The following is a 223,610-nucleotide window of genomic DNA, read 5'->3' on the forward strand; positions in this document are numbered from 1 at the left end:
GCAGTCAGGCGATAGAGCGGCGGCTGGGCGAGATAGAGGTGCCCGCGCCGCACCAGATCGGGCATTTCCTGAAAGAAGAAGGTCATCAGCAACGTCGCGATATGCGCGCCGTCGACATCCGCGTCGGTCATGATGATCACGCGTTCGTAGCGCAGGTTATCGGCCTCGCAATCCTTGCGCGTGCCACATCCGAGCGCCTGGATCAGATCGGCGATTTCCTGATTGGCGAGGATCTTGGCGCTGGTCGCGCTGGCGACGTTCAAGATCTTGCCGCGGATCGGCAGGATCGCCTGCGTCTTGCGGTCGCGCGCCTGTTTGGCGCTGCCGCCGGCCGAATCGCCTTCGACGATGAACATCTCGGTGCCCTTGGCGTCATCGGTCGAACAATCGGTCAGCTTGCCGGGCAGGCGCAGCTTGCGGCTGCTCGTCGCGGTCTTGCGCTTGACCTCACGCTCCTGCTTGCGCCGCAGCCGTTCGTCCATCCGTTCGAGCACATAGCCGAGCAGCGCCTTCCCCCGATCCATATTGTCGGTCAGGAAATGATCGAAATGATCGCGCACTGCCTTTTCGACCAGGCCCGATGCTTCGGGTGAGGTCAGCCGGTCCTTGGTCTGGCTCTGAAACTGCGGATCGCGGATAAAGACGCTGAGCATCAGCTCGCTGCCGGTCATCACATCGTCGGCGGTCAGATCCTTGGCCTTTTTATTGCCGGTCAGATCGCCGAACGCGCGCAGCCCCTTTACCAGCGCGGCGCGCAGCCCCGCTTCATGCGTGCCGCCATCGGGGGTCGGGATGGTGTTGCAATACCAGCTATAGCTGCCGTCGCTCCACAATGGCCACGCAACCGCCCATTCGACGCGCCCCTGTCCATCGGGAAATTCCTGTTGCCCGGAGAAGAAATCGGCGGTCGCGCATTCGCGCGGGCCGACCTGTTCCTTCAGGTGATCGGCCAGCCCGCCGGGGAACTGAAACACCGCTTCGGGCGGAACATCACTGCCTTCGACCAGTTCGGGCGCGCATTTCCAGCGGATTTCGACGCCTGCGAAGAGATACGCCTTGGACCGGGCGAGCGTGTAGAGCCGCTTGGGCTTGAACGCCATTTCCGGGCCGAAAATCTCCGGGTCGGGCGTGAAGCTGGTGGTGGTGCCGCGCCGGTTGGGCGTGCCGCCGACATGTTCGATGGGGCCGAGTGTCTTTCCCTGGCTGAAACGCTGGCGATACAGCTGCCGGTCGCGCGCGACTTCGACGACCGTATCGATCGACAGCGCGTTGACCACGCTGACGCCGACGCCATGCAGGCCGCCCGATGTCGCATAGGCCTTGCCCGAAAATTTGCCGCCCGAATGAAGCGTCGACAGGATGACTTCGAGCGCCGATTTGTCGGGGAATTTGGGGTGCGGATCGATCGGAATGCCGCGGCCATTGTCGCTGACCGTCAGCCGGTTGCCCGGCTCAAGCGTCATTTCGATTCGCGTCGCATGGCCGGCAACCGCTTCGTCCATCGAATTGTCGAGCACTTCGGCGGCCAGATGGTGCAGCGCGCGCTCGTCCGTGCCGCCGATATACATGCCGGGGCGGCGGCGCACGGGCTCCAGCCCCTCGAGCACTTCGATCGAGGAAGCGTCATAGCTTTGGCCGGATTTGGAAGGATCGGACTCGAACAGGTCGTCGGACATGTTCCCGGTATGGGCCCGGCGATTCCGCAGTGCAAGGGCGGCGGCGCTCCCCGGCGCGCTGAACGAAATCGCGGGCCGCGCATTGATGGGGCATGATTGCCCTGCTTTTAGACCTCGCCAATATCCTCGGCGGCTTCCTGCTCGCCATCGCATTGCTCGAACAATCGCCGCGCGTCGGCGACGATCTCGCCGGTTTCGCGCGCAAACTGGCGCCGTTCGGGTGGATCGTCGGCATCGTCGCGCTGGTCACAGGCGGCTATTATCTGATCGTCCATCTGACCACCGGCCCGCATATCTTTCATTTCGAACTGGTGGCGATCGGCGTGGGGCTTGCGCTCCTGTGGAATCGCATCACCGGCAAGGCGCAGCCGAAAAGCGGGACGAGCGGCAGCGGATTGTTGCTCGCCATCTTCGGCATCATCGCGATTATCGTCGGATTCCAGGGCCTGTTCACGCCCAACTGAGTCCCACCAAAAGAAAACCGCCGCGCTGCGACAAGCAGGCGGCGGTCTTCCGTTTGTCGTGTGCGACGTCAGTGCGCGCGGATTACCGAACCCTCGGGCCGCCGAACGGCAGCGGCGGCGGCGGGCGGCGATCGCGGCGCGGCAGCTGCGCCTGATAGGCATGGCCGCAATGTTCGACGCAATAGGGGAAGCCCGGGTTCACCTTGTCGCCGCAGAAATGGAAATCGGGCTCGCCCGGATGCCCCATCGGCCATTTGCAAATGCGGTCGTTCAGGTCGAGCAGGCTGGTCTTGCCTTCGATTTCCTTGCTCGGCTTTGCAGGCACCAGCCGGCGCGGCGGCGCCGGAGTCGCGGGCGGGGCCTGATCGCCGGGATTCTGGCGCACGAAACCGCCCGGGCCGACCGAGCGCAGCGTCGGGCCGTCGCTCTTGGCCTGGGGCTGCGGCGCGGGAGCTGCGGAGGCAGGGGCGGGGGGCGCCGATTGCGTCTGTTTCGGCGGGCTCGGCGGCGGTGGCGGTGGCGCCGCAGCTGCCGGGGCGGGCTTGGGAGCCGCCGCCTTGGGCGCCGAATCGCCCTTTGATTCGTTCGGTTTGACGGGCGAGGGACGCGATTGCAGGCCCAGGCGATGCGCCTTGCCGATCACGGCATTGCGGCTAACCCCGCCCAGTTCCTCGGCGATCTGAGTCGCGGTCATCCCGCTGTCCCACATCTTTTTCAGCGTCTCGATCCGTTCGTCGGTCCAGCTCATGGTCTTCCTTCGAATTTCTTCCCTTGGCTTGCAGCCATGCGCCGCAGCGACTACCCGCTCGCATCATGGACAACCAGCCGTCGATCCAGCCTTCCGCACGACATTCCCTGCCTGAGCCGGGGGTGCCGGCCATTCGGAATGTGAACTGGACGGGATTTTGGACTCTCTATGTGAAGGAGGTCCGGCGTTTCTTCAAGGTCCAGCTGCAGACGATCTGGGCGCCGGCGGTCACGACCTTGCTGTTTCTCGTCATCTTCACGGTCGCTTTGGGCGGTAATGGCCGTCATGTCAGCCTGAATGGCCAGCCGCTGCACTTCGCCGATTTCGTCGCGCCGGGCCTGATCGTCATGGGCATGCTGCAAAACAGTTTTGCCAATGCCAGCTTCTCGCTGCTGGTCGGCAAGATTCAGGGGACGATCGTCGATTATCTGATGCCGCCGCTTTCGACGCTGGAATTGCTGGCGGCGCTGGCGGGCGGCGCCGTGACGCGGGCCTTTTGCGTCGGCGGTGCGGTGTGGGTGGCGATGATGCTGTGGCCGGGCGTCAATGTCATGCCCGCGCATCCGCTGGTCGTATTGTGGTTCGGCTTCCTCGGCGCGCTGTTCCTTGCCTTCATGGGTGTGCTGACGTCGATCTGGGCGGAAAAATTCGATCACGCCGCTGCGGTGACCAATTTCGTCGTCGCGCCGCTGACGCTGCTGTCGGGCACATTCTATTCGGTCGAACGGCTCGCCCCGGCATTTCAGACGGTCAGCCACCTCAATCCCTTTTTCTACATCATCTCGGGCTTCCGATACGGCTTTCTGGGCCTTGCCGATTCGCCGGTCCTGTGGGGTGGGCTGGTGATCCTCATGCTCGATATTGCGATGGGGCTGTTCTGCTACTGGCTGCTGCGCAAGGGGTGGAAGGTAAAGAACTGACGCCCCCGGGGGCGGCTTGATCCTTTCGTCCCGAATCGCCAGAATAAGGGCCTGACGGTCCGGGCCCCTCTGGCGAACGCTGCCGGCGCGTTCGTGATGTCGGACGTTTCTTCCTGATGATGCCGGCTGCAGGAAGAAGCGCGATGGATTTCCCTATGCTGTTGTTGTTGCTCGGTGGCGCCGCATTGCTGGCGCTGGGGGGCGAGTTGCTGGTGCGCGGTTCGGTCGCGCTGGCGGCGCGGCTGGGCGTCTCGCCGCTGCTCGCGGGCCTGACCATCGTCGCATTCGGCACGTCTGCGCCCGAACTGGTGACGAGCGTGATCGCGGCGCTCGCGGGATCGCCCGATATCGCCATCGGCAATGTCGTCGGGTCGAACATGGCCAATATCCTGTTGATCGTCGGCGCCACGGCATTGCTGATGCCGATCGCCGTCGACCGCCTCGCCTATCGCCGCGATGCGTTCATGCTGGTCGTCGCGACCGGCGCCACCGTCGCTGTCATGGTGTCGCTGGGCCGGGTCGATCGCCTGATCGGCGCGGGATTCCTGGCATTGCTCGCGGTGCACATCCTCTGGGCCTATTTCGGCGAGCGTCGCCGAACCGCCACGCCGCCGGACTCGGGCGAAGCAGCCACTGCTGCGCCCGATTATGCGGTCGTGCCGGCGTTGCTGCTTGCGATTCTGGGCATGGCGGCGACCGTCGGCGGCGCGCGGCTGCTCGTCGATGGCGCGATCGAACTGGCGCGCGAATTCGGCATGTCCGAGGCCGTGATCGGCCTCACCATCGTCGCGGTCGGCACTTCGCTGCCCGAACTGGTGACGTCGGTCGTGGCTGCGCTGCGCAAACATTCCGAAGTGGCGCTGGGCAATGTCATCGGATCCAGCCTGTTCAATCTGCTCGGCATTCTGGGCGTCACGGCATTGGTTCAGCCCCTGTCGGTGCCCGCCAGCATGATTCGCTTCGACGGCTGGGCGCTTGCCGCCGCGACATTGCTGCTCGTCGCGCTGTTGCTGCTGGTGCGGCGCATCGGGCGCAAGATCGGGCTGGCGATGTTGCTGGCCTATGCCGGCTATATCGCGCTGCTTTCGCAGATATAGCGGGCGGCGGGCGCAATTGCGGCCCGGCGACACACGGTAAAACCGGTGTTGACGCGCCCATGCCCCAGCCGGTAATTACCCGCTCCGGGCGGTCCGGCTGGGCCGCCCTTTTTCGTTTGTTTGAAGGTTTCGTTTTTCACACGCAATTGGAGGAGCAGTTCCGATGTCTATCACCGCACTCATGCCCGTTTACCCACGGTGCGATGTGCGTCCGGTGCGAGGCGAGGGCTGCTATCTGATCGGTGAGCGAGGCGAACGCTATCTCGATTTCGCCGCCGGTATCGCCGTCAATGCGCTGGGCCATGGCCATCCGCATCTGACCAGGGCGATTCAGGATCAGGCCGCGACGCTGATGCACGTTTCCAATCTCTACGGTTCGCCGCAGGGAGAGAAGCTGGCGCAGCGGATCGTCGACAACAGCTTTGCCGACACGGTGTTCTTCACCAATTCGGGCGCCGAAGCGGTCGAGTGCGCGATCAAGACCGCGCGCCGCTATCACTATGCGAGCGGCAATCCGCAAAAGCACACGCTGATCACCTTCCACAACGCCTTTCACGGGCGGACGATGGGATCGATTTCGGCGACCAACCAGCCCAAGATGCGCGAAGGGTTCGAGCCGCTCGCGCCGGGCTTCAAATATGCGCCGTTCGACGATCTCGAAGCCGCGCTCGAGCTGATCGACGAGAACACGGCGGGATTCCTGGTCGAGCCGGTGCAGGGCGAGGGCGGTATCCGCCCGGCCAGCCCTGAATTCCTTCAGGGCCTGCGCAAGGCGTGCGATGAAAAGGGGCTGCTGCTCGTTCTGGACGAGGTTCAGTGCGGCTATGGCCGGACCGGCACCTATTTCGCCTATGAACAATATGGCATCGAGCCGGATATCCTGGCGTCGGCCAAGGGCATTGGCGGCGGCTTTCCGTTCGGCGCATGCCTCGCGACCGAGGAAGCGGCCAAGGGCATGGTGTTCGGCACCCACGGCTCCACCTATGGCGGCAATCCGCTCGCCATGGCGGCGGGTCAGGCGATCCTCGACGTGATGCTCGAACCGGGTTTCTTCGAGCATGTCCGCACGATGGGCGACCGGCTGCGCAATGCGCTCGAGCAGATGATCCCCAATCACGACAGCCTGTTCGACAGCGTGCGCGGCATGGGGCTGATGCTCGGCATCAAGCTGAAAGACCCGGCGGTCAGCCGCGATTTCGTGGCGCATGCGCGCGACAATCACGGACTGTTGCTGGTTGCGGCGGGCGAGAATGTCGTCCGCGTCCTGCCGCCACTGGTGATCGAGGACAGTCATGTGTCCGAGTGCGTCCAGAAACTCAGCGAAGCCGCGCGGAGCTATACGCCGCCCAGCGGCGATTGAACCCAACTCCTCCCCGCTCGCGGGGAGGGGGACCAGCCAGCGGCTGGTGGAGGGGGCGAGCCATAAACGCAGCGCATGTGGAGAACTCCCTCCACCATGCTGCGCATGGTCCCCCTCCCCGTGCCGGGGAGAAATTAGATGAGACATTTTCTCGACCTGTCCGATGCCGGCAGCGAAGCCATCGCCGCGATGCTTGCCGATGCCGCGAGCCGCAAGGCGGCACGCAAGGGGCTGCCCAAGGGCCAGCCCGATCCCGACGCACCGCTTGCCGGCCGCACGCTGGCGATGGTGTTCGAAAAAAACTCGACGCGCACTCGAGTCAGCTTTGACATGGCGATCCGCCAGCTGGGCGGCAGCGCGGTGATCCTCGATGCCGGGACCAGCCAGCTTGGTCGCGGGGAAACCATCGCCGATACCGCGCGCGTGCTGTCGGGCTATTGCGACGCGATCATGGTGCGTACCGACGATCATGCCAAGATCGAGGAAATGGCGCATTATGCCAGCGTGCCGGTGATCAACGGCCTGACCGATCATTCGCACCCGTGCCAGATCATGGCCGACATGCAGGCAGTGATCGAGGCGGGCAAGCCGCTCGACGGGCTCAAATGGACCTGGCTGGGCGACGGCAACAATGTCCTGCATTCGATTGTCGAAGCGGGCGGGCTGATGGGCTTCGATGTCGTCGCCTGCTGCCCCGAAGGCTATGATCCCTCGCCCGAGGTGATGCGTGCCGCAGGAAACCGTGCGTCGCTGAGCCGCGATCCGGTCGCTGCGGTCGCCGGAGCCGATGTCATCGTCACCGATACCTGGATTTCGATGGGACAGGCGCATGCCGAGGAAAAGCTCGCGGCGATGATGCCCTATCAGGTGACCGAGGCGCTGATGGCGCAGGCGAAGTCCGACGCGATCTTCCTCCATTGCCTGCCCGCGCATCGCGGCGAGGAAGTGGTTGCCGAAGTGATCGACGGCCCGCAAAGCCGGATCTGGCCGGAGGCGGAAAACCGCGTCCATGCCCAGAAATCGGTGCTGCGCTGGTGCTTCGGCCAGATCGGGTAAGTTGTTTCGGCCTCAGGGCATCCTATCTGTTGCCCTGAACCGATATTTCCCGTTCGCGCCGAGCCTGTCGAAGCGCTGTACTTCTTTCCGGGCAGAAGGAGGACGGACGGGGCTTCGACAAGCTCAGCCCGAATGGTCTTTCTATGCGTGACACCGTTGCTACTCCCGATCTCGACCGCGCGATCGGCTTCACCATCCCGGCCCGCCATGCGCGCGGGCGCCTCGTCCGGCTCGGCCCCGTGGTCGACCAGATTCTGGCGGCACATGCCTATCCCCCCGCGATCGAACGATTGCTGGGGGAGGCGCTGACGCTGACTGCATTGCTCGGCTCGACGCTGAAGGATGCCGGCGGCCAGCTGACCATGCAGGCGCAGACCGAGCGCGGCATCGTCAAGCTGCTGGTGTGCGATTATCAGGGCGGCGCGCTGCGCGGCTATGTCCAGTTCGATGCTGACCGGCTGGCGACGCTCGGGGCGAATCCGTCGCTGTTCGCGATGTTCAACCAGGGCTATCTCGCGATCACCTTTGACCAGGCGACGACCGGCGAACGCTATCAGGGCATCGTTCCGCTGGAAGGCGAATCCTTTTCCGACGCAGCCGAACAATATTTCGTGCAGTCGGAACAGATCCCGACGCTGATCCGCGTGGGAACGCGGCGCGATGCCGATGGAAAGCTGATTGCCGGGGGGCTGTTCCTCCAGCATCTTCCCGATGGCGAGGAAGGTGGCGAACGGCTGCATTCGCGCGACGATCACCCCGAATGGGAACATGTGTCGACGCTGGGCGGGACGATGGGCAGCGACGAACTTGCCGATCCCGAACTGACGCTCGAAACGCTGATCTGGCGGTTGTTCAACGAAGAACGCGAAGTGCGCGCGCTCAGCAGTGTCGCGCTCTCGCGTGGTTGCCGGTGCGACACCGCGCATATTCGTCAGGTTTTGGCGAAATTTCCGGTCGAGGAGCGCGAAGCGATGGCCGATGATTCCGGTTTGATTACCGTAGATTGCGCCTTTTGTGCGCGCGGCTTTCCCGTTTCGCTCACGGAACTTGCGTCAGAAGAGTTGTAAGTTGCTGCAGTGCACACGATATTCCTGTTGTTATGACTCATGACCGCCCCTTGCCGGGAAGCTCCCAGGCACAATCGCCCCGGCGCCGGACCGGCACGGTGGCGGTAGCGCTGGCGTCGGTCGTCGGATTGTTCGCGATGGCGGTCGACCCGGCGGTTTCCACTGCCAGCGATTACGAAGTATCCGCTTCGTCGCAGGCCGGTGGCCAGTCGCTGGCTGCGCTTGCGACGCTCGAAAAGGGGCAGTGGCGCCTGCGCGAACGCAACAGCAACGCAACGCGCGATATCTGCGTCACCAATCCGGCGGCGCTTGTGCAACTGCGGCACAGCAACGCGCAATGTTCGCATTTCGTGATCGAAAATACCGCCAATCAGGCGACCGTCCATTATACCTGCCCCGGGCATGGCCATGGCCGGACGACCATTTCGGTCGAAACGCCTCGGCTGATCCAGCTGCAGACGCAGGGCGTGATCGACGGCGCACCCTTTTCGAGCGAATTCGAAGGTCGCCGTACCGGCAATTGCCGATAGGCGCGAACGGGCTGACGCTTTGGTAACCATTTGGTCGGATAGTGACGGCATGCGTTCCCTTTCGGTGCGCGTTCCTCCTGGCAGGGTTTATCCCCGCGACCTTGGGCCGTTCTTCCGGACGGCCCTTTTTCTGAAGGTCGATGGCGCGGTGGGTAGACGCGGCCGGAAAAACCGTTAGCGCTTGCAATATGACTGACGCCGGAACCTATGCCGTGGTCCTCCTTTCCGGAGGGCTCGATTCGATGGTGTCCGCCGCGCGCGCGCGCGAGGACGGCCATCGCCTGCTCGCGCTTTCGATCGATTATAATCAGCGGCATCAGGTCGAACTCGCCGCCGCGCGCCGGATCGCCAGTGCGTTGGGGGCGGAGCGGCATGTCGTCCTGCCGATCGACTTGCGCGCGTTCGGTGGATCGGCACTGACGGATTCGATCGACGTGCCCAAGACCGGTGTCGGCGCCGATATTCCGGTCACCTATGTCCCCGCGCGCAATATGATTTTCCTCAGCCTCGCGCTCGGCTGGGCAGAGGCGGTGGGCGCGCGCGACATCTATATCGGTGTCAACGCGCTCGATTATTCGGGCTATCCCGATTGCCGCCCTGAATTCATCGACGGTTTCGAAAAGCTCGCCGAACTGGCGACCAAGGCCGGGGTGGAAGGCGAAGCCTTTCGCATCCGTGCGCCGCTTCAGCACATGACCAAGGCGCAGATCGCGGCCGAGGCGGTACGGCTGGGGCTCGATGCGGGGATCAGCTGGTCCTGCTATGACCCCGCGCCGGGCGGCGTGCATTGCGGCAAATGCGATAGCTGCCGGTTGCGTGCCAAGGGATATGCGGAGGCGGGGATTCCCGATCCTACCGTCTATGCCGTTCCCGCCTGAGGGCGACGCCATGGGTTACGCCGTCAAGGAAATGTTCCTGACGCTTCAGGGCGAAGGCGCCAATGCCGGTGCACGTGCGGTGTTCGTGCGCTTTGCCGGCTGCAACCTCTGGTCGGGCCGTGAAGCCGATCGTGCCACGGCGATCTGTCGTTTCTGCGATACCGATTTCGTGGGGATGGACGGCATCGGTGGCGGGCGCTTCGCCGATGCGCAGGCGCTGGCTGCCGCTGCTGCGGGCCATTGGGGGCCGGATCGCGAGGCGCGTTTTGCCGTGCTGACCGGCGGCGAGCCGATGTTGCAGGTCGACGACGCTCTGGTCGATGCGCTGCATGCCGAGGGCTTCCGCATCGCGATCGAAACCAACGGCACCTTGCCCGTCCATCGCGGCATCGACTGGATCTGCGTCAGTCCCAAGGCAGGCAGCGACGTCGTCCAGCGCGACGGCGACGAACTCAAGCTCGTCTGGCCGCAGGCCGGGATCGATCCCGAGGAACTCGAACGATGGGATTTCGGGCTGCGGCTGGTTCAGCCGATGGACGATGCCGCCGCCGATGCCAATCTGGCCGCAGCCATTGCCTTTGCAATGGAACGCCCGGGCTGGCGCCTGACGCTGCAGACGCACAAGCTGCTCGGCCTGCGCTGAACGCCGGGCGTCCCGGTCAGCGCCACGGCCTCTCCATCAGAAGTTGCCGCAGCGATCCCAGCGATAGGTGTGGCCGCGCCGCCAGCAGCGTTCGTCGGTGAAGGGCGGGAAGGGGGGCAGGCTGATGCTGGGATTGATGCGTTCGGGCGTGAATGCCTGATCGCCCACCGGGATCAGGCTGTTGCGCAATTCGCGCATCCGGTCATGCGCAAGGTCGCCCAGCTTGCCGCGCGGCGTGAACACTGCCTGATGCCCGATCGAGGCAGCGGTCTGACAGAAGTTCAGCTGCGCCGAAACGGTCGAAAAACCCGAATAGACACGCGTGCCGAAGCGATCGAACTCGGTCTGCCCCTCGCGCCGGTTGGGCGCCACGCGAATGAAATATTTCTGCAGCGTCGCATAGGAGTCGGCAAGCTCCTGGCGATGGTCCCGCAACAGCGCGACATAATTGGCGTGGGTCAGAAGCGTCGGTTCGAAATAGCATTGCAGCGCGGCGACATTCAGCGCCGAGCGCAGATTCCAGACCAAGGCGGCACGCAGTTCCTCGGGCGTGGCTTCGGGCAGGTCGGAACCGACGATACCCGGCTCTGCACCGGTCACGCGCGCGCCGGTCAGATCGGCCGAACGAAAGAAAAACTGCGCGGACGCAGGCGCGGAAGCAAAGATTCCCGCCGCCAGGCCAATAGCGATCACGATACGCCGAACAGACATGCCAACCCCATGAACCACAACATGATATAAACGCTGGTCTGCTGGTTACGGGCTTTTGAGTCCGGCCCCAAGTCCTTTTTCGACGCGGCCTGCGGCGGCGCGACAATCTGGCGCGGCGTTGCGCCAAAGCGACGATTGCCCCAAAAAGAAACGGCCGCCCGGTTGCCCGGACGGCCCTTTCCATCACGACAGACGCGATGAATTACATCATGTTGCCGTCGGTCATGTTGTCCATCATGTTGCCTTCGACCACGCCGTTGGCAGCATCGGCACCGGTGACCATGTCGTCTTCGGCACCCATGTTTTCGATCGGCGTAACTTCAGTCGAATTGTCGACAACAGCGGTCGTCTTGCTGTTGCAGGCCGAGACCGTGAGCGCCGCACCGGCGATCATCGTGGCCGCGACGGCCTTGGAGAGAATTGCACGCATGTAAAGCTCCCTAGATAATGGGTCTGGAGGCGTTCAGCCATAATCACCCAAACCGCGATGGACATTAGTCGCTTCGCACTTCCCCCTCAAGAGTGGTTTTTTCGCGAAGCGGGTCGAGCGAATCCAAAAATGGCAAAAATGCGGCAAAAAGGGCGGAATCAAGCTCTTTCGCAGTATGGAATTTTTTCAGCTTTGCAGCGCTCGTTACTGGAAAATCCGCGATTCCACACGGAATAATGCCCCCGAAATCGTTCAGATCGGGGTCGAGGTTCAGCGCGAATCCATGCAGCGTGACCCATTGGCGAATGCGTACGCCGATCGCGCCGATCTTCGCTTCCTCGCCGCCGTCGCGCGTCCAGATGCCGATCCGGTCGGGCACGGCGAAGGCGTCGATGCCCAGCCGCTTCAGTGCCGCGATCACCCAGTCTTCGAGTGCGTGGACATATCCGCGTACGTCGCGGCGGCGCTTGCGCAGGTCGAGGATCAGATAGCCGATCCGCTGGCCCGGGCCGTGATAGGTATAGCGTCCGCCGCGCCCGCTCTGGACGACCGGGAAGCGCGGATCGATCAGTTCCGCCGGGTCCGCGCTGGTGCCTGCGGTATAGACCGGCGGGTGTTCGAGCAGCCAGACGAGCTCGCGCGCTTCGCCGCGCACCACCGCTGCCGCGCGCGCCTCCATTTGCGCCAGCGCGGCTTCATAGGGAACGGGATCGGCCGACACCCGCCATTCGATATCGCGAACAACTGCTTCCATCGCCGCGTGAATTGGCCCCGCTGCGCAGGTTTCGCAAGCATTGGCTTTCAGGGCCATCACGGTTAACAACCCAGCACCGGAATCAACGAGGCAGACCCCCACATGGTCAGAATGAGCGCCGTCTGGGATCGCACGGCGGAGTTTTTGAGCGACAATCTGACGCTGATCGTGCCGGTGGCCGTGATCGCCTTTTTCGTTCCCGCCTCGATCGAGGGGAGCCTGCCGAACGGCGCGCAGGTTCAGGGCGCGCTGGCGATCCTGCTTCCGCTGGTGAGCCTGTTTTTCGCAGTGGTATCGCTGTGGGGGGCGCTGACCGTCGTCGTCATGGCCGCCAATCCGGCCGAGATTCAGGGGGCGGGCGGGGTGGCCCGCGATCGCCTGATTCCCGCACTGATCGTCTGGGTCGCGCTGTTCGCGCTGCTCATCCTGTTGCTCTTGCCGGTGCCGCTGGCGCTGACGCTGAACGGCTATGATGTCGCTGCGCTGGCGCGGATGGAGGATGTGCATCTGACCGCCGCGATCGCATGGCCGATCGCCATCTACTGGTTTCTTGTCGCGGCGGTATCGCTGTGGGCGGCGGCGCGGTGCATCCTCGTTTCGCCGTTGATCGTGTTGGAAAAGCGCATGTTCGATGCGATTCCCCAGTCGATCCGGATGACGCGCGGCCGGACATGGCAGATTATCGGGGTGATGCTGCTCTTCGCGCTGGTGGCGATTGTTTCGATGCTTGCCGCGCGCGCGGTGTTCGGTTCGATCTTTCAGCTGATTGCCGGGGGCGATCCCGGCCCGATCACGCTGGCGGGCGTGCTGACATCGGTCACGGTGGCGGCGGTGCAGACTGCGTTTTCGGTGATCTGGCCTGCGTTTGCCGCCAAACTCTATCTTGCATTGACTTCGGCGGCGTCGCGCGAACAACAGGCGACGTGACCAACGATTTTTCCGCGATATTCGGCGATGCACGCGCGCTTTGGCGTGCGAATCGCGACCTGCTGATCCGTGTGGGCGGGGTGTTCCTGTTCCTGCCGGCATTTGCCATGCAGCTTTTTCTGCCGCCGCAGGAGATGAAGGACGTCACTTTCGAACAGGCGTTCGAAGCGACTGTCCAATGGGCCGTCGCCAATGCCCATTGGCTGTTGCTCGACAGGCTGGTCTCGCTGTTCGGGCTGGTGACGCTCCTGATGCTGCTGCTCGCGCGCGCCGAATCGACGCTGGGCGAAACGATGCGCCATGCGCTGCGGCGGTTCCCGGCATTTGTCCTGCTGTGGCTGCTGGTTTCGATGCTGACGACGCTTGGCGCGATGGCGTTCATCGTGCCTGGTCTCTATCTGGCCGGGCGCACGTTCCTGATCGGCGCGGCGCTGATCGCCGAGCCCGAACGTGGCCCGGCAGCGGCGTTTTCGGCCGGGATCGAAGTGAGCCGCGGGCGCGGGTGGATGCTGTTCCTGATCGCCGCGATCGTGTGGCTGGTGGCCCTGGTTGCCACGGGCCTTGCAGGGGACCTTGGCCGGGCATTCGACACGCTTGGCGGGCCGATCTTCGGCGGTGCGGTCGGCTCCGCGCTGTCGTCGGTCGTCTCTACGGCGGCGGCAATCGCAATGGTGCTGCTGCAGGTGGCGGCCTATCGCCGGCTGGCTGCGCCCAGGCAGGGGATCTGAGGCGCCGAATCGCCCGGCAGCGCGCCGATCAGCCGGGGATCGGTAAAGGTCTCCACCGTGCGGCTGATCGGGGTGAACCCGAATCTGCGGTAAAATCCCAGCGCCGACGGGTGGTCGAGCGTGCAGGTGTGCACCCATAGCCGCGATATGCCGGCGCGCCATCCAAGCGCCAGCGCCTGACGCATCAGCCAGCCGCCCTGACCCTTTCCGGTCCATTCGGGGACCAGCCCGACAAAGCCGAGTTCGCATTGCCCCGGTTCGCGGAAATCGAGTTCGAGCATGCCGACTTCGACTCGGTTGCGGTCGACCACGGCATAGATATGGACCGAATCATCGTCGAGGATCGCGCGCAACGCCACTTCGTCCATCACCAGCCGCGAGAACCACAGCCAGGGCGCGCCGACCCTGCGGAACAACGTGCGGTATCTGGCGCTGTCGGGACGTTCCCATCGCACCAGCTGGAGCGGCGAGGGCGGAACCGGCGCGGGGCGCGGGCGCCCGGTCATCTCCAGCGTCGTCACGATCGTCGCGACATGATCGTCGGGGACGGGCGTCAGCGCCATGTCAGGTCCAGGTGGCGAGCGGCGGCAGGCTCATCAGGATCGCATCGATATTGCCGCCGGTCTTGAGCCCGAACAATGTGCCGCGATCATAGACGAGGTTGAATTCGGCATAGCGGCCCCGCCATTCGAGCTGCTGCGCGCGATCGGCTTCGGTGAAATCCATCCCCATGCGACGGCGTACGATCCGCGGGAAGACGTTCAGAAACGCGCGGCCGACATCCTGGGTAAAGGCGAAATCGGCGTCCCAGTCGCCGTCGAGATGGTCATAGAAAATCCCGCCGACGCCGCGATGCACCTTGCGGTGGGGGATATAGAAATACTCGTCTGCCCATTGTTTGAAGCGCGGATAATGTTCGGGATCATGGGCATCGCACGCTTGCTTGAGCGCGGCGTGAAATTCCTCGGTATCCTCCGCATAGGGGAGCGGCGGGTTGAGATCGGCGCCGCCGCCGAACCAGCTTTTGGTGGTCACCAGATGGCGCGTGTTCATGTGCACGGCCGGGACGTGCGGATTGGCCATATGCGCGACGAGGCTGATTCCGGTGGCGAAGAATTTGGGATCCTCCCCCGCTCCGTGGATCGTCTTGGCGAAATCGCCCTCGAACGTGCCCGAAACGGTCGAGACATTCACCCCGACCTTTTCGAACACCTTGCCCTTCATCAGCCCGCGCACGCCGCCGCCGCCCGGCTCGCCCGAGGGATCGATGCGATCCCAGGGCAGATATTCGAACGAAGCGTCCGAACCGGCTTCGCGCTCGATTGCTTCGAATTCGGCGCAAATCCGGTCGCGGAGCGATTCGAACCAGCTACGGGCGGTGTTCTTCTGTTCGTCGGGCAGCATGGACTGGCACCTAATGGGGCGGGGCGGGGCTGTCGAGCGGGCGCGCCGACGGTCAGCCGGCGACGGGCCAGCCATCGGTCTGGCGCAGCGCTTCGGCCGTGGCGATCCCGACCGATACCGAGATGTTGAGTGAGCGCATCCCCGCGCGCATCGGTATCAGCACCCGCGCGTCGGCGCGCTCATGCACGGCTTCGGGCACGCCTGCCGACTCGGAGCCGAACAGCAATATGTCGTCAGAATGGAGCTTCGCCTGCGGCAGCGGCGTCGCGCCGCGCGTTGTGAACAGGACGATTCGGGTATCGGCAGTCGCGCAAAAAGCGTCCCAGTCGGCATGGCGCCGGACGGTGACGTTGCGAACATAATCCATGCCGGCGCGCGCCAGCGCCCGCTCGCTCCACGCAAAGCCCATGGGCTCGATCAGGTCGACATCGGCGCCGAAACACGCGGCGGTGCGCAGAATGGCGCCGACGTTTCCGGCGATGTCGGGTTCGAAAAGCGCGATACGCATGATCGCGCTTCGTTGCCCCACTACACGCGCCATCGCAATCCGCCTGTCGGCACCGACGCGACCGGATCGTAACGCAGATGCAAAAATGCCTGTTGGCAAATCGGTGTCCCGGCGTCTATCAGGCCGCCAGCCACCGGGGGCATCCGGGGGGCTGGGCGGGGCATATCGCCCGACGTCCGGGTCCGGGTCGCGTGTTCGCGCGAAAGAATATGAAGTGCAAAGGCTGACGCATGGCAACGCTTGATCAAGCTGTTCCACCTGAAGGGGCCGCCGGTCCCGAAGGCGAATCGCTCGAAAATCCCCGTCGTCGCGACTGGCTCCAATACGCTGCCGTTTCATTCGGCGCGGTCGGAGCGGGCGTGGTGGTACTTCCGCTCATCAATTCGATGAATCCTTCGGCTGACGTGCTTGCACAGTCGACCACCGAAGTGGATCTGTCGGCGATCGAGCCGGGCCAGGCGATCAAGGCGACGTTCCGCAAACAGCCGCTGTTCGTCCGCAACCTGACCCAGAAGGAAATCGACGAGGCGAACGCAGTGCCGCTCAGCGCGCTGCGCGATCCGCAGACATTGGCCGAGCGCACCAAGGAAGGCCATGAAAACTGGCTGATCACGCTGGGCGTGTGCACGCATCTGGGCTGTGTTCCGCTCGGCGCGGGCGAAGGCGAAAATCGTGGTCCGTTCGGCGGTTATTTCTGCCCGTGCCATGGTTCGGCCTATGATACTGCGGCGCGTATCCGTCAGGGGCCGGCGCCGAGCAATCTGGTGGTTCCGGACTATGAATTCACGTCGGACACGACGGTAACGGTGGGTTGAGGTAAGGCGAAATGAGCTTCCCCTGGGCAAAGCAATATGCGCCGAAGCATCCGGTCATGCAGTGGATCGACGAGAAACTGCCGCTGCCGCGCTTCGTCTATAACGCGATCGGCTCCGGTTATCCGGTTCCGCGCAACCTCAATTATTTCTGGAACTTCGGGGTCCTTTCCGGGGTCGCGCTGGTGTGCCAGATCGTCACCGGCGTCATCCTGGCGATGCACTTTCATTCCAGCGCCGCCGGAGCGTTCGAATCGGTCAACGGCACGATCATGCGCGACGTCAATGCGGGCTGGTTCCTGCGTTTCGCGCACGCCAACGGCGCTTCGATGTTCTTCATCGTGGTCTATACGCATATCGCGCGCGGGCTTTATTACGGGTCGTACAAGGCGCCACGCGAAATGGTGTGGCTGCTCGGCGTCGTGATCTTCCTGCTGCTGATGGCGACGGCCTTCATGGGCTATGTGCTTCCCTGGGGTCAGATGAGCTTCTGGGGCGCGCAGGTGATTACCGGCTTCTTCTCGGCGATCCCGGTCGTCGGCGACTGGATCCGCATCTGGCTGCTCGGCGGCTATGCGCCGGACGACGCCGCGCTCAACCGCTTCTTCTCGCTCCACTATCTGCTGCCGTTCGTGATCGCAGCGGTCGTGATCCTGCACATCTGGGCGCTGCATATCCCGGGTTCGTCGAATCCGACCGGCGTCGAAGTGAAGGACGAGCAGGATACGGTGCCGTTCCACCCCTATTACACGGCCAAGGACGGCCTGGGGCTGGTGGTGTTCCTCATCGTCTTCGCGCTGCTGATCTTCTTCGCGCCCGACATGCTGGGTCACCCGGACAATTATATTCCGGCCAACCCGCTTTCGACTCCGGCGCATATCGTGCCCGAATGGTATTTCCTGCCCTTCTACGCGATCCTGAAGTCGTTCACTTTCGACCTGATCCTTCCGGCGAAGCTGTGGGGCGTGCTGGCGATGTTCGGTTCGATCCTGCTGATGTTCTTCCTGCCGTGGCTCGACAAGTCGCCGGTGCGGTCGGGCAGCTATCGTCCGATGTATCGCATCTTCTTCTGGATCATGATCGTCGACGTGTTCGTGCTCGGCTATGTCGGCGGCGCGGAACCGATCGCACGCAACGTGATCCTGGGGCAGATCGCGTCGATGTATTATTTCGCGCACTTCCTGATCATCGTGCCGATCGTATCGCGGCTGGAGCGGCCCAAGCCGTTGCCCAATTCGATCACCGAGGCGGTGCTCGCCAAGGGCAAGAGCGGCGAAACCGCGGTCAGCGCGTAAGGGGGATTAGAAGAACATGTCTGCGCTGTTCGTAAAATCGATCAAGTTCCTCATCGGAGGTGCTTTCGTCGTCGCGCTCTTCCTGGCGCTGTGGACCACCGTCGCCGGGATGATCAATGAACCGGCGGCGGAAACCGCGGCCGAGGAGTTTCATCTCAAGCCCGAACATCTGGCGCTTCAGTCCGACGGGCCGTTCGGCACGTTTGACGAGCAGCAGGTGCAGCGCGGCTTTCAGGTGTACAAGGAAGTCTGCGCCGCGTGTCACTCGCTTAGCCTCGTGTCGTTCCGCGAGCTGGAAGGCATCGGCTATACCGAGGCGCAGGTGAAGGCGATCGCGACGGGCTGGACAACGCCGCAGCCGACGTTCGACCCCAAGACGGGCGATCGTGGCGAGCGCCCGAACACGCCGGCCGACCGCTTCCCGCATGTCTATTATCCGGGTCAGGGTTCGCCGCCCGACCTGTCGCTGATCGCCAAGGCGCGTGAAGGCGGCGCGAGCTACATCCACGCGCTGCTGACGGGATATCAGGCACAGCCTGCCGAGCTGCTCGAGAAATTCCCGGATGCCAAGACGCCGGAGGGGCTGCACTACAACCCCTATTTCGCGAACCTCAATCTCGCCATGCCGGCGCCGCTGACCAGCGAAGGACAGGTTCAGTATCTCGACGGCACCCGCGCGACGGTCGATCAGATGTCGAAGGACGTTTCGGCCTTCCTCGTCTGGACTGCCGAACCCACGCTGGAAAAACGCCACGCGGTGGGCTTTGCGACGATCCTCTTCCTGATCGCGCTGCTCTTCCTGACCTTCGGTGCCTATCGGTCGGTCTGGGCCGGCGTTAAGCACTAAGTCGATCAAGACCCGGCGCGGGCAATTGCTCGCGCCGGGTTTTTCATGTCTGATGAAGATCGCCCGGGATGCCGGCGCGCAGCGAGCGGAGAGATGTCATGGCCGATGACCGCAACTCGGATATCCGCGATCGCATTCGCACTATTCCCGACTTTCCCAAGCCGGGCATCATGTTCCGCGACATCACGACATTGCTGCTCGATCCCGAGGGGCTGCGCCTGACGATCGACCGGCTGGCCGAACAGGTGGACGGCGATATCGATCTGGTCGCGGGCGTCGATGCGCGCGGTTTTCTGTTCGCGGCGCCGTTGGCGATCAAGCTGGGCACCGGCGTGCTGCTGGTCCGCAAGGACGGCAAGCTGCCCGGCGCGACCATCGCCGAGGAATATGCCCTGGAATATGGCACCGACCGCGTTGCCATCCATGCCGATGCCTGTGCGCCGGGCGCGCATGTCCTGCTGGTCGACGATCTGATCGCCACCGGGGGAACCGCGCGCGCCGCAGTGCGGCTGCTGCGCAAGGCCGGAGCCAAGGTGACTCAGGCGGGGTTCGTGGTCGATTTGCCGGATCTGGGCGGCGCCGACGCGCTGCGTGCCGAGGGTGTGGCGGCATTCGCCCTTACCGCCTTCGAAGGGCATTGAGGCCGGTTCAGGTCAAGTTACGGAACACACGCGCATACTAAGGGTTGGCTAAACACAATCCGAGGAGCGAAGATGCGCAATCTTGCGAAATTAACGCTGGCGGCGGCGGCGCTGACGGCGACCGGTGCCCTTTCCGCATGTACCGACGGCTATGGCTATAGCAGCGTTTCGGTCGGCTATGGCAATGGCTATTACGGCAGCGGGTCGCCCTATTATTACGACAATGGCGGCTATTATAACGGCAGCTACGGCAGCCCCTATTGGGGCTGGTACGGCGACTATTATTATCCCGGTACCGGCGTTTACGTCTATGACACCCAGCGCCGCCGCCATCGCTGGAATCAGGCGCAACGCCAATATTGGCAGCACCGCCAGCAGCAATGGCGCGGCGACCGCAGGCCCGACAACTGGCATGATTTCCGTGGCGATCGCCGGGGCCATGACCGGTATCGCGATGACCGCCGTCCCGACCGCGACCGGTATGAGCGTGACCATCGCCGCGACGGCGACGGCTATGGGCGCGACCATGGTCGTCGCGATGGCGATCGTCATGACCGGGGCCGGGGTCGCCGCGACCGCAACCCGTAAAGGCGAGCTACCCGCGCCGACGTCGTGACCGCTGCCTGCGACCCGAAGGCCGCGTGCCTCAATCGGTGGGGCGGCAGCGGATCAGCGTACCCGAAATGAAGCGCAGCACCGGCTCGTCATGCTGGTTATAGGTCGTGGTCTGCGTCTGCAGGCTGCCGATGCCGGGGCGCCGTACCGATGCCCGTTTGTCGAGGATCAGCATTTCGGCACGCAGGACGTCGCCCGGATAGACCGGCTTGAGCCAGCGCAACTCGTCCAGACCCGCAGCGCCCAGCCCGGCCTGCGGGTTTTCCTTCATATGCGCCACGATCATCGACATGGTCATCGCGCAGGTGTGCCACCCACTCGCGGCGATTTTGCCGAAATGGGTCTGTGCCGCCGCTTCGTCCGAAAGGTGGAAGGGCTGGGGGTCGTATTTGCCGGCGAATTCGAGCACTTCCTCGCGCGTTACTTCGTAACGGCCGAAGGTCGCGGTATCGCCGATCACAATGTCTTCGAAATAGCGCATGCAGGGCGTTTCGAACGAAAACAGGATGCGCGCAAGCCCCTTGCCGCGGTTGCGCGCTATTGCGGCTCGGCCAGCGCAGGTTCCAGCGGTGCCAGCGTCCCGTCGATCGCGCCGTCATGCTGCGGCAATCCGATCAGCCTGCGCAGCAGCGGCTCGACATCGACATTGTCGAACGGCTCCAGCCTCAGCCCGTGACGAAATGCCGGGCCATGGGCGAGGAACAAAGCCCGCATTTCGGGCGCATCATTGTCGAATCCGTGATTGCCCCCCTTGATCGGCCAATCGGGATTGGGTGGCCCGTTGAGGATCGTCCAGCCGGTATCGGCGAGGCAGAAGATCGGCGGAATGCGCGGATTGGTGCCATAGTGAAAGCGTTCGGGGATATTCTGCCGCTCCCAGCATGTCATGCCGGGGTGATCGCCGATCAGCGCGGACCGGGCTTCGGCTTCATGCCCGGGCAGCGGCACGATCCCGGCAAAGGCTCCCGATTCGATCACTTTGACGACGCCCGGCGACACATAGTCCTGAAGCTGTACGATGCGATCGGCCGAAATCGGCGCCATGCCATGATCGGCAACGATTACCAGATTGGCGGGCTGATGAAGCCGGTCGAGCCCGGCGAGCAGCCGGCCGATCAGCGCGTCGACATCCGCGACCGCCGCTTCGGTTTCCGGGGCGTCAGGACCGAAATTATGCCCCGCCGTATCGACGGTGTCGAAATAGAGCGTCAGAAATTGCGGGCGCGTTTCTGCCGGGCGGCGCAACCAGTCGATGATCGCATCGACGCGCTGGCGACCGGTAACGTCCTGATTGAATTGCTGCCAGTCCGACGGGCGGACATGCTCGATCGCGACATTGGACCCGGGCCAGAACATCGTCGCGGTGCGGATGCCGGCTTTTTCCGCGGCAACCCAGACCGGCTCGGCCTGATCCCAGTAAAAGGCGTCGGTGGTTGCCATGGTGAACCGCTGATCGGGGCGCCCGGGATCGTAGAAGCTGTTCGAAACGATGCCGTTGCGATCGGGCCGGCGCCCGGTGACCAGCGTATAGTGATTGGGGAAGGTCTTGCTGGGAAAGGACGGACGCATCGCCGCGACGACGCCATCCTGCGCCAGCTCCGACAGCACAGGCGTCACGCCGCGATCGAGATAGTCGCGGCGGAACCCGTCGATCGACACCAGGATGGTGACCGGTTCGCGTATTTCCACAGTCGCGGCGGACGACACCGGCGTCTGGGCAGGCGGCGTCACGCATGCCTGCAGCGTTGCGGCAAGCGCCGCGGCGAGAAGTTTCGAATACCAGCGCATACCCGGTCGCATGCCAGATGTGTGTGACAAAGGGGAGTCGTTCAGTGCGCGAACACCATCCACAGCGCCATGGCGACCATCATCACATTCTCGGTCAGCGAAATGAAGCCGAGCGGCACGTTGCTGCCGCCGCCGACACAGGCGCATTTCAGTTCGCGCCGGTCGATATAGACTGCCTTGAACACCGATACCGCCCCGATCGTCCCGATAAACAGCGCGACCGGAACCGACAGCCAGGTCAGCGCGCCCGCCGTCATCAATATTCCCGCGCCCGCTTCGGCAAAGGGATATATCCGGCCATAGGGTACCCAGCGCTGCGCGAGCAGATCATAGCCGAGGAACATCGTCGCGAATTTCCCGACATCCTGCAGCTTGAGCATCGCCAGCGCGCACATGCTGAGCGAAATGAACCATTCGCCCGCCCGCATTGTGAAGATCGTGCCGAAGTTCGCGAAGCTTAGCGCCAGCGCGAGCAGCGCAGTGATGGCGAACACGGCGATTACCGGGCGATAGCTGGTGGCATCCGGATCGCGGACCTTCAGCCCGAAATAACGGCGCAGATCGTCATAGCCGCCGATCCGTTCGCCGCCGATAAAGGTCTGCGGCGTGGTGCTGACGTCATGCTGTGCCTTGAACGCATCGGTTTCCGCGCGCGTCTTCAGCCAGCGATCCTCGACCGTATAGCCGCGGCTGCGCAGCAGGTGCAGCGACTGCAGCCCATAGGGGCAGAGATGCTTTTCCATCACCATGCGATAGAGAGTTGCGCGCTTTTCACCTGGACCGGCCATGGTTCCTCCGCTTGTTCGGTGCCTCAAGCGACCCATATGGGTTCCGTACCATGGTACGGAGTCAAGCAATGGAGATGACGATTTCGCAGCTTGCCCGCGCGGGCGGGGTCGGTGTCGAAACCATACGCTATTATCAGCGCCGGAAATTGCTGAGCGAACCGGCGCCGCGCGCCGCCAGCATCGCGACGCGGGGCGTGCGCTATTATGGCGAGACCGCACTGCGCCGCCTGCGCTTCATTCGCGCGGCACAGGCGGCGGGTTTTACCCTGGATGCGATCGGCGAATTGCTCGAGCTTGATTCGCTCGACGATCGCGCGCGGGTTTGGGCGCTGGCGCGCGAACGCATTGCCCGGCTGGATGGCGAGATCGACCGGTTGCAGGCGGCGCGAAACGCACTGACGCGGCTTGAGCGCGAATGCGCTTCGGGCGGGCCGGGACCTTGTCCGATCCTCGAAACCTTCGAACACGCTCCGGCCTAGATTCGGGCCCTGTCATGCCATTCCCGGCGCCAGCGCGGCGCGACACGCGCAACTGCGAACCCGGCGATCAGCGCGGCGAGCGCGAACAACAGGAACGCCGGCGCATAATCGCCGAACCACTGCCGCGAATAGCCAAGCGCCAGCGACAGGGCGAACCCGCCCAGTCCGCCCGCCATTCCGATGATCCCGGTTGCCGCGCCGCCGCTTGCTGCAAAGCGTTGCGGCACCAGCTGGAATACCGCGCCATTGCCCAGTCCCAGCGCCAGCATGACAAGCACCAGCATCGCGACGATCACGTCGCGGTCGCGCGCCAGCCCCGCGCCCGTCAGCGCGACTGCGGCGAGCGCGAGCAACAGCGTCAGCGTGCGCGCGCCGCCGAAACGGTCGGCCAGGCCTCCCCCCAAAGGGCGCACGAACGATCCGACCAGTACCAACAGCGCCGTCCATCGCCCCGCCGCCACAGCGTCGATTTCGAACCGGGTGGTCAGGACGATCGGCAGCGATGCCGCTAAGCCGACAAAGCCGCCAAAGGTGATCGCATACAGCCCCATCAGCTGAAGACAGTCCTTTTCCTTCAGCAACGATCCGGCCCGGCCCCGCGGCGGCGCGTGCGGCGCATCGCGCGCGAGCAGTGCGAACAGCAGCAACACAGCGGCGAGCGGCAGACAGAACAGGCCGAACACCGCCCGCCACCCAAAGCTTGCGGCAAGCCAGGGGGCGAACAGCGCCGCCAGCACGACGCCCGAATTGCCCATGCCGGCCAGGCCCTGAACCAGACCCTGCATGCGCGGCGGGTACCAGCGCGATGCGAGCGGCAGCGCAACCGCGAAACTTGCCCCCGCAACGCCCAGAATCGCGCCCAGCGCCAGCAGACCGGCATAGGAGGAAACGCCGCCCAACGTTGCGCCGGCGAGCGCCACGATGACGATCGCCTGTGCCGCGATGCCGGTCCTGCGCGCGCCGAAACGGTCGACGGCATGGCCCGCGAACGGGCGCAGCAACGCACCCGCCAATGTGGGTACCGCGATCACCAGCCCCGTGGCGCCGGGCGACAGCGCCAGATCCCCGGCGATGAACGGTGCCAGCGGGCCAAGCAGCACCCAGATCATGAAGGCTGCATCGAAATAGAGGAAGGCGGCCAGCAAACTCGGCCAATCGCCGCTGCGCCAGATGCCCGACAGACCGGAAATCCCGTCTCCCGTCGTCGTGGCGCCCGCTCGCATCGCTCAGGCGCCGGACATTTGGTCGAACAGCCCGTCGGCGGCGCAAAGGTCGGGAGAGTCGCGATAGCCGGTCGCGCGCATATAGATGTCGGGTCGAAACAGCCCCTTCGCCACTTCATGGCTTTCGGGCGAATCCGCAACCATGTTCCATCGAACCATCTGTGCGTAGATCCAGTTGGCGTGCCGGGGCAGCGGGGCGCTGATGCCGTCGCGATGGAACAGCACATAGTCGCCGATCGATACCGGATCGGCGCCCCGGCGCGGCACGAGTCGTCCCGACAATGCGGTGATCAGGAATTCGGCGGGCTGGCCAACATGATCGGGGCGTTCGAGGATATGGGCCAGTTCCTTGTGATTGGCCGAATCGTCGCACCAGGCGGCGGCATGGTCGATCGCGCGGACCAGCCGGTCGGTGCGATCGCAGTCGCGGTCCAGCCAATCGGTACGCACCGCCAGCAGCTTTTCGACGCCGCGATGCCACATCGATGCGGTCGGCGCCGCCAGTTCGGCCAGCCCGGCCAGGATCGCCGCCGTGCCCCATGGCTCGCCGGCAAGGAAACCGTCGATCTCGCCGGTTTCCATGGCGCTTGTGGTTTGCGACGGATCGACTTCGATCAGCGAGACATCCCGGTCGGGGTCGATGCCGCCGGCGGCGAGAAAATACCGCATCAACAGCGCGTGGCAGGAAAATTCATGCACGATGCCCAATGTCACCGGCGCCTTGCTCTCGCGGATCGCCCGGCCCAGATCGTCCGCAGTCGCCAGCGGATCGGCAAGCCGCGCGGCGGGATCGCGGATCAGCCCCGCCGCCAGCGCGGGCGACACCACGAGCGAGTTGCCATTGGCATTGAGGAGGATCGGTGCCGCCAGATTCTGTCTGGCGCCCGCCTTGCCCAGCATGATCGCCATCGCGAGCGGGGCAAGCATATGGGCGGCGTCGACGCGGCCGGTCGCGATCATCGCCGCGACTCGGCTCCAGCTGGTTTCGCGAATCAGTTCGAGTTCGAGTCCCTGTTCGGCCGCGAACCCCTTTTCGCGCGCCACGATCAGCGGCGCGGCGTCGTTCAGAGGGACAAAGGCAATAGAGACTGAATCCATACCCGCACATGCTCCCTGTCGACCGGACCGGGCAAGAAAAACAATGCGCTATTACGCTAGCTTGTCTTTCCGGAAACACCAGTCCCGACCTGGAATTGGCCGTGCGGGCCAGGGATTTGGTATCAGACGTTGAATTTGAACAACATCACGTCGCCGTCATGGACGACATATTCCTTGCCTTCCTGACGCAACTTGCCGGCGTCGCGCGCGCCCGCTTCGCCGCCCAATGCGATATAATCGTCAAAGGCGATGGTTTCGGCGCGGATGAAGCCGCGTTCGAAATCGCTGTGGATCTCGCCGGCGGCCTGCGGTGCCTTGCTACCCGCCTCGACGGTCCAGGCGCGGGCTTCCTTGGGACCGACGGTGAAGAAGGTCAGCAGGTTGAGCAGCGTGTATCCGGCGCGAATGACGCGCGCGAGGCCGGTTTCTTCCAGCCCCAGTTCGGACAGGAATTCGCCGCGCTCTTCCGGCGGCATCGTCGCGATCTCGGCTTCGATCGCGGCGGAAACCACGACAGCCTGCGCGCCTTCGGCCTTGGCCCTGGCGAATACCTTCGCCGAATACGCATTGCCGTTCGCCGCGTCTTCCTCGTTGACGTTGCAGACATAGAGGACCGGCTTGCCGGTCAGCAGCTGCGCCTGTTCGAACGCACGTGCTTCTTCATGGTCGGCGATTTCGGTGAGTCGCGCGGGCTTGCCTTCGCGCAGCAGGTCCAGCGACTTGCCCAGCACCGCAGCCTGAATCTTGGCTTCCTTGTCCCCCTGCTGCGCCTTCTTGACCAGATTGGGGACGCGCTTTTCCAGGCTCTCCAGATCGGCGAGCATCAGTTCGGTCTCGACCGTTTCAGCGTCGGCGATCGGATCGACATGATTGTCGACATGCTGGATGTCGTCATTTTCGAAACAGCGCAGGACATGAACGATCGCATCGACTTCGCGGATATTGCCCAGGAACTGGTTGCCCAGCCCTTCGCCCTTGCTCGCGCCGCGGACCAGGCCGGCGATGTCGACAAATGCCAGCTGGGTTTCGATCTTCTTTGCCGAGCCCGCGACTTCGGCCAGCTTGTCGAGCCGCGGATCGGGAACCGCGACGTTCCCGACATTGGGCTCGATCGTGCAGAAGGGATAGTTCGCCGCCTGCGCCGCGGCGGTTTCGGTAAGAGCGTTGAAGAGCGTCGACTTGCCGACGTTCGGCAGGCCGACGATGCCACAGCGAAAACCCATGATGCTTGTCGTTCCAACAGGAAATGGAAAGGCGCCCCGATAGGCGCTTGCGAGTCGAAATGCCAGTCCGGCGCGCCGCATCGCGCAATGCGTGGGCCCGTCGGCTTGCTCCAGATCAGGAATCCGGGCGCAAGCCGTTACAACTTCGGTTAGAAACCGCATTTCGATGGCGTCCCCCGACTGCCGGGCGCAGCTTGCCGATGTCGGGCGCCGATGGGCCCGCCAATGGAGGGCGATCGATGACTGCGAATCGGATGGGATGGGGCCTGCGCAAGTGCGCGGGCAGGATGACGATGGTGGCGGCGATGACCGCTCTGGGCGGATGTATGACCGGCGGCGGCTATGGCCTGCCGCCGCTTCCCGCATCGCAGCTACCGGCCGGATGGTCGCCGCATGGCGCGCGCGGCGCAGCCCAATGCGGTGTCGAAAATTCCAGCATCCGCTTCGTCAATTGGGCGATCGGTGGATCGCAGGATATCTTCGGCCAGGGCTATGCCAACTACTATACCGGATTCGTCTTTGCGCCGCCGCGCACATGGCCGCAGTTTCAAAGCGCGGAAGCGCGACCCGATGATGTCGAAGCCAATGTCGTCTTTCGCGGGCGCATGGGCACGCGTCGGATCGCCTTCAAGCTGATGGGACATCGCGGCGGACTGGTGTTCGCACGACTGGCCGGGGGCAGCATCTCGTCGATCGATATGTTCCAGATGGCGATGGCGTCGGGCGACATCACCGTCGAACTGCCCCAGAATTTCCGCGGCTATCCGCCTGCGCATATTCAGTTTGACGGCAATGCCGGGCGCCGCGCCTATGCGTGGATGCGTCAGACCTGCGACGGCTATTCCACGCCGGCCGGCTATATCAACGGGTAAGCGGCGTCAGCGCGACAGGCGCAGGGCGATGTCGCTCATGAAGCGGGCATCGTCCCCCGCCGCCAGCCAGGGCGCTTCGGCGGCGATGGCGCCGAGCATGTCTGAAAGATCCTCGATCTCGGCCTTGGCGTAGTTGCCGAGGACATAGCCGGTGACGCGGTCCTTGTGCCCGGGATGGCCGATGCCGATCCGCACGCGGCGGAAATCGGGGCCGATATGCTTGTCGGTCGATCGCAGCCCGTTATGCCCGGCGGTGCCGCCGCCGGTTTTCACCTTTACCTTGAACGGCGCCAGATCGAGTTCGTCATGGAAGACAGTGACGTCGCCGGGCGCGAGCTTGTAGAAATCGAGCGCCGCGCGCACCGCGCGACCGCTTTCGTTCATGAAAGTCGCCGGCTTGAGCAGCAGCAGCTTGTCGCTGCCGATGCGGCCTTCCTGCACCCAGCCCTGAAACTGTTTCTTGGCGGGCGAAAATCCATGAACCTCGGCAATCGCGTCGAGCGCCATGAAGCCGACATTGTGCCGGTGCATCGCATATTGCGGTCCGGGGTTGCCGAGCCCGACCCAGAGCTGCATCGCCAGTTACTCCCAAAGCCCAAAAGCAAATCGCCCCCGCGGAGCGTTCCGCAGGGGCGATAGCCATATCAGCAATGCGAAGCGAATTATTCGCCTTCGCCCTCGGCTGCTGCCGCGCCTTCCGCTTCTTCCGAAACGGACGTGTCGCCTTCGCTCGACTTGAGCGCCGACGGAGCAACGATGGTGGCGATGGTGAAGTCGCGATCGGTGATGACCGATTCGGCGCCCTTGGGCAGCGTCACATGCGAAATGTGGATCGAATCGCCCACGTCGCGGCCCTTGAGCGAGATTTCGACCTGATCGGGGATGTTCGCGGCATCCACGGCCAGTTCCAGCTCGTGGCGGACCATGTTCAGCACGCCGCCGCGCTTCAGACCCGGCGAGGCTTCTTCATCGACGAAGACCACCGGAATGTTCACGGTGACCTTGGCATGTTCGGAGATGCGCAGGAAATCGACATGGACCGGGCGATCGGAAACGGCGTCGAACGCAACATCCTTGGGCAGGGTGCGGACGGCCTTTTTGCCGATGCCTTCGACCATGATGACCGAATTCATGAAGTGACCCGTCATCAGCAGCTTCATCAACGCCTTTTCTTCGACGTGGATGCTGACGGGGTCTTCCTTGTTGCCGTAAATGACGGCGGGTACGCGGCCTTCTCGACGAAGCGCCCGGGAGGCTCCCTTGCCAGCCCGGTCGCGCGTCTCGGCCGACAGCGTAAGCTGATCGCTCATATGCTAGTCTCCGAATGCGCTAAAATTGCAGTTCATTTCCACCGGACAGGCCTCCAGGGATGACCCTGCCACGGCAAGCGCGCGCCTATAGGGCAGCGGCGGGTAAAGGGCAAGTCGCGTCAATAGGCAACGCGCTGCACCGTGATGCCCTGACGCGCCAGCATTGCCTGCACGCTGTCTTTGCCCGCCAGATGCCCCGCGCCGACCGCGACGAACACGGTTCCGGGGCGCTGCATCCGCGCGGCGATCCACTGTGCCCAGCGCGCATTGCGGTCGACCAGCAGCGTGCGGGAGAGTTCGGGCGATTGCGATACATCGGCATTGACCAGCCCGCCCAGCGCGCCCGCATCGCCCTTGCTCCAGGCATCGACGATCCGGCCGAGCATGGTTCCTGCATCGCCGCGTTCGTTCAGCGTCGCGGCCAGCAGCGCCTGTTGCGCTTCGGGCGACAGGCTGTCGAAATAGCCAAGTTGCTGGCGTGGCGTTTCCAGCCCGGCGACCCGTTTCCCTTCGGCCTGCGCGGCGGCGCGGAGCGTTTCCTCAGCGCCCTGTTCGCGGGCATAGCCCAGCCGCGATACTTCCAGCGTCGCCAGCGTCGTCGCGGCGAGCCAGGGATCCATCGAGTCGAAGCGGTTCGCGGGCATCTTTTCCTCGGCCAGCGTGGTTTCCAGCTGCCTGGCCATGTCCGGCGGGATGCGCTGGCGCAGCGGCGGCGCCGAAGGATCGGTGCCGAGCTCGCGGACCAGCGCCTGCATCGTCGCGGGATCGGGAATGACGGTTTCGAGGACCAGCGTGTCGCTCGAATCGAATGCCGTGCGCACCGCTTCGTCGAACCAGGAAAGCCCCGGCTTGAGCACATGGATCGTGCCGAACAGATAGATGGTCGTGTCCGCGTCGCGCACGACCCACAGCGCCGGATCGGCATCCTGGGTCGATGGCGCGGGCGCGGGGCGGCACGCCGATGCGAGCAGCAGCAGCGCGATCAGGGCGCGGCGGAAAAAGAACATGCCGTTCATTGTACGCGTTCGACGCGAATGCCGCGCGCTTCAAGTCGCTCGATCACCGATCCATGTCCTACGAAATGGCCGGCGCCCGCTGCGAACAAAATGACGCCCGGATGTTCGTCGAGGCGGCGGATCAGATCGTCGGTCCACGCCGCATTGCGATCGTTGAGCAACGGCGCGGCCATTGCCGCGGATGGGTCCAGATCGCGCGGATGGATGATCAGCGGCGAATCCGGCCCCACTTCGCCCTGAGCCCAGGCATGGGCGGGGCGGTCGATCGCGGCGGCCTCGCTCGGTTGGGAAATGAGTGCGGCTTCGAGCATCTGGCGCTGCGCCTTTTCGGAAATGCCGTTCAGGTTGATCACGACCTGCTGATTGTCCTCGATTGCCTCTACGGGGCGCCCCACCGCCAGGAAATGCCGTTCGAGCCAGTCATCCGCCCCCGCGGTTTCGATCTCGCCCGCCTGCATGTCGCGAATCGATCCGATGGTGATCGCCGCGAGCCAGGTCGGCATCGCATCGAGCTGTGCGACCAGATCTTCGGGCAATGCCTGCTGCAGCGCGATCATTTGCGGGCGATAGCGGCGCGATACCCGGTCGGCCAGCGGTATCAGGCCGGCCTCGCCGCCGGGGACGCCGGCAACGAAGCTGACTTGCTCATTATCGTCCGAAAGCGATTCGAGCAGCAGCAGGTCGGCGCGCGCGATCACTGCATCCAGCCCCGGATTGCGCCAGCGAAACCCATAGGGAAGGCTGTGGATCGTTCCGAACAGATAGATGGTCGTGTCGGCGTCCGATATCTTCCAGATCGCGGGATGCGGCTCATATTTCTGGCCCTTGCGGACGCGGATGATCTGCGTCCGGATCACGCGGTCGATCGCGGCGTCTTCGGGCGAAACCACCGGCTTGCCGTTGAGCGCAAGCTGCTGATCGGCGGGATAGCCGAGATAGGGGATGCGCAGCGATGCCGATTGCGCTGCGGCCGGAGACTGCAGCGTCAGAAGCGTCAGCGCCGCCGCCGCGAACAGGGCCATCGCGCGACCGATGGCGGATGGCATGATTCCCCGCATCGCGCATAATGGGCCCCAGCCTTCGCATGCTGTCAACGACGCTGGCATTGACCCCCCATGCCGCCTGCGCCAAAGCGGGGCGATTTTCGACCCTCCGTAGTTGCGAAGCCACAATCTTGTCCGAAACCAGTCCCCTGAGCTTCCAGCGCATGATCCTGACGCTCCATGACTATTGGAGCGAGCGGGGATGCGTGATCCTGCAACCCTATGACATGCGCATGGGGGCGGGCACCTTTCACACCGCCACGACGCTGAAGGCGCTGGGCCCCGAGCCGTGGAATGCGGCCTTTGTCCAGCCGTGCCGCCGTCCCACCGACGGGCGCTATGGCGAAAACCCGAACCGGCTTCAGCATTATTACCAGTATCAGGTGATATTGAAGCCCAGCCCTGCCGATCTGCAGGAGCTGTATCTGGGCAGCCTCGCCGCGATCGGCATCGATTTCACCCGGCACGACATCCGCTTTGTCGAGGATGACTGGGAATCGCCGACGCTCGGCGCCTGGGGGCTGGGCTGGGAAGTCTGGTGCGACGGGATGGAAGTCACTCAGTTCACCTATTTCCAGCAAATGGGCGGGTTCGATTGCAAGCCGGTGGCGGGCGAACTGACCTACGGGCTCGAACGGCTGGCCATGTATATCCAGAACAAGGACAGCGTGTACGACCTCGCCTTCAACGACGTCGCGCCGGGCAGCAATGTCCCCGCCGTCACCTATGGCGACGTCTTCCTCGAAAACGAACGCCAGATGTCGAAATGGAATTTCGAAGTGGCGGATACCGACGCGCTGTTCGACCTGTTCAAAAAGGCAACGGCGGAATGCGAAAACTGCCTCGCCAATGATGTGCCCATCGCCGCCTATGAACAGGCGATCGAGGCAAGCCATGTGTTCAACCTGCTGCAAGCGCGCGGCGTGATCTCGGTCGCCGAGCGCCAGGCCTATATCGGCCGCGTCCGCGACCTGGCGAAGGGCAGTTGCCAGAAGTTCATCGAAATGAAGACGCCCGAATGGGAAGCCAGATTTCCGGGGTGGACGCTGTGAGCGATTTCCTTCTTGAAATCCGATGCGAGGAAATTCCTGCGCGGATGCAGACCAAGGCGCGTGAGGATCTGGCGCGGTTGCTGGGTGCCGAGCTGGAAAAGGCCGGGCTGAAGGGCGGCGAGGCCGATACCTATGCGACGCCGCGGCGGCTGGCGCTGATCCTGCGGGATCTTCCGCAAGCGACCGAGGCGGTTTCCGAAGAGTTGAAGGGCCCGCCCGAAGGTGCGCCCGATGCCGCGCTCGACGGCTTTTGCCGCAAGGCTGGCCTCTCCCGCGACCAATTGACGCTGCGCGACGTAAAGGGGCGCAACACCTGGTTCGCGGTGATCGACAAGCCGGGCCGCGCGACTGCCGATGTGCTCGCCGAAGCAATTCCGGCGGTGATCCGCGCCTTTCCCTGGCCCAAATCGATGCGCTGGGGCGATGCGTCGTTCTCGACCGAAAGCCTGCGCTGGGTGCGTCCGCTGCACGGCATCGTCGCGCTGCTGGGCGAAGACGTGGTGCCGTTCGAAGTTGCCGGAGTGACGTCGGGCGCCGCTACGCTTGGCCACCGTTTCCACCATCCGGGTGAAATCACGATCGGGTCGGCCGCCGATTATGTGGAAAAGCTGCGCGCCTGCCATGTCATCGTCAATCAGGACGAGCGCGCCGCGACGATTGCGCTCGGCGCGAAAATGGCGGCGAAACAGGCCAATCTCGAACTGGTCGAGGATGCCGGGCTGCTCGCCGAAAATGCCGGACTGACCGAATTTCCGGTGCCGCTGCTCGGCAGCTTCGATTCGCGCCTGCTCGCCGCGCCGCGCGAGATTCTGGAACTCACGCTCAAGGTGAACCAGAAATATTTCTCGGTGCGCGATGCCGATGGCAATATGGCACCGAACTTCGTCTGCGTTGCGAATATCGACGCGGCGGACGGCGGCGAACGGATCGTGGCGGGCAATCGCAAGGTTGCCGAAGCGCGGCTTTCCGACGCGATCTTCTTCTGGGAACAGGACCTCAAGGTTAAGCTCGCCGATCAGGCGAAGAAGCTCGACCGCATCGTCTTCCACGAAAAGCTCGGCACCGTCGCCGACAAGGCACAGCGCATCGGCAAACTCGCCCGCTGGCTGGTCGAAGAGGGGATCGTCGGGGCCGCCAACACGCCGTTCGTCCCGAGCGAAGTCGAGGGACGTGCCGCAGGCGGTGCGCAGGGTTTCTCGACGGAGCCTGCCCCGAGCAAGGTCGAGGGGCTCGACACGAACGGTTCCGGGGCCGTGTCTCGCGAAGAACTCGCCGATATGGCGCAGCAGGCCGGCGAACTTTGCAAGGCCGATCTGGTGACGCAGACGGTCGGCGAATTCCCCGAAGTGCAGGGCATTATCGGCTATGAACTCGCCAAGGCCGAAGGGCTGCCGATCGAAGTCGCCGAAGCGATCCGCGATCACTACAAGCCGGCCGGGCAGGGCGACGATGTTCCCACCGCGCCAGTGAGCGTGGCGGTGGCGCTGGCGGACAAGCTGGATACTATCGTCGGTTTCATCGGTGCAGGCATGATGCCTTCAGGGTCGAAAGACCCCTACGCGTTGCGACGATCTGCAATTGGCTTCATCAGGTTAACCATTGAGAACGACGTGCGTTTCTCATTGAAAGACGCGGTGATTGCAGCACTATATTTCTATCTGGAGAGTGTAGAGTTCGACATAGATCGATCCATCGACTCTCTCTTAAATATTCGAGATCAACTCAGCTTCCAAGAGAAGCTCATTCGGATCGCCGAATCATTAGGGATGGAATCGGTTACCTTAGAAGCCGTTGCGAAGGAGCTTTATCGACGCTCCTTGCGTGAACAACCAAGAATCTCGGTCCGATTCGATCAAGATGAACAGAGCTTCACGAACGCACTTCAACAAATCCTCGACTTCTTCGCCGACCGTCTCAAGGTCCAGCAGCGCGAGGCGGGTGTCCGCCACGACCTGATCGACGCAGTGTTCGCGCTGGGCGGCGAGGACGATCTCGTCCGGCTGCTCGCGCGGGTGAAGGCGTTGCAGGTGTTTGTCGAAACCGACGAAGGCGCCAATCTGCTCGCAGGATACAAGCGCGCGGCCAATATCCTGAAGAAGGAAGAATGGACGCCGGGCGGCACCAATTCCGATCCTGAACCCGCCGAAGCCGCGCTGATCGCCGCGCTGGATGAAGCGGAACCGCGTGCCGAACAGGCCGTCGCGGACGAGGATTTCGAAGGCGCGATGGCGGCGCTTGCGTCGCTGCGCGCGCCGATCGATGCGTTTTTCGAATCGGTGACGGTCAACGATGCCGACCAGACCAAGCGCGCCGCGCGGCTCGATCTGCTGGCGCGGATGCGCGACGCAGTGCATCGCGTTGCGGACTTTTCGCGGATCGAAGGCTAAGGGCCGGTGCGAAACGAATCATTCCAAGGTTGAACGAACAATAAAATGTTGGGGCGGCTCGCCCAGACGCATTCTTGTTGCAACGCACAATGATTGCTAGGCTGGCCGTCACCAAGGAGGCGGAAAACATGATGAGCGCTGTGACGACTGCCAACGATACGACCGAAGACGTGCGGTACGTCTATCGATTCGGGGGCGGCGTTTCCGAAGGTGGCACCGGGGACAAGAATCTGCTCGGCGGCAAGGGCGCCAATCTGGCCGAAATGGCTTCGATCGGCCTGCCGGTCCCGCCCGGATTCACGATCAGCACCGACATGTGCACCCGCTATTATGAGGAAGGGGCACGTTTCCCCGACAGCCTGCGCGCCGAAGTTGCCGACGGCATCGCCCATATCGAAAAAGTGACCGGCAAGGTGTTCGGCGATGTCGCCGATCCGCTGCTCGTGTCGGTCCGTTCGGGCGCGCGCGTGTCGATGCCGGGGATGATGGACACGGTCCTGAACCTCGGCCTCAACGACGAAACCGTTGTCGGACTGGCCGACAAGGCAGGCGACGAACGTTTCGCCTGGGACAGCTATCGCCGCTTCATCCAGATGTATTGCGATGTGGTGCTGGGCCTCGACCATGGCCGGTTCGAGGAAGCGCTGGAGATCGCCAAGGAAGATCGCGGCTACGACCTCGATACCGATATGACCGCCGCCGATTGGAAGGCGCTGGTTGGTGAATATAAGAAGATCGTGAAGGAGCTGTGGGACAAGCCCTTCCCGCAGGACGTGCATGATCAGCTATGGGGCGCGATCGGCGCGGTGTTCGGATCGTGGCAGTCCGAACGCGCCAAGGTCTATCGCCGCCTCAACAGCATTCCGGGCGATTGGGGCACTGCCGTCAATGTTCAGGCGATGGTGTTCGGCAATATGGGCGAAACCAGCGCCACCGGCGTTGCCTTCACCCGCGATCCGTCGACCGGCGAGCGCGCTTATTATGGCGAATTCCTGATCAACGCGCAGGGCGAGGATGTTGTCGCGGGTATCCGCACGCCGCAATATCTGACCAAAGCCGCGCGGGAAAAGGCAGGGGCAAAGGCCGCTTCGATGGAAGAGGCGATGGCCGAAACCTATGGCGAGCTGATCCAGGTCTTCGACACGCTCGAAACCCATTATCGCGACATGCAGGACATCGAGTTCACGGTCGAACGCGGCAAGCTGTGGATGCTGCAGACCCGCAACGGCAAGCGGACTGCCAAGGCGGCGCTCAAGATCGCGGTCGAAATGGCTTCCGAAGGGCTGATCACGCAAGAGGAAGCGATCAAGCGCGTTGACCCTTCTGCGCTCGACCAGCTGCTCCACCCGACGCTCGATCCCGATGCGAAGCGCGACGTGCTGACCAAGGGGCTGCCCGCATCGCCGGGCGCCGCTTCGGGCAAGGTCGTGTTCGACGCCGACACCGCCGAAAAGAAAGCGGCGGCGGGCGAGGACGTGATCCTGGTCCGTGTCGAAACCAGCCCTGAGGATATTCACGGCATGCACGCGGCGAAGGGCATCCTCACCGCGCGTGGCGGCATGACCAGCCACGCCGCCGTGGTGGCGCGCGGCATGGGCCGTCCGTGTGTTTCGGGTGCCGGATCGCTGTCGATCAAGGCCGTCGACGGCGTGATGAAGGTCGGTACGCGCGAAGTGAAGGCAGGCGACATCATCACGATCGACGGCGGCACCGGCGAAGTGATGATCGGCGAAGTGCCGACCGTGAAGCCCGAACTGGCGGGCGATTTCGCGACGCTGATGGTGTGGGCGGACAAGGGCCGCCGCCTGAAAGTGCGGACCAATGCCGAAACGCCGAACGATTGCCGTACCGCGCGCGAATTTGGCGCCGAAGGCATCGGCCTGTGCCGTACAGAGCATATGTTCTTCGACGCCGCGCGCATCACCGCAGTGCGCCAGATGATTCTGGCCGAGGACGAGGCCGGGCGCCGTGTCGCGCTCGACAAGCTGCTGCCCGAACAGCGCAAGGACTTTATCGAGATTTTCGAAGTGATGGCGGGGCTTCCCTGCACCATCCGCCTGCTCGATCCGCCGCTGCACGAATTCCTGCCGCATGCCGAAGCCGAGTTCGCCGAAGTCGCCACGGCGGCGGGTGTCGATGTCGAAACGCTGCGGCGGCGCGCAAGCGAGCTGCACGAATTCAATCCGATGCTCGGCCATCGCGGTTGCCGCCTCGGCGTCACTTATCCTGAAATCTATGAGATGCAGGCGCGGGCGATTTTCGAGGCTGCATGCGAAGTCGCCGAAAAGACCGGCGAGGCGCCGATCCCCGAAGTGATGATCCCGCTCGTCGCCACGCGCAAGGAGCTGGAGCTGATGAAGGCGGTGGTCGAAAAGGCCGCCCAGGCAGTCTTCGCCGAAAAGGGACGGACGATCGAATATCTGGTCGGCACGATGATCGAGCTGCCGCGCGCGGCGCTGCGCGCGGGTGAGATCGCCGAAGTCGGCGAATTCTTCAGCTTCGGCACGAACGATCTGACGCAGACTGCGCTGGGGGTCAGCCGCGACGATGCCGCGCGCTTCCTGACCACCTATGTCGAAAAGGGCATTTACGCGCGCGATCCGTTCGTCAGCCTGGATATCGAGGGCGTCGGCGAATTGATCGAAATCGCCGCTGAACGTGGCCGGGCGACTCGGCCCGACATCAAGCTGGGGATTTGCGGCGAACATGGCGGCGACCCCGCCTCGATCGCTTTCTGCGAACAGACCGGGCTCGATTATGTCAGTGCCTCGCCCTATCGCGTGCCGATTGCGCGGCTGGCGGCGGCACAGGCCGCGCTGACCGCGGTGAAGTGAGCCCGGGACTTGCGATGGCGGCTATGGCGCTGCGACTGACTCTTCAGGACGCGGCTCCGCTCGACGTCTTTGCCGCCGAACTGGCGGCGGGGCCGACGGCGACCGTGGTGCTCCAGCGGCGTTGCGGCAGCGACGTGCCGGTGCGTGCCGAGGTCGATCGCGCGCTGTCGGTTTCACCGGACGCCGAACAGCGCGCGAAGCTGAAGGTCGGTGCCGACGCTACCCTGGGCTATCGCCGGGTTCGGCTGGTCTGCGGCGACCGGTTGTTGTCGGTCGCGGAAAACTGGTTCGTGCCCGATCGGCTGACGCCGGAGATGCAGCGCACGCTTGCGGAAACCGATCGCCCCTATGGCGCGGTGATCGCGGCGCTTTCGCCGCGCCGCGTGCCGCTCGCATCGCTCCGGCTGTGGGACGGCGAGGGGCCTGCACCCGAAGCGGTGCTGCGCATCGACGCGCTGGTGGAAACGGGCGAGGGGGTTCCCCTCGCGCTCGTCAGCGAAACCTATCAGCGCGACGTGCTCGAAACGCGATAGCGCCGCCGGGGCCGTGCGGCCTCAGGCGTTTTCGCGCTCGGTCTTTTCGGCTTCCGCTTCGTCGCTTGTCGCTACCTCTGTCGGCTCGGCGGCGGCAGGCTCTTCCGCTACCGTCGCTTCCTCGGCAGGCGTCTCGACCGGCTCCGCCGCGGGCTTTTCGACGAATCGCGAGCCATGTTCCTGCTCATGGCCGGTGCGCAGCAGCGCCGCCTGTTCGCGCCATTGCTCGCGCGCGATCGTGCCGGTTTCCAGCGACAGCCGCTGTTCCAGCGCCGATTCGTCTTCCGCGGTCATCTTTTCGATTTCGCGATAGGTCTTGATGCCCAGCTCGTTGAGCCGCTTCTCGCGCGCTTCGTCGATGCCGGCGATGCGCGACAGATTGTCGCGGCCCCAGCCGAACCAGCCGCGCCAGCCAGCGCCGGCGCCCGGATCGGCATCGCTCGCGGCAACCGCCGCAGCGGCCGGGGCGGCGGCCACCGCCGCTTCCTGCGCTTCGGCCTGTTTGCGCAGCGTATCGCGCTCGGCTTCCAGCTCGCGAACCCGCGCCTGCGCGTCGCGCAGATCGGTTTCGGCCTGATGGCGATATGCGGCGCTCTCGATATCGAGTTCGCGATAGCGCTCTTTCCACTTGCGCCCGCCCGGATGAAGCGCGAGCCCGAAGAACAGGCCCGCGATCAGCGTAAGACCGAGCGCAGCAAATTCGGTGATCGTCTGGAACGGCAATCCCTGCATGAGCGGATCTCCCCTGTCGAATGCGACAGAGTAACCCGCGCATTAACGATGCGCCACCGCCAAGATTCGCAGGCTCAGGTCGCCAGCAGCGCGTCGTTGATCGAGCAGGCCGCGGGGCCGAGAATGACGATGAACAGCACCGGCAGGATGAACAGAATCAGCGGAACCGTCATGATCGCGGGCAGCCGCGCGGCCTTTTCCTCGGCGCGCATCATCCGCTCGTTGCGGAATTCGGCGGATAGCACGCGCAGTGCCGACGCCAGCGGCGTACCGTATTTTTCGGTCTGAATCATCGTCGTCACGACGCCGCGAATTGCATCCAGATCGACGCGGTTCGCCAGATTCTCGAACGCCTGACGCCGCTCGGTCAGAAAGCCGAGCTCGATCGCGGTCAGCGAGAATTCCTCGCCCAGTTCGGGATAGGCCTTGCCCAGTTCGCGCGCGACGCGGGAGAAAGCGGCATCGACGGTGAGTCCCGCTTCGGCACAGATCACCAACAGGTCGAGCCCGTCGGGCAGCCCCTTGCGGATCGCCGCCGAACGCTTGTCGATGCGGTTCTTGAGGTAAAGATCGGGCGCCTTGTAGGCGAGGATGAAGGCGGCGGCGACGACGCCATATTTCTTGAGCGCGCTCCAGTCGGCGAGCGTGTCGGTGGCATAAACGACGAACAACGCGATGCCGCCGATGATGATCGGCAGCACCAGCCGGCCGAAAATGACCGCGACGGCCCATTCCTTTCGGCGGATGCCGGCCTGCGCCATTTTGACCTGCGCGGCCTTGACCTGTTCCTCCTGCAGCACCTTGAGCGAGGAGAGGAGGTTGCGCATGCGATCGCTGGCGTCGCTGCGCTGGACAAGCTTGGCGCGCCGTTTCGATGTCGAGGCGGTGATACCGGCCTTGAGCTGTTCGCGGCGTTCGTTGAGCGCCTTGACGCGCTTGGCCATCGGATCGCGCGACGTGACCACGGTATAGATGGCGAACAGCACGGCGACCGCCGCCACGGCGGACAGCAAGGTCGCGGCCCAGAGTATGTCGATGCCCATGATCGTCGGGCCGGCGGCGGTTTCCATGCCTCTCGCTCCCCCCTCAGATCTCGAAATTGACCATCTTGGCCATGATGAATGCGCCCAGGCCCATCCAGATCAGACCGCCGATGCCGGTGATCATCAGCCGCTGGTCGATGAAGAAGTTCATCATATAGCTGTTGTTGATGAACCAGATCATCCCGAACACGATGAACGGCAGTGCGCCGACGATATAGGCCGACGCCTTGGATTCGGACGACAATGCCTTGATCTTCAGCTTCATCTGCGCGCGCTTGCGCAGCACATCGGCCAGGTTGGACAGCGTTTCGGCAAGGTTGCCGCCGGTTTCCCGCTGGATCGCGATGGTGATGGTGAAGAATTGAAATTCGGGCGTGCCCAGCCGGTCGGCGGTTTCCTGAAGCGCGGCATCGAGCGTGCGGCCGATCTTCATCTTGTCCGAAACCGCGCGGAACTCATCGCCCACCGGTCCTTCGATTTCCTGAGCCACCACGGTCATCGTCTCGGTGATCGGCAGGCCCGAACGCAGGCCGCGCACCAGCAGCTCGATCGCATCGGGGAATTTGATCGTGAAGGTCTTGATCCGGCGCTTGACGAAGAATCCGACGACGAAATGCGGGATGCCGAGGCCGACGAACACGCCCAGCAGCAGCGCGAGCAGCAGCGGCGCGCCCTGAAAGAGCAGCGCGCCGACCGTGACGACGAACAGGCCCAGCGTCGCCATGCCATATTGCCCCACCGTCCAGCCCTTGCCCGTCGCGGCAAGCCGCTTGCCGAGCAATGCCGGGTTGGGAAGGAACCGCGCGGTGGCGACGTCGGCGCGGCTTGCGCGCGAAGCAGTGATTCGCCGCATCTGCGCTTCCATCGCGGCGGCCATGGTGTTCCCGCTATGGCGCTGGCGCACCGTGCCCAGCCGCCGGGCTCCGGCGCGGCGCGGCGAGGGGCCGGAAAAGGCAAAGACCATCATCGCGAGAACGGCAAAAGCCCCCGCTCCGATCATCAAATATGGCAGCATATCCACGCTGTCCTTCGCCTCCGCTTCGTCACATGCCGCCGCTGCGGCGGCTTATTTCTTCTTCTTCGGTGCCGGTTTGGCCTTTTTGGGCGACATCAGCTTGGAAAGCAGCGAGCTGCCCTTGGCGTCTGCCTTGGCCCGCGCTTCGGGATCGTCGCCCGCTTCGGCACAGGCAGCGACCTTTTCGGCGAGTTCGGACAGCGCCGACATCGACTTGGCGGCCTTGCCCGCTTCCGCCAGCGGCTTGCCCAGCTTTGCGGCCTGCGATGCGAGCTTGGGTTCGAACGGCACGATGAAATCGATGCGGCGTTCGATCGAACCTTCGAAATCCTTGCGGCTGATTTCCAGCTGCGCCGCCGGCTGTACGCGATTGGCGACCAGGATCAGCTGTGTCTGCGGCGCATTGGATTTGAACCAGGACAGCAGGCGGATCATGTCGCGCGCGGCGGCCAGTGTGAATTCGGTTACCAGCACCGCCACCTGAATGTCGGCGATCAGATGCGGATGTAGCACCAGCATCGATCGCGGCAGATCGACCACGGTACATTCGAATGCACCGCGGATTTCCTCCTGCAGCTGGAAGAACGCCGCGCCGTCGGTGACGACCGGCGAATGGATCGGCGCTTCCGCGGACAGCACCGCGAGCCGTTCGGATGCCCGCACCATCGCGCGTTCGATGAACAGCCCGTCGATGCGGCTGGGGTTTTCGATGGCGTCGGTCAGGCCGCGCCCCGGCTCCAGGTCGAGCGCGAGCGCGCCGGTGCCGAAATGCACGTCCAGGTCGAGCAGCGCCGTCGCATGCATCTTCTGTTCGCTCAGCAGCCATGCGAGCGATGTCGCGATCGTCGATGCGCCCGCGCCGCCGCGCGTGCCGATCACGGCGATGCCGCAATGGAAATGGCCGTTGTCGGAATCGGTGACCTTGGGCGCGTTGAGCGCAATCTGTGCCTGGACGAATGCTTCGCGCAGCGTGTCGGGGTTGAGCGGCTTGAGCAGATAATCCTGAATGCCCGACGCGACGAGGTCGCGGTACAGCCGCACATCGTTCACTTGCCCCGCGGCGATCACCACGGTGCCTGGCTCGCACACTTCGGCGAGCGCGTTGATGTCGTTCAGCGGATCGCCCGATTCGGACAGGTCGACGAACAGGATGTTGGGGCTGGCCGAAACCGACAGCGTCTGCACAGCGTTGCGCAGTCCGCCCTTGTTGACCTTGCTGGGTTCCCAGCCGAGCTCGACGGCGATCGGCCGCAGCAATTCGGCAGTCGATTCATCGCATACAAAGGCGACGAAGGGGTCGCGATTGCTGGTGCGTGCGGGATTGAAGGGTGCGTTCACCTTACTGGTTCCCTCCGCCGGCGGACGCGCCGCCCTGCAATTCGCCGGAACCGGTCGGTTCCTTCTGGCGATAGGTCTGGATCGCCCGTGTCGAGGTCGCCGGATCGCTGACCTGCGAACCGGGCTGGCCGCGAACCAGATCGCCCGGGTTGGCGATCATCGCCGCCAGGTTGGAATTGACCGCGCATCCATAGTTGGAGCTGGTGCTGGCGCTATAGTCGGGCTGATATTCGCGCGAATGATCGGGGCATCCGGGGACGCTGGCGGTCATGCGCGTCACGACGACCCGCACCGTACCGGGGGCGATGGCGCCCATCGTTACCGGAACCTGATTGCTGAGCAGCAGGCCATAGCGGCTCGCCGCCGCTGCAACCTGATTCCGCGCGCCGGGATGCATGCCGCCGTCATCGACGGCGACGACATCGCCATAGCTCAGGCCCATCGAATCCATCCACCCTGCCAGCCGCTGGGCTTCGCCGGGCGCAAGCCCGGGGCCCGCGGTCGAAAGGTCGAAGACATAGTCGTTGCGAGTCACCACCGGCTGGTGAACCGATTCGACGCCGCCATTATAGGTGCCGCCGCAGGCGGAAAGCAGCAGTGCCGGAACGAGAAGGGCGGGCAGCGCAAGGCGCATGGTCATGATCGTCTCCGTCAGGCGCTTCAGTTGAAGTTGAATCCGGGGGCGGCACCGCCCGAGGAGCTGCGATTGTCACGGCTGCGCGTGTCCGATTGCGTCGGCGTCGCGGGCTGAGTGGGTACGGGTTGCGCGGCACCGATCGCGGGCGCTCCGCCCTGCGGCGGCGCCATCATCGGACGCGGGGTCGGCGTGTCGGTCGAACCGCTCAGCTGACCGCCGAAGACGCGCTGGAAATCGTTGGGCGCCTGGTAACCATCTGTCGGCAGGCGAATGTCGTTCGCGTTCACCGGCCGCACCAGATACGGCGTGATGACGATCACCAGTTCGGTTTCGTTGCGCTGGAACGCATTCGACCGGAACAGCGCACCCAGGACCGGCACGTCGCCCAGGCCCGGTGCCTTGTCGATCGAATTCTGCTGCGTGTTCGACAACAGCCCCGCGATCATGAAGCTCTGGCCCGAACCGAGTTCGACTGTGGTTTCGGCCCGCCGGGTGGTCAGCGCCGGGATGGTGGTGCCGTCCATCTGGACCGCGCCTGCCGACGAAAGCTGCGACACTTCGGGGCGGACGCGGAGCGAAATGCGGCCATCGGCCAGCACCGTCGGCGTGAAGGACAGGCTGATGCCATATTGCTTATATTCGACCGAAACCGCGCCCAGCCCCTGCGAAATCGGGATCGGGATTTCCCCGCCGGCCAGGAAATTGGCAGTCTCGCCTGAAAGCGACGTCAGATTGGGGTTCGCCAGCGTCGTGACCTGTCCGATCGATTCGCCCAGATCGAGCGACCCGAGCAGATCGAGCCCGAGCAGCTGGCCCGCGCCGAACAGCGCGGTGCCCGCCGTCGGAGTCGTCACCACGGTCGTGCCGGTCGCCCCCGTCGTACCGACGGCCAGCGGCCCACCCGGAGTATATTGGCTATAGAAATCGCGGCCCTGGCCGAGGCCGAACTTGAACCCGCTGGACGAATCCGCCGACGCCAGATTGACGCCGATATTCTTGACGAAGCTGCGGCTGACTTCGGCGAAACGCACCTGCAGGTTGACCTGCAACGGCACCGCCGTGCGCAACCGGCTGATGATCTTGGTGTCTTCGCCGACAAATGCCTGCACCAGCCGTTCGGCCTCTGCGACATCGTCGGGGCTCGCCACCGTGCCGGTCAGCAGGATCAGCCCGTTCATCGGCGTGGCGGTGATCTGGGCTTCAGGCATCGCCAGCGACAGCATCGACGCGATCGAATCGATATTGTTGCCGACGCGAACCGTCGCCGAATATACGACGCGGCCGTTGCTGCCGGTGGCATATACGGTCGTCTCGCCCTGCGACTTGCCGAAGACATAGAGCTGTCGCGACGAACTGATATGCACATCGGCGACATTCTGGTCGGCGACGAACACTTCGGCCATCGGCGATCCGACATTGATCAGTCGGCCGCTTCCGGTCGCCAGTTCCATGCTCGTGGACGGCGCGGGTGCGGTCTGCGCGGCGGCGGGCGCGATGGCCATCCCGGCGGAAGCGCCGGTGGCAATCATCGCGGCGATCGCGATCCTTGCAGGGGTGGTGAAACGGGACATCTCAGTTATTTCCCCCCGTGGCCGCACCGGATTGGCCCACCGGTACGACAGTGACGTTGTTGCCCCGGGCGATGCGGACCATCGGCCCGGTCGGCATGGTGATCTGGGGCTGTTGGCCCGGAACGCCCGACATGCCCGACGGCGGTGCGAACGGTCGCGGCTCTTCGGCCTTGCCCGGCACGGTCGAGCGCTGGAAACGCGAAATATCCGCGCCGGTGGAATAGGTGGAGCGCCCCGAAACCGGTGCCGCCTGGACGCGCGTCAGCATCGCGCGCTCGGCATTGGGATCGTCGGGAACCGACACCTCGCCATTGGCGATGGCTTCCTCAAGCTCCTGCGAATTATCGGCGATCGAGCGCAGCGACAGCGAAATCGTGCCCACGGTCTGGGCTACCGAAATCTGTTCGGCGATACGCGGCGTGACTTCCAGCGTAACGGTCGAATAGGGGCTGACGACGGTATTGCCTTCCTCGTCCTTCTGCTGGTCGGTGCGCTGGTCGGTCGCCAGCACGCGCAGGTTGCGCAGCACGGTTTCCGAAGCCTTGAGCGGCGGACCATCGCCGCCGCCGGCGATTTCCTGCGTCAGGATCAGGTCGACCCGATCCCCCGGGAACACGAACCCCGCGACCGAGGATTGCGCGGACACCGGCACCGTGACGGCGCGCATGCCCGGACCCAGCGCCGCGGCGAGGAAGCCGCGATCGCCCGGCTTTACCAGCGCGCCCTGCGCGATCGGCTGACCGGCGGGAATCGGCATGCGGACGACCGTGCCCTGAAGCGAGCTCGGGTCGGTATTTTCCTGAAGATAATAGGCGCCTTCGATCAGCTCCTCGGGCCATGCGACGAATTTCATCGCCGTGGCGTCGAGGATGGTGCCGACCGGCAATTCGCGAGTCGCCACCAGCACTTCCTTCGACGGCTGCCCCGGCTGCACCGCGACGGCATTGGCCGACGGCGCGGAGGAGCCGACCATCAGGTTACGTGCCATGAACGCCGTGATCGCCGCGACGAACAGCGCGCCCACCAGGAGAATTATCTTCCTACCATCCATGACGCACTTGGCCCTTCTTCGCTCGTACCCGGCCGGGTTGATCTGCGGTTAAGCATTTACATGAACTGGTTAAGAATCGGTTCGCGAAGAACCAGAAGGGCTGCGAGCGCGATTGCGATTCCATATGGAATTTCCAGCGTTTTGGTGCTTCGCCGCAGCTTGCGCTCGACCATCAGGATCAGCGTCAACACGCCGCCGATCAGCGACATCAGCACCAGCATCCACAGCAACGGCACTACCGGCAGCCACAGCGCCAGCGCGCCGATCATCTTGACGTCGCCGCCGCCCATCTGGCCCAGCGCGAATGCACCGACGAAAAATGCGAACACCAACGCCGCGATGCCGATCTGCCAGGCGATGTCGGGCCACAGCGCCAACCCTGCTGCCCACCACCATAAAGGCGCCATCAGCGCGATCGCGGCGTTTTTCCAATTGGCGATTTCGCGATGGCGCGCGTCCTCTATGCCGGCCGAAACCAGCAACAGCGCAAGCGCAACGAGCAATATGGCACAAACATAGGCCCCCATCGTTCCAATTCCCTAGACGGAACGGCTTTCCAAAACGTAACCAACGGCGCGATGACCGCATCCGAATCCATCCGACGCTCCCATCCGCGCCATGCGCAGGTGAATCACTGGACCGCCCCCGACGGGTGGCAATTGCGTTCCTTTGCCTGGCCGGTGGAGGATGCCCGCCCGCGCGGCAGCATCCTGTTCCTCAACGGGCGCGGCGACGTGTTCGAAAAATATCTGGAGCTTTTCCACCACTGGCACGGCCAGAACTGGACGATCACGGCGTTCGACTGGCGCGGGCAGGGCGGGTCGGGCCGCTGCACGGACGACCCTGCTTGCGGGCATATCGACCGATTCGACCGCTTCGTCGACGATCTTGCCGGTTTTGCCGCCGACTGGATGGCGGCGACGCCGGGTCCGCATGTCGTGATGGGGCATTCGATGGGCGGGCAGTTGCTGCTGCAGGCACTGGTCGAAAAACGGCTGCGGCCCGACGCTGCGGTGCTGATCGCGCCGATGCTGGGGATCCGCACGATATTCGGCGCATGGCTGGGCGAGCGGCTGTCGCGGATGGTGGGCGGCATCGGCAATTCCGCGCGTCCGGCATGGCGCGGCAATGATACGCCGCGCGCCACCGAAACGCGTCAGGAACTGCTGACGCATGACAGGGATCGCTATGCCGACGAACTGTTCTGGCAACAGTCGGACCCGGCGCTGCTGACTGGCGCGCCAAGCTGGCAATGGGTGATGGAGGCGTTTCGCGTGACGCGCGAGTTGCGCCGCAATCCCGATCTCAAAACCATGGATGTGCCGGTGCTGGCGCTGATCGCACTGGCCGACAAGCTGGTCGATTCGCGCGCGGCAATCCGTACGCTCGGCAAGCTGCCCGATGCGCGGATCGTCCGGTTCGGCAAGGAAAGCGCGCATGAAATCCTGCGCGAGAGCGATCGGGTGCGCAATCGCGCCATCGGCGAAATCGAACTGTTTCTGGCGGCGAGGGCGCAGCGGCGTTGACACGCTATGACGTCGCCATTGTCGGCGCGGGTATCGCCGGCGCCAGCCTTGCCGCCGAAATCGCGCCGCATGCCAGCGTGGTGATATTCGAGGCGGAGGATCAGCCGGGCTATCACGCCACCGGCCGCTCGGCGGCATTCTGGTCCGAAACCTATGGTGGCCCGGCGGTGCAGCCGCTGACCACTGCGTCGGGATCGACGCTGCGCGATGGCGGCTATCTCGATCCGCTCGGATCGCTGCATATCGCCCGCCGCGAGGAGGCTGCGGCCGTCGACGCGCTGCTTGCCGAATTCGCTGACAGCGGAGTCGCGCTGGAGGCCGTCGACCCGCGCGAGCGCCTTTCCGGGCTGCGCGCGCAATGGTGCCTCGGCATATCCGAACCCAGCTGCGCCTATATCGATGTCGGCGGGCTGCACGGCGATTATCTTAAGGCCGCCACCCGCGCCGGTGCCCGGCTGGTGCTCGACGCGGCGCTGACCGGTGCGGTTCGCGAAAACGGCATGTGGCGGCTGGCCACCAAAGCGGGCGAATTCACTGCGGATATCCTGGTCGACGCGGCGGGCGCCTGGGCCGATGTCGTCGCCGCAGCTGCCGGTGCCCGGCCGATCGGCATCACGCCCTATCGCCGCACGATGGTGCAGCTGCGCACCGACCCGCCGACCGTTTCGGGCATGCCGCACGTCACGCGCATCGACGGCGCCATGTATTTCAAGCCGGAGGCCGGCGGGAAGCTGTGGCTCAGCCCGCATGACGAGGTCGCGGTTCCGCCGGGCGATGTCGCGCCGGAGGAACTCGACGTCGCCGTGGCGATCGACCGGCTCGAACATACGGTCGACTGGCGCGTCCTTGCGGTCGAGCGCAAATGGGCGGGGCTGCGCAGCTTCGTCGCCGATCGCCTGCCGGTTTTCGGGTTCGATCCGGCACTGGAGGGATTTTTCTGGTGCGCCGGTCAGGGCGGGTTCGGCATCCAGACGGCACCGGCAATCTCGCGCCTCGCCGCCGCGGCGCTGCTCGGCGCCACGCCGCATGACAGCGTGGCGGCAATCGATCCCGACCTCTACCGCCCGGGCCGTTTCGCGGCTTAACGCAGCTTCGGGCTTGGCCTTGCCGCCTGTATCGCTATGGTTGCGATCGCGAAACAAAGGAGGCCCCGATGGCGCACAAGTTCGAAATCTATAAGGACAAGGCGGGCGAGTATCGCGTCCGCTTCAAATATAATTCGGAGATCATGTTCTCGACCGAAGGCTATTCGAGCAAGGCCAGCGCCCAGAATGCGATCGATTCGATCAAGAAGAACGGCCCCGACGCGCCCGTCGAAGACAATAGCTGAATAGCCTGTTCGACCGGCAGCGGTGAAAAGGGCTCGCCCCGGGGGCGGGCCCTTTTTCCGTCAGAACAGGGCCGACAATGCCGGGCCGATCAGCGGGCTGCCCAGCATCGCGATGCCGACCACGCTGGCAAGAAAGACCAGCGTGCGCACCACCGGAATGCCCAAGGCATAAAGCGGCAGGTAGATGATCCGCGCGCCCAGCCACAGCAGCGCGCCCATCGCGGTCGTCTCGCTCGCCATTCCGGCGGCCGATAGCGTCAGGATCAGCGCGATCACGATCGGGAAGGTTTCGAAGAAATTATTCTGCGCGCGGACCAGCCGTCCGTTGAGCGGATTGGGGCGAGGCAGTTCCGCATCGCGCGCGCCCATGTTCCATTTGCTGCCATATTGCGCGGTCTTGGCCGCTGCGGCCGCAAAGATATGCACCAGTGCGAGTACGCATCCCCAAGTGAGCACTGCGAGTTCGACAGTCATTTGCGCTTCCTTCCCCCCGATTTCCTGCGCACTTGCGTAGCGGCAAAGGGAGTTGCGGCAAAGTCCCCTAACGCGCCGCCAGCGCCGCGTCGCTGGCCAGCTTGTCGGCGCGTTCATTGTCGGGGTGGCCGGCATGGCCCTTTACCCATTTCCACTGCACCTGATGCGGTTTGGCAGCGTCGAGCAGCTGCTGCCACAGATCGGCATTCTTCACCGGCTTTCTGTCGGCGGTTTTCCAGCCATTTTTCTGCCAGCCATGAATCCATTTGGTCAGGCCGTCCATGACATAGCGGCTGTCGGTCGAAAGCGTGACGCGACACGGGCGCGTCAGCGCGTTCAGCCCCTGAATCGCCGCCATCAATTCCATCCGGTTATTGGTGGTGTGCGCTTCGCCGCCCGACAATTCCTTTTCGGTCGTGCCCATGCGCAGCACGACGCCCCATCCGCCGCGCCCGGGATTGCCCTTGCACGCGCCGTCGGTCGCCATTTCGACATGGCTCATCGTCGTCATGCGAGCGTCTTCAGCCGCGATGCGAGATCGGCATCATAGACCTTCACGCGCCGCCAGAAAGCCAGCGGGTCCTTGCGTGTCACCAGCGCATCGGCGGGGGTATTGAGCCAGTCCCATGCGCGCGACAGCGTGAACCGGATGCAGGAGCCGACCGCGCAGGTCATCACTTCGGTGCGCTCATAGGCGGAAAGCGGAAAGCGGCTCTCATATCCCTCGGTCAGCGCATCGGCGACGGCACGATCGAACCGCCGGCCGGTGGCGTCGAACGCCCATGCCGTCTGTGCCACCGCAAGGTCGTAGATGCGCAGATCGGTACAGGCGAAATAAAAGTCGATCAGCCCGGTCACGCGATCGCCGAGCATCAGCACATTGTCCGGGAACAGATCGGCATGCACCGCGCAGCGATCGAGCTGTTCTGCGGGCCATGCGGAGAGCGTCTCGTCGAGCGCGAAGCCCAGATCGTCATACAGGCCCGGCGCAATGTCGTTGAGGCTGTTGCCGCATTTTTCGAACAGCGGCAGCCAGCTATCGACGCCCATCGTATTGGGCCGGTCGAGCGGAAAATCGGCGACGGCGCGGTGCATGTCGCCCAGCGCTTCTCCCGCGGCACGCGCCTGCGCCGCGGTCGGATGCGATACGGATACGCCCGAAAGGAACTGGATCAGGCACGCCGGGCGCCCCTCCAGCTCGTGAATCTCGCGCCCTTCGCGATCCTTGATCGCGGGCGGCACGGGAAGCCCCTTTGCCGCCAGATGATCGAGCAGCCCCATGAAATAGGGCAGATCGTCCGCCGCGACGCGCTTTTCGTACAAGGTCAGGATGAAACGACCCTGGGTCGTATCGACCAGATAATTGCTGTTCTCGACGCCTTCGGCGATCCCCTTGGAGGAAACCGGTTCGCCGACATCGAAGCGCGTCAGAAACTCCGCCAGCGCTTCGGCCGACACATGCGTATAGACTGCCATCGGATCAGGCCGCTTCGAGGCCGCGCGGCAGCTTGAACGCGATGGTTTCCTCGGTGGTTTCCACCTCGCGTTCGGAAACCTGGAAATTCTGTTTCAACCGGTCGACCACTTCGCGGACCAGAATTTCGGGCGCCGACGCCCCGGCGGTGATGCCCACGCTGCCGACACCGTCAAACCAGCTATTGTCGATATCGTCGGCACGCTGAATCAGTTTCGCATCGGTTCCCTCGCGCTCGGCCACTTCGACGAGTCGCAGCGAATTGGAACTGTTGGGTGCGCCGATCACCAGCACCAGATCGACCGAAGAGGCGATCGCCTTGACCGCTGCCTGCCGGTTCGACGTGGCATAGCAGATGTCGTCCGCTTTCGGCGCGACGATGTTGGGAAAGCGCCGGTGGAGCACCGCGAGGATCGACGCAGTATCGTCGACCGACAACGTCGTCTGGGTAAGGAACGCCAGATTTTCCGGATCGGCGGCTTCCAGCGCTTCGGCATCTGCGACGGTTTCGAGCAGCGTCATCGATCCTTCGGGCACCTGGCCGAACGTGCCGATCACTTCGGGATGGCCGGCATGGCCGATGAACAGGATATGGCGGCCCGCGGCCACCAGCCGTTCCGCCTGACGATGCACTTTCGATACCAGCGGGCAGGTCGCGTCGAGATAGGAAAGCCCGCGTTCGGCGGCCTTGGCCGGAACCGCCTTGGGCACGCCATGCGCGGAAAATACCACCGGCACGTCGTCGGGCACCTGATCGAGTTCCTCGACGAAGATCGCGCCCTGCGCCTTCAGCGTGTCGACCACGAACTTGTTGTGGACGATTTCATGCCGGACATAGACCGGTGCGCCATATTTCTGGATCGCGAGTTCGACGATCCGGATCGCGCGGTCGACGCCCGCGCAAAAGCCGCGCGGTGCGGCGATCAGTAATTCGAGGCTGGGTTTGGTCGCTTGCGTCATCGCTGCCCGCCTGTACGCGATTGCTTGCGCGGCGCAAAGGCGCTTCCTATGGTGCGGGCCGTTTTCAGGGCCGCGCCACGCGTGCGTCGACCCTTCTCATGTTGGAAAGGTGAACCGCCCCGTGTCGCTCCGCAACTTTGCCGCGCCGTTGATCGTCCTTGCCCTCGTCACGGGCTGTACGCGTGAGGGGGCGATTGCCGAAGGTGGCATCAACGCGGTCCGATCCGCGTGCCCCGTCGTCGGCGTCCCCGCCGGAACCGGCGATATCACGCTGTTCGATCCGGCCACCAGCCGCGATGCCAGCGCGATCGACGTCACTGCCGTGCTGACCAATGTCAGCTCGACCTGCGCCGAAACCGGCGATCAGATCGTCACCAACGTGGCGTTCGACGTCTTTGCCCGCCGCCGCGATGCCGGTGCCGCACGCGATGTGACATTGCCCTATTTCATCACGGTGGTCCGCGGCGGCGAATCGGTGATCGCCAAGCGAGTCGGTCACGTGACTGTCCATTTCGATGCCGGACAGCAGCGCGCCAGTGCACAGGCGACGGCGTCCAGCTCGGTCGCGCGCGCAGCCGCAACGCTTCCCGAGGAGGTTCGCCGGCGGCTCACCGAACGCCGCCGTGCGGGCGATGCCGACGCGGCAGTCGATCCGCTGACCGATCCGTCGGTGCGTCAGGCAGTGCTTTCCGCGACGTTCGAGGCGATGGTGGGCTTCCAGCTTACCGAGGATCAGCTGCGCTACAACGCCACGCGCTGAGGCGAGGGGCACAGCCGACGATTTCTTCGATCGGATCGGTTCGGCGATTGACTTGATCCCGGCACCCGTCCAATCTCGCACGCGTCGATGGCGAGCGATCGTCATAGGTGCATGCGGGAGAGCGTGACGGAAACCTCATTGGGGAATCCGCCACCGCCGAAGGAGCAACCGCCCCGGAATCTCTCAGGCAGACGGGACCGCGTGCGCACGACACTCTGGAAAGCGCATCCGCTTGGGCGGATGCCACCGAAGGGGTAAGTCCGGTCCGGCCCAGCCGATCGGGAGAAGCTCTCAGGTTCCGTGACAGAGGGGGCGATGGAAAATGCCGGGCCAGCCCGGTTCCATCCCCTGTTTGCTGTACGGAGACCGGATGATGCGCGAAGTGTCCCAGGACGATATCGAAGAAGCGGCGCTCGGCCTGTTGCCGCTGGACGCCTGGCATCGCGCACAGGGCGGCCGGATGGTGCCGTTCGCCGGCTATGAAATGCCCGTGCAATATGAAGGCATCATGGCCGAGCATCTGTGGACGCGCGAACATGCCGGGCTGTTCGATGTCAGCCATATGGGTCAGCTGATCTTTTCGGGCGAAGGCGTCGATGCCGCGCTCGAAACGCTGCTGCCGGGCGAAATGCAGAAGCTGGGCGAGGGGCGGATGCGCTATTCGCTGCTGCTCGCCGAAAATGGCGGCATTCACGACGATCTGATGGCGACGCGCCTGCCCGCCGACAATGCGTTCGAAGAGGATGCGGGCGCTTTCTATCTGGTCGTCAACGGCGCGTGCAAATGGGACGATCTGGGCGTGTTCCGCGAACATCTGCCCGACGAAATCCGCATCGCGCATCTCGATGAACAGGCGCTGCTCGCGCTGCAGGGGCCAAAGGCAGTGGCCGCGCTCGACCGGATCGTGCCGGGTGTCAGCGATCTGGTGTTCATGACCGCCGCCGCGTTCGCATGGCAGGGCAATCCGCTGTGGATCAGCCGTTCGGGCTATACCGGCGAGGACGGGTTCGAAATCTCGCTGCCCGGCGATTGCGTCGCAGCCTTTGCCGATGCGCTGCTCGAACAGCCCGAGGTCAAGCCGATCGGCCTGGGCGCGCGCGATTCGCTGCGGCTTGAGGCGGGGCTGCCGCTCTATGGCCATGACCTCGACCTCGAAACCACGCCGATCGCCGCGGATCTGGGCTTTGCCCTGTCGAAGCGTCGCCGCGAGGAAGGCGGCTTTCCCGGCGCAGAGCGCATCCTGATCGAGCGCGAACAGGGCAGCATTGCAAAGCGCGTCGGCCTGATGGTCGAAGGGCGCCAGCCGGTGCGCGAAGGCGCGATGGTGGTCGATGCCGACGGCAATGAAGTCGGCAAGGTTACGTCGGGCGGCTTTGCCCCCAGCGTCGGCGCGCCGATCGCCATGGCCTATGTGCCGACGGCGATGGCCGGGCCCGGCACCGAAATCACGCTTGCCCAGCGCGGCAAGATCCATCGGGCAACGGTTACGCCGATGCCCTTCATTCCCCACCGCTATGTCCGCAAGAAAGGCTGATGCGATGAGCCGTTACTTCACCGAAGACCATGAATGGATCGCAGTCGAAAACCAGACGGCGACGGTCGGTATCACCGATTACGCCCAGAGCCAGCTGGGCGACATCGTGTTCGTCGAAGTGCCTGAGGAAGGCCGCGAATTCGCCAAGGGCGACGAAGCGGCCGTTGTCGAAAGCGTCAAGGCGGCAAGCGACGTCTATGCGCCGGTGTCGGGCATCGTCACCGAAGCCAATGGTGCACTGGGCGACGACCCCGCGCTGGTGAACAGCGATCCCGAAGGCGAAGGCTGGTTCTTCAAGATGAGCCTGACCCATCCGAGCCAGCTCGAAGGGATGATGGACGAGGCGAAATACCAGGAATTCGTCAGCAACCTCTAAGTCCCCCTCCCGCAAGCGGGAGGGGAGAAGGAAGAAGAATGCGCTACCTACCCCTTACCGATGCCGATCGCGGCGAGATGCTGGCGCGCGTTGGCGCGAAGAGCGTCGATGACCTGTTCGTCGACGTGCCCGAAGCCGCGCGGCTCGACGGCCCGATCCATGATCTGCCGCTGCATGCCAGCGAAATGGCAGTCGAGCGGCATATGGCGAAGCTGTCGCGGCAGAATCTGTCGGCGGGCGATGCGCCTTTCTTCCTCGGCTGCGGCGCCTATCGCCACCATGTTCCGGCGAGCGTCGATCATATCATCCAGCGCGGCGAGTTTCTGACCGCCTACACGCCCTATCAGCCGGAAATCGCGCAGGGCACGCTGCAGATGACCTATGAGTTCCAGTCTCAGGTCGCGCGGTTGTTCGGCTGCGATGTCGCTAATGGCTCGATGTACGACGGATCGACGGCCTGCTGGGAAGCGATCACGATGGCGCGCCGCGTGACCAGGCGCGCCAGGGCGATCCTCTCTTCGGGGCTGCACCCGCATTATGTCTCGGTCGCGCGGACCATGGCGAAATTCACCGGGGACATACTCGAAACCGGCATGCCGACGCTTGAGGCGGCACCCGATACCGACAGCCTGATCGACCGGATCGACGACGAAACGTCGTGCGTCGTGGTGCAATATCCCGACATTCTCGGCCGGATCGGCGATTTGTCGGCGCTGGCGGATGCCTGCCACGCCAAAAAGGCGCTGTTGATCGCAGTCGTCACCGAACCGGTGGCGCTGGGCGCGATCAAGGCGCCGGGCGATATGGGCGCCGACATCGTCGTCGGCGAAGGCCAGTCGCTGGGCGTCGGGCTGCAATTTGGCGGCCCCTATGTCGGCCTGTTCGCCTGTTCGGAAAAGCTGGTGCGCCAGATGCCGGGCCGCCTGACCGGTGAGACGGTGGATGCCGAGGGCAAGCGCGGTTTCGTGCTGACGCTGTCGACTCGCGAACAGCATATCCGCCGCGAAAAGGCGACGAGCAACATCTGCACCAGCTCGGTGCTCTGCGCGCTCGCCATGTCGGTGCATATGACGCTGCTCGGCGAAAAGGGGCTGCGCGATCTTGCCGCGCTCAATCATGCCAAGGCATGCCGGCTTGCCGATCGTCTCGACGCCCTGCCGGGTGTCGAAGTGATCAACGACAGTTTCTTCAACGAATTCACTGTGAAGCTGTCGAAGGAAGCACGCCCGGTCGTCCGTGCGATGGCGGAGAAGGGCGTGCTCGCGGGCGTGTCGCTCGGCCGGCTCTGGCCCGATGCCGAGGCACTGGCCAACGGGCTGGTCATCGCCGTTACCGAAACCGTTACCGATGAAGATGTCGAGGCGCTGGTCAGCGGCCTCGAGGAGGCACTGGCATGAGCATCAACCAGGGTGGATGGCGCCCGACCATGGGCGAAAGCGACGGCAATGGCGACATGCCGACCTATACCGGCAATCGCGCGCTGATGCTCGAAGAGCCGCTGATCTTTGAACGCGGTTCGGTGAACGTGACCGGTGTCGATATCGAGGAAGCGCCCAAGGTCCGCAGCCGGCTGGGCGGGCTCGACCGCAACCGCGACATCGGCCTGCCCGGCCTGTCCGAACCCGAAACCGTGCGCCATTATACGCGGCTCAGCCGCCAGAATTATGCGATCGACCTAGGCCTCTTCCCGCTGGGAAGCTGCACGATGAAGCATAATCCGCGGCTCAACGAACGCGTCGCGCGGATGCCGGGCTTTGCCGATGTCCATCCGCTCCAGCCGGTCGATACGGTGCAGGGCGCGCTGGGCGTGATCAACGAACTCGCCGTCTGGCTGATCAAGCTGACCGGCATGTACGGCATTGCGATGTCGCCCAAGGCGGGCGCGCATGGTGAATTGTGCGGTGTTCTCTGCATCAAGGCGGCGCTCGAAAAGCGCGGCGAAACCGATCGCAAGGTGCTGCTCGTCCCCGAAAGCGCGCACGGCACCAATCCGGCGACGGCGGCATTCGCCGGTTTCCGGGTCGAGAATATTCCCGCAACGCCCGAAGGCCGCGTCGACCTTGCCGCGCTCAGGGGCCGGCTCGGCCCCGATGTCGCGGGCGTGATGATCACCAACCCCAATACCTGCGGCCTGTTCGAGCGCGACATGAAGGCGATTTCGGACGCGGTGCATGACGCGGGCGGCTATGTCTATTGCGACGGCGCCAATTTCAACGCGATCGTCGGTAGGGTGCGTCCGGGCGATCTGGGCATCGATGCGATGCACATCAATCTGCACAAGACCTTCTCCACCCCGCATGGCGGTGGCGGCCCGGGTTCGGGCCCGGTGGTGCTGTCCGAAGCGCTGGCGCCCTATGGCCCGCTGCCCTTTACCGAGCGGCACGCCGACGGGTACATCACGCTGGTCGAGGAAGAAACGGTCGGCGACCGCCATCCCGACAGCTTTGGCCGCATGACGGCGTTCCACGGCCAGATGGGCATGTTCACCCGCGCGCTGACCTATATCCTCAGCCACGGTGCCGATGGCTTGCGGCAGGTGGCGGAGGACAGCGTCCTCAACGCCAATTACATCCTGCGCAGCCTGGAGGATGTGCTCGACGCGCCGTTCGCCGAAACCGGCCCGTGCATGCACGAAGCGATCTTCTCCGACGCGGGGCTGGCCGAGGGTTTCTCGACGATCGACATCGCCAAGGCGCTGATCGACGAGGGCTTCCACCCGATGACCATGTATTTCCCGCTGGTCGTCCATGGCGCGATGCTGATCGAACCGACCGAGACCGAGAGCAAGGGCACGCTTGACCAGTTCATCGGCGCGCTGCGTTCGGTGGCACAGCGGGCCAAGGCCGGCGATCAGGCGCTGAAATCCGCGCCGCATTTCGCGCCGCGCCGCCGCCTTGACGAAACGCTCGCCGCGCGCAAGCCGGTGCTGGCGTGGAAGGAACCGTCGCAGGCCGAAGCCGCAGAATAATCGAAAAACAGGGAGGGAGCGCGCTTCCTCCCTGACTTTTCCCCCGATTGCCGAAAGGGGGCTGGTCGCACGCGATCGGTCGGCCCATCTTGCCGCGCGACACGATTCGGCAAAAGGGGCCGCCAGTGCAGGTTCAGACCGTTCAGCCACATCAGTGGATCAGCTTTGCGATCTCGGCAGTGATCGTCGGGATCATCCTGTTTTTCCGTATTCGCCGGATGCGCAAGACACTGCCATTGCGCCTCGAGCGCTTGTGGCTGTTCCCGGCGATCTATGCCGCGCTTGCCGCATATCTCTATGCGACGCATCCCCCGCACGGCATCGGCTGGCTCTATTGTTCGGGCGCGCTGCTGGTCGGGGCTGCGCTCGGGTGGCAGCGCGGCAGGATGATGCGCATCGATATCGATCGCGAAACCCATGCCCTCAACCAGTCGCAAAGCCCGGCGGCGATCCTGTTCATCGTCGCGCTGATCGTGATCCGCATGGTCGCGCGAACCGCGATCGTGGAAGGTGGCGGCGGCGGTTTCGATCCGATGCTGCTGACCGACATTCTGCTCGCCTTTGCGCTCGGCCTGTTCAGCCTGCAGCGGCTCGAGATGTTCTTGCGCGCCCGTCGCCTGCTGGCACTGGCGCGCGCCGGTCGGGGCTGAGCGCGGCATTGCCTTTCCCCCACGGCCCGGCCTAGGGCAATTGCGGGGGAGAAGAGGATGATCGAGCGCGCAACCCGGCTATTTGCGCTGTGGACGCTGCTTGGCGTCGGCTGGGCATGGCTGGTTCCGGAGCATTTCCTGTGGGTCGTCGATGGCAGCGTGCGCCCGTTCGGCCAGCCGCTGGTTTCGGTGCTGCTGGGTATCGTGATGCTCGGCATGGGGCTGACGCTCTCCTTTGCCGATTTTGCCCGCGTCGCGACGATGCCGCGCGCCGTGGCGGCGGGCGTCGCCGGGCAGTTCACGATCATGCCGCTGGCGGGCGTCGCGATCGCCAATGTCCTGGGGCTCGAACCGGGCCTCGCGGTCGGCCTGATCCTTGTCGCCTGCTGTCCCGGCGGCACTGCATCGAACATCATCGCCTATCTCGCCCGGGCCGATCTGGCACTTTCGGTGACGATGACGCTCGCCTCGACGCTGATCGCGATCGTCGCGACGCCGCTGCTGACCGGCTGGCTCGCCGACAAGTTCGTGGCGATCGACCGGTGGAGCCTGTTCCTCGACATGGTGTCGGTGGTGCTGATCCCGGTGGTGGCCGGAGTGCTGCTCAACCGGCTGTTCCCACGGGTCACGGCTGCGCTGTCAAAGGTTTCGCCGCTCGTTTCGGTGCTTGCCGTGGTGCTGATCGTCGCGGCGATCATCGCCAAGTCGAAGCCGATGATTCTGGAGCATTTCGGCGTGCTGATGCTGGCGGTGCTGCTGCTCCATCTGTTCGGTTTCGGGCTTGGCTATCTGCTCACCCGGCTGCTCGGCTTTGGCGAGAAGGTGCGCCGGACGATCAGCATCGAAGTTGGCATGCAAAATAGCGGCCTTGGCTCCAGCCTGGCCGCCGCCAAAAGCTTTGCCGCGCAATTTCCCAGTCCGGCGCAGGCAGCACTGGCGCCGGTGCCTTGCGCAATCTCGGCGGTCTACCATGTCGTGATCGGCAGCCTGCTCGCCGCATGGTGGAGCCGCCGTCCGACCGAGGATTGAGTGCAGATGACCGAAGAACGCCGCCACGCCCCCGCAACGCTGCGCAACCGCGAAGCGATTGCCGAAATCCTCGCTGCCGCGTTGCCTGCCAGCGGCACTGTGCTCGAAATCGCCAGCGGCACCGGCGAACATTGCGCCTATTTCGCCAGACGCTTTCCCGATCTCATCTGGCAACCCAGCGATGGCGATGCCGACTCGTTGTCCTCAATTGCGGCCTGGTGCGGCGACCGGGCCAATGTCCTGCCACCGCTGGCGATCGATGCAGCGGGCGACTGGCCCGATGTCGCCGCCGATGCGATCTTCTGTTCGAACATGATCCATATCAGCCCGTGGGAAGCGACCCTGGGGCTGTTCGCGGGCGCGGGGGCCGTGCTCGCTTCGGGCGCGCCGCTGATCCTCTACGGGCCGTATCTGCGTGCCGATGTCGAAACCGCGCCCTCGAACCTCGCTTTCGACGAAAGCCTGAAGGCGCGCGACTCGCGCTGGGGTCTTCGCGCGCTGGACCGTGTGGACGCGGTTGCGCAGGCGAATGGCTTCGCGCGCGAATCGCTGCACGAAATGCCCGCGAACAATCTTACTCTGGTGTATCGAAAGGGGCTGCTTCGGTAGCCAGCGGGCGGGCGCCGCGGCTGCGCGCCAGCCGGTGTTCGCGCCAGACGATGAACAGCCCGCTGGCGATGATGATTGGCGCGCCGATCCAGGTGCCGGGCGTCGGCCAGACGCCGAACAGCAGAAAGCCGTATATCGTCGCCCAGACGAGGCTCGAATAATCCATCGGCACCACCACCGATACCGGCGCGAAGCGCAGCGCGGCGGTCAGCGCCAGCTGCCCGGCGCCGCCGACCAGACCGATCCCGATCAGGATTGCCCAGCCGGTCGCATCGTGCGGCTGCATGCTGAACAGCCATGCGACGAACAGCGGCGGCACCGACAATAATGAAAACCAGAACACGGTCGTCCCGGCGCTTTCGGTTTTCCCCAGCTGGCGCAGCAGGATCGCGATGATTGCCACCAGCAGCGCCGCCATCAGCCCGACAAATGCGCCGAAGAGCGGAAAATGCCCGCCGCCGGGCTGGGCGACGATCAACACCCCGGCAAAGCCCACCAGCACCGCCGCCCAGCGCCGCCAGCCGGTCGGCTCGCGCAGGATCAGCGCGCCCAATATCGTGGCAAAGATCGGTACGGTGAATTGCAGCGTCGTCGCTTCGGCCAGCGGCAGCAGCAGCACCGCGCCGAAATTGAAGACCATGCCGACCAGTCCGACGATGCTGCGCGTCAGATGCGAACCGAACTTGTCGGTCTTCAGCGCGCGCAGGCCCGGTCCCATCGCGACAAACGCCAGCACCAGCGGCAAGGCGCAAAGCTGACGAAAGAACATGATCTCGCCCAGTTGCGCGCCGCGTGCTTCGGCCAGTTTGATCAGCGCCGCCATCGAGGCGAGGCAGAAGATCGCGAGCAGGCGCAACGAAACGCCCTTCAGGATGCGATCGGAGTTTTCCTGGTCCACGATTCGTCGCCTAGGTGCCATTGCGGCACTGCACAAGCGCGGTTGGGCTTTGCGTCTCGCGCGCGACTCGCTATCGGCGGAATCCTGATGGTAAAACATGCTCTCCCGGTCACGCGCGCGGAAGATTTCGCGCAATGGTATCAAGCAGTCATTTCCGAAGCCGATATGGCCGAGGAATCGGGCGTACGCGGATGCATGGTCATCCGCCCCTGGGGCTATGGCATCTGGGAACGGATGCAGCGGCTGCTCGACGATCGCATCCGCGCGACGGGGCATGAAAATTGCTATTTCCCGCTCTTCATCCCGCTTTCCTATTTCGAAAAGGAAGCCGAGCATGTCGAGGGCTTTGCCAAGGAAATGGCCGTCGTCACGCATCACCGGCTGATCCCGGACGGCAAGGGCGGGCTGATGCCCGATCCCGAAGCCAAGCTTGAAGAACCGCTGATCGTGCGTCCGACATCGGAAACGGTAATCGGCGCAGCCTTTTCGCGCTGGGTGCAAAGCTGGCGCGACCTGCCGGTGCTGATCAACCAATGGGCCAATGTCGTCCGCTGGGAAATGCGCACCCGCATGTTCCTGCGCACCAGCGAATTCCTGTGGCAGGAAGGGCATACCGCCCATGCCAGCGAGGATGAGGCGCGGTACGAAACGCTGACGATGCTCGAAGTCTATCGCAGCTTTGCGGAAGATTGCGTCGCGATGCCGGTGGTGGCGGGCGAAAAGCCCGAGAATGAGCGCTTTCCCGGCGCGGTCGGCACCTGGTCGATCGAAGCGATGATGCAGGATGGCAAGGCGCTGCAGGCGGGCACCAGCCATTTCCTCGGCACCAATTTCGCCAAGGCGCAGAATATCCGTTTCCAGAATGCCGATGGGCAGTTCGAGCTGGCGCAGACGACCAGCTGGGGCATGTCGACTCGCATGATCGGCGGCCTGATCATGACGCATGGCGATGACGATGGCCTGCGCGTGCCGCCGCGCATCGCGCCGTGGCAGGTGGTGATCGTGCCGATGCTGCGCGACACGCCCGACGATGCGACGCTGATCGAATATTGCCGCGATATCCAGCGCAGCATCAGTCACCTCAACGCGCTGGGCGAACCGGTGCGCGTGCTGATGGACGTCAAGCCCACCAAGGCCGCCGCCAAGCGCTGGGGTTGGGTCAAGAAGGGCGCGCCGATCATCCTCGAAGTCGGCGGCCGCGACATGGCGGGCAGCAACGTCTCGGTACTGCGCCGCGACCGGCTGTATCGCGACGACGGCAAGCTCAATTCGAGCATCACCAATCGCGACGAATTCATCGGCCAGGTTCCCGAGCTGCTCGAAAACATCCAGACCGGCCTGCATCAGGAAGCCCGCGCCCGGATGCGCGCGAACATCGTGCGTGCCACCAGCCGCGAGGAAGTCGAGCTGCGCTATGCTGAAAAGGGCGATTTCAACGGCTGGGTCGAAGTGCCCTGGTGCCGCGCGACCGGCGAAGAACTGGAAGAGATCGTCAAATGGCTCAAGTCGCTGAAACTCACCTTCCGCAACGTGCCCGAACATAGCGACAAGACCGAGGGCAATTGCTTCTTCTATCCCGATCGCCCGGCGGTCGAACGGATCCTGATCGCGCGCGCCTATTGATGCATGGCGAACCGGTGCCGGTTTCCTTCCCGCCGGAGGAGGGCGCCGGACCGGTCCGACGCGATTTCCCCACTGGTAATTCGCGCGCATTTGCGTCAGGACGCGCGGCCATGAGCGACACGCCCCCCGATCGGCTCTCGATCAATCCGAAGAGCCCCTATTTCGACCAGCAGGTTCTGCAGCGCGGCGTCGGCATCCGTTTCAAGGGTGCCGAGCGGCGCGACGTTGAGGAATATTGCATTTCCGAAGGCTGGATTCGCGTTGCGCTGGGCAAGAAGGTCGATCGTCGCGGTCAGCCGCTGACGATCAAGCTGACCGGCCCGGTCGAATCCTGGTACGAAAGCGGCAGCGAAGAAGCCGAATCCGCCGACGCCGACGAGGAATAAGCCGCATCCGGCGCGTCACGCGCGCCGTTTCGCTGAAATACTGCGTTCGGCGATGCGACCGGTTGGCGCGGACGCGGGCCGTGCGGCGCCGCGCCCGTCACCATCGGATCAGTGGACGAAGCGCGCGACGACGTCGCGATAGCTGCGGCTCACTTTGACCTGCGCGCCCGAATCGAGCACCAGGAAACATTCGCCATTGGTGTGCGGCTTGACCTGACGCACCAGATCCAGATTGACGATGGTCGAGCGATGCACCCGCTGGAATCGGCGCGGATCGAGCCGCTTTTCCAGATCCTTCATCGTTTCGCGCAGGATCATCGTGTCCTGCCCGGTATAGATGCACATATAATCGCCGGCCGCGTCGATCCGCTCGATCGTGTCGACATCGACGCGGAATATCTGGCCGCGATCCTTGATGTTGATGAGCTTTTCATAGCGGCTGGCCGACGGTGCCTCGCCGCTTTCGGCCAGTTCCTCGGCGGCTTCGGGGGCGACTTCGGCAAGCACGCCCTTCAGCTTTTCGATCTCTTCCTGACCGCGCTTGTGGACCAGCCGCTCGCGCACGCGCTCCAGCGTGTCGGCAAGCCGCGATTCCTCGACGGGCTTGAGCAGATAATCGACAGCCTGCGCTTCGAACGCGCGGATGGCGTGATCGGAATAGGCCGTGACGAACACGACCAGCGGCGGTTCGACTTCCATCAGGCCCTGAACGACCGAAAAACCATCGAACCCCGGCATCTGGATGTCGAGGAACACCAGGTCGGGCTTGTGCGTCTTGATCGCCCGGATCGCCTCGCGCCCGTTCGAGCATTTATCGATGATTTCAACGTCGTCATGGCTTTGGAGCCGCAATTCGAGTCCCTGAATCGCGAGCGGTTCGTCGTCTACTAGGATGGTGCGGATGGTCATGCTGCCTCTCGTGCGGGTTGCTCGATCTGAAACGGGATTTCGATCTCAACGCTGAAACCCTTCCCCGGGTTCGATTTCGTCTCAAATCGATGGTCCGGCCCGAACGCTTGCGCGAGCCGTTCCCGTATGTTGGCGAGCCCCACGCCAGTAGATAAGGTTGGCCTAAGCCGCGTGTCCGTCAAGCCCGGACCGGTGTCGGTTACTGCAATATGCACCCGTTCTCCGGCGAGCCGAGCGGAAACCGTGATGTCCGCCCCTTCCTCCTTGGGCGTCACGGCATATTTGATCGCATTTTCGACCAGAGGTTGCAGCAGCAGCGAAGGCAGCCGCGCCTTGGCCACGCGCGGATCGATTTCGAAATGCGGCCGCAACCGCTCGTCGAACCGCATCTTCTCGATCTCCAGATAGAGTTTCAGCGTCTCGGCCTCCTGCGCCAGCGTGACATGCGCGGTCGGTTCGTTCGCCAGCGTATAGCGCAGGAACGAGGAGAGGCGGCTGAGCATCACATTTGCGCGCTCGGTCTGTTTGAGCAGCACCAAAGTCGAGATCGAATTGAGCGTATTGAACAGGAAATGCGGATTGAGCTGATAGCGCAGCATTGCCAGCTGCGCCGAACTCGCCTGGGTTTCCAGCGCCTTCATCTGATCGGTCTGCGCCTCGACGACGAGATAGAAATTGATGCCGAAATAGAGCGCCGACCAGCCGGCAAGGACGATCGAATTGAGGAAGATATTGCCCAGCAGGATGCTGATCGAAATGCCCGGTTGCGCGTCGCGTATCACCGACAGGGTGAAGGCGTTGAGCGCAGCATAGAGGATCGTCGCGACGATCAGCGCGGCGATCGACAATAATATGCCCGAAATGCGCGGAATACGGCGGAAATAGCCATAGAGCGTCGAAAGCAGCAGCGTGATGCAATAGCCGATGATCGATTCGATCGTCACGCGGATCACGCCTTCGATCGCGATCCCCTGATTGGAAATGTTCGAAACGATGCGCAGCAGCAGATAGCCGGTCCACCCCGCCGCCTGCAGGCGCCAGAAGGCACGGCTCTTGTCCTCGAAAAAGGGCCGGGAAAAAATGGCTGGCTTCATCCAGGCCAATATCAGTGCCTCAAGCCCTGTCGTTGCATGCTACCGCGACCTTAGCACCGCCGCCCGCTACCGCAAAAGAGGTTCGACGGCATGTGTCGTCCCGGCGCCGAACGCAGTGAAATCGAGCGCATAAAAAAAGACCGCCGCTCCCGAATGGAAGCGGCGGCCCTTTTTCGTTCGGTTCCAAGCGGTGCTTAGAAGCCCATGATGAACGAAGCGGAAACCGCGCGCGGCGCCCCGATCTGAACATAGGGGCTGGTGGCGGTCAGATCGCCGCCGAAACCGCCGACATAGAATTCGTCGAACAGGTTGGTGACGTTGATCTGGAAGTAGCTCTTGTCGAGGTTGAACGACGCGAGCGACCAGCGAACGTCAAGATCGACGATGGTGTAGCCATCGACCTTGACGGTGTTGATGTCGTTCACCCAGCGGCTGCCGGTGTGCTTGACCTGTGCGCCGATGTCGACCGGGCCCAGCGTGCCCTGAACGCGACCGCCGAACGAATATTTCGGAATGCCGCTTTCATACGAGCCCGCAGTGGCGAAGTTGTAGACTGTGCCCACCGTGGTGCAGCCAAAATCGCCATTCGTGACATTGCCGGCCGAGCAGCGACCGCCCAGCGTGTCGTCCTTGATCTTCGAGTGAAGATACGAGCCGAACACATAGACGATCAGGCCCGGGGTCGGCTGAACGGCGATGTTGCCGTCGATGCCCCAGCGTTCGACGTCACCCAGGTTGCGAGTGATATATTCGTCGAGGTCCGGATTGTACGACGACGCCGTACGGTTGGCGAACTTGGTGTACCAGCCGGTGACCTGTGCCGAAACCATGCCGTTCTGATAGCGAGCGCCAAGGTCGAAGTTATCCGACATTTCCGGGATCGGCGACGCGCCCTCGGTGCCTTCGGGATAGTAGAAGGCATCATAGAGCTGGTCGGTGCCGGGCACCTTCAGGTTCTTCGAATAGTTGGCGAACATGCTGAACGCAGGGGTGAAGCGGACAACCGCGCCGACGTTCGGCAGGAACTTGTCATACTTCAGCGTGCGCGACTGCGGCGGAGCCGAACCGGTCACCGTCTGCGTCACCGGATCATAGTTGTACGGATTGGCCGCTTCATAAGCGGTCGGATCCTGATCGCCGAGACAGTCGATGAAGCCGCTGGCCGACGTGGTATAGCAATACTGGTTCAGCTCGCGCTTGAAGAACGGCATGCGGGCACCGAGGGTAACCGTCAGCAGGTCGTCCATGAACGTACCGCGATATTCCGCCGACACCTGGTTCAGGATGGCATAGGATTTGCGGTTGCGCTTCGTCACCGCGACGCCGTTCACGGCGAGCAGCGGATCGTTGATCGGGAAGACGTCGAACGGTTCGCCGTTCATCTGCAACAGGCCCGTCTCACCCGACTGACGGTGCTTGGCACGGTCATAGGTATAGGTCAGGCGGATGCGGTGGTCCGGCGAGATCGTATAGGCAAGGCCGCTGATGACAGCGAAGCGATGCGTCTTGGTCTGGCTCGGGTCGGTACCGCCGACGCGATCGTCCATGTCGCCATCATGGTTGAGGTCGCGACCATAATAATAGCCGCCGCCCAGGAAGCCGGTGTAGTTCACACCACCGACGTTGCGGAAGCCTTCACGAAGGTCTTCGGCGCCGCCGCCATTGGCCTTCACATACTGGTAGCTCGGGTCGACCGTCAGGATCAGGCCGTCAGCCAGCGTAAAGCGCGAAGCGCCGCGGATGTTGCCGGTGTTCGACGGGTTGTAGCGACGGTCGAATGCCGCACCGCAGCTGCCCGACGGGCCGGTCGAATCCGAATAGCTCTGGCTGCCTGCTCCGGGAGTGGGAAGCGTGCAGGGATAACCGCCAAAAATGTCGTAGAAACGACCCTCAGGTTCGGTCGGGAAGTTGTCCAGAGCGAAGAAGGATCCGAAGAAGTTGTTGCGGTTCTGGTTATAGTGACCGCTGACCGACACGAAGTCGCCGTTCGCACCGATTTCCTGATAGATCTTGCCGTTATACTGCTGCTTGTCGGTCACGCCATAGTTGTTGAAGGCGCTTTCCGAATGCGAGTAGGAAGCCGAGAACCAGGCCTTGGTGCCGAAGCCGGTGAGGTCGCCGGTGTTCACCATGCCGAACAGGCGCGAATAGGGACGTTCCCAGTTCGAACCATCTGCAACAATGTTGCCGTAGGTGAAGCTGGTCATGATGCCGAAATCGTCGCTCGGCGTCAGCGTGCGGATATTGACGGTCGAACCGACGGCGTTCGCGGTCGGGCTGTCGACATCGGTGGTGCCGAGATTGACGTTGACCTGCTCGATCAGTTCGGGATCGATATTCTGGTTGGTGTAGAGGGCATAGCCGCCGCTGTCGTTCAGCTGCACGCCGTCGACGGTCTGCGAAATACGCTCGTCATTGAAGCCGCGGATCGTGAAATAGCCGCCCGACGAACCCCAGGGGTCGTTGTTCTGGAAGCTGACACCCGGGACCAGGTTGATGATTTCGTTCGCAGTCTGACCCGGGGTCTGACGACGGATGATGTCCTGGGTCAGGACGACCTTCGCCTTCGACGTGTCGGGCACGTCAACGCCGCCGACGGCGGTGCTCGCCTGGCCGGTGACGACGATTTCGTCGTCGAATTCGATAGAACCCGTGGACTGGGCCATGGCGGTTGCCGGCGCGAGCAGCGCGGCACAGGCAACACCCAGATAAAGGCAGCTGCGCATTTGAATTCCCCTTAGGTGCGTTACACTACGGCGCCTCCCAGCGCCGGACGGTTATTAGCGACCGCAAACCCTGTTATTGACGAAGGCCGTTCAGCCTTCACGCAAACAGGCTCTGTTACTACGCATGCGCGAAACGCCCCTCCGCATCCCAGATTTACGTCGGGAGCAGAGCGGCGTGTCGCCCGATTGAAATGCAGCCCGATTGCTACATCGCAAGCCATAGTCGGCCCATGAGCGGTCCCTTGGGAAATCCATGTTTCGCTATTGTGACAACGTCAACATGGCGACTGATTCAAACCCGAGATGTGGTTTTTATGCCGCAGTGCGGAATCGTGAGGAGACGCCGATAAACGGCTAAGAAGCTGCACTTTTCCCAACCCGCTTCGGCAATCGCCTTTTCGGCCGGGACCGGTCGGGGGCCGGCGGGCCCGGACGATTCGGCCAGTCGGGGCGCGCGATGCAAGCCGGCGAGTCGCGACTCGCCCGATCGCCTGCGATCAGCGTGCAGCCGCGACGATCTGTGCCCAGGCGGCTTCGTCGATTACCGCGATCCCCAGTTCCTCGGCCTTTTTCAGCTTCGAACCGGCGCCCGGTCCGGCGATGACCAGATCGGTTCGGGCGGAAACCGATCCCGCGACTCGGGCGCCAAGCGCTTCGGCCTGTGCCTTCGCTTCGTCGCGGCTCAGCGTTTCGAGCGAGCCGGTGAAAACCAGCGTCTTGCCCGAAACTTCGGATTCGCGCGCCTCGACGACGAAAGGCGGCGGTGAGACGACGGCCAGCAGGTCGTGCCAGACCTTGCGGTTATGCGGCTCGTGGAAGAAGTCGGCGAGTGCATTGCCCACCGCCGCGCCGATATTGTCGATGCCGATATGCTCGGCAATCGCCTTGTCGACGCGATTGCGGAACTTCTGATCTTCCTCGCCCAGTGCGGGCGTCATCGCATCACGCAGTGCGATAATCTCGTCGGCCAGCGTTTCGAGCGCCTCGAAACGCTCGAGCCGCTTGAGCAGGTCGCGCGCCGTGACGATGCCGATATGGCGAATGCCGAGCCCGAACAGCAGCCGTGCGGCATCGGGCGAACGCTTCGCCTCGATCGCGTCGAGCAGATTGGCGACCGATTTTTCCTGCCAGCCCTCGCGCGCCAGCAATGCCTCGCGATGATCGGCCAGATGGAAGATATCCGCCGGTTCGCGCACCCATCCGAGCGCGATGAATTCCTCGATCGTCTTTTCGCCCAGCCCTTCGATATCCAGCGCGCCGCGGCTGACGAAATGACGCAGCCGCTCCTGCCGCTGCGCCGGGCAGATCAGCCCGCCGGTACAGCGGATATCGACTTCGCCTTCCTCGCGCACCGCTTCGGAACCGCAGCCGCCAAATTCGACCGGGCAATGGGTGGGAAAGGTCCAGAGCTCGCGTTCCACGTCGCGCGTCAGATTCTCGACGATCTGCGGGATGACGTCGCCGGCGCGCTGAAGCACGACGCGGTCGCCGGGGCGCACGCCCAGCCGGGCAATCTCATCGGCATTGTGAAGCGTGGCGTTGGTGACGACGACGCCGCCCACCGTTACCGGCTCCAGCCGCGCGACAGGGGTCAGCTTGCCGGTACGTCCGACCTGAATGTCGATCCGCTCGAGCGTCGTCTGCGCCTTTTCGGCAGGGAATTTATGCGCGATCGCCCATCGCGGCGCGCGTCCGACGCTGCCCAGCCGGTCCTGCCAGTCGAGCCGGTCGACCTTGTACACGACGCCGTCGATATCGAACGGCAGGTCGGCGCGCTGCGTTTCGATCCTGCGATATTGCGCCAGCGCCTCGTCCAGCGCGACCGGACCGGTGAACAGGTCTGACACCGGAAAACCCAGTTTGCGGATCGCTCCGATTACTTGAGTCTGAAGCTCGCCGGGCAGGACGGAGACTTCGCCCCATCCCCAGGCTAGAAAACGCAGCGGACGCGACGCGGTTACCGACGCATCCTTCTGGCGCAGCGAACCGGCGGCGGCATTGCGTGGGTTTGCGAACTGGCGTGCCTTCTCCGGGTCGGCGGCTTCGGCAAGCAGCCGGGCATTGAGCGCCGCGAAATCGGCCTTCGCCATATAGACTTCGCCGCGCACTTCGAACACGTCCGGCGTGCCGATCCCATCGGCAGGAAGCGTTGCGGGAATATCGGCGATGGTGCGGACATTTTCGGTCACATCCTCACCGACGCGGCCGTCGCCGCGCGTCAACGCCTGCACCAGCCGGCCCTGTTCATAGCGCAGCGAACAGGAAAGCCCGTCGATCTTGGGCTCGGCGGTCAGCGGTACCCGGGCATCGTCGGCGAGCGCCAGAAACCGCCGGACGCGACCGACGAATTCAGCGATATCCTCGTCCGAAAAGCCATTGTTCAGGCTGAACATCGGCAATGCGTGGGCGACTTCGGAAAGATGTCCCGACGGCGCGGCGCCGATTTGTCGCGACGGCGAATCCGCACGGATCAGATCCGGGAACGCCGCTTCGATCGCGCCATTGCGGCGGACCAGCGCGTCGAATTCGGCGTCGCTGATCTCGGGCGCGTCGTCGGTGTGATAGCGCCGGTTATGATGCGCGATCTGTTCGGCAAGCCGGGCAAGCTCGGCGGCGGCTTCTTCGTCGGTGCGCGGCAGGGACTCCATGGCCTTTCGCCTATAATGCCGTCGCCCGCCGGGCAAGCGGTGTCGTTCGGCGCAAGCGCGTCGCGGCGGAAACGTGCCGAATCGGCGCGTTGGCGTGCGCTAACGGCTTGAGGGCGGGGGACTCGCCCGTTATGCAAAGCCGCCCAAGGGGAGGGAATTCGCACGTGTCCACACGGGCGCCGGGGTCGCACCGGTATGAAGCTACAATCGAAAGAGCCGGCTGGTCGCTCGCTGCAGGCAGCGTGCTGGGCGGGCTGATCGTGCTCGGGCTGGTGCTGCGCGGCGGACAATATGATCCGCTGGCGCTGGCGGCGGCCTGGGGACTGGGCACGGTGTTGATGGGCATGGGGATCACGGCGGTCGCGGGGCCGTTATGGCTCGTCATGCACGTCGCCGGATGGCGCCGGCCGCGCCATGCCGCGCTGGTCGGTGCGATTGCCTCGCTTGCGATTTTCGTCGGCGCGCAAACCTATGGCTTCGGGCTGCTCGACATGCCGCCGACCGATAATCGCGCGCTGCTGTATCGCTGGCTCAGCGCGATTGCCACCAGCGCCGTCATCGCCGTCGCCGCGGCGTTTATCGGGCTGGTGATGTGGCGGATCGCCTATCGCCGCCAGGGATAGGCGTCCTTTGCGATTGCGATCAGGCCTCGCAATCGCCCAGCCGCCGGCGCGTGACGCGCAAGGTCAGATCGAACACGGCGTCGGTGTCGCCCATCCCGCTGTGCGTGGTGGTCGTGAAAACCTGAGAATTCGCCGTGCTCGTCCCGGTCATGGTGCCCGATGAATCCCCTTGGGGCGTCGTGCACTGAAAATTGCTGTCGAGCTTGCCGCCGGCCATTTCGACTTTCTCGAACTTGCACATATTGGCCATCCCGCCCATCGCGCCGGCATCGCTGTCCAGCAGCTGCTCGCTGGTCAGGCACGACCGTTTTTCGCGAGCGACCTTGCCCACCTGCTCCTCAACGGCGCGGCGCTGTTCATCCGTGGCATTTTTGATGTCGAGCGAAACGACTTCGATCTTCTGCAGCCACAGGCCCGCCTGGGGCGGATCGAACTTGCGCGCCGCCGCCATTTGCTGCGCGACGACATCGGCAGAGGCATCGCGCAGCATGACGTTGCCGGTCGCTGCGGCGCTTTCCTCGGTCGACTGGCCGCTGCCGCACGCCGCGAGCGCCAGAAGGGCGGAAGTCGCAAACCAGTGCTTCATCGATTGCATCCTGTCTTTCGGGGCGCCGGTGCCGCCCGATTGATTTGATGGCAAGCGCCATGGCACAGGCGTCGGCGGCTCGGCAACCGCCGGTTGCGACCGGCGCGCGGCAACGGCGTCGATCCACATCGCCGGATTGAACCCGCCCCGCCGCGATAGCATATCCGCTGTCATGGCCATTCAGATCCGCACCACGCTGGACGAGCCCGAAACCGGACAGGATTTCGTGCCGCACCGCCCGCAACGCCCCGAAAAGGCAGAGGGCGGCAGGAAATTCAAGCTGGTCTCCGATTATGAACCGTCGGGCGATCAGCGTCAGGCGATTCCCGAACTGGTCGAACAGGCGTTGCAGGGCGAGCGCGATCAGGTGCTGCTCGGCGTCACGGGCTCTGGCAAGACCTTCACCATGGCCAAGGTGGTCGAAGCGCTGCAGCGCCCCGCGCTGGTGCTCGCGCCCAACAAGATTCTCGCCGCGCAGCTTTACGGGGAATTCAAGAGCTTTTTCCCCGAAAACGCCGTCGAATATTTCGTCAGCTATTACGACTATTATCAGCCCGAAGCCTATGTGCCGCGCACCGATACCTATATCGAAAAGGAATCGTCGGTGAACGAAGCGATCGACCGGATGCGCCATTCGGCGACGCGATCGCTGCTCGAACGCGACGATGTGCTGATCGTCGCATCGGTGTCGTGCATCTATGGCATCGGATCGGTCGAAACCTATTCGGCGATGATCTTCGACCTCAAAAAGGGGCAGAGCGTCGATCAGCGCGAGATCATCCGCAAACTGGTCGCGCTACAATATAAGCGCAACGACGCCGCCTTTGCGCGCGGCAATTTCCGGGTGCGCGGCGACAGCCTGGAAATCTTCCCCTCGCATTATGAGGACACCGCCTGGCGGATCGCCTTTTTCGGCGACGATATCGAGGAAATCACCGAATTCGACCCGCTGACCGGCAAGAAAGTCGCCAGCCTCGACCATATCCGCGTCTATGCCAATTCGCACCACGTCACGCCCGGGCCCACGCTCAAACAGGCGATGGAGGCGATCAGGCATGAGCTCGCCGAGCGGCTGAAGGAATTGCAGGGCGAGGGGCGGCTGCTCGAAGCGCAACGGCTCGAACAACGCACCAATTTCGACCTTGAGATGATCGCCGCGACCGGCAGCTGCGCGGGGATCGAGAATTACTCGCGCTTCCTCACCGGGCGCCTGCCGGGCGAACCGCCGCCCACGCTGTTCGAATATCTGCCCGAAAACGCCTTGCTGTTCGTCGATGAAAGCCACCAGACGGTGCCCCAGATCGGCGCGATGGCGCGCGGCGACCATCGGCGCAAGATCACGCTTGCCGAACATGGCTTTCGCCTGCCCAGCTGCATCGACAACCGCCCGCTGCGCTTCAACGAATGGGACGCGATGCGCCCGCAAACGGTCAGCGTCTCCGCGACCCCAGGAAATTGGGAAATGGAACAGACCGGCGGCGTTTTCGTCGAACAGGTGATCCGTCCCACGGGCCTGGTCGATCCGCCGGTCGAGATCAAACCGGTCGAGGAACAGGTTCAGGACCTGATTCAGGAATGCAAGGCGACGGCCGAAAAGGGCTATCGCACGCTCGTCACTACGCTGACCAAGCGCATGGCGGAAGACCTGACCGAATATATGCACGAAGCGGGGATCAAGGTCCGCTACATGCACTCGGACGTCGAGACGCTCGAGCGTATCGAGCTGATCCGCGACTTGCGGATGGGCGTTTATGACGTGCTGATCGGCATCAACTTGCTGCGCGAGGGGCTCGATATTCCCGAATGCGGGCTGGTCGCGATCCTCGACGCGGACAAGGAAGGCTTCCTGCGCTCGGAAACCTCGCTGGTGCAGACGATCGGTCGCGCTGCGCGTAACGTGGAGGGCCGCGTGATCCTCTATGCCGATCGCATGACCGGCAGCATGGAGCGTGCGCTCGCCGAAACCGGCCGCCGCCGCGAAAAGCAGGAAACGTACAACGCCGAACACGGCATCACCCCCGAAACCGTGAAGAAGAATATCGGCGACATCATCGCCCATGTGTCGAGCAAGGATCAGGTAACGGTCGAGATCGACGCCGATCGCCCGCACATGGTCGGCCACAATCTGCGCGCCTATATCGAGGAACTCGAAAAGAAGATGCGCGATGCCGCCGCGAACCTGGAGTTCGAGGAGGCAGGCCGCCTGCGCGATCAGATCCGCAGCCTGGAGAATGAAGAGCTGGGCCTGCCTGATGCGGAGAAGAAAGCGCCGGTGATGGGCCGTAGCAACGAAGGCAAACCGGGCACCCGCAAGACGCGGTACGGGAAAGTGCAGAAGAAGTTCGGGGGCGGCAGCCGTCGATAACCAGTAAATCGCGCCGACCCCGCTTATTTCGTCATGCCGGACTTGTTCCGGCATCCGCCGTGCTACAAGACTGGTGTTCCGATACAGGGTGGCGATTACGCCACATTAACGGAACGGGGGCGGGATGGCGAGCGAAACCGGCGGCATCGGGCGGGCATTGCTGGCAGTGCGAAACCGTGCGGCTTCGACCCGCGACTGGGTGCGCAAGCGCATTGATCCACAGCGACGCCATCGCGCGCTAAAGCTGCTCTGCGTCGTGCTGGCGACGTTATTGGCGATCCGCGCGCTGGAATTGCTCGCGGGGTTCGACACCATCCGCAGCGGTTGGAAATGGATTGCCGGCGGCGCCTTTTTCGGCCCGATATTCTTCCCTGACGAAGCAGACGCTCCGCAATGGAAGGATCGGGTGCAGGCGGTGCTGGTCCTGCTGGGGCTGCCCGTCCTCTATCTGCTCTGGCACTGGCGTGACAGCAATGTCCGCGCCCAGATTGCGGTAAGCCGCGACGAATATGACAATCGGCGCAAGGATACCAACCTCAAGGAATTTCAGGAGGTTCAGTTGCGCGCGTCAGGCGCCCTTCCGGAAACGCTGCCCGCCGAAGCGCGTGAGCAGCTCCAGATCGCCGCGCTGCACCAGCTTCGCGGCTTCCTGAGCGGTGCATATGGGGAGGATTTTCGGCGCCCGGCATTCGAGTTGCTGCTTGCCGGCCATGCCGCTGCAATGGAACGGATCGGTCATCTTGAGGAAATCGAAGCCCTTCTGGCGGGGAATCCCCCAGTGTCGGAGCGCGTGACGGAAATCAGAAAGCTGGTCGCCGAAGCGAAGAAGCAGCTCACGCCGGTGGGTCGCGAACGTCTCGGCATCCTCCGCGACGAAGCCGAAAGTATCTTTGGGACAGGATTCGATCAGAGCGGCGTCGGCTATCCGCTCAATGGGCGCCGGTACGACTGGATTGAACTCCCCTCCACAGCGTTGCTGGCGCGGCGCAGGCTGAAAGGAAGCGCTTTTGTTGGCGCGGACCTGAGCGGGGCGCATCTCGAAGGCGCGGACCTGTTCGAGGCGCATCTCGAAGGCGCGGACCTGTTCGAGGCGCATCTCGAAGGCGCTAACCTGATCGAGGCGCATCTCGAAGGCGCTAACCTGATCGAGGCGCATCTCGAAGGCGCGGACCTGTTCGGGGCGCATCTCGAAGGCGCGCACCTGTTCGAGGCGCATCTCGAAGGCGCGACCCTGATCGAGGCGCGTCTCGAAGGCGCGAACCTGCGCGGGGCGCATCTCGAACGCGCGCGGTTCGATGCCGACACGCGCCTCGCCGAGAATTGGGATGAAATCACGGAATTTCAGCGCAACGCCGCGCGCCGCGAATGGAGCGACCGTGGCGCGATCTTCGTCGACAACCGTGGCGACCCAACCGATCTCCCACCCGACGACACACCTTCTGCCGCCCCCCACATCCCCGGTTGAGCCCCCGTCGCTAATCGCGCATAAGCTCCCCCATGCGACGACCCACGCCCGCCGCCGCGCTTGCCGCTGCTGTCCTTGCTCTGACCATCGGCAGCCTCGCCGCATGTTCGGGCGCGCGGATCATTCCTGCGCCTGCCGATCCGATTCCGGTGCCGACGCCCGTTCCCACGCCCACGCCCACGCCGACTCCGGTGGTTCAGATGCCGACGGGCGACTGGCGCGACTGGGCGGTGACGCCAGGCGACTGGGTCTATCGCCAGGATGGGCGCGGCAGCATCGCGCTGTTCGGTCAACCGGGGATCGACGCCGATCTCACGCTGCGCTGCGATCTTTCGGCGGGTCAGATATTCCTGTCGCGCAAGATGGCGGTGGCGCCCGCAGGTCCGCTGGCGATGACGGTGCGCGCCTCGACCATGTTGCGCCAGCTGTCGATGCAGCCGGTGGGCGGGGGACAGCCCTATATCGCCGCCGCGCTCGATCCGCGCGATCCGCTGCTCGATGCGATGGGCTTCAGCCGCGGGCGATTCATCCTGGAAGGGGGCGGGCTGCAGCCGCTGGTGATCCCCGCCTGGCCCGAAACGCTTCGCGTGATCGAGGATTGCCGCAAATGACGCGCGGCGCCCCTGCCGCCCTTGCGGGCTTGCTGGCGGGGGCGTTGTTGAGCGGGTGCGGCGGATCGCCGCCTGCGACGGACAATAACAGCGGCCCTGTCGATGGATCGGTCGGCGGCGGCGCCCCCATGCGCACGGCAAGCGCGCCTGAATTCCGGGGCGCGCCGCTCGGCCTTGGCAGCTGGCACTATCAGGAAATGGGGGGCGAGGCCGCCGCCGCATTCGGCCCGCCGGCCAGCGAGGCGCGCTTCATCATCCATTGCGACCGCCAGACCGGACAGGTGCGTTTCGTCCGCGCCGGATCGATATCGTCGGGCGCGGGCACGATGCGGCTGGTGTCCGATCGCGGATCGATCACGCTCGCCGCGCGCGACACCCATGGCGAAACGCCCGAGGTGGAAGCGACGCTGCCCGCCGGGTCCGATTTCATCCGCGAAGTGGTCGACGACCATGGCTCGCGTTTCGGCGTCGCGATCGATGACGGCAAATTGCTGGTGATGCCCGACGATCCGGCGATCCAGCGCGCGCTGAACGGCTGCCGGACGCGCTGAAACCCCCGGAAAAGTGCCAGATTCTGGAAGGACGCGCCCGCGATATCGCAGCGCAGAACTCCAGATTCGTTCAAATCCCGGGAAAATACAAGACTTGTTCTGCGACTCGCCTTGATTCAATCCTTTGCACGTGCCCAACGGCACGCAGTGTTCCAACTAGCGAAAGGAGGTGATCCGATGTCTCATGGTTCAGCAGTGAGGTCGGTTCCGTTCGTTCGGGAGACGCGCCGCTAACTGCCTGATGGCAAAATCCGATGGGTCGACATCCATCGGGTTCGAAGCGGGGGGTATTCTCCCCCAACCAACGCTTCGATGCCGCAGGCGCGCGGCCCGCATGGTCTCCCGGGCTGGAGCTTCCGGCCGCTGACCATGTCGGAGGTTGCCGGGCCCCATCGGGGGCTCGGCAGCCTCTTTCATTTTGGGGAGCAGGCTGATGATATTTCCCGGAATGGCAGAAACACGAATTCTGGCGGCACTTTCGCTGGTTGTGGCCCTGTCGGGATGCAACATCACCGGCGATTGCGGGGACACGGTGTTTGAAAAGACCGTCGATCCGGAAAGCGGCATGATCGCCTGGGGCTATGTTCGCAATTGCGGCGCCACCACCGGCTTTGCGACGCATGTCGCGGTTGGCAAGCCGAACAGTCAGCTTGCCGACGCGACCACCGTCCTCATCATCGATTCCGATCACGGCAAGGCGACGATGGGTAACCCTTTGAACGCGGTATGGATCGGTATCGGATGGTCGGGCAGACGAAACCTGTCGGTTACCTATGCGTCCAAGGCGCGCGTTTTCGAGAAAAAGAGCAGCGCAGCCGGCGCAACCATGACGTTTCAGGCATCTGAGCCATATCGGGAGCCGAGCGTCGTGGTGTACTGACCGCCTCAAAACACCCTTGGATCGAAGATCGACCAGCCGGTCCGCTGCACCAGCCGTTCGAGCGCCAGCGTGCCCAGTTGCGAATTGCCGCGTTCGTTGAGCCCCGGCGACCAGACCGCGATGCTCGCGATCCCCGGCACCACTGCCAATATCCCGCCGCCCACGCCCGATTTGCCCGCCATGCCGACGCGAAACGCGAATTCGCCCGATCCGTCATAATGGCCGCAGGTCAGCATCAGCGCGTTGATGCGTCGCGCGCGCCGTGCCGACACGATATTATGCCCGGTATCGGGATTGCGCCCGCCCGCCATCAGAAACCGGCCCGCGCGCGCGAGCTGGCGACAGCTCATCGCCAGCGCGCAATGGTGGAAATAGACGCCCAGCACGCGCTCGGCGGCCTGATCCAGATTGCCGAAACTGCGCATGTAATTGGCAAGCGCCATGTTGCGAAACCCGGTGTCCTGCTCGGCCCGTGCAACGGCTTCGTCGATGTAAATCGCGTCGTCCCCCGCCAGCATCCGCACGAACCGCAGCATTTCGCCGATCGCCTCGCGCGGTTCGTGATGGCCCAGCAATATGTCGGTGACGACGATCGCGCCTGCGTTGATGAAGGGATTGCGCGGGATGCCATGCTCGCTTTCGAGCTGGACGACCGAATTGAACGCGCTGCCCGACGGTTCGACGCCGACGCGGCGCCACAATTGATCGCCGACCGCGCCCAGCGCCAGCGTCAGCGCGAACACCTTCGACACCGACTGGATCGAAAAGGCCATGTCGCCATCGCCCGCGATGCATTCGCGGCCATCGGCCGTCACCACCGCGATGCCGAAGCGGCGCGGATCGACCGCTGCCAGCGGCGGGATATAGCTTGCGACCGTCCCCCGGTCCGGCGCATCCGCCATTTCGGCGGCGATATCGTCTATGATCGCGGCAAGATCGGCCATGACAGCATGATAGGACGCAGACAGCGCGCTTTCCTAATCGTAGATCATCACGGCGAGCGACCAGACCAGCCAGATCAGCAAGGCCCAGAGCAGCAGCACGATGACGATGCCGCCCCATGCGATCGGCAATCGCGATTCCTTTTCCGCCTTGGCGCGATATTCGGCCAGCAGCGCATCCGGCACCATCTTTTCGAACAGCCACACGCCCAGCGGGATCAGGATCATGTCGTCGACCAGACCCAGGATCGGAATGAAATCGGGCACCAGATCGATCGGCGACAGCGCATAGGCGGCGATCACCAGACCGAACAGCTTGGCGGTCAGCGGCGTGCGCGGATCGCGCACCGCCAGCCAGACGGCATGCGCTTCGACGCGGATACGATGGACGAGCGATGGCCCCATGGCGCGGGCATCGCGCGCGCCGGGGCAGGGGTCAAGCGGGTAATCGCGCGGACGCGCTTTCCCGCCCGGCGGGGGCGGGGGGGGGGGCTGCCCGCGCAACGTCAATGGCCCGCAAGCCTGTCCTGCGGGCCAGATCGTCGCCGGACCGCGATCAGAGCGCGGTTTCGACGTGGCGCCCTGCTTCCTCGGGCTTGATCGTCCTGCCGGTCAGCATCTTGAAATAACCGGTGATCGTCTGGTCGCCTTCCCAGATTTCGGCGTCCTCCAGTTCGAACCGCAGCATCATCAGACTGGGATCGTTGCGGCCGCCCTCGAACCAGGCTTCGACCATGTTGGACCAATATTTGTCCTTCACCGCTTCGTCGGTCTCCTCGACGATATTCCCCTTGATACAGGCGAACAGCTTATGGTCTTCTGACACATATTGGACCATCGCGGGCCCGCCGGGGGCAAGGCGATTGGTTTTGGATGTGTAGAACCAGAATTCGCTGTCGGCGTTCTTGTCGACGATCGCGGTCATCGGTTCGCTATGTTCGCTGCTGCCGATCAGGCCCGCCATCACGAACCGGTCGCCGGCCAGCTTCTTCCACATATGCTTGCGAATTTCGTCGGCGCTCTTCTTGTCGGACATCACATACTCCTCAACTGGTGTGCAGCTGTCCAACGAAGCGGAGCGCGACTCTTTCCATTGATTCTCCAAGGGATTGCCGTTCAACAGGGGATAGCGGTTCAATCGGTGCGATAGCGCGCGAGCGTCACCAACCCCGCGCCCACGGCCAGCCCCGCACCCACCATCAACGGAACCGCACCGAGCCCCAGTCCGGCGGCCAGCAGGATGCCGACCAGCGACGCGCCCATCGTCTGGCCCAGCAGGCGCGCCGTTGCGATCATGCTGCTTGCCGCGGCGGTGCGTGCCATCGGCGCGGAATTGAAGATCATCCGCGCATTGGGCGAATAGAACATGCCGAAGCCCACGGCAGTCAGGCTGAGCCGCCACGCAAAATCCATCGGCGCCACATCGGCCGGGGCAAGCATCATCAGGATCATGCCGCTCGCCGCAAAGCACATGCCGATCATGCCCAGGATCGAGGATTTGAACCGGTCGGACAACCAGCCCGCGGTCGGCGATACCACCAGCATGGTCAGCGGAAATGGCAGGATCAACAAGCCCACTTCGTCGGGCGAATATCCCATGCCGCGCTGAAGCCGGAAGGGCAGCAGGACCAGCATTGCCGCCGATGCCATGAAGGCGAAGATCGCGCCGATCGTTGCCAGCCCGATGGTCCGGTTGCGCAGCAGGTCGACGGGGAAGATCGGTCGCTCGCGAACCGATTGGCTGCGCACGAACAACAGGCCCGAAATCAGCCCCGCGACGCCTATCGGAACGCCCAGTGCCACCGATCCGTGGATCGCGATGTCGAGCCCGCCGATGATCCCGCCGAAGGTCGCGGCGCTCCACAGCCCGCTCTTCCAGTCGTACCGCCCGCTCGCCCGTTCGGGATGCGGCAAGGCCCTGCCGATCGCTAGCGACAGCAAGGCGAAGGGTACGGGCGCCACGAACACCCAGCGCCAGTCGAAATGCTGGACCAGAAAACCGCCCAGCGTCGGAGCCAGCGCGGCGGACGATGCCGCGACGACGCTGTTGATGCCCAGGCCTCCGCCCAGCGATTTCGACGGATAGATGAAGCGCAGCATCGCCGTGGCGACGCTCAGCGCCATCGCCGCGCCCAGCGCCTGAAACCCGCGCACGACCAGCAGCATCGGAAAGCTGTGAACGAGGAAGGTCGCGGCGGATGCCAGCGCGAACACTGCCTGCCCGGTCTGATAGACGCGGCGCAGCCCGAATTGCTCGCCCAGTCCGCCGAACGGCAACAGGCACATCACCAGAACCAGCTGATACAGCGTGACGACCGACACCACCGCGCCTTCGCCGATGCCCAGATCGTCGGCGATCGTGGGCAGGGCGACATTGGCGATCGTGCCGTCGATCATGAACAGCGCGGTGCCGAAGGATATGGCGAGAATGGCCCAGATCCGCCGGGGAAGCGGCAGGCCCTCAGTCTCGATCGCGGGGGATGGCATCGCCGCGCTCGCTGCACTGCGGCCCGGGCGGAGTCAATGGGCGCTGGCGGCGCGCGAAAGCCGGCGCAGAGCGGCAAATGCGGCCAGTCGAGTCGGTTTCAGGGTCGCCCGTGCCATGGCTCGGTTCAGCCGGTGGCCGTGCGAATCCCGATCGGGTAGCGATGGTTGCGCCGCGCATCGATGCGGCTTGTTCGGGAGTGTGGAATGAAACGGCTATTGGCCTTCGGCTTTGCAACGCTGGCGATGGGGATCGCCGTGCCGGCTGCGGCACAGGTCGCAGCGGAAGGCAATGTCGCGAAAATGGATGGCGACTGGGGCGGTGAAATCGGCCTTGCCTATGATGCGCCGCTGGTGCCGGGCCTTTTGAACTTCAGTCTGGGCGGTGGCGGCTTCGTCCATGACGGCGCCGACGATGTCGATATCGACCTTTATGCCCGTGCCGAGGCAAAGGCGACCGTCGCGGACACGTTCGCGCTGGGCGCCGGCGCGCGGCTGGGTTCGGACCTCGATTTCTATGGCACGGTCGAAGTGCCGATTGCGCCGCTGCTCAAGCTCAAGGGCAATATCGGCGAGGATTATTTCGCGGCGGGGCTGCGCTTCGGTTTCTGAACGGGCGCGATGCGCTGATCGTGCCAGTCCGCGCGATCAGTGCGCCGCGCCCTCCGGCACAAGGCGCGGGTCGGTCCCATAGCGGTTTTCGCCCGGTGCGGGCGGCCAGAAAATGATGGCGAAAAGGGCGATCAGGCTCAGCCACCGTGCCGCCTCTGCCGCGACAGGCACTTGCAAGGGGCTGTCGTAGCTGATGCGTATGATCATGACCGTTGCCGCAATCAGCGGTCCGGGCCAGCCGGGCAATCCGATATCGTGAAGGCGGCGCGCGGAAAGTGTCATGATCGGCAACGCCGCGAGCGCATGGGCTTCGGCCACACTGATTGTCAGGCCAAGCCGCGCCGCCAGCATCGCAATCGCCGAACCGATCATTCCTGCCAGCCACAGGAAAAGAAACGTCTCGCTTCGCGTCGCACGGCCGCGAAACAACAACACGTCCCGGATAGGGGCGCAGGCCAAGGGCCAGGCCCTCGCCGAGGATACGCAATCCCTTCAACATCAAACGGGAGGCTGCCTTGCCGACAGCCTCCCGTCAATAATCGGGTCGATTACAGGACTTCGAACAGGCCGGCGGCACCCATGCCGCCACCGATGCACATCGTCACGACGACGTACTTCGCGCCGCGACGCTTGCCTTCGATCAGCGCGTGGCCGGTGCAGCGCGCCCCGGTCATGCCATAGGGGTGGCCGATCGAAATCGAGCCGCCATTGACGTTGAGCAGCTCATCGGGAATGCCCAGCTTGTCCTGGCAATAGAGCACCTGCACCGCGAACGCTTCATTGAGCTCCCACAGGCCGATATCGTCCATCTTCAGGTTGAACTTTTCGAGCAGCTTCGGGATCGCGAAGACCGGGCCGATGCCCATTTCATCGGGCTTGGTGCCCGCAACCGCCATGCCGACATAGCGGCCGAGCGGCGTCAGGCCGCGCTTTTCGGCGACCTTTTCTTCCATGATGACGCTGGCCGACGAACCGTCCGACAACTGGCTGGCATTGCCTGCGGTGATCGTGCCCTGCGGCCCCACCACCGGCTGCAGCGACTGCAGCCCTTCCAGCGTGGTTTCGGGACGATTGCCTTCGTCCTTGGACAGCATCACTTCCTTCTGCGTGACTTCCTTCGTCTCCTTGTTGGTGACGTTCATCACTGCAGTTACCGGAACGATCTCGTCGTCGAACTTGCCCGCGTCCTGCGCGGCGGCGGTGCGCTGCTGCGACCGCAGACCGTATTCGTCCATCCGCTCGCGGCTGATGCCATAGCGCGCGGCAACCACTTCGGCGGTCTGCAGCATCGGCATGTACGTGTCGTCATGCATCGCGATCAGATCGGGATCGGCCTGCACGCGCATCTGCGGCGTCTGTACGGTCGAGATCGATTCCTGACCGCCGCCGATGGCGATATCCATATTGTCGATCATCACTTGCTTGGCGGCGGTGGCGATCGCCATCAGGCCCGACGCGCACTGGCGGTCCATCGACATGCCCGGCACCGTGATCGGCAGGCCCGCGCGCAACAGCGCCAGCCGCGCGATATTCGGGCTCTGGCTGCCCTGCTGCAGCGCCGATCCCCAGACGAGATCCTCGACTTCGCCCGGTTCGATCCCGGCGCGCTCGACGGCGGCCTTGATCGAATGTGCGCCCAGCGACGGGCCGAGCAATGCGTTGAAAGCGCCGCGATAGGCGCGACCGATCGGCGTGCGGGCGGTGGAAACGATGACTGCGGAACGCATGGTATTTTCCTTTCCTGGTGCCTCCTCCGCCGGGGAGGAGGTTTTAAGGTTTAGGCTCGCCTGCGCGAGCGAAGCAGCGGGCCGGAGCCGGGGGCTCCATTCGCCTTCGCACGAACGAAGGCGGCTTTCAGATCAGACGTATAACAGCGCGATCCACTCCGCGATCAGCGCCGGTTTTTCCTCGCCTTCGATTTCGAGCACATATTCGGTCACGCGTTCCCACACGCCCGGCTTGCGCTCGGTCAGCTTGATGGTGGTAAAGCGGGCGCGCACGCGCTTGCCCGAACGTACCGGCGTCAGGAAACGGACTTTGTTGCCGCCGTAATTCACGCCCATCTTCAGGCCTTCGATCGTCGGCTCATCGGCCAGCGTGCCCAGCATCGGCATCAGCGACAGCGTAAGGAAACCATGTGCGATGGTGCCCCCGAACGGAGTCATCGCCGCGGCCGCGGGATCGACATGAATGAACTGGTGATCGCCGGTGGCATCGGCGAACTTGTCGATCATTTCCTGCGTAACAGTAATCCATTCGGAAACACTCGGCGTGCCCACGCGTTGGACCAATTCATCGATCGTTACGGTCTCCACTGGCCCTTTTCCCTCCATTGCCTTTCGCCTAGGCGCGGATGCCAGATAGAGGCCCGGGTCCGAGTCCCGCAAGCCCACAACCAACTCAATGATGGAAAATCACTATGGACGCTACGTCGGCTGCCCGGAAATCCATGATATCCTTGCATCGCGCCGCCGAACCCGATGTTCTAAAGCCGCTTGTCGCGCGTGCGCGACTCGATTCGCAAGAACGATCGCGCGCGCTGGGATATGCCGCCGGATTGCTCGCCGACCTGCGTGAGGCCCAGCATCGCGGATGGGTGAATCAGTTTCTTCAGCAATATCGCCTCAACACGTCCGAAGGCATCGCCCTGCTCAGCCTTGCCGAGGCATTTCTGCGCGTGCCCGATCCCGAAACCGCCGATCTGCTGATTTCGGACAAGCTTGGCGAGGCCGACTGGCGCTCGCATAGCGGCAAATCCAGCTCGAAAATGGTCAATTCGGCTACCTGGGGGCTCGTCATGGGCCGCGCGCTGGTGGGTGAGGGCGATGGCGGCCCGCTGCGCCGCTTGCTCTCGCGCGCCGGCGAACCCTTTGTGCGTCAGGCGGTCGGGGCGGCGATGCGGCTGATGGGCGAGGTGTTCGTCATGGGCCGGACGATCGACGAAGCGATCAAGCGGATGAAGAAGCCCGAGAATAAGGGCTTCGTCGCCAGCTTCGACATGCTCGGCGAAGCGGCGCGTACGCAAAAGGACGCCGAACGCTATTATGTCGCCTATCGCAAGGCGATCGACGCCGTGGGCAAGGACGCAAAGGCCGGGCATTCGATCTCGGTAAAGCTCTCCGCGCTCCATCCGCGCTATGAAGTGCCGCAATATGAACGGTGCGTCCCCGAACTCACCGATATGCTCGCCCAGCTGTGCCAGCAGGCCGCCGATCGCGGCATTTCGCTGACCGTCGACGCCGAAGAGGACGAACGTCTCGACATGAGCCTCGACATTATCGAGGCAGTGGCGAAGCGTTCGGAACTGCGCGACTGGGAAGGCTTCGGCATGGCGGTGCAGGCCTATGGCAAGCGCGCCCCGGCAGTGATCAAATGGGCGGATTCGCTCGGCCGTCCGATCAATGTCCGGCTGGTGAAGGGCGCCTATTGGGATACCGAGATCAAGAAGGCCCAGATCGAGGGGCTGAGCGGCTATCCGGTCTATACGCGCAAGGCGGCGACCGATGTCTGCTATCTCGCCTGCGTGCGCGAAATGCTCGAGGCGAATCATATCCGCCCCGCTTTCGCCAGCCATAATGCGCTGACCGTCGCGACCATTCTCGAATGGGCGGGCGAACGCCGCGATTTCGAATTTCAGCGGCTCCATGGCATGGGCGAAGGCCTGTATGAGCGGCTGGTGCGCGAACGCGGCTATGCCTGCCGCATCTATGCGCCGGTCGGCGGGCATAAGGATCTGCTCGCCTATCTCGTCCGCCGCCTGCTCGAAAACGGCGCGAATACCAGCTTCGTGCACCAGCTGGGCGATGACAGTCTGTCCGAAGAGGAATTGCTCGCCGATCCGGTCGATCATATCGAATCGGTCGGGCGGACGCGCCATCCGGGCATTCCGCTGCCGGTCGACATGATGGTCCATTGGCGCAACAGCCAGGGTATCGACCTGAAAGACCGTCCGATCCTGCTCAGGACCGCTGCCGATATCGAAGCGGTGCCGTTCGAACCCGAAGGGACCGACGCGGTCCATGCCGATCCGCTGCATCCCAGCGGCCGCGCGCGCAAGGCGATCGAAGCGGCACGGACCCCCGATGACGATGTCCATGCGGCGATCACGCGCGCGCAGGGCGCCTATCGCGACTGGGAACGCACGCCGATCCATGATCGCGCGGCGGTGCTCGAACGCTTCGCCGATCTGCTGGAGGAAAACCGGATCGAGCTGATGGCGCTGTGCGTCAAGGAAGCGTTCAAATCGATTCCCGACGCGCTGGCCGAAGTGCGCGAGGCGGCCGATTTCTGCCGCTATTATGCCTATCAGGCGCGCACCGATCTGGTTCCGCGCACGCTGCCCGGGCCGACCGGGGAGCGCAACGAGCTCAAGATGGAAGGGCGCGGCACCTGGGCCACGGTGGCGCCGTGGAATTTCCCGCTCGCGATCTTCGTGGGTCAGAATGCCGCCGCGCTGGTGACCGGCAACACCGTCGTCGCCAAGCCCGCGCCGCAAACGCCCGGCATCGCCCGTCGCGTTGTCGAACTGGCGCATCAGGCGGGCGTGCCGCAGGATGCGATGATCCTGGTCACCGGCGGCGCCGATGTCGGTGCCGAACTCGTGTCCGACAGCCGCATCGCGGGGGTCGCCTTCACCGGATCGACTGCCACGGCAAAGCGGATCGCGCATACGCTGCTGGTCGATGAAGACCGGCCGATCATTCCGTTCATCGCCGAAACCGGCGGCATCAATGCGATGATCGTCGATTCGACGGCGCTGCCGGAGCAGGTGGTCGCCGATGTCATCACGTCGGCGTTCAAATCCGCGGGGCAGCGTTGCTCGGCGCTCCGCCTGCTGCTGATCCAGGAGGATGTTGCCGAGGGGATTGAGGAAATGATCGCGGGCGCCATGGCGACGCTGATCATCGGCGATCCGGGCGATCCGGCGACCGATGTGGGGCCGGTGATCGACCGCGCCGCCTATGACCGGCTGATGGCCTATCGCGAAACGATGCGCCCGCGCTGGCTGGCGACCACCCATGTTCCCGATGAGGGGCTGTTCGTGCCGCCGACGATGATCGGGCTCGATTCGGTCGACGATCTCGACAAGGAATGGTTCGGCCCGATCCTGCACGTCGCGACGTGGAAGGCGGGCAAGCTCGCCGAGACGATCGAGCGGGTGAATGCCAAGAAATATGGCCTGACCATGGGGTTGCACAGCCGCATCGCGCGCTCGGCGGAGATTGCCGAGGATCTGGCGCGGATCGGCAATCTCTATGTCAACCGCAACATGGTCGGTGCGATCGTCGGATCGCAGCCCTTTGGCGGCGAAGGGCTGTCGGGGACCGGTCCCAAGGCGGGCGGCCCCAATTATCTGCCGCGTTTTTGTGCCGAACGCGCCATCTCCGTCGATACGACCAGCGCGGGCGGCAATGCCTCGCTGCTCAACATGGACGAGGGCGCGTAACGCCACAGGAGTTGCCGTCGCGGTCGCGCCCGGCTACAGGCGCGGCCGTGACGGGTTCCCGAGAGGGATCAAAAGGGAAGTTCGGTGCGTGGGGAAACCTCACCATGCCGGCGCTGCCCCCGCAACTGTAACCGGCCAGCCCGGCGCCATTTGCCACTGAAGCGCATGCTTCGGGAAGGCGGCGCCGCCAGCGACGACCCGGGAGCCAGGAGACCTGCCCGCCACGGTCGAATTCCTTTGCGCGGGCGGGGTGTACCGGGCGAACGAGGCGGAAACCCTCGAGCGAGCGACGCCAGACTGGAGTCGCCGATGCCGTGAGGGTGCAAGGCGACTCGATATTTCGAGGTGTCTTGTTGATGAAGAAATTTCCCCTGTTCCTGTCCGCATCGCTGGCGCTGCTGCCCGCGACCCAGGCCTTTGCGCAGAGCGCCGATGATGACGATGTGATCGTCGTGGCGACCGGCGTCGAACAGCTGGCGAGCGAAGCCGGGCGTTCGGTCACGGTGCTCGACCGCGACACGATCGACACGCGGCAGAGCGTGTCGCTGTCCGATCTGCTCGCGACCACGCCGGGCGTCAGCGTGACGCGCAATGGTGGGCCGGGCGGTCTGACCGCGGTTCGCATTCGCGGCGCCGAAGATACGCAGACGCTGGTGCTGATCGATGGCGTGCGCGTCAACGACCCCTCTTCGCCGGGTGGCGCCTATGACTTCGGCAATCTGCTGACCGGCCCGGTCGAGCGTGTCGAAGTGCTGCGCGGCCCGAACAGCGTCGCCTGGGGCAGCTCGGCGATCGGCGGCGTCGTCAATGTCGTTACCGAAAGCCCGACCGAGGGTATCCATGCCCGCGCCAATGCCGAATATGGCTATGCCGATCAGGTGTCGGCCAATGCCACGCTGATGGGCGGCGGCGATGCCGTGCAGGGCGCGCTGACTGGCAGCTATTTCCGGACCGACGGCATTTCGCAGGCGGCAAGCGGCACCGAAGCCGACGGCTATCGCCAATATGGCGCCAGCGGCCGGATCAAGGCGCGGCTGTCGACCAATTTGCGTGCCGAACTGCGCGGCTATTGGGCGGACAGCAAGCTCGATCTCGATGGCTTTCCGGCGCCCACCTATGCCTTTGCCGACACGTCGGAATATTCCACTGCGCAGGAACTCTATGGCTATGCCGGCCTGTTCGGCGATTTCGGTCCGACCTCGCACCGGCTGAGCTTTTCGATCGCCGATATCAATCGCGACAATTACGATCCGACGATCGCCGCCGCGCCGCTCTATCTCTATCGCGGGCGCAGCGAACATTATGCCTATCAGGGCCAGATCGGCGCGCCGATGGCGCGGCTGGTGATCGGCGCCGATCAGGACAATCAGCGTTTCTATGACGGCAGCACGGTGTCCCGCGCGAACATCACCAGCGTCTATGGCGAAGCGATCGTCACGCCGCTTCAGGGCCTCGCAGTAACTGCGGGTGTGCGGAACGACGATCACAGCCAGTTCGGCAGCCATGTGACCTGGGGCGTCAATGCCGTCTATGCGCTGCCGACCGGTACGCGCGTCCACGCCAGCTATGGCGAAGGGTTCAAGGCGCCGACTCTCTATCAGCTCTATGCCCCTTATTACGGCACGGCGACGCTGGTGCCCGAAACCGCCGACAGCTGGGAAGTCGGTGCCCGTCAGCAGCTGGTCGACGGTCGGCTCATGCTGGGTGCGACCTGGTTCGATCGCACGACGAAGAACCAGATCGATTTCGACACGGCGACCTATACCTATGCCAATATCGCACGGACCCGCGCCAAGGGAGTCGAGGTCGAACTGGCCTTCCGGCCGAGCGACAATCTGACCCTCACCGGCAATTATACCTATACCGACACCGAAAACCGGTCGCCCGGCTATGTCGGGAATCAGCTCGCCAGACGTCCGCGCGATGTGGCGAGTGTCTCGGCCGACTGGACGAGCCCCTTCGGCCTCAAGCTTGGCGGGACGGTGACGATGGTGGGCGACAGCTTCAACGACGCGGGCAATTTCACGCGGCTCGACGGCTATGCGCTGGCCGGTATCCGCGCGGAAATGCCCGTGACCGATCGTATCGCCATCTATGGCCGGGTCGATAACCTGACCGACGCGCAGTATGAAGTGGTCAGCGGATACGGCACCTATGGCCGTGCCGCCTATGCCGGCGTCCGGTTGCGGCTCGACTGATGCGGCTGTCCGCCCTGTCCATTCCGGTTGCGGCGCTGCTCCTTGCGGGTTGCAGCGCCGCGCCGATGCCACAGGGCGGCGGCATCGTTTCCACCAATCCCTGCGCCGATGCGATGCTCGTTCAGCTCGTGCCGGCGCAGCGGATCGCCGCGATCAGCCATTATTCGGCCGATCCGATGGCCAGCTCGATTCCCCCCGAAGTCGCCGCGCGGTTCCGCACGACGCGCGGCGACGCCGAGGATGTGATCGCGATGCAGCCCGATCTTGTCGTCGCGAGCAGCTTTACCTCCGCTTCGACGCGCGCCGCCTATGCGCGCGCCGGGCTCAACGTCCTCTATCTCGATTCCCCGACCAGCATCGCCGCCAGCGAGGCGCAGGTGCGCGATCTCGCCCGGGCAGTGGGCGCCCCCATGGCGGGCGAGGCGATGGTGCGGCGGATCGACCGCGCAGTGGCACTGGCGACGACATCGGCACCGCCGGTTCCCGCGCTGCTGTGGATCGGCGGCAATCTGGTTTCGGGTGACGGCACGCTGCTGCACGAAATGCTCGGCCGCGCCGGTTTTCGCGATGCCGCCGCCGATTACGGGCTCCATTATACCGGCTATCTGCCCGCCGAACATGTCATCGCCGATCCGCCCCGCGTGATGCTGGTGCCCGATCCGCAGGGGCGCTCTGCCGCCTCGCGCGCGGCGCAGGTGCGTGCGCGTGTCCTCTCGCGCATGGACGGGCGTGTGGTGCAGGCGCATTTTCCGCGCCGCCTCGTCAATTGCGGTGGGCCGGTGATCGCCGATGCGATGACGCGACTGGCACAGGTGCGCGGAGCCATGAAGTGAAGCGGCCTGTGCTGATCGCTGGGCTTTCCGCGCTTGTCCTGCTGTTCTTCTTTCTCTCGCTGATGGCCGGGAAAGTATGGGTGCCGCTCGGCGCCTGGTGGTTGCAGGGCGACCCGCGCTGGCTGATCGTTACCGAACTGCGCCTGCCGCGCGCGCTGCTCGGCATCGGCGTGGGCGCCGCGCTCGGCCTGTCGGGCGCGGTGCTGCAGGGTTATCTGCGCAATCCGCTCGCCGATCCGGCGGTGGTCGGCATTTCCTCGAGCGCCGCGCTCGGAGCGGTGGTGGCGATCCTGCTGCTCTCGGCCACCTCGCCGCTGGTCATCTTCACCTGCGCCATGGCGGCGGCATGCGGCGCGATGCTGGTGCTCGCCGCGCTGGCATGGCGCACGCGCAGCGCAGTGGCGTTCATCCTTGCCGGCACGGTGCTGGCCAGCCTCGCCGGAGCGGTCACTGCCTTCCTCATTTCGATCGCGCCCAACCCCTGGGCGACGGCGGAGATCATCGACTGGATCATGGGCTCGCTCACCGATCGCAGTTTCGACGAAGCGACGCTGGCGCTGCCCTTCATCGCTGTCGGCTGCGCGCTACTGCTCTGCACCGGGCGCACGCTCGACGCGCTGACGCTGGGCGAGGATGCGGCGCGCACGCTGGGGCTCCGGCTCGAACGGACGCAATTGCTCGTGGTCCTGGGTACTGGCTTGTCGGTCGGCGCGAGCGTCGCGGTCACCGGCGTCGTCGGCTTTGTCGGACTGATCGTCCCGCACCTGCTGCGCCCGCTGGTCGGTGCGCGCCCCTCGGCCTTGCTCGTCCCCAGCGCATTGGGCGGCGCGGCATTGGTACTCGCTGCGGACAGCCTTGTCCGCCTCGCCCCGGGCGCGAGCGAAATCCGCCTCGGCGTTGCGATGGCGCTGATCGGCACGCCTTTCTTTTTCGCGATGCTGCTTCGCATGCGGAGGTCGGCATGGATCTGACCGTAACCGGGCTCGACGTCACGCTTGGCGGTCGTCCGGTGCTGCACGGGATCGACGCGATCTTCCCCGCTGGACGGATCACCGCGGTGCTCGGCGCCAATGGTTCGGGCAAGACGACTCTGCTGCGCACGCTCGCCGGGCTTGCCAAACCCGAACGCGGCCACGCCATGCTCGGCGGCCGGATCGTCACCGATCTCGACTCGCGCGAACGCGCCCGCGCGATCGGTTACCTGCCCCAGGACGGGGCGGTGCACTGGAACATCAATGCGGGCGATCTGGTGATGCTCGGCCGCACTCCGCATCGCTCGCCCTTTGCCGGTCCCTCGCCCGCCGATTGGGAGGCGGTCATGGCCGCGATGTCCGCCACCGCCACGCTCGAACTGGCCGATCGTATCGCGACCGAGCTTTCGGGTGGCGAGCGCGCGCGCGTCCTGCTCGCCCGCGTGCTTGCCGGCGATCCGCAATGGCTGCTCGCCGACGAACCGCTCGCCAGCCTCGATCCCGCGCACCAGCTCGACCTGCTCGCCCGGTTTCGGCAGCTCACCGAACGCGGGATGGGCGTCGTGATCGTGCTGCACGATCTGGTTCAGGCCGCGCGCATCGCCGATCGGGTGTTGTTGCTGCGCGAGGGGCGCGTGGTCGCCTTCGGCCCCGCGGCCGAGGTGCTGACTCCCGAGCCGCTGGGTCGCGCCTATGGCGTTCGCGTCGCGATGGTGCCCGATGGCTCGGGTCTCGCGTTGCCGGTGGCGATGGACCGGATCTAACCGACCGAAGTCACGTCGCTCAACCAGTCGCACACCGCCTGAATCCGGCGGGCATGGTGCGTATCGGGATGGGTGACCAGCCAGAAGGTGCGCCACACTTCGACTTGCTCGGCCAGCACCGGGTGCAGGTCGGGCAGCGTCGCCGCCATGAAATCGGGCAGGATGCCCAGTCCCGCACCCGCCGCGACCATCATCCGCTGGACATTGATGCTGGTGCTGCGCAGCCGCGGCGCAAGATCGGGATGCACTTCGGTGATGTAATCGAGTTCGGGGGCATAGATATGTTCGGGAACATAGCTCACCAGCCGATGCTCGCGCAGCGCCGCCACCGATTGCGGCGCGCCATGCCGGTCGAGATATGTCGCCGCGCCATATAGCCGCAGGCGATAGCGACGAAGCTCGCTCGCGCGAAGCTGCGCGCCGCGCGGGCGGGCCAGCATCACGGCGATGTCCGCCTCGCGCTTGGACGGGCTGAGAAAACCCGATGCGGTGATCAGATCCAGCCGGATCGCGGGATGGCGTTCGGCAAATTCGGGCATGGCCGGCGCCAGCACCGATGTCGCGAGCCCTTCGGCAACGCTCAGCCGGACATGCCCCGCTGCCGCCGCCGCTTCGCCGGGCTGTTCGGTCGCCGCCAGCACTGCCGCCTCGATCGCTTCGGCATGCGTCAGCAGCGCGCGGCCCGCCTCGCTCAGATGCCGTTCGCTGCCGATGCTTTCGAACAGCGGCGCGCCGACGCGATCGGAAAGCCGCGCGAGCCGTCGGCTGACCGTCGTCGGATCGACTCCCAGCAAGCGGCCGGCGGTGGCGAAACGCTGCGCCCGCGCAACCGCCAGAAATATGCGAAGATCATCCCAGTTCATCGATTCGCCCATTGGCATGGCCTGCAAAAATGCACGACGATGCGGCATATAAACAGTGTTGCATGCAGAATTGCATAGTGAAATACCCCCGGCAAAATCGGGCGGAGTCCCGGACCCATTTCGAGGAGAGTGACATGCGCATCATCGATCACGTTATTGCCGGCCATTCGGGTGGCGCGGGTGGTCGCCAGTCGGATGTGTTCGATCCCAACACCGGCCAGGTTCAGGCAAAGGTCAATCTGGGCACCCAGGCCGATCTCGACGCCGCGGTCGCCAGGGCGCAGGAGGTTCAGCCCGGCTGGGCCGCGACCAATCCCCAGCGCCGCGCGCGGGTGATGTTCAAATTCAAGCAGCTGCTTGAAGAGAATATGCAGGAACTGGCCGAACTGCTCGCGTCCGAACATGGCAAGGTGGTCGAGGATGCGAAGGGCGATGTCCAGCGCGGGCTCGAAGTCATCGAATTCGCCTGCGGCATCCCGCATGTGCTGAAGGGCGAATATACCCAGGGCGCCGGTCCCGGTATCGACGTCTATTCGATGCGCCAGCCGCTCGGCATCGGCGCGGGCATCACGCCGTTCAACTTCCCGGCGATGATCCCGATGTGGATGTTCGGCATGGCGATCGCCTGCGGCAACGCCTTCATCCTCAAACCGTCCGAACGCGATCCCAGCGTTCCGGTACGCCTCGCCGAATTGTTCCTTGAAGCCGGCGCACCCGAAGGGCTGCTTCAGGTCGTCCATGGCGACAAGGAAATGGTCGACGCGATCCTCGATCACCCGGCGATCGGCGCGGTCAGCTTCGTCGGTTCGTCCGACATCGCCCATTATGTCTATAATCGCGGCGTCGCCAACGCGAAGCGCGTTCAGGCAATGGGCGGCGCGAAGAACCACGGCATCATCATGCCCGACGCCGATATGGATCAGGCAGTCAATGATCTGATCGGCGCGGCCTATGGTTCGGCGGGCGAACGCTGCATGGCGCTGCCGGTCGTCGTGCCGGTGGGGGAGAAGGCCGCAGAGGAACTGCGCGAACGGCTGGTCAAGGCCGTCAGCGGCCTGCGTCCCGGCGTATCGAGCGATCCCGACGCGCAATATGGCCCGGTGGTCACGGCGCAGCACAAGCAGCGCATCGAAAACTGGATTCAGACCGGTGTCGACGAAGGCGCCGAACTGGTGATCGACGGACGCGGCTTTTCGCTGCAGGGGCATGAGCAAGGCTTCTTTGTCGGCCCCAGCCTGTTCGATCATGTCACTCCCGAAATGTCCTCCTATCAGGAGGAAATCTTCGGCCCGGTGCTCCAGATCGTCCGCGCCAATTCGTTCGAGGAAGCGCTCGCGCTGCCCAGCAAGCATCAATATGGCAATGGCGTCGCGATCTTCACGCGCAACGGCCATGCCGCCCGCGAATTCGCGCACCGCGTCAATGTCGGCATGGTCGGCATCAACGTGCCGATCCCGGTGCCGGTCAGCTATCACAGCTTTGGCGGGTGGAAGCGTTCGGGCTTTGGCGACATGGACCAATATGGCATGGAAGGCCTGCGTTTCTGGACCAAGGCGAAGAAGATCACCCAGCGCTGGCCCGATGGCGGCGCCAGCGGCGACAGCGCGTTTATCATTCCGACGATGGGGTAATCGGGATGGGTGCGGGGCGTCAGCGGGTCTTTTCGGGCTCACCGCTCGAAACGCCCTTTGCCTATTGCCGTGCGGTGCGAACCGGCGACACGATCACCGTCGCCGGAACTGCCCCGATCGAGGACGATGGCAGCAATACGCCGGGGGATGCCGGGGTGCAGGCCGACCGCTGCTTTGCTATCATCCTGCGCGCCATCGAACAGCTTGGCGGCACGGGGGCCGATATTGTGCGCACGCGGATGTTCATCACCGATCCCGCTTATGCGGAGGCTGTCGGCGCGGCGCATGGCCGCTGGATGACGATCGCGCAACCTGCCGCAACGATGGTGGTGGTGTCGGCGCTGCTCCATCCCGACTGGAAGGTCGAGATCGAAGCCGATGCGGTGATCGGATCGGCCGGCTGATGCTGCGCGCGCTGATCCTCGCCGTCACGATGCTGCTGGCCGCTATTCCGGCGGCGGCACAGGACAAAAGGATCGCGCTCAGCTTCGACGACGTGCCGCGCGCGGCGGGCGCGTTTCTGACGCCCGATCAGCGCACTGTGCGGCTGATCGCCGCGCTGCATCGCGCGGGCGTCCGTCAGGCGGTTTTCTTCGTCAATCCCGGCAATATCGAAAAATCCGATGGCGGCGCGGATCGGATCGATGCCTATGTGGCGGCGGGCCATGTCATCGCCGATCACAGCTGGTCGCACCCGCATCTCAGCGCGATGACCGCCGAGGCCTATCTCGCCGATATCGACCGGGCGGAGGCATGGCTGAAGGGCCGTGAAGGCTATCGGCCCTGGTTCCGCTATCCGTTTCTCGATGAAGGGCAGGACGACAAGGCGAAACGCGACGCGGTGCGCGCGGGGCTGGCGGCGCGCGGCCTTGCCAATGGCTATGTCACTGCCGAAAGCTCCGACTGGTTCCTCGAACAGCTGACCCGGGAAGCGGTTGCCGACGGCAAGCCGATCGACATGGACGCGCTGCGCGACCTGTATGTCGAAAGCCATGTCGAGGCCGCCGAATTTTACTACGCACTCGCGCGCAGGACGCTGGGCCGATCGCCCGCGCAGGTGATGCTGCTCCACGAAACCGACATTGCCGCGCTGTTCATCGACGATCTGGTCGCTGCGCTGCGGGCAAGGGGCTGGACGATCGTCACTGCCGATCAGGCCTATGCCGATCCGATCGCAGTCGAGGCGACACGATATGACACGCCCTCGGCACAGGGCACGCTCACCGAAATGCTGGCATGGCAGGCCGGGCTGCCCGCGCCGCGCTGGTATGCGCGCAACAATATCAACCTCGCCCGCCGCCTGTTTGACGAGCGCGTGCTGCATCAGGCGGCTGCGCAGTGACGGTCCGCGCGCTGTTCCTGCTGCTGGCGCTGATCGCGCTGCTGTTGCCCGAACAGGTGACGCGGCGGCTGACGATCGATCAGGTGATGCCGCCGGCTGCCGCCAGCGACATGCCGACCAAGCGGATCGCGATCAGCTTCGACGATGCGCCGCGCGGCCCCGGTGCCTTCCTCAATCCCGACGAACGCCCGGCGATGCTGATCGCGGCGCTCAAAGGCGCGGGCGTCGATCAGGCAGCGTTTTTCGTCAATCCGGGGCGGATTTCGGCGGGCGACCGGCACGAAAAAGCAATCGACGCCTATGTCGCCGCCGGCCATGTCATCGCCGATCACAGCTTCACGCATCCGCGCCTGTCGGGCAGTTCGGCGGAAGCCTATCTCGCCAATATAGACCGTGCCGAAGCCTGGCTGAAGGATCGTCCCGGCTACCGCCCCTGGTTCCGCTACCCCTATCTCGACGAAGGCGGGCGCAACAAGGGCAAGCGCGATGCAGTGCGCGAAGGCCTGGTCGCGCGCGGGTTACGCGATGCCTATGTCACGGTCGACGGGTCGGACTGGCATATCGAGCAGCTCGCGGTCGACGCCGGCCGCGCCGGGCAGTTGATCGACATGGACGCGCTGCGCGACCTTTATGTCGAAACGCATGTCCTGTCGGCGGAATTCACCTATGATCTGACCGAACGGACGCTCGGCCGCCCGATTCCGCAAGTGATGCTGCTCCACGAAACCGATCTGGCGGCGCTGTTTATCGGCGATCTGGTGCAGGCATTGCGCGACAAGGGGTGGGAAATCGTCACGATGGACGCCGCCTATGCCGATCCGGTCTATGCGGAAAAGCCCGACACGCCGATGGCCGCCGGGACGCTCGTCGAAATGCTCGCCTGGGAACATAAGGTCACCGGTATGCGCTGGTTCGATCGCAACGAACAGGCAGTCGGCGCGCGGCTGTTCCGCACGCGCGTGCTGCATGAGGGCGAGGGACAAGAGTGACGCAGCGATTCTGGCTTCCGCTATTGCCGATACTGTTTCTCGCCGGATGCGGCGATGACAGCACGAGCGGCCCGGCGCCGATGCCGACGCAAAGCCCGCGCGATACGCAGCCGGGCCCCACGCCCGCCGCGTCCCCATCGCCGCGGCCGGCGCCGACGGCTTCGGCGACGCCCGACAACCCCGCCGGCACCATGCCCGCCGCCTATCGCGGCCTGTGGGCGGCCACGGCAGAGGATTGCGGCCCGGCCGGGCTCAGCCGCCTGCGCATCGAGGGGACAAAGCTTGTCTTTTACGAAACCGTCGGCGAGTTGCGCGGCATCGAACCCGTCAGCGCCGGCCGCTATCGCGTCACGCTCGATTTCACGGGCGAAGGCGACAGCTGGACCGACACGATGGAGCTTGCGCTCGACGGCAACAACCGGCTGCGGCGCGATCAACAGGGCCTCGACCCGATCGCCTATATCCGCTGCAAATAAAGAGAAACGAGGATGACCGGACAATTTGACCTGACCGAAGACCAGTGCGCGATCCAGGAAATGGCGCGGCGGTTCACGGCCGATGCCATCACCCCGCACGCGGCCGAATGGGACGAAAAACACATCTTCCCGCGCGACACGCTCAAGGCGGCGGCGCAACTGGGCTTTGCCTCCATCTATGTGTCCGAGGAATCGGGCGGCATCGGCCTTGGCCGTCTCGAAGCGGCGCTGATCATGGAGGCAATGGCCTATGGCTGTCCCTCGACCAGCGCGTTCATGTCGATCCACAATATGGCGAGCTGGATGATCGACCGGTTCGGCAGCCAGACAGTGAAGGACAAATATCTGCCCTCGCTGATCGGGATGGACCGGATCGCCAGCTATTGCCTGACCGAACCCGGTTCGGGGTCGGACGCGGCGGCGCTCAAGACGCGCGCAGTCCGCGACGGCGATCATTATGTCGTCACCGGCACCAAACAGTTCATTTCGGGCGGCGGTCAGAATGAAATCTATGCCGTGATGGTCCGCACCGGCGAGGACGGGCCCAGGGGCATCAGCTGCCTGATCCTCGAAAAGGACATGCCGGGCGTCAGCTTCGGCGCGAACGAGCGCAAGCTTGGCTGGCACTCGCAGCCCACCGCGCAGGTCATCCTCGAGGAAGTGCGCGTACCGGTCGAAAATCTGGTCGGCAGCGAAGGCGAGGGGTTCCGCATCGCGATGATGGGGCTCGATGGCGGCCGGCTCAATATCGGCGCCTGTTCGCTCGGCGGCGCGCAACGCTGCCTCGACGAAGCGATCGGCTATACCAAGGAACGCCAGCAGTTCGGCAAGGCGATCGCCGATTTCCAGAATACGCAGTTCACGCTGGCGGACATGGATACCGAGCTTCAGGCCGCCCGCGCGCTGCTCTACCTCGCGGCGGCAAAGGTCACCGAAAACGCGCCCGACAAGACGCGCTTTGCGGCGATGGCGAAGCGGTTTGCCACCGACACCGGATCGTCGGTGGTCGATCGCGCGCTCCAGCTCCATGGCGGCTATGGCTATCTGATGGACTATCCGATCGAACGGTTCTGGCGCGACCTGCGCGTCCATTCGATCCTCGAAGGCACCAATCAGGTGATGCGCATGATCGTCGGACGCGAACTGACGCGACAGTAACAGCCGGCACGGGCCCTTCGATACGGGCCTTCGCCGGGCTCAGTCCCTACTCAGGACGAACGGGAGTAGTGGCTGTATTCTCTCGATCCGTTCGTCCTGAGTAGCCGCTGAGCAAAGTCGAAGCGGCGTATCGAAGGAACCAGATGACCAACGACGTTCTCATCGAAACCACCGGCCGTATCGGCCGTATCCGCCTCAACCGGCCAAAGGCGCTCCACGCGCTCAACACCGATATGTGCGTGGCGATGGCGCAGGGGCTGCGCCAATGGCATGACGAAACGGCGATCGAAGCGGTGCTGATCGACCATGCCGAAGGACGCGGTTTCTGCGCGGGTGGCGATATCCGCATGATCGCGCAAAGCGGCGCGTCGGACGGTGCAAAGGCGCGCGAATTCTTCTTTGAGGAATATCGCATGAACCACGCGCTGTTCACTTATGTGAAGCCCGTGGTCGCGTTCATGGACGGAATCACCATGGGCGGCGGCGTCGGCATTTCGCTGCCCGCCCGATATCGGATCGCGACCGAAAATACCAAATTCGCAATGCCCGAAACCGGCATCGGCCTGTTCCCCGATGTCGGCGGCGGCTGGTATCTCTCGCGCCTGCCGGGGCGGATGGGGCAATATATCGCGCTGACCGGCCACCGGCTCGATGGCGCCGAATGCCTTGCGCTCGGCCTCGCCACGCATTTCGTGCCGTCGGAAAAGCTCGACGCGCTCAAGACGCGCATCGCCGAAACGCCGGGCGAGATCGAAGCGATCCTGACCGAATTTGCCGGCCCCGCGCCCGATGCCGCGATTCAGGCGCATGCCGCGGAGATCGCCCGGCTGTTCGCATCCGACAGGCTTGAAAACATATTCGCCGCACTCGAATCCGATGGCGGCGCATGGGCGACGAAGCAACTCGAAACGCTGCGCACCAAATCGCCACAGGCGATGAAGGTCAGCCTCAAATTGCTGCTCGACGGCGCTTCGATGCCGACATTCGAGGACGAGATGCGCCAGGAATATGCCGTCGCCACGCGCGTGTGCCAGCGCGCCGATTTCATCGAAGGCGTCCGTGCGGTGATTGTCGACAAGGACAATGCGCCGCGCTGGAACCCCGATACGCCGGAGGGCGTGACCGACCATCGTATCGACACGATTTTCGCGCCGCTGCCCGAGGATCAGGCATGGTCTCCGGCATGATCGCGGGCGAGGCTGTCCTACATGGTGTTTTTGTGCAAGGCCGACGCCGGTCGGAGCATTCTTCGCGCGCGCCAGCGCGGGTGCGCGCGCATGTCGTGGCGCGAACCGGTGCGAACTTTGCACGCAAAACCCAGGTTTTGGCACGGCGCAGGTTCGTGCGAATCGTCGCCCTTGCGAAGCCAGGGCTCCATGACTCTCTCCGCGTGAGAGAGCTTTGCGATTAGAGAAACAGGCTCCTGCCTGCGCAGGAGCGACGGAGGACAAATTGGCTAATTACGAAACGATCACGGTCGAACAGCGCGATGCGGTGACGCTTGTCACCCTCAACCGGCCCAAGGCGCTCAATGCGCTCAACAGCCAGATACTCGACGAACTGCTCGATGCGATGCGCGCCTTCGACGCCGATGCATCGCAGGGCTGCGCGGTCATCACCGGCAGCGAAAAGGCATTTGCCGCCGGCGCCGACATCAAGGAGATGCAGAGCCAGGGCTTTGCCGACATGTACGGCCATGATTTCTTCGCCGGCTGGGACGCCTTCACCCGCACGCGCAAGCCGATCATCGCGGCGGTCGCCGGCTATGCGCTGGGCGGCGGATGCGAACTGGCGATGATGTGCGACTTCATCCTGGCGGCGGACAGCGCCAAATTCGGCCAGCCGGAAATCAAGCTGGCGGTGTCGCCCGGGATGGGCGGGTCGCAACGGCTCACCCGCGCGGTCGGCAAGGCCAAGGCGATGGAAATGTGCCTGACCGGCCGGATGATGGACGTGCATGAGGCCGAACGTTCGGGTCTGGTCAGTCGCATCCTGCCCGCCGACGAACTGGTCGACGACGCGGTCAAGACCGCGGCGCTGATCGCGTCGATGGCGCCGCTCGCGGTCAAGGCGAACAAGGAAATGGTCAACGCCGCCTATGAAACCACGCTGGCCCAGGGCGTCCAGTTCGAACGCCGCCTGTTCCACGCGCTGTTCGGCACGCAGGATCAGAGCGAAGGCATGGCCGCGTTTGTGGAGAAGCGTCCGGGCGAGTGGACGGGAAAGTGAATTGTTTCCCTCTCCCCGCTGGGGGACAGGGATGCGAAGGCTTGGCAGCGTGCTGCCTAGCCGTAGCTGGGTGAGGGGAGCGCGGTCGAGATTCGAGCGCGCGGAGCAAGGCTCCGCTCATCCCCTCTCCAACCTTCGCTAGCCGGCAAAGCCGGCAAGCTACGATATCCTCTCCCCGTGCCGGGGCGAGGAAAGAGGAGTTTGAAATGGCACGCGTAGCATTTATCGGTCTGGGCAATATGGGCGGCGGCATGGCCGCGAACCTCGCAAAGGCGGGGCATGACGTCCATGCGTTCGACTTGTCGGCGGACGCGCTCGACGCCGCGAAAAAGGCCGGATGCCTGCCCGTCGCCAGTGCCGCCGAAGCGGTGAAGGGCGCCGAAGCCGTCATCACGATGCTGCCCGCGGGCAAACATGTCGAGGCGGTCTATACCGATGCGGTGTTCGACAATGCCGATGGCGGCGCGATCCTGATCGATTGCTCGACGATCGACGTCGAAACCGCGCGGCGGATCAACGATGCGGCGGCGGCCAAGGGGCTGACGGCGGTCGATGCGCCGGTTTCGGGCGGCATCGCGGCGGCAAATGCCGGCACGCTCACCTTCATGGTCGGCGGCAGCAAGGCGGGATTCGAACGCGCCGAACCCTTTCTGTCCGACATGGGCAAGGCAGTGATCCATGCCGGCGGCGCGGGTGCGGGACAGGCGGCAAAGGCGTGCAACAACATGCTGCTCGGCGCGACGATGGTGGCGACGTGCGAAGCCTTTCTGCTCGCGCAGAAGCTCGGGCTCGATCCGCAGAAATTCTATGACATCGCGTCGGTATCGTCGGGACAGAGCTGGTCGATGACCAGCTATTGCCCGGTGCCCGGCGCCGGCCCCGAAAGCCCCGCCGATCGCGATTATGCCCCCGGCTTTGCAACCGCGTTGATGCTCAAGGATCTCGGCCTCGCCATGGCGGCGGCGCAGAATGTCGGTGCCGATGTGCCGATGGGCACGCGCGCGCAGGAGCTGTACGCGCAATTCGCCGAAGCCGGGAATGCCGGCCTCGATTTTTCCGGCATCATCAGGATGCTTGAGCGCGGGAAATAGCCGATCCAGCGATCCTTTGCCCTGAACAGCCATTGCGCGTGTCGAAATGGCGTATCGAAGGGTCCTTCGATACGGCCCCCCGATACAGGCCTTCGCCAGGCTCAGTCCCTAGTCAGGACAAACGGGGCATGTCCGGCGCCCGAGCAACAATGTTAACCCTCTATTTGCCTTCTCGCGCAGATAGGGGAGGCGCATAACCCCGGCAAAGGAGCCCGATATGCGTCGCCTTTTGCCGCTCGTTGCCATTGCGCTCACTGCTCCCGCCGCTGCGCAGCAGGGGGGCGGCGCGCCGTTCGTCATCGAACAATCGGGACAGGGTTTCGCGACGCTCGACGACGCAGTCACAGCGATCGGCGACCGCGAAGCGACGATCCTGATCGCTCCGGGCGTCTATCATCAATGCACGGTGCAATCGGGCGGCAAGATCACGTTCCGCGCCCGCCAGCCCGGCACGGCTATTTTCGACGGCGAAACCTGTGAGGGCAAGGCGGCGTTCGTGCTGCGCGGGCGCGGATCGGTGGTCGACGGGATCGTGTTCCGCAACCTGCGCGTCGCCGATGGCAATGGCGCCGGGGTGCGCATCGAAACCGGCGACCTCTATGTCACCAATTCGATGTTCCTCGACAGCCAGGAAGGGATTCTTGGCGGCTATCACGATTCGATCCGCATGATCAGCATCGATCATTCGACTTTTGCCGGGCTTGGCCAGTGCGACGAGACGGTCGATTGCAGCCACTCCATCTATCTGGCGCTGCAACAGGGGGTGATTTCGATCACCAATTCGCGGTTCGAACGCGGCACCGGTGGTCATTATGTCAAGATCCGTGCGCCGCAGATCGTCGTTGCCGATTCCAGCTTTGACGACAGCGAGGGCCACAAGACCAATTACATGATCGACATGTCCGAAGGCGGCACCGGGCGGATCACCGGCAACACTTTCGTCCAGGGACCGGACAAGGAAAACTGGACCGCGCTGATCATGGTCGGTGCGGAGGCGCGGACCTATGGCTCGGCGGGACTGACCGTGGCGAACAACACCGCCACGCTGGCGCCGGGCGTGCAGAAAAGCCCGGCCTTCGTCGCTACCGCGGCACGCGATGCGGTGCGGCTCGAAAACAACCAGCTCGGCCCCGGCATCCGCCCGTTCGAGCAGCGCTAGGGCCGAGCCTCAAGGTCGGTCAGTTTGCCGGGCAGGTGCTGGCGGTACCGGCATCCAGATCGAGGCAGCGGCCGTCGATCTCGACCGGAACCGGCATGTGCAGCAGCCCCGCCAGCGTCGGCGCGATGTCGACGGTTTCGACCGACAGCGGCTGTTCGAAACTGGTCATGCCCTTGCGCCAGAACAGGATCGGCACGCGGCGGTCATAGTCCCAGAAGCTGCCATGGGTCGAAGCGCGGCCCGGACGCGGCGCTGCGATCGGCGAAACGCGCGGCTTGAGCGCGATGATGATCTCGCCCGAACGCTCGGTGTCATAGGAGGCGCGGGCACGCTCGATCATGCTCCAGTCCTCGGGCGGACCCGAAGGCGCCGGGGCGGCAAGGATTTCGTCGCGAGTGAATACCTCTGCGATATCAGGATCGGCCTTGAAATGGGCGATCGCGGCGGCGGCGAGCCGGTCGTGATCGGCCTGCGACAGGCTGGGATCGATCCAGTAATTGCCACTGTCGCCGCGGATGCTGCCTTCGGGCAGACCAACCGAAGCGGCGACGCCGGCGACCGGATCGCGGGTGATGCGATGCGCGTCGGGCATGCCCTGGATCTGCTGGCGCTCGGTGGCGTCGGTGCCGCCATGATCGGCGGTAAGGACGACGGCATAATCGACACCGGTCGAATCGAGCACTGCGAAGAGCTGGCCGAGCTGTTCGTCGAGCGACAGCAGCTGAAGGCACATCTCGCTGCCCTGCGTGCCATAGGCATGGCCGACATAATCGGTTGCCGACGCGCCGACGATCAGCAGGTCGGGCGCATCGCCCTGACCCAGTTTGAGCTCGGTGGCGAGCCCGGCGGCGGCGGCAGTGACGGCTTCGTCGAATTCGGGCGAGGCCTTGAACGCGCCCTTGTCGCCTGCCGCCCGGGCAAAGCGGCCATCGCCGATCGTGCCGTTGCCGACCGGAATCGCAACGGCGCGGGGACGGCAGAAATCGGGAAGCGGCAGCGCCGGCTCGGCAGTGGCGATGCGTTCGGCGACCGACGTGTTGATCCGCGTGATCGTGGCAGGTGCCTGACGACCGGCATAGCTGACAAAGCCGTCCTTGCCCCACCACCAGATCTGATCGGGATTGTGACCCGACATCATCACCGCGGCGCGATCCTTGCCCGCAACCGCGACGACACGCGAATCGGGGTTGGCGGCCTTCATCCATTCGCCCAGCGTCGAAACGCGCAGATGTTTGGGCGAAACGGTATAATCGTCCGAATTGGAGCCGGGGACGCTTTCGTCCTCGGCGCAATAAATCGTCTTGTCCTCGCGATCAGCGTTCAGATCGATCCAGTCATTGGCGATGATGCCGGTGCGCGCCGGGCGTGCGCCGGTCAGGATCGTCGAATGGCCGGGGCAGGTTTCGGTGGCGCTGTGGCTCTGATAGCCCGATGGGAAGACCGCGCCGCTGGCCATGCGGGCCAGCCCGAACCGGAATTGCGGGCGATATTCGGCGAAGAGATTGGCCGAGAACTGGTCGACCGAAATCACCACGATCAGCCTGGGCGGCGTTTCCGGCGAAGGCGCCTGTTGTGCAGCGAGCGGGGTGGTCACCAGCAGCGAGGCTGCTGCGGCCAGGGTGCGAAACAGACGCATCGGGAGTCTCCGGCATGACATTGGACGAGCACCGCTGCTAATGGGCGAACGGGTCGACTAGAGCAAGGACGCCAGATGCGGGCACGATATTGCGCCTTTATGACAATGATGCTGGTCCTGCTTGGGCTGATCGCTGCGCCCGCATCGGCGCAGGAGATCGAGCCGGGTCCGCATATCGCGATCGATCTGGTCGCCGAAACGCCCGATCCGCGCTCCGGCAGCGATGTGACGCTGGCCTTTGCATCCACGCCCAGGCCGGGCTGGCATGGCTATTGGCGCAACCCCGGCGATGCGGGGCTTGCCGCGCGGCTTGACTGGCAGCTGCCCGATGGCGTTAGCGTGGGGGAACTGCGCTATCCGGTTCCCGAGCGCCTGCTGATCGCCGGGCTGATGAACTATGTTTATGAAGCGCCGTTCGCCCAGTTGGTGACGCTGCACGTGCCCGATGGTCTGGCGCCGGGAACGCGCCTGCCGGTCGCGGTGAAGATGCAGTATCTGGTGTGCACGCTGTCGATCTGCGTTCCCGAAAGCGCTGCGCTTTCGACCGAACTCGTTGTCGGCGACGGTACCGTGGCGCCGGCGACGCGTGCGCGTTTCGACGCCTGGCGACAGAAACTCCCGAAAAAACTGGGTTCGCAGGCGACATGGCAGCGCGAGGGCGAACGAATTCGTATCGCGATCCCCTATCCCGCGGGCGCCGATCTGGGGGATGCCTATCTCTATCCGGTCACCGATCGGGCGATCGACTATGCCGCCGACCAGCATATTGTACGCGATGGCGACCGGCTGGTCGTCGAAACCGCTGCGATCGAACCGCAAGGCGATATCGAGGCGGTACTCGATACGGGTGACGGCGACGGGTTGGAGATTACCGCCGTGCCGGGCGTTGTCGCGCCGGCTGCGGCTAAGGGGGCCTCATCCTCCCCGGCTGCTGTCGGGTGGCAGGCCGCGTTGATCGCCTTTGCCGGCGCAGTGCTCGGCGGGCTGATCCTCAACGTCATGCCCTGTGTCTTTCCGATCCTCAGCCTCAAGGCGCTCAGCCTGGCAAAGGCTGGAGACGACGGCCATCGTCCGCGCGCCGAGGCGCTGGCCTATACTGCCGGCGTCGTGCTGGTGTGCGTCGCGCTGGGCGCTATCCTGTTGGGAGTCCGTGCCGCCGGTATAAGCGCGGGTTGGGCGTTTCAGCTGCAAAGTCCCGCCGTGATCCTGGTCCTGTTGCTGCTGGTCAGTGCCATCGCCTTCAATCTTGCCGGATTGTTCGAGCTGGCGACGCCGGGATTCGTCAATCGCGTTGGCGGCAACGGCACGGGCAGCGCCTTTGCCACCGGAGCGCTCGCGGCATTTGTCGCTACTCCCTGTACGGGGCCGTTCATGGGAGCGGCGCTGGGCGCGGCGCTGGTGCTGCCCTGGGCGGCGGGGATTGCCGTATTTGCCGGACTGGGTCTGGGCATCGCCTTGCCGTTCCTGCTGCTCGGCTTCGTCCCTGCGCTGCGTCGCATCCTGCCACGGCCCGGGCCATGGATGGAACGGATGCGGCGCCTATTGTCGATTCCCATGTTCCTGACCGCCGTCGCGCTCGCCTGGGTGTTGGGGCGTCAGACCGGCGCGAACGGCATGGCGCTGGGGCTGTTGGCGGCGCTGGCTTTCGTGCTGCTGCTATGGGTCGGCGGGCGCAGGCAGGCACAGGGGCGCGGTTTCGGGCTGTTCGCGCTGATTGCCTGTATCGCAGTCACCGTGATCGCCGTGGCTGCGATCGCCCACGTGCCTGCGGAGCGGTCTGCACCGGCGGAAGCAGCGGCGAATGCCGAACCTTTCAGCGAGGAACGGCTGGCCGAACTGCGTAGCGAGGGGCGCCCGGTATTCGCCTATTTCACCGCCGACTGGTGCCTGACGTGCAAGGTCAATGAAAAGGCCGTGATCGAAACCGCACCGGTGAATCAGGCTTTCGCCGACCGCGACGTCGCGGTGCTGGTCGGCGACTGGACCGATGGCGATCCGGTGCTTGGCCGCTTCATCGAGGCACATAATCGCGCCGGGGTGCCGCTTTACCTCTGGTATGCGCCGGACGGCAGCGATCCCGAAGTCCTGCCGCAAATATTGACCCAGGCGATGCTGCGCGAGCGATCCGAAGCGGCGGGGCAGGGCGGATAACGTCCCGACCGGCAGCGTTTCATCCGGTGCGCCTGCCCCCTTGTGCGGCGCAACAAAGTGGTTAGCATGGAACCGTAACGGCTTTCGATGCTTGGGAGATGGGATGGCGGCAGCAAAAGCGTTCGACGAAATCTGGGGGCATGGCGGGCCCGATGCTCCGCGTGCCGAATTCGCTGCGCTTGCCGAATGGATCGCATCGACACCCCCGGAAGAGCTTGCCCGGCGCCAGCAATCCGCTGAAGCGACCTTCCGCCAGCTGGGCATCACCTTCGCCGTGTACGGAGAAAGCGAGGCCGCCGAGCGGATCATCCCCTTCGATATCGTTCCCCGCGTCTTCCTGCCCGGCGAATGGAAGCGGCTTTCCGAAGGGCTGGTTCAGCGAGTCGACGCGATCAACGCCTTTCTCGAAGACATATATTCGGGCGATCAGCGGATCGTGAAAGAAGGGATCATCCCGCCCGAACTCATCTATCTCAACGAACAATTCCGCCCCGAAGTGAACGGCATCCGTCCGCCGCATGGCATCTGGGCGCATATCTGCGGAATCGATCTGGTCCGGACCGGCCCCGATGATTTCTTCGTGCTGGAGGACAATGCCCGCACGCCGTCGGGCGTTTCCTATATGCTCGAAAATCGCGAGGCGATGATCCGCCTCTGCCCCGAACTGTTCCGCGAATTCCGCGTGGCGGCGGTGGACAGCTATTCGGACCTGTTGCTCGAAACGATGCGGTCGGTGACGCCGGGGCCGGGCAAGTCGCGCCCGGTTTGCGTCGTGCTGACGCCAGGGCATTTCAACTCCGCTTATTATGAGCACAGCTTCCTGGCCGACTCGATGGGGATCGAACTGGTCGAGGCTGCGGATCTGGTCGTGGACGATGACATTGTCTGGATGCAGACAATCGCGGGCCGCGTGCAGGTGGATGTCATCTATCGCCGGATCGACGATGACTTTCTCGATCCGCTGACCTTCCGTCCGGATTCGCTATTGGGCGTGCCGGGACTGATATCGGCCTATCGCGCCGGGAATGTCGCGATCATCAATGCGCCGGGCAACGGCATCGCCGACGACAAGGCGATCTACAGCTATATGCCGGAGATCGTGCGCTTCTATTCGGGCGGCGAAGCCAAGCTGCCGAACGTCGAAACCTATCGCTGCCGCGAGCCCGATGCGCTGCAATATACGCTCGATAATCTCGATCAGCTGGTGGTGAAGCTTGTCGACGGGTCGGGCGGCTATGGCATGCTGGTCGGCCCGACCGCGACCAAAGAGATGATCGAGGCGTTCCGAGCCGCGCTGATCGCCGAGCCGCATCGCTATATCGCACAGCCGACGCTGGCGCTTTCGACGGTTCCGACGATGAGCGAAAAGGGCGTGGCGCCGCGCCATGTCGATTTCCGTCCCTTTGTCCTGACCGGCAGTCATGGCGTTCAGGTGGTGCCCGGCGGACTGACGCGGGTTGCATTGCGTGAAGGGTCGCTGGTCGTCAATTCGAGCCAGGGCGGCGGCACCAAGGACAGTTTCGTGCTGATGGAGGACGTGCCGCAGGGGCAGAGCCAGGGCGACGGCGGCATGCAGCAGACTCAGGTGGGTTCCTGATATGCTGATGCTCTCCCGCACCGCAGCGGCGCTGTACTGGCTTGGCCGTTATGTCGAACGCGCCGATTTTCAGGCCCGGCTGATCGAAGCCACGGTGCGGCTCGATGCGCTGTCGGCGCGTCCGGCGGGCGAAGCGGCATGGCGCAGTGCGCTGAGCGTGAGCTATACCGAAGAGGCGTTCGAAGCCACCGGCCAGGAAATGACGCAGGCCAATGTCGTCCGTTTCCTGACGCTGGACGAAGACAATCCCGGATCGATCGTCCGCTGCCTCGACATGGCGCGCAACAATGCCAAGGCGGTTCGCACCGCACTGACTCGCGAATCCTGGACCGCGATCAATCGCGCCTGGCTGTTGTTCCACAATCGCCGCAACCCCGGCGGCCCCACCGCCGTGCTCAACATGGTCGAATCGGTGAAGGCGGAAACCCGCGGATTCGAAGGCGCCGTGCGTCGGATGATGCACAATGAAGCGACTTGGCTGATTCAGCTGGGCGCCGCGATCGAACGTGCGGACAACACTGCGCGGCTGCTCGACGTCAAATATCACCTGCTGCTGCCCGAGGGCGAAGTGGTCGGGGGAACGATGGACCGCGATCAGTGGACCACCATCCTGCAGACGGTGTCCGCCGTCACTGCCTATCGCTGGCTTTACAGCGAGGGGCTGTCGTCGGCCAATGTCATCGATTTGCTGATATCCCGGTTTGAATTGCCGCGTTCGCTGGCCGCGTGCGTCGATGAAGTCGTGACGTTGCTCAGCCAGCTTGCGCGACGCACCGGGCTGCAGGGTGAGGCGGACCGGATGGCGCGGGCGCGGCTGATGCGGATACAGAAAACGCGGACATCGGACATCATCGTCGCCGGACTGCACGAATATCTGGGGGCGTTCATCAAGGAGAACGCATTGCTCGACAGTGCCATCGCCCGGCAGTTCCGGTTCATCTGATGCGGATCGCGATCGACCATCGGACGGCGTACCGCTTCACCGAGCCGCAGGCGCGGATCATTCAGATGCTGCGCATGCGGCCGTGCGACACGCGCACGCAGACCGTCATCGAATGGCGGGTCGATGTCGATTGCGACGCCCGGCTGCGGCGTTCGGAGGACGGTTTCGGCAACGAAGTCACGATGCTGTATGCCGAAGGCAGGATTGAGGCGCTGGAACTGCGCGTCACGGGCGAGGTGTTGACGCTGGAAAGCGATGGCATTGTCGCCGATGCTCCCGAACCGCTGCCACCGATGCTCTATCTGCGCGAGACGCCGCGTACGGCGCCCGGCGAGGTGCTGGCGAAATTCGCACGAGAGGCTGTGAGCGGCATCGAAGACAGGGTCGAGCGGCTGCGTCGGCTGAACACGGCGCTCCATGCGCGGTTCAAGGCTGCGCCTCCCACTCCCGATCAGGGTGAGACCGTGCAGGACAGTTTTCTGCGCAAGACGCTGACCCCGCGTGACCGTGCCCAGATTTTCGCCGCTGCGGCGCGATGCTGCGGCGTTCCGGCGCGTTATGTGTCCGGATATCGGCAGCGCGAAGGGAGCGCCTGTGCGCCGCATGCCTGGGCCGAGGCGCATGTTCCCGACCTTGGATGGCTGTCTTTCGATCCCGAAGCGGGCGCGATTGCCGATGAGAGCTATGTTCGCGTTGCGGTCGCGCTCGATGCCACGGGAGCAGCGCCGATTTCCGGCCAGCGCGTCGGCGCGGGCGACGAGGAACTCGATGTCGATGTCCAGGTCGAGCAGCTCGGCGCGGAGAGCTAGGCCAGCGCGCTACACGAGTTCGCGGATGCGTTCGAGCGGTCGGGTCGGCTGGAACGCCGCTTCATCCTCCAGCAGTGCCCAGCCATTGGGGCCCAGCACTTCCATCGGGCGGAACCGCGTCTTGTACGCCATCCGTTCGGACCCCTTCACCCAATAGCCGAGATAGACATAGGGCAGATCCGCGGCGCGCGAGCGCAGGATGTGGTCCATGATGATGAAATTGCCCATACCGGGGCGGCTTTCGTCATCGGCGGCGAAGAAGCTGTAGATCATCGACAGCCCGTCGGCCTGCTGATCGGTCAGGCACGCTCCGACCAGGCGGCCGCGTGCGCCGTCAACCGACGGTTCGCGATATTCGATGACATAGCTGCTGACCGGCGATTGTTCGACCATGTCGGCATAGTCATTCTCGTCCATCGTCGCCATGCCGCCGCCGGGATGGCGCGCCGCCAGATAGCGGTGGAGCAGCGCATATTGTTCTTCGGTCGCCCAGGGCTTGCACGCCGTGACTTCAAGATCGGCATGGCGGCGCAGCAATTTGCGCATCGTGCTGTTGGGCTGAAACTGATCGGCGACGACGCGCACCGAAACGCAAGCGGCGCATCCTGCACAGCTGGGGCGATAGGCGACCGACTGGCTGCGGCGGAATCCGATCCGGCCGAGCGCGTCGTTGAGCTCGGAAGCGTGCGGCCCCGACAGCTCGGTGAAGATCTTCCGTTCCTGCCGGCCCGGCAGATAGGGGCACGGCGACGGACTGGTAACGAAAAAACGCGGGAATCGGGAAAGTGCAGTCACCCTTTTACGCCCCCCTGCCTCGATCTGAATTCTCGACGATGCAAGGGACTATGAAGGGCCGCGGCCATGATGAAAAGCCGATTTACCATGAAAGAAAGTTAACATCGGGTTGAGGTCGAAAAAGTCTTGGCAAGACCCCTCCGCGCCCTCGCGCCGGACCGCGCGTGGCGAGTCGGCATTCGGGAATCCGAACGATTCCAGCGCAATGCGGAACCGGTGTCGGACACTTGCCGGATCGGTGTGGATTGTAACGCGAGAGACGACTCGTGCGAACCGGGCGACGACTCGTTTCGTCGCACGCCCGATTCGCTTCGTCACATTGGCGAGTCGCGCAGGTAAGGGTTTACCGGCGATTCACGCCAGTTCGACCTGCGTCACTTCATATTGCGCGCGACGCAGCGCCGTCATCAGCCGGTCGAGGTGATTGCGGTCGCGGGTTTCGCATTCGATGTCGGTGATCAGACCCTTGGCGGGCAGCGACGTGAACACGCGCTGATGATAGACTTCGATGATGTTGACGCCCTGTTCGTGGAAGATGCGCGCGACATGATAGAGCGCACCGGGGCGATCCTGCAGCCGGATGCGCAGCCGCGCGAGCCGACCCGAGCGGGCGAGATCGCGCAGCAGCACATTGGCGAGCAGCCGGGTGTCGATATTGCCGCCGCACAATATGGTGCCGACCGTCTTGCCGCGGAAGCGTTCGGGTTCTGACAGCATTGCGGCGAGACCGGCGGCGCCGGCGCCTTCGACCACGGTTTTTTCGATCTGGAGCAGCAGGCTGACCGCTTCCTCCAGTTTGCGTTCGCCGACCAGCACGATGTCGTCGACCAGCGCCTCGACAAATTGCGAAGTGATCTTGCCGGGTTCCTTGACCGCGATGCCTTCGGCGAGCGTGTCGCCGCCGCAGGGCATGTCGGTATGGTTGATCCGGTTGTACATCGACGGGAACAGTTCGGCCTCCACGCCGATCACTTCGATCGACGGGTTGATCGTCTTGGCGACGGTTGCGATGCCCGAGATCAGGCCGCCGCCGCCCAGCGGCACGATCAGCGTGTCGAGACCGGGAATATCCTCGAGCATTTCGAGCCCCACCGTCCCCTGACCGGCGATAACCCGCGGATCATCGAACGGGTGGACGAAACTATATCCATTCTCCGCTTCCAGCTCGCGCGAATGGGCATAGGCCGCATCATAGGTTTCGCCTTCGAGGACAACGGTGGCGCCGTGCCCCTCGGTCTGGGTCACCTTCACGATCGGAGTCGATTTGGGCATGACGATGATCGAGGGAATGCCCAGCCGCGTGGCGTGATAGGCAAGGCCCTGCGCATGATTGCCCGCCGATGCGGCGATCACGCCCTTCGAGCGCGCTTCCTCGTCGAGCTGCAGCAGCGTGTTGAGCGCGCCGCGTTCCTTGTACGCTGCAGTGAACTGCAGATTTTCGAACTTCAGCCAGACATTGGCGCCGGTAAGGTTCGACAGCGTCAGGCTGTGCAGCGTCGGGGTGCGGACCACCGAACCCTTGATGCGCTCGCGCGCGGCCTTGACGTCGTCGAGCGAGACGGGAAGCGCCTTGCTTCCCTGCGGAACTGCTTTTGTTGCCATGGGCGGCCCGTAGCCCATCTCGCGCGGCGGGGGAACATGGCTTGTTCCGCCACGATCACCGCGCCCGAACGCATCCTTCCGATGGGACAGGTTTCTGTCGATCCCGCCTAGTGCGACGGCGAATGCGCCCCTAATGATGCCGCCATGGCAAAGCTGGCATTTATCGGAATGGGTGTCATGGGCGCGCCGATGGCGGGGCATCTCGTCGCGGCGGGGCATGACGTTACGGTCTATAATCGGTCGCGCGGAAAGTCCGACGCATGGGCGGCGCGCTATGGCGGCAGCGTTGCCGATACGCCGGCGCAAGCGGCGGACGGATGCGACGCGGTGCTCGCCTGTGTCGGCACTGACGATGATCTGGCGGAAGTGACGCTGGGCGCCGATGGCGCGTTTGCCGCGATGGCGCCGGGCAGCCTGTTTGTCGATCACACCACGGTTTCGGCCGCGATTGCGCGGCGGCTGGCGGAGGAAGGCGGGGCGAAGAGCCTGCACATCGTCGACGCGCCGGTTTCGGGCGGTCAGGCGGGCGCCGAAAACGGCAAGCTTTCGATCATGTGCGGCGGCAGCGCCGAAGCGATGGCGAAGGCCGAGCCGATCATGGCCGCCTATGCGCTGCGCATCGTCCATTGCGGCGAAGCGGGTGCGGGCCAGACCACCAAGATGTGCAACCAGATCGCGATTGCCGGCGTGTTGCAGGGCCTGTCCGAATCGCTGCGCTTCGCGCAGGCGAGCGACCTCGATCTCGACAAAGTGTTCGAAGCGATTTCGGGCGGCGCGGCGCAAAGCTGGCAGATGAACAATCGCTGGGCCACGATGGCGAAGGACGAATTCGATTTCGGCTTCGCGATCGACTGGATGCGCAAGGATCTGGGCCTTGCGCTTGACGAGGCGAAGCGCAACGGCGCGACGCTGCCGATGACGGCTCTGGTCGATCAATTCTATGCCGAGGTGCAGGCAATGGGCGGCGGGCGCCAGGATACGAGCGCGCTGGTGCGGAGGATAAAGCGTTGAAATTTCTGAGTAAGCTGCTGCTGGCGCTCGCGGCACTGATGATGCCGGTTTCGGCCTTTGCCGACGGCATCATCTATAACGTCAACGGCATGACGCTCGACGAGGACGGCCGCGTCGTGCGGTTCAATGCGATGATCGTCGGTTCCGACGGACGCGTGGTGAAGATTTTCAACATGGGGCGTCGCGACCGCCTGCCCGAAGGGATGGAGTGGCGCGCCGATATGGAAGGGCGCACGCTGCTGCCCGGCATGATCGATGCGCATGGCCATGTCATGGGGCTTGGGTTCCAGCTGTCGCATCTCGACCTGGTCGGCACGCAAAGCCTGTCCGAAGCGCAGGCGAAGATCGCGCAATGGGGTGCGGACAACAGCGCCAAATGGATTGTCGGCGGCGGATGGAATCAGGAAATCTGGGGCCTGGGCCGGTTTCCGACCGCGCAGGAACTCGATGCCGTCACCGGCGACCGGCCGACGGTGCTCGAACGCGTCGATGGCCATGCGATGTGGGTCAACAGCGCGGCATTGGAAGCCGCGGGCATCACCAGGGATACGCCCGATCCCGCAGGTGGGCGGATCGAACGCGACGCAGCGGGCAATCCCAGCGGCGTGTTGGTCGATGCGGCGATGGCGCTGGTGTCGGGCAAGGTGCCCCAGCCGACGCCGCGCGAAGCCAACGCGGCCTTTCTGGCCGCACAGCGCTATCTGCTGACGCAGGGCGTGACGGCGACTGCCGATATGGGAACGACGGTCGATGACTGGCTGCTGTATCGCCGGATGGGCGATCTGGGACTGCTCGACATCCGCATCATGTCCTATGGCAGCGGTGTCGAAACCGCGCTGGCGGTGGGCGGGCAGGGGCCGACGCCCTGGCTGTATCGCGACCGGCTGCGGATGGGCGGAATCAAGCTCTATGCCGATGGCGCGCTGGGGTCGCGCGGTGCCTGGCTGAAGGCCGATTATGCCGACGCGCCGGGGCAGCGCGGGCTGGGTTTCCTGAGCGACGATCAGCTGGGCAATTTGATGGTGCGCGGCGCGATGGACAATTTCCAGATCGCGGTTCACGCGATCGGCGATCGCGCCAATCAGCAGGTTCTGGACGTGATCGACGAGCTGTCGGACACCTATGATGGCGATCGCCGCTGGCGGATCGAACATGCCCAGATCGTCGATCCGGCCGATCTGCCGCGGTTCGGCAAGCATGGCATCATTGCGTCGATGCAGCCGGTGCACCAGACGAGCGACATGCATATGGCCGAGGCGCGGCTGGGGCCCGATCGCCTGGCCGGTGCCTATGCCTGGAAATCGATGCTGGAAAACGGCGCGACGCTGGCCTTCGGGTCGGATTTCCCGGTCGAAGCGCCGCAACCCTTTGTCGGCTGGGCAGTCGCCGTGTCGCGGCAGGACGCCGACATGCTGCCGTTCGGCGGGTGGCAGCCGCAACAGATCATCACCCGCGAACAGGCCTGGGCCGCCTATACGATCGGTGCCGCCTATGCCGGTTTCGCCGAGGACAAGTTCGGCCGGCTGGCGCCGGGGCTGCGCGCCGATTTCATCATCGTCGATCGCGACCCGCTCAATGTATCGACCAGCCAGCTGCGCGGAACGCGCGTGCTGGAAACCTGGATCGATGGCCAGCGGGTGTGGAAAGCGGGCGAGGAAGCCGCGGAATAGAGTCGCAAGGAAAAGCGCAGTTTTCCGTGCAAAGTTCGCACTGGTTCGTGACGTAACGCGCGCGTGAGCGTGCCCGCGCGCGTAGGCACAGGCATGTGCGCGCGCGAGGAGCGATCGCGAAAGCGGCGGCATGGCGTGTCCCTCCGAAGCAGTTCAGCGGACATGCCGGATATGCCGATCGGGACCGTGTAGGACAGCGATTTTTTTGCTCCGCCGCCGCGCATTGCCGGGGGCGGAGCGGTTGCCGGATCAGGCCTGTTTGCCCGTTGCCCGGCGGACTTTCTGAATCGCGCGATAGGCGACCGACTTTGCCATGTTCTGATGCGGATAGCGTTTGGGTGCAGAGGGTTTCAGCCCGGCGTCGCGCAGCATCTGGTTGAGGCCATGGGCATGCGCTTCGCGATAGCTCCATTCCGACCGCCAGGTGATCGAGAAGCTGATCGAAACCTCCGGACCGTTCTGGACCCAGTGCGGCGCCTTTACCGGGACATAGATGGCCTCGCCCGGGCGGATGGTGATCGGCGTGCCGTGCGAGGCGATTTCGTCGCGATAGGGCAGGTTGCGATGGCCGCCGGCGTGAAATGCCTCGATCGCGTCGGGGCTGATCACGTCCCAGTCATCGGGGCGGAACACCGTCATCGTCTTTGACCCGCGCAATTGCAGCAGGATGTTGTGTTCGGGATCGATGTGGAACGGCGTGACGGCATTGGGCGACGAGATGAAGATGAACGCTTCGCGTTGGATCATCGCGCCGGTGCGCGGGCGAACCAGCGGCAGCAATTCGTCGAGCAGGCTGTCGAGCAGCGCGCAATATTCGGGATCCTGCTGAATGAATTTCAGCACCATCCAGCTGCCATTCTGCTCGATCGAGCGGATCGTCTGTTCGACCGAAAGGCCGTTTTCGCGCACGCTCGCCGGATCGACACCGATCGGCAGGTCGGCCAGATTCTGTTCGACATCGACCGGGCGGATGCGCCCGGCGAGCGCGATCAGCGATTCGAGTTCGAACATCCGGTGTCCGGCGAGGTGGTGCGTGAGCTGGCCCGCCTGTTCGGGATAGAGCTGGGCGAATCGCTCTTGTGCGGTGCTGTCGAAAACCGGGTCAGTCATTGGTCGTCATCCTGAGGGACAGGGGCTCCGCCGGCTGCGCGGCGTGCCCGGATCGTGGCGGCGGTTCGCTCGGCAAGGCGCACGAGCGCGAAAATGGACCGGCGGCGCAGCCCCGACAGCGGCACCGAAAGCCGGACGATGGTGCGCCGTTCTGCCCAGAGGCTGTTGATCATCGGATGGTCGGCCGAGGCGCAGCTGTCGGTCCAGGCGATTTCGGGCGAATCGAGCACCGCGTAATTTTCGAGCTGGATCAGGACGCCGGGCGAATAGCGGGCGAATTCCTCGTCAAACGCGATCTTGAACGAGAAGGCGCCGGGAGCGGTGCGGAAATTGACCAGCATCGCGATCGGCCGTTCGTCGAGATCGAGCCGCAGGATTTCGAGCCGGTCGGCATGCCAGGCACCGGTCAGCGCATCGCGGAAAAATGCCCGGGTGTCCGCATCGCAGGCAAGCGCCGAGCCGCTATCGCCTTTCCACCCCTTGCTTTCGAGCGACAGGAAGTGGTCGATCCAGCCGGGAAGGTCGGCGCTGTCGGCGAGCCGGTGAAAGCGGACATCGCCCAGTTCGTCGAGGCGGGTGCGCAGGCGTTTGAGCTCCTTGCGCTTTTTCTTGCGCACGGTCGCTTCGTAATAGGCCTGCGACCCGAGCGGCGAGGCGAGCATCGCGCGTTCGCTGTGCTGGACGATATCGCAGGCACGGCGGCGCAGCGCGGTGGCGGCCCGAAGCCCGCAATGGACCGGGCCGTCGGCGGCGATATTCTTGAGGTGGAGGAACCCGGGCGCCCAGGCCGCTGCGTCCAGCGTGTCGAGCAGCGCGCCCCAGGCGGCCACTTCGGCACCGGCGCGGATCAGCGGCGTATCGAGAAAGCTGTTATGATGCCCCAGATTAGCGACGATGCGGAAGGCGAGGCGGCTTTCGTGCCGTTCGATCCGCAGCGGGAAAAGCGCGATCAAGGTGCTGCCGTCGCGGACTTCGAGCAGATTCTGATCGGCGATGCCCGGCAGGCGCCTGATCCCGGCTTCGACGAACCAGCGTTCGGCAAAGGCATTGGGTTCGGCGGCGTGCAGCGCCAGGCTGTCCCAGTCGCGGTTCAGCGATGCGGGCAGCGCATCCAGCCGGTGCAGCGTCGCGGCGATGCCGGGCGATGCGGCGGCCGCCGGGGCGGTGTTCGCCTTCATCTCTCCCGCGCTGTCGATGTGCGTCGCGATAAACATGCCGATGATGCGGACCGATCCCTGCTGCCGTTGGAAGCGACGCTATCGCGCAACGGTTAAGATTTCGGCAGCCGGGCGGAAGCGGCGCAAAAGCAAAAGGCCGCGGTTCCGGTGTGGAACCGCGGCCCTTGCATGACCCCCGCCATGTGTCGGTTAGGGGTGTCCGGTGGTCAGGCGACCTTGGTTTCGGCCAGTTCGCCTTCTTCCGGATCGCGCAGCACATAGCCGCGGCCCCAGACGGTCTCGATATAGTTTTCGCCTTCGGTCGCCATGCTGAGCTTCTTGCGCAGCTTGCAGATGAAGACGTCGATGATCTTGAGTTCGGGCTCGTCCATCCCGCCATAGAGATGGTTGAGGAACATTTCCTTGGTCAGCGTCGTGCCCTTGCGCAGCGAAAGCAGCTCGAGCATCGCATATTCCTTGCCGGTCAGGTGCACGCGGGCGCCATCGACCTCGACCGTCTTGGCGTCGAGATTGACCGCCAGCTTGCCGGTGCGGATGACCGACTGGCTGTGCCCCTTCGAACGGCGGACGACCGCATGGATGCGGGCGACCAGTTCGTCGCGGTGGAACGGCTTGGTGACATAATCGTCGGCGCCGAAGCCGAAGCTGCGCACCTTGGAATCCATTTCGCTGATACCCGAAAGGATCAGTACCGGGGTTTGCACCCGAGCGACGCGCAGCTTCTTGAGCACGTCATAGCCGTGCATGTCCGGCAGATTGAGATCGAGCAGGATGATATCGTAATCATACAGCTTGCCCAGATCCAAGCCTTCCTCACCCAGGTCCGTCGAATAGACGTTGAAACCCTCGGTGGTGAGCATCAGCTCGATCGCCTTCGCCGTGGTCGGCTCGTCTTCGATCAGCAGTACGCGCATCGCCAGAATCCTTTGCCCCGTTTGTGTACGCCAGCCGCCTGATGACCAACGCGTCCTGAGTGATTCATTAACCTAAGCATGTCTGAAGGCAAAAGGTTAATTTCTTCCTAACCGGCCTGACTCCGCGAGTCGCGGGGGACAGGCCTGCCTTCGTCCCTGTTCACCACACCCTTTTACGGCGGTTGTTCATATTTATTAATTCGGGAAATTTACGCTTCCGTAATGCACCCTAGGGGTCGGGCGATCAGCTCTCGCCGCCGGGCGGGGCGATGTCCTCACCCAGCACGTCGCGCAGATAGAGGCTGCGGATCAGCGTGAAGATCACGACGAGCAGCGCGGCCGAAAAGAACAGTCCGAATATGCCGAAGACATAGCCGATGCCGATGATCGCGAAGAGCGTGATCGCGGGCGGAATCGCAATCACCCGCTGCTGGATATAGGGCGTGATGAAATTGGTCTGGACCAGCCGGACCAGCGCGAAGGCGATAAATGCCGCGACCAGCGTTCCGGGGCCCTGGGTCGCGGCGAGCGCGAGCGCGGGGATCATCGCGGCGGTCGGGCCGACATAGGGGATGAACTCGCTCAAGCCCGCGAGCAGGCCCAGCGCGGCGGAGGAGGGCACGCCTGCAATCCACAGGCCGAGCGCGACGAGCACCCCCATGCTGGTCATCAGGATGATCTGCGCGCGCAGCCAAAGCGACAGCGTGGCGCCGGCATCGTCAAGCGCATCGGCGAAGGGCGGGCGGCTGGCGGGCGGGATGAGCAACAACAGGCCGCGGCGATAGACGCCGGGATCGGCAGCAAGGAACAGCGCGCCGATCAGCAGCAGGATCATGTTGAGCAGCAATTCGATCGACCCCTGCGCCAGCCCGCCCAGATCATGCGCGACGCGCGAACCGGCAAAGGCGGCTTCGACAGCGTCATAGATTTTCTGGCCGACCGGCGATGTGGCGAGCATCGCGTGCAACTCATCGACGATCGCCGGAAGATCGGTGACGAAATTGTTGATCTGCGACCCGAACTGGACCGTGAACAGCCAGAGGAGGAAGGCGATGGCGAGCAGGATGGTCGCCATGCCCGCCGCGACGGCCCAGCGCGGACGCATGCCCACGCGCTCGCGATAGAAATCGGCGACTTCGCGGATGACGATGGCGCCGAGCACCGACCCGAAGGCGAGGATCAGCAGGTCGAGTGCGCGATAGAGCGCAGCGCCAACCGCCACGATCACTGCCAGCGCGATGACGCGGCGCAGGAAACGGGCATCGGATTCGTCGGGTTTCAGGCGGTTCACAGGCAAGGAACGTTCGGGAGGCGGAACGGGTTGCCGGGCTTTTTCCCCTGTCCCGAACCCGCCGCGGCGTTCAGGCGCGACGGCGGAGCCGGTTGGACCTGCGACGTGCCCCGCGCCGATCGCGCCGGCCGTCGCAAATGGCGGTCAGGCAGAGGTGCGGGCCGATTCGAGGTCGGCAGCCCAGGCGCGGCGCAGCGGGTTGATGCCCATCGCCACCACCGCCGCCATGGCGAACCCGGCGACGATCCAGATATCGCGCGTTCCCGGCGTATAGGACCAGGCCGCGATCCACGCGATCACCACCGTCGCGACCAACCCCGCGGCGACGTGCAATATCTCAATGATCGTGCGGATCGGCAGGCCGGTCATGTCAGGCAAGCATGCCCATCGGCGATTCGACCAGTTGCTTGAACGCCTTCATCAGTTCGGCACCGTCGGCGCCGTCGATGGCGCGATGGTCGAAGCTGCCGGTGGCGCTCATCACGGTGCGGATCTGCAGCGAATCATCGACCACCCAGGGGCGTTTTTCGCCGGCGCTGATCGCCATGATCATCGCCTGGGGCGGGTTGATCACGGCATCGAACTGCGAAATGCCGAACATGCCCATGTTGGAAATGCTGGCGGTGCCGCCCTGATATTCGTGCGGCTGGAGCTTGCCTTCCTTGGCGCGGCCGGCAAGTTCCTTCATCTCGGTAGAGATGGCGGCGAGCCCCTTGTTCGCTGCATCCTTGATGATCGGCGTGATCAGCCCGGCGGGCGTCGACACCGCGACCGAAACATCGGCGCGGCTATATTTGATCAGATTGGTGCCCGCGAAGGTGACGTTGCATTTGGGCGTCATTTCCAGCGCGATGCCCAGCGCCTTGATCAGCATGTCGTTGACCGACAGCTTCACGCCGCGCGAATCGAGCGCCTTGTTGAGTTCGCCGCGCAGCTTGAGCAGCGGATCGAGCACGATATCGACCGTGAGGTAGATGTGCGGGATCGTCTGCTTGGCTTCGGTAAGGCGGCGGGCGATCGTCTTGCGGATGTTGGAAAGCTTTTCGACTTCGTGCGGGATGCTCTCGTCGAAGGCGACTTCGGACGGCGCGGCGGCGGCAGCGGGCGCGCCTGCCGGTGCGGCCGCAGCCTGCGCAGGTGCCGAACCGGATTTGGCCGATTCGACATCGGCCTTGACGACGCGCCCATTGGGGCCGGACCCGGCGATCGAAGCGACATCGACACCCTTTTCAGCGGCGATGCGGCGCGCGAGCGGGCTTGCCTTTACACGATCCGAATCGCCGCTCTTCGCTGCGGGGGCAGGCGCCGGAGCAGGGGCGGGCGCCGGAGCCGGAGCAGCCTTGGCCTCCTCGGCGGGCTTTTCCTGCTTTGCGGCGGGCGCGGGAGCGGCGGCCTTGGCCGGAGCCTCGACATCGGACGCGTCTTCGCCGTCTTCGGCGATCAGCGCGATCACGGTGCCGACCTTCACATTGTCGGTGCCGGCGGGAACGAGGATCTTCGCAACCGTGCCTTCATCGACGGCTTCGAATTCCATCGTCGCCTTGTCGGTTTCGATCTCGGCCATCAGATCGCCGGAGGAGACGCTGTCGCCTTCCTTGATCAGCCATTTGGCGAGAGTGCCCTCTTCCATCGTGGGGGAAAGGGCGGGCATTTTGATTTCGATCGACATCAGGTTTCCCGTTATTGGGGTTCGGGCGTTCGGTCCTCTCTCTCGCCGCCGCCAAGGTCGCGGTCAAGACCGGCTTATTCGGCAATTACGTAGCGGACTTGCGCGGTGGCTTCTCCACTGTGCTAATGACGCCGGAGAGGAATTCGATCCATGCGCACCTATCTGGTCGTTATCGATGAAAGCCCTGAGGCGGAAATCGCCCTGCGCTTTGCCGCCCGCCGTGCGGTGAAAACCGGCGGAAATGTGGAAATTCTCGCGCTCGTGCCGCAGCCGGAATTCGTCCAGTGGGGCGGGGTGATGGCGACGATCGAGGATGAGGCGCTGCACCGTGCCGAAGCGCTGGTCACGCGCGCGGCGGGCACATTGCTCTCCGAATCGGGGCTGAAACCGGCGATCACCGTGCAGCGCGGCGACGGCGCGAAGATCATCCGCAAGATGATTGCCGAAGACAGCAACATCGCCGCATTGGTGCTGGGCGCCGCGCCCAGCGGTGCGCCGGGGCCGATGGTGGCGCATTTTTCGGGGAATGACGCGGGCAGCCTGCCGGTGCCGGTGTTCATCATTCCGGGCGGACTCGACAAGGAAGCGATCGACCGGCTGAGTTGATGCGCTGATTCATACGAAGTCGCTTGAGGCGCGGGGCGGTTCGCGCCAAGTCCTGCACCATGCGCATTTTGTTTTTCGCCGCCGCCCTGTTGCTTCCGTTCGTCGCGCGGGCACAGGATGCACCCGATCCCGCACGGCTGCGCGCCGATGTCGAAACGCTGGTCGGGTTCGGTACGCGCCACACGCTGTCGGACACGCAAAGCGATATGCGCGGCATCGGCGCGGCGCGGCGCTGGGCAATGGCGGAATTGTCGCGGATCGGCGATGCGTGCGATTGCATCGATGTCGCCAATATCGCACGCGGGTTCGACGGGCCGCGCGCGCCCGACGGCGTGCAGGTGGTCGATATACTGGGCTTTCAGCCGGGTGAGGACAGCCACCGCGTCGTCATCATCACGGCCCATATCGACAGCCGCGCGAGCGATGTCATGGATTTCACCAGCGATGCTCCGGGCGCGAACGACGATGGTTCGGGCGTCGCGCTGGTGATCGAAGCGGCGCGCATCCTTTCGCAGCAGAGGTTCCGGGCGACGATCGTCTATGCGCTGTTGTCGGGTGAGGAACAGGGGCTGTGGGGCGGCGAACTGCTTGCGGAAACGGCGCAGCAAAATGGCTGGGACGTGCTGGCGGTGCTCAACAACGATATCGTCGGCAACACGGTTGGGCAGGACGGGCGCGTCATCGCCGATCGCGTGCGGGTGTTTTCCGAAGGGATACGCGTGTCGGAGGACCTCGATGCGCAACTGGCCCGGCGTGCCGCGGGCGGCGAGGATGACGGGCCGAGTCGTGCGCTCGCCAAGGCGATCGATGGCGTAGCGCAGGATATGCCCGACGGGCTCGACGTCTTCCTGGTCCGCCGGCCCGACCGGTTCGGGCGTGGCGGCGATCATATCCCGTTTCTGGCGCGCGGATATCCGGCGGTCCGCTTCACATCGGGGGTCGAGCTTTACGATGCGCAGCATCAGGACGTGCGGCGCGAGGGCGCGCGGGTGTTCGGCGACACGCCCGACCGGATGGACTTCGCCTATCTGGCGAAAGTGACGGCGCTCAATATCGCGGTGGTGCGGCGGCTGGCCAATGCGCCCGACGCGCCGCGGGCCGTGGCGATTTCAGGCGCGCTGGCGACCGATACGCAGGTGCGTTGGGAGCCGGTCGAGGGCGCGGCGGGATATCGCATCCACTGGCGCCGGACGGATGATGCGGACTGGACCGAAAGCAGGGACATCACCGGCACCGAAGCGACGCTGGAAGGCGTGGTGGTCGACGATCATTTCATCGGCGTTTCGGCGCTGGCGCCGGACGGTTCGGAAAGCCTGGTGACGTTCGGCACGCGCGGGCGGCGCTAGCCTCTGACCTAGGTCGTGAACCGTTCGTCCTGAACAGCCATTGCGCTTGTCGAAAGGCGTATCGAAGGGCCCTTCGATACGGGTCTTCGCCAGGCTCAGCCCTGCTCAGGGCGAACGGAAAAGTAACAGGACAGACTTCAGAAACGCGCGATCAGCGTCGCGTCAGTTTCCCGCGCCGTTCGGGAATGCGACGGCGCGAAGGCGTGCGGACGGTTTCGGTGGTGTAATAGCTGTCCGACGTTTCATAGACCTGTTCCTCCACCGTGGTGGTGGTGGTCGTGGTCGTCACGCTGGAACCGCCGCCCTGAACCACGACGACGGTCGTGGTCGGCACGACATAATAGCCGCCGCCATAATAGGTGTTGCAGCCGCATCCCTGTGCCTGCGGATAGCCGTACTGCACCGCCGGCGGAGCGACCGCCGGCGGCACATTCCCCCCCCCGGAGGATCCGTAATAGCGATAGCCGTCCTGCTGCTGGCCGGCATAGCCCGCATAGCTTTGCGACTGGGCATAGGCGCTCGCACTGGCGCTTGCGCCGCCCCAGGGAATGCCGCTGACACTGTCCCAGATGCGGCCGTCGCGATCGACCAGCACGGCATCGTCATAATAGCGGAACCAGAAATAGCCCTGCGCCGGCGCGGCGAGATGCCAGTAATTATAGTTGGGCACGCGGAAGCGCGTATCGAACCAATAGGGCGGCAACGAAGCGCCGCGTCGCAGCGGGCGATAGCCGTTCCAGCCGCCCGGCGCTTCCCAGCCGGCGTGCCAGCGGCCGTTGACATTGGCGTTCCAGTCGCTGCCGGGGCGATCCGCGCCCGCGCTCCAGCGTCCGTCGGTAAGGACGCGGCGCTGACTGACATCCTGCGCGGCGGCCGGCGACGTCAGCGCCCCGGCGGCCAATATGGATGCTGCGATACCCAGAACTCGTTTCACTTCACGCTCCTCAGCCCGGACCCCCGCCCGATATGGCTAACGCAACGTTACCATCGCAGGCGGGCTGCTCCCAATGGCGGATTGGCGCGGACGAGTCCCGATGCGGGTCAGGAAGGTCAGACGAGTCGCGGGGCGAGCAGCCGCATCAGCGCCTCGCATCCCGCCGCATCGCCGGCATCGAAACGGCCCGGCGAGGGGCTGTCGAGATCGAGCACGCCGAGCAGTTCGCCCTGATAGAGGATCGGGACGACGAGTTCCGATGCGCTTTCCGCATCGCAGGCGATATGGCCGGGAAATGCATGGACGTCGGCCACCAGCTGCGTTTCGCGCTGTTGCGCGGCAGTGCCGCACACACCCTGGCCCAGGGGGATGCGGATGCACGCCGCCTTGCCCTGAAACGGGCCGAGCACCAGTTCGCCGCCGACATTGCGATAGAATCCCGCCCAGTTGAGATCGGGCAGAAATTGCCACAGCAGCGCCGCCGTATTGGCCATGTTGGCGATCGCATCGCTCTCGCCGGCGGTAAGTCCGTCGAGCGCGGATTCGAGATCGCGGTACAATTCGGCGCGATCGGCGCCGGCAATGTCGAACGTGAACATGGCCGGGCATTTAGGTGCGCCGGGGCGTTCTTGCCAGCGTTCGCTGCGAAACCGCCCGTCGCGCCTTTGCGTCGCCAGAGCGCATCGTGCTTGGGCATCGACGTGCAAATCTGCATGCAGGCCCGATCGCGCCCCTTTGGGCGATGGAGAGGGCACATGATTTTCGCGCTAATGTCCGCGACGCTGCTGTCCGCAGCGGCGACGGGATCGACGCCGCCGGAACCCGAATGGAAGGTGGTGACGGCTTCGATCAACGACCGGCAGCTGATGCTGCAATGGGTGGATCGCGAATCGATTGCGCGCCCCGACACCAACACGCGCATCGCCTGGACCTATTTCATCACAATGAACGATGCGATTCACGCCCGTGCGCAATTCGATTGCGTAGGCAGGCGCTGGGAACTCGACCGGATTTCGATCGAACTGCCCGACGGCACGGTGACTCAGGTTCCGGGCAGCAGCGGGTGGCAGGAAGTTCCCTATGACCGGCCGATCGGGCGGGTGCTCGATTTCGTCTGTTCGGGCGGGACGACCGCGACCGATCTGGAAATGTCGATCGCCAACGGCACGCCGGTGGCGGCTTCGCGCGAAGTGTTGCGGCAATATGCCGCGCGTGCCGATGCCGCGCGACAAAATACCGAGCGGCAGACACAGCATCAGAATTCGGGGCAGAATTCGAGCCGGCCGGTTCAGCAGCGCCGCGCGACCGGCAACAGCGCCAACTGAAGCGCGTCAGTCGAGGCGCACCTTGCCGCGCCCGGCCTTGACGGCGCTGCGGCTCTTCTTCGCGTCGACGCGTCTTGCCTTTGCCGCGCGCGACGGGCGGGTCTTTACGCGTTTCGCATCGCGCTGATGCGCTTTGGCGACGAGGTCGGCGAGCCGTTCGCGCGCGTCGGACCGGTTGGCTTCCTGTGTGCGGAAACGCCGCGCGGTAAGGATCAGTTCGCCGCCCGAGGTCATCCGGCTGCCCGCGAGCTCCTTCAGTCGGGCATAGGCATAGGGCGGAAGGCCGAGGCGGAAGACGTCGACGCGCAGCTGCACCGCGGTTGCGACCTTGTTGACATTCTGCCCGCCGGGGCCGCTCGCGGCGAGGAAGCGTTCCTCGACAATCGCATCGTCGGGAATGGTGAAGCCGGTCACGGCGCAAAGCCCGATGCGGCGAAATGCGGCGGCAGCGGCGCACCGGCATTGACGTCGGCCTTGCCGGGCCGCGGCACGGTGAGATTGGCCGCGTGCAGCATCATTGCCGGGCCGCCCGCGCCATAGACCGGATCGCCCATAATCGGGATGCCCAGCCCTTCGGCGGCATGGACGCGGATCTGATGCGTGCGGCCGGTTTCGGGGAAAAAGGCAATGAGCGCGCGGCCATTACCCGAATCGATCCGGCGCCAGCGGGTGCGGGCGGGTTTTCCCGACGGATCACCGCGCATCCGCCAGCCGGTCGCCGCGCTCGACACCTTGGCGAGCGGCAGGTCGATCATGCCGCTATCGGCATCGGGAATGCCGTCGAGCACGGCGAGATAGCGTTTGGTGACGATGCCATTCTCAAACGCCTGGGCGAAGCGTTTCAGCGCCTTGGGATTGCGCGCGAGCAACAGGCAGCCGCTGGTGTCGCGATCGAGCCGATGCACTGCGACGGGGAGCCGCTGAAAGCCGAAGGCAAGCTCGTCCAGTCGCCCGTTGACGCTGGGCGAACCATCGCGCGGGGTATCGACCGGCAGGCCCGCCGGTTTGTCGATCACGATGGCTTCGGCATCGATGAAGAGAACTCTGTTTGCCAGCATGAGCGCCTCTATAAACGATGCCGCAAAATCCGCGAGCCGATCATAGCCGGATATCGCGCGCCGGACCGTTCATTTCATGCGACGACCACTATCGCTCAGTCCCGCGCCGGCCATGCGCGGGCAACTTGTAACGTGTATAGAACGATTCGGGTGGGGCCTGGAAGGCCGTCAGGAGTACGGCCATGTATCTGGTTCAACGTTTGAGTTGTCTGTTCGGAAAACATCGACGCGACTCGCGCCGAGCGCATCGCGACGAGATGGTTATGCGCAGCCGGTGCAAGGGATGCGGGCGGGCGATGGTCAAGGACGAACGGGGCTGGGCGCTCGAGCGCAAGCGCTAAGCGGCTTCGCACACGGACTTCTTCAACCGACGTTCATGTCGGTGGCGTCACAGATATTGGGGCGCTACACCAGCGTGCATGAAATCCGTTCTGGGGGAGATCCGAATGCGTTCCTTGATCTGTTCGTCCGTTTCCATGGCCGCGGCTGCGGCGATGCTCCATGCCGCACCGGCGCTTGCGCAGGATAAGCCCCTGTGGAGCGACACCGGCACGATTGTCGAGGACAGCTGGGTCGATGCCGACGGGCACCATTTCGCCGACAAGGAAGTCGTGCTGCAGGAAGGCGTCCGGTATCGCGTATCCGCGACATCGGGCGATATCGACACGGTCCTGACGGTTTTCGCGCCGCGCAGCGAGGAAGTCGTCGAAACCAATGACGACGGACCCGACGGCACGGACTCCGTGCTGACCTTCATGGCGTCCAGGACCGGCCCCTATCGGCTGCGCGTGGCGAGCTATGAGCCCGAACAGTTCGGCGATTATATGCTGAGCATCGCGACGGCTGCGCCCCCCGCGCCGCCGCAGCCCTTTACCGGCCGTTCGGAGACGGTTGTCTGGACGGTGCATGAGGGCACGCTGGACGATAGCGGCGAAGGCGACGCGTCGGCCGATTTCCTGATCCATCTGGAAGCCGGAAAGGACGTTTCGATCGGCGCGAAGTCGGACGATTTCGATGTCGTGCTGTCGCTGTTTTCCGCGCAGGATCGTTTCGGCGAACCGGTGGCGGGCGATGACGATAGCGGCGGCGGCACCAATGCGATGCTGACCTTCACGCCCGAGGAAACGGGCGACTATATCATCCGTGTCGGTTCCTATGAAGGATCGGGCACGGGCGCCTATACGGTCAGCGTTCAAAAATAACCCCGGCTGCAGGCGATTTGAACCGGTGGCATGATCTGTCCCGGTTGAATCCTGCGGCGACCCGTCCTAGCGAGACCGCACTCTGGATGCAGCGTGCGGTCTTTGCTGTATCCGACGGATATCGATGGAGCTTGTCTTGGCTGATTCCTATGATGTGATCGTTCTGGGTTCGGGACCCGGCGGATATGTCGCCGCGATCCGGGCTGCGCAGCTGGGCCTCAAGACCGCGATCGTCGAGCGCGAGCTGCTCGGCGGTATCTGTCTCAACTGGGGGTGCATCCCGACCAAGGCGCTGCTGCGTTCGGCCGAGATCTTCCACCATATGCAGCACGCCAAGGATTATGGCCTGGCCGCGGAAAAGATCACCGCCGATCTGGATGCAGTGGTCAAGCGCTCGCGCGGCGTTGCCAAGCAGCTCAATCAGGGCGTCACGCACCTGATGAAGAAGAACAAGATTGCGGTGCATATGGGCACCGGTACGCTGACGGGTAAAGGCCGGTTGTCGGTCAAGGATGCCGATGGCAAGACGACCGAGCTTTCCGCAAAGCACATCATCGTCGCGACCGGCGCACGGGCGCGCGAGCTGCCCTTTGCCAAGGCGGACGGCAAGCGCATCTGGACCTATCGCCACGCAATGACGCCGAGCGAGATGCCGACCAAATTGCTGGTGATGGGATCGGGCGCGATCGGCATCGAATTCGCCAGCTTCTACAATGATATGGGCGCCGATGTGACCGTGGTTGAAATGCTCGACCGGATCGTGCCGGTCGAGGATGAAGCGGTCTCCGCCTTCCTGGAAAAGCAGCTCAAGAAACAGGGCATGACGATCCGGACCGGCGCAGGCGTCGAAAGCATCGACGTCACGGCCAAGGGCGTCACCGCGAAGATCAAGGGCAAGGACGGCAAGGTCGAAACCGCCGAGTTCAGCCATGTCATTTCGGCGGTCGGCATCGTGCCGAATACCGAGGAAATCGGCCTGGAAAAGCTGGGCGTGAAGACCGAACGCGGCTTCATCCAGATCGACGATTATGGTCGTACCGGCGTGGCGGGCATCTGGGCGATCGGCGATTGCGTGCCCGGCCCCTGGCTGGCGCACAAGGCGAGCCATGAAGGCGTGACGGCGGCGGAATCGATCGCCAAGGAACTGGGCAACAAGGATGTCCATCCGCACGGTCTGGATCGCAACAACATCCCCGGCTGCACCTATTGCCACCCGCAGATCGCCAGCGTCGGCATGACCGAAGCCAAGGCAAAGGAAGCGGGATATGAGGTGAAGGTCGGCATGTTCCCGTTCATCGGCAACGGCAAGGCGATTGCGCTGGGCGAACCGGAGGGCTTCACCAAGACCGTGTTCGACGCCAAGACCGGCGAATTGCTCGGCGCGCATATGGTCGGCGCGGAAGTGACCGAAATGATTCAGGGCTATGTCGTCGGCAAGACGCTGGAAACGACCGAGGCCGAGCTGATCCAGACGATCTTCCCGCACCCGACGATCAGCGAATCGATGCACGAAAGCGTGCTGGCGGCCTATGGACGCGCAGTCCATATATGATCCGCGCGCTATCCACGCTCGCATTCGCGCTGGTTGTCGCTAATCCAGCGGCGGCTCAGGAGCGCACGCTTGTAGCGGCGGACTATGCCGCTGACGCTGTTGCGCTCGATACGATGGTCGCATTCGGATACGCCTATCTCGACCGGTTTGAGGGAGGCGTTCCGCCGCATTCGGCAGAGCTCGATGCCGAACGCGATGCGGTCCACGATGCGGACTCGTTGCTGCATTATGCGGAGGACAAGCTGGCGTCGCTCGCCGATCATCACGCGATTACCGGCCGGTCGTTCCGCGATGATTGGGCGATCGTGCCGAGCTATTCGGATCTGTGGGTCGAGCCGGAGGGGGACGCCTATCGGATTACTGCCGTGCGCGAGGACAGCCCGGCAGCGGGCGCTGGCATCGTTGCTGGCGACCGGCTGGTCGCAGTCGGCGGCGTGCCGGTGGCGGATGCCGTCGCGGCATTCTGGGCGCCGCTGGGGCTGCTGCCCGAGGGGGACCGGCTGGGTTATGCCGCGCGGGTGCTGGCGGCGGGACGGCGCGACCGGCCACGCAGCCTGACAGTGGCAGGTGCGGATGGGCGTGCGCGGACACTGGAACTGCCCAATCTATATACTGTCGAGCAACGCGACAGGCCGCCGCTGACGGTGACCACCGCCAATGACGGTACGGTGATCCGTTTCAACAATTCGGTCGGCGACGATGCTGCCGTGGCGGCGTTCGACGATGCCATGGCGGCGATCGATCCGGATAGTCCGGTGACGATCGACCTGCGCGACACGCCCGGCGGCGGCAATACCGTCGTCGCCCGTGCGATCCTGGGCTGGTTCGTCACCGGACCCACGGGCTATCAGATGCATAACCTTCCGCTGGAGGAACGCCAGACCGGCGTGCCGCGCCAGTGGGTTGAGCAGGTGTTGCCGCGCGCGGGCAAATATCACCCCGGGCCTGTGCGCGTGCTGGTCGGACGCTGGACCGGCAGCATGGGCGAGGGAATTGCGATCGGTTTCGCCGCGATGGGCAAGCCGGTGATCGGCGACCGCATGGCCGGGCTCGTCGGCGCGGTCTATGACGAAGCGCTGCCGGCGAGCGGGCTGGTGGTGAAAGTGCCCGCCGAACGGCTGATGATGATCGACGGGACGCCGCGCGAGGACTTCGTTCCTGCGGAGGAATAGCCGAACGGCAGCGCCCGACGATCGAGCGCTGCCGTCAGAACGGGCTGGTTACTCGCCCTTGTTCAGGCCCAGATCGTTGAGCAGCGGCGTCGGGCTGGGATCGTGGCCGGTGAAATCATTGTACATCACCGAATAGGGCTTGGTGTGGCCCTGACCCAGGAAGGTCGCGCGGATATGGTCGCCATTGGCGCGGCTGACCCCGCCATGGGTTTCCACCCAGTTCCAGCCATCCTGCGCCAGCATCTTGGTCCAGATGTAGCTGTAATAGCCGGCGGCATAGCCATTGGTGAAAATGTGCCGGAAATAGCTGGAATGATAGCGCGGCGGGATCAGAGTCGTCTGAAGCCCCATCGCCGCTTCGGCCTGGGTTTCGAACGTCGCCGGATCCTGTTTGCCCGCCGACGGGCTCAGCCGGTGCCAGCTCATGTCGAGCATCGCGGCTTCGAGCGTTTCGCCGAAATTCATGCCCTGGTTGAACTGGCCCGCCGCCTTGATCTTCGCCACCAGTTCGGCGGGGATGGTCTCGCCGGTCTGATAATGGGTGGCATAGTGATTGAGGATCGCCGGGACGGTGGCGAAATTCTCGTTGAACTGGCTGGGGAATTCGACCCAGTCGCGCGCGGTGTTGGTGCCCGAGAGCGAGGGATATTGCTGGCTGGCGAAGAAGCCGTGCAGCGCATGGCCGAATTCGTGGAACATCGTCGTCACATCGTCGAACGTCGCCAGCGGCTGCTGGCCGTCGGCGGGCGGGGCGATGTTGAGCGTGTTGACGATGACGGGCTTGTCGCCGGTCATGTAGGATTGTTCGACGAAATTGCTCATCCAGGCGCCGCCCTGCTTGTTCGAGCGAGCGAAGGGATCGAAATAGAAGAGGCCGAGTTCGCTGCCGTCCTTGTCGATCACGTCATAGACGCGCATCGACGGGTGATAGACCGGCAGGTCGGTGCGGCGTTTGAAAGTGACGCCGTACATCTGGTTCGCGGCATAGAAGACGCCGTTTTCCAGCACGTTCCACACCTGGAAATAGGGCTTAACCTGCGCGTCGTCGATGTCGTATTTCGCCTTGCGCAGCTTTTCCGAATAATAGCCCCAGTCCCAGGGCTGGAGCGTGATGTCGTCGCCCAGCGAACGGGCATAGGACTGGAGTTCGGCGGCTTCGGCCTTTTGCGCGTCGTTGAGCGCGGGGTTGAAGCTGTTCATGAACGCCATCGCCTTTTCGGGCGTGTTGACCATGCGATCATACATCACCCACGAGGCATAGTTGGGCTTGCCCAGCAGAGCCGCCTGTTTGGCGCGCAGATCGGCGATTTCGGCGATCAGGCCGGTGGTGTCATATTCATCGCCATTGGTGCAGCGATTGACGCTGGCTTCGAACAGCTTGCGGCGGGTTTCGCGGTTGGTCAGCACCGACAGCGCGGGCTGCTGAGTCGTGTTGATCAGCGCGATGACATATTTGCCCGGCATCCCCTTTTCGGTGGCGAGCGCGGCGGCGGCTGCGATCTGGTCGTCGGTCAGGCCGTCCAGTTCCTCGGCCGTGTCGAATACCGGCGCGGCCGCATCGGTCGCTGCGGTCAGCTTCTGCGAGAATTCGGTGGTAAGCTCGGCGAGCCGGCCATTCATCTGCTTGAGCTGTGCCTTTTGCGCGGGATCGAGCAGCGCCCCGGCATGGACGAAATCGGCATAGGTGGTTTCGACCAGCATCCTCTGTTCGGCGTCGAGGTCCAGCGTGGCGCGCGCGTCATAGACCGCCTTCACCCGCTGAAAGAGCGTGTCGTTGAGATAGATGTCGTCGCTATAGGCCGAAAGCAGCGGCGAGGTGGCGCTGTCGGCTGCATCGAGCGTGTCGTTGGTGTTGGCGCCGACCAGCTGGCCGAACACCGCCAGCACGCGGCTGAGCATCGATCCCGATTTTTCCATCGCGACGATCGTATTGTCGAACGTCGGCGCAGCGGGGTTGTTGGCGATCGCCGCGATTTCGGCGCGACCCTGGGCAATGCCTTGTTCGATCGCCGACTGGAAATCGCCATCCTGAATCGCGGCGAAATCGGGTGCGTGGAAGGGGAGGCTGCTTTCGCTGGCGAAATAGCCGGTCGCTTGCGGCACATCGGTGGTCGTAGAGGCAGTGGCCGGCGCGTCGCCAGTCGCGGTTTCAGACATGGAGCATCCTCCCAACAAGGCTGCACCCAAAGCGAGCGGTGCGGCGGCCGCCATGAGCAGGCTTTTCATCATTTGTTTCTCCGATTGGGCAGCGGTTTGCGCGGGGTGATATCCTATTCCCCGTTGCGCCGCGCTGAACGCGCGAACCGCCGCCGATCCGTTCATGGCGGTGTGTGAAGCAAAGATTGCGGACCGAGGCAAGCGGCGTCCGGTCTGCAGGGCGGGGCGGTTCAGCGCGGACGTCCCTGATATTCGGCGATCAGCGCGGCAAAATCCTCCATCGGCGGGAAGCGTTCGAAGCGATGCCGTGCCGGAGTCGTCACCCAGGCGAGTTTCTCGGCCGTCTGGGTTTCGATGAACGGCTCCCAGGGCGCCGGATCGTCGAGCATGGTCGATCGCACATTCACGAACGGGGCGCCGGGGATCCGTGTGAAGACCCAGCTTTTGCACCAGTCGCAATGCTGATGCTGCAACTGATCGTCGTGCAGCCCGCCGATGACGATATCTCCCTCTCCGGCGATGATTTCGAACCCCTCCGGCGGGACCGCGACCGACAGCGAAAAGGCACTGGCGGTCATTTTCCGACAGCCGGTGCAATGGCACGCCATGGTGAGCAGCGGCGGCGCCGTGATCGCGAAACGGACGCGACCGCAGCGGCAGCTTCCCTCGATCGGCAGGGCGGGATCGGACATAAGGGTTGCTTCCTTCCTAGCGACGCTGGACGGTTGCGAATGAAGCGCGCACTCTTGTCGCGCAACCCTGTTGGAGAGAGCAAGTGGTCCTGCCGATCCTTTGGCCCAGTTTCGCGCTGGTCGCGCTGATCTTCGTCGTCTGGCTGACGATGTTCGTGCAGCGCGGCGCGCATATCCGGCGCAATCCGCCCGCGCCCGCCACCTTCGAAAGCAGCGAATCGGCGCTGCGCTATTTTCAGCCGGTCGAAATGGCGGCGAACAATCTGCGCAACCTTACCGAAATGCCGCTGCTCTATTTCGCGCTGGTGCCGTTGCTGCTGATTACCCACCATGCCGGCCATGTGCAGGTGGTGCTCGCCTGGGTCTATGTTATCCTCAGGATCATCCACAGCTTTGTCCACATCGTGCCGAAACATGTGCCGACCCGCGCGATGGTCTATCTGGCCTCCTGCGCGGTGCTGATGGCGATGTGGATCGGATTCGCCATCGATATGGCGACGGCAGGCGCGATGCTGCGCTAGGCGGAAGACCGGCCGGACCCGGGAGTATCCGACCGGTCCCCGGGGAGGAGCGGGGCGCACGCGGGCGCCCGGTATTGCTGAACCTATCGCCGTCTGGCGGCGACGCCGAGTCCGGAGTCCTCCGCTATGGAGTCGATTGGCGCCGTTTCGGACAATGCGGCGGGATGCTGCGGAATGAAAAGGGGCGGCGGCTGCCCCCCGACAGCCGCCGCCCCGATATTCCTGCGGTCGCCCGGCGGGCAACCGGATCGCGGCCCGGTCAGGCCGCTTCGATATTGCCGGTCGAAAAGGCCGAGGTGCGGCTTTCGTCGGCGTTTTCCACTGCGCGCGGGCGTTCCGGCGCGGCGGCGGCGCTGACTGCGCTCATATGTTTGAGGCGCCCGTCGATATGGCCGCCATTTTCGATCGTGATATTTTCATATTCGACATCGCCGGTGATCTTGGCCGAACGCTCGACCGTCAGCTGCTTGATGCTGACCGTGCCTTCGATCGCGCCGGCAAGGCGCGCGCTTTCGGCCTTCACATTGCCGAAGATCTGGCTGTCCGCGCCCTGCGCCAGCGAACCGCAATTGACGTCGCCATCGACCCGGCCGTCGATATGCAGGTCGGCAGTCGCGCTGACATTGCCGGTCACCACCACATCGGGGCCGATCACCGAGAACATGCCGCGCTTGCCGCCACCGGCAGGCGGCATCGGCGGCGCCGGCGGCACCGTGGGGCTTCTGTTGTCGCGACCTTTATTGCTGTTGAACATGAGCTACTCCCGCTTGCCCGGATTCGTGACTAACATTGTTGTAATCATACCACAGCGGCGTCGAAAGCCGAGAATCGTGCCCGATACGTTCCATTGAGGGATTGTCATTGGCCGCGGAAAACCCCCGGTTAACCACGAATATCGTTGCAACCCCGAATATTAACCCGCCCGCCCAGCCGAGGATCGCGGGCGCGCCGCCCGCCGAAGCGGCGATCAGGAGTGCGCTGCACTGCACCATATTCGGGACGGTTTGCGTCCGTGCTCGGCCATGCCGCACTGCGATCGCGGCGATTTGCGGAACGAGCAGCGCGGCCACGCCCGGATTCGGCAGGATGAGCAGGGCGACGAGCGCGCCGCCGATCATGCCCGATGCAGGGGTTGCGACCGGGCGACTCCAGGACGCAGCCAGCAGCCACGCCATCAGTCCCGCCGCCGCAGCATAGCCGAGCCCCACCAGTCCGGGCGATGCCAGCGAGTCGGCGAGCATGGCCATGCCGGCGATGCGCGGCTGGCCGGGCAGGGCGCCGAGCAACGCGGTCAGCAGCAGGCCGGCGACCACGCAGGCCGGCGCAAGCGCCCGGCGCCAGGGGGATGCGCGCAGCCGAAAACTGCCGTACAGGGGTGTTGCAAGATACATTGCCGCTGCTGGTAACGGCCAGGTCTTGCGACTCCGTTAGGATCGCATGCGCGAGCGCCCAGCCCCATTGACCCTGCGATGGGGCATCGCTATAGGGCCGCGTCCCGCAAGGGGGCTGTAGTCGGTATTCCGACGCGACGCCTGCCTTCGGTACGCAAGAGCTGAACGTTGTTGGAGACGTCAAGGCCCGGGGGGTCGGCAAGGCCCCGAGGGTCTTTTCGCATTCTCTGTACCAGGGCTCCAGCAAAGTAACCGCCGGAATTGCCGGTAACACAAAGGTGAAGGGCTTCATGCCGACGATCAACCAGCTGGTCCGCAAGGGCCGTGAAGCGCAGAAGGCCAAGAGCAAGGTCCCTGCGATGGAGCAGAACCCGCAGAAGCGCGGCGTCTGCACCCGCGTCTATACGACGACTCCGAAAAAGCCGAACTCGGCTCTGCGCAAGGTGGCCAAGGTTCGCCTGACCAACCAGCGCGAAGTCATCAGCTATATCCCGGGCGAAGGTCACAACCTTCAGGAACACTCGGTGGTGCTGATCCGCGGCGGCCGTGTGCGCGACCTTCCGGGTGTGCGCTATCACGTGCTGCGCGGCGTGCTCGACACGCAGGGCGTCAAGGACCGCCGCCAGAGCCGTTCGAAGTACGGCGCGAAGCGTCCGAAGTAAGCAAGCCAAAGTAAGCCCCGGACAGGGTTCTCGTCAAAGTCGTGCTTTGACGGGTTCCCAGAGGTTCCGGACAGGCTGAATTAGTCAAGGAAACAGAAATGGCTCGTCGTCGTCGTCCCGAAAAGCGGGAAATCCTGCCTGATCCGAAGTTCGGAGATCAGATCCTTTCGAAATTCATGAACAGCGTGATGCTGGACGGCAAGAAGGCCGTCGCCGAAGGCATCGTCTACAGCGCGCTGGACACGATCGAAGCGCGTGCGAAGAAGGACCCGCTGGGCGTCTTTCACGAAGCGCTGAACAATGTTGCGCCGGGCATCGAAGTCCGCAGCCGCCGCGTCGGTGGTGCGACCTATCAGGTGCCGGTCGAAGTCCGTCCCGAGCGCGCCCAGGCGCTGGCCATTCGCTGGCTGATCGGTGCGGCCCGCAATCGCAGCGAGAACACCATGTCGGCCCGCCTTTCGGGCGAGCTGATGGATGCGGCGAACAATCGCGGCAATGCCGTGAAGAAGCGCGAAGACACGCACCGCATGGCGGAAGCGAACCGCGCCTTCTCGCATTATCGCTGGTAATACCTATATGGGCGGGACCGGTCGCCGCGACTGGTCCCGCACCGATCATTGCCGTCTGCCAAGGGCATTTCCGGCCCCGGATTTATTCCGGGGTCCGAGGCTATTCAGGGCAGGCGGAAATGGCTAAGGGCCTCCGCGCCCACCCCGTACTGGAACCGCAGATCGCCGCACCCGGCGCTGGAGTTTGATAACATGGCCCGCAAAGATCCGCTCAACACGTATCGCAACATCGGCATCATGGCGCATATCGATGCCGGTAAGACGACGACTACCGAGCGCATCCTCTATTACACCGGCAAGTCCTACAAGATCGGCGAAGTGCATGAAGGCACTGCGACGATGGACTGGATGGAGCAGGAGCAGGAGCGCGGCATCACGATCACGTCGGCCGCCACGACCTGCTTCTGGAACGACCACCGGATCAACATCATCGACACCCCCGGGCACGTCGACTTCACCATCGAAGTCGAGCGTTCGCTGCGCGTGCTCGACGGTGCGGTTGCGTGCTTCGACGGCGTTGCCGGCGTTGAGCCGCAGTCGGAAACCGTGTGGCGTCAGGCCGACAAGTACGGCGTGCCGCGGATGTGCTTCATCAACAAGCTCGACCGCACCGGCGCCAATTTCGAATATTGCGTCCAGTCGATCATCGATCGCCTGGGTGCCAAGCCGGCCGTGCTGTACATTCCGATCGGCATCGAAAGCGATCTGATCGGCCTGGTCGACCTGGTCGAAAACCGTGGTATCGTGTGGAAGAATGACGGCCTGGGCGCCGAATTCGAATATGTCGCGATCCCCGACGATCTGGCCGACAAGGCAGCCGAATATCGCCAGAACCTGATCGAACTCATCGTCGAGCAGGACGATGACGCGATGGAAGCGTATCTGGAAGGCAATGAGCCCGATGTCGCGACGATGAAGGCGCTGATCCGCAAGGGCACGCTGAACCAGTCGTTCGTGCCGGTGCTGTGCGGTTCGGCGTTCAAGAACAAGGGCGTTCAGCCGCTGCTCGACGCCGTGGTCGATTATCTGCCGAGCCCGCTCGACGTTCCGGCGATCAAGGGCGTGCTGCCCGACAGCGACGAGGAAGACACGCGTCCGTCGTCGGACGATGCGCCGTTCGCCGCGCTGGCGTTCAAGATCATGAACGACCCGTTTGTCGGCTCGCTCACCTTCACCCGTATCTATTCGGGCAAGCTCACCAAGGGTTCGTATCTGAACTCGGTGAAGGACAAGAAGGAAAAGGTCGGCCGTATGCTTCTGATGCACGCGAATTCGCGTGAGGACATCGAAGAGGCCTATGCCGGCGACATCGTCGCGATTGCGGGTCTGAAGGAAACGACGACCGGCGACACGCTGTGCGATCCGAACAAGCCGATCATCCTGGAACGCATGGAGTTCCCGGAGCCGGTGATCGAGCTGTCGGTGGAACCCAAGACCAAGGCCGACCAGGAAAAGATGGGCATCGCGCTCAATCGCCTCGCCGCCGAGGATCCCTCGTTCCGCGTTTCGACCGATCACGAATCGGGCCAGACGATCATCAAGGGCATGGGCGAGCTTCACCTCGACATCCTGGTCGATCGCATGAAGCGCGAATTCAAGGTGGAAGCGAATGTCGGTGCGCCGCAGGTGGCGTATCGCGAATATCTCGCCAAGCCGATCGAGCTGACCTACACCCACAAGAAGCAGTCGGGTGGTTCGGGCCAGTTCGGTGAAGTGAAGGTGCAGGTCAAGCCGGGCGAACGCGGTTCGGGCTTCCAGTTCTTCGACGAGATCAAGGGCGGCAACATTCCGCGCGAATATATCCCGTCGGTGGAAAAGGGCTTCCGCGAAACCGCCGAGACCGGATCGCTGATCGGCTTCCCGATCATCGACTTCGAAGTGCATCTGGTCGACGGTAAGTATCACGACGTCGACTCGTCGGCGCTGGCGTTCGAAATCTGTGCCCGCGGCGCGATGCGCGAAGCGGCTCAGAAGGCGGGCATCAAGCTGCTCGAGCCGATCATGAAGGTCGAAGTCATCACCCCCGAGGATTATCTCGGCGACGTGATCGGCGACATGAACTCGCGTCGTGGCCAGATTCAGGGCACCGAAACGCGCGGCAACGCCCAGGCGGTGATCGCGAATGTGCCGCTGGCCAACATGTTCGGTTATGTGAACGAACTGCGTTCGTTCACCCAGGGCCGTGCGCAGTACACGATGCAGTTCAGCCACTATGACGAAGTGCCGCAGAACGTGGCCGACGAAGTGAAGGCGAAACTGGCCTGAGCGCATCGACGCTCGGGGCTGGCATAAACGTAAATAGCTCGCTATGGGCGCGCCTTCCACGCGAGCCCATGCGATTCGGACAAGCGTAGACACAAAGGTAGGAAACAATGGCGAAGGCAAAGTTTGAGCGGTCCAAGCCGCACCTGAACATCGGCACCATCGGTCACGTCGACCACGGCAAGACGTCGCTGACGGCGGCGATCACCAAGGTGCTGGCAGAGACCGGCGGCGGTACGGCCGTCGACTTTGCGAACATCGACAAGGCTCCGGAAGAGCGCGAGCGCGGCATCACCATTTCGACCGCGCACGTCGAATATGAAACCGACAAGCGTCACTATGCGCACGTCGATTGCCCGGGCCACGCCGACTATGTGAAGAACATGATCACCGGTGCCGCCCAGATGGACGGCGCGATCCTGGTGGTGTCGGCTGCCGACGGCCCCATGCCGCAGACCCGCGAGCACATCCTGCTCGCTCGTCAGGTCGGCGTGCCCGCGATGGTCGTGTTCCTGAACAAGGTCGACCAGGTCGACGACGAAGAGCTGCTCGAGCTCGTCGAACTCGAAGTTCGCGAACTGCTCAGCTCGTACGAATTCCCGGGCGACGATATTCCGATCGTCAAGGGTTCGGCGCTCGCCGTTCTGGAAGACAGCAACGACGAAATCGGCAAGAAGGCCGTTCTCGAACTGATGCGTCAGGTCGACGAATATATCCCTGAGCCGGAACGTCCGCTCGACAAGCCGTTCATGATGCCGATCGAAGACGTGTTCTCGATCTCGGGTCGCGGCACCGTCGTCACCGGCCGTGTCGAAACCGGCATCGTCAAGGTTGGCGAAGAAGTCGAAATCGTCGGCATCAACGACACCAAGAAGACCACGGTTACCGGCGTCGAAATGTTCCGCAAGCTGCTCGATCAGGGCCAGGCCGGCGACAATGTCGGTGCGCTGCTCCGCGGCGTTGCCCGTGACGAAGTCGAGCGTGGTCAGGTTCTGGCCAAGCCGGGTTCGATCACGCCGCACACCGAGTTCAAGTCGGAAGTGTACGTCCTGTCGAAGGACGAAGGCGGCCGTCACACGCCGTTCTTCGCGAACTATCGTCCGCAGTTCTACTTCCGTACGACGGACGTGACCGGCACCGTTGAACTGCCGGAAGGCACCGAAATGGTCATGCCGGGCGACAATGTCGCTCTGGGCGTCAAGCTGATCGCCCCGATCGCCATGGACGTTGGCCAGCGCTTCACGATCCGCGAAGGCGGCCGCACCGTCGGCGCCGGCGTGGTGAGCGAAATCCAGAAGTAATCTTCGCCCCTCGGGGCTGAAGGTAACGCAAAGAGCCCGGTCTCCCCATGGGAGGCCGGGTTTTTTGTTGGCCTGCGTTGATGCTATAGCGCGCTTTGATGCGGGCAGATCGAAGTGAAGGGGCATGACAGCCATATTTCGATCCGCGATACTATTTGTGTCGCTCCTCCTCGCCGGGTGTGACGGCTACCTGTACAAGGGAATGGACGGGCGCGAATGTCTGGCCAAGGCGAACGAGATGTCTCTGCCAGACGCGTATGCCTTCTACGTGCAGACGTATCTGGGCGTGGCCCCACCGATGGAGGACGTTGCAGAGACGTTCAAACGCTTTGGGCCTGCCGGTGAGAAATTTCTTCTCAAGAAAGCGCTGGGTGCCACCGACCAGGGTGAGTTCGCCGCCGTTCTCCGTGCGCTTTGGATACTAGATATTCCGTGTTCGACGCAGGAATACTATGCCCTGCGTGCGAAGGCGGAAAAGCTTGATCAGTCAAAGTGGGACCGTATCCCGCCCTGCTGGTCAGTCGGCCGGAGATAAGCAGGTAATCGGACGTGGTTTTTGGATGTCGGGAGCATCAGCAGGTCTCGGGGGGAGCGGCAATGGGGTTACGGCACGGTCCGGGGCAATTTGCACTGGTGGCCCTGCTCCTGCTGTTGCTGGCTGCCTGCGCGCCCGGTGCGCCGCCGCCGCCCAATCGCGCCTATGGCGGCATGCCGATCACCGGCAGCCTGGCGTTCGCCCGGCAGATGGGTTTTTCCGACTGCGTCGATACGGCCACGACGCTGCGGTGCCGCAAGCGTGGGATGATGGTCGCGGGGCAGGGGCCGTTCGAAGGCGGGCTCGACCTGTATGGCGATGATGGTGCGAGCGGCTTTCAGGGCCTCACCCTGTGGCACGACGCGGATCAGCGCGCGGTGTTCGGCGTCGAACCGTTCCTCAAGGCGCGCGGATGGACATTGTGCCGTACCGGCACAGAGGATCGCGGTGACCAGAATATCTGGACGAAGCCCGGATCGCCGGTTCGCTACTCGATCGACATGAGCTATTGGGGCAAGCGGCGGCTGCGCGTTCTGATCGACGACGGGACGCCGCCGGGGCCGTGCCTGTAGCCGGTGACGTGGTGCGGCGCGAAATTTCCTTGCGCGCCCCCTTGATCCGAATCGCTTAGCTCTGTAGAGGCGCGCCTTCGGTTTTTTGAGTTGAACAGCAAGAGCGCCGGTCACGGCGCCCGCTCTTTCGCATCGGTAGGGAACATGGACAACAATATCCGCATTCGCCTGAAGGCGTTCGATCATCGCGTGCTCGATCAGGCTGCCGGCGACATCGCCGACACCGCGCGCCGCACCGGCGCCATGATCCGTGGTCCGATTCCCCTGCCGACGCACATCGACAAGTTCACCGTCAACCGCGGTCCGCACATCGACAAGAAGTCGCGCGAGCAGTTCGAGACGCGCACCTATAAGCGCCTGCTCGACATCGTGCAGCCGACTCCGCAGACGGTCGACGCGCTGATGAAGCTCGATCTGGCCGCCGGTGTCGATGTGGAAATCAAGCTGGCCTGAGCCGCTTGGCCGAAAAACCCCGGGTTCCGGGGTGGACAGCGAGGCGTGGCTGACGTAAAGGCGCGCCTCCACAAGATTCGCGACGCTCTTATGAGAGTCGCAAGCAGGCTTCTCCACCGCGCCCCAGGGGCCGACGCAAGAAGCCACCGAGGGGAAGCCCTCACACGAGATAGGGATACCGCCGGGGTTCTTCGGAACTTCCGGGTCTGCGTCCCCCGTCGTCTCCGCCATATGGCGGGGTCAGCCCGGACGGGGGCACGTATCGCATATTTGGGCTGAGGCACGCACCCGAGGGAATTGTCCCGAGGGTGCCTCTGTATAGGAGCAACAGGTCGATGCGCACTGGCGTTATCGCGAAGAAGATGGGGATGACCCGCCTGTTCCAGGACGACGGCCGCCACGTGCCGGTTACCGTTCTGGCGCTGGAGGGCGTTCAGGTTGTGGCACAGCGCAAGCAGGACGTTGACGGTTACGTCGCGGTCCAGATCGGCGCCGGTTCCGCCAAGACCAAGAACGTCGCCAAGCCGCAGCGCGGCCATTTCGGCAAGGCCGAAGTCGAGCCCAAGGCGATCCTCTGTGAATTCCGCGTTGAAGAAGATGGTCTGGTTGATGTGGGCGCCGAGATTTCGGCCGACCATTTCATCGCCGGCCAGTATGTCGACGTGTCGGGCCGTACCCAGGGTAAGGGTTTCGCCGGCGCCATGAAGCGCTGGGGCTTCGGCGGTCTGCGCGCCACGCACGGCGTGTCGGTGTCGCACCGTTCGCACGGTTCGACCGGTAACCGCCAGGATCCGGGTCGCGTCTTCAAGAACAAGAAGATGGCCGGCCATATGGGCGACCGCAATCGCACGCAGCAGAATCTGGAAGTTGTTCAGACCGACGCCGAGCGCGGCCTGATCTTCGTCAAGGGTTCGGTGCCCGGTCACAAGGGTGCATGGCTGATCGTCAAGGACGCGGTGAAGATCCCGGCTCCGGAAGGTCTGCCGTTCCCGGCGGCGGTCAAGTCCGCTCAGAACAACAACGATGCTCCCGCCGATACGCCCGCTGAAGCAGCGGCGGCGCCGGAAGCCACCGAAGGCCAGGAGGGCTGAACGTGAAGGTCAAGGTAAAGACCCTCGACGCCAAGGCTGGCGGCGACATCGAGCTCAACGACGCGATTTTCGCCGTCGAGCCGCGCGAGGACATTCTCCATCGCGTCGTGCTGTGGCAGCTCGAAAAGCGCCGTGCCCCGGCGCGTGCCACCCGCGAACGTTCCGACGTTGCGCGTACCGGCAAGAAGTGGGGCCGTCAGAAGGGTGGCGGCACCGCCCGTCACGGCGATCGCCGCGCGCCGATCTTCATCGGCGGTGGTAAGGCGCATGGCGCTCGCGCCCGCAGCTTCGGCCACTCGCTGAACAAGAAGGTTCGCGCGATGGGCCTGAAGATGGCGCTTTCGACGCACGCCAAGGCCGGTTCGCTGATCGTGCTCGACAGCATTGCGGTCGACGCCAAGACGCAGGCGCTCAAGGGTCAGTTCGAAAAGCTGGGCCTGGGCAGGTCGGCGCTGTTCATCGACGGCGACACCGTCGAAACGAACTTCGCACTGGCCGCGCGCAACCTGCCGCACGTCGACGTGCTGCCGGCTGGCGGCGCCAACGTCTATGACATCCTGAAGCATGACACGCTGGTGCTGACCAAGGCGGCGGTCGAGAAGCTGGAGGCGCGCTTCAATGGCTAAGAAGGACAAGGCAGCGATCGACAACCGTCATTATGACGTGATCGTCGCGCCGCACATCACCGAAAAGGCGACGATGGCGAGTGAGCACAACGCGGTTGTGTTCAAGGTCGCCAACGATGCGTCCAAGCCCGAGATCAAGGCTGCGGTCGAAGCGCTGTTCGACGTCAAGGTCGTCGGCGTGAACACCATTGTCCAGAAGGGCAAGACCAAGCGGTGGAAGGGCTCGCCCTATCGCCGTTCCGACATGAAGAAGGCGATCGTGACTCTCGCTGACGGCGACATGATCGACGTGACCCAGGGGGTTAAGGCGTAATGGCACTCAAGCATTACAACCCGACCAGCCCGGCGCGCCGTGGCCTGATCCTGGTGGACCGTTCGGGTCTGCACAAGGGCGGTCCGGTGAAGGCGCTTACCGAAGGCAAGCGCAAGACCGGCGGTCGCAACAACAAGGGTCACGTGACCTCGCGCGGCATCGCCGGCGGTCACAAGCAGCGCTATCGCCTGGTCGATTTCAAGCGTCGCAAATGGGACGTCGAAGGCACCGTCGAGCGTCTGGAATATGACCCCAACCGCACGGCGTTCATCGCGCTCGTCAAATATGACGATGGCGAACTCGCCTATATCATCGCGCCGCAGCGTCTCGCCGCCGGCGACAAGGTGATCGCGGGCAAGAAGACCGACGTGAAGCCTGGCAATGCCATGGAACTGGGTCAGATGCCGGTCGGCACCATCGTCCACAATGTGGAGATGAAGCCGGGCAAGGGCGGTCAGATCGCGCGTTCGGCAGGCACCTATGTGCAGGTCGTCGGCCGCGACAAGGGCATGGTGATCGTTCGCCTCAACTCGGGCGAGCAGCGCTATATCCGTGCGGAATGCATGGGCACCGTCGGTGCGGTTTCGAACCCGGACAACGGCAACCAGAACTTCGCCAAGGCCGGCCGCACCCGCTGGAAGGGCAAGCGCCCGCTGACCCGTGGTGTCGCGAAGAACCCGGTCGACCACCCGCACGGTGGTGGTGAAGGCCGTACTTCGGGCGGTCGCCATCCGGTTACGCCGTGGGGCAAGCCGACCAAGGGCGCCCGCACCCGCAAGAACAAGTCGACCGATCGGATGATCATCCGTTCGCGTCACGCGAAGAAGAAGGGCTAAGTCGAGATGGCTCGTTCGGTTTGGAAGGGTCCTTTTGTGGACCTGCATCTGCTCAAGAAGGCGGAAGCCGCACAGGAAGCCGGCACGCGTGCCGGTCCGATCAAGACCTGGTCGCGTCGCTCGACGATCCTGCCGCAGTTCGTTGGGCTCACGTTCAACGTCTACAACGGCCGCAAGTTCGTGCCGGTGTCGGTCAATGAAGACATGGTCGGCATGAAGCTGGGTGAATTTGCGCCGACGCGCTTCTTCCCCGGTCACGCCGCCGACAAGAAGGGTAAGCGCTGATGTCGAAGCAGGCAGCACCGCGCCGCGTGGCGGATAACGAGGCTCTGGCCGTTGGCACGCAGATTCGCGGCTCGGCCCAGAAGCTGAACCTCGTTGCCGGCCTGATCCGCGGCAAGAAGGCCGAGGATGCCCGCAACATCCTCACCTTCTCGAAGAAGGCGATGGCCGTGGACGTGAAGAAGGTCCTCGACAGCGCGATCGCCAATGCCGAGAACAACCACAACCTCGACGTCGATGCGCTGGTCATCGCTGAGGCTTCGGTGGGCAAGTCGATCACGATGAAGCGGTTCGCCACGCGCGGCCGCGGCAAGTCGACGCGCATCCTGAAGCCGTTCAGCCGTATCCGGATCGTCGTCCGCGAGGTGGAGGAAGCATAATGGGTCAGAAATCAAATCCGATCGGTCTGCGCCTCCAGATCAACCGTACCTGGGACAGCCGCTGGTTCGCCGAAGGCCATGACTATGGCCGGCTGCTCATGGAGGATCTGAAGATCCGCAAGTACATCCTCGAAACGGTGCCGCAGGCTGCCATTTCGAAGGTGGTGATCGAGCGTCCGGCAAAGCTGTGCCGCATTTCGATCTATGCTGCCCGTCCCGGTGTGATCATCGGCAAGAAGGGCGCGGACATCGAAAAGCTGCGCCTGAAGCTGAAGAGCATGACGTCGAGCGACGTGAGCCTGAACATCGTCGAAATCCGCAAGCCGGAAGTCGATGCCAAGCTCGTCGCACAGGGCGTTGCCGATCAGCTCGAGCGCCGTATCGCATTCCGTCGCGCGATGAAGCGCGCGGTGCAGTCGGCGCTGCGTCTGGGTGCGGAAGGCATCCGGATCAATTGCGGTGGCCGTCTGGGCGGCGCGGAAATCGCGCGGACCGAATGGTATCGCGAAGGTCGCGTTCCGCTGCACACGCTGCGCGCGAATGTCGACTATGCAGAAGCCACCGCGCACACCGCGTATGGCGTCTGCGGCGTGAAGGTCTGGATCTTCAAGGGCGAGATTCTGGGCCACGATCCGATGGCAACCGACCGGCTTATGCAGGAGGCTCAGACCTCCGGCGTGCGCCCGGCGCGCTGAATTTGAGGAACTAGAGCAATGCTGCAACCCAAGCGCACCAAGTTCCGCAAGGCGTTCAAGGGCCGCATCCACGGCGACGCCAAGGGCGGTACCGCGCTCAACTTCGGCGCCTATGGCCTGAAGGCGATGGAACCCGAGCGGATCACCGCGCGCCAGATCGAAGCGGCTCGCCGCGCGATCACGCGTCACATCAAGCGTCAGGGACGTTTGTGGATCCGCGTTTTCCCGGACGTTCCGGTGTCGAGCAAGCCCGCCGAAGTCCGCATGGGCTCGGGCAAGGGTTCGCCCGAATATTGGGTCGCCCGCGTCAAGCCGGGTCGTATCCTGTTCGAACTGGACGGCGTTCCGGGCCCGCTCGCTGCCGAAGCGTTCGAGCGTGCCGCGATGAAGCTGCCGATCAAGGTCAAGGTCGTGGCGCGTCTCGGCGACACGTCGCACCTGGAGGGTTGAGGGAAATGACCAAGGCTACCGACCTTCGTCAGAAGACTGACGACCAGCTCACCGAAGAGCTGGGCAATCTGAAGCGCGAGGCGTTCAACCTGCGGTTCCAGGCCGCGACGCAGCAGCTGGAAAAAGCCAGCCGCGTCAGGGAAGTCCGCCGCGACATCGCGCGCATCAAGACGCTGCAGAACGAGCGCTCGCGCTCGGCTGCGAAGTAAGGAGTTCGAGACCATGCCGAAGCGCGTGCTGACCGGGAACATTGTCTCGGACAAGGGTGACAAGACGGTGGTCGTGCTGGTGGAGCGCAAGGTGAAGCACCCGCTCTACGGCAAGATCATCCGCCGCTCGAAAAAGTATCACGCCCATGACGAGGCGAATGAATACAAGGCCGGCGAAACGGTTCGTATCGAAGAGACGAAGCCGATTTCCAAGCTGAAGACCTGGAAGGTGATCGAACGGGTGAACACCCATGCGACGCCGGAAACCAAGTCGGAAGCCGCCGCCTGAAGCGAGTAGTTCCGGGGCGACCCGGGAAGCGAAGTTGGAACCACCGGACATGTTCCGGCAGGCCATTTGAGAAGGAACCGGATCTATGATCCAGATGCAGTCGAATCTCGACGTCGCGGACAACAGCGGCGCGAAGCGTGTGCAGTGCATCAAGGTGCTGGGCGGATCGAAGCGTCGTTTCGCCGGCGTGGGCGACGTCATCGTCGTCTCCGTCAAGGAAGCAGCGCCGCGCGGCCGCGTGAAGAAGGGCGACGTTCACCGTGCGGTGATCGTGCGCACCGCCAAGGACATTCGCCGCAACGACGGATCGGTGATCCGTTTCGACGGCAACGCCGCCGTGCTCGTCAACAAGAACGAAGAGCCGATCGGCACGCGTATCTTCGGCCCGGTCGTGCGTGAACTGCGCGGCAAGGGCTTCATGAAGATCATCTCGCTTGCGCCGGAGGTGCTGTGATGTCTGCTGCGAAGATCAAGAAGGGCGATCAGGTCATCGTCCTGTCCGGCAAGGACAAGGGTCGCACCGGCGAAGTCGTCAAGGCGATGCCGCGTGAAGGCAAGCTGGTCGTCGACGGCATCAATGTGCATGCCCGTCACGTAAAGCCCAGCCAGGGCGATCCGCAGGGCGGCATCAAGCGCGAAGCCGCGCCGCTGCACGCGTCGAAGGTCGCGCTGGTCACCAGCGACGGCAAGCCGACCCGCGTGCGTTTCGAAGTACGCGACGGCAAGAAGGTTCGCGTCGCAGTCAAGACCGGGGAGGTCATCAATGGCTGACAAATACACCCCCCGCATGCGGGAGCTGTACGATTCCACGATCGCCAAGGCGATGACGGAAAAGTTCGGCTACAAGAACGCGCTCGAAGTTCCGAAGATCGAAAAGATCGTTCTGAACATGGGCGTGGGCGAAGCGACCCAGGACAAGAAGAAGGTCGAACAGGCCGCTTCGGAAATGGAATTGATCGCGGGCCAGAAGCCCGTCGTCACCAAGGCCAAGAAGTCGATCGCGCAGTTCAAGCTGCGTGAAGGCATGGCGATCGGCTGCAAGGTCACCCTGCGCCGTGAACGGATGTACGAGTTCCTCGATCGCCTCATCACGATCGCACTGCCGCGCACGCGCGATTTCCGGGGCCTGAACCCCAAGTCGTTCGATGGTCGTGGCAATTACGCGATGGGCGTAAAGGAACAGATCATCTTCCCCGAGATCAACTATGACCGCATCGACAAGGTGCGCGGCATGGACATCATCGTGACCACCACCGCGAAGACCGACGAAGAGGCTCGCGAGCTCCTCCGTCTCTTTGGCTTCCCGTTCCCGCAGGATGCGGACGGTGAAGCGAAGCAGGCGGCGTAAGGAAGGAAGAACTTAAGTCATGGCGAAACTGAGTTCGATCAATAAGAACGAGCGGCGCAAGAAGCTGGTGAAGCAATATGCCGGCAAATATGCGAAGCTGAAGGCGATCGCGAACGACAAGAGCCTGGACGAGACCGAGCGTCTCATTGCCCGGCTGAAGATGGCTGAGATTCCGCGCAATGCGAATCCCACCCGCGTTCGCAACCGTTGCGAGCTGACCGGCCGTCCGCGCGGTTATTACCGCAAGTTCCGTCTCGCGCGCGTCATGCTCCGTGATCTGGCCAACAAGGGCCTCATCCCGGGCGTCACCAAGTCGAGCTGGTAAGGATCACGAATATGGCAGTGACCGATCCCCTGGGTGACATGCTCACCCGCATCCGCAATGGCCAGCGCGCGCGCAAGGACAGCGTGCTGACCCCGGCTTCGAAGCTGCGTGTGCGCGTTCTCGACGTGCTGCAGCGCGAAGGCTATATCCGCGGATATTCCGAAGAGCAGATGGGCCCGGCAGCGGGCATCCGCATCGAGCTCAAATATTTCGAAGGCCAGCCGGCGATCAAGCACGTCGCGCGCGTCTCGAAGCCTGGCCGCCGCGTCTATTCGGGTTCGCAGGAACTTCCGAAGGTTCGCAACGGCCTGGGCATCACCATCGTGTCGACGCCCCGCGGCGTGCTTTCGGATGCCGAAGCGCGTGAGCAGAATGTCGGCGGCGAAGTGCTGGCGGAGGTGTTCTGATGAGCCGCATCGGCAAAAGGCCGGTTGCCATTCCGGCTGGCGTAACCGCCAATATCGACGGTGCCGAGGTTTCGGTGAAGGGCCCCAAGGGCACGCTCACCATGCCGAAGGATCCGCTGGTTACCTATGAATTGACCGACAACGGCATTTCGGTGCAGCCGATCAACCAGACCAAGCGCGCGCGCTCGTTCTGGGGCATGCAGCGGACCATGGTGCAGAACCTGGTCGATGGCGTGACCCAGGGTTTTTCGAAGAAGCTGCTGATCAGCGGCGTCGGCTATCGTGCCAGCGCCTCGGGTCGCAAGCTCAAGCTGCAGCTCGGCTTCAGCCACGACGTCGATATCGACGTGCCGGAAGGTCTCGAAGTCAAGACGCCCGATCAGACCACGGTCGAGATCAGCGGCATCGACAAGCAGAAGGTTGGCCAGTTGGCCGCGGAAATCCGCCGTTGGCGCAAGCCGGAGCCCTATAAGGGCAAGGGCATCAAATATGACGGCGAGTATATCTTCCGCAAGGAAGGGAAGAAGAAGTGATGACCAAGGGAATGTCGCTCTTCGAGAAGCGCCGTCGGCGCAATCGCACCGCGCTTCGTGCGCGCTCGGGCAGCCGTCCGCGGCTTTCCGTGCATCGTTCGGGCAAGCACATCTATGCCCAGGTGATCGACGACGCGGCGGGCAAGACCCTCGCGGCCGCTTCGACGCTGGACAAGGACGTGCGCGGCAAGTCGGGCGCCAATGCGGAAGCCGCTGCCGAAGTCGGCAAGCGCGTCGCCGAGGCCGCCAAGAAGGCCGGTGTCACGCAGGTCGTGTTCGATCGTGGTGGTTTCCTCTTCCACGGACGCGTCAAGGCGCTGGCGGATGCCGCGCGTGAAGGCGGATTGGAGTTTTAAGAATGGCTGACGAAAACACGACCGGCCAGGGCAATCAGCCCGAAGCGACCCTCGCGCCCGAAACCACGGTGCAGGACGTGACCAACCAGCATCCGCCGCGCGGCGGCCGTGGCGGCCGTGGCCGTGGCGGCGGCGATCGCGGCGGCCGTGATGGCGGTCGCGGCCGTGGCCGTCGCGACGATCGTCGCGGTGGCGGCCAGGATGATGGCGGCGAGGAGCTGATCGAAAAGCTCGTCCACATCAACCGCGTCTCGAAGACGGTGAAGGGCGGCAAGCGCTTCGGTTTCGCTGCGCTCGTCGTCGTCGGCGACGGCAAGGGCCGTGTCGGCTTCGGTCATGGCAAGGCACGCGAAGTGCCGGAAGCCATTTCCAAGGCGACGGCTTCGGCGAAGAAGAAAATGGTCCGCGTGCCGCTCAAGGAAGGCCGCACGCTGCACCATGACGGCCGCGGTCACTTCGGTGCCGGTCGCGTTTATGTCCGCTCGGCCCCGGCCGGTACGGGCATCATCGCCGGCGGTCCGATGCGCGCCGTGTTCGAATCGCTGGGTGTCGCCGACGTGGTGACCAAGTCGATCGGCACGTCGAACCCCTACAACATGATCCGCGCCACGTTCGAAGCGCTTGGCGAGCAGACCTCGCCCAAGTCGGTGGCGCAGCGTCGTGGCAAGAAGATCGCCGACCTGCTCGGCCGCGGTGGTTCGCAGACCGCCGAGGCGGATGCGGCGGCCGTGACGGAGTAAGGCTCCCATGGCGAAGAAAGACGAAGCAAAGACGGTGAAGGTGACCCAGACCGGTTCGCCGATCCGTCGTGAAAAGAGCCAGCGCGCGACTCTGGTCGGCCTGGGTCTCAACAAGATGCACAAGACGGTCGAGCTGAAGGACACCCCCGAGGTGCGCGGCATGATCCGCAAGGTGCGGCATATGGTGACGGTCGAAGGCTGAGCCAGTTTGCCAAATGTCTCCTGCCCGCAGTGTGGCCAGCTTTTCCAGGAGGGAAGGCTTTGGTGCCCACGCTGCAAAAGGGGGAATTGGCAACTAACTCAGTTCCGATGGCACAAAGGCAATATCGTCTGGATGGGCGTTTTGATCTTGGCGGCCGCGGTGATGCTTTTCGGAGTGTTTTGAGCATTCCAACAGACGGGCGTCGGACCTGATTCATTATTGCAATTACCGGGTGGGGGGCTAAATGCCCCCTTCCTCATTTCAGCGCGAACAAAGCGAAAGCGAGTGCAGACACATGAAACTCAACGATCTCCGCGATAACGAAGGCTCCCGCAAGGAACGCATGCGCGTCGGCCGTGGCATCGGCTCGGGCAAGGGCAAGACCGCCGGTCGCGGCCAAAAGGGTCAGAAGAGCCGCGAAGGCGTTTCGATCAAGGGCTTCGAGGGCGGTCAGATGCCGCTCCACATGCGTCTGCCGAAGCGCGGCTTCAACAACATCTTCGCCAAGGATTATGCCGAAGTGAATATCGGCGCGATCCAGAAGGCGCTCGATGCCGGCAAGCTCGACGCCAAGGCGACTGTCGACCACGCCGCGCTGAAGGCCGCTGGCCTGGCGCGTGGCGGCAAGGACGGTGTCCGCCTGCTCGGCAAGGGCGAGATCAGCGCGAAGCTGAGCTTCGTCGTCGCCGGCGCGTCGAAGGGCGCGAAGGAAGCGGTCGAAAAGGCCGGCGGATCGATCGAGATCCCGCACGTCGTTCCGGCGTCGGAAAAGGCCGCTGCCAAGAAGGGCAGCGCCAAGGCCGCCAAGAAGGCGGGCTGAAGCATTTCGAAGGGCGGGCTGGTCCCGCCCTTCACTGCGTTCGGAGCCTGCAATCGCAATGTGCGATCCACCGGCTCCGTGCAGCCGGGCGCGGCGATGTCGATCCACCCTTAGACATCGCGGCCCAAGCGCCTATATGGGCGTGAACATGCGGGGGGCATGAGTCTCCCCGGCAATTTCCGGGACGATCTGACGACATGGCATCGACAGCCGATCAAATGGCAACCAGCCTGAACCTGTCCAAATTCGGCAAGGCTACCGAACTCAAGAAGCGCCTGTGGTTCACGCTGGGCGCGCTGATTGTGTTCCGCATGCTCAGCTATGTGCCGCTGCCGGGGATCGATCCGACCTCGCTCGGCCTGCTCGCGCAGCAGACTCAGGGCGGCGTGCTCGATTTCTTCAACAGCTTTTCGGGTGGCGCGCTGCAGCGCATGAGCGTCGTCGCGCTGGGCGTGATGCCGTACATCACCGCCTCGATCGTCGTGCAGCTGGCGAGCTCGCTGAGCCCGCAGCTCGCCGCGATCAAGAAGGAAGGCGAAAGCGGTCGCAAGCGCCTCAACCAGTATACCCGCTATGGCACGGTCGCGCTGACGGCGGTGCAGGGCTATGTCATCGCCACCGGGCTTGAGGCGCTGGGCGCCAATCAGGGCGTGCAGGCAGTGATCGAACCGGGACTGCTGTTCCGCATCGGCGCGGTGATTTCGCTGGTCGGCGGCACCATGTTCCTGATGTGGCTGGGCGAGCAGATCACCACGCGCGGCGTCGGCAACGGCATCTCGCTGATCATCATGGCCGGCATCGTCGCGACCATGCCGCGCACGCTGTACCAGCTGTTCGAAAGCGGCCGCACCGGTTCGATGAATCCGGTGGCGATCATCGCGATCATCGTCGCGATCGCGCTGCTGGTCCTGTTCATCTGCTTCATGGAACGTGCGCAGCGCCGTATCCTGATCCAATATCCCAAGCGCCAGACTGCACGCGGCGTTCAGGCCGAGCGCAGCCATTTGCCGCTCAAGCTCAACACTGCGGGCGTCATTCCGCCGATCTTCGCGTCGTCGCTGCTGCTGCTGCCGCTGACGATCACGCAGTTCGCGGGTCAGCCGGGTGCGGGCGAAGGCTGGTGGAGCAATCTGCTGATTTCGCTCAACCAGTATCTGCAGCATGGCAGCCCGATCTATATGCTGCTCTATGGCGCGGGCATCATCTTCTTCAGCTTCTTCTACACTGCGGTCGTCTTCAATCCCGAAGAGACGGCGGACAATCTGAAGCGCTATGGCGGGTTCATTCCGGGCATTCGTCCCGGCAAGAACACCGAGAAATATTTCGATTATGTGCTGACGCGCATCACCGTCATCGGTGCGGGGTATCTGGCACTGATCTGTCTCGTGCCCGAATATCTGATCGCGCAGATGGGGATTCCGTTCCTGCTCGGCGGCACCAGCCTGCTGATCGTCGTCAACGTGACGATGGATACGGTGACGCAAATTCAGTCGCATCTGCTTGCGCATCAATATGGCGACCTTATCAAGAAGGCGAAGCTGAAGGGCGGCCGCGCGCGCTAAATGCGCGGCGAATTAGGGGAGCTAGCCATGAACATCATCCTTCTTGGACCGCCGGGTGCGGGCAAGGGCACCCAGGCGAAGCGTCTGGAGCATGAACGCGGCATGGTGCAGCTGTCGACCGGCGACATGCTGCGCGCGGCGGTCAAATCGGGCACGCCGATCGGCCTGAAGGCCAAGGAAGTGATGGACGCGGGCAAGCTGGTTTCCGACGAGATCGTGTCGGGCATCATCGGCGAGCGGCTCGACATGCCCGATACCGAAAAGGGCGTGATCTTCGACGGCTATCCGCGCACCGCGGCACAGGCCGCGACGCTCGAGGATCTGCTTGCCCAGCGCGGGCGCCAGCTCGATTGCGTGATCGAACTGGTGGTCGATGAAGAGGCGCTGGTCGAGCGCGTCGAAGGCCGGTTCACCTGCGCCAGCTGCGGCGAGGGCTATCACGACAAATTCAAGCAGCCCAAGGTCGAAGGCACCTGCGACATTTGCGGCGGCCATGAATTCAAGCGCCGCCCCGACGACAATGCCGAAACGGTGCGCACGCGCATGGCCGAATATCGCGCCCAGACTGCGCCGATCCTTCCTTTCTATGAGGAAAAGGGCATCGTTCGCCATGTCGACGGCATGGCCGATATCGACGAGGTCGGGCGCCAGATCGACGCGATTCTCGACGCCTGAACGGCACAGGCCGCGCCGCAGTCCTTGCCGGAAGGCGATCGAGTGCTATCTTTCCTGTAGCAAGCGGGAGGGAATGCGATGACTGCCGGATGGATGGCGCTGCTGTTGCTGACGATGAAGCTGTTTCCGGACGTTCCGGTGGTGCGTGCGATCCATGATTCTCTGATCGTGAAGCCGCTTGCCTGGCTCGATTCGCTTGAACGGCGGCATATGTTGTTCGCGCTGGTGTTCATCGGCATCGCGCTTGGCGGGTTCGAGATGATCGCGGTCCTGGGGTCGGCCGATGTCGCGGCGCTGCTCGCCTGGGATATCTCGCTGTATCTGGATACCGTGATCGCGGTGTGGACCATGTCGACGATCGGCAAGGCGCGCGGCGCGGCGGCGTATCTGCGCAGCCGGATCGCCGGTCTGCTGAGCCGCCGGCCATCGGCGCGCACCCGCAAGCGGCGCGCGCGGGTCGCGGCGGCCCGTAAGCCGGCCAACGACAGCGATGCCGACGGGGGTTGGGCCTGGGCCGCCTGACCGTTGCGGCCGCCCGATGGCGCTGGATTTCTGCGGCGACGTGCTGCGACGACCGGAACCGGTCGCGTGCTAGTGCATTGAGTCGACACCGGTTTCGGCGCACGCCGGAAACGGACCAAATAATGTGCCTTGACTTCGCCCGGATCGCTTGACAGCCTGGCCCATCATCCCTAGTTGAAGCTCCTTCCGAAATACCGGCAGCTCCGGCGGCGCCTTCCGTGCGTGCGCCGGCTAATCGTATTTCGGAGAAACGCTACGAGATGGGGGCCAGCTGCCATGCGGTTCCCCGTGGAGCCGGGAGAAAAAATTACATGGCACGTATTGCGGGTGTTAACATCCCGACCAACAAGCGCGTAGTGATCGCGCTCCAGTATATCCACGGCATTGGTCAGTCCAAAGCCAAGGAAATCACCGAGAAGCTGAACATCGCGCCGGAACGCCGCGTTCAGGATCTGACCGACCAGGAGGTCCTGCAGATCCGTGAAGCGATCGACGCCGGCTACACGGTGGAGGGCGACCTTCGCCGCGAAACCGCGATGAACATCAAGCGTCTGATGGACCTTGCCTGCTATCGCGGCCTGCGTCACCGCAAGGGCCTGCCGGTTCGCGGTCAGCGCACGCATACCAATGCGCGCACCCGCAAGGGCAAGGCGAAGCCGATCGCCGGCAAGAAGAAGTAATTCGTCCGCAGGACAATTACTCTGCCGGAGGCAGGCCAGTAGCCGATTGCCTCCGATCTAGCCGCAGCAAGCTTCTCGTTTCAGAGATTTCAGGTCAGGAACTGATCCAATGGCACAAGCACCGCAGCGCCTTCGCCGTCGCGAGCGCAAGAACATCACCGCAGGCGTCGCCCATGTGAACGCCAGCTTCAACAACACCATGATCACGATCACCGATGCCCAGGGCAACGCGATTTCGTGGTCGTCGGCCGGCATGATGGGCTTCAAGGGTTCGCGCAAATCGACTCCCTACGCCGCTCAGGTCGCTGCCGAAGACGCAGGCCGCAAGGCCGCCGAACATGGCGTCCGCACGCTCGAAGTCGAAGTCAAGGGCCCGGGTTCGGGCCGTGAATCGGCGCTCCGCGCGTTGCAGGCGGTCGGCTTTCAGATCACGTCGATCCGCGACGTGACGCCGATCCCGCACAACGGCGTCCGTCCGTCCAAGCGTCGCCGCGTCTGATCTCGCTTGCATCGGCGCCCCGCCCGGACGCGGGCAGGGGCCGGTGCGACATTTTATTGGCGGGAATGCCCCATCCCGCCCAACCAGAGGGAACGCCCAGTGTCCGTCAACGCTAAGAACTGGCAAGAACTCAAGAAGCCCCACGGCCTCGAGAAGAAGCCCGGCGGTGATCCCAAGCGCAAGTCGACGTTCGTCGCCGAACCGCTCGAGCGCGGCTTCGGCCTGACGCTCGGCAATGCGCTGCGCCGCGTGCTGCTGTCGAGCCTTCAGGGCGCCGCCGTCACGTCGATCAAGATCGAAAACGTCCTGCACGAATTCTCGTCGCTGGCCGGTGTGCGTGAAGACGTCACCGACATCGTCCTGAACGTCAAGCAGATCGCGCTCAAGATGCAGGGCGAAGGCCCCAAGCGTCTGCAGCTGTCGGCGACCGGCCCGACCGAAGTGAAGGCCGGCGACATCGCCGTTTCGGGCGACATCGAAGTGATGAACCCCGATCTCGTCATCTGTCACCTGGACGATGGCGCGACGCTGAACATGGAACTGACCGCCGACACCGGCAAGGGCTATGTCCCCGCCGCGGCGAACCGTCCGGCCGATGCGCCGATCGGCCTGATCCCGGTCGATGCGCTGTACAGCCCGGTCCGTCAGGTGTCGTACAAGGTCGATCCGACCCGCGTCGGTCAGGACCTCGATTATGACAAGCTGGCGCTGACGATCGAAACCGACGGCACGGTGACTCCCGAAGACGCCCTCGCTTATGCCGCGCGCATCCTTCAGGACCAGCTGGCGCTGTTCGTCCATTTCGACGATTCGACGATGGTGCAGCAGGCCCCGGCCGCGCAGCCCGGCATCGCCGGTGCGGCTCCGGAAGGCGGCAGCGACACCGCGCAGATCAACCGTTACCTTCTCAAGAAGGTCGACGAGCTCGAACTGTCGGTGCGTTCGGCCAACTGCCTCAAGAACGACAACATCATCTATATCGGCGATCTGGTTCAGAAGACCGAAGCCGAGATGCTGCGCACGCCGAATTTCGGCCGCAAGTCGCTCAACGAGATCAAGGAAGTCCTTTCCAGCATGGGCCTGCGCCTGGGCATGGAAATTCCGGGCTGGCCGCCTGAAAATATCGAAGAGATGGCCAAGAAGCTCGAACAGGAAATCCTGGGCTGATCACTCCGATCGGTTTGAAACAGCAAAGGGCTCCGCAGCGATGCGGGGCCCTTTTTCTGTTTAGCAGTCGTCGGCTTGTGCGTCAGTGAACTTGCTTGCCAGGGCGCGTGGACAAATTCCAACCTTATCGAACGACCGCTTTCGCGAACGTTCGGCATGGAGTTGCGTGACCGAAATTGGGTGGGTTTGCGACAGTCCGCTTTTGGTTGTCGGGAGCTGCAGTAGCTTTGGCGCGCTCAAGATATTGCAATGGCGGGAAACTGTCCCTTTGTGGACGTTTTTCCTCATCATCCGGATTTTGGCGGAATTACCGAAACCGCCCTACTGGATTATCGCGGGTGGGTTTATCCGAGAGCAACCTGTCTCCCCTCGCGTGACTGGGCCGCCGCGGGAGAAGCTTGAGGCTCAGGCGTCTACGTAGTGGAAGGTCGACGTATACCGCGAGAAGCCATGATGCGGTGCCCAAAAGCATGATTACGACGAGAGCAGGCCACGGCGCGTTCTGTTCGAAGAACACAGGCGTTGAGGGATCGTTATAATGAAAGATATAGGGGTAGATCGTCGCATGGATGATATAGAGCGGATAACTGATGGCGCCGAGAGCCGCGCAAATTTTCTTCCACGCCCCCTTCGCTGGACTGCCGGTCCCCAGCCAGACCATCAGCGGCATCCAGACTGCAACGATGCCCAGCTCATATAGCCACGCAAATCCCGTATTTTCGTCAGGACGCCATAGCATCGGCAGCATCATCAGCGCGAATAGCAGCAACGGATGCAAAGCGATACGCGTGGGCGCGCGCTGCCAGGCGCGAAGCAAAGCTACTCCAATGAAGAATGAAAATGTTACTCGTGCCAAGCCGCCCACGAGACTCGGTCGCCATGTGCCGCGGTCCAGAGTGCCTTCGGTCAGCCCGGTGTAAATAAGGGCCGCAAGACCTGCTAAGATGACGAATGCCAGCCAGCGATTGGTCAGGTGACGCACCAATAAAGCGAAGAGGATATACGCGATCCACTCGTAGAAGATCGACCACGCTGGGAAATTTAACGGAAAAAGGTCGTCATAAGTCTGCGGATACGGAAGTGGATATGGCAGCATGAAAAGGTTGCATATGACATTACCCCAAAAGGTCACCGGGTTGTCAGGAAAATCATAAAGCCCCTTTGAAATGGTGCCGAGCACAAGTCCCAAAAAGAACAATGGGTAGAGCCGAATTAACCGCGCCAAAAGGAAACTCCGCCGCGCGTACCCACGTTTTAGATCGGCTTCGTAGGAATAGGCGATGACGAAACCGCTAAGGACGAAAAAGAAGTCCACTGCGACGGAAACGATCATCGGGTGAAGTGGGCCAAGAAACCATTGGATGTGCATTGCTGCGACGGCGAAAGCGGCAATGCCGCGCATTCCATCCAAGGTATCGAATGTTTGCCTGTCGACGCTCCCGGACGCTGCCATCTCTTCGCTCCGAGAATGTGAACGTTCTCATTTTAATCAAGCCATCGGTACCAAGCAAGCAAAACCGATTTCGGTTCGGCCCGGGATATTGGCTTTTCTCGGCGCTGGCGTTCGGAGCGATGCTGGCGATGCTGCTCTATCGTTGTACGCAGATCGGCGTGACGGGCGGCTGACCGGTGCGTACAGCAGGGCGAAGCTTGACTTTCGCATGCGAATCCGCTTTTACGCGCGGCTTCACCACAGCGTGAATTCGGGTTTTGGGCGGTGGCCCTGTTTCACCGCCTGGTCGGCAGTACCTCAAACGGCTGCCGGACGAACAAAGGAAGTTACCATGCGTCACCGCGTTGGCGGCCGTAAGCTGCAGCGTACCTCGGCTCATCGCCAGGCCCTGTTCCGCAACATGTCGGCCGCGCTGATCAAGCACGAACAGATCACCACCACCGTTGCCAAGGCGAAGGAGCTTCGTCCCTATGTCGAGAAGCTCGTCACGCTCGCGAAAAAGGGTGGCCTTTCCAACCGCCGTCTCGCGCATGGCCGCCTGCAGGATGATGTCCAGCTGACCAAGCTGTTCGACGTTCTTGCCGAGCGCTATGCCGATCGTAACGGCGGCTATACCCGCATCATCAAGGCCGGCATCCGCGCGTCGGACGCTTCGCCGATCGCGATCATCGAATTCGTCGATCGCGACGTCAGCGCCAAGGGCCAGGATTCGGGCCCGGTGCAGACCGAGGACGATTTCGAAGACGCCTGAACGGGCGCTTTCCTATAGTAAACGGAGCGAGAGGCCGACCCTATCCGGGGTGCGGCCTCTTTGCTATTTCAAGCGGTGTCCGACGCACGTTCGAAAGCCGCAATCATGTCCACGCCGCCGCCGCTGGTTTCCGAATCTCAGCAACTTACCGAACGCTGGTCGGCAACCCTTCCGTTTCCGATGGCGCGACGGATAGACGATGGCGCGCTGGTTTTCTGGCACAGCCCGAAGCGGCTGACCTTGTGGTTGTTGGCGTTCAATCCCTCTGAAGACGGCGATCCGCTCGCGCGGCTGGCAGACCTGCGGGCAGGGGCGTCGTCGGATGGGTTTGATGCGACTGAGGAGCAGCGCGGCGGTGTGCTGCGCTTTGCCTATCGGCTTCGCGAGGACGGAGAAGATGATCGTCAGCCCGCCTTTTACGGCTTCGCGGTCGGGCCCGATGGCAGCCATATCTTCCTTTCGGCATATTTCGATAGCGAGGAGCAAGTGGAAGATGCGCGATCGATGTGGCGCAGCCTTACCTGGAGCGATCAACCAGCGACTTGAGCAAGAGGCCGGAGCCCCCTAGGTTCCGGCCTCTTTCTTTTTGTCCGGAGAGTGTGATGCGCCGCGTGCTTCCCCTTGCCGCCCTTCTTTCCATCGCCAGTCCGGCCTTTGCGCAGGAGAATTCCGCACCCATGTCGTTCCCCGATGCCTATCCCGAAACCCGCCGCGTCGATGTGGTGGACGAACAATTCGGGGTGCCGGTCGCCGATCCCTATCGCTGGCTCGAAAACGATGTCCGCAACGATAGCGAAGTGGCCGACTGGGTCGCTGCGGAAAATGAAGTGACCGATGCCTATCTCGATACGCTGCCCGGTCGCGACATCTTTGCCGAGCGGATCAAGGCGCTGATGGATTATGAGCGGTTCGGCCTGCCCAACAAGGAAGGCGGCCGCTATTTCTACATGCACAATACCGGCTTGCAGCAGCAGGCGGTATTGTGGGTGCGCGACACGGTCGATGGGCCGGGGCGGGTGCTGCTCGATCCCAATGGCTGGTCCGAAGACGGCGCGACGGCGCTTGCCGAATGGAGCCCGTCGCCCGACGGCAAATATCTGCTCTACAGCATTCAGGACGGGGGCACCGACTGGCGCATCGTCCGCGTGCTCGATGTTGCGACCGGCGAAACGCTGTCGGACGAAGTGAAATGGGCGAAATATGCGATCGGCGGCGATTGGGCCAAGGATGGGTCGGGCTTTTTCTATGCGCGCTATCCCGAGCCGCCCGCAGGCGAAACCTATCAGGCGCTGACCGAGAATCACCGCGTCTATTTCCACAAGCTGGGTACCGACCAGAGCGAGGACCGCCTGGTCTATGCAACGCCCGATCATCCCAAGCGCAGCCATTATTCGGGCGTGACCGATGATGGCCGCTGGCTGATCATCTACACCAGCGAAGGCACCGACGACGCCAATGAACTGACCGTCATCGACCTGACCGACCCCGAATGGACCCCGCGCACGATCGTCAGCGGTATCGAAAACCATTGGGGGGTGATCGGCAATGTCGGCGACACGCTCTATGTCATGACCGACAAGGACGCGCCGCGCCGCCGGGTGATGACGATCGACCTGAATGACCCGCAGGCCGGACCGGCAACAGCGAAGGAAATCATCGGCGAACAGGAAGCGACGCTGGACGGCGCGTCGCTGATCGGTGGCAAGCTGATGCTGAGCTATATGGTCGATGCCAGGACCGAGATCCGCCGCTTCAATCCGGACGGCACGCCCGACGGCATGGTCGATCTGCCCGGCATCGGTACCGCGTCGGGATTTGGCGGCAAACAGGAGGATGGCGAGACCTTCTACGCCTTTACCAGCTTCAACTATCCGACCACCATTTTCCGCTATGACGTCGCGACCGGGACGAGCAGCGTCTGGGCGCAGCCCGAAGTCGATTTCGATCCGACCCAATATGTCGTCGAACAGCGTTTCTATGAATCGAAGGACGGCACCCGCGTGCCGATGTTCATCGTCAAGCGCGCCGATGTCACCGGACCGGCGCCGACGATCCTGTACGGCTATGGCGGGTTCAATATTTCGCTCACGCCCGGCTTTTCCGCCTCGCGGCTCGCATGGCTCGAACAGGGCGGGGTGTTTGCGGTCGCAAATCTTCGCGGCGGCGGCGAATATGGCAAGGCGTGGCACGATGGCGGGCGGCTGCAGAACAAGCAGAATGTGTTCGACGATTTCATCGCTGCCGGCGAATATCTGATCGCACAGGGAATCACCGGCAAGGATCAGCTGGCGATTCAGGGCGGTTCGAATGGCGGGCTGCTGGTCGGCGCGGTGGTCAATCAGCGCCCGGACCTGTTCGCTGCGGCTTTGCCTGCGGTGGGCGTGATGGACATGCTGCGCTTCGACCGCTGGACGGCGGGGCGCTATTGGGTCGATGATTATGGCTATCCGTCGAAGGAAGCCGATTTCCGGGTCCTCTACCGCTATTCGCCCTATCACAATGTCCAGAGCGGCAAGGAGTATCCGGCGATCCTGGTGACCACCGCCGATACCGACGATCGTGTGGTGCCGGGGCACAGCTTCAAATACACTGCGATGCTGCAATCGGCCGATATCGGCAACAAGCCGCACCTGATCCGTATCGAAACGCGCGCGGGCCACGGTTCGGGCAAGCCGACCGACAAGGTGATCGAGGAGACGTCGGACCTGTGGGCGTTTGCGGCGAAGTGGACCGGGCTGGAGATCACGCCGCGCGACTGAGCGGGGCGGGGCGGTCGGAACGTCGTGCGGCGCGCGGCGTTGGGCCGGGATGCGTGATCTTATCCTGTTCAGTGCCAGCGCGCTGATCCTCGCCGGATGTTCCCCCGCGTCGCAAGCGCCCGCCGACGGCGCCAACGAGGCGGTGTCCGTGCCGGTCGCGAAGGATGCGGCGATCGAGGCGGACGCCAACAGGGCGGCCGAACTTGCCACGCGCGGCGGCGATGGCCGGCCGGTCGCGCTGGCACCGATTGCGCCGGCGGATGGTTCGGCAGTTCCCGGCGAACTGGCGTGCGGCTTTACCGCTTCCGGTGACGATGCGGCGATCCTGTTGGGCAAGGGATTCGTGGCGAGCAGCGCGCAGCCGATGGCGGTGGTGCGGGCCGAAGATGGCCTGCACAGGCTGACACTGAGCAACGGCCAGGGTTTCGCCTCGCTGCGGCGTGGCGGCGATTTCGTCGGACCGGGATTTACGATCACGCTGTCACCGGGCGAAAGCGTCGCCGATGCAAGCGAATCCCCGGCGCAGCACGCCGAGCTTCTGGTCCAGCGCGAGGATGGCGCGAAGCGCACCTATCGGGGAATGTGGCGCTGCGGCCCCTAAACCGCGCGGCCGCACTTCCCCTCACCGCCGCATCTGCTATCTGCCCGGGGCATGACCCAGCACCCCGATTCCATCCTGATCGTCGATTTCGGCAGCCAGGTTACGCAGCTTATCGCCCGCCGTGTCCGCGAAGCCGGCGTGTACAGCGAAATCGCACCGTTCACCTCCGCTGCCGAGGCTTTTGAACGGATGCAGCCCAAGGGCGTGATCCTGTCGGGATCGCCCGCATCGGTGCTCGACGACGGCAGCCCGCGCGCCCCCGATATGGTGTTCGACAGCGGCGTGCCGGTGCTGGGCATCTGTTACGGCCAGCAGACGATGATGGAACAGCTGGGCGGCAAGGTCGCGCTTGGCGACAGCGGCGAATTCGGACGTGCCTTTATCGAAATCGACGATAGCTGCGTGTTGTTCGACGGGCTGTGGCGCGAAGGCGAAACGCATCAGGTGTGGATGAGCCATGGCGACAAGGTGACCGAGCTGGCCCCCGGCTTCCGCGTCGTCGCGACCAGCCCCGGCGCGCCCTTTGCCGTGATCGCCGATGACGATCGCCGCTATTATGCGATGCAGTTCCACCCCGAAGTGGTCCACACCCCCGATGGCGGGCGGCTGCTCGCCAATTTCGTGCGGCATGTCTGCGGCCTTTCGGGTGACTGGACGATGGCCGAGTTCCGCGACACCAAGATCGCCGAGATCCGTCAGCAGGTCGGCGACGGCAAGGTGATTTGCGGGCTTTCGGGCGGCGTCGACAGCGCGGTTGCGGCGGTGCTGATCCATGAAGCGATCGGCGATCAGCTGACCTGCGTGTTCGTCGATCACGGGCTGATGCGTGCGGGCGAGGCCGAGCAGGTCGTTTCGCTGTTCCGCAACAGCTATAATATCCCGCTGGTCCATGTCGACGCCGAGACCTTGTTTCTCAGCGGCCTTGCCGGCGTCACCGACCCGGAAGCCAAGCGCAAGTTCATCGGCAAGACCTTCATCGACGTGTTCGAGGATGAAGCGAAGAAGATCGGCGGCGCCGATTTCCTGGCGCAGGGGACGCTGTATCCCGACGTGATCGAAAGCGTGTCGTTCACCGGCGGGCCGAGCGTGACGATCAAGAGCCATCACAATGTCGGTGGCCTGCCCGAACGCATGAACATGAAGCTGGTCGAGCCGCTGCGCGAATTGTTCAAGGACGAAGTGCGCGCGCTGGGCAAGGAACTGGGCCTGCCCGACGCATTTGTCGGCCGGCATCCCTTTCCGGGGCCGGGGCTGGCGATCCGTATTCCGGGCGAAGTCACCAAGGACCGGTGCGACATTTTGCGCAAGGCGGATGCGATCTATCTTGAGGAAATCCGCAATGCGGGCCTGTATGATGCGATCTGGCAGGCATTTGCGGTGCTGTTGCCGGTGCGCACGGTGGGCGTGATGGGCGACGGGCGCACCTATGACAGCGTGCTGGCGCTGCGCGCAGTGACGTCGACCGACGGCATGACGGCGGAAGTATTTCCGTTCCCGGGCGATTTCCTGCCGCGCGTCGCGACGCGGATCGTGAACGAAGTGCGCGGCATCAACCGCGTGGTATATGATTATACGTCCAAACCCCCCGGCACGATCGAGTGGGAGTGATCAGGACTCGCAATCCCGCGGGGCGGGATTGCGGCCTGATCACTCGGCACCGCAAGGTGCCGCAGGGCGATGTCCGGGGCGGGATTGCGGCCTGATCACTCGGCACCGCAAGGTGCCGCAGGGCGGCTCGCGGGCCTGTCGGGTTGGCGGAAGCATAGCGAGGGGGAATGCGATGCGGAAATGGATGGCGCCGATGATCGCGGCGATGCTGCTGGCGGGCTGCAACGCGAATGATGGCGGCAATGTCGCGACCGGCGACAGCGACAACCGTATCGCGATGGCGGCCGACGCGAATGTTTCGGCGGCGGACGGCGAAGCCGTTTCGGGCGCGCAGATCCAGCTTGCGCCCGACGGCATCGGCTATGTCTATCCCGATGGCCGCATCGGCCGCGCAGCGTTCGGCACGGGCAAGAATATCTCTTCGCAAATGGCGGTTGCGGCGCTGGGCGATCCGATCGGCGATACGGTCAATTCCGAATGCGGGGCGGGGCCGCTCGAAATCGTCGATTATCAGGGCAATTTTTCGATGCTCTATCAGGACGGCCGGTTCGTCGGGTGGACGCTGGGCGGGGACGACAGCCTGCTGACGACCGCCAGCGGCATCGGCATCGGTTCGACGCGGTCGGAAATGGCCGATACGCTGGTCGTCACCATGGTGCCGGAAAGCACGCTGGGCAGCGAGTTCATGATCGGCGATTCGCAGATGGGCGGGCTGTTGAACGGTAACGATGCCGACGCCATCGTCACCGATCTGTGGGCGGGCACGACCTGCATGTTTCGCTGAGGATTTGCGATGACGATAGCGTTTTACGGCATCAGGAATTGCGACACGGTGAAGAAGGCGCGCGCCTGGCTTGACGAGCAGGGCATTGCCTATGATTTTCACGACTTCAAGGCGGAGGGCGTCGACCCTGCGCGGCTGATGCACTGGATCGAACAGGTCGGTTGGGAAACGCTGCTCAATCGTCGCGGAACGACGTTTCGCAAGCTGCCCGACTCGGACAAGCAAGGCATCGACGCGGACAAGGCGGCGGCGTTGATGACGGCGCAACCATCGATGATAAAACGCCCGGTAATCGAACATCCGGGCGGGATTCTGGTCGGTTTCGCGGCGGACCGTTACGCCGCGACGTTCTGCTGAGCGATTTTGTCGCGCTGCGGCATTTCGAAAATGGCTAATTTGGGTTAGTTTTATGCTCGGGCCGGTGAGGGTCGCCGGACGGGGATACGGACATGGCAGCATATATTCGCCAGCGGCCTCCGCGCTGGTTTTCCACAATCGCATCGGTCGCGACGCTTTGGGGCGCGGTCGTGTGCCTTGCGTTTCTGCTCTACAGCGAAGTGGCGAGCGATACGGCGATTGCCGATACGATGTTCTTCGAAGGCGCGCCGGGCTGGTACATGGCACTATATGCCGCCGCAGTGGCGAGCACGCTGATGGGCGGCGTGGCGCTGATGACGCGGTCGGTGCTGGCCAAGGCATTGTTCATCGCATCGCTGGGGCTGCTCGCGATCCAGATTATCTATTGCCTGCTCGATACGCATATGGTCGCGGCCCAGGGGTGGAGCGCGATGCTGTTGCCGACCTTTCTGGTCGCGGTTGCGGGTGCCGAACTGTGGTTCGCCGAATATTCGCGCAGGCGGGGCTGGATCCGCTGAAGCGGTTCAGGGGTGCCGGCTGAGCCAGCTGCGCACCATCGGTTCGGGATCGCCGAGCGGGCGGGTCTGATAGCTGCCCGTACCGCAGACCAGATCGACCACCGCGCGCATGACGCTGCCCGGTTCATGTGCCTGAATCGTGCCGTCGAATTCTTCCGACGCCGTGAGCTGGCCGTTCAGATAATAGCTGTTGGTGAGGATCGCCGTGGCGTGGCGCGGGCAATTCGCCTCACGGTCGGTGACCGAGCGATTATAATCGATCTCGCCGTTGCTGGTCGGTTGTTCCCACACGGTCATCGACCGGAACCGGACGTGATCGCCCTCGCGCGTGATCGAAGCGGTATCGACCAGATAGACGGCGCGATCGGGAGCATGGCCCGATGATTTCGCCACCTGCCATTGCTGCGCCGAGGCCGGCAGCGCGGCCAGCGACCCGATGGCGATCAACAAAAGCGCGTATGGCTTCATCGGTCCTCTCCTCCGATGTGCAAGGCATATCATGGCGCTGGCAACGGCGAAAGCGGGAGGGCATCAGCCCTCCCACTGAAACACTTCCTCCAACGGCTTGCCGAACACTTGCGCGATGCGGAAGGCGGCTTCGAGCGTCGGGGAATATTTGCCCGCTTCGATCGCCGCTACCGTCTGGCGGGTAACGCCGATCTTCTCGCCCAGTTCGGCCTGAGTCATTTCGCCGGCCATGAAGCGCAGCGTGCGGATCTGATTGGCGATGGGCGGTGCCTTAGCCATGCCAGCCTCGGCGATAATCGGCGATCACCACCGCGCAGCGCACCACTTCCGCCAGCACCAGCCCGAACAGCCCGGTATTGGCGATGTGCCAGCTATCGGGAACGCTGAGCGGCATGATCACGCCCGCCACGATCAATGCGAGCATCATCACGCCATAGCCCGCGGCGAGACCATGCTGGGCGATCGCGCGATCGCGTTCGTCGGGTCTGGCGCGGGCTTCCCCGGGGGATCGGGTGGCAAGCACTGCGCGTCCCCCAAATTCGATCGCGACGCGCACGACCGTGGCGATCGCGAACCAGAGGATGAATTGGAGCGCATTGGCCTGTGGTTGTCCCTGGGTGACGGCCACGGCAGTAAAATAGCCGCCATAGCCGATCGCCATTCCGCCGAGCGCGAGCCATGCTTCCTTTTCGCGGAAGGGCATGTCGAGTGTCTTTTCCATGGCTCAGGCGCTCCGGCGATAGCGGACGATCTGCCAGATGTCCGATGTGAGGGTGGAGAGGACAAGGCCGAGCAGCATCGCATTGCCGATGACGATCGCGATGCTCATCGCCGGATCGCCGACGAGCAGCGCCGGGGCGACGTGAACGAGTGCGGGCGTACCGAGCATCGTCACGGCCACCACCACCGACAGCACGAAATATGCCGGGCGATAGGCGCTGATCGCGAATTCCCGCTCGCGAATATCGGCGGCCATATTGGCCTCGCGCGGGCTCGCGATGGCGAGCGCGACGGTCGCCGCCACTTCGATCATGACGATCAGCACGACCGAGCGGAGGAACCCGCCAAAGCTGGCCGCGACATCGATTCGGCCTTCCGACAAGGTGGCGGCGAGCCCGAGGAAATAGGGGCCCCAGACCGCCAGCACGGCGATGACCGAAACCCAAAGCACTTTCTCCCTGAAGGTCATTTTTAACTCCATGTTCGATTCGATAACCTTCATGTAAAAAATATCATACATGGAGTCAAATCAGAACGTCATTCCGGCGCGAGCGGCTGGCGAGCGGCGCGGCGAACCGCTATCGGGCGGCCATGTCGACCTACACGCTCGATACGGCGACCAGCCGTGCCAATCCGATGCCCGCTCCGATGAAGCGGCTGACCGTTCCCGCGATCCGCAACCGCAAGGGCAAGGATCCGATCGTCATGCTGACCGCGTACACCACGCGGATGGCCCAACTGCTCGATCCGCATTGCGACGTGCTGCTGGTCGGCGACAGTCTCGGGCAGGTGATCTATGGCCTGCCCACCACCTTGCCGGTGACGCTCGACATGATGATCGCGCATGGCGCCGCCGTTGTGCGGGGCAGCTATCACGCGGTGGTGATCGTCGACATGCCGTTCGGCGCCTATGAAGCGAGCCACGAAAAGGCATTCGAATCGGCGGCGCGGATCATGGCCGAAACCGGCGCCGCCGGCGTCAAGCTGGAAGGCGGCGCTGCAATGGCGCCGACGGTAGAATTTCTCGTGTCGCGGGGGATTCCCGTTTTCGGTCACATCGGCCTGACGCCGCAGTCGGTAAATGCGCTGGGCGGTTATGCCGCGCGCGGGCGCAGCAACGAGGAGCATTCGCGGATCATCGACGACGCAAAGGCGATTGCCGATGCCGGCGCCGCCGCGATCGTTGCCGAGGGCGTGGTGGAAACGCTGGCGCAGGAAGTGACGGCGGCGGTTTCCTGCCCGGTAATCGGCATCGGTGCGTCGAACCAGTGCGACGGCCAGGTTCTGGTGACCGAGGACATGCTCGGCCTGTTCGAACGTACGCCGCGTTTCGTGAAACGCTATGACGATCTGGCTGGCCGCATTTCCGCCGCGGTTGGCACCTATGCCGACGAAGTACGTTCCCGGGCCTTTCCGGGAGCGGATCAGGTCTATGCGCCGCGCGATTGAGCGACTATCGAGCCGCTTTCCCCAATGGGTCGCCGACGCTAAGGTCCGCGCCCATATGCCGTTTATGGAGTAGTTCTTGGCGCTTCCCCCCGAGCAGAACCCGACCTTCATTCGCGAGGTCGATGAAGAGCTTCGCCGCGAGGAGCTGTTGCGGATCTGGCGCAGCTATGGCGTATGGATCGTGGTCGCGGTGGTCGCGATACTGCTGGGCGTCGCGATCTGGCTCTATATGGACCATCGCAGCACGTCGGCCGCTGCCGCGCGCGGCGAGCGGTATGACGCGGTCGTCCATGATCTGAGCAGCGGCCAGAAGGCGAAGGCCGCACCCGAACTGGCCGAACTGTCGAAGACGGGCGGCGCGGGCTATGGCACGCTGGCGCGTCTGGAGCAGGCGAACATCCTGCTCGACAAGGGCGACCTCAAGGGCGCCGCGGCCAAGTTTGCCGAGATCGAATCGGACCCGGCCGTTGCCGAACCGTTCCGCCAGCTGGCGACGGTCCGCCGCACCTATGCCGAATTCGACAGCATGAAGCCGAGCCAGGTGATCGACCGGCTCAAGGCGCTGGCGGTTCCCGACAGCCCATGGTTCGGTTCGGCCGGCGAACTGGTCGCCATGGCCTATATGAAACAGGGCAAGCGCACCGAAGCGGGCGCATTGCTGAGCAAGATCGCGCAGGCGGAAAATGTGCCCGACTCGCTGCGCCAACGCGTCCTGCAGCTGGCGGGCGTGCTCGGCGCGGATGCGTCGGCCGCAGCAGCCACCGACGAAGCAACGGCGGCAGAACCCGCTGCAAACGAACAATCTGAGGGAAATACCACGCGATGAGGAACCTGAATCGCCTGGCGCTGGTGCTTGCCGCCGGCGCCGCCCTGAGTGGTTGCGGCATTTTCAAGGGCGGCAAGAGCGACACGCCGACCGTGGGTCAGCGCGTGCCGATTCTGGTCGCGGAAAACGGCGTCACCGCCGATCCGACGATCGCGGGCATCGACGTGCTGCTGCCCGCCGCCGCTACCAACGCGAACTGGGCCCAGCCGGGAGGCAATGCGTCCAAATCGATGGGGCATCTGACGCTCCCCGCGGCGCCGGTCAGCGCTTGGCGTGCATCGATTGCCGGCGGCGGCAAGCGGGCGCGCCTTGCCGCCGCGCCGGTCATCGCCAACGGAAAGCTCTATGTCGTCGATATCGACGGACAGGTGCTCGCATTCGATGCGAATAGCGGCGCCAGGCTGTGGGCAAAGCCGACCTCGGCCAATCGCGAAAACAGCGCGGCGCTGTTCGGCGGTGGAGTGAGCTTCGATTCGGACAAGCTGTACGCGACCAATGGCCTGGGCGACGTGGTCGCAATGAACGCCGCGACCGGCGACGAAATCTGGAAAGTGCGTCCGGGCGGCCCGCTGCGTGGTGCCCCGACCATCGCCAACGGCCATGTCTATGTCCTGACGCAGGACAATCAGTTCTTCGCGCTCGATCAGAATGACGGTTCGGTGGTCTGGACCTCGGCGGGTGCCGTCGAAACACAGGGCGTGTTCGGCGTCGCCGCACCTGCGGTTGCGCAGAGCACGGTCGTGGCCGGCTTCTCTTCGGGCGAACTCAATGCCTATCGGTACGAGAATGGACGCCAGCTCTGGGCCGATGTCCTGTCGCGCACCAGCATGTCGACGTCGGTTTCCTCGCTTTCGGATATCGATGCCGATCCGGTGATCGATCAGGGCCGCGTCTATGCCGTCGGGCAGGGCGGTCGCATGGTCGCGCTCGACCTCGCGTCGGGCCGGCGCCTGTGGGAAGAAAATTTCGCCTCCATTTCGACGCCCTGGGTGGCGGGCGAATGGATTTTCGTCGTCACCGAACAGGCCAAGCTGATCTGCATCCAGCGCGGCAGCGGGCGCATCCGCTGGATTTCGCAGCTGCGCCGCTGGCGCGACGAAAAGGACCAGAAGGGGCTGATCACCTGGGTCGGGCCGGTGCTGGCCGGGGGCAAGCTGTGGGCTGCCAACAGCCGCGGAGAGATTTTTTCCGCCTCGCCCAGCGACGGCAGTTTCGAACAGGTCGCCGAAGTCGACGGATCGGTATCGTTGCCGCTCGTCGTCGCCAACAACAGCCTGTACGTCCTTGACGATGCAGGAAAGCTGACGGCCTTCCGCTGATGCCGGCGGGCCGGGGCGATCCGCGCCCCGGCCGCCGACCACAGCCGATGGCCGCGCCACCAGGGGAACCCGTAACGTGCCGCTTCCCACCGTCGCCATCATCGGCCGCCCCAATGTGGGCAAATCGACGCTGTTCAATCGCCTTGTCGGAAAGCGGCTCGCGCTGGTCGATGACCGGCCCGGCGTGACTCGCGACCGTCGTGAGGGCGACGCGACGCTGATCGGGCTCGATTTCCGGATCATCGATACCGCCGGTTTCGAGGATGAGGACCCCCAGAGCCTGCCCGGCCGCATGCGCGTGCAGACCGAGGCCGCCGTGCGCGAGGCCGATGTCGCGCTGTTCGTGGTCGATGCGCGTGCGGGGATAACGCCGCTCGACGAGGAAATCGCCCGCTGGCTGCGCAGCGCCGACGCGCCGGTCGTGATTGCCGCGAACAAGGCAGAGGGCAGGGCAGGCGAAGCGGGTGCGATCGAAGCGATGGCGCTCGGCTTTGGCGATCCGGTGCTGCTTTCGGCCGAACATGGCGAGGGTATGGGCGACCTGTTCGAAGCGTTGCTGCCATGGATCGACAAGGCCGAGGACGAGCCTGAGGAAGATCCCGACGCGCCCGATGCGCCGCTCAAGCTGGCGATCGTCGGCAGGCCGAATGCCGGCAAGTCGACGCTGATCAACAAGATACTCGGGCAGGACCGGCTGATTACCGGGCCAGAGGCGGGGATCACGCGCGATTCGATTGCGATCGATTGGGAATGGACACCGCCCGAAGGCGGCGATGTGCGCCGGGTGCGCCTGATCGACACGGCGGGGATGCGCAAGCGTGCGCGCGTGCAGGACAAGCTGGAGAAGCTGTCGGTTGCCGACGCCCTGCGCGCAGTCGATTTCGCCGAAGTCGTGGTGCTGCTGCTCGATGCGACCAAGGGGCTGGAGGTTCAGGATCTGAAGATCGCCGACGCAGTGATTCAGGAAGGGCGCGCGCTGATCGTCGTGATGAACAAATGGGACGTCGCCGAAGACGCCAGCAAATTGTTCAACGGCGTCAAGGGCGCGCTCGACGAAGGGCTGGCACAGGTGCGCGGCGTGCCGCTGCTCACGGTTTCCGCGATCACCGGCAAGGGGGTCGATACGATGATCAAGGTCGCGTTCGAAACGCGCGATGCCTGGTCGCGGCGCGTTTCCACCGGTCAGCTCAATCGCTGGTTCGAACGTGCGATCGAAACCAATCCGCCGCCCGCACCCGGCGGCAAGCGGATCAAGCCGCGTTATGTGACGCAGGCCAAGACCCGTCCGCCCAGCTTCATCCTGTTCGGCACGCGCGTCGACTTGTTGCCCGAAAGCTATCGTCGCTATCTGGTCAATGGCATTCGCAAGGAATTCGGGTTCGGCGCGGTGCCGGTGCGGCTGACAATGCGCGCGCCGCGAAACCCGTTCGACCGCGACAAGGAATGACGACGCGGATCGATGCGCGCGGCATGCGCTGTCCCTGGCCGGCAATTCGCCTGGCGCGTGCGTTGCGCGATGCCGGTCCCGGATCGGAAATCGAAATACTCGCCGATGATCCGGCGGCTCCGCGCGAACTGGAACGTGCGGCCTTGCAGGCCGGGGCGGCTTTTGTTCGTTCGGATTTCGCGAAATTCGTCGTCCGGATGGCACCGGAATAACCCGATATTTACCGGGCCGGTTTAATAGCCTTAATAGTAGGCGTAATCAGGGTATCGACATGTCCGACGCGGCGGCGCTCGTAAACATGGTGGAATTGGGTCGGTTCAGAGCCGAACTCGGCGCCAATTTTGCGCGTATCCTGGGATATTTCCGCGAAGACGGGATCAAGTCGGTCGAACAGATCGAAGCGGCGATGCGCGCACAGAGCGCAGCCGCCCTGGTCAATCCCGCGCATATGCTGAAGGGCGAATCGCGCCAGTTCGGCGCCGAACCGCTTGCCGATCTGGCCGAGGAAATCGAAGTGATCGGTCGTAATTGTGTGGAGCGCCGCGACACGCCCAGCGACGCGCTGGAGCCTGTCGTGCAGCTGCGGCCCTTGTTCGAAGCGACGCTCGAACTGCTCGAGCGCGAAAGCAATCCGCTGGTCGCGCGCCGCACGGCGTTCGGGAAGCGCCCCGCATTGGGGTACGAGCGCTAGGCGCCTCTCACGCTTCCCGGGCGCGGCTCAGCTGTCGCCTTCTTCGGCCTTGCTGTTGAGCTGGATATAATTTTCCAGCCCCATGCGGGCGATCATGTCGAACTGACGTTCCAGCGTGTCGACATGGTCTTCCTCGCTTTCGAGGATGCTGACGAACAGTTCGCGGCTGACGAAATCGCGCACTTCCTCGCAATGCTGGATGGCATCGCGCAACAGCGCGATCGCTTCCATTTCGAGCGCGAGATCAGCCTTCAGAACCTCTTCGACATTCTCGCCGATGCGCAGGCGGCCGAGCAGCTGAAAATTGGGCAGGCCGTCGAGAAACAGGATGCGTTCCGACAACTGGTCGGCATGTTTCATCTCGTCGATCGATTCGTGGCGTTCGAACTCGGCGAGCTTCTTCACGCCCCAATTGTCGAGCATGCGATAGTGCAGCCAATATTGATTTACGGCGGTGAGCTCGTTCTTGAGCGCCTCGTTGAGATACTCGATTACTTTGGTGTCGCCCTTCATCGCCATGTCCCTATTGTCTGCGTGTCGGCGCGAATCCTACGCGGGCGCAGCCGGCATGGCCAGTCAAAAATGGCGGATTTCTGCGGTTTTTTCTAGATGCGAATGCTATGCAGCATCACGCTCTTGCGCGATGATCTGACGTGCGAATGGTACGCATTGACCGCATTTGGCCTGGCGTCCGAGCGCGCGATAGGCCTGGCAGGCGCTCTGCGCACCGCTGCGTGCGGCCTCGCGCACTTCCTGCTCCCGAATTGCATTACAAACGCAAACGACCATCGCGCCCTCTCATCCTTGAAAGCCAATCTAGGGCTAATGAGATTGATTCGCAATGCTATTGCGCGCAGTTCTCAATAAAAGATTTGCGTCGCCCTGTGGTGCATCCTCACCGGGAGCCGATCGCGCCGCCGCGAATCGGTTGCAGGCTCCCCCGCGACAGGCTGCGCCACAGCCATTCGAGCGGGCCATAACGGAACCGGCTCAGCCAGGGTTTCGACCAGAGCAGCATCAGCGCCCAGATCACCGCGACCACTCCGTAAATCTGAAAGCGCGACAGATAGCCGTACCAGCCAAGGCCATAGCCATAGAAGAACAGCGTGCAGAGCAGCGACGTCATCAGATAGTTGGTGAACGCCATCCGCCCCGCCGCGGCGATGCGCGCGGTCAACGCTCCGCCGGGCCGCATCAACAGGATGATCGCGCAGGCCCAGCCCAGGATCATCAGCGGCCGGAAAATCACCGGCGCCGCCAGCACGCACAGCGCCACCGCGAACATGCTGAAATCCCGATCCACCAGATATGCCGCACCGGCGACATAGGCGGGGATCGCAATGCCGAAACAGACCATCATCCATTTGACATAGCGGGCGCGGGGCCATGCGCCGGTCAGCATGCCGCTGCGCAGTCCGGCCATGCCGATCAGCATATAGGCGAGCGTTTCGGCGCCGACATAGAAGAACATCGGGATCGGCATCAGCGCCTGTTTTTCCACGCGATGCGACAGGATGGCGGCATAATCGCCGCGATACAGGGCCAGATCGGCTGCCAGCTTCGCCTTGTCGGGAATGCCGACCATGCCTTGCAGCGCGGTCAGCTGCCTCGCGGCGTCCTCGGGCGTGGCGGCGTGCCCATATTCGAGCGTCCATGCCAGATGGGGCAAACCGCCCAGGATCAGCAATTCCAGCGTCAGCAGCAGAAGCGCGACAATCACCAGCCGATGGATCGCCATCTTGCGGAAGAACCACAGGATCATCCCGATCATCGCATAATGGATCAGGATATCGCCCCACCAGATCAGCAGCAGGTGCGCGTATCCGAAAACGAGCAACCAGAACATCCGCGCATAATGGATCCGGGCCGGGCGCTTCCCCGCTGCCTCTGCACGTTCGATCACCAACAGGGTAGACGCGCCGAACAGGACCGAAAACAGCCCGCGCATCTTGCCGTCGAACAGCACATAATTGACCAGATAGACGATCAGATCCGCGCCGGTCGCGCCGCCATAGGCGCGCGGATTCATATACGCCGCTTCGGGCATCGAAAACGCGACGATGTTGAGCAGCAATATGCCCATCACCGCGACGCCCCGAACCGTGTCGAGCGTCAAATGGCGTTGCCCCGCCAGCGCCATGGTCGCCATCCTGTCCCCCCTGTAGCAGCCGGATGATAGGCCGGCGGCGAGGCGGGAGCGAGTCTTCCTAGATCCAGCTGGAAATCTGATCGAGCGACTTTTTATGCGCCGCATGGCCGGGGATGGTCGCGTCCGCCGCCGGATGTCCCGCGACGACGATCATCAGCGGCTTTTCCTGTTCGGGCCGCCTGCATACGCGATTGAGGAACCGCATCGGATTGGGCGTGTGGGTCAGCGTCGCGACGCCGGCGGCATGCAATGTCGCGAGCAACAGGCCGCACGCAATGCCGACGCTTTCGGTGACATAATAATTCTGCATATCGTCTTCGGGGTCGGGACCGCCGCGGCGTTGCGCGAACACGACAATCAGCCAGGGGGCGATTTCGAGATAGGGTTTGTCGGCATCGGTGCCCAAAGGGAGCACCGCGTTCAACCATTGCGGCCCGGCCCGGCCGGCATAGAAACGGCGCTCTTCCTCTTCGGCGGCGACGCGAATCGTGGCCTTGGCTTCGGGGGAACCGATCACGGCGAAATGCCAGGGCTGGTGGTTGGCGCCGTTGGGCGCTGTGCCTGCGGCGAGAATCGCCTGCTCGATTACTTCGCGCGGCACCGGCTGGTCGCTGAATGCGCGGCAGCTGTGGCGCGTGCGCATCGTTTCGTAAAATGCGTGAGCGCGGGCAATGCGTTCCGCATCCGTCAGATCGGGATAGGGGTGCCAGGGAAGCGTGGCTTCGAATTCCGTCATGTTCATTTCCAGGCGCCTCGCCGAACCGTCATCGGTGCGCCGGGTGCAGCACCAGCTTCAGTCCCGACCAGATATTATCCAGATCGAGTTGCGCATCATGGAGAAGGCCTGCGGGCTCCGCCGACTCGCGCACCGCGTCCGCAGTAATGTCGGTTTCGATGTCGCCATGTTCGGGCCAGACCGCCCAGATAAACCCCTTTGGCTGAAGCAAGGGCCGCAGCGCCGTAAGCTTGCGCGTCAGATCGGCGCGATCGGTGACGAAAATGATCGCCGCCTGCATGCCATCGGACGCCGTCGATTGTTCCTCGATGCCGATCGCTTCGGGCGTGATCGCATCGCGCAGATGATCGGGCATATGGCAAAACCAGCTGCGCATGCCCCGCGACAGGCCGAGTTGCTGGGCGAGCGGCGTGTTCAAACCGGCTGTCGTCATCGTCGGTACCCCTGAAAGCGGAGCAAACCGGACTGGTTTACGTGCACGGCATAGCAGACATTGAAATGCGGCGCGCGTCCTTGATTCAAAGCAATTGAATCAACCGCTTCGCCCCTTGTCGGGCTCAGGCCGTCACTTCGCTCTGCATCAGCCCGGGGAAAAAGCCCTCATGCGCAACGCGCAGGTCTTCGACCCCGACCACCCAGTCGCCTTCTTCCAGTTCGAAGATGATCCGGTTCTTGATCGTGCGACCGAGCAGGTCGACAGGAACGTCCGCCACGTCCGCCGCCGCCATGAAATCGGCGAGCGCGCCGTCATTGACGGTGACGATGTAGAGACCCTGATCCTCGCCGAAAAAGGAACCGGCAACGCCGAAGGGCTGGGCTTCGTTGATATGCGCGCCGATACCCGATGCCAGTGCCATTTCCGCGAGCGCCACAGCGACGCCGCCATCGGAAACATCGTGGCACGCGGTGATCTGGTCCTTTTCGATCGCCGATCGGATGAAATCGCCGGTGCGCTTTTCGGCCTTCAGGTCGACAGGCGGCGGCGGGCCCGCATCCTTGCCTTCGCGACCATAGATTTCGCGCAGCCAAAGCGACTGGCCGATATGGCCCATACGTTCGCCGACGATCAGGATCGCGTCGCCAAAGCCCTTGAACCCGATCGTGACCGATTTCGACCAGTCGGCAAGCAGGCCGACGCCGCCGATCGCGGGGGTCGGCAGGATCGCCGAGCCACCGCCGGTCGCCTTTGATTCATTATACAGGCTGACATTGCCCGACACGATCGGGAAATCGAGCGCGCGGCAGGCATCGCCCATCCCGTTGAGGCATCCGACGAACTGGCCCATGATCTCGGGCCGCTGCGGATTGGCGAAGTTGAGGCAGTTGGTGACGGCGAGCGGCCTGGCGCCGACCGCAGTCAGGTTGCGCCATGCTTCTGCGATGGCCTGTTTGCCGCCTTCGACCGGATCGGCGAAGCAATAGCGCGGCGTGCAATCGGTGGTGATCGCCAGCCCCTTTTGCGTGCCATGGACGCGGACGACTGCGGCGTCGCCGCCGGGGCGCTGCACCGTATCGGCGCCGACCATATGGTCGTACTGCTCCCAGATCCAGCGGCGGCTGGCGAGATCGGGCGAGCCGAGCAGCCGCACCAGATCCATGACGATGTGGAGCGATTCGGGCGGGTTTTCGATTTCCGCGGGCGGCTGGGTCGGCACCGACGGGCGGTCATATTGCGGGGCATCGTCGGCAAGCGGCCCAAGCGGGATGTCCGCAACCGTCTCGCCCTGCCATTTCAGCACCATCCGGCCGGTATCGGTGACGGTGCCGATGACCGCGAAATCGAGTTCCCATTTGCGGAAGATCGCCTCTGCCTCGGCCTCGCGGCCGGGCTTGAGCACCATCAGCATCCGCTCCTGCGATTCGGACAGCATCATTTCATAGGGTGTCATGCCGGTTTCGCGCTGGGGGACATCGTCCATCACCAGTTCGATGCCGACGCCGCCCTTCGACGCCATTTCAACCGAGGAAGACGTCAGGCCCGCCGCGCCCATATCCTGAATCGCGACGATCGCGTCCGATTCCATCAGTTCGAGGCAGGCTTCGATCAGCAATTTTTCGGTGAAGGGGTCGCCGACCTGAACGGTCGGGCGCTTTTCCTCGCTGTCCTCGCCGAAATCGGCCGAGGCCATGGTTGCGCCGTGAATGCCGTCGCGCCCGGTCTTCGATCCGACATAGACGACCGGATTGCCGATGCCGGCGGCGGCCGAATAGAAAATCTTGTCGGTCCTGGCGACGCCGACGGTCATCGCATTGACCAGGATATTGCCGTCATAGGCGGGGTGGAAATTGGTTTCGCCGCCCACGGTCGGCACGCCGACGCAATTGCCGTAGCCGCCGATACCATGGACCACGCCCGAAATGAGGTGCTTCATTTTCGGGTGGGTCGGGCTGCCGAAACGCAGCGCGTTCATATTGGCGATCGGCCGCGCGCCCATGGTGAAAACGTCGCGCAAAATGCCGCCGACGCCGGTCGCCGCACCCTGATAGGGTTCGATGTAGGAGGGGTGGTTGTGGCTCTCCATCTTGAAGATCGCCGCATCGCCGTCGCCGATATCGATCACGCCGGCATTTTCGCCGGGACCGCAAATCACCCAGGGCGCCTCGGTCGGCAGTTTCTTCAGGTGGATGCGGCTCGATTTATAGCTGCAATGCTCCGACCACATCACCGAAAAGATGCCCAATTCGGTCAGATTGGGTTCGCGGCCGAGCGCGGCGAGGACGCGCTCATATTCCTCGGGGGAAAGGCCGTGTTCGGCAACGATCTCTGGGGTGATCTGCGGCGTCGTCTCGGTCATGGCGCGGGCATTAGCGCCGCCTTGTCCCCTGCGCTAGGGCGATTGCGCGATTGTGGTGCCGGCGTAACCCAACATTAAGGCGAACCGCCGATATCACACCGGCATGGCTTTTGCGTTTCCTGTACTGTTCCGGTCGCGTGCGCCTGCGCTGGATGCTGCCATTTCGAGCGACGACGGGGTGGCGCATGCGGCTCCTGCGCTTCCCGCCACCTGGCAATGCGATCTTTCCGACAATTCCCTGCAATGGTCGCCCGGTGTCTTCGACCTGTTCGGCGTGAAGCGAGGCACGCGTCTCGACCGGCGCGAAGTCGCGCGCATGTATATCGATGATTCCCGCGCGTTGATGGAACGGTTGCGCGCCGCCGCGATTGCCAATCGCGCCGCCTTCACCATGGAAGCGCAAATTCGCCGAGCCGATGGCGCATTGCGCTGGATGCGGCTGTCGGCGGACGTAGTGTGCCGCGGCGGGCGCGTCACGCATCTCTATGGAACCAAGCAGGATATCACTGCAGAATGGCACATTTCGTAACGGAAACGCGCACTCGCTGACTTGATCTCCGGTCTGAAGCATGAAACGCTTAAGACGGGGGAAAGCATAGTGTCGAAGCTGTTTTATGTCGGAGCGCCGCCGCTCCATGCGCTATTGGATGAAGCGACCTGCGCCGCGCTGCGCAAGGCGGGTCGACAGGAGCGCCACGCAGCCGGAACCGTGCTTTACGAGCGCGGCGATCAGAATGGTGCGATGGTCGTGATCGAAGAAGGCGAAGTCGAAGTCGGCAATTTCGATCTGAGCGGGCAGTTTCTTCCGACATCGCGCATGGGGCCGGGCCATTGTTTCGGCGAGGGTGCGATGCTGTCGGGCCTGCCGCGCACCTTTTCGGCACGCGCGGTTACGGCAGTGGCGGTCGCCTATATCGACGAATCCGAATATCGCGGCGTCGTCGCCGAATTTCCCGCCATTGCCGAGGCAGTGACGCGCATCATGGCGCAGCGGTTTCAGCTGTTGCTGGAATTTGTCGACGATTTACGCACCCAGCCGTTCAATGTGCAGGTTGCCAAGGCGCTGCTGACGGTTTCGGGCATTCATGAAGTGGAATCCGCGATCGCGGTCGGGCCCGAGGAACTGGCTGTGATGCTGGGCGCTTCGTCGGTCGCGGTCACGCAGGCGCTGGGACGGCTCGAGCGCGAGCGGCTGGTGCTGCGAACGCCCGACGGCGTGCTTGTGCAGGACCGCAACATGCTCGCCGAATGGATTCGCCGCCGCACTTCACGCAACCCGGTGCTGGCGCCCGAAGCGACGGCACCTGCGCCCGGATTTGCGGCGCGCCGTGCGATGCCGCGCGCCGGATAGCGGCTCAGCCTGCCGGGTGACGCAGGCGCTTGAAAAGGCTGCGTTTCTTCAGCGGTTCGAAAATCTCCTCGGGCCCTTCGGGATCGAGGATTTCGTTGTCCGCCAGCCATTTGCCTGCCTCGGGCAGGTCAGGCAGTTCATAGGGGAACAGGCTCTTTCCCTGGCCGCACAGCGATTCGATTGTCCGGATCAGCGAGTCCGTTTCCTTGAGCCGTGCCGTCACGCGCTCTGGCGGCACGTCGAGATGTTCGCCGAGCAGACCGTCGCGAATGCCCGCAATCGTCGCTTCCTCATCGGCGTTGCCGGGCAGTGTCGCGTCGATCGTGATGTCGCATTCGGTGTCGAGCCGCATCGACCGGTTGTTGAAGTTCGATGATCCGACCCGCAGCACGCAATCGTCGATCACCGTCACTTTCGAATGGATATAGATCGGTTTTCCGCCACGGGTGCGGGCGTGATAGAGGCGCAGGCGGTCATGGGTGTCCACTTCCTTCAGGCGCTGCATCAATCGCGCGCGGGCAGTGTCCATCGCGATCGGCTCCAGCCAGCCATCGGCACTGATCGGATTGACGATGACGATTTCGGGGCCGTCGGGCTCCTGCAATCGCCGGGCAATCGCCTCCGCCACCTTGCGTGAGGCGAAATACTGGCTTTCGGCATAGATCCGCTTTTTGGCGCGCGCGATCAGGTCGAGATAAAGCTGCTCGATCTCGTGCACCGGCGGGCAATCGGGCATTTCGGGGCGCGAGCGCGAAATTGCGACCGTAGCGTCGGTAAACCCGACTTCGAGCCCCTCGGGCCAGCAATCGCTTTGCACGTCGGGTGGCGTGATCGGATCGCCGCCGGCGCGTTCCCAGCGGTTGCGGCACAAATCGCCAAGATCCTTTGCCACCTTGCCGCGCAGCGCCGTGGTCGCGTCATGCCAGGGGCCATGATCGCGTCCCGGATGGCGTCGGCGGGGTTCGTCATCGCGATGATGGCGTGTGTCCCAGCGATTGTGAGTCATGTCGATGCCGCCGCAAAAAGCGAGGCAATCGTCGATCACGACGATCTTTTGATGATGCGAGCCGCCGATCGGGTGAAAGCTGTCGAGCTTCACATGAATGCGCTTGTCGAAATGCCATTTGATCGTGGTGGCCAGCGTCGCGGCATGGAACAGCGATCCGATCGCGCCGGTGTCCCAGCGCAGGATATGCACATCGAGTTCGGGCCGGTTGCGCACCAGCCACGAAAGGAACGGGCCCACCTTGCGCGGAATGCCGGGATGGTCGGTCTCGTCATAGGTCAGCGGGATGCGGGCGTCGAAATCCCATCCGACCAGCAGCAACTGGCGCTTTGCCTGAAGCATCGCCGACCGCGCCGCGCGGAAATAACGATCGGCGTCGATGATCACCGTCGCCTGGTCCGCATGGCTCATCCGCCAGCAGTTTCGGCCTTCCTGCAAATCGTGAGAGGCGTTCTGCTCGCTCACCGGATTACAGGATCTCGCGGACCTTTTCCGGCGGACGGCCCAGGCGAACGCCCTTTGCCGTCTCGACCAGCGGTCGCTCGATCAGGATCGGGTCGGCTGCCATCGCGTCGAGGATTTCGGCGTCGCTCGCATCCTTGAGCGCCTTTGCCCCGTCCTCTGCCTTGCGCAGCCCTTCGGCCGGGGTCATCCCGGCTTTGTCATAGAGCGCGGCCAGCGTTTGCGCGCTGGGTGGCGTTTTCAGATATTCGATCACTTCGACATCGACATCCGGCGTGTCATTGAGAATCGCCAGCGTTTCACGCGATTTGGAGCAGCGCGGATTGTGCCAGATCGTGGCCTTCATTCGCCGCTCTCTTCCTTTGCCAGCCATTCCTCCAGCCACTTGATCGTATATTCGCCCTTTTGAAACTCGGGGTCGTTGATCAGTTGCTGATGCAGCGGGATCGTCGTCTTGACGCCTTCCACCACAAATTCCTCCAGCGCGCGCCGCAGCCGCATGATGCAGCCTTCGCGCGAACGGCCATAGACGATCAGCTTGGCGATCATGCTGTCGTAATAGGGCGGGATGCGATAGCCGCCGTAAATGCCGCTATCGACGCGGACATGCATGCCGCCGGGCGCGTGGAAATAGGTGATCGTGCCGGGCGAGGGCGTGAAATTGCGCGGGTCCTCGGCATTGATGCGGCATTCGATCGCGTGGCCGCGAAATTCCAGCTCGTCCTGCTTGACCGAAAGCGGTGCACCTTCGGCAACGCGGATCTGTTCGCGGACCAGATCGACGCCGGTGATCATTTCGGTCACCGGATGTTCGACCTGCAGGCGCGTATTCATTTCGATGAAATAGAATTCGCCATTTTCCCACAGAAACTCGATCGTTCCCGCGCCGCGATAGCCCATATCGGCCATCGCCCTGGACACGATGCCGCCCATGTGCGCGCGTTCTTCGGCGGTGATGACGGGGGAGGGGGCTTCCTCAAGCACCTTCTGGTGGCGGCGCTGGAGCGAGCAGTCGCGCTCGCCCAGATGGATCGCGGCGCCGTTGCCGTCGCCGAACACCTGAAATTCGATGTGGCGCGGGTTGCCCAGATATTTTTCGAGATAGACGGTGGCGTCGCCGAACGCCGCCTTCGCCTCGCTGCCCGCCTGTTGCATCAGCGATTCGAACTGGTCGGGCGAATTGCACACTTTCATGCCGCGACCGCCGCCGCCCGACGCAGCCTTGATGATCACCGGATAGCCGATCTGCTCGGCGAGCTTCTTGGCTTCCTCGACATCGCTGATCGCGCCGTCCGAACCCGGGACCAGCGGCAGTCCGAGTGCGCCTGCGGTACGCTTCGCCTCGACCTTGTCGCCCATGATGCGGATATGTTCGGGCTTGGGACCGACGAAGATGATGCCATGCGCTTCGACGATTTCGGCGAAGCGGGCATTTTCGGACAGGAAGCCATAGCCCGGGTGAATCGCATCGGCGCCGGAGATTTCGGCGGCCGAAATGATGTTGGCGATGTTGAGATAGCTTTCGCCGGCGGGCGGCGGTCCGATGCAGATCGCTTCGTCGGCGAGCCGCACATGCATGGCATCGGCGTCGGCAGTGGAGTGCACCGCGACGGTCTTGATACCCATTTCATGGCAGGCGCGATGGATGCGCAGCGCGATCTCACCGCGATTGGCGATCAGAAGCTTCTTGATCTCGGGCATCGCCTTACTCGACGACGACCAGCGGCTGGTCGAATTCGACCGGCTGGCCATTTTCCACCAGTATCGCCGTGACCGTGCCCGATGCCGGAGCGGAGATGGGGTTCATCACCTTCATCGCCTCGACGATCAGCAGCGTGTCGCCGGCGGTAACCTTCTGGCCAATGGTCACGAAGTCCTTGGCCCCGGGTTCGGGCGCCATATAGACCGTGCCGACCATCGGCGACTTGACCGCATTGGCGTGGCTGGGCGCCGCGGGCGCTTCGACCGGTGCCGCAGCCGGAGCAGCGGCAGGCGCGGGGGCCGCAGGCGCGGCATAGGCGACGGGTGCGGCAGCGGTCATCGTCCGCGCGACCCGAACCCGACGATCGCCGTCTTCGACTTCGACTTCGCTCAGATGCGTTTCATCGAGAACCGCCGCGAGCTGGCGCACGAGTTCGATATCGACTCGCATGCCGTGATTTTCATGTTCCTTGGTCATTCGACCCTTCGTTTCTTAACAAAGAAAACGCGCCTGTTGTCAGAAGCGGGCGGCCGCTTCAAGCGCAAGCAGATAGGAAAGCGCTCCGAAGCCCGCGATAGTTCCGCGTGCGGCACGACCGACATAGCTTTCGTGGCGGAATTCCTCGCGTGTCAGCGGATTGGAAAGATGCACTTCTATCACCGGAGTGCGGATCGCGCGAATCGCATCGTACAGGGCGAGCGACGTGTGCGTGAACGCGCCGGCGTTGAGCAGCACCGCCTTCGCCTCACGCGCCTGCGCTTCGTGCAGCCAGTCGACCAGATGCCCTTCATGATTCGATTGCCGCATGTCGATCGTCAGATCGAGGTCGCGGGCGCGATCTTCGAGCATGCCGGCGATATCGTCCAGCGTATCGCTGCCGTAAATTTCGGGCTCGCGCAGCCCGAGCAGGTTCAGGTTGGGCCCGTTGAGGACATAGATGCTGTCGGCCATGGTGCCTCTTGGTTGCGGGGTGGCCGGTTGGGCCTATATCGCGGTTCCGGGTTTCTACCCGTTCGTGTCGAGCGAAGTCGAGACACGTTTCACATGGCAAGGGTCCCTCAGCGCGATCGGGACGAACGGAGAGAAGATTTGCACAGCGACGGTACCGTCAGCATCCGGGTGAATGGCGAGCATAAGCGCGTCCGCGCGGGCCTTACCCTTGCCGAACTCGCGCAGGAAATCGGTCTGGCGTCGGACAAGATCGCAGTGGAACGCAATCTGGAAGTCGTCCCGCGTTCGACTCTGCACGAAGTGACGGTCGAGGATGGCGACGAGCTGGAAATCGTCCATTTCGTCGGCGGCGGCGATCATGCGGCTGCGGACGACAGCTGGACCGTCGCGGGCCAGACCTTCCGCTCGCGGCTGATCGTCGGCACCGGCAAATACAAGGATTTCGAGCAGAACGCCGCTGCGGTCGAAGCATCGGGCGCGGAAATCGTCACGGTCGCGGTACGCCGGGTGAATGTCAGCGATCCCAAGGCGCCGATGCTGACCGATTATATCGATCCGAAAAAGATCACCTATCTTCCCAACACCGCCGGATGCTTCGATGCCGAAAGCGCGATCCGCACGCTGCGGCTGGCGCGCGAGGCGGGCGGCTGGGATCTGGTGAAGCTGGAAGTGCTGGGTGAGGCGCGGACGCTCTATCCCGACATGGTCGAAACGCTGCGCGCGACGGAAGTGCTGGCCAGGGAAGGGTTCAAGCCGATGGTCTATTGCGTCGACGATCCGATCGCGGCGAAGCGGCTGGAGGATGCAGGCGCGGTCGCGATCATGCCGCTCGGTGCGCCGATCGGTTCGGGGCTTGGCATCCAGAACCGCGTGACGATCCGCCTGATTGTCGAAGGTGCCGGCGTGCCGGTGCTGGTCGATGCCGGGGTCGGCACCGCGAGCGATGCGGCAGTGGCGATGGAGCTGGGCTGCGACGGCGTGCTGATGAACACGGCCATCGCTGAAGCCAAGGACCCGATCGCGATGGCGCGGGCGATGAAGCTGGCGGTCGAGGGCGGGCGCATTGCCTATCGTGCCGGGCGGATGGGGCAGCGCAAATATGCCGATCCTTCGAGCCCGCTCGCCGGGCTGATCTAGGTCGCGACCTAAACCAGCTTGCGCGCCAGCCAGATTGCGCGGCCTCCGGTGGCGTCATCGTCGGGCGCATGTGCGATTTCGGTCAGCTTCAGTTCGGCGAACAACGCGCGTGCGCTCGCCGGATCGAGCCCCGGATGGTGGACGCCGTCGATTCGTTCCTCGTCGCGCGGCGGCGATGTGGTGAACAGGATCGTGCCATCCGGTTCGAGCCATCCCGCCGCGCGGGTGAGCATATCGCGCTGATCCTCCGGTTGGAGATGATAGAGGCTGTCCCACGCGATCACCCCGTCAAAGGCGCGGTCCATCGCTGTTTTCCGCATATCGGCCTGGAGCCAGCGATTGGTGGGAAAACGCGTTCGGGCGAGCGCGATCATCCGCTCTGCCAGATCGACGCCGGTGACGCGATGGCCGGCATCGATCAGATAGCGGTCGATCGGCTCGCCGCCGCCACAGCCCAGATCGAGAATATGCGCCTGACGCGGCAAGGCGAGCAGGAAGCGATCCAGCCACCCGCGTTCGTCGAACCGTTCCGACCGCGCCTTGTCGATCCGATGCGCGTGCTTTTCGAAATGCGCCGCGATCCTGTCGCCTTTATTGCGTTGACCCCACATCCCCTCGGAACTCCTGCTTATATTTATGCGTTTGTTCTTAAACGGAAATTGCCGGGCATATGGGATGCGCGGCCAGTACGCAGGAGTGAAGATGCCATGGGTGAGCTGAAAGACAAGATCAAGGGAAACATCAATGAAGCTGCCGGCAAGATGAAGCAGCACAGCGACGATCCCGAAACGCGCCAGGAAGGCGCCGAGCAGGAAGTGAAGGGCAAGGCCCAGCAGACGATCGGCAAGGTCAAAGGTGCCCTGGGCGACGATATCTGATCGCGTTCATTCCCCGTTGATGGAATCAGGAGCCGTGGCCCGAAAGGGCTGCGGCTTTTTGTTTCAGGCGGGCACGTAAAACGCCCATAGCCCTTCAGGGAGCTTGGTTGCGGCAAAACGGATCGGGCGTTGCCTGGTGCGGATTTCGCAGATCGAGAAGCTGAAGCGCTGACTGCTGTCGAACGGATGCGGAAGGCTGATCGTCTGGCCGTTGATCCACCGCCATTCGTGCTTCCACACTTCGACGCCTTCGATGACGCATCGGTCGCCTTCGCGTCCGATATGGACGTCCCTCCAGCCTGTCACGCGCCCTTACTCCCTGCCATCGCTCTTCCATTATAGAAGGCGGCAGGGGATCAGCGGTTGCGGATCGCCGAAATCGTCGTGGCAGGATTGATGATTTCGATATCGGTCCGCAGGTGCAGCAGCCGCACGCCCTTTTCGGCCAGTGCGCGATCGAGCGCGGGCGCGAATTGCTCGGTAGTCTCGACCGTTTCCGCCCAGCCGCCATAGGCGCGGGCCAGCGCGGCGAAATCGGGATTGGCGAGGTTCGTACCGCTCAGTCGCGTGGGATATTCGCGTTCCTGATGCATGCGGATCGTGCCGAATCCGCCATTATCGACCAGGATGACGAGCAGATCGGCGCCATGCTGAACCGCAGTCGCCAGTTCCTGTCCGTTCATCAGAAAGTCGCCATCGCCCGCGACCGCGACCGCGGTCTTGTCGGGGCAACGCAGCGCGGCGGCGACGGCGGCGGGAACGCCATAGCCCATCGCACCCGCAGTCGGCGCGAGTTGCGTGCCATAGCCGCCATAGCGCCAGTAGCGATGCCACCAGGCCGAGAAATTGCCCGCGCCGTTGCAGATGATGGTGCTCGCCGCATTCATCCGCTCGCGCATCGCCAGCACGCATTGGCCTAGGTCGAGCGTCACGCCTTCGCGCGGCTGGGGCGTGGACCATGCGAGCCATTCTTCATGGGCTTCGGCGCCCGCCCCGGCGGGGGAGGCTTCCGAAACAGGAAGAGTCATTCCTCTGGCGAAGTTGACCGGCTCGGCGCAGATGGCGACATCGGTCCGATATACGCGATTGAGTTCGTTGGGGTCGGGGTGGACGTGGACGAGCGTCTGTCCCGGATGATCGGGCGTAATCAGCGTGTACCCGTCCGTTGTCGCCTCACCGAGCCGTGCGCCCAGCGCGAGGATCAGATCGGCGTCCCGCACACGCGCGACGAGTGCCGGGTTCGGGCCATAGCCAAGATTCCCCGCATATACCGGGCAATCAGATGGAATTGCGTCCTGGCGACGAAAGGCCGTCGCCAAAGGAAGGCCGAACCCTTCCGCGAATGCGGCTACTTCGGCGCCGGTATCGCCATCCCATTGCGACCCGCCAACGATGGCGATCGGATTGCGGGCATTTGCGATGAGATCCTGTACGTGCAGATCCGCGACGATATCGCTGTCCTGAACCGGCCGTTCCAGCTTCGGCCGGTCCACCGCCTCGACCACATCGCACAGCATGTCTTCGGGCAGCGAAATCACTACCGGGCCGGGGCGGCCGCTGGTCGCGACGTTCCATGCCCGCGCGATATATTCGGGGATGCGCGCGGCATCGTCGATCCGCAGCGCCAGCTTGGCAAGGGGCGTGAACATCGCGACGAAATCGACTTCCTGAAAGCCTTCGCGGTCGCGCATGCCGCGATCGACGTCGCCGATGAAGAACAGCATCGGGATCGAATCCTGCATCGCGACATGTACGCCGATACAGCCATTGGTCGCGCCCGGTCCGCGCGTCACGAAACACACGCCCGGCCTGCCGGTCAGCGCGCCGTCGGCGCATGCCATGAACGCCGCGCCGCCTTCCTGACGACAGGTGACGACATCGATTTCGGGGCTGTCGTGCAGCGCGTCGAGTACGGCGAGAAAGCTCTCGCCCGGCACCTGAAAGATCCGGTCGCACCCCTGTGCGATCAGATTGTCGACAAGGACGCGGCCACCATTGCGCATTGTTTTCAACGCTTCCTCCTGCTCCTGCCGCTCGCTACTCTGCATCGGCGTTTGAGGAAAGGCACAGCGATCATGATCGTCATCGGCAGCTATGTTTCGCCCTATGCGCGCAAGGCGATCGTCGCGCTGGCGATCAAGGGGATCGCGCATGAAGTCGATCCGATCACGCCCTTTTACGGCAATGACGAATTCACGCGGCTGAGCCCGTTGCGGCGTATTCCGGTGCTGATCGACGGCGATCTGGTGCTCAACGATTCGACGGTGATCTGCGAATATCTCGACGAAATCCGGCCCGATCCGCCATTGATGCCCCAATCGCCCGCCGATCGCGCCCGCGCGCGCTGGCTTGAGGAATATGCCGACAGCCGCCTGGGCGACCTGATGATCTGGCGGCTCTTCTATCCGCGATCGGTGGCGCCGCGCGTTTTCGGGCGTCAGCCCGATGAGGCGGCGATCGCGCGGGTGATCGAGTCCGATTTGCCCGAAGCGCTCGACTGGATCGAGGCGCATGCCCCGGCGCAGCAGTTTCTGTTCGGCCTTCTCTGCACTGCGGACATTGCCTATGGCGCTTTCTTCCGCAACGCGCTGCTCGCCGGCTGGACGACGGACCCGCAGCGCTGGCCGCGCACTGCCGCCTGGATCCAGCGCATCTGGGCCGTGCCCGAATTCGCCCGAACCATCGCGTTCGAACAGGCGATCGTCACAACGCCCTTTGCCGAGCGCCGTGCCGTGCTCGAGGCGCTTGGCGCCAATCTGTCGGTGCGGAGCTGGGCGCAGGCCGAGCCGCGCGCCAGCATCATGCTGAAAGGCATCGCGGAGACGGGGCGGTCGGACCGGTAAAGTTGAAACCCGATTCGGGTTCGCTTGACCGGTCGGCATTCCCGCGATTATCCGGCAGCCAGCCAGGGAGAGAATCGCGCATGAAGAAGCTCTATCCGAACGCCGAAGCGGCCCTTGATGGTCTGTTGTTCGACGGCATGACCATTTGCGCAGGGGGTTTCGGCCTTTGCGGTATTCCCGAACGACTGATCGACGCCATTCAGGCATCGGGGGTGAAGGATCTCACCATCGCGTCGAACAATGCCGGAATCGACAATGAAGGTCTGGGCAAGCTGTTGCGCAGCCGCCAGGTCAAGAAGATGATCTCTTCCTATGTCGGCGAGAACAAGGAGTTCGAGCGGCAATATCTTTCGGGCGAGCTTGAGGTCGAATTCTGTCCGCAGGGCACGCTGGCCGAACGCTGTCGCGCGGGTGGCGCCGGCATTCCGGGCTTCTACACCAAAACCGGCGTCGGCACGAAAGTCGCCGAGGGCAAGGAAGTGAAGGTCTTTGACGGCCAGGAATATATATTGGAGCGCGGCATCCGCGCCGACCTGTCGATCGTCAAGGGCTGGAAGGCCGATGCGGCGGGGAACCTGATTTTCCGCAAGACCGCGCGCAATTTCAACCAGCCGATGGCGACTGCGAGCAACATCTGCGTCGCCGAAGTGGAGGAAGTGGTGCCGGTCGGCAGCCTCGATCCCGACTGCGTCCATATCCCCGGCATTTATGTGAAGCGGATGATCGTCGGCGCGCCGTACGACAAGAAAATCGAATTCCGCACGGTGCGCGAGCGCGAAGCGGCATGATGCGCCTGCTCGCCGCATTCGGCTGTTCGCTTGCGCTGGCGGGATGTGCCGCTGCGGGCGGAAATGCCGGCGTGGCGAGCATGGCATCGGAAAGCGCGGCGGCGGCGCCCGCGCTGCCCCCCGAAACGATGCGCTGGCTCTATGGTTCGGGCGAGGCGGCGGCGCTTTCGATCCAGACCTTCCGCAACATCGCCGAATTCGCGATCGCGCATAAGGGCAGCGACGCGCGCAGCGTGATCCTGGCGCCCGGCGCCACGCCCGATGCGCCCAGCTTCACGACATGCGGCGACAAGCCGCGCGCAGTGGTATTCGATGTCGACGAAACCGTGCTGCTCAATCTGGGCTATGAATATTGGCAGGCGGCGACCGGCAGCGGCTTTGACAGCGCGGCGTGGGACGCATGGGAACGCACCGGCGCGCAGGCCGTGGCGCCTGTTCCGGGGGCGGTGACGGCACTGCAGCATATGCGTGCGGCGGGGATCGTGGTGGTGTTCAACACCAACCGCCAGTCCGCGAACGCAGCGGAAACCGCAGCGGCGATCGCGTATGCGGGGCTTGGTTCGGCGGTGCATGGCGAAACCTTGTTCCTTGCCGGCGACGATGCGATGGGTTCGGCCAAGGACGGACGCCGCGCGACCATCGCCGCGCGCTATTGCGTGGTGGCGATGGGCGGCGACAATCTTGGCGACTTTTCGGATCGGTTCAACGATTCGAACCTGACCCCCGGTGCGCGCCGCGCGCTGGCCGGATCGGGCGCGCCTGCACAGCAGCTGTGGGGCAATGGCTGGTTCGTCCTGCCCAACCCGGTCTATGGCGCGTCGCTCAAGGGCGATTTCGACAGCGTGTTTCCCCCCGCATATCGCTGGACCCCGGACGCGGCTGGCGAGTGATGGCGCTGGCGCGTTCTTCAGGCGCCATGGGCCGCTTGCGCATATGCAGGACATTGCGGCTGACGGTCGCGCTGTCGCCGTTGCTGTTGCTTCCGGCATGTGTCGCGGTGGCGGTGCCGATCGCGGCCGGCGGGCTGATGGCGCGTAACGTGGCGAGCGACAGCCAGCCGCGATCCGAAGCGCCGCCGGTTGCTGCTGCGCCGACCGCTCAGGCGCCGCAGACCGATCAGCGCGTGGAAATGACGTCTCTGCGCAGCCTGCCCCCGCCCGAACCGGCCGATCGCGCCGCGTCGACGCAGAACATGGCGCGCGTCGCCGCCGGCGCGGGCGAGGAGCCGGAAGGAAATTGGGAATTGCTGGGGGAAGGCGAACTGCCGGCTCCGGCGGGTGCCGCATCGGGCGCGGCCGGGGATACCGCCAGCCCGGAAGGCGCGGCGCGCAGCATTCAGGCCTTTCAGACGCTTTATGGCTGGCTCGCCGAGCGCGCCGCCAGCCGGGCGGGCAATTTTTCCGTGGTGCTGGCGGAGGGAGCAACCGCTTCCGCACCGGCTTTCATGCCATGCGAGGGATTGCCGCCGGGCATGATCGTCGCGATCGACGGCAAAGCCATTGCAGCAACCGGGGGTGCTCAGCGGCTTGTCGCGGCACCCGGAGCGGTCGAGACGCTCGATTCGGCGCGACGCGTCGGCATAGCGCTCTTTTATCTGGCCGACCTTCCCGAAGCGGATGTCCCGGCGCTGCGAAGCGCACTGGAGCGAGTCGGGATCGATCCGGGCGAACGCGGCAAGACATTGTGGCTGACTGCGGATGGCGCGACGCCCGATGCCGTCCGCCGCAGGATTTCCAGCAACCATTGTATCGTTGCGCTGGCGGGTGATCGCTTGCCCGATTTCAGCGGGCTGTTTGCCGCTCAGTCCGGTGCCACGGCGCAACGCAACAGCGCGGCGGCGAGCATGCTCGCCCCGATGTGGGGGCGGGGATGGTTCCTCGTTCCGTCCATTCTCATGCCCGCCGGCGCGGAGGTCGACCTGATGTCGCCCCCCGATGGCGGCGCCCCGCAAGCCGAGGAGTAATCGATGCCCTGGACCCGCGATCAGATGGCGGCACGCGCCGCAAAGGAACTGCAGGACGGATTTTACGTCAATCTGGGGATCGGCATTCCCACGCTGGTGGCCAATCATATTCCCGATGGCGTCGAAGTGACGCTGCAGTCCGAAAACGGCATGCTCGGCATCGGGCCGTTTCCCTATGACGACGAAGTCGATCCCGATCTGATCAACGCAGGGAAACAGACGATCAGCGAACTGCCCCAGTCGGTCTATTTCGGATCGGATCAGAGCTTTGCGATGATTCGCGGCGGGCATATCGACCTGACCGTGCTCGGCGCGATGGAAGTCAGCGAAAAGGGCGACATCGCCAATTGGATGATCCCCGGCAAGATGATCAAGGGGATGGGCGGCGCCATGGATCTGGTCGCCGGCGTCAAGAAGATCATCGTCGTGATGGAGCATAATTCGAAGGCGGGCGATCCGAAGTTCATCCCCGAATGCACATTGCCGCTGACCGGCAAGAATGTCGTCGACATGATCATCACCGACCTGGCGGTGTTCCAGCGGCCCGATCATGACAGCCCGTTCCGCCTGATCGAGCTGGCGCCGGGCGTCACCGAAGCGGAAGTCGCCGAAAAGACGACCGCCAGCTATGAAGTGGCACTCGCCACCGCGTAATTTTGTTTCGCGTCGGCTTGCAGGATGCGGCGCAGCGCAGTAGCTGCGCCGCCAAGCATCAAGAGTCGGGCCGGCGCCCGGCACCAACCTGCCTCCCGGGCAAGGTGGTGCTCCCCTTCGCAACTGCGGATGGGAGGATGTGGCCGGACCGGCAACCAAACGGGTCTGTCACACCAGCGTCGATTCGATTTCTGATCCGCGTATCAGGAGGCCGTTTTGACGATCGAACCGCAACAATTCGCCAGCGACAATTATGCCGGAATCTGCCCCGAGGCATGGGAGGCGATGGCATTGGCCAATGCGGGGCACGCCCGCGCCTATGGCGAGGATGGCTGGACATTGCGCGCCGCCGATGCGCTGCGCACGCTGTTCGAGGCCGATTGCGAATCCTTTTTCGTGTTCAACGGTACGGCGGCCAATTCGCTGGCGCTCGCCGCGCTCTGCCAAAGCTATCACAGCGTCATCTGTTCGGCCGCGGCGCATGTCGAAACCGACGAATGCGGCGCGCCGGAGTTCTTTTCGAACGGATCGAAACTGCTGGTCGCGCAGAGCGAGGACGGCAAGCTGACGCCCGACGCGATCCGCGCGCTTGCCACCGGCCGCAGCGACATCCACTTCCCCAAGCCGCGCGTCGTCACCATCACTCAGCCGACCGAGACCGGCTGCGTCTATTCGATAGAAGAGATTCGCGCGATTTCGGCACTGTGCCGCGAATTGGGGCTCAAGCTGCACATGGACGGCGCGCGCTTCGCCCATGCCTGTGCGTCGCTCGATTGCAGCCCGGCGGAACTGACCTGGAAAGCGGGTGTCGATGTGCTGTGCTTTGGCGGGACCAAGAACGGCATGGCGGTTGGCGAAGCGGTGCTGTTCTTCGACCACGCGCTCGCCGCCGAGTTCGATTACCGCTGCAAACAGGCCGGGCAGCTCGCTTCAAAAATGCGTTTTCTCGCTGCGCCCTGGGTCGGGATGCTCGAAAGCGGCGCATGGCTGCGCAACGCCGAACATGGCAATCGCTGCGCGCGGCGCCTGGCGGAGGGGATTGCGTATCTTCCCGGTGTCGAACCGATGTTTCCGGTGCAATCCAATGCGGTGTTCCTGTCCGCGCCCGACGCCATACTCGAAGGGTTGAGGCAGCGCGGCTGGCGCTTTTACACGTTCATCGGCGGCGGCGCGCGGTTCATGTTCGCATGGGACACCGATCCCGCGCGCGTCGATGCGCTGGTCGAGGATATTCGCGTCGAAGCGCAGATGCTCTACGAAGCGGCCTGAGCCGTGCCGCCAGCATTTGTTTGACGCCTCTATGCGCGAGGCCTAGCGTCGGTAGATGATCGAAGCCATCCGACGCCGCTATCTGGACCTGCTCGGATCGATCTACATCTATAACGAGCATCGCGGCTATACGAGCATCGAGCGAGTGCTCGAAGCCGTGCGTGCGCGCGATCCCGACGATCACGCGCTGATCGCGGCGATCGAAAAGCATCGCGACGACGAGCGCAAACATTATCTGATGTTCAAGCGCTGGTTCGAATTGCAGGGCAAGATGCCGCTCAGGGTCGATCGCGCCTGCGGCCATATCGACCGGTTCGTCGAAATCATGTTCCGCCGCACGATCGACGATCTCGATACGCAGCGCGTGATTGCCGAGGACGATCAGTTCGAGAAGCTGTGCCGCGTCATTTCGCTGACCGAACAGCGCGGGCACAAACAGGTTCATGTCCTGCTGGAACATCCGCTGGTGAAGCCGGACAAGGTGCTGATGCGCATCTTCCGGATCATTGAAAAGGACGAGCCGAGCCATTGGGCGCCCTATGACGGCTGGTTGAAGGCGCATGGCAAGCGCAACCCCAAATGGTGGGAACGCGCGATCGACAGCTTCATCCATTCGGAGCTGCTGTTCCTGAAACTGCCGCTGCTGTTCGTAAATCCCCGGCTCCGCCGTCGGAGCGACTGGGCCGATGCGGGCGAAACCGGCGAATGGCTGTCGCGGCCCGGACCGGCGCTGGCTGCCTGAGCGGGTTGATCTGCGCTCCGGCTTGACCTAAGGGGCGCCCGCCGCGCTTATGTTGCGGCGCAGCAAGCGACAATCTGCTCATCCTGCGGCGACCGGTTCAGCACCTCGCCTCCAAAGGACATGCCATGGCCGACGCCCATATCTCTTTCGCCTCCGACATTCGTCGCGACTGGCTGACCAATCCGGGTCGCGAGTTCCTGTCGGGACTGGTGGTCGCGCTGGCGCTGATTCCCGAAGCGATCGGCTTTTCGCTGATCGCCGGCGTCGATCCGTCGGTGGGGCTCTATGCCAGTTTCTCGATCGCAGTGATCATTTCGATCACCGGCGGGCGGCCGGGGATGATTTCGGCGGCGACGGCGGCGGTCGCGGTGCTGGTCGGGCCGCTGGTGCGCGAACATGGCGTCGAATATCTGTTCGCCGCGACGATTCTGATGGGCGTGTTTCAGGGGATTGCGTCGCTGCTCCGGCTCAATTTGCTGATGCGCTTCGTTTCGCGGTCGGTGATCACCGGCTTCGTCAATTCGCTCGCGATCCTGATCTTCATGGCGCAGCTGCCGCAGCTCACCCATGTCGGCTGGGAAACCTATGCGCTGGTCGCGGCGGGGCTGGCGGTCATCTATCTGTTGCCGCGGCTGACCAATGCGGTGCCGTCGCCGCTGGTCGCGATCGTGCTGTTGTCGATCTTCACCATCGCGACCGGAACCGACGTCAACACGGTGGGCGAAATGGGCACGCTGCCCAGCACGTTGCCGATGTTCCATCTGCCGCAGGTGCCGTTGACGTTCGAAACCTTGCGGATCGTTGCACCGACCGCGCTCGGCATGGCCGCAGTCGGGCTGCTCGAATCGCTGCTGACGGCGGAAATCGTCGACGACATGACCGAAACCCGGTCGGACAAGCAGCGCGAATGCCTGGGCCAGGGAGTCGCGAATTTCTTCACCGGCTTCATCGGCGGCATGGGCGGTTGCGCGATGATCGGCCAGTCGGTGATCAATGTGAAGTCGGGCGGGCGCCGTCGCCTGTCGACCTTCGTCGCCGGGATCATGCTGCTGGTGCTGATGGTCGCGCTCAACCCGCTGGTCAGCCAGGTGCCGATGCCGGCGCTGGTCGCGGTGATGATCTTTGTGTCGATCAGCACGTTCCGCTGGTCGAGCTTTGCCGAGATCACGCACCACCCGATGCCGTCGAGCATCGTGATGATCGCGACGGTGGTCACGGTGGTGTGGACGCATGACTTGTCCAAGGGCGTGCTGGTTGGCGTGCTGCTTTCGGGCATTTTCTTTGCGGGCAAGGTGCGGCGGCTGGTCACGATCGAAACGCTGCGCACTCCCGACGGCAAGGAACGGCGCTATATCATCGCCGGCCAGATATTCTTCGCATCGACCGACCGGATCATGGAGACGGTGCGGTTTCGCGAGGAAGGCGTCGAGCGCATCGTCATCGACTTGAGCGAGGCGCATTTCTGGGACATTTCCGCCACCGGCGTGCTCGACAAGGTCGTCCTGCGCCTGCGCGGCGAAGGCAAGCAGGTCGATGTGCTGGGACTCAACAAGGCGAGCGCGACGCTGGTCGAAAAATATGGCGAGCATGACAAGCCGTTTGAGTCGCTGGGCGTGATTGGGCACTGAGCCCGGCGCAGCGAACCAGCGGAGTCGAACATGCGTATATTGCTGACCGGATCGTCGGGGTGGCTCGGGCGCTATCTTGCGCCGATGTTGCGCGGCGCGGGGCATGAAGTCGTCGGACTGGACGTGGCGCCGGGGCGGGATACGCAGGTGCTGGGATCGGTTGCCGATCGCGATCTGATCGACCGCACCTTTGGCGAGCATGGCATCGAAGCGGTCATTCATGGCGGTGCGCTGCACAAGCCCGACATCGTTCGGTACCCGCAACAGGCTTTTGTCGACGTCAATGTCACCGGCACGCTGAACCTGATCGAAGCAGCAGTGGCGGCGGGGCATGACCGGTTCGTCTTCACATCGACCACATCGCTGATGATCAGCCAGGCGATCCGCGACGAACGCGCCGACCATGCGGTGTGGCTGGACGAAACGAGCGGCCCGATCGAACCGCGCAACATTTATGGCGTCACCAAGCACGCTGCGGAGAATCTCTGCCGCCTGGCGCATGGCGAGCATGGGCTGAACGCGATCGTCCTGCGCACCAGCCGCTTTTTCCCCGAAGAGGATGATACCCATCGGACGCTGTCGGGCGAGAATATGAAGGCGAACGAGTTTCTGCATCGGCGCCTGACCGTCGAGGACGCTGCGCGGGCGCATATCGCTGCGCTGGAAACGGCGCCGGAAATCGGATTCGGCACGTTCATCGTTTCCGCACCGCCGCCCTTTGTCCGCGACGACGTCAGGGAACTGAAACGCGACGCCGCCGCCGTTATCGGGCGATATTTTCCGGACGCTGCCGAGCTTTATGCTGCGCGCGGCTGGGCGCTGCCGACGACGATCGGGCGGGTATATGATCCCGGCCTTGCCGAGCGGAAAATGGGGTTTCGCGCCGCCACCGATTTCCGCGCGATCCTGAATGCGATGGCGTCGGGCGCGCCGCTGCCGCTGGTGCATGACGCCGATTATACCTCGCCCAAGGAGCAGGTGGCGCAGTGCTGAGGCGGCGGGTTGCCGGTAATTTTCTGTCCTGAACGCTTGCCTTCGCGCAGTATTGGATTAGACGCCCCGCATCATGGCTAGCAAACCTCTTACGCTGTACGAAAAGATCTGGGCCGATCATGTGGTGGAGCGCCGCGACGACGGCACCTGCCTTATCTATATCGATCGCCACCTTGTTCATGAAGTGACGAGCCCGCAGGCATTCGAAGCGCTGCGCGTCGCCGGGCGTCCGGTGCGCCGCCCGGACCTGACGCTGGCCGTGCCCGATCACAATGTGCCGACCACGCCGCGCGTCGATGCGGCGGGGCGGGCATTGCCGATCGCCGATCCGCAAAGCGCCGAACAGCTTCAGGCATTGCGCCAGAACACGAGCGATTTCGGCATCGACTATATCGACGCCATCGCGCCCGAACAGGGCATCGTCCATGTCGTCGGACCCGAACAGGGCTTTACGCTGCCCGGCACGACGCTTGTCTGTGGCGACAGCCACACTGCGGCGCATGGCGCGCTGGGTGCGCTCGCGTTCGGCATCGGCACCAGCGAAGTCGAGCATGTGCTCGCCACGCAAACGCTGCTGCTCAGCCAGTCGAAGACGATGGAGGTCCGCGTCGAAGGCAGTCTGGGCTTCGCAGTGACTCCCAAGGACGTCATTCTGGCGATCATCGGCAGGATCGGCGCGTCGGGCGGCACCGGCTATGTCATCGAATATACGGGTGACACAATATGTGACATGTCGATCGAGGGGCGGCTGACCGTCGCCAATATGTCGATCGAAGGCGGTGCGCGAGCCGGGCTGATCGCGCCCGACGACAAGACCTTTGCCTATCTGAAGGGCCGGCCGATGGCACCGGCTGGCGAGGCGTGGGAACGCGCGCTTGCCTATTGGCGGACTCTGCCGAGCGACCCGGGTGCACAATATGACCGCAGCGTTCGCATCGATGCCAGTGCGATCGCGCCGTCGCTCACCTGGGGCACCAGTCCCGAGGATGTCGTGGCGATCACCGATCGCGTGCCCGATCCGGACAGCTTCGCCGATCCGTCCAAGCGCAAGGCGGCGCGCAAGTCGCTGGACTATATGGGTCTGACTCCCGGCATGGCGATGCAGGACATCCCGGTCGAGCATGTCTTTATCGGATCGTGCACCAACAGCCGGATCGAGGATCTGCGCGCAGCCGCCGCCGTGGTGAAGGGGCGCAAGGTTGCCGATCGCATCCGTCAGGCGCTGATCGTTCCGGGTTCGGGCCTGGTCAAGCGCCAGGCAGAAGCCGAAGGGCTCGACCGCATCTTCATCGAAGCCGGTTTCGAATGGCGCGAGCCGGGCTGTTCGATGTGTCTCGCCATGAACCCGGATAAAGTCCCGGCCGGAGAACGTTGTGCTTCCACTTCGAATCGAAATTTTGTAGGAAGACAAGGTCCTGGGGCTCGGACGCATCTGGTTTCGCCTGCAATGGCGGCCGCTGCGGCAGTGACGGGTCGACTTGCCGACGTTCGGGATCTCATGGCCGGGAATTGATGGCCGGGATTTGATGGGCTTAGGATCGAAATCGGGGGATCGATCATGAAGGGTGCATTGGTAGTTTTGATCGCGGGAACGATTCTTAGCGGGATCGCGGCCGCCTATGCCACCACCACCCACACCATGGACGATCCCGCCGCGACCATCGGCTTGACCGCCAGTCCCATCGCCGTCGAAGCCGGCAGCCAGATCGCCGCGCGCAACTGACATCCCGCGTTCGCGCAGGTTGATCGCAACGCCCCGGCCACGCTAGGGGCGAACCCCTTCCCATAACCTGGAATCGCTAGCCATGAAGCCTGTCCGTCAAGTTGCCGGTACCGCCTATCCCTGGGGCGCCAAGAACGTCGACACCGACGTGATCATCCCCGCGCACTGGCTGAAGACGGTGCTGCGTTCGGGCCTTGCGAAAGGTGCGTTCGAAACCGTGCGCGCGGAACCGGGCAATGTGTTCGACGATCCGCGCTATGCCGGTTCGCCGATCCTGATCGCGGGCGAGAATTTCGGGTGCGGGTCGAGCCGTGAACACGCCGCCTGGGCGCTGGCCGATATGGGCGTTGCCGCCGTGATCGCGCCAAGCTTTTCCGACATTTTTTCCAGCAATGCCTTCAAGAACGGGATCGTGCCGGTGGTGTTGCCGCAGGAAGCCGTCGATCGCCTGATCGAAGTTGCCGAAAGCAATGAGATTACCGTTGATCTGGAAACCATGACCGTCACCACGCCCTTCCAGGACCGTTTCACCTTCGACCTCGACCCGTTTCGCCGTCAATGCCTGCTGGAGGGACTGGACGAAGTCGGACTGACCCTGTCAAAAGATACCGCGATTTCGAAATACGAATCCGGTGTTGCCAGTGCGCGGCCCTGGATCAAGGTAGGAGCAGGCAATGAAAGCACTTTTGTCCACGGCGCCGGGCGGACCTGAAACTCTAAAGATCGAAGAGCTGCCCGATCCCGCTGCGGGCAAGGGCGAAGTGGTGGTGGCGGTCAAGGCCTGCTCGATCAACTTCCCCGACGTCCTGATCATCGAGGACAAATATCAGTTCAAGCCGCCGCGCCCCTTTGCGCCGGGCGGTGAAATTGCCGGCATCGTCGAATCGGTGGGGGAGGGCGTCACTCAGTTCGCTCCCGGCGATCGCGTGATCGGGGTGCTCGGCCATGGCGGCCTGGCCGAAAAGATCGCGGCGCCGGCCGACAAGCTCTATGCCCTGCCCGAAGGGCGCAGTTTCGAAGATGGTGCGGCATTGCTGCTCACCTATGCCACCACGATCCATGCCCTGCTCGACCGCGGCAAGCTGAAAGCCGGCGAGACGCTGCTCGTACTGGGCGCGGCGGGTGGCGTCGGGCTGGCCGCGATCGAACTGGGCAAGGCATTCGGCGCGACCGTGGTCGCTGCCGTGTCGAGCGAGGAAAAGGCACAGGCGGCGAAAGAGGCCGGTGCGGACAGGGCCATCATCTATCCGCGCGCGCCGTTCGACAAGGAACAGTCGCGCGAAGTCGCCAATCTGTTCAAGCAAGCCGTCGGCCCGAACGGCGCCGATGTGATCTATGATCCGGTCGGCGGCGATTATGCCGAGCCCGCGCTGCGTGCGATCGCGTGGGAAGGCCGCTATCTGGTGATCGGTTTCCCCGCCGGCATTCCCAAGCTTCCGCTCAATCTCACGCTGCTCAAAAGCTGCGATGTCCGCGGCGTATTTTGGGGCGCATTCGCGGCACGCGATCCCGGCGCCAATGCCGCGCATGTCGAGCATCTGTTCCGCTTGTGGAGCGAGGGAAGCATTGCGCCCAGGGTCACCGACATCTTCCCCTTTGCCGATGGCGGCAAGGCGATCGCGAAGATGGCGGCGCGGCAGGCTGTCGGCAAGCTGGTGGTCCGCGTTGCCGAATAACCGTGCCGGGTGACGGGGCGGCAGGCGGTTTTGCGCCATGCACCCCGTTGTCATCGTCGGGCCACTCTCCTATCTCGGGCGCAAAGCAGGCTATTTTGTAAGGGCTCAGGCGCATGACCAGTTTCGACGATCGCGAGAAGGCATTTGAAGCGAAATACGCTCGCGACGAGGAAATCGCGTTTCGCGTGACCGCGCGGCGCAACCGGCTGCTCGGCGAATGGGCGGCGGCACAGATGAAGCTGACGCCCGAGGAAACCGACGCCTATGCCAAGGCGGTGGTCCAGGCCGATTTCGAGGAAGCCGGCGACGAAGACGTGGTGCGCAAGCTGGTCGGTGACCTGACTGCGGCTGGCGTTACCACCGATGAAGCCGCGATCCGGCTGGCGATCGAGGAAAAGGCCGTCGAGGCGCGCCGCCAGCTGATGGAATCGAAATAATCCGATGCCGATGCCCGCTGCCGAGATCGAAGCGCTGATCCGCGAAGGGATTCCCGACGCGCAGGTCGAGATTACCGATCTGGCCGGAGACGGCGATCATTATTCGGCGCGTGTCGTAAGCGCGAGCTTTCGCGGCAAATCGCGCGTGCAGCAACAGCGCGCCGTTTATGCCGCGCTTGGCGGACGCATGGGCGGCGAATTGCACGCGTTGCAACTTGTTACCGCAGCGCCGGTAGAGGAGTAGAATATGAGCGAGGATACCCAGCAGCGCATTCGGGAACTGGTCGATGCCAGCCCGGTACTGCTTTTCATGAAGGGCAGCCCGCTGTTTCCCCAGTGCGGATTTTCGAGCCGTGCGGTCGCGATTCTCAATCATCTCGGCGTCGAATTCGAAAGCGTCGATGTGCTGCAGGATCAGGCGGTGCGCCAGGGCATCAAGAGCTTTTCCGACTGGCCGACCATCCCCCAGCTTTATGTGAAGGGTGAGTTTGTCGGCGGTTCGGACATCATGATGGAAATGTACGAATCGGGCGAACTGGCCGAAATGATGCAGGCCAAGGGCCTCGTTTCCTGAGCGCAGCCGACGGCTGACCGTTGCAAATGTAAACGCCCGTGTCCCCGTGACGCGGGCGTTTTGCTGTTCGCCCGCCAACGCCGCCGGGGATGCGTATCGTTCCTATGGAAACACCGGGTGCGGGCGGGTCGACGCGAGACCGGAAAGCTGGCCGACCCGCCCTGCTGAAGCGTGGAAACGCTCGGTGCGACAACGACGTTGCAGGGGGCGTGCCAACTGCTGGCGGCGACCAAATTCCAGACGTTTCAATGGTTAATTGCGGCCGCCGCGCAGGGGGTGTTGTAAACTTCCCCGACAGGCCCGTCAGCGCGTCGGAACATCATGCGTCGCGGCATTGCTGTCGCTCGCCTGATGCATACGCCCGGAAAGGTCGGACATGATGTACCAGGTGCCGCCCGCCATGATCGCGAGCAGGCTGACCGAGAACAGCACCAGCAACAGATCCTCGCGCGACTGCCGGCCGGAAAAGCTGAGATGGAGGAAGTTGCGCAGGTGCGCGACGATCTGCAGCAGCGCGGCGACGCAGATCAGCGCGACCTTCCATGTCGCTGGCAGGTCGGACAGCAGCGCAGCGAAGGCACCGACCGTCAGCGCCAGACTGACGACGAAGCCTGTGGCATAGCTTTTGATTTCGCTGTTCGCGCTTTGCTGCGGATCGAGCGCTCCGGTGTTCGGTTTGGTCATGCGAGCGGCACCAGGAAAACGAAGGAGAAGATCCCGACCCAGATCAGGTCGAGGAAATGCCAGAACACGCCGAGCATCGACAGGCGGACCTTCACCACGTCATCGATGCCGCGCGTCGCGATCTGGCCGATCATGGCGAGAATCCACATTATCCCGGAAAAGACGTGCACGCCGTGCAGGCCCACCAGCGCCCAATAGGCACTCAGCCAGCCGCTTGCCTGTGGCGTGCCACCCTCGCTCGCCTGGGAGAGGAAATCCTTCACTTCGAAGAACAGGAATCCTGTGCCCAGCATCGCGCACAGGAACAGCCAGGCGACCAGTTTTGCGCGGCCTTTCTTATATTTGACGCCCAGCGAGACGCCGGCATAGGCGACGCCGCCGACAAGCAGGAAGGCCGTCTGGATCGCGACGCTCTTGATGTCGAACAGGTCGTTCGGCCCGGGTCCGCCCGCCAGCCCCATCGGATTGAGATATGCGGCATAGGCGGCGAACAGGATGCCGAAGATGATGAGGTCGCTCATCAGGAACACCCAGAAACCGAACACCGTGGTTTCGGCCTGATCATGTGCCTCGCCATGCGTGTCGCCGAGGTTCAGTCCGGGATAAAGGTTGCTCTCGCTCATCCTGCGAACTCCGAAATATCGGGGACGCCGCGATTGCGCTCGGTCTCTTCGTCGGCGCGGGTAACGGGCGTCAGGCTCGCAATTTGTTGCCGGAACCGGCGATCGGCTTGCTCCACTTCGGCGGCCGGAATGATCGTGGGCTCGATCACGCGCATTCCGCGCAAGGCGACCATGCCGGGAATAGCAAGCAAGCTAAGGATCGCAAGCCACCAGATATGCCACACCATGGCAAAGCCGAGCGCGAAGGCCGCAATCGCGATCAGCAGCCCGTGCGCGGTATTGGCGGGCATTTCGATGTCGGTATATTCGGCGGGTGCCTGCCACGGGTCGCCCGCGCGTTTGCGCTCACCCCATTCATTGCGTGCCGTGACTTGCGGGATGCAGGGGAAGGTCCATTCGGGCACCGGTGCAGGGGTCGACCATTCGAGCGTCGAACCGTTCCACGGATCGCCGCCGGGCACCGCCAAGGCCGCGCGGTTGCGATAGCTGGTCCAGAAGGTCCAGGTCAGGCTGGCGAGCGCGCATAGCATCAACACCCCGCCGAACGCCGCAATATACATCCACGGCATGAAATCCGGGTTCTGGAAGGTGGGTGAACGGCGCGGCATGCCCATCAGGCCGAGCACATAGAGCGGCATGAAAGTGAAGACGAACCCGCCGACGAACAGGTAGGCCGTGCGCCGGCCCCATGTCTCGCTCAGCCGGAAGCCAAAGGCCTTGGGGAACCAGTAATGGATGCCCGCGAGCATGCCGTAGAGCACGCCGGGAATGATCACATTGTGGAAATGCGCGACGAGGAAGGTCGAATTATGGACCTGATAGTCGATCGACGGATTGGCGAGGATGATGCCCGACAATCCCCCGATGACGAACAGCAGGAAGAAGCCGGTCAGGTAGACGATCGGCGTGGTGATCCGCACGCGGCCGCGCCACATCGTCGCCATCCAGTCATAGATCTTCACGCCGGTCGGAATGCCGATGATCATGGTCGCGATGCCAAAGGCGATGTTCACACCCGCGCTCTGCCCCATGGTGAAGAAATGGTGCAGCCAGACGGTGAAGCTGATCACCGCGATGCTCATGCTCGCGATCACCAGCGAGGTGTAACCATAGAGCCGCTTGCCCGAGAAGGTGGAGCTGATTTCGGAGAATACCCCGAACGCGGGGAGGATCAGGATGTAGACCTCCGGGTGGCCGAACATCCAGAAGATGTTGGCGTAATTCATCATGTTGCCGCCGGCGTCATTGGTGAAGAAGTGGAAATCGGCATAGCGATCCAGCGCCAGCATCGCGCTCGACACGGTCAGCGCGGGCATCGCGTAGATCAGCATGATCGCGACGCAGAGCGAGGTCCAGCAGAACAGCGGCATGCGCATGAAATGCATGCCCGGCGCGCGTTCCTTGAAGATCGTGACCGCGAAATTCATCCCCGTCAGCGTCGATCCCATGCCCGATATCAGGATCGCCCAGAGCCAGTAATCGACTCCCTCGCCGGGGCTGAAAATCTTGCCGGTATAGGGCGGGTACATGGTCCACCCGCCAGTGCCGAACTGGCCCACCAGCAGCGAAATCATGATAAGCCCGGCGCCCGCTGCGGTCAGGCCCAGGCTGACCTGATTGAGCACCGGAAAGGCCATGTCGCGCGCGCCAAGCTGTTGCGGCAGGACGAAGTTTATCAGGCCGATCAGCAGCGGCATCGCGACGAAGAAGATCATGATCGTGCCGTGCGTGCTGAACAGCTGGGCGAAATGATCGGGCGCGACGAGCCCGCCCTCCGGCTGCGCCAAAGTGCCGAGCGCAGTCGCCTGATGCGCGCGCATCACAAAGCCTTCGATGATGCCGCGCGCCAGCATGACCAGCGCCAGCGCGATATACATGATGCCGATCTTCTTCGCGTCGGGCGACGTCAGCCAATTGCGATAGAGCGGCCCCCACCAGCGCATCCAGCTGAACAATAGCAGCGTGGCGATGCCGCCCAGAACCAGCACGCTCGCCGCACCAGCGCCGACAATCGTGCTGCTGTTCACGTCCCGCAGCAGATCGGTATAGGGCGTTACGTTCCAGTCGAGATTGCCGAAGATCGGGCTGGTCCCCCCGCTCATTCGCTCGCCCCCGTCGTGCCGGTTTGCGGCAGCCCGGTGCCGCCCCAGCGCCCGCCCGCGGATGCGCCGCCGGGCTGGTGATATTTCGCGACGATCTGCCGGAAAATGTCGCGCTGGCCGAGCGTCATGACGATCGGTTCGGCGCGCTTGTCGAGCCCCAGATCACCACGCGCATCGGCCAGAACCGTCTGGCGCCGCAACATGGCATAGCTGTTTTCATCGAGCACAAGGCCGCTTCTGCCGCGCGCGACCCAGGACGCATAGTCCGCCGGCGCGAGCGCGCGCACCGTGAATTTCTGGCGACCGAAACCGCTGCCATTGAACTGGGTATTCTCGCCCTCGGCCTCGCCGGGCCGGGTGGCGGAAAAATTGAGCTTCGTCGTCATCCCCGGCATCGCATAGATCTGTCCGGTCAGCGGGGCGATCAGCAGGCTCTGCATCACCGTGTCAGTCGTCAGCGTGATCTCCACCGGCCGCCCGACCGGCACTGCCAGTTCGTCCACCGTCGCAATGCCTTCTTCGGGGTAGATAAACACCCATTTCCAATCGAGCCCGATCGCCTGTACCCGCAACGATTCGGGCCCGACCGGCTTGTAGGGATCGAGCTTCTGCGTGGAGTACCAAAGCCAGCTTGCCAGCACGATGACGACCAGCACCGGCACGCCCCACAGGGCATATTCGAGCGGCTTCGAAAATTCCCATTGGGGCGTATAATCGCCGCGCGGCCTGGCATAGCGATAGCGCCAGAGGATGAACGGCACGCCGACGAGCACGGGCAGGATCACGACCATGGTGATGCCGACGACCCGCAGCAGATGCGTGAATTGTTCCGCTGCGACGGGACCCATCGGCTGGAGAAAGCTCTGCTGGAGCGTCGCCGATGCCATGGCGGCATCCGTGGCCAGCCATGCCAGCACGCAGCCCGCCCCGATTTTAGCCCAGGACATCAAACCCGGCCTCACCCCATGACCCAGAAAGATCGCGCGACGGAACGCCCCCAATCCGGGCGCTCCGTCGCGGCATTGAACCGATTGGCGCTGTCGGTCATTCAACCGGCGTCAGGGGCAGCAACCGCACCGGACAGCGTGTTCTGAATCTGGGTGGCCGCTTCCTGCAGGCCGCCCATGTCTCCGGTCGCGAGGGCATCGCGTGCAGACTGAATGTCCCCGGCCAGAGCCGTTCGCATATCCTCTGGAAATTCAGCCATATTGTCGTTGATCAGGCCATCAAGCTGTTCGAGCGCGGCGGTGGCTTCGTCGCGGTTCAAATTGCCCGAAGCAAGGCGATCGGCAAGCGTCGTCGCCTGCGATCGCGCTTCGGACGGCGTGGCGGAATTGTTTTCGAAACCCGGCTGATCGGCTGTGACCGTCGCAGTCTGTTCTTCGTTCGTTGCCTGCGGGCTGCCGCAGGCCGAAACTGCGAGCGCCAGCGGCAGAGCAAGCATCGGGTATTTGAACTTAAGGATCATATTGGTTCTCCTGGCTTGCGCGGCGACGCGCATTGCACCTTGCCGGCTAGGGTAGCTGCAACGCAGGTCATCGCAAGAAATTGTTCCGCAACAGCTCGACGACCTCTTTGGTCCGGCCATCGAGCACTGCTTTCACTCCGAACAGGGCGGTCGCCGCAACCTGCGACACCTCCACCTTGGGGGGCATGACGAGTTCCATCTGGTTGACGTGGACATCGAGCAGGGCAGGGCCTTCGTGGCGCAGCCAGGCATCCATCGCAGGCTCCAGTTCATTGGCATTCTCGACATGCCATCCGGCAAAGCCGCAGGCTTCCGCCAGCTTGGCGAAGTCGGGATTGTGCAACCCGGTAAAGTGATCGACCAGCCCTTCGACGCGCTGCTCCATCTCCACGAAGCCGAGCGTGTTGTTGTGGAACACCACCAGCTTGAGATGGATATCCTCCTGCACCAGCGTCAGCAGGTCGCCCATCAGCATGGTCATGCCGCCATCGCCGCACATGGCGATGACCTGGCGATCGGGATAGGCAACCTTCGCGCCCATCGCTTGCGGAAAGCCATTCGCCATGGTCCCGTGCAGCAGGCTGTTGAGGAAGCGCCGCTTGCCGTTGGCCTTGAGGTGCCGCAGCATCCACACCATCGAAGTGCCCACATCGGACACGAAGATGGCGTCGTCCGCCGCCTTCTTGTCGAGCATGTTGGCAACGAATTGAGGGTGGATCAGGCTCGGATCGTGCTCCTCGCCCTCATGCTCATACCCCTTGAGGTCTTCGGCCCACTGCTTGAGATGCGTCTGGAGGTGGCTGTCGTGAGATTTCGGTGCGACCAGCGGGGTTAGCGCGGCAAGGGTCGTCTTGGCATCGCCGACAAGGCCGAGGTTGATCGCCGACCGGCGGCCCAGATGCGTCGGATCGACGTCGATCTGCACGATCTTCTTCGCCTCGGGATAGAACTGGGTGTAGGCAAAGTCGCAGCCCAGCGTGATGACCAGATCGGCATCCTCCAGCGCTTCCACGCCCGCCTTGTTGCCGAGAATGCCGTTTACCCCGACGTTGTAGGGGTTGTTGGGTTCGAGGAACTCTTTCGCGCGGGTCGTGTGCACCATCGGTGCCTTCACCTTCTCGCAGAAGGCCATGATCTCCTCCCGCGCATCGCGTGCACCGATCCCGGCATAGACCGATACCTTGCCTGCGGCGTCGACCATCTTGGCCAGCTCCGCCATCTCGGCATCGTTCGGACGGCTGACCGGCTGCGGGCGATAGACTTCCCAGTCCATCGCATCCTCGTCGCTCTCGGTGAACATGTCGCCGTTCACGATCACGACCGCGACGCCCTTCTTGTTCAGCGCGGCCTGCGCGGCCTTGGTGACGATGCGGCGCGCCTGCGAGGGATGCGAGATATATTCGCAGAAGTGCGAGTGCTGCTCGTAAATCTTCTTCTGATCGACTTCCTGCGGGAAGTCGAAGCCGGCTTCGGTGCGCGCCACGTCGGACGCGATCAGCAGCACCGGGGCACCGTTGCGGTGGCTTTCGTAAATGCCGTTGACGAAGTGCAGTGAACCTGGGCCGCATGTCCCGGCGCAGACCGACAATTCGCCGGTCATGTAGGATTCGCCGCCAGCCGCGAAAGCGCCGGCCTCTTCATGGCGGACGGTGATCCAGCGCAGGTCGCTCTTGGCGACGGCGTTGGTGAAATGATTGATGGTATCGCCGGGAATTCCGTAAACGCGTTTCGCCCCTGCCTTTTGCAGGGCATCAACGACGATATCCGCCACTTTCTTCGACATTCTATTCCTTTCGCCATTGCGCCCTATCGCCACGGATCAGGCGGTAAAGTCAGACCAAAATTGCCGTATCGAACAGGGTCGACATGGCGGTTTTTTGCGAGGCAGGCAGGTGTTGCGCCCCGCCACACGAAGCATTCAGCCCCTGGCCGATGCGCTGCCACCCGACGGCTCCGCGTCATCGGGGGCAGGCTCGATCGAAACCTCGCCAAGAATCTTCCTGCTGATGCCTGTAAACAGCACTGCGAACACCACGATCCCGGCAAAGACATAAATTTCCAGATCGTGCTTGCCTGACAGGTGCCAAAGGAAAAACAGCAACAACGCGCCATTCGCCAGCGTCGCCAGCCACAGCAGCGCGAGGCGACCACCCTTCCCCTCCTGACTCCTGAGCGCCGCGCCCAGCGGGATGAAGGTGTGCACCAGCAGGAAGGTGGCGCTGGCGACATCGCCGATCTGCGACAGGTCGAGCAGCATGATCATGACGATCACGATGCAGACCGTCGCGACCATCGCGATATTGCCCTGTCGCAGGAACAGCGGCTTGGCCAGCACCGGGCTCACCTCGTTATGGCGAGCCATGAATCCGATCGTGTTGGAGCCGGAGAAGATGTTCGCGTTGATATTGGTCATCGTCGAAACCATCGCGGTGATGCCGATGATCACGAAACCCGTCGTGCCCAGATCGGGCCGCGCCGCAGCGGCCAGCGCGTAATCCTTCGCGCTCTCGATCTTGGACAGGTCGATCGCGCCGAAAACTGCCACATCCAGCGCAACGTAAACCGCGCCGACCACCAGAATGGCGATGAAGATCGCCTTCGCGATAACCGCCTTGTTCTTCACGCTGCCACCCGCATTCGCGATGACCGCGAACCCGGCGAAGGACAGGTTCGCCAGCGCCACGGCGTTGACGAAATTGCCGAAGCTGAAGCTGACCGCGCTGTCATTGGCCGCGTAAGTCGCGGGATCGAAATGGGTAAAGACCAGGATCGTGAAGCCGACCAGCACGACCAGCTTGGCAATCACGAGGATCTTTTCCGCCACGCCCATCAGCTTGATACCCGTGGCGTTGATCAGCAGGAATGCCAGCATCACCCCGATCGCGAAATAGTCGACCCAGCCCGAGCCGATCGAGAGGACCTTGGCGGAGTAATGCCCGAAACTCTCGGCCACGAGGCCGAGGACGATCGCGATGGAGAGGAAATAGCAGAACGAGATCGTGCTGCCGATCAGACTGCCGTTCCAGCCGCGCGTCAGATACTCGGCCACGCCGCCATTGGTGTTCGATATCTTGGACAGGTCGTAATAGGCATAGCCCGCCAGTGCAGAGACGATCCCCGACAGGATGAACGCGGCCCAGGCATAGCCGCCCGCCAGAGTGGAGATCTGACCGAACAGGGCAAAAATCCCCGCCCCGATCATCGTCCCCACGCCCAGCGAGGTCACCTCGACCAGCGAGAGTGTGACTTTACCCGTCTTGTTCATGCCCGATCTTTCGTGCCGAGTTTCAACACCTTGCCCATTCTAGCCGTGGCGGCGGGCGTGGATTGCGCCGTCCTTCAGCAATACGCAGGTGCCGCGAGCCAGCGGCTCCCACCCTTCGGGGTCGAGCGGCACCGAGGCGAAAAGATGCAGCGGGCCGGAAATTTCCTTGATGCTGGCACCCGATGTCTCCCACCGGGAGCCGCGATGGCTGTCGTCGAAGCTGCGGATATTGAGCCCCGGCTCGCGCGGCTCGGTCAACCCGTCTTCGGTTTCGAAACGCCGCCGGTCGGCGTGGACGAACAGGTATTCGCCATCGAAGAACAGGAAGTTGGAGCTGCCCAGCTCGCGCATCTCGGCGGAAAAGCGCGCAAACACGTCGAGCCGCGCCTTAACATCCGTCGCGTCCGCACGGCTCAGCCGGGCGAGCAGCATCAGGAAGGCGAGTTCGGAATCCGTATCGCCAATCCGCTGCGCGATGAATGCGCGCGCGTCTTCGCGATCTTCGATCCCCGGCAGGACGCCATTATGCGCAAAGGCATGGCGCCGGCCGTTGACGACGCGGTCGAACGGATGGGTGTTCGCCAGTGCCGGCTTGCCCCTAGAGGCTCTGCGCACATGCGCGATCAGATGCTTACACGGATGCTCGTTGCGAACCACCATCCGCGACAATTCGCTGGTCGCGGCCGGATCGGGTTCGCGGAACAGATAGGCATCGCGATCCTGCGCAAACAGGATGCCCCAGCCGTCGCGATTGCGATGCTTTTCACCCCCTTCGGCGGCAAAGAGATCGAGTTCGTAGCGGACCGTGTGCGGCACCGACGCACTCATCGCAAATAATTCACACATGCGTCGGCCTTCCGTCTTTCAAGCTATTGCTCCAGCCATTTCGCGGCGCGCGAATCAATCGCCCTTCGCCCCGCTGGCGGACGAACCGCCCGGCTGCACCGCGTCGCCGGCGATCGCGCCGCTCAGCACCACATTCTGATACGCATAGGGAATCTCGATACCCGCTTCGTCGAACCGCTTCTTGATATCTTCGAGCAATTGATACTCGACGGCCTTGGCGGTGGCGGAATCGCGGCACCATGCGCGCAGCGACAAATCCACACTCGACGCGCCGAGCGATATCACCGGACAGCCGACCACTTCGATCACATCGGCATGCGCCTGCGCCAGTTCCAGCACGATCGCGCGCGCCTTGTCGATATCGGAATCATATCCGATCGAAATCGTCGGCGACATGATGACCCGTGGATCGATCGACGACAGGTTGATCATGATCTGATTGGCGATGGTCCCGTTGGACAGGACGATGCGGCGGTTGTCGAAGGTTCGCAGCACGGTGTAGCCGAGCGACAGATTCTCGACGATGCCGGTTTCCAGTCCCGTCGGCGTCGTCAATTGCAACCGGTCGCCGCGGCGGAAGGGCTTGTAGATCACCAGGCTGATGCCGGACACCAGATTGCCCAGCGTCGATTGCGCGGCAAAGCCGATGACCACCGACACGATGCTGACCCCCGCGAGCAGCGAGGTCGTCAGCTTGTTGAGCGCGGGGACCGCGTGGCAGAACAGCAGCGCCAGCACGATCCACATGATGAAGGTCGACAGGTTCGAAATGAAGCTGAGCGTCATCCGGTCGATATGTTCCTTGGGATCATGATCGATCAGCGTCTTGAGCGCGCGGCGCAGCAATTTGGTCAGCGCCAGCCCAAAGGCCAGGAACAGGGCGCCGAGCGCCATCGCGCCCCAGAAATGATTGGGATCGAGAAAATGCGTCAGATCCGCCAATAGCCTGGGCGAATCCGGTGCGCCGGGTGACGGCGACGCTGCCGGAACCGACCCCGCTTTGGCGTTCAGCAGGGATGCGATCATAGCGTCGGCTTGAACGTATCGGGATCGGCCATCCGCCAATATTCGGCAAAAGGCGTATCGTCGGGTTCGTGCAGCAGCTTGCCGGGCGCCACCTCATGGACGATCTGCGACCAGGGGATCATCTCGGCATTATTCTTCCATTGGCGCAGGTGGCGCGGAGTGAAATCGTCGGGCGAATCCAGACCGCAGGCGACGACGATGTCGTGCAGGCTGTCGAGCGTCTTCGACTGGAAATTGGCCACACGCTGCGCCTTTTCGGGGATGACGAGGCCGCGCTGGCGGGCAGGGGAGCTGGTCGCGACTCCGGTCGGGCAGGTGCCGGTATGGCAGCGCAGTGACTGGACGCAGCCGAGCGAGAACATGAACGCGCGCGCGGCGTTGCACCAGTTGGCGCCCAGCGCGGCATTCATCGCGATCGCCGAACCGGAGAAGACCTTTTCCGATGCCGCCAGCTTGATCTTGTCCTTCAATCCCGTGCCGATCAGCGCATTGTTGACGTAGTAAAGGCCGATCCGCAGCGGCAGGCCGACATGGTCCGACAATTCGAGCGGCGCGGCGCCCGTGCCCCCACCGCCACCGTCGACGACGATGAAGTCGAGCGTGATCCCGCTGTCGAGCATCGCCTTGCAGATCGCGAAAACCTCATGCGGCATGCCGACGCACAATTTGATGCCGACCGGCTTGCCGCCCGAAAGCTCGCGCATTTTCGCGGCGAATTCGAGCATTTCGCGCGGCGTTGAAAAGGCCGAATGACCGGGCGGCGACAGGCAATCCTGATGCGCCGGGACCTGGCGGGTGCTGGCGATCTCTTCGGTCACCTTGGCTGCCGGAAGCAGGCCGCCATGGCCGGGCTTGGCACCCTGGCTCAGCTTGATCTCGGTCATCTTGACCTGATCGTGCTGCGATTTCTCGCCAAAGGCGCCGGGATCGAAATTGCCGTCCTTGTCGCGCGCGCCGAAATAGCCCGAGCCGATTTCCCAGACGACGTCGCCACCATGTTTGAGGTGATAGGGCGACAGGCCGCCTTCGCCGGTGTCATGATAAAAATCGCCGATCTTCGCGCCCATATTCAGCGCCTCGATCGCATGGTTGCCCAGCGCGCCGAAACTCATCGCGCTGATATTGAGCCGGGCCGCTTCATAAGGCTTGCTGCACTGATCGGTGCCGACCTTCACGCGCGTCCGCTTGGGTGCCCTGGGGTTGGGATTGATCGAATGGCAGAGCGCTTCATATTCTTCGGAATAGACGTCGAGCTCGGTACCGAACGGGTGCGCATCCTCCTGCTTCTTCGCTCGCGCATAGACGAGCGCGCGCGAGACATGGTCATAGGGCCGGCCTTCCAGCGGACCTTCGACGATATAGCTGCGCAGGAAGGGCCGAAGATCCTCGAACAGCCAGCGAAAGCGTGCCGTCAGCGGATAATTGCGCCGCAGCGAATGCCGGTCCTGAAACAGGTCCCAGATGGCAATGGCCAGCAGCGGCACGACGACGATGAGTGCCCAGAAAAAGGCCTTTGCAACCCAGTGCCCCAGAGCCGCGATCAGTATGACCAGAAGCAACGGGATCCAGAAACCGAGATTCCGCTCCAGACCCTTGTCCGCAAACAATCCACGCACCACCATGCAAAACGCCCCTTTCTGTCGCCCTTGCGCTAACCGGTACGGGTCCGAAGCGTTCCCTGTAAAGTTCGATACGCCGCTGCGGTCGGGTTTCCCGGGTCCTAAGTCACGCACAAGGCGCCGGGCGGACGACACTATGCGCTGCGTCCGCCGGGGCGAGAGAGGATCGGGTGATTGCGGGTCTTGGTCGGCGGTCCGCAAAGTCGCGTCTGAATACGCGCGGAACATGCCGATCTGAAATGGTCGGGGCGACAGGATTCGAACCTGCGACCCCCACACCCCCAGTGTGATGCGCTACCAGGCTGCGCTACGCCCCGACCGAGGCGCAGGCATCTAGGCGGGAGTCCGCGCGGATGCAAGCCTTAGAGAATGGGTGGCGTTGCCGGATTCGGCGAATCCCCTTGTCCGGGCGAAATGCGCGGTTCCGCTGCCATGATTTCGGAGCGCCGGCCTGACCTGCGGCTACGGTCCGCCGCGTGCGGCACACGGTCCATAGTTGCGCCCGCGCGCTACCCGTGATAGCGCGCGCCGCTTGAAACGGGGCATTTTGCCCTTTCGAACCCAGGCAATCGGGAACCCATGTTCATTTCACCAGCATATGCGCAGGCGGCCGGTGCTGCAGGCCAGCAGGGAGGCACCATGGCGGGCATCGTCAGCATGCTCCCGCTCATCCTCATCTTCGTCGCATTTTATTTCCTGATGATTCGGCCGCAGCAGAAGCGGATGAAGACGCTTCAGAACGCGATTGCGTCGGTGAAGAAGGGTGACACCGTCATCACCGCGGGCGGTCTGGTCGGCAAAGTGACCAAGACCGACGATCAATATGTCGAAGTCGAAGTGGCGCCGGGCATGAAGGTGAAGGTCGTCAAGGCGACGCTCGCCGAAGTCCAGCCGCTCGGCGGCAAGCCTGCGAACGACTGATGCTGGATTTCCCGCGCTGGAAGGTGACGCTGACCTGGACGGCGATCATCGTCTTCGTTTTGCTGTCCGTGCCGAGCCTGTTGCCCGGATCGGTGCGCAATTCGGTGTTCGGCACGACGCCGCTGCCGACGGTCAATCTGGGTCTCGACCTTGCCGGGGGCAGCTATCTGCTGCTCGAAGGCGACACGGCGAATTTCCAGACCAAGCGCCTTGAAACGATGCGCGGCGTGGTGAGCACCGAACTGAAGCGCGATCCGCGAATCGATATCGGCGAGATTTCGATGCGCGGCGGCGAACTGAGCTTCATGGTGCGCGACGCGACCAAGGTCGATGTCGTGCGCGAACGGCTCCTGCCGCTGCTGAGCAACGACAAGGGTCAGCGCGCCTGGGACTTTCAGGTTCGCGACGACACGCTGGTCGTGCTGACTCAGACGAGCGCGGGCGTGGCCAGCGCGATCGATCAGGCGATGGGCGACGCGACCGAAGTGGTCCGCCGTCGTATTGACGAACTCGGCACGCGCGAACCGACGATCATCCGTCAGGGCAGCGACCGTATCGTCGTGCAGGTGCCGGGTCTGGACGATCCGACACAGCTCAAGGAACTGCTCGGCAAGACTGCGCAGCTGGAATTCAAGCTGGTGAATACCAAGGCGGATCCGGCGCAGGCATTGCAGGGTATCGCGCCGATCGGCAGCGAGGTTCTGAAATATGAAGACGGGTCGCCGATCGTTGTCGAGCGTCAGGCGATCATCACCGGCGATATGCTGACCAAGGCCAATCAGGCCTATGATCAACAGACCGGCGCGCCGACGGTGCAACTGACGCTCAATGGCGCGGGCACGCGCCGTTTTGCACGCGTCACCACCGAACATACCGGCGAGCCGTTCGCGATCATCGTCGACGATGTCGTGATTTCCGCGCCGCGCATCGATGAGCCGATCATCGGCGGTCAGGCGCGTATTTCGGGCGGCTTCACGGTCGAAAGCGCCAATCAGCTCGCCATTGCGCTGCGATCGGGCAAGCTGCCGATCAAGCTGCAGGTGATGGATCAGTCGACGGTCAGCCCGGAACTGGGCGCCGATTCGATCAACAAGGGCGCGCTCGCGTCAATTCTCGCCACCGCGCTGGTGATCGCGTTCATGCTGATCACCTATTTCCGCTTCGGCGTCTATGCGACGATCGCGCTGATCGTGAACATCCTGATGATCATCGGGGTGATGGGGCTGTTCAACGCCACGCTCACCTTGCCGGGTATCGCCGGCTTCGTGCTGACGATCGGTGCGGCGGTCGATGCCAATGTGCTGATCAACGAACGTATCCGCGAGGAACAACGGCGCGGGCGCAACGTGCTTCAGTCGATCGAATTCGGCTATAAGGAAGCCAGCCGCGCGATTTTCGACGCCAACATCACCAATGTCATCGCGGCGGCGATCATGTTCATCTTCGGCTCCGGCCCGATCCGCGGCTTTGCGGTGGTGCTGACGATCGGCATCGTGACGTCGGTGTTCACGGCCGTGACCTTTACGCGCCTGATGGTGTCTGGCTGGCTGAAGAAGCGGCCCAAGGAACTGGTGCTCTGATATGCGTCCGCTGAAACTCGTACCCGAAAATACGAACATCGATTTCCTGCGCCTGCGCACGGTGTTCATGGCGCTTTCGGTGTTGCTGATCGTCGGCTCGATCGCACTGGTTGCCATTCGCGGCCTCAATTTCGGCGTCGATTTCGCCGGCGGCCAGATGGTGCGCGTCACCTTTGCCCAGTCGGTGCCGGTGTCGCAGGTGCGTGAAAAGATCGACGGGCTGGGTCTGGGCGAAAGCGCGATCCAGCAGTTCGGCAGCGACCGCGACGTCGCGATTCGCCTGCCGCTTCCCAAGGGCGGCGCAGAAGCCACCGATCAGCAAGGCAACCGCCTGCGCGAATTCATCACCACGACCTGGCCGGGGGCGACGATCGGATCGGTCGATACCGTGTCTGGCAAGGTTTCGCAGGAATTGTTCCAGAAGGGCGCGCTCGCGCTTGGCCTCGCAATGGCGGCGATCGCGGTCTACATCTGGATCCGGTTCGAATGGCAATTCGGCATCGGCGCGCTCTTTTCGCTGGCGCACGACGTGGCGATCACCTTTGGCTTCTTTGCGATCACCCAGCTTGAGTTCAATCTGAACATCGTCGCGGCGATCCTGACGATCATCGGCTATTCGCTGAACGACACCATCGTCGTGTATGACCGTGTCCGCGAAAATCTGCGCAAATATCGCAAGATGGAAATCATTCCGCTGCTCAACCTGTCGACCAACGAAACGCTGTCGCGCACCATCGTCACGTCGTTGACGCTGATCATCGCGCTGGCGACATTGGTGCTGGTGGGCCCCGAAGTGATCTTCGGCTTCTCGATCGCGATGCTGCTCGGCATCGTTATCGGTACCTATTCGTCGATCTATATCGCCAACCCGATCCTGATCTGGGCAAAGGTCGGACCGCACAGCTTCGTGCCGAAGGACAGCGCTCCTGCCGGTGCCGAACGGGTGAAGGCCAAAGAGCTTCCCTGATGCGGATGGACCGCATGGGCGCGGAAGGGCCGGTGATTTCCGGCTTTTCCGGCGGCGGTTTCGTGGTCGATGGCGGCGCGTATCGCGCGCTGGTGCTGACGCCTGTGCGCGCGGATAGCTGGACACCGCCGTCGATCGATGCACTGGGCGAGGGCGATGTCGCGCCGCTGCTGGCGCTCGATCCGCAACCGGAATTCCTGCTGCTCGGCACCGGGGCTTCGCTCGTCCGGCCGCCGGCTGCCTTTACCCAGGCACTGACGGCGCGCGGCATCGGCGTTGAAGTGATGGACAGCCGCGCGGCGGCGCGTGCCTGGGGCATGCTGCGCGCCGAACAGCGCTGGATCGCCGGGGCGCTCTACCCGCTCGATTGAAGCCGCTGCGTTGCGGCGCGGCCCCTCTCAACTTCGGCTGGCAAGCCTTCATATCTCTCCCCTGAAGGGGAGGGGGCTTAGGCAGCTGTTCCCGGCTTCCGGGGCGTGCGTGGAGCGCGGGGCGCTTTGGGCGCCGCCTTGGGAGCGTTGGGAGCCTTGGGAGCCTTGGGTGCTTCGGGCGGCTGCGGTGCTTCCGGGGCATTGGCAGGCCTGGCCTTGTGATCGCGCATCCCCGCCGCAAATGCCGCAAGGCCGACTGCCACCAGTTCGGCGACGACGGGGTTGCGTGCGATTTCGGCGATCTTGCCGCTCTGCTTGCGCAGCTTTTTGGGCACCTTGATCCCCGCAATCTCCTTGGGGAGGATCGGCTTGGGGCCCTTGTCCTTCTTCGATTTCTTCTTGGCCATGGTCAGCTCCTTCGCCTGCAAGATCGGCCTTTTCGCACTGTGTTACAAGGCCATGACACGCACAAGCTCAGCCGGCGGCGACAAGTCGGTGGTAAAAGTCCGAAAGATGCGCGGCATTGGCCTGCCAGCTGAACGGCTGGGCGGCGGCGCATATCGCTGCAGTTGCGGGCGGATTGTCGACTATGTCGGTAATGCCGACAGCGAAGGCATCGGCGGTTCGCTCGACCAGCGCACCTGCGCCCGGCACCATCACTTCGCGCGCGCCGCCGATGTCGGGGATGACGATCGGCGTGCCGCAGGCAAGTGCTTCGACCCAGGCATTGGCAAGCCCTTCCGATGCGGAAGCCAGCGCCATCACGTCCGCGGCGGCGAGCCATTGCGGCATGACGTCATGCGCCACGCTGCCCAGCAGCTGTATCCGGCCGTTGACGCCCAGCGCGTCGATCTGTGCCTGCAATTGCGCGCGCGCCGGACCTTCGCCGGCGATCCGCAGCGCGACGCCGGGAAGGCGTGCGACTGCGTCGATGACGATGTCATGGCCCTTGCGCGCAATCAGCGCCCCGGTGGACAGCACCAGCGGGCCGGATATGCCCAGCGCCGCCTTGGCGCCGGCCCGGTCGCGCGGGTGAAAGCGCGCTGCATCGACTCCGGTCAGGCTGCGCTCGATCCGGTTGCCGTCCATGCCCAGCGCGATCATGTCGTCGCGCATCGCGTTGGATACGGCGAGACAGCCCGATGCAGCGCGTCCCGCGGCGAGGACCATGTCGCGCGTCGCAGGCGCCGTGCCCCAATGGTGGATATCGGCGCCGCGCGCCTTGATCGATACCGGCACGCCGAATTCGCGGCCCAGCGCAATCGCGGCGGGACCGTCGGGATAGAAGAATTCGGCAGCGATCAGGTCAAAGGGGAAGTCGCGTCGGATGTTCCGCACCAGCGGGCGAAGCGCGCGGACGAGCATCGTCGGGTGAAACCGGCCACCGGTGCCGGGGATATTGACGAAGCGCGGGCGGAAAACGTCCAGTCCGTGCCATGCCTCACGCCGGGGCAGCGCCTGTAGCGGGCGATAGCGGCGATGCCGCGCCAGCGGCCAGGGCGGCAGCCCGACCGGCGCGACCACGCGTATGTCGAGATCGTCGCGGGCGGCGATGGCGCGCGTCTGCTGTTCGACGAACACGCCGAAATTGGGGCGCGAAACGTCGGGGAACAGCGTGGAAAGCGTCAGGATGCGCAGCATGGCGCCCAGCCTAGCGCGCGAAGCTTACCGAGTCGCGAATCGCCTGCCTTTGCCTGAGCCTGTCGAATGATGCGACAGGCTCAGGCAAAGCGTGTTTCGGTCAGGTCAGCGTCCCAGCAGCACCCGCGCTTGCCCGGCAATCTGCGCCAGCATCGCCGCATTGGGCGTGGCGGAAAGCTTGGCGCGCTGTACCACCTGCACGAACTGTTCGACGCGGGGAGCGTTCTCCTCCAGCCATGCGTCGACTGCCGCTTCGGGATCGGTGCCGTCGCGCCGCGCCAGGAAATCGAGCCGGAGCTGCTGGAAATCGCGCGCCAGGCTTGCGATCAGCAGACGCTCCCAGGGATCCCCGGTGTTGATGCGGGCGGCATTGGCCTGGGCCCAGTCGAGCCCGAGCACCTGACCCAGATGCGTGAAGGCGCGCGTCAGCACGGTTTCGTCGATGCCCTGGCGTTCGCCCAGATCTGCAAGGCCGACCGCGCCGTCGAGTTCGAACAGGCGGACCACGCGGGCGGCGAGTTCGGGCGGCGCCCCGGCAGCCTCCAGCTTTTCGGAAATCCGGCCGCTATGTGCGCGCACTTCCTCAAGCAGCAATGCCTTTGCCTGACGATCGAGATTGGCGATGCCCTTTTCGAGCCGCCGGATGACGTCGGACAGTTTTTCGTCGGAACGGGCAGTGCGCAGCAGGTCCGCGATCTGGCTGCGCGCGCCCACTGCGACTTCGTCGAGCAGCGCGATACGCGCCTCTTCCGACATCGCAGTCGTTTCGATCGCCTGCCAGACTTCCTCGAGCCCGAACAGCCGTTCGGCGGCGATGAACATCTTTGCGATGTCGCCCATCGCAGCGCCTTCTTCCTCGGCCAATTCGAACGGGTGGAGCACGCCCAGCCGATTGACGACGCGATTGGCGATCTTGGTCGCGATGATTTCGCCGCGCAGCCGATGCTGCTCGATTGCGTCCGAGAATCGTTCGCGCATCGCTTCGGGGAAGGAAGCGAACAGATCGGGTTCGAGCAGCGGCTCGCTGCCCAGATCGGTGGCTTCGACTGCGTCCTGCAGCGCCAGCTTGGCAGTGGCGAGCAGCACCGCGAGTTCGGGCCGCGTCAGGCCGCGACCTTCCTGCACCCGGCGGAGCAGTTCGTCATTCGCCGCCAGCCCCTCGACTGCGCGATCGAGCCTGCCCGACGCTTCGAGGATCTCGATCACCCGGACATAGGAGGGCAGGGCGACCGAACCGTCATTTTCCATGAAGGACAGCGCGAGCGTTTGCAGGCGATTATCCTCAAGCACCAGCGCCGCGACATCATCGGTCATTTGCGCGAGCAGGTCGTTGCGATCGTCGAACTGCAGGTCGCCTTCATTCATCTCGCGGTTGAGCGCGATCTTGATGTTGACCTCGTTATCCGAACAATCGACGCCCGCCGAATTGTCGATGAAATCGGTGTTGATCCGCCCGCCGGCAGCCGCAAATTCGATGCGGCCGGCCTGAGTGGTGGACAGGTTGGCGCCTTCGCCGATCACCTTGGTACGCAACTGATCGGCATTGATCCGCAGCCGGTCATTGGCCGGATCGCCCACCTCGACATTATTTTCATGCGAGGATTTGATGTAGGTGCCGATGCCGCCGAACCAGAGCAGGTCGACCGGCGCGCGCAGGATCGCGGAAATGAGCGCAGCCGGCTCCATTTCGCTTTCCTCGATATCGAGCATCGCCTGAACTTCGGGCGTCAGCCGGATCGATTTTTCGGTGCGCGCGAAAATGCCGCCGCCCTTCGAAATCAGGTCGCGATCATAATCGTCCCAGCTCGAACGCGGCAGTTCGAACATCCGCTTGCGCTCGTCCCAGCTTTTCGCCGGATCGGGATCGGGGTCGAGGAAGATATGGCGGTGATCGAATGCCGCGCACAGCTTGATCGATTTCGAAAGCAGCATGCCGTTGCCGAACACGTCGCCCGACATGTCGCCGCATCCGGCGACGCGCACCGGATCGGTCTGCACATCGACGCCCATTTCGAGGAAATGGCGCTGGACCGAGACCCAGGCACCGCGCGCGGTGATTCCCATCGCCTTATGGTCATAACCATGGCTGCCGCCGCTGGCGAAGGCATCGCCCAGCCAGAAGCCGTGATCGATCGCGATCGCATTGGCGACGTCGGAGAAGGTGGCGGTGCCCTTGTCCGCCGCGACGACGAAATAGGGATCTTCGCCGTCGAGGATCGTCACGCTCTCGGGGTGGACGACATCGCCCTTCACGATATTGTCGGTGATCGACAGCAGCGCGCGGATGAAGACGCGATAGCTTTCTCTGCCTTCTTCGAACCAGGCATCGCGGTCCTTACGCGGGTCTGGCAATTGCTTGGGATAGAAACCGCCCTTTGCGCCGGTCGGCACGATAACTGCGTTCTTGACGCGCTGCGCCTTCATCAGGCCCAGGATTTCGGTACGGAAATCGTCGCGCCGGTCGGACCAGCGCAGGCCGCCGCGCGCAACCGGGCCGGCGCGCAGATGGATGCCTTCGACGCGGGGCGAATACACGAAGATTTCGCGCCACGGCAGCGGCTTGGGCAGGCCGGGAACCTGCGCACTATCGAGCTTGAACGCCAATGCCTCGGCACAGGCGGGCGAAAAGGCGTTGGTGCGCAGCGTCGCCGCGATCACGCCGCGGAACGACCGCAGGATCCGGTCGTCGTCGATCGCCGAAACCTCATCCAGCCCATGGATGATGCGATCGTCGGCCTGTGCGATCGCTTCTTCGGTTGCCGGCTGGCGGGCGGGGTCGTGCGCCAGTTCGAACCGGTCGATCAATGCCGCCGTCACCTTGGGCGCGCGGCGAAGCGCGTCGACGACGGTCAGCAGGCCATAGCTGCTTCCGGTCTGGCGCAGATAGCGGAACCAGGCGCGGCACATGGTAACCGCCAGCGGCTTGAGCCCCAGATCGACGGTCAGCCGGTTGAAGGCGTCGTTTTCGGCCTGACCGCCCAGTACCGCTGCGATCGCGGCTTCCACCGGGCCGGAATCCGCCATCAGGCGTTCCGCGCTTTCGGCGGGTAGCGACACTTCGAAATCATGGATGAACGCATCGGTGATGTCGCCCAGCCGGGTGGGGACCTCTTCCAATACGCGGAAGCCGAAATGCTCGAGCGTGGGTACGGCGTCGGAAAGCGGCAGCGACCCGCCGAGGCGGTAGAGCTTGAGCCGGAAGACATTGCGCGAGCCCGAAACCGGCGTGATCCGCACCGAACGATCCGCATCGGAATTGAGATCGGCCAGCCGGGCAATGTCCTGCGCCGCTTCCTCCGGCGCGTGCGTGGCGCGATAGCCCGCCGGGAACGACGTCGCATATCGCAGCGCCAGCCGCGTTGCGCCTTCGCCGACGATATCGGCCAGCGCCGCTTCGACGGCAGGAGCCCAGCCGCGCACCATCTTTTCGATTTCGGCATCGAGCGCCTGGGTGTCGGGCTTGCGCCCGCCATGCCGCAGGTCGAGCATATAGCGGACCAGCGCCACCGCGCCGTCCTCAAGCGCGATCGACCAGCTGAGCAGATCGGCGTTTGCCGCATCGGCGAGCATGTCGCCGATCGCTTCGCGCCGCGCGGTCGAAACATCGTCGCGCGGCAACCAGACAAAGGCGAACAAGTGGCGGCTGAGCGCGCTTTCGATCAGCGCCAGCTTGGGCCGGGGACGGTCGGCGATCGACATGGCGATCAGCGCCAGCTCCTCAAGCGAATCCGACGGGAATGCCGTCGTCAGATCATTGGGCAGCGTGTTGAGCGCATGGACCAGCGCCTTGCCGGTATGGCCGCGCGGATCGAAGCCGAACGCAGCCTCCAGATTGGCCAGCCGCTCGCGCAGCACCGGCACCTGATCGGTCGGCATGTGCAGCCCGCCGCTGGTCCACAGTCCGGCATAGAGCGAAAGGCCGATGACCTTATCCCCCTTGTTGATCGGCGTGACGACCAGATCGAGCGGAACCCGGCGATGCACCGTGGAAATGCAATTGGATTTTAGCAGCAGCGGGGCAGCGCCACAGCTTTCGAACCATTCGATCGCCAATTGGCGCGAACGTTCGGCCAGAATCGGCGCGGCCATCTTGTGCCGTGCAATGCCCATCTGATCGTCGGTGCGTCCATCGGCGAACCAGATTTCATGGCCGAGCAGCGTCATATAGCCCTGCGCGAACCAGCGCATCAGCGTCGCGCCTTCGCCATTGCCCAGCTTGTCGGCATCGTCGAGCATCGCCGCCTGCATCTTGCGCCAGTCGCCAACGGCGCTGGCCACATGGTGCAGCGAATCGGTGATATCGGCGACGATGGCCTGGCGCACGCGCGCGTCGGCACGCTCCATCTCGATATAGATCATCGATTCGGGCTCGCCCTCACCGATGTCGGTGACTTCGCCGTCGTCGTTGCGCGTTACATGGATGACGGGGTGGAGAATGCGGTGGACCAGCAGGTCGCGCCACACGATCGCCGATGCGATCGTCGCAACCAGAAACGGCATGTCGTCATTGACGACGGCAAGCTGCAGCATCCGCCTGTCGCCGGATCGATAGCTGCGCATGGCGACGCCTGCCTCACCGGGCGGACGCTTCGCAGCTACTTCGGCGACGAAGCCGGACGCTTCAGCCCGGGCCGCCTCATCAAATCCCTCCAGCTCACCGGGCAGTGCGCCGTCGGTGAGCTTCTCCTCGATCGCTTTTGCCAGCGAGTCTCTTGTTACTTTCATGCACGCGCTATGCGCCCGCCGACCTTACTTCTCAACCCGCTAGAGGGTCAGAGAATGTGCGTAGGCAGGGATTTACGCGCGAAAAACTTCAGCGGATCGCGCGCATCATCAGACGCTCGACCGGGGCCTTGTCGGCGCCCATCGATGCCAGAATGTCGAGCGCGCCCTTGCCGTCATTGCGCGCGAGCAGCACGACGAATTCATCGCCCCCCTCGGTCGCGATCGGCACATGCGCCAGCACCGGACGCTTGCGCAGTTCTTCGGCGGCCCGGGCAAAGCCACCGGGCTTTTTTGCCGGGCGGCGCAGCGCGCGTTCGGCCTTCACGATTCCCTTGATGCCGCCATCGGCCGAATCGAGAAATGCGTCGAGGCCGCCTTCGGGCACATCGTTGCGGCGCGCATGCGCAAGCACCGCGGCGAATTCGGTAACGCGCGTCTTGTCGTAATCCACGCCGAAGACCAGCTTCACCGCCGGCGTCATCGGCGCACGCTCCTGCATCTTGAGCCCGGCCTTTTTCAGCATCGCGGCATATCCCGCCGCATCCGCATCGATCGCGCAGACGAAATCATGGGCCCGGCCGAGTGCGCGATAGAGCGCCGATCGGCTGCGCGTATCCGACGCGCGCGCCGCCGCCGCCGATTCGCGCGCGAGCATCAGGCGATCGGAAAGGCTGGCGGGCAGCGATGCCGGCGCCGGCATTTCGATCGCGTCGTCATTGGCAATGCCGGCGCTGGGGCCGTCGGCCCAGACCGGCGCGGCGGGCATCGGGCGCGGCGCCGTGCGGCGCGATTGCGCAACCTCTGCATTAAGTTTGGCCTGCGTTTCCGCGTCGACCATCTCTTTCCAGTTGATCACGCCATAGATGAAGTCGATCGTGTCTTCATCGGACGAAAAGGGCATCAGGATGCCGCGATACAGCGTGTTGTGCCCGCGCTGGCTTACGAACTCGGCTTCGAATCCGATCGGCGCGCGATTCGCGATGATCTGAAGATAATGATCGGTCAGTCGCGACAGCAGCGACCGGCTGGGCACTTCGGCGATTCGCCGGATCGAACCGTCGACGCCGCATTCGTCGCGCAACGCGGCGCCGAGATAGCGAATCGCTGGATTTTCGACACCGTCGCTGAAATCGAGAAGCACGCTGTGCGGACCGAAATCGGCGATATTACCCGGATCGAGATCTTCGATCGAGGGATAGGCACGACTGCGCAGCAACGACACCCAATGGTTATAGGCGCGCACGTGCATCCGACGCTCGTCGGTGCCGATATCGAGCGGTCGATCGGTCATCGCGGCGTCGTCTTCATCCTCGCGCCGGCGGTCGTTGCGATCGCTGAGTCCGCGGGGGGCCATATCCATGCGCATGCTCCACTCGGGCAATATGCCCATAATCCGGTATCGGCCTTGTGCACCCTGTGTGGTAAACGACGCGTAAAGTTGCGGATACGCAGTCGAACATCGTCGTGGCGCTTGTCAGGCCGCCACACTGCTGGTAAGCGCCGCCGCCTCACCCGGCGAATCCGCCGGAGAGCCCCGGGCCGCTTTAGCTCAGCTGGTAGAGCATCGCATTCGTAATGCGGGGGTCACAGGTTCGAGTCCTGTAAGCGGCACCATCTCCCCTTCCTGAAACGTCCAAAAAACCTCGTAAACCCGCAGAAATGCTGGTAAAATTGGCCAACGGCCTTCCGCTCGCGTGCGCCCCAATCCGTCCCTTTCCGGTCGATTTGGGGGCCTCGGTGGGGGCGCCGAGCAAATGGTCAGAGTCGAGGCCCCCAAATGGCAATAAAAGCATTGGAGATCAGTAGGCTACAGCCGAAAGATTCATCGTATAAAGTGGCTGATGAGCACGGTTTGTACCTTCAAATCCAACCCTCGGGTGCAAAATTGTGGCGATTGAAGTTTCGATTTCGAGGTGTCGAGAAGAAGCTCGCGCTCGGGAAATACCCGGATGTGTCGCTGAAGGATGCTCGCGCGAAGCGCGACGAAGCACGGCGTCTGCTGGCAAGCGGTGTCGATCCAGCTGCGGCGAAGCGTCAGGCGATCATTGAGGCGACGATAGGTGCGGCGACAACCTTCAAACTCGTAGCGGACGAATTCATCGAGAAGATGGAACGCGAAGGGAAGAAGGCGGTCACCATAAAGAAGTCTCGCTGGTTCCGGGATTTGCTCGACCACGACATCGGACATCGGCCCGTTTCGGAGATCACACCCCACGAGCTTCTGAACGCGCTTCGCAAGGTGGAGCGGAAGGGACATCACGAAACAGCGCAGCGGCTTCGTGCCTTTGCCGGCCGCGTATTTCGCTATGCGATCGTAACGATGAGAGCGAAGGACAACCCCGCCGACCTGCTCCGCGGTGCGCTCACGGCGCCACAGGTTACGCACCATGCCGCCATTCTAGAGCCCGAGCTCGTCGGCGAGCTGCTGCGCGCCATCGAGGGCTATACCGGGAAACCGGAAACGTTGATCGCGCTTAAGATGGCC

236 protein-coding genes, 2 tRNA genes and 4 riboswitches (2 of these 242 running past the window's edge) are annotated in these 223,610 nt (G+C 63.8%); of the genes, 143 read left to right on the forward strand and 95 right to left on the reverse strand.

Translation table 11 applies throughout. The features are described 5' to 3' along the window. A protein-coding gene (gene parE / locus DKB74_RS12815; RefSeq protein WP_109808549.1) for a DNA topoisomerase IV subunit B crosses the window boundary here: on the reverse strand, positions 1-1,676 show its 5' portion. Its footprint begins 310 nt before the window's first position; only the first 1,676 of its 1,986 coding nucleotides appear in the window; its start codon is at positions 1,674-1,676; the stop codon falls past the left edge of the window. A gap of 92 nt (positions 1,677-1,768) precedes the next feature. Between parE and DKB74_RS12820 the strand changes: the two genes are divergently transcribed. Beyond that, positions 1,769-2,140: a hypothetical protein gene (locus DKB74_RS12820; protein WP_109808550.1), complete on the forward strand. Its 372-nt coding sequence runs from the start codon at positions 1,769-1,771 to the stop codon at positions 2,138-2,140. An 82-nt stretch (positions 2,141-2,222) separates the two neighbouring features. On the opposite strand, the gene DKB74_RS12825 is transcribed toward DKB74_RS12820, so the two are convergent. After that, positions 2,223-2,888: a GcrA family cell cycle regulator gene (locus DKB74_RS12825; protein ID WP_109808551.1), complete on the reverse strand. Its 666-nt coding sequence runs from the start codon at positions 2,886-2,888 to the stop codon at positions 2,223-2,225. Positions 2,889-2,953: 65 nt separating this feature from the next. Between DKB74_RS12825 and DKB74_RS12830 the strand changes: the two genes are divergently transcribed. The 8 genes from DKB74_RS12830 to queE all read left to right on the forward strand — a co-directional run bounded on the left by DKB74_RS12830 (position 2,954) and on the right by queE (position 10,439). Continuing rightward, positions 2,954-3,808, forward strand: a complete 855-nt coding sequence (locus DKB74_RS12830) for an ABC transporter permease (protein ID WP_109808552.1) — start codon at positions 2,954-2,956, stop codon at positions 3,806-3,808. A gap of 143 nt (positions 3,809-3,951) precedes the next feature. Beyond that, the gene (locus DKB74_RS12835) at positions 3,952-4,905 is read left to right on the forward strand and encodes a calcium/sodium antiporter (protein ID WP_205007879.1); all 954 of its coding nucleotides are present in this window, start codon (positions 3,952-3,954) and stop codon (positions 4,903-4,905) included. Between the two features lie 163 nt (positions 4,906-5,068). Next, positions 5,069-6,265 (forward strand): aspartate aminotransferase family protein, encoded by a 1,197-nt coding sequence (locus tag DKB74_RS12840; protein WP_109808554.1) that lies wholly within the window; start codon positions 5,069-5,071, stop codon positions 6,263-6,265. A 138-nt stretch (positions 6,266-6,403) separates the two neighbouring features. Further along, the gene (gene argF, locus DKB74_RS12845) at positions 6,404-7,321 is read left to right on the forward strand and encodes an ornithine carbamoyltransferase (RefSeq protein WP_109808555.1); all 918 of its coding nucleotides are present in this window, start codon (positions 6,404-6,406) and stop codon (positions 7,319-7,321) included. Positions 7,322-7,464: 143 nt separating this feature from the next. After that, entirely contained in the window at positions 7,465-8,388 is a 924-nt protein-coding gene (gene hslO, locus DKB74_RS12850) for an Hsp33 family molecular chaperone HslO (protein WP_109808556.1), read from the forward strand. A 32-nt stretch (positions 8,389-8,420) separates the two neighbouring features. Beyond that, positions 8,421-8,918, forward strand: coding sequence for a DUF3617 domain-containing protein (locus tag DKB74_RS12855; protein WP_239987505.1), 498 nt, complete (start codon positions 8,421-8,423; stop codon positions 8,916-8,918). Positions 8,919-9,106: 188 nt separating this feature from the next. Next, a complete protein-coding gene (queC, locus tag DKB74_RS12860) occupies positions 9,107-9,796 on the forward strand; it encodes a 7-cyano-7-deazaguanine synthase QueC (protein WP_109808557.1) in 690 nt (229 codons plus the stop codon). 10 nt (positions 9,797-9,806) lie between these two features. Next, on the forward strand, positions 9,807-10,439 hold the full coding sequence (gene queE / locus DKB74_RS12865; RefSeq protein WP_109808816.1) for a 7-carboxy-7-deazaguanine synthase: 633 nt from the start codon (positions 9,807-9,809) through the stop codon (positions 10,437-10,439). A 36-nt stretch (positions 10,440-10,475) separates the two neighbouring features. On the opposite strand, the gene DKB74_RS12870 is transcribed toward queE, so the two are convergent. The 3 genes from DKB74_RS12870 to lipB all read right to left on the reverse strand — a co-directional run bounded on the left by DKB74_RS12870 (position 10,476) and on the right by lipB (position 12,334). Further along, a complete protein-coding gene (locus DKB74_RS12870; RefSeq protein WP_109808558.1) occupies positions 10,476-11,150 on the reverse strand; it encodes a hypothetical protein in 675 nt (224 codons plus the stop codon). 202 nt (positions 11,151-11,352) lie between these two features. Beyond that, positions 11,353-11,580: a hypothetical protein gene (locus tag DKB74_RS12875; RefSeq protein WP_109808559.1), complete on the reverse strand. Its 228-nt coding sequence runs from the start codon at positions 11,578-11,580 to the stop codon at positions 11,353-11,355. 64 nt (positions 11,581-11,644) lie between these two features. Then, positions 11,645-12,334, reverse strand: a complete 690-nt coding sequence (gene lipB / locus DKB74_RS12880; protein WP_109808560.1) for a lipoyl(octanoyl) transferase LipB — start codon at positions 12,332-12,334, stop codon at positions 11,645-11,647. A 144-nt stretch (positions 12,335-12,478) separates the two neighbouring features. Between lipB and DKB74_RS12885 the strand changes: the two genes are divergently transcribed. Both DKB74_RS12885 and DKB74_RS12890 read left to right on the forward strand, forming a co-directional pair. After that, positions 12,479-13,261: a glycerophosphoryl diester phosphodiesterase membrane domain-containing protein gene (locus DKB74_RS12885; protein WP_145960995.1), complete on the forward strand. Its 783-nt coding sequence runs from the start codon at positions 12,479-12,481 to the stop codon at positions 13,259-13,261. Beyond that, entirely contained in the window at positions 13,258-13,989 is a 732-nt protein-coding gene (locus DKB74_RS12890) for a hypothetical protein (protein WP_109808562.1), read from the forward strand. The genes DKB74_RS12885 and DKB74_RS12890 overlap by 4 nt, the downstream gene beginning before the upstream one ends. Here the strand turns inward: DKB74_RS12890 and DKB74_RS12895 are convergent. From DKB74_RS12895 to DKB74_RS12905, 3 genes are read right to left on the reverse strand one after another with little or no spacing between them, the layout of a single operon-like run. Then, on the reverse strand, positions 13,953-14,552 hold the full coding sequence (locus tag DKB74_RS12895) for a GNAT family N-acetyltransferase (RefSeq protein ID WP_109808563.1): 600 nt from the start codon (positions 14,550-14,552) through the stop codon (positions 13,953-13,955). The genes DKB74_RS12890 and DKB74_RS12895 overlap by 37 nt on opposite strands. A 1-nt stretch (position 14,553) precedes the next feature. Continuing rightward, positions 14,554-15,393, reverse strand: a complete 840-nt coding sequence (gene hemF, locus DKB74_RS12900; protein WP_109808564.1) for an oxygen-dependent coproporphyrinogen oxidase — start codon at positions 15,391-15,393, stop codon at positions 14,554-14,556. A gap of 52 nt (positions 15,394-15,445) precedes the next feature. Next, positions 15,446-15,901, reverse strand: a complete 456-nt coding sequence (locus tag DKB74_RS12905) for a tRNA (cytidine(34)-2'-O)-methyltransferase (RefSeq protein WP_109808565.1) — start codon at positions 15,899-15,901, stop codon at positions 15,446-15,448. A gap of 230 nt (positions 15,902-16,131) precedes the next feature. Here DKB74_RS12905 and petA point away from each other — a divergent pair, with 230 nt between their 5' ends. The 5 genes from petA (at position 16,132) to DKB74_RS19020 (ending at position 20,084) form a co-directional block, all read left to right on the forward strand. Beyond that, a complete protein-coding gene (gene petA / locus DKB74_RS12910) occupies positions 16,132-16,716 on the forward strand; it encodes a ubiquinol-cytochrome c reductase iron-sulfur subunit (RefSeq protein ID WP_109808566.1) in 585 nt (194 codons plus the stop codon). 11 nt (positions 16,717-16,727) lie between these two features. Beyond that, a complete protein-coding gene (locus DKB74_RS12915) occupies positions 16,728-18,008 on the forward strand; it encodes a cytochrome b (RefSeq protein WP_109808567.1) in 1,281 nt (426 codons plus the stop codon). Between the two features lie 16 nt (positions 18,009-18,024). Further along, the gene (locus DKB74_RS12920) at positions 18,025-18,855 is read left to right on the forward strand and encodes a cytochrome c1 (RefSeq protein WP_109808568.1); all 831 of its coding nucleotides are present in this window, start codon (positions 18,025-18,027) and stop codon (positions 18,853-18,855) included. A 98-nt stretch (positions 18,856-18,953) separates the two neighbouring features. Then, entirely contained in the window at positions 18,954-19,496 is a 543-nt protein-coding gene (locus DKB74_RS12925; RefSeq protein WP_109808569.1) for an adenine phosphoribosyltransferase, read from the forward strand. A 72-nt stretch (positions 19,497-19,568) separates the two neighbouring features. Then, positions 19,569-20,084: a hypothetical protein gene (locus tag DKB74_RS19020; RefSeq protein ID WP_239987506.1), complete on the forward strand. Its 516-nt coding sequence runs from the start codon at positions 19,569-19,571 to the stop codon at positions 20,082-20,084. Positions 20,085-20,142: 58 nt separating this feature from the next. Here DKB74_RS19020 and DKB74_RS12935 read toward each other — a convergent pair whose 3' ends face one another. Genes DKB74_RS12935 through DKB74_RS12945 form a run of 3 tightly spaced genes read right to left on the reverse strand, consistent with a single transcriptional unit; the run spans position 20,143 to position 22,687 of the window. Next, positions 20,143-20,592 (reverse strand): MaoC family dehydratase, encoded by a 450-nt coding sequence (locus tag DKB74_RS12935; protein ID WP_109808570.1) that lies wholly within the window; start codon positions 20,590-20,592, stop codon positions 20,143-20,145. Between the two features lie 56 nt (positions 20,593-20,648). Continuing rightward, positions 20,649-21,911, reverse strand: a complete 1,263-nt coding sequence (locus DKB74_RS12940; RefSeq protein WP_239987507.1) for an alkaline phosphatase family protein — start codon at positions 21,909-21,911, stop codon at positions 20,649-20,651. 29 nt (positions 21,912-21,940) lie between these two features. After that, positions 21,941-22,687, reverse strand: a complete 747-nt coding sequence (locus tag DKB74_RS12945; protein ID WP_109808572.1) for a MauE/DoxX family redox-associated membrane protein — start codon at positions 22,685-22,687, stop codon at positions 21,941-21,943. A 68-nt stretch (positions 22,688-22,755) separates the two neighbouring features. Between DKB74_RS12945 and DKB74_RS12950 the strand changes: the two genes are divergently transcribed. After that, positions 22,756-23,166, forward strand: coding sequence for a MerR family transcriptional regulator (locus DKB74_RS12950; RefSeq protein ID WP_109808573.1), 411 nt, complete (start codon positions 22,756-22,758; stop codon positions 23,164-23,166). On the opposite strand, the gene DKB74_RS12955 is transcribed toward DKB74_RS12950, so the two are convergent. From DKB74_RS12955 to ychF, 3 genes are all read right to left on the reverse strand, one after another. Next, positions 23,163-24,389, reverse strand: a complete 1,227-nt coding sequence (locus tag DKB74_RS12955) for an MFS transporter (RefSeq protein WP_109808574.1) — start codon at positions 24,387-24,389, stop codon at positions 23,163-23,165. The two genes, DKB74_RS12950 and DKB74_RS12955, sit on opposite strands and share 4 nt — an antisense overlap. A 3-nt stretch (positions 24,390-24,392) precedes the next feature. After that, complete coding sequence (locus tag DKB74_RS12960) at positions 24,393-25,487, reverse strand: CmpA/NrtA family ABC transporter substrate-binding protein (RefSeq protein WP_109808575.1); 1,095 nt, start codon at positions 25,485-25,487, stop codon at positions 24,393-24,395. Between the two features lie 122 nt (positions 25,488-25,609). Next, positions 25,610-26,710: a redox-regulated ATPase YchF gene (gene ychF, locus DKB74_RS12965; RefSeq protein WP_109808576.1), complete on the reverse strand. Its 1,101-nt coding sequence runs from the start codon at positions 26,708-26,710 to the stop codon at positions 25,610-25,612. A 239-nt stretch (positions 26,711-26,949) separates the two neighbouring features. Between ychF and DKB74_RS12970 the strand changes: the two genes are divergently transcribed. Further along, on the forward strand, positions 26,950-27,582 hold the full coding sequence (locus DKB74_RS12970) for a hypothetical protein (RefSeq protein ID WP_145960996.1): 633 nt from the start codon (positions 26,950-26,952) through the stop codon (positions 27,580-27,582). Between the two features lie 6 nt (positions 27,583-27,588). On the opposite strand, the gene pth is transcribed toward DKB74_RS12970, so the two are convergent. From pth to DKB74_RS12990, 4 genes are all read right to left on the reverse strand, one after another. Next, positions 27,589-28,158: an aminoacyl-tRNA hydrolase gene (gene pth, locus DKB74_RS12975; RefSeq protein ID WP_109808578.1), complete on the reverse strand. Its 570-nt coding sequence runs from the start codon at positions 28,156-28,158 to the stop codon at positions 27,589-27,591. A gap of 86 nt (positions 28,159-28,244) precedes the next feature. Further along, positions 28,245-28,892 carry a 50S ribosomal protein L25/general stress protein Ctc gene (locus DKB74_RS12980; protein WP_109808579.1) on the reverse strand — a complete coding sequence of 216 codons (648 nt, stop codon included), beginning with the start codon at positions 28,890-28,892 and terminating at the stop codon, positions 28,245-28,247. 119 nt (positions 28,893-29,011) lie between these two features. Next, a complete protein-coding gene (locus tag DKB74_RS12985) occupies positions 29,012-29,908 on the reverse strand; it encodes a TraB/GumN family protein (protein ID WP_239987508.1) in 897 nt (298 codons plus the stop codon). Further along, positions 29,905-30,954: a TraB/GumN family protein gene (locus DKB74_RS12990; RefSeq protein ID WP_161956868.1), complete on the reverse strand. Its 1,050-nt coding sequence runs from the start codon at positions 30,952-30,954 to the stop codon at positions 29,905-29,907. Before DKB74_RS12990 ends, DKB74_RS12985 begins: the two co-directional genes overlap by 4 nt. A gap of 161 nt (positions 30,955-31,115) precedes the next feature. On the opposite strand from DKB74_RS12990, the gene DKB74_RS12995 reads away from it, so the two are divergent. The 4 genes from DKB74_RS12995 to DKB74_RS13010 all read left to right on the forward strand — a co-directional run bounded on the left by DKB74_RS12995 (position 31,116) and on the right by DKB74_RS13010 (position 37,757). Beyond that, positions 31,116-32,003, forward strand: a complete 888-nt coding sequence (locus DKB74_RS12995; RefSeq protein WP_109808581.1) for a glycine--tRNA ligase subunit alpha — start codon at positions 31,116-31,118, stop codon at positions 32,001-32,003. Beyond that, positions 32,000-34,390 (forward strand): glycine--tRNA ligase subunit beta, encoded by a 2,391-nt coding sequence (gene glyS, locus DKB74_RS13000; protein ID WP_239987509.1) that lies wholly within the window; start codon positions 32,000-32,002, stop codon positions 34,388-34,390. The genes DKB74_RS12995 and glyS overlap by 4 nt, the downstream gene beginning before the upstream one ends. A gap of 131 nt (positions 34,391-34,521) precedes the next feature. Continuing rightward, a complete protein-coding gene (gene ppdK / locus DKB74_RS13005; protein ID WP_109808818.1) occupies positions 34,522-37,224 on the forward strand; it encodes a pyruvate, phosphate dikinase in 2,703 nt (900 codons plus the stop codon). After that, positions 37,221-37,757, forward strand: coding sequence for a hypothetical protein (locus DKB74_RS13010; RefSeq protein ID WP_239987510.1), 537 nt, complete (start codon positions 37,221-37,223; stop codon positions 37,755-37,757). Before ppdK ends, DKB74_RS13010 begins: the two co-directional genes overlap by 4 nt. Positions 37,758-37,778: 21 nt before the next feature. Here DKB74_RS13010 and DKB74_RS18950 read toward each other — a convergent pair whose 3' ends face one another. The 8 genes from DKB74_RS18950 to DKB74_RS13050 form a co-directional block, all read right to left on the reverse strand. After that, complete coding sequence (locus DKB74_RS18950) at positions 37,779-38,489, reverse strand: hypothetical protein (RefSeq protein WP_193504457.1); 711 nt, start codon at positions 38,487-38,489, stop codon at positions 37,779-37,781. 74 nt (positions 38,490-38,563) lie between these two features. Next, positions 38,564-39,559, reverse strand: a complete 996-nt coding sequence (locus DKB74_RS13020) for a type II secretion system F family protein (protein ID WP_193504459.1) — start codon at positions 39,557-39,559, stop codon at positions 38,564-38,566. 16 nt (positions 39,560-39,575) lie between these two features. Further along, positions 39,576-40,553 carry a type II secretion system F family protein gene (locus DKB74_RS13025; RefSeq protein ID WP_109808584.1) on the reverse strand — a complete coding sequence of 326 codons (978 nt, stop codon included), beginning with the start codon at positions 40,551-40,553 and terminating at the stop codon, positions 39,576-39,578. A gap of 45 nt (positions 40,554-40,598) precedes the next feature. Then, positions 40,599-41,885, reverse strand: a complete 1,287-nt coding sequence (locus tag DKB74_RS13030; RefSeq protein ID WP_109808585.1) for a P-loop NTPase family protein — start codon at positions 41,883-41,885, stop codon at positions 40,599-40,601. Between the two features lies 1 nt (position 41,886). Beyond that, positions 41,887-42,525 (reverse strand): CpaD family pilus assembly protein, encoded by a 639-nt coding sequence (locus DKB74_RS13035; RefSeq protein ID WP_109808586.1) that lies wholly within the window; start codon positions 42,523-42,525, stop codon positions 41,887-41,889. A 20-nt stretch (positions 42,526-42,545) separates the two neighbouring features. Next, on the reverse strand, positions 42,546-44,093 hold the full coding sequence (locus DKB74_RS13040) for a type II and III secretion system protein family protein (RefSeq protein ID WP_109808587.1): 1,548 nt from the start codon (positions 44,091-44,093) through the stop codon (positions 42,546-42,548). 1 nt (position 44,094) lies between these two features. Then, the gene (cpaB, locus tag DKB74_RS13045; protein ID WP_109808588.1) at positions 44,095-45,144 is read right to left on the reverse strand and encodes a Flp pilus assembly protein CpaB; all 1,050 of its coding nucleotides are present in this window, start codon (positions 45,142-45,144) and stop codon (positions 44,095-44,097) included. A gap of 56 nt (positions 45,145-45,200) precedes the next feature. Next, complete coding sequence (locus DKB74_RS13050) at positions 45,201-45,671, reverse strand: A24 family peptidase (RefSeq protein ID WP_109808589.1); 471 nt, start codon at positions 45,669-45,671, stop codon at positions 45,201-45,203. Between the two features lie 51 nt (positions 45,672-45,722). Here DKB74_RS13050 and DKB74_RS13055 point away from each other — a divergent pair, with 51 nt between their 5' ends. The 3 genes from DKB74_RS13055 to DKB74_RS13065 all read left to right on the forward strand — a co-directional run bounded on the left by DKB74_RS13055 (position 45,723) and on the right by DKB74_RS13065 (position 48,000). After that, positions 45,723-46,670: an alpha/beta fold hydrolase gene (locus DKB74_RS13055; RefSeq protein WP_109808590.1), complete on the forward strand. Its 948-nt coding sequence runs from the start codon at positions 45,723-45,725 to the stop codon at positions 46,668-46,670. Then, entirely contained in the window at positions 46,667-47,755 is a 1,089-nt protein-coding gene (locus DKB74_RS13060) for an NAD(P)/FAD-dependent oxidoreductase (protein WP_109808591.1), read from the forward strand. Before DKB74_RS13055 ends, DKB74_RS13060 begins: the two co-directional genes overlap by 4 nt. Positions 47,756-47,823: 68 nt before the next feature. After that, complete coding sequence (locus tag DKB74_RS13065; RefSeq protein ID WP_109808592.1) at positions 47,824-48,000, forward strand: YegP family protein; 177 nt, start codon at positions 47,824-47,826, stop codon at positions 47,998-48,000. A gap of 60 nt (positions 48,001-48,060) precedes the next feature. Here the strand turns inward: DKB74_RS13065 and DKB74_RS13070 are convergent, their stop codons facing one another. From DKB74_RS13070 to ispH, 4 genes are all read right to left on the reverse strand, one after another. Then, positions 48,061-48,474: an MAPEG family protein gene (locus tag DKB74_RS13070; protein ID WP_109808593.1), complete on the reverse strand. Its 414-nt coding sequence runs from the start codon at positions 48,472-48,474 to the stop codon at positions 48,061-48,063. Positions 48,475-48,541: 67 nt separating this feature from the next. Continuing rightward, entirely contained in the window at positions 48,542-48,985 is a 444-nt protein-coding gene (gene rnhA, locus DKB74_RS13075) for a ribonuclease HI (RefSeq protein ID WP_109808594.1), read from the reverse strand. After that, on the reverse strand, positions 48,982-49,950 hold the full coding sequence (gene thrB / locus DKB74_RS13080) for a homoserine kinase (RefSeq protein ID WP_109808595.1): 969 nt from the start codon (positions 49,948-49,950) through the stop codon (positions 48,982-48,984). The genes rnhA and thrB overlap by 4 nt, the downstream gene beginning before the upstream one ends. A 4-nt stretch (positions 49,951-49,954) precedes the next feature. Further along, positions 49,955-50,908 (reverse strand): 4-hydroxy-3-methylbut-2-enyl diphosphate reductase, encoded by a 954-nt coding sequence (gene ispH / locus DKB74_RS13085; protein WP_109808596.1) that lies wholly within the window; start codon positions 50,906-50,908, stop codon positions 49,955-49,957. 109 nt (positions 50,909-51,017) lie between these two features. Here ispH and DKB74_RS13090 point away from each other — a divergent pair, with 109 nt between their 5' ends. The 8 genes from DKB74_RS13090 (at position 51,018) to DKB74_RS13125 (ending at position 58,834) form a co-directional block, all read left to right on the forward strand. Continuing rightward, positions 51,018-51,668, forward strand: coding sequence for a hypothetical protein (locus DKB74_RS13090; protein ID WP_239987511.1), 651 nt, complete (start codon positions 51,018-51,020; stop codon positions 51,666-51,668). A gap of 104 nt (positions 51,669-51,772) precedes the next feature. Next, a riboswitch (glycine riboswitch) is annotated at positions 51,773-51,878 on the forward strand. 1 nt (position 51,879) lies between these two features. Continuing rightward, a riboswitch (glycine riboswitch) is annotated at positions 51,880-51,979 on the forward strand. Positions 51,980-52,041: 62 nt separating this feature from the next. Continuing rightward, positions 52,042-53,202, forward strand: a complete 1,161-nt coding sequence (gene gcvT / locus DKB74_RS13095; protein WP_109808821.1) for a glycine cleavage system aminomethyltransferase GcvT — start codon at positions 52,042-52,044, stop codon at positions 53,200-53,202. A gap of 4 nt (positions 53,203-53,206) precedes the next feature. Next, positions 53,207-53,578, forward strand: coding sequence for a glycine cleavage system protein GcvH (gene gcvH / locus DKB74_RS13100; RefSeq protein ID WP_109808597.1), 372 nt, complete (start codon positions 53,207-53,209; stop codon positions 53,576-53,578). Between the two features lie 38 nt (positions 53,579-53,616). Next, positions 53,617-54,975 (forward strand): aminomethyl-transferring glycine dehydrogenase subunit GcvPA, encoded by a 1,359-nt coding sequence (gene gcvPA / locus DKB74_RS13105; protein WP_109808598.1) that lies wholly within the window; start codon positions 53,617-53,619, stop codon positions 54,973-54,975. Then, the gene (gcvPB, locus tag DKB74_RS13110; protein WP_109808599.1) at positions 54,972-56,546 is read left to right on the forward strand and encodes an aminomethyl-transferring glycine dehydrogenase subunit GcvPB; all 1,575 of its coding nucleotides are present in this window, start codon (positions 54,972-54,974) and stop codon (positions 56,544-56,546) included. The genes gcvPA and gcvPB overlap by 4 nt, the downstream gene beginning before the upstream one ends. Positions 56,547-56,671: 125 nt before the next feature. After that, positions 56,672-57,196 (forward strand): CcdC protein domain-containing protein, encoded by a 525-nt coding sequence (locus DKB74_RS13115; protein WP_109808822.1) that lies wholly within the window; start codon positions 56,672-56,674, stop codon positions 57,194-57,196. Between the two features lie 57 nt (positions 57,197-57,253). Further along, on the forward strand, positions 57,254-58,225 hold the full coding sequence (locus tag DKB74_RS13120) for a bile acid:sodium symporter family protein (RefSeq protein WP_109808600.1): 972 nt from the start codon (positions 57,254-57,256) through the stop codon (positions 58,223-58,225). Between the two features lie 6 nt (positions 58,226-58,231). After that, positions 58,232-58,834, forward strand: a complete 603-nt coding sequence (locus DKB74_RS13125; RefSeq protein ID WP_109808823.1) for a DUF938 domain-containing protein — start codon at positions 58,232-58,234, stop codon at positions 58,832-58,834. Here the strand turns inward: DKB74_RS13125 and DKB74_RS13130 are convergent. Next, positions 58,800-59,753 (reverse strand): DMT family transporter, encoded by a 954-nt coding sequence (locus DKB74_RS13130; protein ID WP_109808601.1) that lies wholly within the window; start codon positions 59,751-59,753, stop codon positions 58,800-58,802. The two genes, DKB74_RS13125 and DKB74_RS13130, sit on opposite strands and share 35 nt — an antisense overlap. Positions 59,754-59,819: 66 nt before the next feature. Here DKB74_RS13130 and proS point away from each other — a divergent pair, with 66 nt between their 5' ends. Continuing rightward, a complete protein-coding gene (gene proS, locus DKB74_RS13135; protein WP_109808602.1) occupies positions 59,820-61,355 on the forward strand; it encodes a proline--tRNA ligase in 1,536 nt (511 codons plus the stop codon). A gap of 110 nt (positions 61,356-61,465) precedes the next feature. Next, positions 61,466-61,741, forward strand: a complete 276-nt coding sequence (locus tag DKB74_RS13140; RefSeq protein ID WP_109808824.1) for a DUF3297 family protein — start codon at positions 61,466-61,468, stop codon at positions 61,739-61,741. A 108-nt stretch (positions 61,742-61,849) separates the two neighbouring features. On the opposite strand, the gene DKB74_RS13145 is transcribed toward DKB74_RS13140, so the two are convergent. The 4 genes from DKB74_RS13145 to ligA all read right to left on the reverse strand — a co-directional run bounded on the left by DKB74_RS13145 (position 61,850) and on the right by ligA (position 69,118). Beyond that, on the reverse strand, positions 61,850-62,650 hold the full coding sequence (locus DKB74_RS13145; protein ID WP_109808603.1) for a LytR/AlgR family response regulator transcription factor: 801 nt from the start codon (positions 62,648-62,650) through the stop codon (positions 61,850-61,852). After that, a complete protein-coding gene (locus DKB74_RS13150; protein WP_109808604.1) occupies positions 62,647-63,744 on the reverse strand; it encodes a sensor histidine kinase in 1,098 nt (365 codons plus the stop codon). The genes DKB74_RS13145 and DKB74_RS13150 overlap by 4 nt, the downstream gene beginning before the upstream one ends. Before the next feature lie 194 nt (positions 63,745-63,938). Beyond that, positions 63,939-66,470, reverse strand: a complete 2,532-nt coding sequence (locus DKB74_RS13155; RefSeq protein ID WP_109808605.1) for a TonB-dependent receptor — start codon at positions 66,468-66,470, stop codon at positions 63,939-63,941. Positions 66,471-66,967: 497 nt separating this feature from the next. Then, entirely contained in the window at positions 66,968-69,118 is a 2,151-nt protein-coding gene (gene ligA / locus DKB74_RS13160) for an NAD-dependent DNA ligase LigA (protein ID WP_109808606.1), read from the reverse strand. A gap of 164 nt (positions 69,119-69,282) precedes the next feature. Here ligA and DKB74_RS13165 point away from each other — a divergent pair, with 164 nt between their 5' ends. Beyond that, the gene (locus DKB74_RS13165; RefSeq protein ID WP_239987513.1) at positions 69,283-69,741 is read left to right on the forward strand and encodes a hypothetical protein; all 459 of its coding nucleotides are present in this window, start codon (positions 69,283-69,285) and stop codon (positions 69,739-69,741) included. Positions 69,742-69,760: 19 nt separating this feature from the next. Here the strand turns inward: DKB74_RS13165 and DKB74_RS13170 are convergent, their stop codons facing one another. Continuing rightward, positions 69,761-70,327: a DUF3617 domain-containing protein gene (locus DKB74_RS13170; RefSeq protein WP_161956869.1), complete on the reverse strand. Its 567-nt coding sequence runs from the start codon at positions 70,325-70,327 to the stop codon at positions 69,761-69,763. Between the two features lie 172 nt (positions 70,328-70,499). Between DKB74_RS13170 and uvrB the strand changes: the two genes are divergently transcribed. The 5 genes from uvrB (at position 70,500) to DKB74_RS13195 (ending at position 76,199) form a co-directional block, all read left to right on the forward strand. After that, positions 70,500-72,692: an excinuclease ABC subunit UvrB gene (gene uvrB / locus DKB74_RS13175; protein ID WP_109808609.1), complete on the forward strand. Its 2,193-nt coding sequence runs from the start codon at positions 70,500-70,502 to the stop codon at positions 72,690-72,692. Positions 72,693-72,816: 124 nt separating this feature from the next. Next, positions 72,817-74,157, forward strand: coding sequence for a pentapeptide repeat-containing protein (locus tag DKB74_RS13180; RefSeq protein WP_109808610.1), 1,341 nt, complete (start codon positions 72,817-72,819; stop codon positions 74,155-74,157). Between the two features lie 32 nt (positions 74,158-74,189). After that, positions 74,190-74,768, forward strand: a complete 579-nt coding sequence (locus tag DKB74_RS13185; protein WP_109808611.1) for a hypothetical protein — start codon at positions 74,190-74,192, stop codon at positions 74,766-74,768. After that, positions 74,765-75,319, forward strand: coding sequence for a hypothetical protein (locus tag DKB74_RS13190; protein WP_109808612.1), 555 nt, complete (start codon positions 74,765-74,767; stop codon positions 75,317-75,319). Before DKB74_RS13185 ends, DKB74_RS13190 begins: the two co-directional genes overlap by 4 nt. A gap of 379 nt (positions 75,320-75,698) precedes the next feature. Beyond that, the gene (locus tag DKB74_RS13195; RefSeq protein WP_145960997.1) at positions 75,699-76,199 is read left to right on the forward strand and encodes a hypothetical protein; all 501 of its coding nucleotides are present in this window, start codon (positions 75,699-75,701) and stop codon (positions 76,197-76,199) included. Positions 76,200-76,204: 5 nt separating this feature from the next. Here DKB74_RS13195 and DKB74_RS13200 read toward each other — a convergent pair whose 3' ends face one another. The 4 genes from DKB74_RS13200 to DKB74_RS13215 all read right to left on the reverse strand — a co-directional run bounded on the left by DKB74_RS13200 (position 76,205) and on the right by DKB74_RS13215 (position 79,627). Beyond that, positions 76,205-77,143 carry a glutaminase gene (locus tag DKB74_RS13200; RefSeq protein WP_109808614.1) on the reverse strand — a complete coding sequence of 313 codons (939 nt, stop codon included), beginning with the start codon at positions 77,141-77,143 and terminating at the stop codon, positions 76,205-76,207. A 33-nt stretch (positions 77,144-77,176) separates the two neighbouring features. After that, the gene (locus tag DKB74_RS13205) at positions 77,177-77,545 is read right to left on the reverse strand and encodes a YkvA family protein (protein ID WP_109808615.1); all 369 of its coding nucleotides are present in this window, start codon (positions 77,543-77,545) and stop codon (positions 77,177-77,179) included. Between the two features lie 151 nt (positions 77,546-77,696). Further along, on the reverse strand, positions 77,697-78,176 hold the full coding sequence (locus tag DKB74_RS13210; protein WP_109808616.1) for a pyridoxamine 5'-phosphate oxidase family protein: 480 nt from the start codon (positions 78,174-78,176) through the stop codon (positions 77,697-77,699). A 98-nt stretch (positions 78,177-78,274) separates the two neighbouring features. Then, a complete protein-coding gene (locus DKB74_RS13215; protein WP_109808617.1) occupies positions 78,275-79,627 on the reverse strand; it encodes an MFS transporter in 1,353 nt (450 codons plus the stop codon). Positions 79,628-79,831: 204 nt separating this feature from the next. Between DKB74_RS13215 and DKB74_RS13220 the strand changes: the two genes are divergently transcribed. Next, positions 79,832-80,236 carry a hypothetical protein gene (locus DKB74_RS13220; protein WP_145960998.1) on the forward strand — a complete coding sequence of 135 codons (405 nt, stop codon included), beginning with the start codon at positions 79,832-79,834 and terminating at the stop codon, positions 80,234-80,236. A 36-nt stretch (positions 80,237-80,272) separates the two neighbouring features. Here DKB74_RS13220 and DKB74_RS13225 read toward each other — a convergent pair whose 3' ends face one another. From DKB74_RS13225 to DKB74_RS13235, 3 genes are all read right to left on the reverse strand, one after another. Continuing rightward, positions 80,273-80,671 (reverse strand): DUF805 domain-containing protein, encoded by a 399-nt coding sequence (locus tag DKB74_RS13225; RefSeq protein WP_275658171.1) that lies wholly within the window; start codon positions 80,669-80,671, stop codon positions 80,273-80,275. A 113-nt stretch (positions 80,672-80,784) separates the two neighbouring features. Continuing rightward, complete coding sequence (locus DKB74_RS13230) at positions 80,785-81,963, reverse strand: acetyl-CoA C-acyltransferase (protein ID WP_109808620.1); 1,179 nt, start codon at positions 81,961-81,963, stop codon at positions 80,785-80,787. A gap of 132 nt (positions 81,964-82,095) precedes the next feature. Further along, positions 82,096-82,551, reverse strand: coding sequence for a MaoC family dehydratase (locus DKB74_RS13235; protein WP_275658170.1), 456 nt, complete (start codon positions 82,549-82,551; stop codon positions 82,096-82,098). A gap of 134 nt (positions 82,552-82,685) precedes the next feature. Here DKB74_RS13235 and putA point away from each other — a divergent pair, with 134 nt between their 5' ends. The 5 genes from putA (at position 82,686) to DKB74_RS13260 (ending at position 90,448) form a co-directional block, all read left to right on the forward strand. Beyond that, complete coding sequence (gene putA, locus DKB74_RS13240; RefSeq protein WP_239987515.1) at positions 82,686-85,682, forward strand: bifunctional proline dehydrogenase/L-glutamate gamma-semialdehyde dehydrogenase PutA; 2,997 nt, start codon at positions 82,686-82,688, stop codon at positions 85,680-85,682. A gap of 35 nt (positions 85,683-85,717) precedes the next feature. Continuing rightward, a riboswitch (cobalamin riboswitch) is annotated at positions 85,718-85,918 on the forward strand. A gap of 120 nt (positions 85,919-86,038) precedes the next feature. Further along, on the forward strand, positions 86,039-87,880 hold the full coding sequence (locus tag DKB74_RS13245) for a TonB-dependent receptor plug domain-containing protein (RefSeq protein ID WP_109808623.1): 1,842 nt from the start codon (positions 86,039-86,041) through the stop codon (positions 87,878-87,880). Beyond that, positions 87,880-88,713 (forward strand): ABC transporter substrate-binding protein, encoded by an 834-nt coding sequence (locus DKB74_RS13250; RefSeq protein ID WP_109808624.1) that lies wholly within the window; start codon positions 87,880-87,882, stop codon positions 88,711-88,713. The genes DKB74_RS13245 and DKB74_RS13250 overlap by 1 nt, the downstream gene beginning before the upstream one ends. A 62-nt stretch (positions 88,714-88,775) precedes the next feature. After that, on the forward strand, positions 88,776-89,684 hold the full coding sequence (locus tag DKB74_RS13255) for a FecCD family ABC transporter permease (RefSeq protein ID WP_420822418.1): 909 nt from the start codon (positions 88,776-88,778) through the stop codon (positions 89,682-89,684). After that, positions 89,675-90,448, forward strand: a complete 774-nt coding sequence (locus DKB74_RS13260) for an ABC transporter ATP-binding protein (RefSeq protein WP_109808626.1) — start codon at positions 89,675-89,677, stop codon at positions 90,446-90,448. The genes DKB74_RS13255 and DKB74_RS13260 overlap by 10 nt, the downstream gene beginning before the upstream one ends. Here DKB74_RS13260 and DKB74_RS13265 read toward each other — a convergent pair. After that, positions 90,445-91,311, reverse strand: coding sequence for a LysR family transcriptional regulator (locus DKB74_RS13265; RefSeq protein ID WP_109808825.1), 867 nt, complete (start codon positions 91,309-91,311; stop codon positions 90,445-90,447). The two genes, DKB74_RS13260 and DKB74_RS13265, sit on opposite strands and share 4 nt — an antisense overlap. Before the next feature lie 134 nt (positions 91,312-91,445). On the opposite strand from DKB74_RS13265, the gene DKB74_RS13270 reads away from it, so the two are divergent. From DKB74_RS13270 to DKB74_RS13315, 10 genes are all read left to right on the forward strand, one after another. Then, on the forward strand, positions 91,446-92,942 hold the full coding sequence (locus DKB74_RS13270) for a CoA-acylating methylmalonate-semialdehyde dehydrogenase (RefSeq protein ID WP_109808627.1): 1,497 nt from the start codon (positions 91,446-91,448) through the stop codon (positions 92,940-92,942). A gap of 5 nt (positions 92,943-92,947) precedes the next feature. Continuing rightward, on the forward strand, positions 92,948-93,346 hold the full coding sequence (locus tag DKB74_RS13275; protein ID WP_109808628.1) for a RidA family protein: 399 nt from the start codon (positions 92,948-92,950) through the stop codon (positions 93,344-93,346). After that, entirely contained in the window at positions 93,346-94,284 is a 939-nt protein-coding gene (locus tag DKB74_RS13280; protein WP_109808629.1) for a polysaccharide deacetylase family protein, read from the forward strand. Before DKB74_RS13275 ends, DKB74_RS13280 begins: the two co-directional genes overlap by 1 nt. Then, the gene (locus DKB74_RS13285; protein ID WP_239987516.1) at positions 94,281-95,273 is read left to right on the forward strand and encodes a polysaccharide deacetylase family protein; all 993 of its coding nucleotides are present in this window, start codon (positions 94,281-94,283) and stop codon (positions 95,271-95,273) included. Before DKB74_RS13280 ends, DKB74_RS13285 begins: the two co-directional genes overlap by 4 nt. Beyond that, complete coding sequence (locus DKB74_RS13290; protein ID WP_145960999.1) at positions 95,270-95,749, forward strand: hypothetical protein; 480 nt, start codon at positions 95,270-95,272, stop codon at positions 95,747-95,749. The genes DKB74_RS13285 and DKB74_RS13290 overlap by 4 nt, the downstream gene beginning before the upstream one ends. A gap of 12 nt (positions 95,750-95,761) precedes the next feature. Then, complete coding sequence (locus DKB74_RS13295) at positions 95,762-96,907, forward strand: acyl-CoA dehydrogenase family protein (protein WP_109808631.1); 1,146 nt, start codon at positions 95,762-95,764, stop codon at positions 96,905-96,907. 143 nt (positions 96,908-97,050) lie between these two features. Continuing rightward, positions 97,051-98,094: an enoyl-CoA hydratase/isomerase family protein gene (locus tag DKB74_RS13300; RefSeq protein WP_109808632.1), complete on the forward strand. Its 1,044-nt coding sequence runs from the start codon at positions 97,051-97,053 to the stop codon at positions 98,092-98,094. 265 nt (positions 98,095-98,359) lie between these two features. After that, positions 98,360-99,136, forward strand: coding sequence for an enoyl-CoA hydratase (locus tag DKB74_RS13305; protein ID WP_109808633.1), 777 nt, complete (start codon positions 98,360-98,362; stop codon positions 99,134-99,136). 119 nt (positions 99,137-99,255) lie between these two features. After that, entirely contained in the window at positions 99,256-100,227 is a 972-nt protein-coding gene (gene mmsB / locus DKB74_RS13310) for a 3-hydroxyisobutyrate dehydrogenase (protein ID WP_275658172.1), read from the forward strand. 217 nt (positions 100,228-100,444) lie between these two features. After that, positions 100,445-101,386, forward strand: a complete 942-nt coding sequence (locus DKB74_RS13315) for a polysaccharide lyase domain-containing protein (protein WP_109808635.1) — start codon at positions 100,445-100,447, stop codon at positions 101,384-101,386. A 19-nt stretch (positions 101,387-101,405) separates the two neighbouring features. Here DKB74_RS13315 and DKB74_RS13320 read toward each other — a convergent pair whose 3' ends face one another. Further along, positions 101,406-103,022: an alkaline phosphatase family protein gene (locus tag DKB74_RS13320; protein ID WP_193504461.1), complete on the reverse strand. Its 1,617-nt coding sequence runs from the start codon at positions 103,020-103,022 to the stop codon at positions 101,406-101,408. Between the two features lie 99 nt (positions 103,023-103,121). Between DKB74_RS13320 and DKB74_RS13325 the strand changes: the two genes are divergently transcribed. From DKB74_RS13325 to DKB74_RS13340, 4 genes are all read left to right on the forward strand, one after another. After that, positions 103,122-105,173, forward strand: a complete 2,052-nt coding sequence (locus DKB74_RS13325; RefSeq protein ID WP_420822416.1) for a protein-disulfide reductase DsbD family protein — start codon at positions 103,122-103,124, stop codon at positions 105,171-105,173. 103 nt (positions 105,174-105,276) lie between these two features. Beyond that, positions 105,277-106,770, forward strand: coding sequence for a circularly permuted type 2 ATP-grasp protein (locus tag DKB74_RS13330; RefSeq protein WP_109808637.1), 1,494 nt, complete (start codon positions 105,277-105,279; stop codon positions 106,768-106,770). Between the two features lie 7 nt (positions 106,771-106,777). Further along, positions 106,778-107,713, forward strand: coding sequence for an alpha-E domain-containing protein (locus DKB74_RS13335; protein ID WP_193504467.1), 936 nt, complete (start codon positions 106,778-106,780; stop codon positions 107,711-107,713). Then, positions 107,713-108,522 carry a transglutaminase family protein gene (locus tag DKB74_RS13340; protein ID WP_109808639.1) on the forward strand — a complete coding sequence of 270 codons (810 nt, stop codon included), beginning with the start codon at positions 107,713-107,715 and terminating at the stop codon, positions 108,520-108,522. The genes DKB74_RS13335 and DKB74_RS13340 overlap by 1 nt, the downstream gene beginning before the upstream one ends. Before the next feature lie 9 nt (positions 108,523-108,531). Here DKB74_RS13340 and DKB74_RS13345 read toward each other — a convergent pair whose 3' ends face one another. Both DKB74_RS13345 and DKB74_RS13350 read right to left on the reverse strand, forming a co-directional pair. Then, on the reverse strand, positions 108,532-109,317 hold the full coding sequence (locus DKB74_RS13345; RefSeq protein ID WP_109808640.1) for an arginyltransferase: 786 nt from the start codon (positions 109,315-109,317) through the stop codon (positions 108,532-108,534). A gap of 354 nt (positions 109,318-109,671) precedes the next feature. Next, positions 109,672-110,919, reverse strand: a complete 1,248-nt coding sequence (locus DKB74_RS13350; protein WP_109808641.1) for a threonine ammonia-lyase — start codon at positions 110,917-110,919, stop codon at positions 109,672-109,674. A 144-nt stretch (positions 110,920-111,063) separates the two neighbouring features. Between DKB74_RS13350 and DKB74_RS13355 the strand changes: the two genes are divergently transcribed. Both DKB74_RS13355 and DKB74_RS13360 read left to right on the forward strand, forming a co-directional pair. Next, on the forward strand, positions 111,064-111,930 hold the full coding sequence (locus DKB74_RS13355) for an NAD(P)-dependent oxidoreductase (RefSeq protein WP_109808642.1): 867 nt from the start codon (positions 111,064-111,066) through the stop codon (positions 111,928-111,930). 38 nt (positions 111,931-111,968) lie between these two features. Beyond that, complete coding sequence (locus DKB74_RS13360) at positions 111,969-113,600, forward strand: amidohydrolase (RefSeq protein ID WP_109808828.1); 1,632 nt, start codon at positions 111,969-111,971, stop codon at positions 113,598-113,600. Between the two features lie 249 nt (positions 113,601-113,849). Here DKB74_RS13360 and DKB74_RS13365 read toward each other — a convergent pair whose 3' ends face one another. The 6 genes from DKB74_RS13365 to DKB74_RS13390 form a co-directional block, all read right to left on the reverse strand. Next, a complete protein-coding gene (locus DKB74_RS13365) occupies positions 113,850-114,710 on the reverse strand; it encodes a cupin-like domain-containing protein (RefSeq protein ID WP_109808643.1) in 861 nt (286 codons plus the stop codon). Further along, entirely contained in the window at positions 114,707-115,924 is a 1,218-nt protein-coding gene (locus tag DKB74_RS13370; protein WP_239987518.1) for a GNAT family N-acetyltransferase, read from the reverse strand. The genes DKB74_RS13365 and DKB74_RS13370 overlap by 4 nt, the downstream gene beginning before the upstream one ends. A gap of 170 nt (positions 115,925-116,094) precedes the next feature. Further along, positions 116,095-116,802 carry a response regulator transcription factor CtrA gene (gene ctrA, locus DKB74_RS13375; RefSeq protein WP_109808644.1) on the reverse strand — a complete coding sequence of 236 codons (708 nt, stop codon included), beginning with the start codon at positions 116,800-116,802 and terminating at the stop codon, positions 116,095-116,097. Between the two features lie 244 nt (positions 116,803-117,046). Next, positions 117,047-118,093 carry an AI-2E family transporter gene (locus DKB74_RS13380; protein WP_109808645.1) on the reverse strand — a complete coding sequence of 349 codons (1,047 nt, stop codon included), beginning with the start codon at positions 118,091-118,093 and terminating at the stop codon, positions 117,047-117,049. Positions 118,094-118,237: 144 nt separating this feature from the next. After that, a complete protein-coding gene (locus tag DKB74_RS13385; RefSeq protein WP_109808646.1) occupies positions 118,238-118,462 on the reverse strand; it encodes a hypothetical protein in 225 nt (74 codons plus the stop codon). A 1-nt stretch (position 118,463) separates the two neighbouring features. Continuing rightward, the gene (locus DKB74_RS13390) at positions 118,464-119,762 is read right to left on the reverse strand and encodes a pyruvate dehydrogenase complex dihydrolipoamide acetyltransferase (protein ID WP_109808647.1); all 1,299 of its coding nucleotides are present in this window, start codon (positions 119,760-119,762) and stop codon (positions 118,464-118,466) included. Between the two features lie 150 nt (positions 119,763-119,912). Between DKB74_RS13390 and DKB74_RS13395 the strand changes: the two genes are divergently transcribed. Both DKB74_RS13395 and DKB74_RS13400 read left to right on the forward strand, forming a co-directional pair. Beyond that, positions 119,913-120,368, forward strand: a complete 456-nt coding sequence (locus DKB74_RS13395) for a universal stress protein (RefSeq protein WP_109808648.1) — start codon at positions 119,913-119,915, stop codon at positions 120,366-120,368. Between the two features lie 59 nt (positions 120,369-120,427). Then, the gene (locus DKB74_RS13400) at positions 120,428-121,714 is read left to right on the forward strand and encodes a M28 family metallopeptidase (RefSeq protein WP_109808649.1); all 1,287 of its coding nucleotides are present in this window, start codon (positions 120,428-120,430) and stop codon (positions 121,712-121,714) included. Between the two features lie 151 nt (positions 121,715-121,865). Here the strand turns inward: DKB74_RS13400 and DKB74_RS13405 are convergent, their stop codons facing one another. After that, positions 121,866-122,648: an RcnB family protein gene (locus DKB74_RS13405; RefSeq protein ID WP_109808650.1), complete on the reverse strand. Its 783-nt coding sequence runs from the start codon at positions 122,646-122,648 to the stop codon at positions 121,866-121,868. Positions 122,649-122,764: 116 nt separating this feature from the next. Continuing rightward, positions 122,765-123,247: a GAF domain-containing protein gene (locus DKB74_RS13410; protein ID WP_109808651.1), complete on the reverse strand. Its 483-nt coding sequence runs from the start codon at positions 123,245-123,247 to the stop codon at positions 122,765-122,767. A 156-nt stretch (positions 123,248-123,403) separates the two neighbouring features. Between DKB74_RS13410 and DKB74_RS13415 the strand changes: the two genes are divergently transcribed. After that, a complete protein-coding gene (locus tag DKB74_RS13415) occupies positions 123,404-123,973 on the forward strand; it encodes a hypothetical protein (protein WP_145961000.1) in 570 nt (189 codons plus the stop codon). A gap of 6 nt (positions 123,974-123,979) precedes the next feature. Here DKB74_RS13415 and arfB read toward each other — a convergent pair whose 3' ends face one another. Then, positions 123,980-124,387: an alternative ribosome rescue aminoacyl-tRNA hydrolase ArfB gene (gene arfB, locus DKB74_RS13420; protein ID WP_109808653.1), complete on the reverse strand. Its 408-nt coding sequence runs from the start codon at positions 124,385-124,387 to the stop codon at positions 123,980-123,982. Further along, complete coding sequence (locus DKB74_RS13425) at positions 124,384-125,031, reverse strand: RluA family pseudouridine synthase (RefSeq protein WP_109808654.1); 648 nt, start codon at positions 125,029-125,031, stop codon at positions 124,384-124,386. Before DKB74_RS13425 ends, arfB begins: the two co-directional genes overlap by 4 nt. Before the next feature lie 446 nt (positions 125,032-125,477). On the opposite strand from DKB74_RS13425, the gene DKB74_RS13430 reads away from it, so the two are divergent. The 3 genes from DKB74_RS13430 to DKB74_RS13440 all read left to right on the forward strand — a co-directional run bounded on the left by DKB74_RS13430 (position 125,478) and on the right by DKB74_RS13440 (position 128,957). Further along, positions 125,478-126,233, forward strand: a complete 756-nt coding sequence (locus DKB74_RS13430) for a hypothetical protein (protein ID WP_145961001.1) — start codon at positions 125,478-125,480, stop codon at positions 126,231-126,233. Between the two features lie 136 nt (positions 126,234-126,369). Next, a complete protein-coding gene (gene lpdA, locus DKB74_RS13435; protein WP_109808830.1) occupies positions 126,370-127,785 on the forward strand; it encodes a dihydrolipoyl dehydrogenase in 1,416 nt (471 codons plus the stop codon). Continuing rightward, positions 127,782-128,957, forward strand: coding sequence for a S41 family peptidase (locus DKB74_RS13440; protein WP_109808656.1), 1,176 nt, complete (start codon positions 127,782-127,784; stop codon positions 128,955-128,957). The genes lpdA and DKB74_RS13440 overlap by 4 nt, the downstream gene beginning before the upstream one ends. Positions 128,958-129,005: 48 nt before the next feature. Here DKB74_RS13440 and DKB74_RS13445 read toward each other — a convergent pair whose 3' ends face one another. Together DKB74_RS13445 and DKB74_RS13450 are read right to left on the reverse strand one after the other, a co-directional pair. Then, on the reverse strand, positions 129,006-131,114 hold the full coding sequence (locus DKB74_RS13445) for a M3 family metallopeptidase (RefSeq protein WP_239987519.1): 2,109 nt from the start codon (positions 131,112-131,114) through the stop codon (positions 129,006-129,008). A 230-nt stretch (positions 131,115-131,344) separates the two neighbouring features. Continuing rightward, positions 131,345-131,806 (reverse strand): GFA family protein, encoded by a 462-nt coding sequence (locus tag DKB74_RS13450; RefSeq protein WP_109808657.1) that lies wholly within the window; start codon positions 131,804-131,806, stop codon positions 131,345-131,347. Positions 131,807-131,889: 83 nt separating this feature from the next. On the opposite strand from DKB74_RS13450, the gene DKB74_RS13455 reads away from it, so the two are divergent. Then, positions 131,890-132,327 carry an MAPEG family protein gene (locus DKB74_RS13455; RefSeq protein WP_109808658.1) on the forward strand — a complete coding sequence of 146 codons (438 nt, stop codon included), beginning with the start codon at positions 131,890-131,892 and terminating at the stop codon, positions 132,325-132,327. Between the two features lie 259 nt (positions 132,328-132,586). Here the strand turns inward: DKB74_RS13455 and DKB74_RS13460 are convergent, their stop codons facing one another. Beyond that, entirely contained in the window at positions 132,587-133,081 is a 495-nt protein-coding gene (locus DKB74_RS13460; RefSeq protein WP_109808659.1) for a bactofilin family protein, read from the reverse strand. Next, positions 133,065-133,718, reverse strand: a complete 654-nt coding sequence (locus DKB74_RS13465; protein ID WP_109808660.1) for a hypothetical protein — start codon at positions 133,716-133,718, stop codon at positions 133,065-133,067. The genes DKB74_RS13460 and DKB74_RS13465 overlap by 17 nt, the downstream gene beginning before the upstream one ends. A gap of 290 nt (positions 133,719-134,008) precedes the next feature. On the opposite strand from DKB74_RS13465, the gene rpsL reads away from it, so the two are divergent. The 33 genes from rpsL (at position 134,009) to DKB74_RS13630 (ending at position 155,079) form a co-directional block, all read left to right on the forward strand. Continuing rightward, a complete protein-coding gene (gene rpsL, locus DKB74_RS13470) occupies positions 134,009-134,380 on the forward strand; it encodes a 30S ribosomal protein S12 (RefSeq protein ID WP_109808832.1) in 372 nt (123 codons plus the stop codon). Between the two features lie 98 nt (positions 134,381-134,478). Continuing rightward, positions 134,479-134,949 (forward strand): 30S ribosomal protein S7, encoded by a 471-nt coding sequence (gene rpsG / locus DKB74_RS13475; RefSeq protein ID WP_109808661.1) that lies wholly within the window; start codon positions 134,479-134,481, stop codon positions 134,947-134,949. A gap of 192 nt (positions 134,950-135,141) precedes the next feature. Further along, entirely contained in the window at positions 135,142-137,214 is a 2,073-nt protein-coding gene (gene fusA / locus DKB74_RS13480; protein WP_109808662.1) for an elongation factor G, read from the forward strand. A 107-nt stretch (positions 137,215-137,321) separates the two neighbouring features. After that, positions 137,322-138,512: an elongation factor Tu gene (tuf, locus tag DKB74_RS13485; RefSeq protein WP_109808663.1), complete on the forward strand. Its 1,191-nt coding sequence runs from the start codon at positions 137,322-137,324 to the stop codon at positions 138,510-138,512. 124 nt (positions 138,513-138,636) lie between these two features. Beyond that, positions 138,637-139,047 carry a hypothetical protein gene (locus DKB74_RS13490; protein ID WP_109808664.1) on the forward strand — a complete coding sequence of 137 codons (411 nt, stop codon included), beginning with the start codon at positions 138,637-138,639 and terminating at the stop codon, positions 139,045-139,047. Positions 139,048-139,145: 98 nt separating this feature from the next. Next, positions 139,146-139,619 carry a hypothetical protein gene (locus DKB74_RS13495; protein WP_239987520.1) on the forward strand — a complete coding sequence of 158 codons (474 nt, stop codon included), beginning with the start codon at positions 139,146-139,148 and terminating at the stop codon, positions 139,617-139,619. Between the two features lie 144 nt (positions 139,620-139,763). Then, entirely contained in the window at positions 139,764-140,072 is a 309-nt protein-coding gene (gene rpsJ / locus DKB74_RS13500; RefSeq protein ID WP_109808665.1) for a 30S ribosomal protein S10, read from the forward strand. A gap of 335 nt (positions 140,073-140,407) precedes the next feature. Further along, positions 140,408-141,163, forward strand: a complete 756-nt coding sequence (gene rplC / locus DKB74_RS13505) for a 50S ribosomal protein L3 (RefSeq protein WP_109808666.1) — start codon at positions 140,408-140,410, stop codon at positions 141,161-141,163. Between the two features lie 2 nt (positions 141,164-141,165). Beyond that, a complete protein-coding gene (gene rplD, locus DKB74_RS13510; RefSeq protein ID WP_109808667.1) occupies positions 141,166-141,789 on the forward strand; it encodes a 50S ribosomal protein L4 in 624 nt (207 codons plus the stop codon). Then, entirely contained in the window at positions 141,782-142,102 is a 321-nt protein-coding gene (locus DKB74_RS13515) for a 50S ribosomal protein L23 (RefSeq protein WP_109808668.1), read from the forward strand. Before rplD ends, DKB74_RS13515 begins: the two co-directional genes overlap by 8 nt. After that, entirely contained in the window at positions 142,102-142,938 is an 837-nt protein-coding gene (gene rplB / locus DKB74_RS13520; RefSeq protein ID WP_109808669.1) for a 50S ribosomal protein L2, read from the forward strand. Before DKB74_RS13515 ends, rplB begins: the two co-directional genes overlap by 1 nt. Before the next feature lie 6 nt (positions 142,939-142,944). Further along, a complete protein-coding gene (gene rpsS / locus DKB74_RS13525; RefSeq protein WP_109808670.1) occupies positions 142,945-143,223 on the forward strand; it encodes a 30S ribosomal protein S19 in 279 nt (92 codons plus the stop codon). Beyond that, a complete protein-coding gene (gene rplV / locus DKB74_RS13530; RefSeq protein WP_109808671.1) occupies positions 143,223-143,600 on the forward strand; it encodes a 50S ribosomal protein L22 in 378 nt (125 codons plus the stop codon). The genes rpsS and rplV overlap by 1 nt, the downstream gene beginning before the upstream one ends. Next, a complete protein-coding gene (gene rpsC / locus DKB74_RS13535; protein WP_109808672.1) occupies positions 143,600-144,295 on the forward strand; it encodes a 30S ribosomal protein S3 in 696 nt (231 codons plus the stop codon). Before rplV ends, rpsC begins: the two co-directional genes overlap by 1 nt. A gap of 18 nt (positions 144,296-144,313) precedes the next feature. Then, positions 144,314-144,745, forward strand: coding sequence for a 50S ribosomal protein L16 (gene rplP, locus DKB74_RS13540; protein ID WP_109808673.1), 432 nt, complete (start codon positions 144,314-144,316; stop codon positions 144,743-144,745). Between the two features lie 5 nt (positions 144,746-144,750). Further along, positions 144,751-144,954, forward strand: a complete 204-nt coding sequence (gene rpmC / locus DKB74_RS13545; RefSeq protein WP_109808674.1) for a 50S ribosomal protein L29 — start codon at positions 144,751-144,753, stop codon at positions 144,952-144,954. A 13-nt stretch (positions 144,955-144,967) separates the two neighbouring features. Then, the gene (gene rpsQ / locus DKB74_RS13550) at positions 144,968-145,243 is read left to right on the forward strand and encodes a 30S ribosomal protein S17 (protein WP_109808675.1); all 276 of its coding nucleotides are present in this window, start codon (positions 144,968-144,970) and stop codon (positions 145,241-145,243) included. Positions 145,244-145,328: 85 nt separating this feature from the next. Then, positions 145,329-145,697, forward strand: a complete 369-nt coding sequence (gene rplN, locus DKB74_RS13555) for a 50S ribosomal protein L14 (protein WP_109808676.1) — start codon at positions 145,329-145,331, stop codon at positions 145,695-145,697. After that, on the forward strand, positions 145,697-146,014 hold the full coding sequence (rplX, locus tag DKB74_RS13560; protein WP_109808677.1) for a 50S ribosomal protein L24: 318 nt from the start codon (positions 145,697-145,699) through the stop codon (positions 146,012-146,014). The genes rplN and rplX overlap by 1 nt, the downstream gene beginning before the upstream one ends. Further along, entirely contained in the window at positions 146,007-146,591 is a 585-nt protein-coding gene (gene rplE, locus DKB74_RS13565; RefSeq protein ID WP_109808678.1) for a 50S ribosomal protein L5, read from the forward strand. Before rplX ends, rplE begins: the two co-directional genes overlap by 8 nt. A gap of 19 nt (positions 146,592-146,610) precedes the next feature. After that, positions 146,611-146,916 (forward strand): 30S ribosomal protein S14, encoded by a 306-nt coding sequence (gene rpsN, locus DKB74_RS13570; RefSeq protein WP_109808679.1) that lies wholly within the window; start codon positions 146,611-146,613, stop codon positions 146,914-146,916. Between the two features lie 11 nt (positions 146,917-146,927). Next, positions 146,928-147,323, forward strand: coding sequence for a 30S ribosomal protein S8 (gene rpsH, locus DKB74_RS13575; protein WP_109808680.1), 396 nt, complete (start codon positions 146,928-146,930; stop codon positions 147,321-147,323). Further along, positions 147,323-147,856: a 50S ribosomal protein L6 gene (gene rplF, locus DKB74_RS13580; RefSeq protein WP_109808681.1), complete on the forward strand. Its 534-nt coding sequence runs from the start codon at positions 147,323-147,325 to the stop codon at positions 147,854-147,856. Before rpsH ends, rplF begins: the two co-directional genes overlap by 1 nt. Next, positions 147,856-148,212, forward strand: coding sequence for a 50S ribosomal protein L18 (rplR, locus tag DKB74_RS13585; protein ID WP_109808682.1), 357 nt, complete (start codon positions 147,856-147,858; stop codon positions 148,210-148,212). Before rplF ends, rplR begins: the two co-directional genes overlap by 1 nt. Before the next feature lie 2 nt (positions 148,213-148,214). Further along, on the forward strand, positions 148,215-148,952 hold the full coding sequence (gene rpsE, locus DKB74_RS13590) for a 30S ribosomal protein S5 (protein ID WP_109808683.1): 738 nt from the start codon (positions 148,215-148,217) through the stop codon (positions 148,950-148,952). Between the two features lie 7 nt (positions 148,953-148,959). Further along, the gene (gene rpmD / locus DKB74_RS13595) at positions 148,960-149,154 is read left to right on the forward strand and encodes a 50S ribosomal protein L30 (RefSeq protein ID WP_109808684.1); all 195 of its coding nucleotides are present in this window, start codon (positions 148,960-148,962) and stop codon (positions 149,152-149,154) included. Between the two features lie 295 nt (positions 149,155-149,449). Continuing rightward, the gene (gene rplO, locus DKB74_RS13600; protein WP_109808685.1) at positions 149,450-149,974 is read left to right on the forward strand and encodes a 50S ribosomal protein L15; all 525 of its coding nucleotides are present in this window, start codon (positions 149,450-149,452) and stop codon (positions 149,972-149,974) included. 197 nt (positions 149,975-150,171) lie between these two features. Continuing rightward, the gene (secY, locus tag DKB74_RS13605) at positions 150,172-151,536 is read left to right on the forward strand and encodes a preprotein translocase subunit SecY (RefSeq protein WP_109808686.1); all 1,365 of its coding nucleotides are present in this window, start codon (positions 150,172-150,174) and stop codon (positions 151,534-151,536) included. Positions 151,537-151,563: 27 nt separating this feature from the next. Then, positions 151,564-152,211, forward strand: coding sequence for an adenylate kinase (locus DKB74_RS13610; protein WP_109808687.1), 648 nt, complete (start codon positions 151,564-151,566; stop codon positions 152,209-152,211). Between the two features lie 78 nt (positions 152,212-152,289). Continuing rightward, positions 152,290-152,733: a hypothetical protein gene (locus tag DKB74_RS13615; protein WP_109808688.1), complete on the forward strand. Its 444-nt coding sequence runs from the start codon at positions 152,290-152,292 to the stop codon at positions 152,731-152,733. A gap of 311 nt (positions 152,734-153,044) precedes the next feature. After that, positions 153,045-153,413 carry a 30S ribosomal protein S13 gene (rpsM, locus tag DKB74_RS13620; RefSeq protein WP_109808689.1) on the forward strand — a complete coding sequence of 123 codons (369 nt, stop codon included), beginning with the start codon at positions 153,045-153,047 and terminating at the stop codon, positions 153,411-153,413. A 109-nt stretch (positions 153,414-153,522) separates the two neighbouring features. Further along, entirely contained in the window at positions 153,523-153,912 is a 390-nt protein-coding gene (gene rpsK / locus DKB74_RS13625; RefSeq protein ID WP_066476841.1) for a 30S ribosomal protein S11, read from the forward strand. Between the two features lie 99 nt (positions 153,913-154,011). Further along, positions 154,012-155,079: a DNA-directed RNA polymerase subunit alpha gene (locus DKB74_RS13630; RefSeq protein ID WP_109808690.1), complete on the forward strand. Its 1,068-nt coding sequence runs from the start codon at positions 154,012-154,014 to the stop codon at positions 155,077-155,079. Positions 155,080-155,386: 307 nt separating this feature from the next. On the opposite strand, the gene DKB74_RS13635 is transcribed toward DKB74_RS13630, so the two are convergent. Beyond that, a complete protein-coding gene (locus DKB74_RS13635) occupies positions 155,387-156,532 on the reverse strand; it encodes an acyltransferase family protein (protein WP_109808691.1) in 1,146 nt (381 codons plus the stop codon). 331 nt (positions 156,533-156,863) lie between these two features. Here DKB74_RS13635 and rplQ point away from each other — a divergent pair, with 331 nt between their 5' ends. The 8 genes from rplQ to DKB74_RS13675 all read left to right on the forward strand — a co-directional run bounded on the left by rplQ (position 156,864) and on the right by DKB74_RS13675 (position 163,910). After that, positions 156,864-157,283, forward strand: coding sequence for a 50S ribosomal protein L17 (gene rplQ, locus DKB74_RS13640; protein WP_109808692.1), 420 nt, complete (start codon positions 156,864-156,866; stop codon positions 157,281-157,283). A 105-nt stretch (positions 157,284-157,388) separates the two neighbouring features. Further along, positions 157,389-157,829, forward strand: coding sequence for a hypothetical protein (locus DKB74_RS13645; protein ID WP_145961002.1), 441 nt, complete (start codon positions 157,389-157,391; stop codon positions 157,827-157,829). Between the two features lie 56 nt (positions 157,830-157,885). Continuing rightward, positions 157,886-160,042 (forward strand): prolyl oligopeptidase family serine peptidase, encoded by a 2,157-nt coding sequence (locus DKB74_RS13650; RefSeq protein ID WP_109808694.1) that lies wholly within the window; start codon positions 157,886-157,888, stop codon positions 160,040-160,042. Positions 160,043-160,091: 49 nt separating this feature from the next. Next, positions 160,092-160,643 (forward strand): hypothetical protein, encoded by a 552-nt coding sequence (locus DKB74_RS13655; protein ID WP_109808695.1) that lies wholly within the window; start codon positions 160,092-160,094, stop codon positions 160,641-160,643. Positions 160,644-160,694: 51 nt separating this feature from the next. Then, entirely contained in the window at positions 160,695-162,251 is a 1,557-nt protein-coding gene (guaA, locus tag DKB74_RS13660; protein ID WP_109808696.1) for a glutamine-hydrolyzing GMP synthase, read from the forward strand. A 172-nt stretch (positions 162,252-162,423) separates the two neighbouring features. Next, entirely contained in the window at positions 162,424-163,035 is a 612-nt protein-coding gene (locus DKB74_RS13665; RefSeq protein ID WP_145961003.1) for a putative periplasmic lipoprotein, read from the forward strand. Positions 163,036-163,044: 9 nt separating this feature from the next. Next, on the forward strand, positions 163,045-163,392 hold the full coding sequence (locus tag DKB74_RS13670; RefSeq protein WP_109808698.1) for an ArsC family reductase: 348 nt from the start codon (positions 163,045-163,047) through the stop codon (positions 163,390-163,392). A gap of 92 nt (positions 163,393-163,484) precedes the next feature. Next, the gene (locus tag DKB74_RS13675) at positions 163,485-163,910 is read left to right on the forward strand and encodes a hypothetical protein (RefSeq protein WP_109808699.1); all 426 of its coding nucleotides are present in this window, start codon (positions 163,485-163,487) and stop codon (positions 163,908-163,910) included. A gap of 6 nt (positions 163,911-163,916) precedes the next feature. On the opposite strand, the gene DKB74_RS13680 is transcribed toward DKB74_RS13675, so the two are convergent. The 4 genes from DKB74_RS13680 to DKB74_RS13695 all read right to left on the reverse strand — a co-directional run bounded on the left by DKB74_RS13680 (position 163,917) and on the right by DKB74_RS13695 (position 165,567). Beyond that, the gene (locus DKB74_RS13680; RefSeq protein ID WP_109808700.1) at positions 163,917-164,378 is read right to left on the reverse strand and encodes a surface-adhesin E family protein; all 462 of its coding nucleotides are present in this window, start codon (positions 164,376-164,378) and stop codon (positions 163,917-163,919) included. Between the two features lie 63 nt (positions 164,379-164,441). Further along, the gene (locus DKB74_RS13685) at positions 164,442-164,657 is read right to left on the reverse strand and encodes a helix-turn-helix transcriptional regulator (protein WP_109808701.1); all 216 of its coding nucleotides are present in this window, start codon (positions 164,655-164,657) and stop codon (positions 164,442-164,444) included. Next, positions 164,650-165,099: a hypothetical protein gene (locus tag DKB74_RS13690; RefSeq protein WP_109808702.1), complete on the reverse strand. Its 450-nt coding sequence runs from the start codon at positions 165,097-165,099 to the stop codon at positions 164,650-164,652. The genes DKB74_RS13685 and DKB74_RS13690 overlap by 8 nt, the downstream gene beginning before the upstream one ends. Positions 165,100-165,102: 3 nt before the next feature. After that, the gene (locus tag DKB74_RS13695) at positions 165,103-165,567 is read right to left on the reverse strand and encodes a hypothetical protein (protein WP_145961004.1); all 465 of its coding nucleotides are present in this window, start codon (positions 165,565-165,567) and stop codon (positions 165,103-165,105) included. A 122-nt stretch (positions 165,568-165,689) separates the two neighbouring features. On the opposite strand from DKB74_RS13695, the gene panB reads away from it, so the two are divergent. From panB to DKB74_RS13725, 6 genes are all read left to right on the forward strand, one after another. Next, on the forward strand, positions 165,690-166,547 hold the full coding sequence (gene panB, locus DKB74_RS13700) for a 3-methyl-2-oxobutanoate hydroxymethyltransferase (protein WP_109808704.1): 858 nt from the start codon (positions 165,690-165,692) through the stop codon (positions 166,545-166,547). 76 nt (positions 166,548-166,623) lie between these two features. Further along, the gene (locus DKB74_RS13705) at positions 166,624-167,373 is read left to right on the forward strand and encodes a tetratricopeptide repeat protein (protein WP_109808705.1); all 750 of its coding nucleotides are present in this window, start codon (positions 166,624-166,626) and stop codon (positions 167,371-167,373) included. Beyond that, a complete protein-coding gene (locus DKB74_RS13710; RefSeq protein WP_109808706.1) occupies positions 167,370-168,692 on the forward strand; it encodes an outer membrane protein assembly factor BamB family protein in 1,323 nt (440 codons plus the stop codon). The genes DKB74_RS13705 and DKB74_RS13710 overlap by 4 nt, the downstream gene beginning before the upstream one ends. A 76-nt stretch (positions 168,693-168,768) precedes the next feature. After that, positions 168,769-170,139, forward strand: a complete 1,371-nt coding sequence (gene der, locus DKB74_RS13715) for a ribosome biogenesis GTPase Der (RefSeq protein WP_109808707.1) — start codon at positions 168,769-168,771, stop codon at positions 170,137-170,139. Then, positions 170,136-170,351 (forward strand): sulfurtransferase TusA family protein, encoded by a 216-nt coding sequence (locus tag DKB74_RS13720; protein WP_109808708.1) that lies wholly within the window; start codon positions 170,136-170,138, stop codon positions 170,349-170,351. Before der ends, DKB74_RS13720 begins: the two co-directional genes overlap by 4 nt. A 59-nt stretch (positions 170,352-170,410) precedes the next feature. After that, on the forward strand, positions 170,411-170,830 hold the full coding sequence (locus DKB74_RS13725) for an Hpt domain-containing protein (protein WP_109808709.1): 420 nt from the start codon (positions 170,411-170,413) through the stop codon (positions 170,828-170,830). A gap of 27 nt (positions 170,831-170,857) precedes the next feature. Here the strand turns inward: DKB74_RS13725 and bfr are convergent, their stop codons facing one another. The 6 genes from bfr to purL all read right to left on the reverse strand — a co-directional run bounded on the left by bfr (position 170,858) and on the right by purL (position 176,510). Beyond that, complete coding sequence (bfr, locus tag DKB74_RS13730; protein WP_109808834.1) at positions 170,858-171,343, reverse strand: bacterioferritin; 486 nt, start codon at positions 171,341-171,343, stop codon at positions 170,858-170,860. A 105-nt stretch (positions 171,344-171,448) separates the two neighbouring features. Then, entirely contained in the window at positions 171,449-171,619 is a 171-nt protein-coding gene (locus DKB74_RS13735; protein WP_109808710.1) for a (2Fe-2S)-binding protein, read from the reverse strand. Between the two features lie 106 nt (positions 171,620-171,725). Continuing rightward, complete coding sequence (locus tag DKB74_RS13740; protein WP_239987521.1) at positions 171,726-172,979, reverse strand: DUF418 domain-containing protein; 1,254 nt, start codon at positions 172,977-172,979, stop codon at positions 171,726-171,728. 58 nt (positions 172,980-173,037) lie between these two features. Next, positions 173,038-173,715 (reverse strand): nitroreductase family protein, encoded by a 678-nt coding sequence (locus tag DKB74_RS13745; RefSeq protein ID WP_109808711.1) that lies wholly within the window; start codon positions 173,713-173,715, stop codon positions 173,038-173,040. A 28-nt stretch (positions 173,716-173,743) separates the two neighbouring features. Further along, positions 173,744-174,148 carry a DUF3052 family protein gene (locus tag DKB74_RS13750; RefSeq protein ID WP_109808712.1) on the reverse strand — a complete coding sequence of 135 codons (405 nt, stop codon included), beginning with the start codon at positions 174,146-174,148 and terminating at the stop codon, positions 173,744-173,746. Positions 174,149-174,272: 124 nt separating this feature from the next. After that, positions 174,273-176,510 carry a phosphoribosylformylglycinamidine synthase subunit PurL gene (gene purL, locus DKB74_RS13755; protein WP_109808713.1) on the reverse strand — a complete coding sequence of 746 codons (2,238 nt, stop codon included), beginning with the start codon at positions 176,508-176,510 and terminating at the stop codon, positions 174,273-174,275. A gap of 103 nt (positions 176,511-176,613) precedes the next feature. Here purL and DKB74_RS13760 point away from each other — a divergent pair, with 103 nt between their 5' ends. Both DKB74_RS13760 and DKB74_RS13765 read left to right on the forward strand, forming a co-directional pair. Then, a complete protein-coding gene (locus tag DKB74_RS13760) occupies positions 176,614-177,039 on the forward strand; it encodes a PAS domain-containing protein (protein ID WP_109808714.1) in 426 nt (141 codons plus the stop codon). A 69-nt stretch (positions 177,040-177,108) separates the two neighbouring features. Further along, positions 177,109-177,861: a Crp/Fnr family transcriptional regulator gene (locus DKB74_RS13765; protein WP_161956870.1), complete on the forward strand. Its 753-nt coding sequence runs from the start codon at positions 177,109-177,111 to the stop codon at positions 177,859-177,861. 4 nt (positions 177,862-177,865) lie between these two features. On the opposite strand, the gene DKB74_RS13770 is transcribed toward DKB74_RS13765, so the two are convergent. The 5 genes from DKB74_RS13770 to aroQ are packed head-to-tail and all read right to left on the reverse strand — an operon-like array spanning position 177,866 to position 181,982. Then, entirely contained in the window at positions 177,866-179,278 is a 1,413-nt protein-coding gene (locus tag DKB74_RS13770) for a phospholipase D-like domain-containing protein (protein ID WP_109808716.1), read from the reverse strand. A gap of 58 nt (positions 179,279-179,336) precedes the next feature. Continuing rightward, a complete protein-coding gene (gene arsC / locus DKB74_RS13775) occupies positions 179,337-179,675 on the reverse strand; it encodes an arsenate reductase (glutaredoxin) (protein WP_109808717.1) in 339 nt (112 codons plus the stop codon). Next, positions 179,672-181,030, reverse strand: a complete 1,359-nt coding sequence (accC, locus tag DKB74_RS13780; RefSeq protein WP_109808718.1) for an acetyl-CoA carboxylase biotin carboxylase subunit — start codon at positions 181,028-181,030, stop codon at positions 179,672-179,674. Before accC ends, arsC begins: the two co-directional genes overlap by 4 nt. Positions 181,031-181,034: 4 nt before the next feature. Beyond that, complete coding sequence (gene accB, locus DKB74_RS13785) at positions 181,035-181,508, reverse strand: acetyl-CoA carboxylase biotin carboxyl carrier protein (protein WP_109808719.1); 474 nt, start codon at positions 181,506-181,508, stop codon at positions 181,035-181,037. A 39-nt stretch (positions 181,509-181,547) separates the two neighbouring features. After that, positions 181,548-181,982, reverse strand: coding sequence for a type II 3-dehydroquinate dehydratase (gene aroQ / locus DKB74_RS13790; protein WP_109808720.1), 435 nt, complete (start codon positions 181,980-181,982; stop codon positions 181,548-181,550). 138 nt (positions 181,983-182,120) lie between these two features. Here aroQ and thiS point away from each other — a divergent pair, with 138 nt between their 5' ends. Beyond that, positions 182,121-183,119 (forward strand): sulfur carrier protein ThiS, encoded by a 999-nt coding sequence (gene thiS, locus DKB74_RS13795; RefSeq protein ID WP_109808721.1) that lies wholly within the window; start codon positions 182,121-182,123, stop codon positions 183,117-183,119. A gap of 8 nt (positions 183,120-183,127) precedes the next feature. Here the strand turns inward: thiS and DKB74_RS13800 are convergent, their stop codons facing one another. Continuing rightward, the gene (locus tag DKB74_RS13800) at positions 183,128-183,730 is read right to left on the reverse strand and encodes a class I SAM-dependent DNA methyltransferase (protein WP_109808722.1); all 603 of its coding nucleotides are present in this window, start codon (positions 183,728-183,730) and stop codon (positions 183,128-183,130) included. Positions 183,731-183,826: 96 nt separating this feature from the next. Between DKB74_RS13800 and DKB74_RS13805 the strand changes: the two genes are divergently transcribed. Continuing rightward, entirely contained in the window at positions 183,827-183,997 is a 171-nt protein-coding gene (locus DKB74_RS13805; protein ID WP_109808723.1) for a CsbD family protein, read from the forward strand. A gap of 63 nt (positions 183,998-184,060) precedes the next feature. Here the strand turns inward: DKB74_RS13805 and DKB74_RS13810 are convergent, their stop codons facing one another. Both DKB74_RS13810 and DKB74_RS13815 read right to left on the reverse strand, forming a co-directional pair. Continuing rightward, a complete protein-coding gene (locus DKB74_RS13810) occupies positions 184,061-184,303 on the reverse strand; it encodes a hypothetical protein (RefSeq protein WP_109808724.1) in 243 nt (80 codons plus the stop codon). Between the two features lie 50 nt (positions 184,304-184,353). Then, a complete protein-coding gene (locus DKB74_RS13815) occupies positions 184,354-186,000 on the reverse strand; it encodes a thiamine pyrophosphate-binding protein (RefSeq protein ID WP_239987536.1) in 1,647 nt (548 codons plus the stop codon). Positions 186,001-186,072: 72 nt separating this feature from the next. On the opposite strand from DKB74_RS13815, the gene DKB74_RS13820 reads away from it, so the two are divergent. The 16 genes from DKB74_RS13820 (at position 186,073) to grxD (ending at position 199,287) form a co-directional block, all read left to right on the forward strand. Then, complete coding sequence (locus tag DKB74_RS13820; RefSeq protein ID WP_109808726.1) at positions 186,073-186,840, forward strand: glutathione S-transferase family protein; 768 nt, start codon at positions 186,073-186,075, stop codon at positions 186,838-186,840. 80 nt (positions 186,841-186,920) lie between these two features. Beyond that, positions 186,921-187,628, forward strand: a complete 708-nt coding sequence (locus DKB74_RS13825) for a CoA transferase subunit A (protein ID WP_109808727.1) — start codon at positions 186,921-186,923, stop codon at positions 187,626-187,628. After that, positions 187,625-188,518 carry an HAD family acid phosphatase gene (locus tag DKB74_RS13830; RefSeq protein WP_109808728.1) on the forward strand — a complete coding sequence of 298 codons (894 nt, stop codon included), beginning with the start codon at positions 187,625-187,627 and terminating at the stop codon, positions 188,516-188,518. The genes DKB74_RS13825 and DKB74_RS13830 overlap by 4 nt, the downstream gene beginning before the upstream one ends. Positions 188,519-188,544: 26 nt before the next feature. Beyond that, the gene (locus tag DKB74_RS13835; RefSeq protein WP_145961005.1) at positions 188,545-189,591 is read left to right on the forward strand and encodes an HAD family hydrolase; all 1,047 of its coding nucleotides are present in this window, start codon (positions 188,545-188,547) and stop codon (positions 189,589-189,591) included. A gap of 3 nt (positions 189,592-189,594) precedes the next feature. Then, positions 189,595-190,245 (forward strand): 3-oxoacid CoA-transferase subunit B, encoded by a 651-nt coding sequence (locus DKB74_RS13840; RefSeq protein WP_109808730.1) that lies wholly within the window; start codon positions 189,595-189,597, stop codon positions 190,243-190,245. 50 nt (positions 190,246-190,295) lie between these two features. Next, a riboswitch (SAM-I-IV-variant riboswitch) is annotated at positions 190,296-190,414 on the forward strand. 47 nt (positions 190,415-190,461) lie between these two features. Beyond that, a complete protein-coding gene (locus DKB74_RS13845) occupies positions 190,462-191,514 on the forward strand; it encodes a threonine aldolase family protein (RefSeq protein WP_109808731.1) in 1,053 nt (350 codons plus the stop codon). A gap of 55 nt (positions 191,515-191,569) precedes the next feature. Continuing rightward, complete coding sequence (locus DKB74_RS13850) at positions 191,570-192,256, forward strand: hypothetical protein (RefSeq protein WP_109808732.1); 687 nt, start codon at positions 191,570-191,572, stop codon at positions 192,254-192,256. A 125-nt stretch (positions 192,257-192,381) separates the two neighbouring features. Beyond that, entirely contained in the window at positions 192,382-193,884 is a 1,503-nt protein-coding gene (locus tag DKB74_RS13855) for a SulP family inorganic anion transporter (RefSeq protein ID WP_109808733.1), read from the forward strand. A gap of 30 nt (positions 193,885-193,914) precedes the next feature. Further along, on the forward strand, positions 193,915-194,877 hold the full coding sequence (locus DKB74_RS13860; RefSeq protein WP_109808734.1) for an NAD-dependent epimerase/dehydratase family protein: 963 nt from the start codon (positions 193,915-193,917) through the stop codon (positions 194,875-194,877). Between the two features lie 73 nt (positions 194,878-194,950). Continuing rightward, entirely contained in the window at positions 194,951-196,390 is a 1,440-nt protein-coding gene (gene leuC / locus DKB74_RS13865) for a 3-isopropylmalate dehydratase large subunit (protein ID WP_109808735.1), read from the forward strand. 45 nt (positions 196,391-196,435) lie between these two features. Continuing rightward, the gene (locus tag DKB74_RS18725) at positions 196,436-196,600 is read left to right on the forward strand and encodes a hypothetical protein (protein ID WP_154670835.1); all 165 of its coding nucleotides are present in this window, start codon (positions 196,436-196,438) and stop codon (positions 196,598-196,600) included. Between the two features lie 82 nt (positions 196,601-196,682). Next, positions 196,683-197,312: a 3-isopropylmalate dehydratase small subunit gene (leuD, locus tag DKB74_RS13870; RefSeq protein ID WP_109808736.1), complete on the forward strand. Its 630-nt coding sequence runs from the start codon at positions 196,683-196,685 to the stop codon at positions 197,310-197,312. Then, entirely contained in the window at positions 197,275-198,276 is a 1,002-nt protein-coding gene (locus DKB74_RS13875; protein WP_109808737.1) for an NADPH:quinone oxidoreductase family protein, read from the forward strand. Before leuD ends, DKB74_RS13875 begins: the two co-directional genes overlap by 38 nt. Positions 198,277-198,389: 113 nt before the next feature. Next, positions 198,390-198,713 carry a DUF1476 domain-containing protein gene (locus tag DKB74_RS13880; RefSeq protein WP_109808738.1) on the forward strand — a complete coding sequence of 108 codons (324 nt, stop codon included), beginning with the start codon at positions 198,390-198,392 and terminating at the stop codon, positions 198,711-198,713. A 4-nt stretch (positions 198,714-198,717) separates the two neighbouring features. After that, complete coding sequence (locus DKB74_RS13885; protein ID WP_109808739.1) at positions 198,718-198,957, forward strand: BolA family protein; 240 nt, start codon at positions 198,718-198,720, stop codon at positions 198,955-198,957. Positions 198,958-198,960: 3 nt separating this feature from the next. Continuing rightward, on the forward strand, positions 198,961-199,287 hold the full coding sequence (gene grxD, locus DKB74_RS13890; RefSeq protein WP_109808740.1) for a Grx4 family monothiol glutaredoxin: 327 nt from the start codon (positions 198,961-198,963) through the stop codon (positions 199,285-199,287). Between the two features lie 303 nt (positions 199,288-199,590). Here grxD and DKB74_RS13895 read toward each other — a convergent pair whose 3' ends face one another. The 11 genes from DKB74_RS13895 to DKB74_RS13945 all read right to left on the reverse strand — a co-directional run bounded on the left by DKB74_RS13895 (position 199,591) and on the right by DKB74_RS13945 (position 211,237). After that, positions 199,591-199,971: a cytochrome o ubiquinol oxidase subunit IV gene (locus tag DKB74_RS13895; protein WP_109808741.1), complete on the reverse strand. Its 381-nt coding sequence runs from the start codon at positions 199,969-199,971 to the stop codon at positions 199,591-199,593. After that, entirely contained in the window at positions 199,968-200,594 is a 627-nt protein-coding gene (locus tag DKB74_RS13900) for a cytochrome c oxidase subunit 3 (RefSeq protein WP_109808742.1), read from the reverse strand. The genes DKB74_RS13895 and DKB74_RS13900 overlap by 4 nt, the downstream gene beginning before the upstream one ends. After that, a complete protein-coding gene (locus DKB74_RS13905) occupies positions 200,591-202,696 on the reverse strand; it encodes a cbb3-type cytochrome c oxidase subunit I (RefSeq protein WP_109808743.1) in 2,106 nt (701 codons plus the stop codon). The genes DKB74_RS13900 and DKB74_RS13905 overlap by 4 nt, the downstream gene beginning before the upstream one ends. Next, positions 202,693-203,643 (reverse strand): cytochrome c oxidase subunit II, encoded by a 951-nt coding sequence (locus DKB74_RS13910; RefSeq protein ID WP_145961006.1) that lies wholly within the window; start codon positions 203,641-203,643, stop codon positions 202,693-202,695. The genes DKB74_RS13905 and DKB74_RS13910 overlap by 4 nt, the downstream gene beginning before the upstream one ends. A gap of 101 nt (positions 203,644-203,744) precedes the next feature. Beyond that, positions 203,745-204,164 (reverse strand): hypothetical protein, encoded by a 420-nt coding sequence (locus tag DKB74_RS13915; RefSeq protein ID WP_109808745.1) that lies wholly within the window; start codon positions 204,162-204,164, stop codon positions 203,745-203,747. 67 nt (positions 204,165-204,231) lie between these two features. Next, entirely contained in the window at positions 204,232-205,947 is a 1,716-nt protein-coding gene (locus DKB74_RS13920) for a thiamine pyrophosphate-dependent enzyme (RefSeq protein WP_109808746.1), read from the reverse strand. A 135-nt stretch (positions 205,948-206,082) separates the two neighbouring features. Continuing rightward, the gene (locus tag DKB74_RS13925; RefSeq protein ID WP_109808747.1) at positions 206,083-207,429 is read right to left on the reverse strand and encodes an APC family permease; all 1,347 of its coding nucleotides are present in this window, start codon (positions 207,427-207,429) and stop codon (positions 206,083-206,085) included. Positions 207,430-207,468: 39 nt separating this feature from the next. Further along, positions 207,469-208,275, reverse strand: a complete 807-nt coding sequence (locus DKB74_RS13930; protein WP_109808748.1) for a class II glutamine amidotransferase — start codon at positions 208,273-208,275, stop codon at positions 207,469-207,471. Between the two features lie 54 nt (positions 208,276-208,329). Further along, positions 208,330-209,301, reverse strand: coding sequence for a mechanosensitive ion channel family protein (locus DKB74_RS13935; RefSeq protein WP_239987522.1), 972 nt, complete (start codon positions 209,299-209,301; stop codon positions 208,330-208,332). Continuing rightward, positions 209,298-210,923, reverse strand: coding sequence for an FMN-binding glutamate synthase family protein (locus tag DKB74_RS13940; RefSeq protein ID WP_109808749.1), 1,626 nt, complete (start codon positions 210,921-210,923; stop codon positions 209,298-209,300). The genes DKB74_RS13935 and DKB74_RS13940 overlap by 4 nt, the downstream gene beginning before the upstream one ends. A 237-nt stretch (positions 210,924-211,160) precedes the next feature. After that, positions 211,161-211,237, reverse strand: a tRNA-Pro gene (locus DKB74_RS13945). Positions 211,238-211,499: 262 nt separating this feature from the next. Between DKB74_RS13945 and yajC the strand changes: the two genes are divergently transcribed. From yajC to DKB74_RS13965, 4 genes are read left to right on the forward strand one after another with little or no spacing between them, the layout of a single operon-like run. Next, entirely contained in the window at positions 211,500-211,841 is a 342-nt protein-coding gene (gene yajC, locus DKB74_RS13950; protein ID WP_109808750.1) for a preprotein translocase subunit YajC, read from the forward strand. Further along, positions 211,841-213,421, forward strand: coding sequence for a protein translocase subunit SecD (gene secD / locus DKB74_RS13955; protein WP_109808751.1), 1,581 nt, complete (start codon positions 211,841-211,843; stop codon positions 213,419-213,421). The genes yajC and secD overlap by 1 nt, the downstream gene beginning before the upstream one ends. Position 213,422: 1 nt before the next feature. Then, a complete protein-coding gene (gene secF / locus DKB74_RS13960; RefSeq protein ID WP_109808752.1) occupies positions 213,423-214,388 on the forward strand; it encodes a protein translocase subunit SecF in 966 nt (321 codons plus the stop codon). After that, positions 214,388-214,759: an Mth938-like domain-containing protein gene (locus tag DKB74_RS13965; protein WP_109808753.1), complete on the forward strand. Its 372-nt coding sequence runs from the start codon at positions 214,388-214,390 to the stop codon at positions 214,757-214,759. Before secF ends, DKB74_RS13965 begins: the two co-directional genes overlap by 1 nt. A gap of 77 nt (positions 214,760-214,836) precedes the next feature. Here the strand turns inward: DKB74_RS13965 and DKB74_RS18840 are convergent, their stop codons facing one another. The 4 genes from DKB74_RS18840 to DKB74_RS13985 form a co-directional block, all read right to left on the reverse strand. Then, on the reverse strand, positions 214,837-215,166 hold the full coding sequence (locus tag DKB74_RS18840; protein WP_145961008.1) for a hypothetical protein: 330 nt from the start codon (positions 215,164-215,166) through the stop codon (positions 214,837-214,839). 67 nt (positions 215,167-215,233) lie between these two features. After that, on the reverse strand, positions 215,234-216,400 hold the full coding sequence (locus DKB74_RS13975) for a glycosyltransferase (protein WP_109808755.1): 1,167 nt from the start codon (positions 216,398-216,400) through the stop codon (positions 215,234-215,236). Between the two features lie 105 nt (positions 216,401-216,505). Beyond that, positions 216,506-221,125 carry an NAD-glutamate dehydrogenase gene (locus tag DKB74_RS13980; RefSeq protein ID WP_109808756.1) on the reverse strand — a complete coding sequence of 1,540 codons (4,620 nt, stop codon included), beginning with the start codon at positions 221,123-221,125 and terminating at the stop codon, positions 216,506-216,508. An 88-nt stretch (positions 221,126-221,213) separates the two neighbouring features. Further along, positions 221,214-222,485, reverse strand: coding sequence for a PAS domain-containing protein (locus DKB74_RS13985; RefSeq protein WP_109808837.1), 1,272 nt, complete (start codon positions 222,483-222,485; stop codon positions 221,214-221,216). Between the two features lie 178 nt (positions 222,486-222,663). Between DKB74_RS13985 and DKB74_RS13990 the strand changes: the two genes are divergently transcribed. Together DKB74_RS13990 and DKB74_RS13995 are read left to right on the forward strand one after the other, a co-directional pair. Further along, positions 222,664-222,739, forward strand: a tRNA-Thr gene (locus DKB74_RS13990). Between the two features lie 163 nt (positions 222,740-222,902). Continuing rightward, a protein-coding gene (locus tag DKB74_RS13995) for a tyrosine-type recombinase/integrase (protein ID WP_109808757.1) crosses the window boundary here: on the forward strand, positions 222,903-223,610 show its 5' portion. Its footprint extends 513 nt past the window's final position; the window shows 708 of its 1,221 coding nt (coding positions 1-708); it begins with the start codon at positions 222,903-222,905; its stop codon lies beyond the right edge, outside the window.

The sequence above is a fragment of the Stakelama portus genome (assembly GCF_003171655.1).
Lineage (GTDB): Bacteria > Pseudomonadota > Alphaproteobacteria > Sphingomonadales > Sphingomonadaceae > Sphingomonas > Sphingomonas portus.

Coding starts and splice junctions, on each gene's coding strand:
- DKB74_RS12820 (WP_109808550.1), top strand. CDS start 1,769: ATGATTGCCCTGCTTTTAGACCTCGCCAATATCCTCGGCGGCTTCCTG.
- DKB74_RS12825 (WP_109808551.1), bottom strand. CDS start 2,888: ATGAGCTGGACCGACGAACGGATCGAGACGCTGAAAAAGATGTGGGAC.
- DKB74_RS12830 (WP_109808552.1), top strand. CDS start 2,954: ATGGACAACCAGCCGTCGATCCAGCCTTCCGCACGACATTCCCTGCCT.
- DKB74_RS12835 (WP_205007879.1), top strand. CDS start 3,952: ATGGATTTCCCTATGCTGTTGTTGTTGCTCGGTGGCGCCGCATTGCTG.
- DKB74_RS12840 (WP_109808554.1), top strand. CDS start 5,069: ATGTCTATCACCGCACTCATGCCCGTTTACCCACGGTGCGATGTGCGT.
- argF (WP_109808555.1), top strand. CDS start 6,404: ATGAGACATTTTCTCGACCTGTCCGATGCCGGCAGCGAAGCCATCGCC.
- hslO (WP_109808556.1), top strand. CDS start 7,465: ATGCGTGACACCGTTGCTACTCCCGATCTCGACCGCGCGATCGGCTTC.
- DKB74_RS12855 (WP_239987505.1), top strand. CDS start 8,421: ATGACTCATGACCGCCCCTTGCCGGGAAGCTCCCAGGCACAATCGCCC.
- queC (WP_109808557.1), top strand. CDS start 9,107: ATGACTGACGCCGGAACCTATGCCGTGGTCCTCCTTTCCGGAGGGCTC.
- queE (WP_109808816.1), top strand. CDS start 9,807: ATGGGTTACGCCGTCAAGGAAATGTTCCTGACGCTTCAGGGCGAAGGC.
- DKB74_RS12870 (WP_109808558.1), bottom strand. CDS start 11,150: ATGTCTGTTCGGCGTATCGTGATCGCTATTGGCCTGGCGGCGGGAATC.
- DKB74_RS12875 (WP_109808559.1), bottom strand. CDS start 11,580: ATGCGTGCAATTCTCTCCAAGGCCGTCGCGGCCACGATGATCGCCGGT.
- lipB (WP_109808560.1), bottom strand. CDS start 12,334: ATGGAAGCAGTTGTTCGCGATATCGAATGGCGGGTGTCGGCCGATCCC.
- DKB74_RS12895 (WP_109808563.1), bottom strand. CDS start 14,552: ATGGCGCTGACGCCCGTCCCCGACGATCATGTCGCGACGATCGTGACG.
- hemF (WP_109808564.1), bottom strand. CDS start 15,393: ATGCTGCCCGACGAACAGAAGAACACCGCCCGTAGCTGGTTCGAATCG.
- DKB74_RS12905 (WP_109808565.1), bottom strand. CDS start 15,901: ATGCGTATCGCGCTTTTCGAACCCGACATCGCCGGAAACGTCGGCGCC.
- petA (WP_109808566.1), top strand. CDS start 16,132: ATGGCAACGCTTGATCAAGCTGTTCCACCTGAAGGGGCCGCCGGTCCC.
- DKB74_RS12915 (WP_109808567.1), top strand. CDS start 16,728: ATGAGCTTCCCCTGGGCAAAGCAATATGCGCCGAAGCATCCGGTCATG.
- DKB74_RS12920 (WP_109808568.1), top strand. CDS start 18,025: ATGTCTGCGCTGTTCGTAAAATCGATCAAGTTCCTCATCGGAGGTGCT.
- DKB74_RS12925 (WP_109808569.1), top strand. CDS start 18,954: ATGGCCGATGACCGCAACTCGGATATCCGCGATCGCATTCGCACTATT.
- DKB74_RS19020 (WP_239987506.1), top strand. CDS start 19,569: ATGCGCAATCTTGCGAAATTAACGCTGGCGGCGGCGGCGCTGACGGCG.
- DKB74_RS12935 (WP_109808570.1), bottom strand. CDS start 20,592: ATGCGCTATTTCGAAGACATTGTGATCGGCGATACCGCGACCTTCGGC.
- DKB74_RS12940 (WP_239987507.1), bottom strand. CDS start 21,911: ATGCGACCGGGTATGCGCTGGTATTCGAAACTTCTCGCCGCGGCGCTT.
- DKB74_RS12945 (WP_109808572.1), bottom strand. CDS start 22,687: ATGGCCGGTCCAGGTGAAAAGCGCGCAACTCTCTATCGCATGGTGATG.
- DKB74_RS12950 (WP_109808573.1), top strand. CDS start 22,756: ATGGAGATGACGATTTCGCAGCTTGCCCGCGCGGGCGGGGTCGGTGTC.
- DKB74_RS12955 (WP_109808574.1), bottom strand. CDS start 24,389: ATGCGAGCGGGCGCCACGACGACGGGAGACGGGATTTCCGGTCTGTCG.
- DKB74_RS12960 (WP_109808575.1), bottom strand. CDS start 25,487: ATGGATTCAGTCTCTATTGCCTTTGTCCCTCTGAACGACGCCGCGCCG.
- ychF (WP_109808576.1), bottom strand. CDS start 26,710: ATGGGTTTTCGCTGTGGCATCGTCGGCCTGCCGAACGTCGGCAAGTCG.
- DKB74_RS12970 (WP_145960996.1), top strand. CDS start 26,950: ATGACTGCGAATCGGATGGGATGGGGCCTGCGCAAGTGCGCGGGCAGG.
- pth (WP_109808578.1), bottom strand. CDS start 28,158: ATGCAGCTCTGGGTCGGGCTCGGCAACCCCGGACCGCAATATGCGATG.
- DKB74_RS12980 (WP_109808579.1), bottom strand. CDS start 28,892: ATGAGCGATCAGCTTACGCTGTCGGCCGAGACGCGCGACCGGGCTGGC.
- DKB74_RS12985 (WP_239987508.1), bottom strand. CDS start 29,908: ATGAACGGCATGTTCTTTTTCCGCCGCGCCCTGATCGCGCTGCTGCTG.
- DKB74_RS12990 (WP_161956868.1), bottom strand. CDS start 30,954: ATGCCATCCGCCATCGGTCGCGCGATGGCCCTGTTCGCGGCGGCGGCG.
- DKB74_RS12995 (WP_109808581.1), top strand. CDS start 31,116: ATGATCCTGACGCTCCATGACTATTGGAGCGAGCGGGGATGCGTGATC.
- ppdK (WP_109808818.1), top strand. CDS start 34,522: ATGAGCGCTGTGACGACTGCCAACGATACGACCGAAGACGTGCGGTAC.
- DKB74_RS18950 (WP_193504457.1), bottom strand. CDS start 38,489: ATGCAGGGATTGCCGTTCCAGACGATCACCGAATTTGCTGCGCTCGGT.
- DKB74_RS13020 (WP_193504459.1), bottom strand. CDS start 39,559: ATGGAAACCGCCGCCGGCCCGACGATCATGGGCATCGACATACTCTGG.
- DKB74_RS13035 (WP_109808586.1), bottom strand. CDS start 42,525: ATGACCATGCGCCTTGCGCTGCCCGCCCTTCTCGTTCCGGCACTGCTG.
- DKB74_RS13040 (WP_109808587.1), bottom strand. CDS start 44,093: ATGTCCCGTTTCACCACCCCTGCAAGGATCGCGATCGCCGCGATGATT.
- cpaB (WP_109808588.1), bottom strand. CDS start 45,144: ATGGATGGTAGGAAGATAATTCTCCTGGTGGGCGCGCTGTTCGTCGCG.
- DKB74_RS13050 (WP_109808589.1), bottom strand. CDS start 45,671: ATGGGGGCCTATGTTTGTGCCATATTGCTCGTTGCGCTTGCGCTGTTG.
- DKB74_RS13055 (WP_109808590.1), top strand. CDS start 45,723: ATGACCGCATCCGAATCCATCCGACGCTCCCATCCGCGCCATGCGCAG.
- DKB74_RS13065 (WP_109808592.1), top strand. CDS start 47,824: ATGGCGCACAAGTTCGAAATCTATAAGGACAAGGCGGGCGAGTATCGC.
- DKB74_RS13070 (WP_109808593.1), bottom strand. CDS start 48,474: ATGACTGTCGAACTCGCAGTGCTCACTTGGGGATGCGTACTCGCACTG.
- rnhA (WP_109808594.1), bottom strand. CDS start 48,985: ATGACGACGATGAGCCATGTCGAAATGGCGACCGACGGCGCGTGCAAG.
- thrB (WP_109808595.1), bottom strand. CDS start 49,950: ATGGCAGTCTATACGCATGTGTCGGCCGAAGCGCTGGCGGAGTTTCTG.
- ispH (WP_109808596.1), bottom strand. CDS start 50,908: ATGACGCAAGCGACCAAACCCAGCCTCGAATTACTGATCGCCGCACCG.
- gcvT (WP_109808821.1), top strand. CDS start 52,042: ATGCGCGAAGTGTCCCAGGACGATATCGAAGAAGCGGCGCTCGGCCTG.
- gcvH (WP_109808597.1), top strand. CDS start 53,207: ATGAGCCGTTACTTCACCGAAGACCATGAATGGATCGCAGTCGAAAAC.
- gcvPA (WP_109808598.1), top strand. CDS start 53,617: ATGCGCTACCTACCCCTTACCGATGCCGATCGCGGCGAGATGCTGGCG.
- gcvPB (WP_109808599.1), top strand. CDS start 54,972: ATGAGCATCAACCAGGGTGGATGGCGCCCGACCATGGGCGAAAGCGAC.
- DKB74_RS13120 (WP_109808600.1), top strand. CDS start 57,254: ATGATCGAGCGCGCAACCCGGCTATTTGCGCTGTGGACGCTGCTTGGC.
- DKB74_RS13125 (WP_109808823.1), top strand. CDS start 58,232: ATGACCGAAGAACGCCGCCACGCCCCCGCAACGCTGCGCAACCGCGAA.
- DKB74_RS13130 (WP_109808601.1), bottom strand. CDS start 59,753: ATGGCACCTAGGCGACGAATCGTGGACCAGGAAAACTCCGATCGCATC.
- proS (WP_109808602.1), top strand. CDS start 59,820: ATGGTAAAACATGCTCTCCCGGTCACGCGCGCGGAAGATTTCGCGCAA.
- DKB74_RS13140 (WP_109808824.1), top strand. CDS start 61,466: ATGAGCGACACGCCCCCCGATCGGCTCTCGATCAATCCGAAGAGCCCC.
- DKB74_RS13145 (WP_109808603.1), bottom strand. CDS start 62,650: ATGACCATCCGCACCATCCTAGTAGACGACGAACCGCTCGCGATTCAG.
- DKB74_RS13150 (WP_109808604.1), bottom strand. CDS start 63,744: ATGAAGCCAGCCATTTTTTCCCGGCCCTTTTTCGAGGACAAGAGCCGT.
- DKB74_RS13155 (WP_109808605.1), bottom strand. CDS start 66,470: ATGCGCAGCTGCCTTTATCTGGGTGTTGCCTGTGCCGCGCTGCTCGCG.
- ligA (WP_109808606.1), bottom strand. CDS start 69,118: ATGGAGTCCCTGCCGCGCACCGACGAAGAAGCCGCCGCCGAGCTTGCC.
- DKB74_RS13170 (WP_161956869.1), bottom strand. CDS start 70,327: ATGAAGCACTGGTTTGCGACTTCCGCCCTTCTGGCGCTCGCGGCGTGC.
- uvrB (WP_109808609.1), top strand. CDS start 70,500: ATGGCCATTCAGATCCGCACCACGCTGGACGAGCCCGAAACCGGACAG.
- DKB74_RS13180 (WP_109808610.1), top strand. CDS start 72,817: ATGGCGAGCGAAACCGGCGGCATCGGGCGGGCATTGCTGGCAGTGCGA.
- DKB74_RS13185 (WP_109808611.1), top strand. CDS start 74,190: ATGCGACGACCCACGCCCGCCGCCGCGCTTGCCGCTGCTGTCCTTGCT.
- DKB74_RS13190 (WP_109808612.1), top strand. CDS start 74,765: ATGACGCGCGGCGCCCCTGCCGCCCTTGCGGGCTTGCTGGCGGGGGCG.
- DKB74_RS13200 (WP_109808614.1), bottom strand. CDS start 77,143: ATGGCCGATCTTGCCGCGATCATAGACGATATCGCCGCCGAAATGGCG.
- DKB74_RS13205 (WP_109808615.1), bottom strand. CDS start 77,545: ATGGGGCCATCGCTCGTCCATCGTATCCGCGTCGAAGCGCATGCCGTC.
- DKB74_RS13210 (WP_109808616.1), bottom strand. CDS start 78,176: ATGTCCGACAAGAAGAGCGCCGACGAAATTCGCAAGCATATGTGGAAG.
- DKB74_RS13215 (WP_109808617.1), bottom strand. CDS start 79,627: ATGCCATCCCCCGCGATCGAGACTGAGGGCCTGCCGCTTCCCCGGCGG.
- DKB74_RS13220 (WP_145960998.1), top strand. CDS start 79,832: ATGAAACGGCTATTGGCCTTCGGCTTTGCAACGCTGGCGATGGGGATC.
- DKB74_RS13230 (WP_109808620.1), bottom strand. CDS start 81,963: ATGCGTTCCGCAGTCATCGTTTCCACCGCCCGCACGCCGATCGGTCGC.
- putA (WP_239987515.1), top strand. CDS start 82,686: ATGATATCCTTGCATCGCGCCGCCGAACCCGATGTTCTAAAGCCGCTT.
- DKB74_RS13245 (WP_109808623.1), top strand. CDS start 86,039: ATGAAGAAATTTCCCCTGTTCCTGTCCGCATCGCTGGCGCTGCTGCCC.
- DKB74_RS13250 (WP_109808624.1), top strand. CDS start 87,880: ATGCGGCTGTCCGCCCTGTCCATTCCGGTTGCGGCGCTGCTCCTTGCG.
- DKB74_RS13255 (WP_420822418.1), top strand. CDS start 88,776: ATGGCCGGGAAAGTATGGGTGCCGCTCGGCGCCTGGTGGTTGCAGGGC.
- DKB74_RS13260 (WP_109808626.1), top strand. CDS start 89,675: ATGGATCTGACCGTAACCGGGCTCGACGTCACGCTTGGCGGTCGTCCG.
- DKB74_RS13265 (WP_109808825.1), bottom strand. CDS start 91,311: ATGAACTGGGATGATCTTCGCATATTTCTGGCGGTTGCGCGGGCGCAG.
- DKB74_RS13270 (WP_109808627.1), top strand. CDS start 91,446: ATGCGCATCATCGATCACGTTATTGCCGGCCATTCGGGTGGCGCGGGT.
- DKB74_RS13275 (WP_109808628.1), top strand. CDS start 92,948: ATGGGTGCGGGGCGTCAGCGGGTCTTTTCGGGCTCACCGCTCGAAACG.
- DKB74_RS13280 (WP_109808629.1), top strand. CDS start 93,346: ATGCTGCGCGCGCTGATCCTCGCCGTCACGATGCTGCTGGCCGCTATT.
- DKB74_RS13295 (WP_109808631.1), top strand. CDS start 95,762: ATGACCGGACAATTTGACCTGACCGAAGACCAGTGCGCGATCCAGGAA.
- DKB74_RS13300 (WP_109808632.1), top strand. CDS start 97,051: ATGACCAACGACGTTCTCATCGAAACCACCGGCCGTATCGGCCGTATC.
- DKB74_RS13315 (WP_109808635.1), top strand. CDS start 100,445: ATGCGTCGCCTTTTGCCGCTCGTTGCCATTGCGCTCACTGCTCCCGCC.
- DKB74_RS13320 (WP_193504461.1), bottom strand. CDS start 103,022: ATGCGTCTGTTTCGCACCCTGGCCGCAGCAGCCTCGCTGCTGGTGACC.
- DKB74_RS13325 (WP_420822416.1), top strand. CDS start 103,122: ATGACAATGATGCTGGTCCTGCTTGGGCTGATCGCTGCGCCCGCATCG.
- DKB74_RS13330 (WP_109808637.1), top strand. CDS start 105,277: ATGGCGGCAGCAAAAGCGTTCGACGAAATCTGGGGGCATGGCGGGCCC.
- DKB74_RS13335 (WP_193504467.1), top strand. CDS start 106,778: ATGCTCTCCCGCACCGCAGCGGCGCTGTACTGGCTTGGCCGTTATGTC.
- DKB74_RS13340 (WP_109808639.1), top strand. CDS start 107,713: ATGCGGATCGCGATCGACCATCGGACGGCGTACCGCTTCACCGAGCCG.
- DKB74_RS13350 (WP_109808641.1), bottom strand. CDS start 110,919: ATGGCAACAAAAGCAGTTCCGCAGGGAAGCAAGGCGCTTCCCGTCTCG.
- DKB74_RS13355 (WP_109808642.1), top strand. CDS start 111,064: ATGGCAAAGCTGGCATTTATCGGAATGGGTGTCATGGGCGCGCCGATG.
- DKB74_RS13360 (WP_109808828.1), top strand. CDS start 111,969: ATGATGCCGGTTTCGGCCTTTGCCGACGGCATCATCTATAACGTCAAC.
- DKB74_RS13365 (WP_109808643.1), bottom strand. CDS start 114,710: ATGACTGACCCGGTTTTCGACAGCACCGCACAAGAGCGATTCGCCCAG.
- DKB74_RS13370 (WP_239987518.1), bottom strand. CDS start 115,924: ATGTTTATCGCGACGCACATCGACAGCGCGGGAGAGATGAAGGCGAAC.
- ctrA (WP_109808644.1), bottom strand. CDS start 116,802: ATGCGCGTACTGCTGATCGAAGACGAGCCGACCACGGCGAAGGCGATC.
- DKB74_RS13385 (WP_109808646.1), bottom strand. CDS start 118,462: ATGACCGGCCTGCCGATCCGCACGATCATTGAGATATTGCACGTCGCC.
- DKB74_RS13390 (WP_109808647.1), bottom strand. CDS start 119,762: ATGTCGATCGAAATCAAAATGCCCGCCCTTTCCCCCACGATGGAAGAG.
- DKB74_RS13395 (WP_109808648.1), top strand. CDS start 119,913: ATGCGCACCTATCTGGTCGTTATCGATGAAAGCCCTGAGGCGGAAATC.
- DKB74_RS13400 (WP_109808649.1), top strand. CDS start 120,428: ATGCGCATTTTGTTTTTCGCCGCCGCCCTGTTGCTTCCGTTCGTCGCG.
- DKB74_RS13410 (WP_109808651.1), bottom strand. CDS start 123,247: ATGTTCACGTTCGACATTGCCGGCGCCGATCGCGCCGAATTGTACCGC.
- DKB74_RS13415 (WP_145961000.1), top strand. CDS start 123,404: ATGATTTTCGCGCTAATGTCCGCGACGCTGCTGTCCGCAGCGGCGACG.
- DKB74_RS13425 (WP_109808654.1), bottom strand. CDS start 125,031: ATGCTGGCAAACAGAGTTCTCTTCATCGATGCCGAAGCCATCGTGATC.
- DKB74_RS13430 (WP_145961001.1), top strand. CDS start 125,478: ATGCGTTCCTTGATCTGTTCGTCCGTTTCCATGGCCGCGGCTGCGGCG.
- DKB74_RS13440 (WP_109808656.1), top strand. CDS start 127,782: ATGATCCGCGCGCTATCCACGCTCGCATTCGCGCTGGTTGTCGCTAAT.
- DKB74_RS13445 (WP_239987519.1), bottom strand. CDS start 131,114: ATGTCTGAAACCGCGACTGGCGACGCGCCGGCCACTGCCTCTACGACC.
- DKB74_RS13450 (WP_109808657.1), bottom strand. CDS start 131,806: ATGTCCGATCCCGCCCTGCCGATCGAGGGAAGCTGCCGCTGCGGTCGC.
- DKB74_RS13460 (WP_109808659.1), bottom strand. CDS start 133,081: ATGTTCAACAGCAATAAAGGTCGCGACAACAGAAGCCCCACGGTGCCG.
- DKB74_RS13465 (WP_109808660.1), bottom strand. CDS start 133,718: ATGTATCTTGCAACACCCCTGTACGGCAGTTTTCGGCTGCGCGCATCC.
- rpsL (WP_109808832.1), top strand. CDS start 134,009: ATGCCGACGATCAACCAGCTGGTCCGCAAGGGCCGTGAAGCGCAGAAG.
- rpsG (WP_109808661.1), top strand. CDS start 134,479: ATGGCTCGTCGTCGTCGTCCCGAAAAGCGGGAAATCCTGCCTGATCCG.
- fusA (WP_109808662.1), top strand. CDS start 135,142: ATGGCCCGCAAAGATCCGCTCAACACGTATCGCAACATCGGCATCATG.
- tuf (WP_109808663.1), top strand. CDS start 137,322: ATGGCGAAGGCAAAGTTTGAGCGGTCCAAGCCGCACCTGAACATCGGC.
- DKB74_RS13490 (WP_109808664.1), top strand. CDS start 138,637: ATGACAGCCATATTTCGATCCGCGATACTATTTGTGTCGCTCCTCCTC.
- rpsJ (WP_109808665.1), top strand. CDS start 139,764: ATGGACAACAATATCCGCATTCGCCTGAAGGCGTTCGATCATCGCGTG.
- rplC (WP_109808666.1), top strand. CDS start 140,408: ATGCGCACTGGCGTTATCGCGAAGAAGATGGGGATGACCCGCCTGTTC.
- DKB74_RS13515 (WP_109808668.1), top strand. CDS start 141,782: ATGGCTAAGAAGGACAAGGCAGCGATCGACAACCGTCATTATGACGTG.
- rplB (WP_109808669.1), top strand. CDS start 142,102: ATGGCACTCAAGCATTACAACCCGACCAGCCCGGCGCGCCGTGGCCTG.
- rpsS (WP_109808670.1), top strand. CDS start 142,945: ATGGCTCGTTCGGTTTGGAAGGGTCCTTTTGTGGACCTGCATCTGCTC.
- rplV (WP_109808671.1), top strand. CDS start 143,223: ATGTCGAAGCAGGCAGCACCGCGCCGCGTGGCGGATAACGAGGCTCTG.
- rpsC (WP_109808672.1), top strand. CDS start 143,600: ATGGGTCAGAAATCAAATCCGATCGGTCTGCGCCTCCAGATCAACCGT.
- rplP (WP_109808673.1), top strand. CDS start 144,314: ATGCTGCAACCCAAGCGCACCAAGTTCCGCAAGGCGTTCAAGGGCCGC.
- rpmC (WP_109808674.1), top strand. CDS start 144,751: ATGACCAAGGCTACCGACCTTCGTCAGAAGACTGACGACCAGCTCACC.
- rpsQ (WP_109808675.1), top strand. CDS start 144,968: ATGCCGAAGCGCGTGCTGACCGGGAACATTGTCTCGGACAAGGGTGAC.
- rplN (WP_109808676.1), top strand. CDS start 145,329: ATGATCCAGATGCAGTCGAATCTCGACGTCGCGGACAACAGCGGCGCG.
- rplX (WP_109808677.1), top strand. CDS start 145,697: ATGTCTGCTGCGAAGATCAAGAAGGGCGATCAGGTCATCGTCCTGTCC.
- rplE (WP_109808678.1), top strand. CDS start 146,007: ATGGCTGACAAATACACCCCCCGCATGCGGGAGCTGTACGATTCCACG.
- rpsN (WP_109808679.1), top strand. CDS start 146,611: ATGGCGAAACTGAGTTCGATCAATAAGAACGAGCGGCGCAAGAAGCTG.
- rpsH (WP_109808680.1), top strand. CDS start 146,928: ATGGCAGTGACCGATCCCCTGGGTGACATGCTCACCCGCATCCGCAAT.
- rplF (WP_109808681.1), top strand. CDS start 147,323: ATGAGCCGCATCGGCAAAAGGCCGGTTGCCATTCCGGCTGGCGTAACC.
- rplR (WP_109808682.1), top strand. CDS start 147,856: ATGACCAAGGGAATGTCGCTCTTCGAGAAGCGCCGTCGGCGCAATCGC.
- rpsE (WP_109808683.1), top strand. CDS start 148,215: ATGGCTGACGAAAACACGACCGGCCAGGGCAATCAGCCCGAAGCGACC.
- rpmD (WP_109808684.1), top strand. CDS start 148,960: ATGGCGAAGAAAGACGAAGCAAAGACGGTGAAGGTGACCCAGACCGGT.
- rplO (WP_109808685.1), top strand. CDS start 149,450: ATGAAACTCAACGATCTCCGCGATAACGAAGGCTCCCGCAAGGAACGC.
- secY (WP_109808686.1), top strand. CDS start 150,172: ATGGCATCGACAGCCGATCAAATGGCAACCAGCCTGAACCTGTCCAAA.
- DKB74_RS13610 (WP_109808687.1), top strand. CDS start 151,564: ATGAACATCATCCTTCTTGGACCGCCGGGTGCGGGCAAGGGCACCCAG.
- DKB74_RS13615 (WP_109808688.1), top strand. CDS start 152,290: ATGACTGCCGGATGGATGGCGCTGCTGTTGCTGACGATGAAGCTGTTT.
- rpsM (WP_109808689.1), top strand. CDS start 153,045: ATGGCACGTATTGCGGGTGTTAACATCCCGACCAACAAGCGCGTAGTG.
- rpsK (WP_066476841.1), top strand. CDS start 153,523: ATGGCACAAGCACCGCAGCGCCTTCGCCGTCGCGAGCGCAAGAACATC.
- DKB74_RS13635 (WP_109808691.1), bottom strand. CDS start 156,532: ATGGCAGCGTCCGGGAGCGTCGACAGGCAAACATTCGATACCTTGGAT.
- rplQ (WP_109808692.1), top strand. CDS start 156,864: ATGCGTCACCGCGTTGGCGGCCGTAAGCTGCAGCGTACCTCGGCTCAT.
- DKB74_RS13645 (WP_145961002.1), top strand. CDS start 157,389: ATGTCCACGCCGCCGCCGCTGGTTTCCGAATCTCAGCAACTTACCGAA.
- DKB74_RS13650 (WP_109808694.1), top strand. CDS start 157,886: ATGCGCCGCGTGCTTCCCCTTGCCGCCCTTCTTTCCATCGCCAGTCCG.
- DKB74_RS13655 (WP_109808695.1), top strand. CDS start 160,092: ATGCGTGATCTTATCCTGTTCAGTGCCAGCGCGCTGATCCTCGCCGGA.
- guaA (WP_109808696.1), top strand. CDS start 160,695: ATGACCCAGCACCCCGATTCCATCCTGATCGTCGATTTCGGCAGCCAG.
- DKB74_RS13665 (WP_145961003.1), top strand. CDS start 162,424: ATGCGGAAATGGATGGCGCCGATGATCGCGGCGATGCTGCTGGCGGGC.
- DKB74_RS13670 (WP_109808698.1), top strand. CDS start 163,045: ATGACGATAGCGTTTTACGGCATCAGGAATTGCGACACGGTGAAGAAG.
- DKB74_RS13675 (WP_109808699.1), top strand. CDS start 163,485: ATGGCAGCATATATTCGCCAGCGGCCTCCGCGCTGGTTTTCCACAATC.
- DKB74_RS13680 (WP_109808700.1), bottom strand. CDS start 164,378: ATGAAGCCATACGCGCTTTTGTTGATCGCCATCGGGTCGCTGGCCGCG.
- DKB74_RS13685 (WP_109808701.1), bottom strand. CDS start 164,657: ATGGCTAAGGCACCGCCCATCGCCAATCAGATCCGCACGCTGCGCTTC.
- DKB74_RS13690 (WP_109808702.1), bottom strand. CDS start 165,099: ATGGAAAAGACACTCGACATGCCCTTCCGCGAAAAGGAAGCATGGCTC.
- DKB74_RS13695 (WP_145961004.1), bottom strand. CDS start 165,567: ATGACCTTCAGGGAGAAAGTGCTTTGGGTTTCGGTCATCGCCGTGCTG.
- panB (WP_109808704.1), top strand. CDS start 165,690: ATGTCGACCTACACGCTCGATACGGCGACCAGCCGTGCCAATCCGATG.
- DKB74_RS13710 (WP_109808706.1), top strand. CDS start 167,370: ATGAGGAACCTGAATCGCCTGGCGCTGGTGCTTGCCGCCGGCGCCGCC.
- DKB74_RS13720 (WP_109808708.1), top strand. CDS start 170,136: ATGACGACGCGGATCGATGCGCGCGGCATGCGCTGTCCCTGGCCGGCA.
- DKB74_RS13725 (WP_109808709.1), top strand. CDS start 170,411: ATGTCCGACGCGGCGGCGCTCGTAAACATGGTGGAATTGGGTCGGTTC.
- bfr (WP_109808834.1), bottom strand. CDS start 171,343: ATGAAGGGCGACACCAAAGTAATCGAGTATCTCAACGAGGCGCTCAAG.
- DKB74_RS13735 (WP_109808710.1), bottom strand. CDS start 171,619: ATGGTCGTTTGCGTTTGTAATGCAATTCGGGAGCAGGAAGTGCGCGAG.
- DKB74_RS13740 (WP_239987521.1), bottom strand. CDS start 172,979: ATGGCGACCATGGCGCTGGCGGGGCAACGCCATTTGACGCTCGACACG.
- DKB74_RS13745 (WP_109808711.1), bottom strand. CDS start 173,715: ATGACGGAATTCGAAGCCACGCTTCCCTGGCACCCCTATCCCGATCTG.
- DKB74_RS13750 (WP_109808712.1), bottom strand. CDS start 174,148: ATGACGACAGCCGGTTTGAACACGCCGCTCGCCCAGCAACTCGGCCTG.
- purL (WP_109808713.1), bottom strand. CDS start 176,510: ATGACCGAGACGACGCCGCAGATCACCCCAGAGATCGTTGCCGAACAC.
- DKB74_RS13760 (WP_109808714.1), top strand. CDS start 176,614: ATGGCTTTTGCGTTTCCTGTACTGTTCCGGTCGCGTGCGCCTGCGCTG.
- DKB74_RS13770 (WP_109808716.1), bottom strand. CDS start 179,278: ATGAGCCATGCGGACCAGGCGACGGTGATCATCGACGCCGATCGTTAT.
- arsC (WP_109808717.1), bottom strand. CDS start 179,675: ATGAAGGCCACGATCTGGCACAATCCGCGCTGCTCCAAATCGCGTGAA.
- accC (WP_109808718.1), bottom strand. CDS start 181,030: ATGCCCGAGATCAAGAAGCTTCTGATCGCCAATCGCGGTGAGATCGCG.
- accB (WP_109808719.1), bottom strand. CDS start 181,508: ATGACCAAGGAACATGAAAATCACGGCATGCGAGTCGATATCGAACTC.
- aroQ (WP_109808720.1), bottom strand. CDS start 181,982: ATGGCCGACAGCATCTATGTCCTCAACGGGCCCAACCTGAACCTGCTC.
- DKB74_RS13800 (WP_109808722.1), bottom strand. CDS start 183,730: ATGTGGGGTCAACGCAATAAAGGCGACAGGATCGCGGCGCATTTCGAA.
- DKB74_RS13805 (WP_109808723.1), top strand. CDS start 183,827: ATGGGTGAGCTGAAAGACAAGATCAAGGGAAACATCAATGAAGCTGCC.
- DKB74_RS13815 (WP_239987536.1), bottom strand. CDS start 186,000: ATGCGCAATGGTGGCCGCGTCCTTGTCGACAATCTGATCGCACAGGGG.
- DKB74_RS13820 (WP_109808726.1), top strand. CDS start 186,073: ATGATCGTCATCGGCAGCTATGTTTCGCCCTATGCGCGCAAGGCGATC.
- DKB74_RS13825 (WP_109808727.1), top strand. CDS start 186,921: ATGAAGAAGCTCTATCCGAACGCCGAAGCGGCCCTTGATGGTCTGTTG.
- DKB74_RS13830 (WP_109808728.1), top strand. CDS start 187,625: ATGATGCGCCTGCTCGCCGCATTCGGCTGTTCGCTTGCGCTGGCGGGA.
- DKB74_RS13835 (WP_145961005.1), top strand. CDS start 188,545: ATGGGCCGCTTGCGCATATGCAGGACATTGCGGCTGACGGTCGCGCTG.
- DKB74_RS13840 (WP_109808730.1), top strand. CDS start 189,595: ATGCCCTGGACCCGCGATCAGATGGCGGCACGCGCCGCAAAGGAACTG.
- DKB74_RS13850 (WP_109808732.1), top strand. CDS start 191,570: ATGATCGAAGCCATCCGACGCCGCTATCTGGACCTGCTCGGATCGATC.
- DKB74_RS13855 (WP_109808733.1), top strand. CDS start 192,382: ATGGCCGACGCCCATATCTCTTTCGCCTCCGACATTCGTCGCGACTGG.
- DKB74_RS13860 (WP_109808734.1), top strand. CDS start 193,915: ATGCGTATATTGCTGACCGGATCGTCGGGGTGGCTCGGGCGCTATCTT.
- leuC (WP_109808735.1), top strand. CDS start 194,951: ATGGCTAGCAAACCTCTTACGCTGTACGAAAAGATCTGGGCCGATCAT.
- DKB74_RS18725 (WP_154670835.1), top strand. CDS start 196,436: ATGAAGGGTGCATTGGTAGTTTTGATCGCGGGAACGATTCTTAGCGGG.
- leuD (WP_109808736.1), top strand. CDS start 196,683: ATGAAGCCTGTCCGTCAAGTTGCCGGTACCGCCTATCCCTGGGGCGCC.
- DKB74_RS13875 (WP_109808737.1), top strand. CDS start 197,275: ATGAAAGCACTTTTGTCCACGGCGCCGGGCGGACCTGAAACTCTAAAG.
- DKB74_RS13880 (WP_109808738.1), top strand. CDS start 198,390: ATGACCAGTTTCGACGATCGCGAGAAGGCATTTGAAGCGAAATACGCT.
- DKB74_RS13885 (WP_109808739.1), top strand. CDS start 198,718: ATGCCGATGCCCGCTGCCGAGATCGAAGCGCTGATCCGCGAAGGGATT.
- grxD (WP_109808740.1), top strand. CDS start 198,961: ATGAGCGAGGATACCCAGCAGCGCATTCGGGAACTGGTCGATGCCAGC.
- DKB74_RS13895 (WP_109808741.1), bottom strand. CDS start 199,971: ATGACCAAACCGAACACCGGAGCGCTCGATCCGCAGCAAAGCGCGAAC.
- DKB74_RS13900 (WP_109808742.1), bottom strand. CDS start 200,594: ATGAGCGAGAGCAACCTTTATCCCGGACTGAACCTCGGCGACACGCAT.
- DKB74_RS13905 (WP_109808743.1), bottom strand. CDS start 202,696: ATGAGCGGGGGGACCAGCCCGATCTTCGGCAATCTCGACTGGAACGTA.
- DKB74_RS13910 (WP_145961006.1), bottom strand. CDS start 203,643: ATGTCCTGGGCTAAAATCGGGGCGGGCTGCGTGCTGGCATGGCTGGCC.
- DKB74_RS13915 (WP_109808745.1), bottom strand. CDS start 204,164: ATGATCCTTAAGTTCAAATACCCGATGCTTGCTCTGCCGCTGGCGCTC.
- DKB74_RS13920 (WP_109808746.1), bottom strand. CDS start 205,947: ATGTCGAAGAAAGTGGCGGATATCGTCGTTGATGCCCTGCAAAAGGCA.
- DKB74_RS13925 (WP_109808747.1), bottom strand. CDS start 207,429: ATGAACAAGACGGGTAAAGTCACACTCTCGCTGGTCGAGGTGACCTCG.
- DKB74_RS13930 (WP_109808748.1), bottom strand. CDS start 208,275: ATGTGTGAATTATTTGCGATGAGTGCGTCGGTGCCGCACACGGTCCGC.
- DKB74_RS13935 (WP_239987522.1), bottom strand. CDS start 209,301: ATGATCGCATCCCTGCTGAACGCCAAAGCGGGGTCGGTTCCGGCAGCG.
- DKB74_RS13940 (WP_109808749.1), bottom strand. CDS start 210,923: ATGGTGGTGCGTGGATTGTTTGCGGACAAGGGTCTGGAGCGGAATCTC.
- yajC (WP_109808750.1), top strand. CDS start 211,500: ATGTTCATTTCACCAGCATATGCGCAGGCGGCCGGTGCTGCAGGCCAG.
- secD (WP_109808751.1), top strand. CDS start 211,841: ATGCTGGATTTCCCGCGCTGGAAGGTGACGCTGACCTGGACGGCGATC.
- secF (WP_109808752.1), top strand. CDS start 213,423: ATGCGTCCGCTGAAACTCGTACCCGAAAATACGAACATCGATTTCCTG.
- DKB74_RS13965 (WP_109808753.1), top strand. CDS start 214,388: ATGCGGATGGACCGCATGGGCGCGGAAGGGCCGGTGATTTCCGGCTTT.
- DKB74_RS18840 (WP_145961008.1), bottom strand. CDS start 215,166: ATGGCCAAGAAGAAATCGAAGAAGGACAAGGGCCCCAAGCCGATCCTC.
- DKB74_RS13975 (WP_109808755.1), bottom strand. CDS start 216,400: ATGCTGCGCATCCTGACGCTTTCCACGCTGTTCCCCGACGTTTCGCGC.
- DKB74_RS13980 (WP_109808756.1), bottom strand. CDS start 221,125: ATGAAAGTAACAAGAGACTCGCTGGCAAAAGCGATCGAGGAGAAGCTC.
- DKB74_RS13985 (WP_109808837.1), bottom strand. CDS start 222,485: ATGGATATGGCCCCCCGCGGACTCAGCGATCGCAACGACCGCCGGCGC.